The sequence below is a fragment of the Nitratidesulfovibrio sp. HK-II genome, from assembly GCF_003402415.2.
In the GTDB taxonomy this organism is placed as follows: domain Bacteria; phylum Desulfobacterota; class Desulfovibrionia; order Desulfovibrionales; family Desulfovibrionaceae; genus Cupidesulfovibrio.
Genome location: NZ_AP036014.1, coordinates 2444240 through 2674925 on the forward strand (window position 1 = coordinate 2444240; position 230686 = coordinate 2674925).

Sequence of the window (230686 nt, forward strand, 5' to 3'; positions counted from 1 at the left end):
CACGCCGTGGCCTTTCACTGCCGTGACGCAGTATTGCGCGCGCGCATCCCGTCGCCCGCAAGAAATGATGCGGCGCAGGGAATTCCGGATGCACGAGGACACGGACGACGAACGAAGGGGGGATGCCGCGATGCGGCAAGAAGGATGGATGGCGTAGCACCGGCCCGGCCTGATGGAGCGCGGCGGCCGGACGGGGTGTGCTGGACGGAACCGGCGGGGCGCGGCCAGACCGCGCGGGGTCAGCCCCCCAGCCCCTGCCGGACAAGGTTGGCGCCCATGACCAGCAGCATGAGGAACAACGCGCCGTGCAGGTTGCCGTCGGGTAAACGCCTGGACAAGGCAATGCCCGCCCATCCGCCCAGGATGACCGACGGCAGCGACGCGGCGAACTGCAGCAGCGTTTCCGTGGACTGCACGCCCGCCAGGGTCTGCGCAGCCACGATGATGGTCCCGCTGACGATGAAGAACACCCCCAGCGCGGCCTTGGTTTCCTGCGGGGTGCCGCCCCGGAACGAAAGGTAGATGGCCAGCGACGGCCCGTTGATGCCATAGGCCGTGCCAAGGCTGGTGGAAAAGAACCCGGCCACGCCCCCCCACACGCAGTGGAGCGAGCGGCGGCCGGGCTTCGCGCACAGCAGCCCCCACAGGGCGTATGCCATGAGCAACACCCCAAGGCCCAGGCGCAGCCCGGCATCGGGTATGTGGCGCAGCATCAGCACCCCGGCCAGGGCCCCCGGCAGGCCGCCCGCAATCAGCGACCCCACGCCGATGCCTTCTCCGAGATGGCGGCGGTAGTTCCAGGCCATCTGCACGTTGAGGGCCAGCACGATGAGCCCGGAGCTGGGCACCGCCACGGCCATGTCATTGCCAAGGGCCACCACGGGCAGGGCCACCAGCGCCGCGCCGAACCCGACGATGTTGTTGATGAAGCCGCCAAGCCACCAGCCCAGCATGGCGATGAGAAGGCCTTCGTTCATAAGGTTCCGGAACCCCGCGGGGCCGGTAGCCGCCCGCGCCATGACGGACGGCCACCGATGGACAAGTTAGAAGGGAAGGACACCGCCAAGAATGCGCAGCGCATTGTCGTACATGATCTTGTGGCGCACTTCGTCCGACAGGGGCATCCGGGCGTACACGTCCAGGGCGTCGGCCTGCTCGATGAACGGATGCGCACTGGCAAAGACCACCTTGTCGGGGATGAACGAGGACATTGCCTGTACATAGGCATCGGCCATGGGCGCAAGCTCGTATTCAGAGCAATCCATGTACACATTGGCGTTGCGCAGGCAGGTGAAGATGGCCTCGTTCACGAACGGATATCCGCCGTGGCTCATGACGATGGTCAGGTCCGGAAAGTCGCGGGCCACGATGTCCACATGACGGGGGTCGGTGTAGTCCATCACCGCCCCGGGCACTTGCGGCGGAGGCGCAGTGGTGATGACCACGGGAATGCCCAGGTCGCAGCAAGCGGCGTAGACGGGGTAGTAGCGGGCCTCGTTGGGCCTGACATGCGCCAGATACGGATCGATGGAAGCGCCGCGCATGCCGAGTTCGGTCACGGCATGACGCAACTCGCGCACTGCTGCCATGCCCTTGTGCGGGTCCACGCCCCAAAACCCGATGAAACGTGTGGGATACGACCGGACGAACGACAGCACGCTGGGGTTGTTGGAAGGCGAGCCATAGGTGGTTTCACTGTCGCGTCCGGTAATCACGCACAGGTCCACGCCGCGCGCGTCCAGGCCCGCCACGATCTCGTCCAGCGGCTGGGGTTTGCGGCGTTCGAAGCCAATGGCCTCGCAGGCTGCCCTGAACATGGCGCTGGTGGCGATACCAGTAATTGTTTCAGGGGTGTTGGGGCGAAAACGAAAATCGATGATGGCCATGAGTCTCTCCTTGTGACGTGGAATGGCACCCCATGGCGAGCAAGAGCCATGCCGCCCGCAGCAGGATCGTGACAAAACGCCACATGCCAAGACTCGCTGTCCCCCCTCACCCGCCACATGTAATATCGTGCAAAATCAAAGTTTTAACTAGTCGCACTTCCTGAAAATGCGTTCGCCCTCATCCGGACGCACGCTACAGCATGGCCTTATTTCCGTTTTCAGGCGTCTGCACGGCCTTATGTGAAATAATACTCGTTCCCCATTCCGCAGTGCGAGCGTTGCAATCCTGTATCCGTGTTGCATGTTCGCAACATCGCGAACCTCACACACAAAACTCCGTTATCACTGTATTTATTTCATACATGTTGCAACAATGAACCTGACTGGACAGCCAAACACCCTTCCCGCGGCGAAGCGACGCAGCCATTTTTCGCTTGTACCGCGCGGAACAAGCGCATGCCACTCACTCCCCACACGTTGGCACGCCTGCTGCATTTATGGGGCATTCGCACGCAATCCGGAAGCACCGGAATCGGATCAACACACCACACGAACGGAGGATTCACATGCGCAACCGAGTAACGGCCTTTCTCGTCGTCCTGCTGGCCACGGTGACCCTGCTGGCCACCAGCGGCATCGCGCAAGCCAAGGCCATCACCCTGCGCCTTGCCCACCCCATGGCACCGGGCAACAACGTCACGCTCGGCTATGAAAAGTTCAAGGAAATCGTGGAGAAGAAGTCCGAGGGGAAGGTGAAGATCCAGCTCTTCGGCAACTGCATGCTGGGTAGCGACCGCGTGACCATGGAAGCGGTGCAGCGCGGCACCCTGGAAATGGCGTCCAGTTCTTCGCCGAACATGGCCAACTTCTCGCCCATGTTCATGGTCTTCGACCTGCCCTACATCACCAGCCCCAAGCACCAGAAGAACCTGTACGACGCGCTGGATAACGGCGACCTCGGCAAGTACCTGTCCGCCGAAAGCGAAAAGATCGGCCTCAAGCCCATCATGTTCAGCGAATACGGCTACCGCAACTTCGTCAGCCGCACCGCCCCGGTGACCAACGTGGCCAGCCTTGCCAACATGAAGGTGCGCACCACCGACTCCCCCGTGGAAGTGGCCGTGGCCAAGGCCCTGACCATGAACCCCGCGCCCATCGCCTGGGGCGAAGTGTACACCGCCCTGCAACAGGGCACCGTGGACGGCGAAGGCAACACCTTCTCGCTGCTCTACGACGCCAAGCACAATGAAGTGCTGAAGTTCGCCAACGATTCCGCGCACAACTACAGCATGCACATCCTTATGATCAACGCCAAGGTCTTTGCCGGCCTGCCCGCCGACGTGCAGCAGCTGCTGGTGGACGCCGGCAAGGAAACCCTGGTCTACCAGCGCGGCATCACCAACGACCTGGAAGAAAAGGCCAAGCAGAAGTTCATCGACGGCGGCATCAAGGTGCATACCCTCACCGCCGAGGAACGCGCCGAATACGTCAAGCTGACCCGCCCGGTGTGGGACCAGTTCGCCGACCGCATCCCCAAGCATCTGCTCGACCTCGTGACCGCCACCCAGAAGTAGGCCGACCGGCGGCGTGGGGAAGTCGCAGGCCTTCCCCACGCCGCCCCATGCAGACACGCCCAGTCTCCTTGCCCGCGCCGGACGCCGCGACGGGCATCATCCGGCCGCCGGGTGCGGCATGCCAAGCAACAAGAGGCAACGACAATGAACGAACTTTCCGCGGCCATCTCGGAGGCCCCCCCCGCGAGCCGGGCAGGCTTTCTGAAGAAACTGGATGAGAATTTCGAAAAGCCGTTCCTGTTCGCGGGAATGCTGGCGATCATCCTGATCATCTCGTTTCAGACCGCCTACCGCTACATCATCACCCACATGTATTCGGGCTCCGGCGCGGCGGTATGGACCGAGGAACTGTCCCGCTTCATCTTCATCTGGATTTCGTACCTGGCCATTCCGCTGGCCATCCGCGACCGCTCGAACATCCGCGTGGACATCGTGTACGACCGTCTGCCCCCCCGCCTGCAGAAGATGAGCTGGGTGGTGGTGGACGTCTGCTTCCTGGTGCTGACGGCGGTTGTTCTGTACATGGGCACCAACCACATCTCCATGATGCTGGAGTTCCCGCAGACCACTCCGGCCCTCCAGATTCCCTACGCCATCCCGTACCTGATCCTGCCCGTGGGGTTCGGCCTGATGGCCGTGCGTCTGTTGCAGGACCTGTTCACCCAGGCCCAGGAAATCGGGCTGAAGGACACCCTGCTCTCGCTCGCATTCTGCGGCGCCATGGCCGCGCCGGTGCTGCTGGACACCGATTTCAGCGCACTCGCCCTGTTGTTCGGCTACTTCCTGCTGTTCCTGGTGGTGGGCGTGCCCATCGCCATCAGCCTCGGCCTGTCGGCGCTGGCCACCATCATCGGCGCGGGCACCCTGCCCATCGACTACGTGGCGCAGGTGGCATTCACCTCCATCGACAGCTTTCCCATCATGGCCATCCCGTTCTTCATCGCGGCAGGCGTGTTCATGGGCGCGGGCGGACTTTCGCGCCGCCTGCTGGCCCTGGCCGATGAAATGGTCGGCGCGCTGCCCGGCGGCATGGCCCTGGCCACCATCGCCACCTGCATGTTCTTCGCGGCCATCAGCGGTTCCGGCCCGGCCACGGTGGCTGCCATTGGTTCGCTGACCATCCCGGCCATGGTGGAGCGCGGCTACGACAAGCTGTTCTCCGCCGCCGTGGTGGCCTGCGCCGGGGCCATCGGGGTCATGATCCCCCCCAGCAACCCCTTCGTGGTCTACGGCATCTCCGCACAGGTCTCCATCGGCAAGCTGTTCCTGGGCGGCATCGTGCCCGGTCTGCTCACCGGCTTCGCGCTCATGGCGTACGCCTACTTCTACTCCAAGAAGCGCGGCTGGCACGGCGAGGCGCGCACCCGCAACCTGTCCACCTTCGCCCGCGCGGCCTGGGAGGCCAAGTGGGCCTTGATGGTGCCGGTCATCATCCTTGGCGGCATCTACGGCGGCCTCATGACCCCCACCGAGGCGGCCGCCGTGGCGGCGCTCTACGGGTTGATCGTTGGCCTGTTCGTGTACCGCGAGATCAAGCCCGCGAACCTGACGCAGTGCTTCATGGAGTCGTGCAGCACATCGGCCATCGTCATCATCCTGATGTCCATGGCCACCATCTTCGGCAACATCATGACCATCGAGCAGGTGCCCACCCGCATTGCCGAGGCCATGCTGGGCCTGACCGAAAACAAGTTCCTCATCCTGCTGCTGATCAACCTGCTGCTGCTGTGGGTGGGCACCTTCATGGAGGCCCTTGCGGCCATCGTGATCCTTACGCCCATCCTGCTGCCCATCGTGGTCAAGGTGGGGGTTGATCCGCTGCACTTCGGCATCGTGATGGTGGTCAACCTAGCCCTCGGCTTCGTCACGCCGCCGGTGGGGGTGAACCTCTTCGTGGCCAGCGGCATCGCCCGGTGCAAGCTGGAACCGCTGGCGCGCGTGGCCTTCCCGCTGCTGCTGGTGATGATCGGCATCCTGCTTCTGATCACCTACGTTCCCGACCTGCCCCTGGTCCTGACCAGGTAGCGGGCCGGAAACGAGAATGCCCGGCACGGACCGCCCCGATGCGACCTCGGGGCGGCCCGCCACCGGGCCGACCAGACCATTGAGAACCTCAGCGAACCAACAGTCCAGTCAAAGGAGAATCATCATGCGCAATCCCGAATGCTGCGAGGTCATGACCCCGCACGAGCAGCGCTTGTTCGACAAGATGGAAGGCAAGGAAGACCGCTTCCGCGCGGCCCACGGCCGGGTGTTCACCATTCTCGAATCGTTCGAAGGCCTGCGCCCGCGCATCGACGTCGAACGCGCCAAGTACTTCACCGAGTCCATGCGCGCCACCGAAGGGCAACCGCTGGTTCTGCGCTGGGCCAAGGCCATGAAGCACATCGCCGAAAACATCACCGTGTACATCGACGACCACCAGTTGCTGGCGGGCCGCGCCGGCGCCCAGGGGCGCTACGGCATCCTGTACCCCGAACTGGACGGCGACTTCCTGGGGCTTGCCATCGAGGACCTGCCCAAGCGTACCGAATCGCCCTTCACCATAACCCCGGAAGACGCCCGGGTGGTGGTGGAAGAGATCGCCCCGTTCTGGAAGGGCAAGACCTACCACGAAAGCCTCAACCTGGCCCTGCCCGCCGACGTGCACAAGCTGACCTACGACGATCCCGAAGGGTTGCACTCGCGCTTCATCGTCAACGAAACCTCGTCGTTCCGTTCTTCCATCCAGTGGGTACACGACTACGAAAAGGTACTCAAGAAGGGCTTCGGCGGCCTGAAGCAGGAAGCCCTGGAAAAGATGGCCGCCCTTGACCCGCTGAGCCCCGCCGACAACTGCGAGAAGCGCCCCTTCCTGGAGGCCGTGACCATCGTGTGCGACGCCATGGTGGTCTGGGCCAAACGCCATGCCGCCCTGGCCCGTGAAAAGGCCGCCGTTGAAGCCGACGCCACCCGCAAGGCCGAACTGCTGACCATGGCCGACATCTGCGAACGCGTGCCCGAGCATCCCGCCCGCACCTTCCGCGAGGCGGTACAGTCTCAGTGGTTCACCCAGATGTTCTCGCGTATCGAACAGAAGACCGGCACCATCGTCTCCAACGGGCGCATGGACCAGTACTTCTACCCGTTCTACCAGAAGGACCTGGCCGAAGGCCGCCTGACCGAAGATTCCGCCCTTGAACTCATCGAGTGCATGTGGGTGGGCATGGCCCAGTTCATCGACCTGTACATCTCGCCCACCGGCGGAGCCTTCAACGAAGGCTACGCCCACTGGGAGGCGGTGACCGTGGGCGGCCAGACCCCCGAAGGCAACGACGCCACCAACGACCTGACGTATCTGTTCCTTAAATCCAAGCGCGAATTCCCGCTGCACTACCCCGACCTTGCGGCGCGCATCCACTCGCGCGCGCCGGAACGCTACCTGTGGGAAGTGGCGGAAACCATCAAGGACGGCTCGGGCTTTCCCAAGCTGATCAACGATGAGGAAATCGTGCCGTTGTATGTCTCCAAGGGGGCCACCTTCGAGGAAGCGTACGACTACGCCGTGTCGGGCTGCACCGAGGCGCGCATGCCCAACCGCGACACCTACACCTCGGGCGGGGCCTACATCAACTTCGCCGCCGCGCTGGAAATGGTGCTCTACAACGGCCGCATGAAAAAGTACGGCGAAGCCGACCTTGGCGAACACACCGGCGACCCGCGCGAATTCAAGACCTGGGACGACCTGTGGAACGCCTACGTGGCCCAGCACAGGCTGTTCCTGAAGACGGCCTTCATGCAGCAGCACATCATCAACAACCTGCGCGCCCGCCACTTCGCCCAGCCCATGGGCTCCACCCTGCACGACCTGTGCATGAAGCACTGCCTGGATCTGCACACCCCGCAGATTCCGGAAGGCATCAACCTCGGCTACTTCGAGTACATCGGCTATGGCACCGTGGTGGATTCGCTGGCGGCGCTGAAGAAGGTCGTCTTCGAAGACGGCGCGCTGACCATGGCCCAGGTCATCGAGGCCCTGGAATGCAACTTCGAAGGCAAGGAAGACGTGCGCCAGATCCTCAAGAATGCCCCCTGCTACGGCAACAACGACGACTACGCCGACGCCATCGCCCGCGACATCGACCGCCTGTCCGTGGAATACGGGGCCCGCTACTCCAAAGACCTCGGCATGCACAACGACGTGCGCTACGTGCCGTTCACCTCGCACGTGCCGTTCGGCAAGGTGGTCAGCGCCACCCCCAACGGCCGCAAGGCGTGGTCCCCGCTGTCCGACGGCTCGTCCGCCTCGCACGGAGCCGACGTCAACGGCCCCACGGCGGTGCTGCTGTCCAACTTCAGTTCCAAGAACTACGGCTACCGTTCGCGCGCGGCGCGCATGCTGAACATCAAGTTCACGCCCAAGTGCCTGGAAGGAGAGGATGGCACCCAGAAGCTGGTCTCGTTCATCCGCACCTTCTGCGACCTCAAGCTGTGGCACGTGCAGTTCAACGTCATCAACCGCGAAACCCTTCTCGCCGCCCAGCGCGATCCCGAGAAGTACCGCAATCTCATCGTGCGCATCGCCGGGTACAGCGCCTACTTCGTGGACCTGTCGCCCGACCTGCAGAACGACCTGATCGCCCGTACCGAACACGGCACCATGTAGTCCGAAGGTGGCGGCGAGCCGGGCTCGCCGCGCCGGGGCGCCCCTTCCCGGAGGCACGGAGGGGCGCCCCACAGGACACGCCGATTCATGCGGCATGCCACTTCGCAAAACGCAAACCCCGTACCACGGGTGCACCGGAACTCTCGCATGACCCCCACGGACGACACAAACGTCAGCGGCACCGTTTTCAACATCCAGAAATATTCCGTACACGACGGGCCGGGCATCCGTACCGTTGTCTTCCTGAAAGGATGTCCGTTGCGGTGTGACTGGTGCTCAAACCCGGAATCGCAGGCCACGCGCATTCAGCTTGCGTACAACACCGGCCGCTGTCTCGGGCTTTCGCAATGCGTACGCTGCGTGGAAATGTGCCTTTCCGGAGCCATATCGCGCGGCAAGGACGACCGCATCGTCATAGACCGAGCCCTGTGCGCGGAATGCACGCGCGACTGCACCTGCGTCTGTCCTTCCAATGCGTTGATCACCTACGGTGCACGGCGCACGGTGGCCGAGGTGCTGCGCACCGTGGAACAGGACAGCCTGTTCTACGCCCGTTCCGGCGGCGGCATGACCCTTTCCGGCGGCGAACCGCTGATGCAGGGCGACTTCGCCCTGGCCCTGCTGCGTGAAGCGCGCAAGCGCCGCATTGGCGCGGCAGTGGAAACCTGCGGCCACGTGCAGTGGGAAATCCTCGACGAGGCCTGCCGCCTGTCGCGGACCCTGCTGTTCGACATAAAACACGTGAACCAGGCCCGGCACGAGGCCGGAACCGGCGTGACAAACACGCTGATCCTGGAAAATTTCCGCCGGGTCATGGAGCACCACCCCAAGCTGCACGTGATGGTGCGCACCCCCGTCATACCGGGGTTCAACGATGACGATGAGGCCATTTCGGCCATTCTCGACGCCCTCGAGCCATACCCCCACGTGGACTACAGCCTGTTGCCCTACCACCGCCTGGGCACCCAGAAGTACCATTTCCTGGGGCGCGAAACCCCCATGGGCGAGGTGAAACTGGACGATGAACGCATGGCGTCCCTGTCGCGCCTGGTGGCCGCCCGCCGAGGGTAAGGCCAAGCGAAGCGGCCTCGCCCTGGGGAGCGGCGGGGCCGCCTTGCGCGCCGCCCCTTACTGCCGTACGGTTAGCCCCTTCGCGGCACGACCTTTCGGGGGTCCAGCACCGCGAAGACCGCAAGACCCGCCCGAGGCCGGGCCGCAAGACCACACCAATGGAAAAAATCTTAAAAAATTTCAGGAAGATCATCGATATCTTCAGCGACGGCATCTACATCTCGGACCGTGACGGCACCACCCTGCTGGTCAACCGGATGTACGAACAGCTGACCGGCCTGCGCCAGCAGGACCTGCGCGGGCGCAATGTCCACGCGCTGGTGGACGAGGGGGTCTTCGACCGCATCCTCAACCCCGAGATCGTGCGCTCGAAGCGGCCGTCCACCTCGGTGCAGAACGTGCGCGGCGAGAAGAAGATCATCCTGCGCGGCTACCCCGTGCTGGACGAGGAGGGCGAGGTGTGCCTGGTGGTCACCTTCGCCCGCGACATCACCATGATCACCCAGTTCCGCGACCAGATCGCCCAACAGAAACAGCTCATCGACGAATTCCACGAGCGCCTGGAAAGCATGATCCAGACCAGCGCCTCGCCCGCGCAGCCCATCTTCCGCAGCGCGGCCATGCTCTCGCTGGTGGGCAGGCTGCAACGGGTGGCCGACACCGACGCCACGCTCCTGCTGCTGGGCGAAACCGGGGTGGGCAAGGATGTGCTGGCCCGCCTGGCGCACGAACACAGTCCCCGCAGCGAACGCATGTTCCTGAAGGTGGATTGCGGCAGCATCGCTCCCAATCTCATCGAGTCGGAACTGTTCGGGTACGTGCCGGGGGCGTTTTCCGGGGCCAACGCCAAGGGCAAGGCGGGCTATTTCGAAATGGCCGACGGCGGCACCGTGTTTCTGGACGAAATAGGCGAATTGCCGCTGTCCATGCAGACCAAGCTGCTGCGCGTGTTGCAGGACCAGGAGGTGACCCGCGTGGGCGCGGGCCAGCCCCGCAAGGTGGACGTGCGCATCATCGCCGCCACCAACCGCGACCTGGACGACGACGTGCGCACCGGCAAGTTCCGCAGCGACCTGTTCTACCGGCTCAGCGTGGCGGTGCTGCAGATTCCGCCGCTGCGCGAACGGCGCGAGGACATAGCGCCGCTGGCGCGCCACTTTCTGGAGCGCTACGCCGCCAAGTACCGGCGCTCCATGGAAATCGCCGAATCGGCGCTGGAAGCGCTGGAAAACTACCGCTGGCCCGGCAACGTGCGCGAGATGCAGAACTTCCTGCAGGGCATGGTGGTCACCGGCGATCGGCCCACCATTACCTGCGCCGACCTGCCCCCGCACATGGCCGAGGCCTGCCGCCCCGCCCACGCCTACACCATGCCCGGCATGCAGGAGCCACGCGCCCTGCGCGAGATCATGGACGAGATCGAGCGCGAGATTCTGGAGCGGGCCATCGCCCGGCACGGCTCGGTGAACAAGGTGGCCCACCTGTTCAAGGTCAGCCGTACCACCATCTTCCGGAAACTCCGCGAACAGAGCCCCGGCGACGGCAACGGGAGCGAAGGGTAGCGCCCCTCACAAGCCTCCCCCCTGCCCTCCGCTACTCGCAGACCGACATGTCGAGCAGGTGGTAGCTGTTCTTTCCCGCCTGCTTGGCCGCGTACATGGCCTTGTCCGCCTGATCCAGCAGGGCCTGGAGATCGGCCGGGGCATCGTCGTCCTCTCCGTCGCCGCCCAATGCGGAGGGCGCGGAGGACGCGGGGGACGTGGCGGGCGCATCCGCCCCTTCCTCTTCCGGCGCCGGGGGCATGCCCGGAGGCCCCAGCGATATGCCCACGCTGCACCCCACGCCAAACCCGATCTGCGAAACGCCGGACACCACGCGCGCGGCAACGCCGCGCACCACATCGCACGCCGTTTCGGCGCGCAGGGCCAGACACAGAACGAATTCGTCCCCGCCCATGCGGCCCAGCACGTCCGAGGCCCGCACCACGTCCTCCAGCACCCGCGCCGTGCGGCGCAGCACCTCGTCGCCCTCGGCGTGGCCGCAACGGTCATTGACCTCCTTGAACCCATCAAGATCGATGAACAGCACCGCCAGCCGCACCTCCGGATCATGGCGGCACGACGCCAGCAGGCGACGGGCGTGACGCAGGAACAGCGCACGCCCGGCAAGGCCGGTCAGGCCGTCGCGCAAGGCCACCTCCTCGCGCTCGCGAGCAGCGGCCAGTTCGTCCCCCACCTGGCGCAGTTCGCGCACCAACGTGGGGCGGCCCGCCTGCGGGCCACCCGGTTCTGGCAGCAGGCACGAGCGCGCCGCCAGATCCACCTCGGCGGCGAAGCGGCGGGACAGCAGCCACGCCCCGGCAAATCCGCAGATCACGCAAAACACGCCGATGGCGACCAGGCGCAGCAGGTAGACGTGCATGGATGCGTACAGCGTGGTCACGGGCACGTGCACCACCACATGCCAACCCCAGTCTTTCACGGGGGCCACGGCGAAGCGCACCTTCACCCCTTCCTGGTTCACGGCCTCCACCACGCGGTTGGAATCACGGACGTCGAACAGCACGGAGGGCACAGGAAGGCCCACGTATAATTCAGGACTCCGTGTTCGAGCCAAGACGACGCCGCTGGCGTCGAAAAGCGTGGAGGCCCACCCCTCGGGCAGGTGCTGCGCACCGAGCAGCCTGGTATATTCCTCCACCGGGGTAATCATGCGCAGCACGTAGCGCGGCGACCGTGAAATCCGCAACGGCACCCCAAGCGCCGTGACCGGCTGGTTGATGATGGTTCCGGTGAACAGGCCGGACACCGTGGGCCGGTCGTCACGGATGGTCCGCAGTACCGACTCCATATCCCCGGTGCGGGGCAGCGGCGTGCCGTAAGGCTCCAGCGTGTTGAACACCTGCTCACCCTCGCGATTCACAAGCGACAGGGCCTGCACATCCGGCAGCACGCTCTCCACGCCCTTGGCCTGGTCGTACAGCAGGTGCACATTCACGCGGAGCGTGTTCTGCGTTGCGACCAGAGCCTGAAGCATGGCCGACTTGAAGGACAGCTTGGCGTCAAGATCCGCGGCGGCCGCCAGCACGTACCGACGCAGCTGTCCGTCGGCCTTCTCCATCTGCCCTCGGATGTGCTCAAGCACCGATACGACGGAAAAGACGGTCAGGGGCAATCCCGTCACCAGCGCCAGCAACAGCAGCCAGTCGCGCACGCCCAGGGCTGGCGCAAAGAGTTGATTGTTCGTCGTCCGCATGCTTACCCCGCGCCGTATGCTTGATGTTCCCCCGTCATCCTGTGCCCACCGCCGCTGGCGGACGTGTGAAGGTTGCCATGCAGGCACAGTATCGCAGCATGGGCAGGTCCGGACCATTACAATCTCTTGCGGGACGGACCGAAAAGACAGGAAGACCCGCGAGGTCTTCAGGGCGTAAACAAAAGCGCGCCCCGGCGGCCGGAAACCGCCGGGGCGCGCTATCGCCCGAATACACGAAAACTCATAACACCTCGAAACCCGGTGCGGCCCGAAACGCAGCCGGGCCGCCCCTGCGAAGGAACACCGGGAAGAAGCCCAGTGGACTATGCGTCCTCGTCGTCCTCTTCCTCGTCGAAGGGGAAGGCGTCTTCTATCTCGGCCACGTACATCTCGGGGTCGAAGTCGTGCTGCTCCCACGCCTCGTAAAGATGCTCGGGCACATTCCGGTGAGTGCGCGTCACCTCGCGCTCGTCGTCGATGGTCATCTCGATGACCAGAGTCCCCGTGCCTTCCGTCATGCCGTCGGTCTGGATGAAGTCAACGTCATGGATTTCAAGGCCGTCGGGATCTGTCTGCGAGAGATGTGACATGAAAGGCGTACCTCCGGAAAATGCGTTGCGTTGCGATGAAGGCGGCGCGAACCGTGCGCCGCGCGCCACGGCGCATACCCGATGCATTCCGTGATGCGCGGGAGGCCGTGGCTGCTCCTGCCGTACACCCGGCGCCCCCCGCTGGCAACACGCCATGCCCGTGTTTTCGTGGAAAAATGAAACTCGCGCGCCGCGCCGCCGCCCCGCCCACCCCCAGACCGCGCACCCCGCATTTTCATGGCGCTTGGCCGGTATCCGCGCTAGGATGGGACACGCCCGGAACCCCAGTCCGACGGAGGCCGCCATGCCGACCTGTGTCCGTTGCGGAAAATGCTGCGCCGCCCTGCACCTTCTGGTCGTTGCGGCGGAAGACGTTGCCCGCTGGCGGCGCGAGGGACGGGAAGACATCCTGCGCCGGGTGGGCGAAACGCCCGCCACACGGGGAGAGGGGGGCACGGTCCACGACGTCTGGCTTTCGCCCCGCGCCGACGGCGGGGGCAGCGGGGGCGGCGACGACGGCCACTGCCCTTGGCTGCGCCACACCCCTGACGGGCTCAGCGCCTGCGCCATCCATTCCACCAAGCCCATCCTTTGCCGCGACTATCCCCCTGGTTGCGAGCAGGCCCGGCGCATAGGCTGCCAAGCCCTGCCCTGACGCCCCCTTCCGGCGGCGCGCACCCGACGCGGGCGGCACGCCCCGCCTCCGTCTCCGAACCCGCCACTGCCTGCGCACCGTGTTCATACTGCACAGGATATACCTTGCGGCATTTCACGCCGCAACGCGCCATTCATGCGCTGTGCAACGGCATCACCACAAAACAATCCATCACCATGCGCACGAAATTCATAACCATCGATGACCAGCACAACGAGAAGGCGCGAAATATGGACAACCATCCTTGACTTGGCTTTCAGGACATGGAATCATGTCGGCTAGCAACTCGCGGCCATGCATTCTTTCAAAAGGCATGTGTGATCGCTGAAAGCCCTTACAGAATAAGAGACTTCCTTCAATGACCGCAGTCATGCGCAACACAACTCGGCCACCGCAATCCGTTGCCGCCATCAACGCCGCCCCCAATGGCGGCCTTGCGCATTCCGACGCCTTCCGCTCCCCGGCCGCAGCGCGCGGCCTCTTCCTTCGTGCCGCCCGCGAGGCGCACGGGGGGTAGTCCTGTCCACATCCGGCCCCTCCGGCCACGGACGCCCCCCTTTCCCCGCAACGGAAAGGGGGGACTTTTGCGTCGTCCGTACACCGGCTGCGTCATATCCACGGCCGCAAACCCTTCAGGAGAATCCAACATGACCAGCCCCGCCCTGCCCATCACGACCCGCAACGCGGCCGTCCGCCGTCCGGTGCCTCCTCCCCCCGTGGACGGCCCCGCGCACTCTCCACGCCCAGGCTCCCCACCTGCCGCCGCCCCCACGCCGGAACTGCCCCCCGCCACGCTGGCCGCGCGCCAGTGCTACCTGCGCCACACCACGCCCGTGCCGAACAGCCGGTCCGGCTTCCGGCAACTGGGGCCGGTGCGCATGCTGGTGTGCTTCTGGCAGGACCGCATGTCGCTGCTGCAAATCCACTCCGACGCCCGCAGGGCGGGCCATGGCTCGCAGGCGGTGGCGCTGCTCGTGGCCATTGCCGAACGGCACGGACTGCACATCGTGGCCAACGCCCTGCCGCTGGCCCACGGCAACGGCTGCCTGGACCAGCGGACGCTGACCGCGTGGTACCTGGGTTTCGGGTTCGAGACCATTCCCGGCAGCACCATGAACGCCATCATCTATTCCCCCGCATCGGGCCGCAGCGGAAACACCGCCGGAAACTGATCCGGCGAAGACCCGCCCGCCCCCCCCGCAACGCCCTGCGCCCCCAGACTGGTCCGCATGTGCCCGGAGACCGGGCCGCATGCCGCAACACGGCCCGTGCCCCGACAAGGGGAAAAGCTTTCCCTGCGAACGGCTTTTGCATACCGGCGGACACGCTGAAAAAAGCGGCACGTCCTGCCGGGCGGCGGCATTCCCGCGCCCCGGCAGGCACACCGCCGCCCATCCATGCACGGAGGATGCGGTCATGAGCGATTGGGGAATAGAGCTGATGCAGGGCTACGCCGTCTCGGCGACCGATTTCATTTCCGGCATATCCGCCAACCGGCGCGAAACGCAGAGCGTCACCACCACGCAGTCGGGCGACCGGCTGTCCATCTCGGAAGAGGCCATGCAACTGGCCCGCGAGATGCTGGCCGCCCGCCAGCAGGCCGAGGCGGACGCCGCGCAGGAAGCGGGCACCCTGACGGAGGACGGCGACCTGACCGGCGACGATGCCGATGCGGAAGCCACGTCCACTGCCGCCGCTGCGGGCGGTGGTGGCGATTCGGGCGGTGATTCCTCGGCCAAGCAGATCGAGGACCTGGAAAAGAAGATTGAGCAGTTGCAGCAGCAGATCGCGCAGGTGGAGGAAAGCCCGCAGCCCGACGGGGTGAAGGAATCGGTCACCCGCCCGCTGTACCAGCAGATTGCCGAATTGCAGCAGCAGATCAACGAACTGCAGGCTCAGGCTGCCAAGCAGGCCTCGGGCGGCTCCGGCGGTACGGGCAGTGCGGTGTCGTACGCCTCGCTGGGCAAATCGGGCAAGTAGAACGCGCCGTTCTGGCGCACAGTTCTGGCGCGCGTTCCCGGACCCTCGCAAACGCATGCGGGGCGCGGCCCATGGGCCGCGCCCCGCTTACGTTGCGTGCTGCGCTCAAAATCTCCGGCATCGCACGCCAAGGGGGGTGAAGGAAGCCCGGCTACTTCACGCCGGAAACCCGCTTCACCCCGGCCACAAAGCTGGCCAGCGTGTCGGAGATGGCCCCCTTGGCAAGCCGCACGTCGATGAGCTGGAAGCGTCCGCGCTCCGCCGTGGCCGCCGCGAAGGCGTCGGCCAGTTCGCGCCGGGTGGTGGCGCGGTGGCCGCGCCCGCCCAGCGCATCGGCAAAGGCGGCGAAGTCCAGTTCGTTGATGGCGCTGTACGAGGTTTCCGGCTGGAACACCCGCAGCATCTCCCACGAGGCGTTGTTGAACACCACGATCACCGGGTCGATGCCCAGGCGCGCGCAGTTGCCAAGCTCCATGCCGGTCATCTGAAAGGCCCCGTCGCCCACCAGGGTCAGCGAGCGGCGGCCGGTGGTCACTTGCAACCCCATGCCCGCAGGCACGCCAAAGCCCATGCTGGCGTAGTACCCCGGCCCCACCATGGGCACGGGGCGCACAGACAGCGCGGTGAACAGGCAGTCGCCGATGTCGCAGGCCAGCGGCCACGGAAACGGGTCCGGCTCGGCGTCGGCGACTGCCCCATGGCCCCGCCCCGCCGCCACGGAATCATAGAAGTCGTTGAGCAGCACGGCGATGTCGTCGGGCGTCACCGGGGCGTCGTCCGCCACAAAGCCGCGCCGGTAGACCACGTTGCGGCCCAGCGCATCCCCATCGCCGTCCAGACCTGCCGGAACGGCACAGGCTTGCCCGCCTTCGGGAAGGGCCGCCAGCAGTGCATCAACCAGCTTTTCCAGCGGAATGCCGTGATAGGTGTGAAAGCCCATGCGTACTTCGCGGTCCTCGGCGTGCATCAGGCGGCGTCGGTCGATGTGGCTGGATGACACACCGAAGTTGGTGTCGGACATGATCACCCCCAGCAGCAAGAGGCCGTCGGAGCCCTCCACCGCGCTGGTGATGTTGGCGTCGCCCGCCACGCCCATGTAGGTGCCCTGCAGGCAGGCCTTGCCCGCCAGAAGGCCGCGCCCCATGAAGCTGGTGACCACGGGCACGCCCAGCCGGTCGGCCAGTTCCGCCACGCGGTCTTCCAGGCCGTAGCGGCGCACCTCCACCCCCACCATGAGCACCGGGCGACTGGCGGCGCGCAGGCGGGCCAGCACTTCGGCCGCGCAGGCGGCCACGGCCTCGTCGTCGCAGGGCGAGGGCGCGTGCGGGGGCACCGGGCCGCAGGGGACGGCGGGCATGTCGCGCGGAATTTCCAGGTACACCGGCCGCGAATGTTCCAGGCAGTTGCGCAGCACCCTCTCGATGATGGCGGGCGCGGTGGCCGGGTCGTCCAGGATGCCTTGGTCGCAGGTCACTTCCTGGTACATGCGGAACTGCGAGCCCACGGTCTTCACCTGATGGTGCAGCAAAAGGCCGCGCGCCCGTTCCGCCGTGCCCGGCGCGCCGGATATGACCACCACCGGCGACTTTTCGGCAAAGGCCTGGGCCACGGCGTTCAGCATGTTGATGGCCCCGGCCCCGTAGGTGACGGCGGCCACGCTGAGCCCCCGGCGGATGCGCGCGGCGGCGTCGGCGGCAAAGCCAAGGCCCGGTTCGTGCGTCAGGGTGACCAGCGGCAGGATGCCGGTCTGCTCGATGATCTTGAAATAGGGCAGCGCGAAGTCGCCGGGGATGCCCCAGACCTCGCGCGCGCCGCGTTCCTTCAGGGCGTGCAGCAGTGCTTCGGTGATGTTCATGGGAGTCCTCGCAAGGCTTGTGATCGCGGCAGTGTGCCGGGGATATGCCGGGCGATGCGCAGCACAGCCGCCACGCGGATGGCCAGACCACGGCACACCGCACCTAGACCAAAAGCCGGGGCGCGGCAAGCCGCGGCCCGCCGCACCCGTGGAAAAGCCCGACGATCCGGCGCGGGTCAGCCCGCGTCCCTGCCCAGCGCGCGGGCCACCCGTTCCGGCAGGCTGGCCAGGTCGGGGCACACGGCAAAGCCCGCGTCGCGCATGGCCTGCAACTTGCCATCCACCCCGCCGGAGGCCTCGTCCAAAATGGCCCCGGCGTGGCCCATGCGGCGGCCCGGCGGGGCCGTACGCGCGGCGATGAAGCCCAGCACCGGCTTGGCGAAGCCGGTGGCGGTCACCCAGCGGGCCAGGTCCTCTTCCGCCGTGCCGCCCACTTCGCCCAGCACCAGCACGGCCTCGGTGGCGTCGTCGTCGCGGATGCACTCGAACAGCGAGATGAAATCGCTGCCGATGAACGAATCGCCCCCCACCCCGGCGCAGAACGACTGGCCGATGCCCGCCGCGGAAAGGCGGGCCGCCGCCTCGTAGGTGAGGGTGCCCGAGCGCGAGAAGATGGCCACCGGCCCCGGCGTGAACACGTAGCCCGGCATGATGCCGATCTTGGTGGCCCCCGGCACGATGATGCCGGGCGTGTTGGGACCCACTACCCGCGTGGGCGACGGCGGCACGTTCTTCAGCGCGGAGAGCATGGCCCGCTGGGGTATGCCTTCGGTGATGCACACCGCCCAGGGAATTTCCTCGGCCGCCGCCTCCATGACCGCATCGGGCGCGAAGGGCGCGGGCACGAAGATGATCGAGGCGTCGATGCGGTGGTGCCTGCACGCCTCGTGCACCGAATCGTACACCGGCACGCCCAGCACGGACTGCCCGCCCTTGAACGGGGTGACACCGGCCACGATGCGCGTGCCGTATTCCTGCATCAGCTGCACGTGGCGCTGGGCCACCTTGCCGGTGATGCCCTGCACCAGCACCTGGGTATCCGGCCCCAGCCACGGCACGCCGCGCCTGCCGGAACGGCGGTAGCCCTTGCGGGCGGCGGGCGGCAAGGGCCACGCCTCGTCGGCCAAAGGGTACGCGGCGGACGGGACGTCAGGGACCGTGCCCGACGCCCGATTGGCCTCGTCGATCCGCCGCAGGGCGTCCAACGCGTCGGCAACCTCGTCGGCAATGATCACGTCCGGATGGGCAAAGGCGCGCAGCAGCGCCCGCCCCTCGGCCGACTCGTGCCCGGCCATGCGCACCACCACGGGCTGGGCAGCGCGTTCCGTGCCCAACGCCTCCATCAGCGCGCGGGCCACCCCGGCGCAGGAGACGATGCCCCCGAACAGGTTGATGAACACCGCCCGCACCTTGGGGTTGGCGAACAGCAGGTCCAGCGCCCGGCGCATGCGCGCGCCGTCGGCCGCGCCGCCAAGGTCCATGAAGTTGGCGGCGGGCAGGCCGGAAAAATTCAGCAGGTCCATGGTGGCCATGGCCAGGCCCGCGCCGTTGACCAGAAGGCCCACCCAGCCGGAAAGGCCCACGTAGCTCAGCCCGGCATCGCGCGCGGCGTTCTCTTCCGCACCCTGGTGCTCCGGGGTGTGGTAGGTTTGCAGGTCGGGCCGCAGGTCCACCACGTTGTCGTCCAGTTCCACCTTGCCGTCCAGGGCCACCCATTCGCCCGCCCCGGTGAGCACCAGCGGGTTGATCTCGGCCAGCAGCAGGCCGTCGTCGCGCACGGCGCGGAACAGCCGCTCGGCGAGGTCGCGAAAGCCCGCCCAGCCTGCCGGGTCCGCCCCCAGTTCGAAGAACGCCGCCCGCAGGTGGTGTTCGCGCAGGCCCGCGTCCAGCGGCACCCGCTGCACCAGGGGCTTGCGGGCATCCGCCGTGGCCTCCACCTCCATGCCGCCCCGGTGGCTGGTGGTCAGCAGCATTTCGCGCCGCTGGCGCGAGAGCATGAACGACAGGTAGCATTCCTTGCGGATGTCCGTGGCCGGTTCCACCCGCACGAAGGGCACGGCGTGGCCCTTGATGGTCATGCCCAGGATGGTCCGCGCGGTGGCGCGCAACGCATCAAGCGTGTCTGCCCGCAGCACGCCGCCCGCCTTGCCCCGCCCACCGGTAAGCACCTGGGCCTTGACGTACCAGGGGCCGGGAAACGGCGGCGCATAAGCGTCCACGTCTTCCGGCCCCAGACAATCCCCGGCGGGGACGGCAATCCCCGCCGCGGCGAACAGCTTCTTGCTCTGGTGTTCGTTCAGGAACATCCGTCCCCCTGCGTGCGGCGTGCGGTGCGCGGGCCGCCAGCTGCCGGGGACGCCGCGCGCCCCGGTCCGGCCCGTGTCGGCCCTGCCTGGGCGCATCGCGCTGCCGTTGCCGATGGCTGCGCCGCTCCGGGTCATCCGACGAGGTGAGTCGCCCCAACATGCCGGAAACAGACGCGCAAGGGAATGGGGGCGGTGTGTTTTTCCGCCCCCTTGACTGCACAATCCGGGGATTGGCTACAGTCCCAGCTCCTCGTTGATAAGCACCACGTGGATGCGCTTGGCCGGGAAGGCCTTTTCCGTGACGGTCCAGACGTTACAGATGCGGTCGGGGCTCTTGCAGTCCATGCATTCCGCCGTCTTGGTGCACGGAGTCTTCTTGGCCAGGCGGATGGCGTTGGTGGGCGCGGAGAATTCCTTGATGCGGCGCATGCCGTCCTCCACGCTGTCCACCACCTTGTTGCGGCCCACGAACAGCACCACCTTCTTCGGGCCGAAGTTGATGCCGCCCACCCGGTTGCCGATCATGTCCAGGTTCACCAGCTTGCCGTCCACGGTAAGGGCGTTGGTGCTGGTCAGGAACAGGTCCACCAGCAGGGCCTGGCGGCGCAGTTCGTACATTTCCGCCGCGGGCAGCTTGTAGTTCATGGTGTCCAGCAGTTCGATGGCGTCCATGGCGCGCAGGGCTTCGGGCACGCCGCTCTTGCCGATGCTCATGGAACCGCCGAAGGACACGGATTTCGCGCCCGATGCGGGCAGGATGTCTTCCAGAAAGATGCGGGCCGCGTCGGCCAGGCTTTCGGCCATGGACACCTCGAAGTTGTTGGCTTCAAGGGCTTCCCTGGCGGCGGCCAGGCGGATGGTCCAGAAGGTGTCTACAGGATTGGCGGGCGGGGTGGCGGGCTTGGTGGCGGGCTTGCTCATGGCGTGTCTCTCTTTGAATGGATTAAGCAACATTGGACGCGCGCAAGATGCTTGTGGCACGCGACCTTCGCAAACTAGGATTTTTTCCCGCTGGCAAGGAAAACAAGCCTGCCATGAGGGAGTATACTCTTATCGTATTCGACCGATATGGCAGGCGAAGTTTGACGCAGCCAGCGGGAAAAAGGACAGTTTGCGGGCATAGCTCTAAAAGCCGTAGCGGGTATACCGCTTCGCCTTGCGGTCAATGCACTGCACGTAGCGGTAGTTGCCCTTCAGGTGGGCTTCTTCCAGCAGGCGGCGGCCAATGCCCGCGCACCTGTCGCAGGCGCTGATGGGGATCTCTATGCCCACGCTGAGCGGGTTCACCGTGGACCATGTTTCTATCTTCACCGTGCCCGAACAATCCTGGCACAGCAGCACCGACTCCACCTGGCTCTCGCTGATGCCATCGGTATCGTAGTAGATGTCCTTGGTGCGCACCCACCAGTCGCCGGAACGCTCCCCCTGCTTGGGCAGGGCCGGGGGCTTGCGCCACACCTTCAGCATCTCGTCGCACAGCCGCTCGATGTACGTGCTCACCTGGTCCGACTGGGCGATGGCCGCCGGGTCGAATTCCGGCTCGCGCACCCCGTCGAAGTCCAGCCCGGCCATGGCGAGACATATCCCGAGATTGACGTACGGCAGCGCGCCCTGGATGGCGTAGCCGCCTTCCAGCACGGCGATGTCGGGGTTCAGCCGCCTGTTCAGCATGGCGTAGCCCCGGGCCGTGAAGTTCATGTTGGTGATGGGGTCGGAAAAATGGTTGTCCTGCCCGGCGGAATTGATGATCAGGTCCGGCTTGAAGTCTTCCAGCACCGGCAGCACCAGATTGTCGATGACGTGCAGGAAGCCCTTGTCGGACGTGCCGGGCGGCAGCGGAATGTTCAAGGTGCGGCCCATGGCGTTGGGGCCGCCCAGTTCGTGCGGAAATCCGGTGCCGGGGTACAGGGTGCGGCCGTCCTGGTGCAGCGAGATGAACAGGGTGTCGCGGTCGTTCCAGTAGATGTCCTGCGTGCCGTCGCCGTGGTGGCAGTCGGTGTCCACGATGGCCACGCGCAACGGGCCGTAGTGCTCGCGGATGTGTTCGAGCATCACGGCTTCGATGTTGATGTTGCAGAACCCCCGGTTGCCGTGCACCACCTTCATGGCGTGGTGGCCCGGCGGGCGCACCAGCGCGAAGGCCTTTTCCTCTTCCTTCTCCATCACCAGCCGGGCGGCGGTGATGGCCCCCCCGGCGGAGATGAGGTGCGACTTGGTGCACACGCTCTCCACGCCGGGAATGCAGAAGTGCACGCGCTCCACGTCTTCGCGGGTGGCGATTTCGGGCTTGTATTCGGTGATGCCCGCGATGTCGAACAGCCCTTCCTCGCGCAGTTGGTCCTGCGTGTAGAGCAGCCGTTCCTCGCGTTCCGGGTGGGTGGCGCTGATGGCCCAGTCGAAGGCCGGAAAGAAGATGATGCCCAGCCGGTTCTTTGCTTCCAGCATGGCAACGTCCTTCGCGGGCGCGGCCCGCAGTTAGGCGTGCGCCAGTGTCACGGGCGCGCCGAGGCGGCCGCAAGGGCGGCCCGCACGGCGCGCATGACGTCCTCGAACACCTCGTCGGGCGTGCGGGTGGCGTCCACCACCCTGAACCGCGCCGGATTGAGCGCGGCCCACGTCAGATAGCCTTCGCGCACACGGGCGTGAAAGGCAAGGTGCTCCGCCTCGAATCGCCCTTCGGAAACGCTGGTGCCGTCCTGCAGGTTGCGGGTCATGGCCCGGCGCAATCCTTCCTCGGGCGGCAGGTCGAACACCAGGGTCAGGTCGGGCCACAGCCCGCCAACGGCCATGTCGTTCAGTTCGCGCAGCCGCTCGGGGTCCAGGCCGCGCCCGTAGCCCTGGTAGACCACGGTGGAGTCGGCGTAGCGGTCGGACAGCACCACCACGCCTTCGGCCAGGGCCGGGCGGATCACCTGCCCCACGTGCTGGGCGCGGTCCGCCAGGTACAGGAACAGTTCCGCCTCGGGCACGATGTCGTCGTTGGAAAGGTCCAGCAGGATGGAGCGCAGCGTGCGCCCCAGGCGGCTGCCGCCCGGCTCTCGCGTGAGCAGCACCCCGTGCCCTTCGTCCAGCAGCGCCTGCTGCACGCGGTTCAGGGCCGTGCTCTTGCCGGAGCCTTCCATTCCTTCAAAGGTGATGAACATTGCGGGTTCCTGAAAAAATACAACTTGTTGATGGGCGGCAGCGTACTGCCGCCGTGGTCTACAGCAACGATGCCTGCACGCTCTGCGGCCCAACCTTGGCGGCATCGTCCGCGTTGTCGGCGCCTGCCTTGCTGCCGCCGCCCTTGTGAGCGGGGCCGCTCTTGCGCGCCGGGCGGGGTTCCTCGGGCGAGCGCGCCGGGCGGTACAGAAAGCGCCCCAGCGTGGGCTGGAACGGCGTCCAGCCGGTGGCGTCCTCTTCGTAGTTGGCGAACAGCCCCCGGAACTGGGCCATCTTGGCGTCCAGGTTGTCCGCGTAGTGCAGGGCCATGGCTTCCGCCGTCTTGGGCCGCCGGGGCGAACCGAATTCGTATTCGCCGTGGTGGCTGAGGATCAGGTGCTTGAAATGGGTCACCAGTTCCGGCGCAAGGCCGGACTTGCGCAGATGCGGCTCGATGCGTTCCAGCCCGATGTGGATGTGCCCCAGCAGGCGGCCTTCGTCGGAATAGTCGTTGGCAAGGCCGCCGGTAAGCTCCCACACCTTGCCGATGTCGTGGAACAGCGCCCCGGCCAGCAGGGCCTGGCGGTCCAGCTCCGGGTAGTGGTCGGCGATGCGCAGGGCCAGCCCGGCCACGGACAGCATGTGCTCCACAAGGCCGCCCACGTAGGCGTGGTGCACCGACTTGGCGGCGGGCGCGGCCAGCAGGCGGGGGGCGATGTCCTCGTCGCGCAGCACGGCCAGCACGAACTTGCGCCACGGCGCGTGGGTGAATTCCGCCTTGCACAGCGCGATCAGCTCGTCCAGCATCTCCTGCGCGGGGCGGGGGCTGGCGGGCAGGAACAGGCCAAGGTCCAGCCCGGCCTGCTCGGCGTCGTCCAGCACGCGCAGACGGCCAATGGTCACCTCCACCTTGTCGCGGTAGGTGCCCGAGCGGCCCTCCACGTCCACGATCTGCCCGGCGGTCAGGTCGGGATAGGCCTGGCTCTGGGGGCTCCAGATCTTGGCCTCCATGCTGCCGGTGGCGTCGCGCAGTTCCAGCCGCCAGAAGGGGCCGTTGCGCGACTGCTGCAGGGTGGCCGAACCGAGCAGGAACAGCCCGCTCACCTCGTCGTTGGCGGCGATATCTCGTATGGTTTGTCTTTTTTCCATGTGCGTCGTAAGGAAGCGGCCATGCCCGGTGCCTTGGCGGCAGTAAAAACGCCGGGGCGCGGACGGAACAAATGCCCGCGCGGGGATGGCCAATTTGCCGCAAGGTGCCCGCATTTCGGCCACATTGTCAATGTGAACGGCACGCCGGACGGGCGGCTGATGCGTCCCGCACGCTGCCCGTCCGCAGCCTGACAAACCGCCATTTGCCCGCAACGTGCCCGCCATGCTGCCGCCTCCGGCACGTCGCCGTTTCCGGGCAGCATGCGCATCACGGCACCGAAACATCACGCAACAGCATCACGGGGCGCGCTGCATCATGCCGCCCTACAGAGAAAGGATACCCCATGATCGTAGCCCTGACCAACGACGACGGCATTCAGGCACCCGGCCTGCGCGCCATGTACAAGGCCCTGCTGGACGCCGGGCACGAAGTGCACGTGGTGGCCCCGGTCACCGAGCAGTCCGCCGTGGGCCACGCCGTGACCATCAGCCTGCCCCTGCGGGTGAAGGAATTCCACGAAAACGGCTTTCGCGGGCGCGGGGTGTACGGCACCCCCACCGACTGCGTGAAGCTGGGCCTGTCCTGCCTGCTGGACAAGAAGCCCGACGTGGTGGTGTCCGGCATCAACGCCGGGGCCAACGTGGGGCCGGACATCCTGTACTCCGGCACGGTGTCCGCCGCGACGGAGGCTGCGCACATGGGCTACCCCGCCCTGGCCGTTTCGTACGATTCGTTCCGCCCGGCCGACCTTTCCGGCCAGGCCGCCCACGCCGCCAGCCTGCTGACCACCGTGGACTGGAAGGCCCTGCCCCCCCGCTGCGTGGTGAACCTGAACTACCCCGCCCTGCCCATGGCCGACGTGAAGGGCGTGCGAGCCTGCCCCCAGACCCGCGCGGTGTGGAAGGACTGGTACGACCACCGGACGGACCCGCGTGGCGGCTCGTACTGGTGGCTGAACGGCACCATCCCGCCGGAAACCGTGGCCCCCGGCACCGACCGCGCCCTGCTGACGGAAGGCTGGATCACCCTGACCCCGCTGCGCTTCGACTTCACCGACCACGCGGCCATGGACGTGCTGGCCGGCGTGCAAACCACACCCCAGGCCGACGGCGGCGAAGCCTAGCGGCCGCGCGGCGCGCCACGGCCGCCCCGCCGCACACCGCCTGCCTTCCCGTTCCCTCTGGCGTTGCGCAAGGACGGGCCGCCCCGCGCGGCCCGTCTTTATTTTTTCCCCGGGTTCGGGTATTATTCCCGCGCCTTCGTTGACAGGCCGTGCCCGCCCCCCTACAGCATGGAAGCATACCCCCCAAGGGGCGCTTCCGTGGTCCTTTCGGGGCGCTGCGGACGGGTCTGCACCCACAGCCCCTTCCGAAGGCATGCCCGGTTCGCGCCCGCCCCCCGCATCGGCACTATCGGCGGCACGCGACCAACGAACACATTTCCACAGCCGGACCAGCAGGCATCCCGCCCGTCCGGCACCAGCAGGAGGAACCCCATGCCGCTGACCGGTCCCAAGCAGATGTTCGAGCGGGCCTACAAGGAAGGGTACGCCATCGGCGCCTTCAACGTGAACAACATGGAGATCATCCAGGGCATCATGCAGGCGGCCGGCGAGGAAAAGGCCCCGCTGATCCTTCAGGTTTCCGCCGGGGCGCGCAAGTACGCCGGGCAGAACTACATCGTGAAGCTCATCGAGGCGGCCCTGCTGGACACCGACCTGCCGGTGGTGCTGCACCTGGACCACGGCCAGGACTTCAACATCTGCAAGGACTGCATCGACGGCGGGTTCACCTCGGTCATGTACGACGGCTCGCACCTGCCCTACGAAGAGAACATCGCCGTGACCAAGCAGGTGGTCGAATACGCCCACGCGCGCGGCGTGTGGGTGGAGGCGGAACTGGGCCAGCTGGCGGGCGTGGAGGACGAGGTGTCGGCCGAGCATTCGGTATACACCGACCCCGACCAGGCCGTGGACTTCGTGAAGCGCACCGGGTGCGACTCGCTGGCCATCGCCATCGGCACCAGCCACGGCGCGTACAAGTTCGCGGGCGAGGCCAAGCTGGACTTCGCGCGGCTGGAAAAGATCACCAACATGCTGCCCGGCTACCCGCTGGTGCTGCACGGGGCCTCCAGCGTGCCGCAGGAATTCGTGGACATGGCCAACACCTACGGCGGCAAGGTGGGCGGTGCCAAGGGCGTGCCCGAAGACCTGCTGCGCAAGGCGGCCACCTTCGGCGTGTGCAAGATCAACATCGACACCGACATCCGCCTGGCCATGACCGCCACCATCCGCAAGCATTTCATGGAAAAGCCAGCTGACTTCGACCCGCGCGCGTACCTGAAGCCCGCGCGGGACGCCGTGAAGAACATGGTCCAGCACAAGATTCGCAACGTGCTGGGTTGCTCGAACAAGATCTAACCGTTTTTAGGGGAACGGACTCATGATCAAGCTTGGGATGAACGGGTTCGGCCGCATCGGCCGCTACCTCGTCAGACTGCTGGCCGACACCGACGACCTTGGCGTGGTGGCCATCAACGCCCGCGCCGACAACGCCTCGCTGGCCCGCCTGTTCAAGTACGATTCGTGCCACGGCACCTTCCGGGGCGAAGTGGCCCATGACGACGCCGGGCTCATCGTCAACGGCCGCCACATCGCCGTCACCCGCGAACGCGCGGGCGAATGGAAGTGGAAGGACCTCGGCATCGACATCTCGGTGGAAACCACCGGCACCATCAAGGACCGCGCGGGCCTTGCGCAGCACCTGGCCTGCGGCGCGAAGAAATCAGTCATCAGCGCCCCGGCCAAGGACGCCGACGTCACCGTGGTCATGGGCGTGAACCATGGCGACTACGACCCGGCCAGGCACGACGTGATCTCCGCCGCCTCGTGCACCACCAACTGTCTGGCCCCGGCCGCCAAGACCATCCACGAGGCGTTCGGCATCAAGCACGGCCTGATGACCACGGTGCACTCGTACACCATGAGCCAGCGCATCCTGGACGGGTCGCACAAGGACCCGCGCCGCGCCCGCGCCGCCGCCCTGTCCATGATCCCCACCACCACCGGGGCGGCCAAGGCCACCACGCTGGTCATCCCCGCGCTGGCGGGCAAGCTGGACGGCATGGCCGTGCGCGTGCCCACCCCCAACGTGTCGCTGGTGGACCTGACCTGCGAACTGGAGCGCCCCACCAGCGTGGAAGAGGTGAACGCCCTGCTGAAGGCCGCGGCCGAAGGCCCGCTGCTGGGCAACATGGGCTACACCGAAGAGCCGCTGGTGTCCGTGGACTACATGGGTTCCATCTACGGCGGCGTGGTGGACGCGCTGTGCACCAGCGTCATCGACGGCACCATGCTGAAGCTGATCATCTGGTACGACAACGAAGCGGGCTTCACCAACCAGCTCGTCCGGCTGCTGCGCATGGTCGGCAAGGACCTGTAGGGCTGTTGCCAGCAGAATGAAAAAAAACGGCGTCCATCCCCTTGTGGGATGGACGCCGATCTCTTTTCGGATACCGGAAGCAAATACCCGATCAGCACTCCACCACGCTGACCGCGAGCCCGCCGGACGACGTTTCCTTGAACTTGGCGTTCATGTCGCGCCCTATCTCGGCCATGGCCGCGATGACGCTGTCCAGGGTCACCCGGTGGTGGCGCGGGTCTTCGCAGGTGGACAGCAGGCAGGCGTTGTAGGCCTTCACCGCGCCCACGGCGTTGCGTTCTATGCAGGGAATCTGCACGAAGCCGCCCACCGGGTCGCAGGTAAGGCCAAGGTGGTGCTCCAGCGCGATTTCCGCCGCGTTCTCCACCACGTGCACCGGGTTGCCGCGCGCGTGGGCCAGCATGGCGGCCGCCATGGCCGATGCCACGCCCACTTCCCCCTGGCAGCCCATCTCGGCCCCGGCGATGCCCGCGTTGTGCTTGGCCAGAAAGCCCACGGCGGCGGAGGCCAGCACCCCTTCGCGCACGGCCCGGTCGCCTATGGCCAGGTCGTGGCGCATGGCGTAGAGCAGCGCGGGCATCACCCCGGCCGCGCCGCAGGTGGGCGCGGTGACGATGACCCCGCCCGCCGCGTTTTCCTCTGCGGCGGCGAAGGCGTAGGCGTTCAGCCGCCCCAGGAAGGAATCCACCGCGTTGGGCAAACGCTGGGCGCGCATGAGCAGCACGCGGGCCTTGCGGTGCACCCCCAGGGTGCCGGGCAGCGGCCCGCCGTCTTCTATGCCGCGCCGCACGCTGGCCTCCATCAGTTCGATGATGGCGGCAAGGCGGTCCAGAATGGCGGCGCGGCCCATGCCGGTGACCGCCATCTCGTTTTCCAAGATAAGCTCGTGGATGGTCAGGCCGGTTTCCACCAGCCGGGCGCGCAGTTGGGCCATGCTGCGGTAGGGATGCACGGGCCGTCCGCGCTCTTCGGGCTGCCAGCCCTTCCACTGGATGAACCCGCCGCCCACGGAATAGTATTCCCGTTCGCACAGCACCGCGCCGTCCGCGTCCAGCAGTTCCATGACCAGCGTGTTGCTGAAGGGATGGGCATGCTGCACGGCATCGCGCTGCACCGTGCTTTCCGACAGCACCAGGGTGGCGGGGCCCAGGCGTAGGGTGCGTTCGCCTTCCGGCAGTGCGGGCAGCGATTCCAGCAGGCCCGGCGGACAGGTGGCGGGCCGATGCCCCAGCAGCCCGGCCAGCACCGCGCCGGTGGTGCCGTGCCCCACGCCCGTGGCGCTCAGCGAGCCGAACAGGCGCACCCGGATGCCCGCCGCGCGGGCCAGCACCGAGGCAGACAACGCCCCGCACAGCGTGCGGAAGTCGTGCCCGGCCTTCATGGGGCCTATGGTATGGGAGCTGGACGGGCCGGGACCGGCCTCGAACATGTCGAACAGCGACGTTTCTATGGTGGCGACCAAAGGCTGCATTCCTACTCCCGGCTGTCGTGGAAAAAGGCGCTCCATTCCAGCGCGCCCGCATAGGCCATGGCCAGGTCGGCCTGGGTCAGGCCCATGGCCGTGCCGCTGGACAGCACCTCGTCCCAGCGGCCCCGCTCGTAGTGCTCCATCAGGTCCAGCCACGGCGCGTAAGGGCCGGAGTGCCCGGCCAGGGCCTCGGCCAGATCGTCCACCAGCGGCAGCGAACGCAGCAACTCGGCCAGCGGCAGGCACAGCAAGGGTTCCAGCAGCGAGAACAACCCCAGCATGAACAGAGCGCCCGACTGCGCGGCGGGGGGCGTGCCCTGCCCGGTCGCGCGCACGGCGGCGCGGGATGCACACAGCTCCAGGAACTTGGCGCGCAAGGCCGAAACGGCGATGAGTTCGCGCGCGATGGGCCCGGTGTCGAATTCCGAAAGCACGGTGACGCACAGCCACTGCACCAGGTTGCGCGTGCCCAGCAGCGAAATGCCGTGCTGGATGGAGGTGACCTTCACCGGCAGCCCGAAATGCACGGAATTGATGTAGCGCAACAACTTGTACGAAAGGGCCGCGTCCGACCGCACGACTTCCGTGGCGGCCTTGATGTTCATGTCGTCGCGGGCAAGGGTGGCCAGAAGGCGCATCTTGGCGGCCTGCGAACTGTCCAGCCGCCTGCCGTGCACCAGTTCCGGCCTGCTGAAGAAGAACCCCTGAAACAGCGAGAAGCCCAGCGCCTCGCACTGGCGGTGGGTGGCGAGGTCCTCCACCTTTTCCGCCAGCAGCAGACACGGGCGCGAGCGCAACGCGGCCACGTCGCGCGCCAGTTCCGCCAGGGGGCGGCCCAGCACGTCGAACTTGACGATGTCCGCGAGGTCGAGCAGCCCTTCCAGGCCGGGCTGTCCGGCGTAGTCGTCCACCACTATCAGGTAGCCCTCGTCCTTGAGCCCGGACAGGGCCTGCACCACCGGCACGCTGGCGGGCACCGTCTCCAGCACCTCCACCCCGCAGACGTCGGCGGGCAGGATGCGCGGCGTACCGGCCAGCAGCATGTCCGCCGCGAAATTCACCAACAGGCGCTGGCCCGCGCCCAGGGAAGGCCTGACCATAGCGAACCCGTCCGCGATGACCGATGCGGTGGCCACGCTGGCGTCCACGTCCAGTGCGCAGCATTCGGGGGAATCGGGGTTGCGGAACAGCAGTTCGTACCCCCACACGTCGCCCGCCGCGTCGAACACGGGCTGCCGGGCCACCAGCAACGATGGGGCGCACTCCGCGTCCGGGGTGCCCGGTGCGTTCGGAGTTGCCGACGCGCCTTCGTCCGCCGTCCCCGACAGGCCGGGGCAAGCGGGACCATCATCACCCGCAAGGCCGAGCAAAGACCGCATGCGCTTGAGCATGAGCGAAATCCCTTCCCCCCAGGAGGTTCCCCCTACCCCGCGCCGACGGGCGCGGTCCCTGCGGGCCTCCGCAAGGTCGTGGCGGACTTTATGCGGTATGCCGCATGTCGGTCAACAAGGCGATACCGCTTGGCGCGCAGCACCCGAAGGGGAGGAGATACGATGTCTAGCAGCGCTTGCCGCGCGGCTTGCCCGAGGCGGCACCGGGCGATTTGCCGACTGGCCTGGTGGTCGATCTGCCCGCCGGTTCGCCCCCTGCGCCCCCATCCGGCCCGGTCTCCTTCGGCCCATCCAGCCGCAGCGTTTCCTCCAGCCCCGCGTCCGGCGTCACGGCAAGCGAACGCGCCACCGCGTCCACCCGCACCGCACCGGCGGCGGCCCCTTTCACGGCGCGCACGTCGCGCACCAGCGCCACCATGATCCGGGCGCGGGCGGCGGCGCGCTGCCAGCTTTTCACCGCCACCAGCGCGGCGGCCTCGGCCAGGGTGCGTTCCGGCACCTCGTGGGCTGGGTGGTCACGCCGGATGATCAGGTGCGCGCTGGGGCCGTCCTCTGCGTGCAGCCACCAGTCGAAGGGCGAGGCAATGCGCAGCAGTTCGGCGTTGCCTGCGGCGCAACGGCCCCGCAGCAGCAGAAAGCCGTCCGTACTGCGAAAGCGCTGCACGTCGCTGCCGGTTCCGGCGGCAGGGGGCTGCCTGCGCGAACCGGGGCCACCCTTGTCCGGGGGCGCGGGCACGAAGCGGGCCTGATGCGGCGGCAAACCTTCTCCGGGGGGCATGGCGGCGGACTGTTCGGCCACGGCCAGGGCGCGGGCCACCTCGGCCCGGCGGCGCTCCAGCATGGCGAGGCCGCGCGCGCCACGGTCGGAGCGGTGAAACATGGCGGCCATGTTCTCGCGCACGGTCCGCAACGGGTCGAGGGGGATGGTGCGCGGGGGCGAGGCGAATTGGCCGGGCGTGTCATCACCCGGCATTTCGGGCCCCGCCATTTCGGGCACCACCACTTCGGGCAGGCGCGCGTCCGGTGCGAAGCGGTACAGCACGCCCTGCAAGGCCACGGCGTCGGCCCGCTGATCCAGCAGGCCGCGCAGGCGGCGTTCCTCGTCGTCCAGCTTGGCCAGCAGGCGGCGCAAGCGTTTTGCCTCTGCCCTGAACGGCGCGGCGGCCTCCGTTCTGGCCGCGTCGGCAAGCCCGGTGAACGCGGCGGCCTCGCCCATGATGGCAGCCGCGTCCAGGGAGGATTCATGCACCTCTTCCGCGCGGTTTCCGCGCAGGGATGCGGGCAGGGGCCACGCGGAAAGCTCGTCCGGCTCGCCGGGCCCCGTCCCGCCGTCGGCGGCGGGCTGGCGGTACAGGAACACGTCGCCCTCGCCGGAATCCAGGTCCACCAGCAGGGCGCAGGCGTCGAGCACGCCGTCTTCCGATGCTGCCGGAAGCTCCGCCCCGCGTGCATCGTGCTGCCCCGGCCCCACGAGGGCGGCCAGCGTGCGCCGCAGCGCCGGGGTCAGCACCGGGTTCGCGCCGGTGCTGCCGCCAGCGCACAGCGCACGCAACGCCTCCCGCGCATCCTCCAGATTCGCGGAAGCCCCCGAGGGCGGCGGCAGGTGCGGCCAGTCCGGTTCCGCGCCGAAATCAGGGGGCAGGACATCCACGAGGTGCATGCCTTCGCGCAGATCCAGCAGCACCAGCGTGCCCTGCCCGGCTGCCCCGCCGGTCCCGGCGGCCATGCGCAGGGCCAGTCTGCGGCGCGGCCAATCGCACCCCGCCCATTCCACGCGCCGCCCGGCCAGATGCTTGCGCAGCAGCATCACCTGCGCGTCGGGCCGGGCCGGGTTGGGCGGCTTGTGCGCGGCCAGGTACAGCAGCGGCGCGCGCCGCCCGTGGCGCAGCACCAGCACCTGCTTGCGCCCGGCGGCGAAGATGGTGAGGGAATGGATGTCCGGCGCGGGCGCGTGGATCTTTTCGATGCGCCACCCGGCAAGCAGCGGGATCAGCGCCCGGCAGACTCGGCGGAACAGATGGGCGTCCATGGCAGGGTCCAAACGAAAGGATGGCGAAAGGGATGGCCAAGGGGAAGGCGGCGGGAACGACGAACAGGCGCGCGGGGGCAAGAGGCCAAGGGGGGCGGAAGCGGGCGTACCCCAGCGCGAATCCCGCACAACGCGCCCGAAGCGGTGAACGCGACAGGCACGGCAGGCGCGACAGGGCACGACGGCGCGCCCGGTATGGCCGACGCGACGGATACGATGGGCACGGCCGAAACGACGGAAACGACCTAAACGACCAGCACCAACAGCGTGACGTGCGCGCGGGGTGCTCCAAGAAAAAACGGCCCCTCATCCCGGAAGGGCTGAGGGGCCGCTGGTGGCTTCTAATCGCCTCGGACGCGCTCGTCGTCTTCCTGCTTGCTCTTGCAGTTGATGCACAGCTTGGTAACGGGGCGCGCCTTCAGGCGCGGCACGCCGATCTCCTCGCCGCAATCGTCGCAGATGCCGAAGGACCCGTCCTCGATGCGGCCCAGCGCCGCCTGAATCTTCTTGATCAACCGGCGTTCGCGGTCGCGGATGCGCAGGGTGAAGGCGCGGTCCGACTCCATGGTGGCGCGGTCCGCCGGGTCGGCGAAGACCTCGTTGTTATCCGTCATGTCTTCCAGCGTCAGGTCGCCCTTCTGCGTGGCTTCTTCCAGCATCTGGGTCAACAGTTCGCGGAAGTACTCGATATCCTTCTGGTCCATGGGGAACCTCCTCGCGGTACGCAGCGCGCCGCCGAAAAACGGCACGCGTGCCGGGTGGGGCTGTCGCTTGCAAGGCAACTGCCATAAATCATCCGGCAGATAAAAGTAAAGGGGCCAGGGGTGATTTCCGCCCCCGGAAGTCGGTGGGTGGCGCGCAAAGACGTTGGTGGCCGCCGACTGACCGCCTATAAACCACGGATGGCGCGGAACGAGGGGAAGGAACGGAACATGCGCCGAGAACGGCGATCGGATTCCGGCGGCGCGCCGAAGAGCGTGCCCGGCGGCGTGCGCATCCCCCCCTCGGCCTGGCGCCGGACAGACCGGAATCGCACCCGCCCCCGCGCCGCCGCACTTTCTCCGGCCGCAAACCCGCACCAGGCAACATCTTGCGGGAAGCGGTCGATATTTTGCGAGAACCCTGCTTGACAGGGAGCGGGGCTGTGACGTAGAAGGCTCTCCTCGTTGAGCGGGAGTAACTCAGTGGTAGAGTGCAACCTTGCCAAGGTTGAAGTCGCGGGTTCAAATCCCGTCTCCCGCTCCAACGAAACCGATGAGGCGGCATAGCCAAGTGGTAAGGCAGAGGTCTGCAAAACCTCCATTCTCCGGTTCAAATCCGGATGCCGCCTCCAGCATCGGTGCGGGAGTAACTCAGTGGTAGAGTGCAACCTTGCCAAGGTTGAAGTCGCGGGTTCAAATCCCGTCTCCCGCTCCACCGTCTTCTTCGGGCACGCCACGCAAAGCGGCAAACCCTAGCGATACCCCACCATTAGCGGGAATAACTCAACGGTAGAGTGTCAGCTTCCCAAGCTGAAGGTTGCGGGTTCAAATCCCGTTTCCCGCTCCAGAACTTCAGGCCCTTGTGCAACATGCACAAGGGCCTTTTCAATTTTCACGACTTCTCCACTTCAAACAGGGGGATATCTACTGCAAACACTGCTTCCGCGCCACTTCCGCCGCCAGCCCCCTGCCCGCCCCATCCGGCGACACCGCATCTCCCCAAGATTTCAACACATGGTTGCCGCGCCATCCGCCTTGTCGATTGCTAATATATGCCAGGCTATGTACATTGGATCAGAGACGCAGCGCTGCCGCAGCGCCGCCCCATGCCCGCAAGGCATGCACGTCGAAGCACTCTGTCGCCACGCATCGCACCCCTCGCCGCCATGCGGCACGGATGCCCCACCCCGCGAAGCGGTCCGGCCACACCTCATCCCCCCCCAAGGGAGCATTGCCATGAGCCTGCCGAGCCTATCCGACCTTTCCACCACAAGCCCCCAACTGTCCTTCATGGACGCGTGCATGCCGCCTCCGAACCCGGCGGATTCACTGTACCTCGACGTCAGACAGGACAGGGATGCCGATGGTTCGGCCAGGTACACCATCACCGGAATGCACGTGGTGCTTGCCAAGGGCAACCCCAACCACCTTTGGGAAACGCTGCACGTCGACCGCACCACGCAGAAGCTGGACCCGGCCAATCCGCGCAACGCCATCAGGTCCGTATCCATATATTGCGACCGGCTGGAAGTGCACGGCGAACTGTGCATGCCCGAGGCGGATGTGACCATCCATGCCAGGGAACTCGTCTGGGCGGACCGCGCCTCCGCCATCAATGTCTCGCCGCTGGGCTGGGCCGCCGACAAGGCGGCGGACGCCCAGGGCACATCCCCCGGCCAGAATGGCGCCCATGGCAGAAACGCCGGCAGCCTCAACATATTCGCCGCCAGCGTATCTCCGGCCAACGACGGCGACGGCAGGCTGCTGGCCTCGGGCGGGTGCGGGCAGAATCCAGGCCGGGGCCTTGACGGCGCCAATGGCGAAAGCCGCAACTCCTGGAACTCGTACACAAGCGAGATGCACGACTCCCACATTACGGTCAGCTACGGCAAGACGACCTTCGACCCTCCGGCCGTCTACATCGACTTTTCCTGGCACTGGGGCCCCACATCCCTGAGCAGCACGACCCAGGGCGTCAACAAGCTTCCCACCGACGGGCAGAACGCCGTCGCCCCCGGCAAGCCCGGCAACGCGGGCGACGGCGGCAGGCTGCGGACCAACCTGCCGGAACTGGCCAGATGCCTGCGCAACGCGGGGGGAAGCGCCGGGGTGCAGGATCGGGACTACCGGGGCGGGGCAAAAGGCGTTCCGCAGAAGAGCGCCACGTACACGGTCGTGTTCTGGCACAATCTTCTGGGCACCAAAAACGCCACCGTGAACCAGACCAAGAACGAAGAACGCACCACCAAGGACGGCGTCAACGCACCCGCGCCCGCCGCCGGCAAGCCCAAAGGCAACGCGCCCGCCGCCGACATCGTCAATGCCCCCAACGCCTGGCTGCACCCGCTGGGTGTGCAATGCGCCCTTACCTACATGCGCGACCTGTTCCTTTCCGGCTCGCGCGACAGCCTGCTGGCCCTTGTCCTGGCCTATGAACAGGCCTTCGCCGCCGCCCCCGGCAACGAACACTGGCAGGACGAATACGGCAAGGCCCTGCTGACCTCCGTCCGGACGGAGCTTGCCTCGCTGCTGCAAAAGCTGCACGGGCACCTCGACTACTTCGGCAACCCCGCCGGATACACGCCCTTTCTCTCGTTGCAGAGCACGACGAAGCTCTACAAGGAAGAAACGGAGCGCGCGCTGCGCAGCCTGCTGCTGGCCCGCTGGATATGCGCCAAGGATCGCGACGCCAGGGAATCGGCCAAGGCTCTTGGCGAAGCCGTGGCCATGCTGAACACGGACACGACGCAGGCCGCCGCACGCCTGGCGGAGGCCGAAGCGCGCATTCGCGACGCCGACGAGCGGATCAAGGTCGTCAAGGAAGAACTGAACGGCCTGGGCAACGACCTGGAAGCGCTGCGCAGCAAGCTGCTCAAGAAGGCCGAGGCAAGCGAGGACCGCAAGGCCAAGATCAAGTTCTGCATCCACATGGCCAGTGCCATCTGCCAGGTGATACCCGTGGGCCAGCCCGCCCTGGGCGCGGTGGGCACCCTGGCCTCCACGGTCACCCCGCTCATCGACGGTGCCAGCGGCAAGGCCGTGCCGGACACCCTTTCCGAGATGGGCAAGGTGCTGGACAAGGCCAGCGCCGCCTCCAAGGAAGCCAGAAAGGCCAAGGAAGCCGCCGAAAAGGAAGCCAAGGACCTTACGGCGGACCAGAAGGCCGCCAAGGCCAAGGCGGCAACGTGGGCTCAGGTGGGGGCCGGGCTGGGACCCGCCATCACCGAAGTGGCCAAGGGCATCCAGTCCTTGCAGGTGCCCCAGGCGGCCGTGGAGGCCGAGTTGCAGCGTCTGGAGGCCGACAGCCCCGAGTGGGCCTCCCTGACCAAGAAGATCAGGGAGGTCAACGACCGCAAGACGGGCCTGCTGACCACCACCATCAACGCCTTGCAAGAGCTGGGCGAATGCTACGCCCGCATCAGCGCCAACGGGGCCGCCGTGGTGTCCATGAGCCAGGACATGGGCAAGACCGTGGGCAAGGTGGACGACCATTCCCTGAGCTTCATCCGGCAGATGGACCAACGCTCGCGCATGACCCTGACCCGCTACGTCTACCTGATGGTCAAGGCCTACCAGACCACGGTGCTGGAACCCATAGAACTGGAATGGAAGACCAGCGAACTGACGGACAAGATTCTCAACCTGGTGGGCCCCGAAGGCGGATTCGACGCGGCATCGCTGGATGCCCACACCAAGGTACTGCTGCCCGTCTACGAGGAAAACCTGAACACCGTCCGCCGCAAGCTGTTGAAGGAATACAGTTTTGACGAAAGCACCTTCGTCCTGCAACTGGGGTTGAGCGACAGCCAGACGCCGCTGGACATGGACCAGTTGAACCGCACGCTGCGCACCGTGGTGGACCCCATGGAGTTCGGCCTGCTGCTGCCGGACCAGCACCTGGCCAGAATTGCCCGGATCACCCTGAAGGCCGTGGAGTTCGACCCCGACGGGCCGAAGATGCCGGAACACGTCAACATGGTCGTCTCCGTGCAGCCCGGCAACACCGGCGCACTGCGCAAGGGCGAACGGCTCTGCTCGCTGTTCAGCGAATACCCGCTCAAGTGGAGTTGGACCTGCATGTCCGACGGCACTATCAAGGCCAGCGAACGCAGCCAGGCGGCGGAGGACATCCTGAACCTCATCTTGGGGCAGGATTCGGAAAAAATCCGGCAGAAGGTGGCCTTGCCCCCGGTGTGGTCCAAGCTGTTCGTCAAGGTCGCGTTTTCCCCCATCCTCGGTCAGGACAAACGACCGAAACTGCGGCGGCTGCTCTTCGAATTCGCATGCGATTCATCCCCTGCCCCGGAACATCAATGCGTGCTGGCGGTCCGCTCCGTCGGCGGCAACGGCGGCGCGGTGGTCAGTTGCTCGCGGGACATGGGGAACCGGGGTGACGGTTTCGGCAGCATGCTGCGCGTCTACCCCAGGGGGGCCACGGTGACGCTGTCCGTCCCGGAAGTCGAAGGCGGCGCCGCTTTCGAGGATTGGGACCTCGTCGGCAGCCAGTTGGACTGGAAGGACGTGCGGCAGCGGCAGGTAAAGGTCCCCCTGGATGATCACGTGCTGGCCCTGTGCAACTGGACGCAGGCCGACGGAAAGCACGGCGTCTTCGTGCTGAACGACGCCCTGGACAGAAAGGCCCTGCACGCCCTCACCCCCGAGGAAAAGCGCAGCCCCGTCTTTCAGACCCTGAACAGCATCGTGGAGGCCAGGGACGACAGCACGAAGAATCTGCCCGTGTACCACGAGCCCAGCGAGGATTCCCCCGTTCTGGGCCTTGTGCCCGACATGGCGCAGGCCGATGTGCTGGAACATGGCGGCGACGACTGGAACAAGGTCGATTTCAAGGGCGTGATCGGCTGGGTTCGGGCCGCGCCACCGGCCGACTAGCTGCCCGGCGGCTGTCGGTCACGCCCCGCCCCGGCATGCTGTTCCGAAAAGGCCGGGACGAACGTCCGTGCCCTGATGACGCAAGGAAAACATCTTCCCCCATCGATTGCGTGGGAGCATGCGGCGGGATGCTCCCACGCCCGGCGTTGCGGGGCGGCAATCCGACCGGCATCGGGGAAAGGCGTTTCGGAAAATGCCGGAAAGGAGCCGCGGGTTGTTGACAACTGCCCGCCAAAAAGGGTAGCTCTCCCTCCGCACGAGGGAACGGCGGCTTCGCCCCGCTCCGCGTGCCGCCCGAAAGGGCGGGAGTAACTCAGTGGTAGAGTGCAACCTTGCCAAGGTTGAAGTCGCGGGTTCAAATCCCGTCTCCCGCTCCAAAATTTCGCCCCGCAGGGGCACGGAAGGCCGCCGCAGGGCGGCTTTCGTCGTTTTTGACGGCGGCAAGGCACCATGGGAAGGCGTGCCGCCCCAACCGTTCCGGTGCACCCGCATCCTCCCGGCCCGCCCCCTTCTGCCGCCGGACCTGCCCCGGCCATGGCCGCCATCCCCGGCCCTTCCCTCTGTCGCCCGCCAGTGCATCGCCATCCTGCCACTGGCGGCCCCACCCGCGCCAAGCCCCCGCGCGCATCCACCGCCTCCCGCAAAGCAGTTGCTCACCGGCGCTCCACGGCATATGCCGTATCCATCATCTCCAGCCGCAGGACGCCACATGTCACGCCTTGCCCTTCGCCTTGCCACCCCGGAAGACGCCGCCGCCGTGACCGCCGTGTTCCACACGGCCATCCACGGCAAGGCGGCGCGCAGCTACGACGCGGAGCAACTGGCCGCGTGGTGCGCGGGGCGCGACGAGGCGCAGTTCCGGCGCGACCTTGCGCGGGGCATGAACCCGTTTCTGGTGGCCGAAGCGGTGACCGGCGGCGGCCCGGCGGCCAGCCTCGCCCGTATCGTCGGCTTCGGCGCGCTGCGCGGTGACGAGGTGGCCTACCTGTATGCCGCGCCGCAGGCCCCGCCCGGCACCGGCGGCGCGCTGCTGCGCGAACTGGAGCGCCGGGCGGTGGAGCAGGGCTGGCCGGAACTGCGCCTGACCGCCTCGCTCAACGCCCTTGATTTCTACAAGGAGCACGGCTACCGCGAACTGCGCCGGGACATCCGGGCAATGTCGGTGGATGGCGGCTTCGTGCGGCTGGTGGCGGTAGAGATGCGCAAGCGGCTCGAAAACAATGACATGCCTGTGCGAAGTGCGGGCAAGGACGCGCAAGAGCGGCTCGCTGCTGATGCCGCCTCGCGGCCGTCCCCGGCGCAGGCAACGGCGCGGCCCCCAGATCGGCCCCCAGATCGACACACGGACCGGCCCCCAGATCGGCCCCCAGATCGGCCGGACCAGGAAACCGACGCCGCACCCGCCGAATAGTCCATCCGGCGTCCCGCGCGCGCACCGCGCGCCTGTTCCCCGCCGACGCCGCTCGCAAGCGCGTGCTTACCCTTGCCTCGCTTGCGCTGCCCGCCCGCTTGAGGCATGAACTCCGGACGCGCCACCGTTCGCTGCCCTTGCGGCCACCGGCATCCGGACCTTACCGGATGTTCGTGCCCGGCCCTGCCCCGGCGTGCCCCACGGCAACCGGCCTTGGCAGTCGCGAGATCGCACCAGACCACACCTGCTTGGAAAGGACAGAGCATGACCGCACAACCGGAAACCCCGGCACACGATATGACCGCATCGCCGAACGCATCTCCGGACGCGCACGCCGCAGAGCTGGAACGCCTGCTGGCCACGGCGCGCGAACGCTACGAGGTGGGCTTCGAAACCCTCACCGTGGACGACGCGCCCCTGGAAATCCTGCAAATCCGCAACATGACCGGCCACCTCGACCGGCTCATCGCCGCCAACGCCATCAAGGACCCGCTGCGCGACCTGCCCCTGTGGGCCAAGATATGGCCCGCCTCGTTCCTGCTGGGGCGCTTTCTGCGCAAGCTGGACCCGGCGGGCAAGAGCCTGCTGGAAGTCGGCGCGGGCTGCGGCGTCACCGGCCTCATCGCCGCGCGGTACGGCTTTGCCCGCGTGACCATCACCGACGTGAACGACGACGCCCTGCTCTTCGCGCGCATCAACGTGCTGCGCAACGGCCTGGCCGACCGGGTGGAGGTGCGCCGCTGCGACATCACCGCTGCGCGGCTGGACACCCGCTACGACGTCATCGCCGGTGCCGAGATCCTGTATCTGGAAGACCTGCACCGCCCGCTGGCCAAGTTCCTGGCCCGGCACGTGGCCGCAGGCGGGCAGGCCATGCTGTGCACCGACAAGCGCCGCAAGGCCGCGCACTTCCTGAAGCTGGCCGGGCGCGACTTCGACGTGGCCGAGCAGCCCGTGGGCATCAAGTCCACCGGCGACGACGGGCAGGAGGAACGCCGCCTGTTCCTGGTGCACCGGCTCACCCCCAAGCGCTCTGGCGCTGCCCCCGTGGCCACGGCGTAACGCCCCGGCCCGGTCCCTGCCCGAAGCTCCGGGCCATCCCCGATCCTGACGGACCACGGCCGCTTCCGCCCGCCGGACATGCCGCCCCATATCATCACAAGACCATCACGGACCTGCGCATGATCAAGCTCTCCCCCTGCCCCAAGGGCTATACCAAGGATCAGGACAAGGCCACCTCGCCGGTGGAAACCGTACGCCGCGTGCGCGAACGCCTTGCCAGCCTCGACGTGGACATCCTTGCCGAAACCCGCCGCGTGGACGTGGACCGGCTGGGCATTCCCGTGTTTCTCAGCATGTGCGGGGCCGACGCCAAGCGCGTCATGCCCACCCGCAAGCAGATGGGCAAGGGCGCGTCGGTGGAGCAGGCAGAGGCATCGGCCCTGATGGAACTGATGGAGCGCTACAGCTTCTTCACCTTCTGGCGCGACATGCCCGGCATGGTCGAGGCCACCTGGAGCGAGGCGCGGGCCCGCTTCGGCGACGCCCTGCTGCCCGTGCAGGAAATCGCCAAGTCGGTGCACGACCCCATCGCGCCGGAGAACGCCGTGCGCGCGCTGGACCTGATCCGCTGGAAATTCTTCCCGGCCACAATCATCCCGCGCGAGGGCAGCGAAGGCCGCGAGGTGTGGCTGCCGCTGGACTGGTTCAAGAAGCTGGGCGAATTCAACGGCTCGTCGGCGGGCAACACCGAAGAGGAATCCATCCTCCAGGGCGCGTGCGAGCTGGTGGAGCGCCACGTGTGCTGCGTCATCGACCAGACCATGCCCGAGCTGCCCACCATCGACATTTCGCCCGCAGGCGCCAGCGACGACGCCGTGCTGCGCGACCTGCTGGACCGCTTTGCCCGCCACGGCGTGCAGGTGGTGCTGAAGGACTTTTCCCTGGACCTGCCCGTGCCCACCGTGGGCGCGGTGGCCTGGGACCCGGCCACCTTCCCGGCCCGCTCGGAAATCGTGTACACCGCAGGCACCGCCGCCACCCCGGTCAAGGCAGCCGTGCGCGCCCTGACCGAAATCGCCCAGCTCGCCGGGGATTTCATCACCGGGGCCTGCTACGAGGCCTCCGGCCTGCCCAAGTACGAACGGCTGGAAGACATCGAATGGCTGCGGCGCGGCCCCGTGGTGCCGCTGGCCTCGCTGCCCACCGTGGAATCCGACGACATCCTGCGCGAACTCACCACCCTTTCCGACGGCCTCGCGCAGCAGGGCTACTCCCTGCTGTCCATCTCCACGAAGAACCCGGCCGTGGGCGTGCCCACCCATTACAACATCGTGCCGGGGTTCCGCTTTCGCGAACGGGACAAGAACGCCTCCATCGGTCTCTTCGTCGGCCGTATCCTGAGCGAGGAGGCCGACGCCGAAACCGCCCTGCAAGGCCTTGAGGTGCTGGAGGAACTGTACCCCGGCGCGCACTTCGTGCCGTTTTTCCGGGGCATGCTGGCCCTGCGCGGCGAAGCCATGGACGAGGCGCGCCACTGGTTCGAAATCAGCGAACCCCTGCAGCCCGACGCCGATGCGCGCGGCCTTGCCGCCTTCTATGCCGCCTACGTGCATACCCTGGCCCAGGACTGGGCCGCCGCCCTGCCCGGCTTGGACCGCGCCGTGGCCGCCTGCCCCGATATGAAGGAATACTTCAACCTGCGCGGCGTGTGCCACTTCAAGCTGGGCGACTACACTCGGGCCGCCGCCAACTTCGAAAGCGTGCTGCGCCTGGACAAGGGCTCGGTCATCGACCTCGCCAACCTGGGCCTGTGCCACAAGTTTCTCGGCGATGCCGACACCGCCGCCCACCTGCTGGAAGCCGCCCTCGAAATCGACCCCACCCTCGACTTCGCCCGCACCCATCTTGCGGAATTGCAGGCCCAAGTGGGGTAGGGAAAGACGAAAAGCGAACCGGGGGAAGGAACCTTTTAAAAAAGGTTCCTTCCCCCGGACCCCCATCCTCCCAAACTTTTTAGTTGGGGTGGGTAGCGGAGACCTGACTATTCGGACGAACGGAAACAGGGAGAAGGCAGTTGCCTTCTCCCTGTTTCCGTATGGCAGGATAAAGGGGGCGCAGGGGACGGCAGCCGTTATGCGAGTCTTCGAGCATTACGGATGGCGATCGCAACGCGCGGTAGCCCCCTGCCCGCCGGAGGCGTATAAAAAAACAGCCCGTCCCTGAACGCCGTTGGCGTACAAAAACCGAAAGTCGCGCTACGCGGCAGGCCCACTGGTCTGCTGGTCGCGCTCGCGGATTTCGGCGCGCTTGATCTTGCCGCTGATGGTCTTGGGCAGTTCTGCCACGTAGTCGATGATGCGCGGGTACTTGTACGGCGCGGTCACCTTCTTCACGTGGTCCTGAAGCTCCTTGGTCAACGCCTCCGAAGCGGTGTAGCCCGTGGCCAGCACCACGGTGGCCTTTACGGCCTGTCCGCGCAGCGGGTCGGGCACGCCGGTCACGGCGGCCTCCACCACGGCGGGGTGGGCCACCAGGGCGCTTTCCACCTCGAACGGTCCGATGCGGTAGCCGGAGCTCTTGATCAGGTCATCCACGCGGCCCAGGAACCAGTAGTAGCCGTCTTCGTCCATCCAGGCCTTGTCGCCGGTGTGGTAGTAGCCGCCGAACAGGACCGAGGCGGTCTTTTCCGGCTCTTCGAGGTAGCCCCGGAACAGCCCCACGGGCAGCCCCTCGGCCACGCGCACGCAGATTTCGCCTTCCTCGCCGGGGGGGCAGATGTTGCCCACGGCGTCCTTGAGCACCACGTCCCAGCCGGGCATGGGGCGGCCGATGGAGCCGGGCTTGGGCTCCATGCACGGCAGCGTGGCGATCTGCAGCGTGGTTTCGGTCTGGCCGTACCCCTCGTGGATGGGCAGCCCGGTAGCGGCCTTCCAGTCGTGGAACACGCTGTCGTTCAGCAGTTCGCCCGCCGTGGTGCAATGGCGCAGCTTCGAGAGGTCGAAGGCGGACAGATCCTGCCGGACCAGAAAGCGGTACACGGTGGGCGGCGCGCAAAAGGTGGTCACGGCGTGGTCGGCCAGCACGCCCAGCAGGGCAGCCGGGTCGAACTTGCCCCGGAAGTCGTACACGAACACCGAGGCCCCGGCCATCCACTGGCCGTAGAACTTGCCCCACACCGCCTTGCCCCAGCCGGTGTCGGCCAGGGTCAGGTGCAGGTCGCCGGGCACCAGGTCGTGCCAGTACATGCCGGTCAGCAGGTGCCCCAGCGGGTAGGTGTGCACGTGCTCCACCATCTTGGGCATGCCCGTGGTGCCGGACGAGAAGAAGATCAGCAGCGGGTCTTCACCGCCCGCGAAATCCAGCGGGCTCTCCGGACGGGGGAACTTCGCCTCGGCCGGGGTGAAGATGGTGTCGTAGTCCACCCAGCCGCGCGGCAGCGCATCGCCCCCCACCTGCACGCACACGGCAAGGCCGGGACAGTCGGGCCGGGCGGCCTCCACGCGGTCGGTGATGGAATGGTCGACGATGACACACTTGGTCTTGGCGCGCTCCACGCGGAACACGATGTCCTTGGGGGTGAGCTGCGCGGGGGCGGGGATGGCTACCGCGCCCAGTCGGTGCAGGGCCAGCATGGACACCCAGAACTCGATGCGCCGGTACAGCACCAGCATCACCCGGTCGCCCTTGCGGATGCCCTGCAGGCGCAGCGCGTTGGCCAGCTTGGCCGAGGCCTCGGCCATCCACGCGAAGGTGTAGTCGCGCCGCACGCCCGCATCGTCCACGTGGGCGACGCACAACCGCTCGGGGTCGGCCGCCGCGATGCGGTCCAGCACGTCGAACGCGAAGTTGAAGGTGTCCGGGGCGTCGTTGCTGAATCTGGCGCAGAATTCCTTGTAATCCCTGGCGGTGAATTTGGTCGTGTAGGTCATGGGTACATCCCTGCGAAGCGATCCCTTGCGGGCTTGTTGACTGATGGCGTGTACGGCGCGCCCCATTTTGGCGGGGGGGGCGTTTCCTGCGGCGTGACAGCGGGTTTGGCCCGAAGGGCTTGTTTTCCTGCCGGAAAACAAGCCCTAGCTAATCACGTCCAGAAACACCGCGTCCGCGCCGTCAAGGCCGCGCAGGGCGTGGGGGATGCGCGAACTGAAGTACAGACTGTCGCCCGCGGCCAGCACGTGGCGCGCGTCGTTCAGCCATATCTCCAGGCGGCCTTCCAGGATGTAGATGAATTCCTGGCCGCGATGGTAGTTGAACACCAGGTCCTTTTCTTCCTTGGCCGGCACGCGCACCAGAAAGGGCTCCATGCGCCGGCTGGTGAAGCGCGAGGCCAGGTTCCAGTAGTCGTAGTCCTTGCGGCGCTGCACCGAAAGGCCCTCGCCCTTGCGCACCAGGCTGTACCCGTGCAGGTGGGCGTCGCCGCCGGAAATGAGGGCCGTCAGGTCCACCCCGCACTCGCGGGCCACGTCGGTGAGAAAGCTCACCGGAATCTCCACCTCGCCGCTTTCGAAGCGGGCGATCTCGGCGGCGGTGACACCCACCTTGTCCGCCAGTTCCTGCTGCGAGAAGCCACAGGCGTCGCGCAGCCCGGCCAGGCGTGGCGCGATTTCCTTGTAGGGCGGTTGCTGCATCGTCCGGTCCTCCTGTTGTGCTACAGCGCCCCCGCATCGTGCAGTGGCGCTCTCCATCGCTGGGGGAAGCATTGCGATACCCCAGCGTGCCGTAAATGAAAAGCCTGTGAGGCCGAAGGCATCCGAGCGCCGCGTCCGTTGGTCTGCCTGCTCGCGGGGCTGTTCGGGGGGGCCGCTCGGGGGCGCGAAAAAGGCGGCGCGGACCGGGGAGGCCCGCGCCGCCGTGATGGCATGCGCCCTGCCGACCGCATGCGCGGCGGCCCCCCCATGGTCAGGGGTAGGTAATTCGGCCGTTGCGCTCGATGAGCGACAGGGTGTTGGACACCTGGCGGCCCAAGGGCGTTTCGCGGCTCATCTCGCGCTCAATGGAGGTGATGCCCTTCAGCACCGTGGAATGGCGGCGGCTGAAGCGGTCGCCGATCTCCTTCAGCGAAAGTTCGGTGTGCTTGCGGGCAAGGTAGAACACGGAGTTGCGGGCAACCACGTATTCGCGCTTGCGGCTGCGCGAATTGAGCTGCTGCGGCGAAATGCCGAAGCCTTCGCACACCTTGCGCACGATGCCCTCGAAGTCCATGACCACTTCCTGCTGGGCGTAGTGGCCAAGCACTTCCCAGGCCATCTCCATGGAAATCTGCCGGTTCAGCAGCTTGGCCTTCAGCACCAGGTTGTGCAGGCAGCTTTCGATCTGGCGCACGTCCGAGCGGATGCGGTCGGCCAGAAGGTCGGTAACGTTGTCGGGCAGCATCACCTGGTGCAGGCGCGCCTTCTCGCACAGGATGCGGCGGCGCGTTTCGAAGCCGGGCTTGTCGATGTGGGCGAGAAAGCCGGAGCAGAACCTGGACACCAGCTGGGTGTCCAGGTTCTTGAGGTCGCGCGGGGCAAAGGAGCTGGAAAGCACCACGCGGCTGCCGCGCGACTTCAGGGCCTTCACCGTGGCCAGCACCTCGTCCTGCATGCGCTCTTTGCCCTGCAGGAAATGCACGTCTTCCAGCAGCAGCACGTCCACGTCGCGGTAGCGGGCCTTGAAGCGGTCCACCTCGCGCGCCTTCAGTGCGGCGATGAGCCGGGTGGCGAATTCCTCCGCCGTCAGGTACTCCACGCGCGGCGCGGCGCGGTTGCTGACGCCGCACAGGGCATGGCCCACGGCCTGCATCAGGTGCGTCTTGCCAAGGCCCGGCCCGGAACTGAGGAACAGCGTGTCGGCCGAAAGGCTCTCGCGGCTGATGCCGCGCGAGGCCGCGTAGGCCAGTTCGTTGTTGGGCCCCACCACGAACGAGTCGAACGAGAAGCGCCAGTTCAGGGCGCGGGTGGAGGCGGGCATGTCCAGCGGCAGGCCCAACTGCGAGGGATGGGCAACGCCGGACGCGGTGCGCGCGGTCACGGACTGCGCGGCGTGGGCGACATGCACGGCGGGAGCGGCGAGCGGTGCTGCTTCGTGCGCGGGGGCATCGGCCACGGCGTCCGCTACGGGCGCATCCGGCCTGCCCGTGCGCAACGGGCGTGGCGCGGAGCCCGGCGCCGCTGCGTCCACCACCACGGTGGGCGCGCTGCCGAGCACGGCGGTGGCCGCCTGCACGATGTCATCCAGCAGCCTGTCGCGGACCCAGGCCGCAACGAATTCGTTGGGAGCCACCAGGCGCAGCACGTCGTCCCGGACCTCCGCCGCCAGCGGCGAGATCCAGACCTTGAAGAGCCCCGGGTTGAGACTCTTTTCTAGAATATTCTGAATTTGGCCCCAAATTGAAATCATGGTGCTTGGTTTACGGAGTTCAGGGCCGGGTTGCAACGGAGAAAAAGCGCCTGTCGTCATACGGAACCCGTGCCCTGTTTCCCAAGACTTCTTCTGGCGCAATACGCTGTAATCACAGAATCTAACCTTTCGATGGCGTCATTCCGCCCTTTTCGGGATACCTTGGCTGGCAAGACTTTCCACAGCCGGAGGCCATAGTTTTTCACATCAATCAAAAAACTTTTCCACAGGCACTTTTTTGATTTTCGTCCAAAAATTGCCCGTGCATCAATTTTTTTTCACCATGTCACTCCCCGCGTGAAACAAAACAGGGCCAAAAGTGCCCCGTGTAACCTCGCAGGCACGCACAACGCCACGCCGCCGCCAAGAAACATGGCATATGCCCGGCGGTGCGGCGGGAAACAACCTTGCTTCGGGCCCAACGCCCTGCCCTGGATTTTCCCGAATTTTCCTGATGTTGGCGCAAGGCGCGCCGACACGGTGCGATTCCGCCCAACACGAAGAAACGGCACGGGCAAGCGCGGCGACGTCATGCCGCTTCGTGCGCTTGCGCACGATCAGCCGGGCTGGCGCAGGGGATACCGGCCGCAGGTGAACCGTTCGCCTTCTGGGCAGTAGCCCAGCCGCTCGCACTTGGCCCCGGCCACGGCGAACAGTTCCGGCAGCACGCCCCGGCACAGGGCCAGCATGGCGTCGGCCATGGCCCGTATCTCCCACTGGGCGCGCATGCAGCAGCGGTGTTCGAAGAAGTTCAGCAGGCTGCGGCAGTTCATGGTCAGCACGATGCGCGTCTCCGCCGCCTGGGGCAGCACGAAGCGGGCATCCTCGTTGGACTTCGCCCCGGCCCGGCCGTCGGCTTCCAGCAGGGCCTTGATGTCGCGGTAGGCATCGCCGATTTCGGCCATGCACTGCTCGAAGCGGGCCAGGGCCTGCGGGTTGCGGGCGATGGCCGGGGGCAGCACGTAGTCGAAGTTGCTGCCGTCCACGTAGCGCTGGCTCTGCTGCGAGTACGAGGCGATGCGGTGGCGCACCAACTGGTGGGTCAGCGCGCGGGACACCCCTTCCGCCGCGAAGGTGAAGCTGACGTGCTCCACCGGGCTGGCATGCCCCGACTCCATCACCGAGGCCACGAACTGGGCCTGCTTCTCGCGCGCGATCTCGCCGGACAGCAGGCGCGGCCACATGTCGGCCACGAACCCGGAATGATAGCACTGGCGAAAGGCGGCATAGATGAGCGAGAGCGGTTCGGGGGTATGGGTCAGCAGTTCGACCCGCAGCGTCGTCTTGGGCATGGAGGTTCCGTCTTCGGCCATGCGGCCGGGTGATGGTTGCGGTTGCGGTTCGCGTCTGGCGACACGCCAGACAAGGGGCAGGCAAGGAGCCTGCAGGGGCGGCAAAGACCTGGCTGGCTCCCGGCAGGGCCGGGGTCAGGCCAGCAGGTTGAGATGCCGGTAGGCCTTGGCCGTGGCCACCCTGCCGCGCGGGGTGCGCTTCAGAAAGCCGCACTGAATCAGGTACGGTTCGTAGATGTCCTCGATGGTGCGCACCTCTTCGGAACAGGCCACGGCCAGGGTCTTCACCCCCACCGGCCCGCCGCCGAAGTGCTCGATGAGCACGGACAGCAGCTTGCGGTCCATCTGGTCGAGGCCGCTCTCGTCCACGTCCATGCGCCCCAGCGCGGCGGATGCCTGCTCCGGGGTGATGGTGCCGTCGCCATGCACGGCGGCGAAGTCGCGCACCCGGCGCAGCAGGCGGTTGGCGATGCGCGGGGTGCCGCGCGAGCGGCGGCCTATCTCCACCGCTCCCTGCGGGGTCAGCCTGGCCCCCAGGATGCGCGCCGTGCGCGCCACGATGCGGGCCAGGTCGTCCGGGCTGTAGAATTCCAGGCGGCTGATGATGCCGAAGCGGTCGCGCAGGGGCGACGACAACAGGCCGATGCGCGTGGTGGCCCCCACCAGGGTGAACGGCTCGAGGTCGATCTTCACCGTGCGCGCCCCCGGCCCCTGGCCGATGACCAGATCGAGCTTGAAATCCTCCAGCGCGGGGTACAGCACTTCCTCGACGGCCACGGGCATGCGGTGGATTTCGTCCACGAACAATATGTCGTGCCGCCCGAGGTTGGTCAGGATGGCGGCAAGGTCGCCGCTGCGCTCCAGCACCGGGCCGGAGGTGGACACCAGGTTCACCCCCAGTTCCGCCGCGATGATCTGGGCCAGGGTGGTCTTGCCAAGGCCGGGGTTGCCGTAGAACAGCAGGTGGTCCATGGCCTGGCCGCGTTCGCGCGCCGCCGCCACGTACACCTTGAGGTTGGCCCGCAGATCGTCCTGCCCGATGAAGTCGTCGAGGCTGCGCGGCCGCACCGTGTCGTCCATGCAGATGCTGGCGCATTCCTCGCCGGGCTTCCTGGCCTCCGCCGTCATCAGCGCCCCCTCGCCAGGGCTTTCAGAGCCGCGCGCAGCGCCCCGGCCACGTCAAGGTCCGGCTCGGCCTTCAGCGCTTCCTTCAGCACCGGCGCGGCCTCGTCCTCCAGGTAGCCCAGGTTGCCAAGCCCGGCCAGCGCGTCGCGGAACACCCCGCCCGGCGCGGCCCCGCCCGCCAGCGCCAGGCCTGCGGGCAGATCCTCGACTTTCAGTTTGTACTTCAATTCCAGAAAGATGTGCTGCGCGGTCTTCTTGCCGATGCCGGACACCCGCGTCAGGGCCAGCACGTCGTCGTCCACCACCAGGCGGCGCAGGTCGTCGGGGCGGAACTGCGAAAGGATGGCCAGCGCCGTTCGCGCCCCCACCTTGCTGATGGTGGTGAGCACCATGAAGGTCTGCCGCTCGTCCCAAGTGGAAAAGCCGAACAGCTCCAGGGCGTCCTCTCGCACTTCCGTCCGCACGTGAAAGGCCACCTGCCCGCCCCGCTCCGGCAGGCGCGCCAGGGTGTGCGCGGGCAGGTGCACCTCGTACCCCACGCCCCCTTCCGTCACCACCACGCAGGCGTTGCCGGAGATTTCGGCAACGCGGCCCTCGACATACGCGATCATCGTTCCACCTCTCGCGCGCACCCTACACAAAAAGCGACCGGGCCGGAAGAAGGACGCGCACACCCGGCCTGCAGGGTCCGCGCCATGCGCACGCCGGAAAAGTTTCCCTTTTCCCGGATAACGCCCTTGGTACACGGCCGAAAATCCCGTAACATCCCCGGAACGCCGCAGCAGGCAAAATAACGCCCCGGAGCCCGGTCCATGCCCTTGCCATCATCCCCGCTCGCGCTGTTCCGCCACCACGCGGAACGCACGCCCGTCCGCCTGCTGCTGGCCATGCTGTTGATGCTGCTGGCGCCCGTGCTCTACACGGCGGACAGGTACGCGGACATGTGGGCGGCCCACGCCCTGAACGACCTGCTGGCCGAGGCGCACAAGCGTCTGGCCTTGCGCCAGCGCGCCATGAACGACGAATTCGAGTTGGCCTTCACCAGCCTGCACAAACTGCCCGATCTGCTGGCCCATGACGAACGGATTCGCGAAGAAGTGGTTCCCCGGCCGGAGGCGGCCCCAACCACGCCCGCCCATACCCCCGCCGCCCGGCGCGGGCCCCTGAACGCCTTCCTGAAGACCTTCGCCGAAACCATGGGGCTGCAATTCGCCTGGGTGATGGACCACACCGGCACCTGCATCGCCGCCAGCAACCACGACACGCCAGAGAGCCTGATCGGCACCAACTACGCCGACCGCACCTACTTCACCGCCGCCATGGCCGGTGAACGGGGCAGCCAGTTCGCCGTGGGCCGCGTCTCCAGCGTGCCGGGGTTCTTCTTCGCCTCGCCGGTGCGCCAGTATGGCGCGGTGCTGGGCGTGGTTGCTGTGAAGACCGACCTGCCCACCCTTTCCCGTCGGCTGCGCCTGGATGCCGCCTTCGTCACCGACGAGCAGGGCGTGGTGGTGCTGACCAACGACAAGGCGCACATCTTCCATGCCCTGCCCGACGCCCCGGTGCGCGACATGCCTGTGTCGGCGCGCATACTGCGCTACAAGCGCGAGGCGTTTCCCGAACTCTCGCTGCGCCCCTTCGTGGCGCCGGGCGTGCCGGACGGTCACGGGCTGATGCTCGTCGGCGACACCACGCGGCCCGCGCTCCGGGGCGTGGTCCACCGTCCCCAGGACGGCCTTTCGCTGCACGTGGCCGAGGATGTGGGCGAGGCCCTGACCCTGGACGACCGGCGGCGGGTGCGCTTTCACTTCGCCGCGTTGAGTGGGCTGGCCACCTTGGGCGCCCTGCTTGCCGCCCTCGTGCATACCCTGCACAACCGGGCTCAGCTGCGCCTCATCGCGGACAACAACGAGGCCCTCACCCGCCTGAACGAGGAGTTGCGCCGCATAGCGGAACGCGACCACCTGACCGGCTGCTTCAACCGGCGGCGGCTGGACGAGGCCATGAACGCGGAGCTGGCCCGCAGCGCGCGCAGCGGGCATCCCCTGGCCCTGGCCATGCTGGATCTGGACCACTTCAAGGCCGTCAACGACCGCTACGGGCACGGCGTGGGCGACACCATGCTGGCCCACGTGACGGACATCATCCGCCGCCAGCTGCGCGAGCCCGACCTGTTCGCCCGCGTGGGCGGCGAGGAATTCGCCCTGCTGCTGCCCGACACAACCGAACACGACGCCGTGGCCCTGCTGGAACGGGTGCGCCGCAAGGTGGAGGAAACGCCCCTGAACCATGAGGGCGAGCCCATTCCCATGACGGTCAGCGCGGGCGTCGCCGAGGCCCGGCCCGACATCGAGCCGGACCGCTGGATGCGCAAGGCCGACGCCGCGCTGTACATGGCCAAGCACTGCGGCCGCAACCGCATTACGCGGGCATCCGACGTGCCGGAGGGCATGGCCCCCGGCGCGACGGACAACGCGGAGTGCCGCATGACCGGGAATGGCGGGGATTCCGGCACGCCGGGCCCGGCCTGAGGCGCTGCCCGCTGTCCCCGGTTTCCGCAGCAGACAGCCGCAAAAACATCGGCCGCCCGGTGATGCCGGACGGCCGATGCTTTTCTTCATGAAGGCTGCCGCCGCTGTCGGCGGCTCGGGCGACATGGCCCGATCCGTCCACCCTCTGTCGTGTCAGGCGCGGGCCAGACGGGCCAGGCGGCGGGCGTTAAGGTGGCACACGGCCGCCGCCAGCGCGTCGCCCGTGTCCAGCCCCCAGCCGCCCTTGGCGCCCAGCACGCGGGCCACCATGAAGCTCACCTGCTCCTTGTCCGCCCCGCCAGTGCCCACCAGGGCCTTCTTGATTTCCGAGGGCTGGTAGTCGGCCACCAGCACCCCGTGGGCGGCGCAGGCGGCCACGGCCACCCCGCGCGCCTGCCCCAGCTTGAGGGCGGTGGCCACGTTGCGGGCGGCGTGCACGTTCTCTATGGCGGCCTCGTCCGGTGCGTACCGGCCCACCAGGGCATGCAGTTCGCGGAACAGATGGCCCAGCCGGGCGGCGAAAACGTCGCCCTTGGGACGGATGGCCCCGCAGTCCACCAGGGTCAGCACGCCGGACGCCTCGCGCACCACCCCCCAGCCGGTGCACTGCGAACCGGGGTCGATGCCGATGACGGTGACGCCGTTCCCCGCTCCGGAGGGAGCGGAAGGAACCACCTCGGGCGGGGCGAACTGGACGGGCGGGGCGGTCTTGCGGGGGGGCATGCGGCGTCTCCGGGCGGAAGCCGGGTAGGTGCTTGAAGGAACGAGGCAGACGCGGAACCTTGCGTTTCCGCAGTGCGGGCGCGGGGCGGCCCGCTCGCCCGCACCGTGCGCCGTCCCCACGAAGGGGTACGAAGAGGGCGGAAACGCCGGAGCCCGCGCGTGGCGGGCTCCGGGGCATGACTCTCGGGGGCTATTCCAGTTCGGCCAGCACTTCGTCGGGCAGGTCGAAGTTGGCGTGCACGTTCTGCACGTCGTCGTTGTCTTCCAGGGCGTCCACCAGGCGCATCAGCTTGCGGCCGGTTTCCGCGTCCACTTCCACCGTGTTCTGGGGGATCATGGACAGTTCGGCGGAGTCCATCTCCATGCCCGCGGCTTCCAGCGCATCGCGCACGGCGGCGAAGTCGGACACGGCGGTGTGGATTTCCCAGGTGCCGCCCTCGTCGCGCACGTCGTCGGCGCCCGCTTCCAGCGCGGCTTCCATCACCTGATCCTCGGTGTACTTGCCGCCGTCCAGGGTGATCACGCCCTTGCGCTCGAACATCCAGCCCACGCACCCGGCCTCGCCCATGGAGCCGCCGTGCTTGGAAAGAATGTGGCGCACTTCGGCCACGGTGCGGTTGCGGTTGTCGGTGGCCGCTTCCACGATCAGGGCCACGCCGCCGGGGCCGTAGCCCTCGTACGAAATTTCGATGATGTCGCCGCCAGCCAGTTCGCCGGTGCCCTTCTTGATGGCGTTGTCGATCTTGTCCTTGGGCAGGTTAACTGCCTTGGCGGCCGCGATGGCGGCGCGCAGGCGGGCGTTGCTGGCCGGGTCGCCACCGCCCTTGGCGGCGATGATGATTTCCTTGGCGGCCTTGGTGAACAGCTTGCCGCGCTTGGCGTCCTGACGGCCCTTGCGGTGCTGGATGTTGGCCCATTTGCTATGTCCGGCCATGCGTCCTCCTGGAAGAAATGACTGCGAAAGGGATGTGTGCGGAAACGCCACGACGCGTCACGCGGCGGGCGGCATGCCTGCCCGCGCGTCATCGGTGGCGTGCGTCAGTCCTGCTGTCCGTCGCCCCGGTACCCGAGGCAGACGTAGAATGTTTCCTTGCTTTCGGCCCGCGAACTTTTGGGCTTGAAGGTCTTCATGGTCTCGAAGCGGGCCCGCAGCGCGTCCACCAACGGTTTGACGTCCGGCCCCATGAAAATCTTGACCACGAAACTGCCGCCCTTTATCAGGCAATGGTCCGCCACCGCAAGGGCCTCGACGCACAATTCCAGCGAGCGGGCCTGGTCCGTGAACCTGGTGCCCGTGGTGCGGGGGGCCATGTCGCTGATCACCACATGGAACGGCCCCATGGCGGCCAGCGCATCTTCAAAGGCCTCGGAACGGTTGAACACGTCCTCTTGCATGAAGGTGACATTGGGCGGAAACTGGGTATCGGTGGCTTGCAGGTCGCAGGCCAGCACCCGCCCCTTGGGGCCCACGCGCTCGGCCGCGCCAAGCGACCACGAGCCGGGGGCCGCGCCAAGGTCGAGCACCTTCATGCCCGGCCGGAACAGCTTGAAGCGGTTGTCGATTTCCTTCAGCTTGTAGATGGACCGCGCGGGATAGTTCTCCTGCTTGGCCTTCAGAAAGTAGTGGTCGCGATATGTCTTCATGTGGTCACCCGTGGCCGCTTGTACCCGAAAGCCCTTCGCCCGCCAAGGACCCACATGACACGCCCCCCCCGCCTGCGCATCCCCAACGAGTTGGGCCAGCTCCGCACCCTGCCGGACGATGTTGCGCCGGACGGCGTTGCGGCGGACGGTATGCTGCCGGGCACCTTCGACGTGCTGCCTCCGCGCGGACGGGATGGCGACGCCCCCGCCGAAGTGGTGGTGCTGGGCGTGGGGCCCAACCCGGTCACGACGCGCCGCGCGGTGTCTGCCGCGCTGGCGGGGCTGCGCCCGGGGGCTGTCCCCACCGGGGGGCGCACCGACCTTCCCGTGCGCTTTGTGGAGTGCCCGGCGTTCTTCCATTATATTGATGCGGCATCGTCCGGCACGTGGCGCGCTGGCATCCCTGCCGGATGGACGCAAGCCGCGCCCGACGATTTTTCCCCGCCTCGTCTGGCCCGTGCGCTGGTGGTGGTCTACCGCGAGGCGGAACGGCTGTTCCCCACCTTCTGGGGACCGCTGCTGGGCGCGGCGCGGGCCGTGCGCATGGCCCCGACGCTGGCGCTGCGACCAGAAGACACGATGGCCCACGCGGAACCGTCTTCTCCCCCCCACCGCACCGTGCTGCTGCCGGGCACGGAAGGTTCGCTGCTGCTGCCGGAGCTTGAAGCTGCCCTTGCCGCCGAAGGGCTGACCCCGCGCCGGGTGAACCCGGACACCCTGCAGGCCGACCTGTCCCACCTGCTGGCCGACCAGCGCCCGGCCCTGTTCCTGAGCGTCAATCTGCAAGGGCTGGACGCCTGGGGCGAACGCTTCCACCTGCTGCGTGCCTGCGGCGTTCCCGTGGCCGTGTGGTGCGTGGACAATCCCTTCCACCTGCTCTCGGCCCTGCGCGGGCCGTGGTGGCGCGCGGCGCTGCTGTGCGTCACCGACGCCTCGTTCATCCCCCTGCTGCACGCCCACGGGGCACAACAGGTAATGCATTTGCCGCTGGCCACCGGACCGGAGTTTTTCGGGCCGGAACCGCACGAGGGGGACCTGCCAGCATCCGGGCGGCCCGGAAAAGACGGTGCGGCCGGGTCGGCCCTGTCCTCAACGGCAAGCCAGTCCGCCACCCTCGACCTGAAGCCCGTGGTGTTCGTGGGGCGTTCGGCCTTCCCCGGCAAGGGGGGCTTCTTCGCCGGGCAACGGATTGCCCCGGCCCTGCTGGACGAGGCGCGCGGGCTGCTCGCCGCGCCCGGTCCCCGGCCCGATTTCCACTGGTGGACGGCGCGCCTGGGCATCGACAGGCTGTGGCCCGGCAACGCGGTGCGCGCGGCGGGCCTGGGGGCTGAGGAATGTGCCCTGGCCCGGCGGGTGCGCTGCCTGAACGCCGCCGCCCCGCGCGGGCTGACCGTGTTCGGCGACGACGGCTGGCGGCCGCTGTTGCCGCCGGGCGCGGAGGTTCGCCCCCCCGTGGACTACTATGCCACCCTGCCCGCCGTGTACCGCGCGGCCCGCTGGTCGCTGAACGTCACCAGCCTGCTGCTGCCTGCCGGACTCACCCAGCGCCACTTCGACGTCTGGGCGGCCGGGGGCTTCTGCATCACCGACGACACGCCGGGCCTCGACATTTTTCCCCCGGAACTTCGCCGCGAGATCGCCTTTTCCCCCGCCCGCAGCGGCGGCGAGAACACGACGTCCCCGCCGAAAACGGACGATGCGCCAAGCCTGGGCGCGCTGCTGGACCGGCTGGAGCGCGACCCGACCCTGCGCGGCGACCTTGCTGCCGCGTGGCGGGCGCACATCCTGTCCGGGCACACCTATCGCCACCGGGTGCGCGCCCTGTGTGCGGCGCTGGGGCTGGAGTAGCGGCCAGTCCTGTCCCGGCCCGCCCATGCCCTGGCGGGCGGGGCCGCCGGACGCCCGCACCGCCCGCCCGCGTCGCCAAATTTTTCCGTCCCGGCCTCTTGCAGTCGGGCGGCAACAGGTATATACAGCCTTCTCCTGACTGGGGACGTAGCTCAACTGGGAGAGCGCAGCGTTCGCAATGCTGAGGTCGTGAGTTCAATCCTCATCGTCTCCACCAGCCAAAAACGGGCTTGCCGAGAACATCGGCAAGCCCTTTTCGCTTGCATGACCAAAATGCGACACCGCGTTGCGGAACACTACCCCTCGCGCCCCTGCGACTGCGCCAACTGGGCCAGCAGCAGCGACAAAGGACGGCGCGGGCAGCACAGCCGGTGCGCGGGGGGCCGCAGCCCCGGCGGGGGCGGATGCGGACCGGCCCCGGCCATCTCCGCCGGTTCCACGTATTCGGCGTGGCAGTGACAGCCGATGGAGAACGGCGGCAGCCACGCCGCAATATCCGGCTGGGTGCCCGAAAGCACCATGCCGTGCAGGGCCACGCATTCCGGACAAGCACCGGCCCGGTCCTCGTCGTCCACCACCAGGCGCAGACCGCCGCCCGGCTCGTCGCGCAACCGTTCCAGCACGGCCAGCGCGGCCCCGCGCCATGCCGCGTAGTGGTCCATGAACAGGCCGCATTCCTCGTCGTCCGCGCCCGCCTCTTCCGCCAGGTTCCACACCACCTGCCCGGTCAGCCGGGCCAGCAGGGGATGGCTGTCAATCAGCCTGCCCGAGGCCGGAAGGCCACCGGAATCCTGTCCCGTCGTGGTCATTGCACCTATCCTTTGCGTCCTGCGCCAAAAAATCCCCCGAAACAGCCCCTACGGCTTCACGTAGGCAAACCCCTTGCGCTGCAGGTCCACCAGTTCCACGATACCCGCGGGCACCACGGTGCAGGCCGGATTCAGCCATGCCGTGTCCAGCCCGAAGTGGCGCATGGCGTTGGCGCAGACGCGAATGTCCAGCCCCAGCCCGCGCAGTTCGCGCAGCGGCTCCGCGAAGTCCGGGTCATCCGCGCCCATGAGCCGGATGCCGGGGCCGTTGACCAGCAGCACGCTGGTGAAGGACACGCCATCCAGTGCTTTTTGATAGTTACGCACGTTGCTGATGGCGATGTTCAGTTCCGCCGGGCCGTTGTCGAAATGGAAGACGATGTCGTAGTGCATGGCGCTCCTGCCCGTAATGGTTGACGACGATGACGCCCAAAACACCCCTTAGCGCACCATGCGCCGGTACTCCCCGCTCTCCTGCAACTGCCGCAACCCCGCGTCAAAGGCATCGCGCACGGTCGGGTCGCGGAACACGAAAAAGCGGTCTTGCGCCGGAAAGATGCGATGGATGCGCACCGGCTCATCCACGCCCCTGGCGGCCAACCTGGTGCGATGAAAGGCAAAGATGCGTTCGTCCAGCACGATGACCCGGTCGCGCCGGTGAAAGAACGCCTCCACCTGGGCCCGCTGGTCCACCTGTTCCTCGTAGCGGGGGTTGGCGTCGGCCATGGCCGCGAAGTCCGGCCCCATGAATACCCGCGCATTATGAAAGGCCGTTACCGGCAGGGCCCGCAGATCGGCCAGCGCGTTGATCTCCAGCCCGGCTGCCTCCAGAGAGACCGCCACGTTGCGGTATTGCAGGTACATGTCTCCCAGGGCCAGCCCGGCCACATCGGTATGGCGCCCCACGGGGCCGCAACCGTCCAGCGTGCCCTTGCGCACCAGTTCCAGGGCGCGGGCATGCGGCAGGAACACCGGCACGACACGGTAGCCCGAACGGCCCAGGGCGGCAGCCACCAGGCGGGGCTCCAGCCCGCTCTTGTTGACCATGTCCACGTACGGCAGCGAGGAAGTGCTGAAGCCGATGCGCAGTTCCGGCCCGGCAGGGGCGCTGGCCGCAGGCCCGGCTGCCGGTGCTTCCGCTTCGTCGGCGGCAGCCTTACGGGCGGCGCTCTGGCTGGCGGCATCTTGGCTGACGGCATCCCGAGCAGGCGCCATGGCCTGCCGGACCGAACCGTCGGCCCCCTGAGCGGCCCGCGCGCCGGGCACGCCGCAAGCCAGTGTACAGGCCAACGCCAGCACGGCGCACACGGCCATCCCGCGCAGCACCACCGCCCCCCTGCGTGCCCTGTGCCCCCAGTATGTCATCGCAATGCGCCTGCCTTCGCATGGGCATGGTAGATAGTGTCAGGCAGAATACCCCGCCATGCACGTGGCGGCAAGCCGCCGCGGCTTGCCTTTTCCTCTCGTATGGCTATGCTCGGGGCGTCGCATGACACGGACTGCGCCGTCAGGAGGCGTGCTGTCCTTATACCCGGCCCCGGCCGGGTTTTTTGTTGGCCAACGACCGCCGCGCGCGGCAGCAGGAGCCCCCATGTTCACTCCGTTCATCACCGCCACATCCACCCTGTCTGGCGTATCCGGCACGTCTGGCGCATGGCTCGCCCTGTTCGCCGCAGGCCTGTTCGAAGTGGGATGGGCCGTGGGCCTCAAGTACGCCCAGGGCTTCACCCGCCCGCTGCCCTCCCTGCTCACCATCGCGGCCATGGCCGTCAGCCTGTACCTTCTGGCCGTGGCCCTGCGCCACCTGCCGCTGGGCACCGCCTACGCGGTGTGGACCGGCGTGGGCACGGTGGGCACCGCACTGCTCGGCATCGCGTTGTTCGACGAACCCGCCAATGCAGCCCGCCTGGCCTGCATCCTGTGCATCGTGGCGGGCATCGCCGGACTCAAGTTGCTGGCCGGACGCTGACCCACGACCAAGCCCGCAGCACGATGCGGCAGACCCTTTTCCACCGCACCGCGCGCCGCGCTTGCGAAGGCGCGCCCCAACGCCACCCTTCACGGCAATGATGTCGCACCGTTGGCGCAGCCACTCATCACACTGGATGACACGACGCACCAGTGCATTGTACAATTATACACTGCAGTGTTTGCTCACATAATCAAATTATGATCGTCACTCATTTCACAAAAGGCCTTTCCACCTTTTTCGGATTAGATCAATCGGCTGACGACTCTTTTGGCAAATCTTTTGTACTTGCAGGATGATCCGATCAACTCTCAAAATTTTTTCCCAACGGCGAAAAAAATTGGTCGCGCGGTCAAACATGAGCAGGGACACGCTTTTTTCCCTGCCGGGGCCTCTTTTGTACCGCATGTTCACAATCATGGGGGTTGAAAGAAGTCGCCGGGCAAAATATGGTGGGCTCACGAATTGGTTGGTTAACCAATTTGCATCATACACGCTCAACGACGGAGACTCGCATGACCACCGCTCCGCCTGTCGCCGAACTGCCGTTCCTGGCCATGCTGGGGGCACTGCTGCTGCTCGGCGGCGCCGTGTCGGCCCTAGCGGCACGCCGACGCCCCTTCACCATGCTGGGCCTGATGTGCCTTTCCGACATCGGCCTCACGCTACTCGGCCTTGGCCTCGGCGGAGCCGCCGGGCTGGTCGGGGGGACCACCCAACTCATCTATCAGATGGCGGCGCGGTGTCTTGCGCTGCTCACCCTTGCGCGCCTGGCCCGCACCGCGGGGTCCGGCTCGCTGGACGACCTGCGCGGCATCCGCGCGGCCCTGCCCCTGACCGGCCTGTTCTTCGGGTTCGCCATGTTCGCGGGCATGGGACTTTCCGTCTTCCTCGTGCCGGACGGGCGGGCCTTCATCCTGCACGCGGCCTTCGCCGCCGGGCACTGGGGCTACGCCGTGGCCGTGGCCTTCGCGGGCATGGCCCTGGCCGCAGCCACCGTGCTATCGGTGCAGGCCATCTGTCTTGAATCCGGCCAGTGGCGCGAATCCGCCCACGTTCCCCATGCCCCGTCCGCCACGTTCCACGTGCTGGCGGGGCTTTTTGCGGCCTTCATCGCCGCGTTCGGCCTGGCCGGGCACGCCGTCACCGCGCAGGTGGCCGCCGCCCTCGGCGTTGCGGCCGACACGCTGCCCGCCTTCGGCGCGCACTGGCACCCGGCGGCGCTGCTGCCCTACGCGGGGGCCTTCGCCGTGTGGTGTATCGGCCTCGTCTCCGGCCGCGCCCGCGCGCTGGCCGGTGTGGCCCTGGTGGCCGCCTCGCTGGCGCTCACCTGGACCGACACCGCCATCGATCCCCTGTCCCGCCTGTTCGGCGTGGTCATCGCGGGCATCGGCCTGGTGGTGGCGGTGTACTCGGTGGGCTACATCCACCACGACCGCCGCGCGGGTGGCTACTGGTTCTTCCTGCTGCTGATGTGCGGTTCGCTCTCGGGCCTGGCCCTTGCGCGCGACTTCGGCGGTTTCTACGTGTTCTGGGAACTGATGACCTTCTCGTCGTACTTCCTGGTGGCCCACGAAGCCACGGACAAGGCGTTCCACGCCGCCGTGAAGTACTTCGTGATGTGCGTGGCCGGGGCCTGCGCCATGCTGCCCGGCTTCATGCTGCTGTCCGCCCAGGCGGGCACGCTGGACTTCGCGGCGCTGGCCGGTCTTGCCGCCACCCTGCCCGCCCCCGTGGTGAAGGGCGCGGTGGTGCTGGCCTTCGTGGGCTTTGCGGTCAAGGCGGGCCTTGTGCCCGGCCACGGCTGGCTGCCCGATGCGCACCCCGCCGCCCCTTCGTCCATTTCCGGCCCGCTCTCGGGCATCCTGACCAAGACCGGCGTGTACGGCACCCTGCGGCTGATGCTGGCGGTGTTCGGCTCCGCCGTGCTGCTCAAGGCCGGGGAATCGGCCGGGGGCTTCAGCTCCATGGGCCTGCTGGTCACCGTCCTCGGCACGGCCACCATGCTCTACGGCGAACTGATGGCCCTAAAGCAGGACGACCTGAAGCGCCTGCTGGCCTATTCGACCATGGGACAGGTCGGCGAGATATTCATGGTCATCGGCATCGGCACCTGGCTGGCCACCACCGGCTCGCTGCTGCACGTGCTGAACCACGCCATCATGAAGAACCTGCTGTTCCTCTGCGCGGGGGGCCTCATCCTGCGCGCGGGCAGCAAGAAGCTGGCGGACCTCGCGGGCATGGCCCGGGTCATGCCGTTCACCGCCGGGTGCATGGTGGTGGGCCTCATTTCCATCATGGGCCTGCCGCCGTTCAACGGCTTTGTCGGCAAGTATCTGATGCTGCAATCGCTGGTGGCCGCCGGTCACCCGGCGCTGGCCGCCGTGCTGCTGCTGGGCAGCCTTGCCGGGTGCGTCTACTACATGCGCATCGTGCGCACGCTGGTCTTCCAGCCTTACACCGGCCCCATGGTACAGGAAGCCCCGGCCTCCATGCGCATGGCCACCGGCGTGCTGGCCGCGCTGTGCCTGGTGCTGGGCGTGCTGCCGCAACTGGGCCTGTCGCTGGTCACCCCCGTGGCCGACATGCTGGCGGGCGCGGGCAAGCTGGACGCCCAGGCCCTGCCCATGCTGGCCGTTACCTGGCATCCCTTCGTGCTCATCCCCATGCTGGGCGCGGTGGTGCCCTTCCTGCTGCGGCACGACCGCAAGGCGGCGGGCCTGGCCACCGCGATCATCCTGGCCGTGGCGGCCATCGCGGTGGTGGCGTTCGGGCGCGGGCTGGATTCCCTGTCCTTCGCCTTCGCGCTCATCGTGCCGGTCATCGGCTGCCTGAACATGTTCTACGCCGTGGGCTACATGGAGCACAGCCACACCCAGTGGCGCTTCTACACGTTCTTCCTGTTCATGGTGGGCGGGCTGATGGGCGTTGCCGCCAGCAACGACCTGTTCGGCTTCTTCACCTTCTGGGAGATCATGAGCTCGTGGAGCCTGTACTTCGTCATCGTGCATGAAGAAAACCCCGCCGCGCTGCGCGAGGGCTTCAAGTACTTCTTCTTCAACGTGTTGGGCGCGGCCTTCCTGTTCCTGGGGGTGGTCATGCTGTCCTCCATGGCGGGCGACCCCAGCTTCGGCGCGGTGCGTTCCGCCCTGCCGACCATGCCGGTGGCCCTGGCCGCCACCGCCGTGGCCCTGATGGCCATCGGCTTCACCATGAAGGCGGCGCAGCTGCCCTTCCGCATCGACGTGCAGATGCACCCGGCAACGGCTCCCACGCCGGTTTCCGGCTACATCTCGTCGGTGCTGCTGAAGAGCGCCCTGTTCGGCCTCGCCAAGCTGTTCTTCGTGCTGGGAGGCGCGGGCTTCTTCACCGGCCTGGCCGCGCAGTGGGGCCAGCCGCAGGTGATGTACGCCATCGCCTGGGTGGGCGGCATCACCATCGTCATGGCCGCCCTGCTGGCCGTGATGCAGTCGGACCTCAAGCTGGTGCTCATCTACTCCACCGTCAGCCAGTTGGGCTACATGGTGGTGGGCGTGGCCCTGGGCACGCCGCTGGGCATGGCTGGCGGCATGCTGCACCTGGTCAACCACGTGCTGTTCAAGGACCTGCTGTTCCTGGTGGCCGGGTCGCTCATCCTGTGCACCCACAAGCACTCGCTGGACGAGTTGGGCGGCATCGGGCAGCGCATGCCCGTCACCCTGACCATGTTCGCCATCGGGGCGCTTTCGGTGGTCGGCGTGCCGCCCACCAACGGCTTCGCCTCCAAGTGGATTCTCTACCACGCGCTGATGGCCGAGGGCGAAGTGGCCCTGGCCCTGCTCTCGCTGGCGGGCAGCGTGCTGACCCTGGCCTACTTCGCCAAGTTCCTGCACTCGGCCTTCCTGGGCCGCCCCTCGCCGGAACTGGCCCACGTGCATGAAGCCCCGCGCATCATGCTGGTGCCCATGGGCATCCTGGCCGCCGGGTGCATCATCACCGGCGTGCTGCCCGGCCTGCCCCTGCTGGCCATCGACATGATGGGCCGCGAACTGGGCTTTGCCGGGCTGGCTGTCGCGCCGTGGGGCGTGGCTTCCGGCGCGGGGGCGTTCAACGCCACCGCCCTGGCCGTGCTGCTGGCGGTTGCCTTCTTCGGCGGGCGCACCCTCCTGCACCGGCTCATCGGCACCGTGCGCACCACAGACATCCACACCTGCGGCGTGGCCATGAAGGCCGACGAGGCCCGCCTTGCCCCGCAGGACATCTACGGCGCACCCCTGGCCCTGCTGCGGCAGCTGGCCCAGGCGGCCGTGCCCGCCCTGAAGCGGAGGTAGACCATGTCCTACGCCACCGAACTCTTCACCCAGACCGGCCTTGGCCTGCTTGGCCTGCTGGTGTTCCCGGGCGGGCTGTTCGCCCTGATGGTGGGCCTGTTCCTGAAGGGACTTGACCGGCGCATCGAGGCGCGCTTGCAGCGCCGCGTCGGCCCGCCCCTGATCCAGCCCTACCTGGATATCGCCAAGCTGTTCACCAAGGAAACGGTCATGCCCGCCTCGGCCAACCGGGCCGCCTTCCTGCTGGCCCCGCTGCTGGGGCTGACCGGCATGGCGGTGTGCGCCGCGCTGCTGCCCGTGCCGGGCGTCAGCGGCGGCCTGCCCGCCATGGGCGACCTGCTGGTGATCTTCTACCTGCTGCCGCTGCCCGCCATCGCGCTGATGGTCGGCGGTTCCGCCTCCAGCTCGCCGTTCGGGGCCATGGGCTTCTCGCGCGAGATGACCCTGATGTTCGCCTACGAAATGCCGCTGCTGGCCGTGATGCTGGCCGTGGCCATGAAGGTGGGCATGGCCACCGGCGGCGGGGCCGAGTTCTCGCTCGCCAACATCGTGAACTATCAACTGACCAACGGCCAGCTGGCCTTCGACCCGGTGATGATTCCGGCCCTGCTGGCCTATCTGCTGTTCCTGCCCGGCACCATGGGCACCGTGCCCTTCGACGTGCCCGAGGCCGAAACGGAAATCATCGAAGGCCCCCTGCTGGAATACTCCGGCCCCGCGCTGGCCTTCTTCCACATCGCCTCGGCGCTCAAGACCGTGGTGGTGCTGGGCCTTGGCGTGGCGCTGTTCCTGCCGGGCACGGTTCCCGGCGGCATGCTCGCCAACATTCCGTGGTTCGTGCTGAAGTGCGCGGTGCTGATGGCCGTTTCGCTGACGCTGGTCAAGTCCGCCACCGGGCGCTTCCGCGTGGACCAGGCCTTCACCTTCTACCTCAAGTACCCCTCGGTGCTGGCACTGGCGAGCCTGGTGCTGGCATGGCGGGGCATGTAGGCGGAGAGGAAACGATATGAACTTCCTGAAGAAGCTCTCCGTGCGGTCGCCGTGGCTGTACCGGATCAACGCGGGCTCGTGCAACGGCTGCGACGTGGAACTGGCCACCACCGCCTGCATCCCCCGCTACGACGTGGAACGCTTGGGCTGCAAGTACTGCGGCAGCCCCCGCCACGCCGACATCGTGCTCATCACCGGGCCGCTGACCGCCCGCGTGAAGGACAAGGTGCTGCGCGTGTGGGACGAGATTCCCGAACCCAAGGTCACGGTGGCCGTGGGCATCTGTCCGGTGAGCGGCGGCGTGTTCCGCGACGGCTATTCCATCGAGGGCCCCATCGACCGTTACATCCCCGTGGACGTCAACGTGCCCGGCTGCCCGCCGCGCCCGCAGGCCATCATCGAAGGCGTGATCAAGGCCCGCGACGTGTGGATGGCCCGCCTCGGATTGCAGGAGTAAGCCATGCTGGGATTCCTGAAGATACTCGCCCGCAACGTGGCCCAGGGGCCGTCCACCGACCCCTTCCCCTTTGCCGAGACGCATACCCCCCGCCGCTTTCGCGGCAAGGTGACCATGGACCCGGCGAAATGCGTGGGCTGCGCCATCTGCCGCCACGTGTGCGCGGGCGGGGCCATCCGCATCGAGCCGCGCGAAGACCGCAGCGGCTACGACTTCACGGTGTGGCACAACACCTGCGCCCTGTGCGGGCTGTGCCGCCACTACTGCCCCACCGGGGCCATCACCATGACCAACGACTGGCACAACGCGCACCTGCAGGAACGCAAGTACGAGTGGGCAGAGCACCACTACGTGCCCTACCTGCGCTGCACCGGGTGCGACGCGCACATCCGCATGCTGCCGCCGGACCTGGCCACCCGCGTGTACGCCAACCATGCCCACGACCTGGACTTCCCGGCGCTGCTGCGCATGTGCCCCAAGTGCCGCCAAGTGGCCGCCGCCACCCGCGCCGCCGCGCTGACCGCGCACGCTGACGAGGCCGCCCCGGCCGACGCGGGCAACGGCAACGGTTCCCGCCCGGCCGCCAAGGCCGCTGCCGCCAACGAAGAAACCACCCCCGCCACCCCCAACGCGGTGAAGGACGGAGGACACAACGATGCTGACACGCCCCGCGCAACTGCAGGCTAAGGCGCTGCTCGACGGGCGGCTGCCCGCCGTTGCGGGCGCCGAGATATCCTGGACCGAGGACGCCCACGGCAACATCTACGGCTGGCTGGTGCTGGACGAGGCCCCGCGCCTTGCCGCCCTGGCCCCGGCCATGGCCCGCTGCCGCCTGCGCCTGTGCACCATGACCGCCTACGACCCCGAGCGCGATCCGGCCAACCCGCAGCGCGCCATCGCCTACCACTTCGACCTGGACGGCCTGACCTTCACGGTCACCGCGCCGCTGGTCATGCCCGAAGCGGATGAGAACGGCGACGTGACCGGCAGGCCCGAGGTGCCCTCCATCACCCCGTGGTTCCGCAACGCCGACTGGAACGAACGCGAGTTCATGGAAATGTACGACATCGCGGTCACCGGCCACCCCAACCCCAGGCGGCTGTTCCTGGACGAGCGGCTGGACGCGGGCGTCATGGGCCAGATGATCCCCCTCTCCACCATGATGAACGGCGCATCCACGCAAGACCTGTGGGAGCGCATCATGTCGGCGAATCTGCCCGAGGGCACCACCGTTGCCACCGCCGTCACCGCCGCCACCAGCGAGGAGACCCAGGCATGAGCGCCCCCGTCCATACTCCCCACATAGACGACCACGTGAACACCGACCCGCGCGCGGGTTTCACCCTGCCCGTGGGGCCGCTGCACGTGGCCCTTGAAGAACCCATGTACTTCCGCGTGAGCGTGGAAGGCGAAACCGTGAAGCATGTCGAGATCACCGCCGGGCACGTGCACCGGGGCATGGAAGCGCTGGCCCTGCGGCGCAACCTGTTCCAGAACATCGTGCTCACCGAGCGGGTGTGCTCGCTGTGCTCCAACAGCCACCCCTTCACCTACTGCATGGCGGTGGAAAACCTGGCGGGCATCGTGGTGCCCGAGCGGGCCCGCTACCTGCGCTCCATGGCCGAAGAAATCAAGCGCATCGCCTCGCACCTGTTCAACGTGGCCATTCTCGCGCACATCATCGGCTTCAAGTCGCTGTTCATGCACGTGATGGAAGTGCGCGAGATCATGCAGGACATCAAGGAGACGGTGTACGGCAACCGCATGGACCTCGCCGCCAACTGCATCGGCGGCGTGAAGTACGACGTGGATGCCGATCTGCTCACCTTCCTGACCCGCAACCTGGACCGCGTGCAGAAGCACGTGGAAGAAATCTACAACATCTACCGCAACGATCCCATGGTGCGCGGCCGTACCGTGGGCGTGGGCATGCTGCCGCAGGACAAGGCGCTGGAATACGCCGTTGTCGGCCCCGTGGCGCGCGGCAGCGGCCTTGCCGTGGACATCCGCAAGGACGTGCCCCACGCCGCCTACCCCCGCCTGGCCTTCGACGTGATCACCGAAACCGGCTGCGACGTGCATTCGCGCGCCATGATCCGCCTGCGAGAAGCCCTGGAATCCATCAGCCTGGTGCGCCAGTGCGCCCGCGACCTGCCCGGCGGCGATACGGTGGCCCGGCTGCCGGAAATCCCGGCGGGCGAGGCCGTGGCCCGCAGCGAGGCCCCGCGCGGCGAGCTGATCTACTTCCTGCGCACCGACGGCACCGACGTGCCCAACCGCCTGAAGTGGCGCGTGCCTTCGTACATGAACTGGGACGCGCTGGGCGTGATGATGCACGACTGCAAGGTTTCGGACGTGCCGCTCATCGTCAACTCCATCGACCCGTGCATCTCGTGCACCGAACGTTAACAACGCGACACGATACGGAATAACGGAGACAGGCGGTCATGCACGAATCGTCCATCGTCGAAGGCATCCTGCGCATCGTCTCGGAAGAGGCGACGCGCCACGGCGCACCCCGCATCAGCCGGGTGAACCTTGCCGTGGGCCTTCTGGCGTGCGTCGAGGAGCGCACCCTGACCGCCTGTTTCGAACTGCTGGCCGAAGGGACGCCCGCCGAGGGCGCGCCGCTGGACGTGCAACTGCTGCCCCTGCGCGGCGACTGCCCCACCTGCGGCGATGTGGAAACCCGCAAGCGGAAATTCTCCTGCCCTTCATGCGGCGGCGACGCCGTGCACTGGACCGGCGGCAGGGAACTGTACATCGCAAGCATAGAAGTGCCCGGCCCGGATGCCACCGACCTTCCGGCAGCGGCGCAAACCACGGAAGGATAGCACCATGACCAATTCGCTCATGCGGTACGTCGTCTTCGCTGAGGCCGACAAGTGCAAGGCATGCAAGAAGTGCGAACTCGCCTGCATTGCCTCGCACAACAACATGACCATCAAGGAGGCGGTGAAGAAGCGTAACCTCTTCCAGCCCCGCGTGCACGTCATCAAGACCGACAGCGTCAAGATGCCCGTGCAGTGCCGCCAGTGCGCCGATGCCCCCTGCGCCCGCGTGTGCCCCACCGACGCGCTGGTCCAGGAAGACGGCGTGGTGGTGATGCGCCAGCAGTACTGCGCCGCCTGCCAACTGTGCGTCATGGCCTGCCCCTACGGCGCCATCGAGCTGTCCTTCATCGGCCTGCCCGAGGAAGGCGCGGCCGACGCCGCCCAGCCCGCGCAGTCCCGCCGTGAGGTGGCCGTGCGCTGCGACGTGTGCGCCGACTGGCGCGCCAAGGAAGGCAAGGACCAGGGCGCCTGCGTGGAAGCCTGCCCGGTGAAGGCCCTGCACATGGTCACCATTGACGAATACCGCGCCATGCAGCGTTAGCGGCCGCCTGACAAGAAATGCCCACAACGGGGCGGGATACTCCCGCCCCGTTTTTTCGCGCCGGGGCCTGTGGCGACAGCAAAGACAGCGCGACGAATCGTCACATACCCTCGCCCCGCGGCTGCGCCCCTGCCCACCCCGCGCTGTTTAGACGCTCAACATGCTGTCACAAAAGGACTTCTTCCAAGTTTCTCCGTCGTCACCATTCCGTAACAAAGCCGCGTTATTTCGTGACGAAATGATGACATCGCCGGTTGCCCGGACGCAGGGGGAAGAGTAGAATTCCCGCGGTCCCGACCGGCCTTTTTTGCGCACGGCGACGGTGCGCATCCGTTCACCCGGCGGGGCCGCCCTCGTGGCCCCATCCGCGACAGCATCCGTGACCACCTTCGTGGCGGGCACCCCGCCGACCGCCAAACGACAACACCGGAGCCACCGCATGGCCTTCACCCTGTTCCCCAAGACCGTCCGCTTCTTTGAACTGCTAAGCCGCCAGAATGCCATGCTGGTGGAGGCGGCCGACTTGCTCACCCGCATCCTGGAGGATTTCGGCAAGGTTGACGACGCCTGCAAGCGCGTGAACCTGGTCGAGGTGGAGGCCGACGAGTTGTGCCGCGAAATCTCGCGCCAGCTCTCGCTCACCTTCATCACCCCCATCGACCGCGAAGACATCTACCGCCTGAACCTGGCGCAGGAAGACTCCATCAATCTCATCAAGGGCATCGCCACCCGCGCGCGGCTGTACGGGTTCACCTACATCCGCTTTCCTGCCCGCAAGATGGTCCGCAACCTGCGCGAGATGTGCGCCGTCACCGGCGAGATGATCTGCTGCCTGAAGGACAAGACCGACGTTGCCTCACAGGTCAAGCAGCTGAAGGCCATCAAGGGCGAATGCGAGATGCTGCTGGGCACCGGCCTTGCCGAACTGCACGACACGGAAAATCTCGACATGCGCGCCGTGGTGGACATCATGAAGTGGACCCAGGTGTACGACCGCATCGAGCTGGCCGTGGAACGCCTGGACGATCTCGCGGACGCCATCGAGGAAGTGGTGCTGAAGAATGCTTGAGATACCGGTGCTGCTCGTCGTCATCGTCATCGTCGCGCTGATCTTCGACTTCACCAATGGGGCGCACGATTGCGCCAACGCCATCGCCACCGTGGTTTCCACCAAGGTGCTTTCCCCGCGCACCGCCGTGGCCATGGCCGCCGTGCTGAACCTTTTCGGGGCCATGCTGGGCGAAGAGGTGGCGCACACCCTGGGCCAGGGCATCGTGAACACCAACATGGTCACGGGCAGCCAGACCCTGGTGCTGGCCGCGCTCATCGGGGCCATCGTCTGGAACCTGATCACCTGGTACTACGGCCTGCCTTCCTCCTCGTCGCATGCGCTCATCGGGGGGTTGATGGGGGCTGCCATCACCCACGCGGGGTTCAGCACCCTGAACGCCATGTCCATCGTCAAGAAGATCCTGCTGCCGCTGGTGCTCTCGCCCCTGGCGGGCTTTGCCGTCAGCTACGCCTGCATGATGCTGCTGATGCTGCTGTTCTGGCGCACCAACCGGCGCACGGTGACGCGCTCGTTCGAGAAGCTGCAGATCGTCTCCTCGGCGTTCATGGCCACCAGCCACGGCCTCAATGACGCGCAGAAAACCATGGGCGTCATCACCCTGGCCCTGTTCCTGTTCCACCAGATCGACACCATCCACGTGCCGCTGTGGGTCAAGCTGTCGTGCGCCATGGCCATGGCCCTGGGCACCGCACTTGGCGGCTGGAAGATCGTGAAAACCATGGGGCACAAGATATTCAAACTGGAACCGGTGCACGGCTTCGCGGCAGAAACCTCCGCCGCCGTGGTCATCACCGGGGCCTCGCTGATGGGCGCACCCATCTCCACCACCCACACCATCACCGCCTGCGTGTTCGGCGTGGGGGCCACCAAGCGCCTGTCCGCCGTACGCTGGGGCATCGCGGGCAACCTGGTGGTGGCGTGGATACTCACCATTCCCGCCGCAGCCACCATGGCCTCCATCAGCTTCCTGATCCTGGAGTTGCTGGGCATCGCCGACTAGTCGGCACGCCGCGAACCACAAGCGTACAAGGGGCTCCCGCGGGGAGCCCCTTTGCATTTCCGCCGCCCAAACAGCAAACGGCCCCCCTCCCGCGCGCGTCGGCGTCCACACCCCGGCCCAGAAACGCAACACGGCCCGCGACCATGAAGATCGCGGGCCGTTCGGTGAACCGTTCGGGGATGACCGGGATTCGGGCTAGCTGCCCGCTTCCATCTCTTCCTGACAGGCCTTGCACAATCCCACGCCCGGCACGGCGGCCAGCCGGGCTGGGGGGATGGGTTCGCCGCACTCGCGGCAGCAGGCAACGCCGTCGATCCATTCGGGCCCCTCGCCCCCCTGTGCGGCGGCGCTCCGCGCACGGGACAAGGCGGCTTCGCGTTCCAGCCGCTCCAGTTCCTGGGCCTGATCGAAAATATCCATGAGACCTCCTGTTGTCCCGATCCGCTCCCTGTCAGCGCTACGTCCGCCCCCCCTCGGCGCGGGCACTGCCCGCGCGCATCCGGCCTGACCGCATCAGCCGTCGTTGTTCCGGTTCTTCCCGCCCCTTCGCCCCTGTGCCCGTTCGGACCTTCCTAGCCGACCTGCCAGTCAAGGCCCCGCCCGCCGATGGCCGCCACGGCAAGGGCATCCACCCGCACCTTGGCCACGGCCTTGACCATGGCGGTGGCCGCGCCCGGAACGGCTATGCCCGGCATGTGCGCATCCTCCGGAAACAACGCGGCGAAGGCGCCGGGTTGCAGCAGCACGCGCGTGCAGGGCCGCCCCGTCACGGAAAAGAACCGAACGTCCCGGTCTTCCGCATAGGGGCCTTGGGCCTCCAGGCCGGACAGCGGCGTCCAGTCCAACCATTCCATACCCGAAAGAACGTACTGGATGTCAATATGCCTGCGGTGGGCCTCCAGTCGGCCGCTGCCTTCAGGCTTGGCGTCGTAGCGCCCCACTTCCACGTACACGCTGCCCTCGGGCGCATCGGCGCAGGACACCGGATGGCGGCCGGAAGCCACGTCGGTCGCAAGGTTCGACAGAAAGGCGAAAGCCGCCCGCCAGGCGGGACCCAGGTCATAGCGCATCCAAGTATCCAGCGTGCCGATTATCATTGTTTCCTCCGGCGAGGCGATGTTCCATCATTCTGGCGGCGGACCATATAGCGTCGCCGGGCGGCGTGCAACCCTGCCGCGCATTGACGCACCACGTCACCGCAACAAGAACGCCACACGCCCGCCGCACGAGCCCAACTCTTTATCGTTATAGTGCCACCTACAAAACTTATAATATGCACAGGTGCATAGCCCTTGCCAATATCCATGAATATGGGCATGAAGGCCGCGCGGCGTTCGGGAGCGGCTGGGGAGCCATTCGGATGCCGCAAGCGGGCACACACTCCTCGCAATCCCGCGTCACGCGACGGAAGGGTTAACGGCGGGCCAACCGTAAACATCCAGTCGCCATGGGGGGCTCCATGTCTCTGACCATTCGCACCAAACTGATCATCGCCTTTCTGTTGTCCATCGTCGTCGCCATCGGCAGCGTTTCCGCCGTGGTGTCCATCGAAATCCGCCGGGCCTCGCTGAAGGATTTCGAAGACTCGTCCAGCGCGCAACTGGAACGGGTGAACGACTTCGTCGCCACGTTCTTCGAGGCGGCGCAACGCAACGTGGTCTACCTTGCCTCGCTGCCCCGGGTGGTGGAAGCCAAGGGCCAGGTGACCTCCTACGCCGACACCAAGCAGGACAACAAGCTGCACCACGCCTCGCTGACGCCGGACGAACAGGCGCTGGCCAAGGTGTTCACCCTGATGGGCAAGGCCAACAACTGGTACGACGAAATCTTCGTCGGCTACCAGGACGGGGGCTTTCTCAGCCACATCGACGGTTCCGGCGTGCCCGCGGGCTACGACCCGCGCAAGCGCCCCTGGTACAAGGAGGCCATGGCCTCTTCCGGCAACACGTTGATCAGCAAGGCCTACATGTCCACCACCGGCTACCCGGTGGCCAGCGTCATGAGCAAGGTACGCAGCGGCGCGGGCGAGATCGTGGGCGTCATGGGCGTGGACATCAACCTGTCCACCCTGACCAAGGTCACCTCCAGCCTGCGCATCGGCAAGACCGGCTATGTCATGCTGATCGAGGACACCTCGGTCATCCTGTCCGACCCGAAGCACGAGAAGTTCAGCTTCAAGAAGACCGATGACACCGGCTCCCCCGCCCTCGTCCAGATCATGAAGATGCAGCGCGGCACCTTCGAAGCGGCCCTGGACGGCGTGGACAAACTGGTCACCGTGCATACCGGCTACCAGGGCTGGAAGCTGGTGGCCATCATCGACAAGGCCGAGGTGTACGCCCAGTCCGCCAGCGTGGTGAACTACATCCTGATGGTGGGCGCGGGCATCGCCGTGGTGCTGATGATCGTGGCGTGGCTGCTGGCGCGCTCCGTGGCCAATCCCATCCAGATGCTGGTGACCGCCTCCGGCCATGTGGCGTCCGGCGATTTCGACGCCCTTCCCGACGCGCGCCATTTCTCTGGCGAACTGCTGGCCCTGCACGGCAGCCTGCACGCCATGGTGGGCAACCTTGGCGAACTGCTGGCCACGGCCAAGGTCAAGACCAGGGAAGCCGAGGAACAGACCGGCAAGGCCGAGGCCGCCCTGCGCGAAGCCGAAGAGGCCCGCCTGCGCGGCGAACAGGCCCGCAAGGAAGGCATCCGCCAAACGGCGGAAAGGCTGGAAGGCATCGTGGCCAACGTGCGCAACGCCTCGCACGAACTGGCCGGGCAGGTGGACGAGGCCCGCTCCGGCGCGGAGGTGCAGCGCGCCCGCACGGCCGAGGCCGCCACCGCCATGGAACAGATGAACGCCTCCGTGCTGGAGGTTGCCGCCAATGCCTCGCGCGCGGCCGGAAGCGCCGAAAGCGCCCGGGTCGAGGCCGAAGCGGGCGGCACCATCGTGCGCGACGTGGTGGACAGCATCCGCAAGGTGGACGAATTCACTCGCGAGATGAGCACCGGCCTTGGCGAACTGGGCAAGCGGGCCGAGGGCATCGGCCACATCATGACCGTGATCACCGACATCGCCGACCAGACCAACCTGCTGGCGCTGAACGCCGCCATCGAGGCGGCCCGGGCCGGTGACGCCGGGCGCGGCTTTGCCGTGGTGGCCGACGAGGTGCGCAAGCTGGCGGAAAAGACCATGACCGCCACCAAGGAAGTGGGCGACGCCATCACCGCCATCCAGCGCGGCACGCAGGAAAACATCACCGGCATGGGCCGCGCGGCCGAGGTGGTGCAACGCAGCACCGATCTCGCCTCCCGCGCGGGCGAGGCGCTGGCGCGCATCGTGTCCATCGTGGAGGCCACGGCCGACCAGGTACGGTCCATCGCCACGGCGTCGGAAGAACAGTCCGCCGCATCCGAGCAGATCAACCGGGGAACCGACGAGGTGAACCGCATCGCCTCGGAAATGGCCGAGGCCATGGCCCAGTCCACCCGCGAGGTGGGCGAGCTTGCCCGGCTGTCGTCGGAACTGCAGGACGTCATCCGCGACCTGAAGGAAGGCAGTTAGCCACCCGACGCGCGGCCTCTGGCCCCGCAAGACGCTCCACGCCCCGGCATCCCCGCGATGCCGGGGCGTTTCGCGTGCGCCATGCGGAGCCGCCGCGTACGGCCAGCACCGTGCAGCCGCCCGTAGCGCGGCCATTTCCCACCGAAACGGGAGGAAATCGTGACAACCGGGGCCGAAGTGCTTACTCTCTGCCCCGTGGCGGGCGCGCCCCTTTCGGCAGTGCATCCACGGACCGCAACGGCCCACGGATGCACGACAAGTTCCGGGGGCCAGCGCGCGCCGCCATTGGCCGGACGCATGTGGGACGCGCCCGGCACCCCGCCCGGCCGCGCGCTTGCCGTGGGTCCGGGCGTCTTCCGGCAACCGTCAGCACGCGAGGCGTCGCATGAAGTACCGCATCCACCCCATCGTCATGGGTTCCAAGGTCTTCGACAAGGGCATGATGACCTACCAGCACGATTACGGCACGCCCTACACCATCCCCATCTACACCTGGTACATTGAGGGCGGCGACAAGCGCATCCTGGTGGACACCGGCGAGCTGAACCCCATCGTCTCTCCGGACCGCGAGGCGGCGCTGGGCGGCAGGATCTACACCTTCGAGGCGGGGTTGGCCAAGTACGGGCTCACCCCGGCGGACATCGACGTGGTCATCCACACCCATCTGCACAACGACCACTGCGAAAACGACTACAAGTGCGAAAACGCGGAAATCTGGGTGCACGAGAAGGAACTGGAGTCGATCCATAACCCGCATCCGCTGGATTTCCGCTACCTTGAAGACTATATCGCCGACGTGGAAGACAACGGCCAGCTGCGCGTGATCACGGAAGAAGAGCGCGAAATCCTGCCCGGCATCCGGGTGGTGCATACCCCGGTGCACACCGAGGGCGGCCTGACCGTGTTCGTGGACACGGAACAGGGCACCGCCGCCATCACCGGGTTCTGCATCATCGACGAGAACATGGACCCGCCCGCCGCCATCAAGGGCATGGAGATGGAGGTCATTCCTCCCGGCACCTGCATCAACCCCAAGCGGGGCTACGACATCATGCTCAAGGTGAAGCAGGCGGCGGAAATCGTCATCCCGCTGCACGAACCGCGCTTCGCCCGCATGGAGACCATCGGCTGACCGGCGCGGCCCTGCGCCACCCCGCGACCATCCGCACCGGAATGTGGCGCGCCGTTCCCGCGCCCGCTCCACCGCACCTGAACGCTGGAACATCCACAGGAGCCGCAGCATGACCATGAAGTTCATCGACGTCGCCTTCAACGGCGGCATGAAGATCGACGCCATACTCCACCCCGCCGTCACGGGCGATGCCCCCGCCGGACAGGACGCGTCCGCCACCCCGGACACCGTCATCCGCACCGACCAGCCGGTGAAGGACGGCGGCGAGGGCACCGCCCCCACCCCGTTCGAGTTGTTCCTGGCATCGCTGGCCACCTGCGCGGGCGTGTACGCCCAGCGCTTCTGCGAGGCGCGCAAGATATCGACGGAAGGCCTGGGCATCCGCGTGGGCTGCGAATTCGCGCCCAAGGGCTTTCAGGTCACCCGCATGACCTTCGTGGTCACGCCGCCGCAGGGCTTTCCGGACGAATACCGCGATGCGCTGGTGCGCGCCGTGGAACTGTGCGCCGTGAAAAAGCACATCATGACGCCGCCCGCGTTCGAGGTGGTGCTGGCGTAGCGTCTTCAATTGCTCGACGCGGCGACATGCGCCGCGTGCTTATCCCCCGGTTTCCCCCCACTTCCCGCAGCGCCGTGGCCCGCCACGGCGCTGTCGCATTCATGGGGCACGCTGCCGTTGTCGAACGCCTTTGCCCGCCATCTGCCCATTCCCTCGCGGGCGGTCCTGTGGCAGATTCGTCATCGCCAACATATCCGCCATGGGGAGCAGTTCCGCCACGCGCGCCGCCCCCGCACACGAACCGCCAACCGAATCGCCGCCACCGGAGCCGCCATGTCCAACCGTTCCATCAATCTCGCCCTGCACGTCATGAAGGACCCGGCCGCCATGGCCGAAAAGGCCGCCCAACTGCTGCTGGACCGCTGCGAACGCGCCGTGGCCGCGCGCGGCGTGTTCACCCTGGCGCTGTCCGGCGGCAGCACGCCCATCCCGCTGTTCCGGTTGCTGGCCACCCCGGCCTGGCTCGACCGCCTGCCGTGGGAGAAGATCGCCGTATACTGGGTGGACGAGCGCTGCGTGGAGCCGGACAACCCCCAGAGCAACTACGGCGTGGCCCGGCGCGAACTGCTGTCCCTGGCCCCCGCCACCCGTTTTTACCGCATGAAGGGCGAGATGGACCCGGTGGAGGGCGCGGCCGCCTACGAATCGCTGCTGCGCGAACATTTCGACCTGGAAGACGGGGCCTGGCCGCGTTTCGACATGGTGCTGCTGGGCATGGGCGAGGACGGACACACCGCGTCGCTGTTCCCCGACGGCACGGGGCTGGCCGAGCGCTCGCGCCTGGTCATCGACCAATACGTGCTGGCCACCAAGAGCGACCGGCTTACCCTGACCCTGCCGGTGCTGAACAACGCCCGCTGCTGCGTGTTCCTGGTGTCGGGAGGGGAGAAGCACCCCGTGCTGGCCCGGGCGCTGGACCTGCTGGCGGAACCCACCCTGCCCGCCCAGTTCGTGAAGCCCACCAATGGGGATCTGGTGTGGATTGTCGACGAAGGCGCGGCCAAGGGGTAGTTCAACGTGTTCTTTCGTCTGCGATGAACCGGCTTGGCCGCAACCGGGTCAGTCTTCCGCCGGGGGCAGCACCTCCACCAGCGCCTCACCGGCGGCCATGTCGATGACGGCGGCCATGAACGCGGCGGCGTGCTCCACGGGCAGGCCGATGATGCACTCCACGTCGGCCCCATGCAGTTCGGACTGAATGGCCGCCTCGTAGACGGGCAGCAGCCGCCGCAGCGCCCCTGCCCGGCCATGGGCCAGCACCACGGATACCCGCGCGGGCACGATGCGTTGGCGCAGGGGCAGACCGTCCAGCCCCAGGCGCGCCATGGCCGCGTAGGCCCGCACCAGCCCGCCGGTGCCCAGCTTGACCCCGCCGAAATATCGTGTCACCACCGCCGCCACCTCGCCCACGCCGCCATGCAGCAGTTGCTGCAACATGGGGCGACCGGCGGTGCCGTGGGGTTCGCCGTCGTCGCTGCATCCGATGCGGCCGGTTTCGCCCGGCGGCCCGGCCGCGAAGGCCCAGCAGTTGTGGGTGGCGTCGGCGAATTCGGCGCGCACCGCATCCGTGAAGGCACGCGCCGTGGCCGTGTCCGGCGCGTGGGCCACGCTGACGATGAACCGGCTGCGTTTGATGGAATCCTCGCGGCGGTACACGCCCCCGGCAAAACCCGCAACGCGGGTCAGCCCTGCCCCCTGCGCCATGTCGGGCACCGGGTAGCGGGCGGGGGCGGGCGGCGACGACGCTGCGGGTGCGGATTCGCCCGTTGCGGATTCGGCTTCCGGCGCGATGTCGGATGGGCTAATGATACGCTGGCCGGTCATGGCCTCCGGCTGTAGCCGCCCGCCGGTGGCGGGTCAAGGTGCAACGCCAAGGGCGTCCGGACAACCGCCCATCACTCCGCCCTCCCGGACGCCATTGTCGCAACGCCGTCCCGCCAACCTTTCACCCACTGGTTCAGTCCGCCCATGTCCAAGACCCTGATCATCGCCGAAAAGCCCTCCGTGGCACGCGAACTGGCCCCCCACGTGGGCGCCACACAGCGCCGCGCGGGCTTTCTGGAAGGGCCGGACCACCTGGTCAGCTGGGCCGTGGGCCACCTTGTGGGCATCGCCGAGCCGGAGGAACAGGACCCGGCCTGGGCAGGCCGCTGGACCCTGGACCAGTTGCCCATGCTGCCGCCGCGTTTTCGCCTGCGGGTGCTGCCGGAAACGGCGGACCAGTTCGCCGTGCTGCAACGCCTGCTTGCCGACGAGCGCGTCACGGGCGTCATCAACGCCACCGACGCCGGGCGCGAGGGCGAACTGATCTTCCGGCGCATCTACCTGATGGCCGAATGCGCCAAGCCCGTGCGCCGCCTGTGGGCCAGCGACATGACCGAAGAGGGCCTGCGCAAGAGCCTGTCCCGCCTGCTGCCCGACGCGGAAAAGCGCAACCTGGGCCTTGCCTCCTTTGCCCGGGCCGAGGCCGACTGGCTGGTGGGCATGAACTATTCGCGCCTGTTCACGGTGAAGACCGGCGGCCTTGTCTCGGTGGGGCGCGTGCAGACCCCGGTGCTGTGCCTGCTGGCCGCCCGCCGCCGCGAGATCGAAGAATTCGTGCCGCAGGACTTCTGGACCGTGGAAGGGGTGTTCGCCCCGTCCGGCGCGGCCAAGGCCCGCGCATCGCAAGACGACGATGCCGCTCCCGCTGCTCCCGCTGACGCCGCCCCTTCCGATGCGCCGCCCGGCACGCCCGACGCCTTCCCTGCCGTATGGCACCGCCCGCCGGAACTGCGCGAAGCCCGGGTGGATAGCGAGGACGAGGCATCGGCCATCGCCGCCGCCTGCACCGGGCGCGAAGGCGTGGTGGAATCGGTGGCCAGCAAGGCGGGCAGCCAGCAGCCTCCCCTGCCCTTCGACCTGACCACCCTGCAGCGCGAAGCCAACACCCGCTTCGGCCTCTCAGCCAAGGACACCCTGGCCCACGCCCAGGCGCTGTACGAAACGCACAAGCTGATCACCTACCCGCGTACCGATTCCCGCCACCTGACCAAGGAACTGTTCGCGGAAATCCTCAACCACTTCCGGGCCATCCACCACCTGTACCCGGACGGGACCATGCTGGCGGTCACGCGCATCAAGTCCGGCAAGGTCAAGTTTGCCTGTGTGGACGACCGCAAGGTCACCGACCACCACGCCATCATCCCCACCGCCCGCAAGGGCGACCCGGCCCGCCTCTCGCAGACGGAACGGCAGGTTTACGAGATGATCTGCCGCCGGTTCATCGCCGCCTTCTGCGCCGAGGCCAGGTTCTCCACCTCCACCGTCACGGTGAAGGTGGGCGACCACGCCTTCATCGCGCGGGGCAAGGTGTTCAAGGAAAAGGGCTGGCTGGCCGTGGAGCCGTGGCGCGCGGCGGAAGATACCCCCCTGCCTCCCCTGCGCAAGGGCGCGAAGCTGCATACGCAGGATATCCGCCGGGTGACGCGCCAGACCAAGGCCCCGGCCCACTATACCGATGCGTCCCTGCTGGCGGCCATGGAAACCGCCGGAAAGCTGGTGGAAGACGAGGAACTGCGCCAGGCCATGAAGGAACGCGGCCTCGGCACCCCCGCCACCCGCGCCCAGGTCATCGAAACGCTGCTCCAGCGCGGCTATGTGGGCAGGCAGGGCAAGCGGCTCATCGCCAGTGACCGGGGCATGCAGGTGGCCGAGGTCATCGAGGCGCTGCTGCCCGACGTGGCCTCGCCCGAACTGACCGGCACGTGGGAAAAGGCCCTCAAGGACATGGAGGCGGGCACCGCCACCTACCCGCAGTTCATGCACGGCATACGCGAAAGCGTGTGGCACGGCGTGCACCGCATCAAGCGGGTGGGCGGACGCAACCTGGACCGTTTGCTGGACACGGCGTCCGAACGGTACGCCCGCACACCGGACGGCCTGTGCCCCCTGTGCGGCGGCGAGGTGCGCGAAACACCGCGCGGCTGGGCCTGCACCGGGCAGCCGCCCGCCAAAAAGCGCGGCAAGGCGTCCGGGGATGGGGACGGCGGCGCGGAGAAGGAAACCGCGCGTGCCAAACGCGGCGCGAAAAAGGTCGACGCGGAAGGCGCGATGCCTGACGGCGGTGCGGAACCCGTCGCCACCAACGGCCGCTGCCCGTTCATCCTCTGGCGCACCACCTTCGGCCGCGAACTGGACGAGCCCACGGCGCGTGAACTGCTGGCCACGGGCCGCACCGCGCAGGCCATGGACTTCACCTCGCGCCAGGGCAAGCCGTTCCGGGCGCACCTGGTGCTGAAGGGCGGCCGCCTGCGCCCCGAATTCGTGCCCGACGGGTCGCGCCGGGCTTCGGAGGGCGCTCCCGCCCCGCAACAGGCGGATGAAACCGCATCGCCCGCCGACCATGCCGCCCCCGGCACGTCCAATACACCGGACGCGCCCAACACACCGGGCACACCGGGCACACCGGGCACACCGGGCACTCCGGGCACTCCGAGCGCACCGGGCACCGCCGACATCTAGCCAGACGCCCTCGCCACGCCCCATTCCGTTCCGACCCGTTCTGTTCCGGGTGCGGCAATCCTGCCTCCCCGCTCCGCACACGGCCCCGTATGCCCTGCCCTCGCCGCGCTTCCGCTCGCGGCCCTTCCGCGTTCCCCATTTTCACGCGCCCGCCCTTCCCCCAGCCGGGCGGATGGCGTATGCTCTCGACGATTTCTTTCCTCAAATTTTAAAAAAGAACTTTACAAGCCTATGGATGGCCGCTAAACAGGAATTGTTCCTAACAAGGAACCCAATCACGAAACCACAAGGAGCATATCGATGAGCAAGACCCATGAGAACATGATGGCGGCCTTTGCCGGTGAATCCCAGGCCAACCGCAAGTACCTCGCGTTCGCCAAGCAGGCCGACAAGGAAGGCCTGCCGCAGGTCGCCAAACTGTTCCGAGCCGCCGCCGAGGCGGAAACCATCCACGCCCACGGCCACCTGCGCAACGCGGGCAAGATCGGTTCCACCCTCGACAACCTGAAGGCCGCCATCGACGGCGAAACCTACGAATTCACCAAGATGTACCCGCAGATGATCGCCGAGGCCGAAGCCGAAGGCGAAAAGGTGCCCGCGCGCTACTTCGGCTGGGCCAACGCCGTGGAAGAGGTGCACGCCAACCTCTACCGCAAGGCCCTGGAAAATCCCTCGGCCCTGGCCGACGTGGACTACTACGTGTGTTCCGTGTGCGGCTACACCCACGAAGGCCCGCACGACGGCAAGTGCCCCATCTGCAACGCCGCGGCGTCCGCTTTCTACAAGGTCGCGTAGCTCGCCCCTGCACGGGCCATGCGTCCCTTCGGAGGGCTCCGGTGTGCACCACCGGGGCCCTCCCGTCGTTTTGCCGGTTGGCGGCAGCGTCTCGACACCGGCGGCGCGGTGCAGTATCCGGGCGTATGCACGCGCACCCCGCCCCCCCACCACCCGCATGCTGATCCACCTGCGTACCGCCGATGCGCGCATCGCCGCACGCATGGCCGTCCCCCTGGCCGAGGTCGGGTTGCGGCTGGTCACGCCGCCCGATGCCGCGCCCGATGCCTCGCCAGACGCCGCACCCGACGCCACGCCCGACGCGCTGGTGGCGGACCTCGACCTGCTAATCCCGCCGGAAAGCGGCACGCCCCCCCGCGCTTCCAGCACCGCTCCCCTCGCGTTGCCCCCGCATTCAGTTCCGCCGGGCATTCCGGTGGTCCTGCTGCATGCCGCCACGGCCCGGCAGGAATTGCGGCGCGTGCGCGCCGCCGGACTGCCCCCATCCACCCGCCTGTTGCGCATGCCGTTCGCCGCCGGAGCGCTGGTGTCGGCCCTGCGTGCGGCGGGGCTGGCCGCCCCGCCCGGCCGGGGGCCGCTGTCCGCAGGTGTGCTGGCCCTTGGCGACATCGTGTTCGACCCTGTCACCGGGCGCGTCACCCGCGACTTTCGCCCCCTTGCCCTGCACCCGCAGGAACGGCTGCTGCTGGAACTGCTGCTCCGCCGGGCGGGCACGGTGGTGCAGCGGTCGGACATCGCCCGCTGGTGCCTGGATTACGCAGCGACGCCGGACAGCCACGCGCCCCATGCGCCCCACGCACCCCATGCTGTTGACGTGCTGGTCTCCCGCCTGCGCCGCGCGCTGGAACGCGCCGCCCCCCCCGGCAGCAGGGGCGGCACGCGCCTGCGCACCGTGCGCGGCGTGGGCTACCGGCTTGAGACGGACTGACGCCGCGACCCGTGCCTGCCGCCATCACCGCCCCGCGGCCCGCTTGTCACTCCGTCCATACCGGCTCCATTCCGGGCTTGCGTCGCGGGCAAGCTTGTCGCATTGTCGCATTCCCGAACCCCGCCGCGCCCCGGCCCCGGTCGCTCCGCCCGGCCCGCGCGAACCATGGCCAGCACGCCGTCATGACGAGGAACCCGTGACCTACCGCAATCTTTCCGCCTGCGTCGCCGACCTTGAACGCCACAAGCACCTCGTGCGCATCGACGCAGAGGTGGACGCCAACCTGGAAATCGCCGCCATCCAGCGCCGCGCCTACCGCGCGGGCGCGCCCGCCATGCTGTTCACCCGGGTGAAGGGCTGCCGCTTTCCCATGCTGGCCAACCTGTTCGGCACCATGGAGCGCACGAAATTCATCTTCCGCGACACGCTGCGCGCCGTGGAAGGCATCTTCCGTTTGAAGCTGGACCCTTTCGACGCCTTCCGCCACCCCCTGCGCTACACCGGCGTGCCGCGCGCCCTGTGGTCCATGCTGCCGAAATCGGTGTCCGACGGGCCGGTGCTGCGCCACCGGTGCGCCATCAGCGACCTGCCGCGCCTGGTCTCGTGGCCCATGGACGGCGGCGGCTACGTCACCCTGCCGCAGGTGTACACCGAAAGCCCCGACGCGCCCGGCCCCATGCAGTCCAACATCGGCATGTACCGCGTGCAGTTGGACGGCCCGGACTACGAGAAGGATCGCGAGGTGGGCCTGCACTACCAGATCCACCGGGGCATCGGGTTCCACCACGCCCAGGCCCTGCGCCGGGGCGAGCCGCTGAAGGTGAACGTCTTCGTGGGCGGGCCGCCCGCCATGACCCTGGCCGCCGTCATGCCCCTGCCGGAAGGCCTTGCCGAAATCCTGTTCGCCGGGGCCATGGCGGGCTTCCGCATTCCCATGATCCGTCGTCCCGGCGGGCTGCCCATGCTGGCCGAGGCCGACTTCTGCATCAGCGGCACCATCGCCCCGTACCAGAAGCCGGAAGGCCCCTTCGGCGACCACCTGGGCTACTACAGCCTGGCGCACGACTTTCCGGTGCTGCGGGTGGACGCGGTGCACCACCGCCCGGACGCCATCTGGCCGTTCACCACGGTGGGCCGCCCCCCGCAGGAAGACACCGTGTTCGGCGACTTCATCCACCAGCTTACGGCAGACCTGGTGCCCCAGGTGTTCGCGGGGGTGCGCGAAATCCACGCCGTGGACGCCGCCGGGGTGCACCCGCTTCTGCTGGCCATCGGCAGCGAGCGCTACGTGCCCTACGCCGGAGAACGCCAGCCGCAGGAACTGATCACCTGCGGCATGGCCCTGCTGGGGTCCACCCAGACATCCCTTTCCAAGTACGTGCTGATCATGGCCCACGAGGACGCGCCCTCCCTGTCCACGCACGACTTCCCCGGCTTCTTCACGCACATGCTGGAGCGCACCGACTTCACCCGCGACCTGCACTTCATTACCCGCACCACCATAGACACCCTGGACTACACCGGCATCAGCCTGAACCAGGGGTCCAAGCTGGTGTGGGCGGCGGCGGGCCCGCGCAAGCGGCAACTGGCCGACAACCTGCCCGGCGACCTGCCGCTGGATGCACGGTCTGGGGACGCGCGGTCCGGGGATGGCGCAACCGCAGGCAACTTCGGCGATCCGCGCCTGTTCGGGCGGGGCGTCGTGGTGCTGCGCGGGCCCAGGCACACGGCAAGACGCGACGAGCACGACCCGGCCATGCACGAACTGGCCGCCAGGCTGGCCCACGCGCACGGGCTGGACGGCCTGCCCCTGTTCGTGGTGGTGGACGACCCGGCCTTCACCGCCGCCAACTGGGACAACTTCCTGTGGGTGGTCTTCACCCGGTCGGACCCGGCCACCGACATGTACGGCGCGGGCGAATTCACCCATTGCAAGCATTGGGGATGCACCGGGCCGCTGGTCATCGACGCGCGGCTGAAGTCATTCCACGCCCCGGCTCTGGAAACCGACCCCGACGTGGAGCGCCGCGTGGACGCGCTGGCCGCGCCCGGCGGGCCGTTGCACGGCTACCTGTAGCAAGCGCGCACGGCGCTCCTCGCCCCCGTCGGGGGCAGGAAGCTCCGTGCTCCCCACTCCATTTCGCGGCTTTCGCGGCGCGGCGGCCAGATCGCCGCGCCGCCCTTTTGCGTCGGCAACCTGCTGCGAATATTTGCTTTCGCCGTTTTCCGCCGCCAGCCTGCTCCGTTCCGTCACCCCGCCGTCACCGCCATGCCATGCGCAACTGCCCTTTTCTGCTGTCCTTTTCTTGAAGTTATGCTACATTTGGTGCATTCTCGCGTGCCCGTGGCTTCGGCGTCCGTTTCATAACGCCGCCCGCACGCCACCGGAATGCCTTCGTACCGTCTACAGAGGTTGCCATGCCCCATTCCGGCTCCGAGCTGCTGACCCGGCCCGCCGCCCCCGGCATCACGCCCGCCAGCGTCCGTACCCCTGCCCTTGCCGGGGCGGCGGAAGCGGACACCGACGCATGCTCCGTTCCCCTGCGCCCCTTTGCCGTCAAGATGGCCCAGGCCGGGCTGCCGTCCGAACTGGTGGCGCTGTTCGCCTCGTATCTCGAGGAACTGGCCTGCGGGCGCACCGGGCTGATCCCCGAAGCCGACATCCTGCCCGTGGGGCGCGACGACCTGCCCGCGCTGGACGACCTGGCCCCCTACGCCGCCACCGGGCGCGCCCGCCTGCGCGAGGCGGCATGCATCAAGCTGAACGGGGGCCTTGGCACCGGCATGGGCATGACCCACGCCAAGTCGCTGCTGCCCGCCAAGGACGGGGCCACCTTTCTGGAACTCATCGTGCGCCAGGCCGAGCACCTGCGCCGCACCCACGGCGGCCCTTCACCGCTGCTGTTCATGAACAGCTTCTCCACCCACCAGGACACCCAGCGCGCCCTGGACGTGCTGGGGCTGCACCACACCGGCAGGCCGGGCTCCTTCCTGCAGCACCGCTTTCCCAAGGTGTCACGGGCCACGCTGCGGCCCGTGGACTACCCGGCAAATCCCGATCTGGAATGGAACCCGCCCGGCCACGGCGACATCTACGCCGCGCTGGCCCTTTCCGGCCATCTCGACAGGCTGCTGGAGGCAGGCCGCCGCTATGCGCTCATCTCCAACGCCGACAACCTGGGCGCCACGCTCGACCCGGCCATCCTCGGCTACCTCATGGAAGAGAACATCCCCTTCCTGATGGAGTGCGCGCCGCGCACCGCGTCCGACCGCAAGGGGGGGCACCTGGCCCGCTCGCGCGACGGGGGACTGGTGCTGCGCGAACTGGCCCAGTGCCCCGACGAAGACCTGCCCCGCTTCCAGGACATCGTGCGCTACGGGCTGTTCAACACCAACAACATCTGGCTGGACCTGCGCGCGCTGCGCCGTCAGATCGACGAACACGGCCTGCTGCGCCTGCCCATGATCCGCAACCCCAAGACCGTAAACCCCCGCGACCCGGAATCGGAAAAGGTCTGGCAGGTGGAAACGGCCATGGGCGCGGCCATCGGCCTGTTCCCCCAGGCGCGGGCCATCGTCACCCGGCGCGAACGCTTTCTGCCGGTGAAGCGGTGCAGCGACCTGCTGGTGCTGTGGTCCGACCGCACCCTGCTGGAGCCCGACGGCCGCGTGCGCCCCAACCCCGACTGCACCACCGACAACGCGCTGGTGGAACTGGACGGCGCGCACTACGGCACGTGGGACCGGCTGATGGCCCGCTTTCCCCACGGCGCGCCATCGCTGCTGCACTGCGCCGCGCTGACCGTGCACGGAGACGTGCTGTTCGGGCGCGACGTGACCGCGCGCGGCCGGGTGGTGGTGCGCAACCCCTCGTGCATGCAGGCCATGGTGCCGCACGGCACGGTGCTGGAAGGCGAGGTGAACCTGTAGCCGCGCAGCTGAACGCGGCCACCTGCATCCACGGCGGCAACCACTTGCTCTCCCGCGCCCAGGCGCATGCACCCGGCCCCGCCACCCATGCGTAACCACGCGCGGCCATTTCTAGATTTTTTCTTGAGCTTTTCTTCCGTCTGACCTAACGTGCCCGTGAGACCGGTGTGTCTGGGGCATGCTTGAGGGCATGCGTGCGCCACTGCCACGGGGCGCGCATGCAGGCCATGCAGCCCGGCCCGCCGGAACGGGGACGCCCCGCCACGGCCCGTGCGCCGTGTGCCGCCGTCCACCGCCATGCAGGACGACAGCCGCACCCCGAGCAGGGAGGGCGAACATGCCTCAGGTTGCCGCCAGGATATCGTCGGAGCAGGAACGCTGGCTCAAGGACTACTTCCGCACCAAGAGCGCCGGGGCGGAATTCATCCTGCCGTGGGCCGTGGACACCTTCTTCCGCGCCATTTCCTCCATCAAGAGCATCTTTTCGGGGCCCGAACTCAAGACCATCATCGAGGCCCACAAGGACCTGCGCCTGCTGCCCGACCACACGCGGCTGTCCTACCTGCTGCTGCGGGTCATGGACGCCTGCGACGTGGGCATGGTGCACACCAAGCACGGGGCCAGCAAGGCCAGCCTGGAGGCCAAGCTGAAACGGCTGGACGACACGCAGGCCACCGCGCTGATGGTCTGGGCCGCCGCCTACTGGGTAAGCCGCAACTGCACCGCCGACAGCCTGGACGAATACATCAAGGAATACTGAGCCGGTTTGGCCCGCCGCCGCTTCCCGCGCATGCAAGGGGACGGGCGCGGGCCGCAACGAACGGCAAGGGGCGCCGGATCGTCATGATCCGGCGCCCCTTGCGTTTCCCCCATGGGTCCGCCCCCCGCCAGGCCAGCGCGTGCGGCGGAAGGCAGGCGGACGTGACCTGGATCAGGCCTGCCTGGCCTGTTCGCCCTCCGGCCCGCCCGACGGCGTGAAAAACCGCAGCCGCAACGCGTTGCCGACCACCGAAACCGACGACAGGGCCATGGCCCCGCCTGCGAGCATGGGCGACAGGGTGGGCCCGCCAAAGGCGTGCAGCACCCCGGCCGCCACCGGTATGCCCAGCACGTTGTAGCCGAAGGCCCAGAACAGGTTCTGGCGGATGTTGCGCACCGTGGCGCGGCTGAGGGCAAGCGCCGTGAGCACCCCGTCCAGCCCGCCGCGCAGCAGCACGATGTCGCCCGCCTCCACCGCCACGTCGATGCCGGTGCCCATGGCGATGCCCACATGGGCGCGCGCAAGGGCCGGGGCGTCGTTGATGCCGTCGCCCACCATGCCCACCACGAGCCCTTCGGCCTGCAACGCGCTGACGGCCTGCTCCTTCTGGTCGGGCAGCACTTCGGCGCGCACGTCCTCGATGCCCGCCTGCCGGGCAACGGCAAGGGCGGTGCGGCGGTTGTCGCCGGTCAGCATCACCACGCGCACGCCCATGGCGCGCAGGCGGCGCACCACCTCGGGCGCTTCCGGCTTCAGCGGGTCGGCCACGCCCAGCAGGGCGCCCATGCGGCCGTCCACGGCCATGTACAGCGGGGTGCGGCCCTGCTCGGCCAGCGCGTTTGCGCGGGCGGTGACGCTGGCCGCATCGTGCCCGGCCACGCCTTCCGCCGCCATGAACGCCGCATTCCCGATGGCCACGAAAAACCGCGAGCCGTCATCCGCCATCACCCGGCCGCGCACGCCCTTGCCGGGCACGGCCAGAAAGTCCTCCACCGGCCATGGGGCCAGGCCGCGCTCCGTGGCCCCGGCGGCCACGGCCTCGGCCAGGGGATGCTCGGAAAGGGCCTCCAGCGAGGCGGCAAGTCGCACCAGCGTGGCCTCGTCAGGGACGGCCGACGCAACGCCGTCCTCCACTCCCGCCGTCACCACGTCGGCCAGCAGCACAACATCCGTCAGACTCGGGCTGCCCACGGTGAGCGTGCCGGTCTTGTCGAACACCAGCGCGGTCAACCTTCCGGCCTGCTCCAGCGCCTCGCCGCTCTTGATCAGCACGCCCAGTTGCGCGCCGCGCCCTGTCCCCACCATGATGGACGTGGGCGTGGCCAAGCCCATGGCGCACGGGCAGGCGATGACCATCACCGCCACGAAGATGCGCAGGGCGAAGGTGAATTCCGATCCGGCGGCATACCACGCCACCCCGGCCAGCACGGCCAGCGCCATCACCGCCGGGACGAACCACAGGCTCACCCGGTCCGCCAGGTTGGCGATGGGGGCCTTGGAGCCCTGGGCGTCCTGCACCAGCCGGATGATGCGCGCGAGCACGGTGTCCGCGCCCACCCGTTCCGCCCGCATGACGAACGAGCCGTGCCGGTTGATGGTGCCGCCCGCCACCGGGTCGCCGGGATTCTTGGTCACCGGCAGGCTTTCGCCGGTCAGCATGGCCTCGTCCACGCTGCTGCTGCCCTCCTCCACCACGCCGTCCACGGCAATGCGCGCGCCGGGCCTCACCAGCAGCCGGTCGCCGGCGTGCACGGAGGCCACGGGCACCTCGTGCGCCTCGCCGTCCTCCATGCGCAGCGCGGTGTCCGGCGCAAGCTCCATCAGGGCCTTGATGGCCTCTGACGTGCGGGTGCGCGAGCGCAGTTCAAAGTACTTGCCCAGCGACACCAGCGCGATGAGCACCGCCGCCGACTCGTAGTACAGGTCCATGACCCGCCGGGCCACTTCCACCCCAAGGCCTATCTCCACGGTGTTCCACAGGCTGTAGGCAAAGGCCGCGCCCGTGCCCACGGCCACCAGCGAATCCATGTTGGGGGCGCGGCGGGCCAGGTTGCCGAAGCCGATGCGGTAGAAGTCGCGCCCGAACCACAGCACCGGCAGGGTCAGGAAGAGCTGCGCCAGCGCGAAGGCCAGCGGTTGGTGGTGCGGGTCGAGCCAGGCGGGCAGGGGCAGACCCGCCATGTGCCCCATGGAGAGCACCAGCAGCGGGATGGTGAAGGCGAATTCGCGCGCCAGCTTGCCGCGCATCCGGGAAAGGCGCGCGGCGGCTTCCTCGCGCTGGGCTTCCCACAGGGCCGTGCCGGAATCCTGCCGGGGCAGGATGCGTTCCGCCGAAAAGCCCAATTCCGCGATGCGCGCGGGAACGGCGGCGGCAAGGGCCTGCGCAGCGTCCGGCCCAAGGCCGGGGGCGGGGGTGACCTGCGCCGTTTCCGTGGCCAGGCTGACGGTGACGGCGGCCACGCCCTCCATCTGGCCCACGGCGCGCTCGATGCGCGCCGAGCAGGCGGCGCAGTGCATGCCGCGCACGGCGTAGCGCAGCACGCCGTCGTCGGGGTCCGCTGCCGACGCGGGGTCGGGCAGCACGGCCTCGAAACCCAGGTCCTTCACCCGTTCGGCTATGTCGTCCAGATGCAGGGCGGCCGGGTTCCACGCCACGTCCATGGTTTCGGTGGCCAGGTTCACGCTGATGCGCGACACCCCGTCCATCTGCCCCACCATGCGTTCTATGCGGCCCGCGCACACCGCGCAGGTCATGCCCCGCACCGGCAGCACCAGCCGGGACAGATCGGGGGCCACGCCGCTCCCCGGATCGGAGCCCGGACCGGATGATGGCCCGGATGATGAGCCGGACGCCGGGGCCGGAGCTGTGGCGGCGAGGGAAGAGGATGCGGAAGAAGCATCGGGCGTGGTCATGTGGGCTCCCGGATCGGCGCATGGCGGCAAAGCGGCGCGCGCTGGCCGAAACGACGGCTCCGAACTGCGGCGGCGTGTTGCCAAACCGCCCCCCGGAGCCTATGTTTTTGAAAGGCGTTCTCACTCAAGTAATCCCGCGCCCACCGCAAGGCAAGGGTGCGTGCGCCACATCACCACCAGCACCCGCAAGGAGCCTGACCATGCCCAGCGTTACCGTGAAGGGAATGTCCTGCAATCACTGCAAGATGTCCGTGACCAAGGCCGTTGCCGGGGTTTCCGGCGTGAAGGACGTGGACGTCAGCCTGGAAAAGGGCGAGGCCGTCTGGACCGAATCGGCCCCCGTGGACGTGGAAGCCGTGAAGGCCGCCATCCGCAAGGCCGGGTTCGACACGGAATAGCGCCTTCCGGGCTGTCGCCATGCGGCGCCCCCACCAAGCTCCACGCAACGAAAAAGCGGGGCGGCCATGCCGTCCCGCTTTTTCGCGTTTTCGATTTTCCCGCAAGGACGCCACGGACCCGCGGGCAGTTTCGCCCGCCAGTGTCCGCAACCGCGCCCCGTGCGGTCCCTACTGCACGCGGACCTCTATGCCCTTGTCGCCGCTCTTCACCACTTCATGCTTGGTGGGCGCGGCCTTCAGGTCGAGCACGATGCGGGTGTTCTCGCCATAGCGGCCCACGCGCACCTTTTCGATGACCCGGTTGGAAGGCACGGCGGGCGCGGTCACCGACCAGGCTCCCGTCAGGTCCAGGGCCAGGCGGTCGGGGTTGGGCAGCACGATGTACTTGTACTGGATGGGCGCATCGCCCTGCAGATGCAGGATGGCCGTGCTGCCCGAAAATTTGATGGTGGCCGAAGTGATGGCGTGGTCGCCCTTGGCCGTCTGCGGCGTTGCGGCGGGGGCGGGGGCGGGGGCCTTGGCCGGGGCCGGAGCCGGGGCGGCCTTTTCCGCCTTGGCCGTGGGGGCGGGGGCGACCTTTTCTGCCTGTTTGGCGGGCGCTGGCGCGGCCTTTTCGGTTCCCTTGGCAGGTTCCTTCTTCTTGGCTTCCAGCGGCGTGGCAAGGTCCGCGCCCGACTTGGACGCCATGCGGCCAAGGGCCGTGCGCGGTTCACCCGGCGCGGCCTGGCCCGCGGGGGCCGTGGCGACGCCAGCCGGTTCCCCCTCGCCGGGCGAAACCATGCCCGCGGGGGTTTCGGTCATGGCGCTGCCGGGCTGGCCCGCCGGGGCGGAGGGAGCCTGTCCGGGAGCCAGGGCGCCCTGCCCGCCCTGCTCGAAGTAGGGCATGCCCGGCTGCCCCGGCGTCTGCATGGGGGCCTGCACGGAGGGGCCTTCCACAGGCGCGGGCTTGTCGTCACCGGAGCTGAAGTGGTTGAGCACGATGAGCGCCATGGCGAACAGCACGACGGTGGGGATCAGCATGGCGATGGTTCTGTTCATCTCGCGAAAGTCTCCTTACCGGGCGGCCTTGCGGCCCTGCCCTTCATCGTTGGCGGCGCCAGCCTTCCGCTCCAGCAGAAAGTCGAGGAAGCGGCGCGAGGCGTCGAGGTCGGGCGTCAGCTCCAGCGACTCGCGCAGGTGCTTCTCGGCCCGTTCCGTGTCGCCCATGTCATAGTAGGCACGGGCAATGTTGAAATGCACGTGGCTGTCGCCCGGCGAAAGATCCAGCGCGCGCAGATGGTGCCGGATGGCGATGCGCGGCAGCTTGCTCTTGCGCAGGTTGATGCCGAAATCGGTGAACATGTGACGATGGGAGGGCACGAACTCGCCAGGGGCCTCGGCCAGCCGCTCCAGCGCGCGCACGGCGCGGTCGCGGTCACCGCGCCGCAACTGGGCCAGCGCGGTGGCGAAATCGGCCCGCAGCGAACGCTCGGTCTGCGCGCCCACCTCGTGCCCGGCGATGCCGCCGGTGCGGCGGATGGCGTCGCGGCTGGCGGCCACGCGCGCGGGGGCGGCCGCAACCTGCTCTTCCGGCTGCGCCTTGCCGTCGCGCGCGGCCTGCATGCCCGCAACGCCAGGCCTTATGGGCGCGGCCAGGATGTCCGGCTCGAAAGCATAACCCTTGGAAAATTCCGCCGCGCTGACGGCGCGCCGCTCGCCCGTGGGCTGCATGCTGGCCGACAGGGGCTGCACCACGTAGCCGCCAGCTTCGTGTTCCCACACGAACCAGTAGCGCTTGCGCGCGGCGTTGCGCCCCGGCGCGGCCCCGCCCGCCCTGCCCATCTGGCGGGGCTCAACCGAGGAATAGACGCCCTTGAAGATACCGGTCTCCATATCTGCTCCTGTCGCGGCCCGCGAACGCCGGGAGAAAGCGGCCCGGCGCGCCGCGTGGCGCGGGCGCGTCGGGGTCAGATGTACCCTTTTTCGCGGGCGTTGCAAACGGGCCGGGGCACGCCGGGCCGCGCAGGCCGGGGCAGGTGCAGCCCGACGCGCGAAACCCGGAAACAGGGTATCCGCCACCGCCCCGCGGCTCCGCACAGAGCGGCCGCAGGCGCACCCGACGCCATTCGTGCCTGGTGCACTCCCGGTTCAGGCCCGGCTCCGCATCCCGCCCCGGCCTCTCTGGACGCGCCATGGCTTTTGCTTTATCCATGCCGGATGCATGAAATGTCCGTCGCATCCAGCGTCATCTCCATCGTTCAGGAAGAGCTGGCCAAGCACTCCGCCACCCGGCTGCTGCTGGTCCGCGTGCGCTACGGCGCGCTGGCCAACCTCGTTCCCGAGGCCATGGAATTCGCTTTCGAGGCCATGACCATCGGCACCGATTTCGAGGGGGCCAAACTGGAACTGGCCAAGGCCCCGGTGAAGCTGCTGTGCGGCGGCTGCGGCAAGGAGTTCGAGCCGCAGGGCAAGGAACTGCTGTTCGCGCCCTGCCCCGCCTGCGGCGAGGAAGCCGGGCACCACGTGCTGGCCGGGCGCGAGCTGTACGTCGAACACATCGAAGCCGAATAGGGGGCACCCGTGGAAATACCCGTGGTCAGGAACGTGCTGGAAGCCAACGACAAGATGGCCGTGCAACTGAAAAGCCTGTTCGCCCGGCACAACATACTGGTCCTGAACATGATCAGCTCACCCGGCGCGGGCAAGACCTCTGTGCTTGAACGCACCCTGGCCGACCTGCGCGGCGAGTTCCGCATGGCGGTCATCGAGGGCGACCTGCAGACCGACAACGACGCCCGCCGCGTGGCCGCCACCGGCGCCAAGGCCGTGCAGATCAACACCGACGGCGGTTGCCACCTGGACAGCAACATGATCCTCGAGGCGCTGTCCAACTTCGACCTCGCGGCCATCGACATCCTGTTCATCGAGAACGTGGGCAACCTGGTCTGCCCGGTGGAGTTCGACTGCGGCGAAGACCACAAGGTGGCCCTGCTCAGCGTGACCGAGGGCGACGACAAGCCCGAGAAGTACCCGCTGCTGTTCAATCTTTCCAAGGTGATGCTGCTGAACAAGGTGGACCTGCTGCCCTACGTCGACTTCGACGTGGAGCGCGCCAAGCGCTTCGCCACCCACCTGAACAAGGAACTGGCCATCTTCCCCATGTCCTGCCGCAGCGGCGAAGGGCTGGATGGCTGGTACGACTGGCTGCGCGCGGCGCGGGCGGCCAAGCGCGGGTAGGCGCTGGCAGACGCGGCCCGCCCCTTGGGGGGCTGACGGGCATCCTCGGCACTTCGTTCGCGGTCTCTCCGCCATCGCAGGCACGCTGCCCGCGGAATCCGCCCTTTTCCGCCGGGCGGCGTCAGATCAAGGTTTTGGTGCTCACGTACACAAGTACGCGCCGCGCCAAAACCTCGCTCTTCCTTGCCCGGCGAAAAAAATCGCAATCCCTTGCATCCCGCCCGCACCAGCCAGCCGCGCCGCAAGGCCGACGCGGCATATGCGGAAAAAAGGCGGCAGGACAACCAGACACATGAAGGAAATGAGCCCGGCGCAAACCCGGCCACGGGGTTGCGACAGGACGGGCACGTGGTTACTGTACATTGCGTCGGGCAATTTCCCCGTTCCGACGTCGAATTCACCCCCCGGCCCGTTCGGCACGTCGTTCGTGCATGGACGGTGCCGGGGGTATGCCATTGCCGGAGGCAACACCCAATGAGCGATTCTTCTTCCTGTCAGGGCTGCCCCAGCGCGGCCGGTTGCGGCTCCGCCGGAAATCCCGAAGGCTGCCCCTCGTCCCCTGCCCCCGGCGCCCAGGCCGCAAGCTCCGGCTGCGGCGGCGGGTGCGGCGGCCCCACGCCGGAACAACAGGCCGAAGAGGCCCGACTGCAAGCCACCCTGTCGCACATCCGCAACACCATCGTGGTCATGTCCGGCAAGGGGGGCGTGGGCAAAAGCTCCACCGCCGCCAACATCGCCGCCGGCCTTGCCCTGGCGGGCAAACGTGTGGGGCTGCTGGACGTGGACGTGCACGGCCCGTCCATTCCCCGCCTGCTGAAGCTGGACGCGGCGCAGGCCGACGTGGACGGCGACACCATTCAGCCCGTGTTGTGGCGCGAAGACGTTTCGCTGAAGGTCATGTCGCTGGGCTTCTTTTTGCCCGACGGCCGCCAGGCGGTGATCTGGCGCGGCCCGGTGAAGATGGGCTTCATCAAGCAACTGCTGTCCGACGTGGCCTGGGGCGAACTGGACTTTCTGGTGGTGGACTGCCCCCCCGGCACCGGTGACGAGCCGCTGTCCGTGCTCCAGTTGCTGGGCGAAGCGGCCCGCGCGCTCATCGTCACCACGCCGCAGGCCGTGGCCGTGGACGACGTGCGCCGCTCGCTGGGCTTCTGCGAAGACCTGAACGTGCCGGTGCTGGGCGTCATCGAGAACATGAGCGGCATCGTCTGCTCCAAGTGCGGCAACGTGGAATCGCTGTTCGGCCAGGGCGGCGGCGAACGCCTGGCCAAGGAAATGAACGTGCCGTTCCTGGGCGCGGTGCCGCTGGACCCGGAAATCGTCCGTGCGGGCGACGAGGGCAACATCTACATCGCCTCGCACCCCGACCGCCCCGCCGCCACCGTGCTGCGCACCATCGTGGACGCGCTGGTGGAAGCGGACGCGCCGCAGGGGTAGTTGCCCACGGCTTGAACAACGACGATCCCCGCCATGGCGACATGGCGGGGATCGTTTTGTCAGTGCCCCCAATTGAAAAGTTTTGAGAGAGGGATGGGGGTTCGGGGGAAGGGAGAGAACTTTTTCAAAAGTTCTCTCCCTTCCCCCGATTACTCTTCGTCTCCCCTCCTACATTCCGGCCTCGGGCAACCAGAGATAATGAAACCCGGCGCGCGAGGCGGCGTCCAAGCCGGGCAGGCCCATGTCGATGAGGGCCATGCGGCCGGACCCGGCGGGGGTGGCGGCGGTGGCGTATTCGGTGGCTCCGGGCAGGGGATCGCGGCGGTAGGTGACCACGCGCAGGTCGCTGGCGCCGGTCAGGCTGGCGGCTTCGGCCAGGGCGTCCTCGAAGTAGCCGATGCGGTCCACCAACCCGGCGGCCAGGGCCTGCCGGGCGGTGAGAATGCGCGCGTCGGCGAACTGCGCCTCGCGGCCGTGGCTGGCGGGCCTGCGCTCGTGCACCAGCCCCTGGAACCGGCCGTTCATGTCGGCGATGATGGCCTGGAACAGGGCGCGTTCCTCGTCGGTGCCCTCGCGGAAGGGAGAGCCCATGTCCTTGTGCTCGCCGGACTTGGCCACCACGGCGCGTACGCCGATCTTGTCCATGAGTCCGGCCACCTCGGGCCGCAGGAAGATGACCCCGATGCTGCCGGTGACGGTGGACGGGTGCGCAACGATGCGGTCTGCGGCAAGCGCCGTGTAGTAGCCGCCAGAGGCGGCGGTATCCAGCATCAGCGCCACGACCTTCTGGCCGGTGCGCTCGCGGTGGCGCATCAGTTCGTGGTACAGCACGTCGCTGGCGGTCACGCCGCCGCCGGGGCTGTCGATGGCCACGATGACGGCCTTCACGTCCGGGTCTTCGGCGGCCAGGCGCAACTGGGCCACGACCTCCTGCACCATCCCCGGCCGTTCGCGGAACAGGCCGGACTTGGCCCGGTTGTCGATGACGCCGGTGACGTTGATGAGCACGGCCTTGTCGCGGCCTTGGCCGAACACGGTTTCCTCGCCGAAGGGGTCTGGCCCGCCGAAGAGCGACGAACGCGCACCGCACCCGGCAAGAACGGCGGAAAGCGCCAGCAGCAGAACGAGAACCGGCAGGGAACGCGCGCGAAGGCGCGGGGAATGCGATGCGGTCATGAGAAACCTCCGTTGCGCTGGTGCTACCACATTCGGCGGCCCGTGGACAATGCACGGCCGTTTGCGGACGTGTAACACCATGTAACGGGCCGGAGCCCGTCCGGACGGAGCGCGGGCCTTGACACCACACCGCCCCGCACGGAGAATCCCCCACCTGAACCACCCCGCATTCCATCGGGGGCGGCCGATGCGCCCGTTTTGCGCGCCAGCCCGCACCGCCCACATATTCCGGAGACGCCCATGGCCGATACCCATGACGACGATTTCGACAGCACCAACCCGTTCCGCTCCCTGAACAAGCGCGCCTTCCGCGATGCCCGAACGCCCAAAACCACGCAGCCCGCCCCTTCCGCGCCCAAGGCCGGGGCACGTCATGGCGGCGGGCAGAAGCCGCCGGACGAGGCCCTTTCGTCCGAGGACGCCGAGGCGTTCCTGTTCGCCATGGGCACGGTGCAACGGTTGGAAGCGCCGAAGAAGCCCGCAAAGGGCAAGCAGCATGCCCAGTCCACCGTCAGGGCGGACAGGCCGGACAGGCCGGACAGGGCGGACAGGCGGACGGCGGGGCACCCGGCCGGAACGCCCAGCCCGGCGGCGGGGACAACGACGCGCCCCATACCCGTGACGGACGTGCCGGTCGCCGAGGCCATGCCCGGCGCAACACAGCCTGCGCGAACCGCGCCCCCCACGTCCACGCTCCGCGCCGCCGAGCGCGACAAGCTGGCATCCGCGACGGCGGCCAGGCTGGATGCGGACGCGGCCCGCAACGGCTTTGCGTTGCAGGACCAACCGGGGTTCAAACGACTGCTGGAACGCGGCGCGGACACGCCTGAAAACACCGGCACATCCCCGGTCGGGAAAGCCCCGGACGCATCCGCGCCCGGCAAGCCCGCCGCGACGCCGGTCACCGCCTCCGAACGGAAGGAAGCGGTGCGCCAGCGCTCCCGCGAGGCCGTAGCCGACCACGAGCACACCCCGCCGCCCGACGAGGACAACCTGTTCTCCAAGGCCATGTCCGGCGTGCGCACGCTGGCGGGCAAGGGCCGCGAGGTGCCGCCGGAAACCGCCCCGCGCGAGGCGGCAGCGCCCGCCGTGGGGCACCCGTTGCAAGACTTCATGGACGGCGCGGTGGAATTCGCGCTGGAGTTCACTGACGAATACCTGGAAGGCCACGTGGTGGGCCTGGACGCGCTGACCGTGGGCAAGCTGCGCGCCGGGCAGTACAGCCCGGAAGGCCACCTGGACCTGCACGGCATGAACGCCCTGCAAGCCTACGAGGCCATGATCGGCTTCATGCGCGCCGCCTACCACAAGGGCATGCGCACCGTGCTGGTCATACCGGGCCGGGGCAGGAACTCCCCCGACGGCATGGGCGTGCTGCGCGAGAAGGTGCAGGCCTGGCTGACGCACGACCCGTTCAAGCGGGTGGTGCTGGCCTTCTGCACCGCCCAGCCCGCCCACGGCGGCGCGGGCGCGCTGTACGTGCTGCTGCGCAAGTACAAGAAGTCGCGCGGCAAGGTCCAGTGGGACCGCACGCCCACGGACGCCGACCTGTTCCTGTAGACGCGACGGCGGGCTCGGTCCACCGCTCCACCCCGCGATGCGGGGTGCTTGCCTGCACCGCCTCACATTGTTATTACATCCGTAGCAACGGAGGTGCGCATGCAGACCGTCAAGGTACGCAAGGTGGGAAATTCGCTGGGCATGGTACTGCCCAAAGAGGCCGTGGCCCGCATGAACGTGCGCGAAGGCGATACCATCTACCTCACCGAAACCCCGGATGGGGGGTTCCGGCTCACCCCGGTCAACGAGGACTTCGCCGAACAGATCGGCCTGGCCGACGACATCATGCGTGAGGACCGCAACATCCTGCGCGAACTGGCCAAACGATGATCCGCTGGATACCCGCCGAGGTGGTGCTGGCCATCCACGACCGGCAGATAGACGAACACGGCGGGGCATCCGGCGTGCGCGACCAGGGACTGCTGGAAAGCGCCCTGTCCCGCCCCCGGCAACTGGCCAGCTACGGCGCGCCGGACATCTTCGACCTTGCGGCCGCCTACGCCTTCGGCATCACGCGCAACCATCCCTTCGTGGACGGCAACAAGCGCACCGCTTACGTCACCGCCATGCTGTTCCTGCGCCTGCACGACAAGCCATGCAATGCCCCGGCGCGCGACAGGATACTGGTGTTCGAGCGATTGGGGCGCGGCGACGTGCCGCAGGAAGCCCTGGCCGCGTGGTTGCGCCGCTGGAGCGCGCCCGAGGGCAACGGCGGGGAATGAGCCCCCCAATGGCGCGGCAGCACGGCCCCGTTTCCCCACTCCGCCAGTTACCCCAATTTCCCCAATTGTCCCTCCCTGCCGAGACGGCGACGGCAGCGCCCGCCTTTGCCATTGAGAAAAATCCCCCGCCGCGTTGCCGCGACGGGGGACTTCACGTTCAATGGCCTTCCCTGCGGCATCGTGCCGAGGGAAGCCGGGCATCACGGACGGGATGGCCCGCTACTTCTCCATTTCCAGCCCGCGCTTGTAGGCCGCCAGCACCGCATCCATGATGCGGCCCCGCACGGCCTCGCGGTCCAGCTGGTTCATGGCGGCGATGGTGTTGCCCGCGGGCGAGCAGACCTGTTCGCGCAGCACCGAAAGGTGCGTGCCGGACTGTTCCGCCAGGGCCACCGAGCCGGAGAACAGGCCCTTGACCAGTTCCGTGGCGTCCTGCCGGGTGAAGCCCAGCGTCACGGCCACCTCGGTCACCGCCTCCATGAAGTAGAAGACGTAGGCCGGGCCGCAGCCCACCACCGCCGTGAAGGCGGTGAACTTGGACTCGGGCAGCACGATGGCCGTACCGATGGCCTCGAACAGGCCCCGGACCATGTCGCGCTGCGCCGGGCCAAGGGCCGGATCCTCGAAGCACAGCGCGTACACGCCCTTGCCGACCATGGCGGGGGTGTTGGGCATGACGCGCACCACCGGGCACTCGGGGCCGCCCGCTTCCGCGATGGCGGCCTTCATGGCCGCGATGGACACGCCGGAGGCGATGGACACCACCACCTTGCCCGGCGCGAGGGACGGCGCGATGGCGCGCAGCACCTCGGGCACCATGTACGGCTTCACCCCCAACAGCACCACGTCGGCCTGCGAGGCCAGCGCGGCGGCGTCGGGCATGGCGCGCACGCCGACGTCCGCCAGCGCGAGCACCTTGGCGGGCGTGGGATTGTACCCCAGCAGGGAAAGCCCCTCGCGGCCGGAAAGACCGCGCAGGATGGCGGCCCCCATGTTGCCGCAGCCGATGCAGCCGATGACGGTGCCCGTGGTGCCGGTCATGTCGCTACCCCACCATCTCCAGCGCGTTGAAGAAGTACGCGATTTCATACGCCGCCGTTTCCGGGGCGTCGGAACCGTGCACGGAATTGGCCTCGATGCTCACGGCATAGGTCTTGCGGATGGTGCCTTCGGCCGCGTTGGCCGGGTTGGTGGCGCCCATCAGGTCGCGGTATCGCTGGATGGCGTTGTCGCCTTCCAGCACGGAGCACACCACCGGGCCGGAGCACATGTAGGTGACCAGGCTGTCAAAGAAGGGGCGCTCGCGGTGCACGGCGTAGAAGCCTTCGGCCTGGCTGCGGGTAAGGTGGATCATCTTCATGGCGACGACCTTCAGCCCGCTGTCCTGAATCATCTTCAGGATGGCGCCGGACAGGTTGCGTTCCACGGCGTCGGGCTTGATGATCGAAAAGGTGCGCTCGGCCATTCATTTCCTCCGGATACTGCAAGGGTTGCGGTTGCGGCGCGGGCGGCAACGGAACTGTTCACCCGCGCCCGTACAGGGGACATGCCATCAGGTGCGTGGTTTCGACCGTAACCGCCTCACTCACTTGCGGTTTCAGCCTGCACTGCACGCACCCGCCACGCTGCGGAGATTTCGTTCTCCGGCAAGGAGGACGAGCCGCGCGCGCGGTGCCTTCAAGCGGGATTTCCGTTCGTTGGCGAGGAAAGCGAGCCTGACATGAGGGAGTATACTCTTATCGTATTCGACCGACATGGCAGGCGAAGCTTGACGACGCCAACGGGCGGAAGGCCCGCTTGAAGTCAGTGGGAAAGTTGCCGGACCCGCACGATGGTAACGCTGCGATCCCGCGTCCGCTCCCACTCCTTCAGGGCGGCCACGGTTTCCGGCAGGGGGTGGCCGATGGCGATGGCCTGCCCCTCGGCCTGCGCGATGCGGGCCGCCTTGTCCAACTGGAACATGATGTTGCGCTTGTCGGCGATAACGTCGAGGAACACGTTCCGCTTGTAGGCGGGCAGCCCCGCGCGCTTCGCCTCGAAGTACAGTTTCGAATTCTGGTGCGTCATGCTGTCGAGCACGAACATGCCGGTGCCGTCAAGGGCCTCGCACACGGTGCGCATGGCCGCCCCGTTCTGGGTGGCGCGCGAGCCCATGTGGTTGTTCAGCCCCACGGCGTGGGGCACGCGGCGCACGGCCTCGCGCACCAGCGCGGCCATCTCCTGCGGCTGTTGACCGGTCAGGATGGCCCCTGGCCCCGGCTTCACCTGAGGGTAGCGCACCGGCTCCATGGGCAGGTGGATCATCACCTCGCGCCCGGCCCTGTGGGCCAGTTCCGCCGCCTCGCGGGCGTGGGTGCTGCGCGGCCAGACCGAGAAGGTCACCGGGTAGTCCAGGGCGGCCAGTTCACGCGCGGCGGACATGCTTTCGCCGATGTCGTCGATGACGATGGCCAGCCGCGCCCCGCCGGGAACCACCGCCACCGGGGGCGGCGCGCCCTCGTAGAGCAGCAGCGAAATCTCGTGGGTAGGCAGCCCGTCCACGGTGACGATGAGCAGGTCGTCGGCCCGCTGCTCTACGTTGGCGGTGTCGGACCATGCGGCCAGGGTTTCCTTCAGGGCCTGCACGAAGCGGTCGGGCGCGCCGTCCAGGCGCATTTCCATGCGCTGGAAGTGAAAGCTCTGCCCCTTGGTCTGGCGGTTCTCGATGGAGGCCAGGCGCAGCCGGTCGCGGCCAAGGCCAAGGCGCGTCACGGTCTGGACCAGGGCGTAGTCCACCTGCTTCACGCCCGCCTCCACGGGAGCGTCCAGGGTTTCCTCGTAGGGCAGGCTGCCGGGGGTGACGGGCTGGCGCACCTCGACGCCCGCGTCGCCCCCCGGGCGCTCCGCCTGCGCGGGCGCGGACTGGGAAGTGCCGCTTGCGGCATCCGCCCCGGCGTCGCCCTTCGTGTCACCTGGCCGACCGTCCCCCTTCGGGGGCTCGCCCACCGGGGTCTGCGGAAGCTGGGGCAATTGCGGAAACTGCGGCAGTTGGGGCAGTTCGGCCTGCTCGCCGCGCCGGGCCTCGCCGTTCTGGGGCTTGCGGGCCTGTTGCGCCTGTTGCGCGGGTTGCGCCTTCTTCTCGCCGCGCTCGGCCACGGCAGGCTTGCGCTGCGCGTCGCCGTCAAGAGACTTGAAGGGCGAACCGAACACGAACAGCAGCACCACCAGCAGCGTGGCGGCAATGCAGATGGACAGCACGGCCCGCGCCACCAGCGGCGTCAGGGTGCGCTTGCCGCGTCGGCCGCCGGAGCGGGAACGCCCGCCGGACGCGCCGGACGCGCCGGAGGCCTTGCCGCCCGGCTTGCCCGCCTTCCCCGAAGGAGCGGCCTTGCGTCCCTTGCCCCCCTTGGGGTCATCCTTGCGGGGCGCCTTTCTCGTGGGGGTCTTTTCCCCAGCCATGCACTCTCCTGCTCCGCCGCCCGGGGCGGGCGGCCATACCTGCTTACATGGCAGGGGCGCGGTTTCCCGCGCCCCTGGGCTTGCGAATCATCGACAGCCCGCCGCGTGCGCGGCGGTCAGCTTACTGGATATCCTTGAGGCGGGGCAGGCGCTTCACGAACTGCAACGCCATGCGCAGCTGATTGTCCTTTTCCAGGGCCTGCTTCACGTCGTCCGCACGGCTGGCGGGGCGGGCATCCTTGCCCGAGGTGCCGTTCTCGATGTGCCGGTTCAGGTCCTTTTCGCGCACCATGTTCAGGCGGTGGGCCTTTTCTTCTTCGCGCGGCAGTTCAAAGGGCACCTCGAAGTCAGGGTCAACGCCCTCGGCCTGGATGGAGCGGCCGTTGGGCGTGTAGTACAGGGCCACGGTCAGCTTCAGGCCCGCGCCGTCGGACAGCGGAATGACGTTCTGCACCGAGCCCTTGCCGAAGGTGCGTTCGCCAAGGATGAGCGCGCGGTTGTGGTCGCGCAGGGCCCCGGCCACGATTTCCGACGCCGAGGCGGAACCGGCGTTGACCAGCACCACCATGGGCACGGACACGTCGCCGGGCTGGGCCTTGGCGCGGTACTCGCGGCTGGCGTCTTCCATGCGGCCGCGGATGGACACGATGACCCCGTCCTTGAGGAAGGTGTCGGACACGCTCACGGCCTGGTCCAGCAGCCCGCCGGGGTTGTTGCGCAGGTCGAGGATGATGCCCTTCATGCCCTTCTTGTTGGCTTCCTTCAGCGCGTCCACCAGTTCGCCGGTGGTGCGTTCGCTGAACCGGGTCAGGCGCACCCAGTGGTAGCCGTCTTCGAGCATCTTGGACTTCACGCTGATGAGCGGAATGGCGTCGCGCACCAGGCGCACCACTTCGGGGGCCTTGGCGTCGCGGTGCAGGATGGACAGTTCCACCTCGGTGCCCTTGGCCCCCCGGATGCGGCTGACCGCCTCCTGGGTGGTCATGTCCTGGGTGGGCACGCCGTCCACGGCGAGGATGATGTCGCCGCTCTTCAGGCCCGCCTTGTGGGCGGGGGTGTCCTCGATGGGGGCCACCACGACGAGCTGGCCGTTCTCGCTGGATATCTCGATGCCGATGCCGAAGAATTCGCCGGAGGTGCTTTCCTGCATCTCCTTGAATTCCTCCACCGAAAGGAACGTCGAATGGGGGTCAAGCCCCTGCAGCATGCCCTTGACCGCGCCGTTGATCAGGTCCTTGCGGGGCACGTCGCGCACGTAATAGCGCTCCACCAGGTCGAGCACCTGGCTGAAGCGCTTCAGGGAGTCGTATTTGCCCTCTTCGCCCGCCGCACCGACAGTGCCCGGCACAAGGGCCGCCCCGCCGGAAAACGCGAGCACGCCGAGAGTGAGCAGCGTGGCCGTCCACAGCGTCACACGCATAATGAATCCTCCGAAAGCCTGAAATGAGGCTAATTTGCTGAAAGGAGCCACGCATCAGGGTTAATGGCTTTTTGGTGAAAACGCAATTCGAAATAGACTCCGGGGCCATTGGCGTCCGGGTAGAATCCGGCGGTGCCCACCTGCTGGCCTCCGCCCACTTCCTGGCCGAGGCGCAACGGACTGTCGGCGAGAAAGGCGTACAAGGTATAATAGGCCTGGCCATGCATCAGAATGACGACGCGGCCGAAACCGCGCATGGTGTCGTTGTGCACCACGCGGCCATAGGCCACGGCGCGCACCGGGTCGCCCTGGCCCACGGACAGGCCCAGCCCGCGCACCGGCGGCTTGGCCTCCGGCGCGTAGCGGCGCACCACCCGGCCCTTGGCGGGCCACGGCAGGCGGCCCTTCTGCTTCTCTATGTCGCCGCGCGACAAGGCCTGCTCCAGCCGGGCGTTGAGTGTCTGGATCATCTCGAACAGGTCGGCCAGTTCCGCCTCGGCGTCCTCGCGCTGCTGGCGCACGGCGGACAGCGACTGGCGAAAGCGCTGCTTGTCGGCCAGCAGCTTCGACCGGTCGGCTCCCAGGGCCTCCACCTGCTTGCGCACCTGCTCTGAAAGGGCCTCGCGCCGGGTCAGGGCCTCGGCCATGGCGGTTTCCTGGGCGTGCAGCTCCTGCTGGCGTTCGCCGATGACCTTGTAGATTTCCTGCGTCCAGGCGTAGTCGCGCTCGGCCATGCGCCAGTCGGTCAGGTCGCGCGCGCCCACCCCCTTCTGGCGCACGTACAGCGGCCAGAGCAGTTGCAGCAGCCCGGCCAGGGATTCTTCCGTGCGGGACCGCTCGGCGGCAAGGCGCTCGTAGGCGGCGCGCACGTCGGTGGCGGCGGCTTCCAACTGGGCCAGTTCCTGCTCCTGCCGGGCCACCTTGGCCTCCAGCGCGGTGATGCGGTCCTCGGCCATGGCGAGGTCGGTGTTCAGGGCGCGCTCCTGCACGGAAAGCTTGGTGATGCTTTCCTGCCGGGCGCGCAGGCGGGCCTGCTGGGCCTCCAGCGCCTTGCGGATGTCTTCTTCGGTGGTCAGCTGCCCCACCGGCGCGGCCTTGCCGCGCCCCTCCTGGCGCTGCGGAGCGCCCTTGCCCCCCTTGCCCAACGGGCCGGACGGGCCAGACGGGCCGGACGGCGCGGGCGCATCGTCACCGGCATCGTCATCCGGAGCGGGCCGGAGCGGCCCCGCCTTGCCGATGGAGCCGGACGTGGCGGCATGGGAGGGGACGGGATGAGCGGCAAGCCACACCGATGCGGCAAGCAGGAGGCACAGCACGCAGCCCAGCGCAAGGCTGCGGGGGGCGACGCGCCGCACCCCGCCACGGGGAGCCGTGCTGACACCTGCACGCGGGCGCAGCGCCGACCACATGGCTCAGGCCGCCCCGCCGTCAAGGAACGGGCATAACGGGCAGTCGGCGCAACGCGGGCCGCGGGCGCGGCACCAGTCCTTGGCCACCCGCACGATGAGGGCGTGATATTCGTTGTAGAACGGCACGTCCGGGTCCAGCACGTCCATGAACACGTCGCGCAGGTCGTGGTAGGTGATGTCTTCCGGCACCATGGCATGCCGGTGCAGGATGCGCCGGGTGTAGGCGTCCACCACGAAGGTGGGCAACCCCACGGCGTACAGCAGCACGGAATCGGCCGTTTCCGGCCCGATGCCAGACACCTCGAGCAGCCGGGGACGCAGGTCGTCCAGGTCCTGCCCGGCCAGCACGCCGAAGTCGAAGCCGCAGGCGTCGTCCAAAAAGCGCAGCAGGTTGCGCAGGCGCACCGCCTTCAGCCGGAAGAACCCCGCCGGGCGGATCAGTTCGGACAGCTCTGCCTCGGGCAGCGACAGCAGGGTGCGGCCGTCAGCCAGCGCGCCCGCGTCCCGCAGGCGCACGATGGCCTTTTCCACGTTGGTCCACGCGGTGTTCTGGGTGAGCACCGCGCCCACGCAGATCTCCAGCGGCGTCTCGCCGGGCCACCAGCCGCTGGGGCCCAGACGGCCGTGCATGGCCACGTACATCTCGCGCAACAGGCGTTCCCGTTTTCCTCGCATGGGCCGCACCCTAGCCTCATCGCGCATGCCCCGCAACCGGCGGCGCATTTCTGTTCCGAGCGCTGTATATGACCGTTTTTTGTATGCCTCTGGAAGCAGGGCGTGTCTTTTTTTTACGCCTCCGGCGGGCAGGGGGCATCGCCCCCTGCCCCCCCTTAAAGGAATCACAGGAATATCTTTTCCAATAAAAATACCGCGTAACTACATCGAGTAACGCGGCACAGAAATTCTCGGCCTTCCCCTTCACTACCCCCATTTGAAAAGTTTGGGGGGATGGGGGGCCGGGGGAAGGGACCCTTTTCAAAGGAGCCCTTCCCCCGGAAATTCTTCTTTCCCAAAAACTCTTCTCTCCCCTACTCCCAGATCAACGCGGCCCATTCGCCTTCCACGCGGCGTCGCGCGGGGGGCATGCCGAGGCTGGTGTAGGCTGTTTCCACGCCGTCGGCCTGCACGGCGAGCAGGCCGGAAAGGACGAGACACCCGTTGGGGGCAAGCAGGGCGAGGATGTCGGGGGCGAGGTCTTTCAGGGGCTGGGCGAGGATGTTGGCCAGCACCACGTCGTAGAGTTCGCCCTGGGCGGCTTCGGTGCTGCCGAGGCGCACGTCGATGGCGGGGGCCACGGCGTTGATGACGCGATTTTCCTCGGCGTTTTCCACGGCCAGCATGTCGATGTCGGTGGCCACGCCGGTAAGGCCCAGCTTGGCGCAGCCGATGGCGAGGATGCCGGAGCCGGTGCCGAGGTCGAGAAAGCGCAGGCCCGCGCGAATCCGGCCGGAGGCGGCAAGCTCGGAGACGCTGCCGAGACACAGGGCGGTGGTGGGATGGTGCCCGGTGCCGAAGGCGGTCTTGGGCTCTATGACGATGGGGGTGCGGCCCTGAAGGTCCACGGTGTCGGTCATCCACGGGGCGATGACCATGAAGTGGGTGCCGCACGGCACGGGCGTGAAGAAGTCGCGCCAGGCCAGGGTCCAGTCGGTGTCGGGCACGGAGTCGCGGGTTATTTCCGCGCGGGGCAGCCCGGCGCGCAGGCTGGACAGCACCTGTTCGCAGAAGGCGGGGTTGTCGGTGTGCACGCGCAGGCGCACGGAGCCGTCGGGCAGGCTTTCCTCTTCCCAGCCGAAGGGCACGGCAAGGGCCAGCACGCCGTCGGCGGTTTCGAGGTCTTCGGGACAGTCGGCGGGAATGACGATGCTGATGCGGATAAGATCGGACACGTGGCTACCTTGCCTGATAACGGGCCATCTGCCTTTCCAGCCTGCGGCTTGCGGCGGTCAGGGTCCAGCAGACGATGAAGTACAGCACGGCGATGGTGAAGAAGAGTTCGGCCGGAGCGGTCAGCTCGCGGTTGTTGATCTGGGTGGCCGTGCGGGTGAGTTCGGAAACGCCGATGATGTAGGCGAGCGAGGTGTCCTTGGTCAAGCTGACGAACTGGTTCACGAACGAGGGAATCATGTTGCGCAGGGCCTGCGGCAGGATGACGTAGACCATGGCCTGCGACTTGGACAGGCCGGTGCCGCGCGCGGCCTCCATCTGGCCGGACGGCAAGGCCAGCACACCGGCGCGCACGATTTCGGCGATGTAGGCCCCGGTGAACACGATGAAGGCCACGAGGGCGCTTTCCGCCTCGGGCAGGGTGTGGCCGAGCACGATGGGCGCAAGGAAATAGAACCAGAAGATCAGCATCAGCAGCGGGATGCCGCGGATGACTTCCACGTAGATGATGGAGGGCAGGCGCAGCCACCAGCGGTCGGAAAGGCGCAGCAGGCCAAAGCCAAGCCCCAGCCAGAACGCCCCGAAGATGCCGCCGATGGCCAGCACCACGCTCATGGCAAGGCCGCCCAGCGGTCCTTGCGGCCACGAGCCCACGAGCAGGTAATCGAAATTTCTCCAGACGACGTCCCACTGCACGCCGGTTGCTCCTTACGACTGATTCTGAAACTGCCGCCGGGCGGCATGCGGCGGTGCCGCGTGAACGGGATGGCCGGGGTGGCCGGGGTGGCCGGACCGGTCCGCCGGGAGGATGGCGGGGCGGACGGCGGCTTCGGTCAGTACCTGATGGTCCGCAGGAAGTGCCTGTTGTACTGGGTGATGCTGAACGACACCGCCAGCGAGATGGTCAGGTAGATCAGCGTGCTGACCGTGAACGCCTCGAACCCGTGGAAGGTGTACGATTCGATCTGGCGGGCCATGTAGGTCAGCTCCATGACCCCGATGGTCATGCACAGCGACGAGTTCTTGAACAGATTGAGGGCCTGCGAGATGAGCGGCGGCACGATGATGCGGAACGCCTGCGGCAGGATGACGTAGCGCATGGCCTGCAGGAAGGTGAGGCCGCAGGCGCGCGAGGCTTCAAGCTGCGTGCGCGGAATGGAGAAGATGCCCGAGCGTATCTCTTCGGCGATGAACGCGGCGGTATACACCGAAAGGGCGATGACCCCGGCCGCGAATTCGAAATTCTGCTTGTACAGCCACTGGTTGACGGCGGCGGGCAACACTGCGTCGGAACCGAAGTACCAGAAGAAGATCTGGACCAGCAGCGGCGTGTTGCGGAAGAACTCGGTGAAGCCCGCGCTGAACCACACCAGCGGGCGCACCCCGGAAAGGCGCATCACCGCGATGAGAGTGCCGATGGCCATGGCGAGCACCAGCGAAATGGCGGAGAGCTGGCAGGTGACCACGACGCCGTCGATGATCCACCGCAGGTATTCGCCGGAGAGAACGAGTTTCCAGTCGAAGGTGTACTGCAAGACGGTATCCGCGTGAAAACGGGGGGCGCGGCGAAGCCGCCGCGTCCCCCGTCGGGTTGATGCGTGCTAGTAGGGCCAGGTTTCCATTTTCCAGGTGAGCGGCAGGTAGTACTTGGTGTCCTTGCCGAACCACTTGTCGTAGATCTTGGTGTATTCGCCGGTGTTCCACAGGTCCACCAGAGTACGGTTCACCAGATCGCGGAACTTGGAGTCGTTCTCGACCAGACCCAGGCCGTAGGGTTCGGCGGCGATGTAGTCGCCAGCGATTTCCCACTTTTCGGGTTCGGGGTCGGAGTTGCGCAGGCCGAGCAGGATGGTGGAGTCGGTGGTGACGGCTTCGGCCTTGCCCTGCTTGAGGGCCAGGAACGCCTGGGGGTACTCGTCGAACGAGATGACCATGGCGTCGGGCTGGGCGGCCTTGATGTTCTTTTCGGAGGTGGAGCCCTTCACGGTGGCCACCTTCTTGCCCTTGAGGTCGGCCGCGCTCTTCACGCCGCCGCCCTTCTTCACCAGCAGCTTCTGGCCGTCCATGAAGTAGGTGATGGAGAAGTCGATGACGTCGTCACGCTCGAACTTGTGGGTCATGGTGGCGGCCACCATGTCCACGGAGCCCTGGGTCAGCATGGGGATGCGGGTGGCGCTGGTGACGGTCTTCAGTTCCAGCTTCACGCCCAGCTTGTCGGCGACGGCCTTGCAGATGTCGATGTCGAAGCCGACCACCTGCTTGGACTGCTCGTCGATGAACCCGAAGGGCACGGTGGAGTCCTTGACGCCGCAGACGAGCGCGCCGCGGGCCTTGACGTCGTCGATCTTGCCCGCGTGGGCGAGGGTGCCGGAAAGCACCACGCACAGGGCCACGGCCAGTAGCACAAGACGCTTCATGAGAGTTCTCCCTGCTGATGCGGTTCGGGGGGCCGCAGGCCCCCGGGATGGGCTTTCGTCCGTCGTCCATACCCGGCGCGCTGGCGCGTGCGCCGTCGCCGGGGGTGTCGCGTGGGTGGCCGGGGCGCGGCGCGCCGCCCGGCTAGAGAATCTCGCGCAGGAAGGCCTGGGTGCGCTCGTGCCGGGGGTTGGAGAAGAAGACGTCCGGCGGAGCCTCTTCGATCACCTTGCCGCCGTCCATGAAGACGACCCTGTCCGCCACCTCGCGCGCGAAGCCCATTTCATGGGTCACGCAGAGCATGGTCATGCCGGCGCGGGCCAGGTCCTTCATGGCGTTCAGCACTTCGTTGATCATTTCGGGGTCAAGCGCGCTGGTGGGCTCGTCGAACAGCATGACCTTGGGCTGCATGGCCAGGGCGCGGGCAATGGCCACGCGCTGCTGCTGGCCGCCGGAAAGCTCCACGGGGTACTTGCGGGCCTGGTCGTGAATGCCCACGCGCTCCAGCAGTTCCATGGCGATGGATTCCGCCTTGGCCTTCTGCATCTTGCGCACCTTGGTGGGCGCAAGGGTCACGTTGTGCAGCACGGAAAGATGGGGGTACAGGTTGAACTGCTGAAAGACGATGCCCACCTCGGTGCGCAGTTCATTCACGTCCACGTCCTTGTCGTGGATGCTCTTGCCTTCTAGCAGAATCTGCCCCTTCTGGATGGGCTCCAGCCGGTTCAGACACCGGATGAAGGAACTCTTGCCAGAGCCGGAGGGGCCGCAGATAACCAGCACCTCGCCCTTCTCCACCTTCTGGGTGATGCCCTTGAGCACGTGAAATTCGCCGTACCACTTGTGCACGTCGTGGAATTCGATCATCGCCATGCGCGGCCGTCCGTATTCTGTACCGGCGATGGCGCGGGCCGCCGCCGTCTTTTTACCAGATTGTCGAAGATGCGCCCCGCGCGGCGGGACGATGCCCCGGCGCGGGATGTGCCCCGGCCGGAACGGCGTGCCCCCCTGCGCATCGCGGCGATGCACGCGCGGGGTGATCCTGCCCGCCGCAGCGAGCCCCCGCGCCGCGAAAGCCGCACCGCCGACACGGAGAAGCCCCCGCGTCGGTCGCAAGCAGTGCCGCACGTTTCTACAGGCGTGTTGCGGTGTTGTAGCGGACGCTTTGAAGCGCTGTCAAGCGAAATCATTAACAAAAACGTAAACAACCTATATCTGCGGGGCATTGCGGGCACATTCGGTCGACCAGCACGGGGCACGCCCCAAGCCCCTTCCCGCAGGGGTAAAAACGAGAAACGGCGTCCGCCCAGGTGCGGGCGGACGCCGGAAACTGGCCACGCGGGCGTCGCCTGGCCGCGCATTCGCGGCCCTGAAAGGCCGCTGGCTTGGCGCGCGGCGCGTCCACATCCGCTCCCGCGAGATCAGGCGAACCCATCAAACAGGACGCCCTTGCCTGAATAGGCCGCGCCCAACACCGACTTCTGGAAATCGTAATCAGCGCTCATGGAACCCGACCAGCCCTTGGAACCCGAGCTGCCCGAACCGCCCAGCGATGGCGAATTCATATAGTCCAGCGTCTTGCTGACCACGGCCGCGCCAAAGGTCTGCTTGTCCCACGGTGCTGTCTGCATCGAAGCAGACGACACTCCGTTCATGGTGTCCAGGGTCCTGCTCACCACCGCCGCGCCAAAGGTCTGGCTGTCCCATACACCGGAACTGGTCGAGGAAATGCCGAGGTCGCTCATGCCCCTCACCTCCTGCGCGCCACCGGCATCCGTGCCTTGCGGCGCGCACTGCGTGTACCGGGCGGCACACGTCCCGCCGCACGGTTTTCCCATGTTCAGTGAATATACTAGGTCTGGCAACGCGGTCACGCCATTATTTTGCCCGCGCCGCGAGATACCCGGCCTTGCGCGGCCGAGACGCAGCGCCCCCGCCCAAAGAAAAACGCCCCGCCGGAGGTCCGGCGGGGCGCTGTGTCGTATGGAACAGGAAGGGCCGCCCCTTCCCTCGCGTCGCTCGGCTACGCGGGCTTGCGCGCGCGCAGGATGTCCTCCAGCGCGTCGGCGAAGGCGTCGAGGTCGGCGCGCGGAATGGTCAGCGCAGGCAGCAGGCGCAGCACGCAGTCCTGCGTCAGGTTGCAGATGAAGCCCCGGTCGATGAGCGCCTGCCACACCTCCTTGCCGGGGAAGGCAAGCACCACGCCGATCATCAGGCCCAGGCCCCGCACATGGTCGATGGTGCCGGGCAGCTTTTCGCCCATGGCCCGGAAGCGGTCCATGATCCGCGAACCTTCCGTGGCGGCCCGCCCGGCCAGGTCGTCGCGCAGCATGATCTCCACGGTCCTGGCCGCCACGGCGGAAACCAGCGCCCCCGCCCCGAAGGTGGTGGCGTGGCTGCCCGCCACGAAGCCCCGGGCCACCTCGTCGGTGGTCATCATGGCGCCCATGGGCAGTCCGTTGGCCAGGGCCTTGGCGCAACTGACGATGTCCGGTTCCAGCCCGTAGTTCTGGAAGGACCAGAACCGTCCGGTGCGGCACATGCCCGCCTGGATCTCGTCGGTCATGAACAGCACGCCCTTTTCGCGGCACAGGGCCTGCACGGCGCGGGCGTAGTCCGGATCCAGCGGGCACACGCCGCCCTCACCCTGCACCACCTCCACCAGCACGCCAGCCGTGCGGGGGCCGATGGCGGCGCGCAGGGCCTCGATGTCGCCCGTGGGCACCTGCCGGAAGCCCTCCGGCATGGGATGGAAGCCGTCCTGGAACCTGGCCTGCCCGGTGGCGGCCACCGTGGCCAGGGTGCGCCCGTGGAAGGCCCCGGAAAGGGTGATGATCTCGTACGCCTCGCGGCCCTGCACGCGCTGCATGTAGCGCCGGGCCAGCTTGATGGCCGCCTCGTTGGCCTCCGCGCCGGAGTTGCAGAAGAACGCCTTGGTGCAGTGACTGGTGGACAACAGTTTTTCCGCCAGGTCCAACTGCTCTTCCTGATAGAAGAGGTTGCTCACGTGCACCAGCTTGCGGGCCTGGACGGCGGCCACCTCGGCCAGTTCCTCGTTGCTGTGACCCAGCGAGGTCACGGCGATGCCGGACAAAAGGTCCACGTATTCGCGGCCGTCAACGTCCCACAGGCGCGAACCGCTGCCCTTGACCACTGAAATGGGATACCGGCCGTAGGTGCGGCACAACAGGGATTCCTCGCGCGCTTTCAGCGCTTCGAACCGTTCGCTCATGGCGTGTCTCCGGAGAATGGGAAGAAGTATCGGATGCGGCGGGGGCGGCAGCCCGGCAAAAGCGCCGGGTATCCCTTAAAGACTGCCGGTATGGCCAAAACCACCCGCGCCGCGCGCCGTCTCGCCGAGGGCATCGGCCTCTTCGACAAGGGCGTGGAAATACGGCTGGAACACTAGCTGCGCAATGCGCTCGCCACGGCGAATTCGTCGTTCCTCGCCAGAGGTGTTCAGCAGCGAGACCACGATCTCGCCGCGATAGTCGGGGTCGATGACGCCGACCCCCTGGCTGACGGTAAGCCCCATGCGCGTCCCAAGCCCGCTGCGCGAATACACGAACCCGGCCGCGCCGGGCGCAAGCGGCTCAACGGCCACCCCGGCGGGGATGGCCAGCCGCGACCCGGCGGGCAGAACCGCCTCTTCCGCGTCCATGCAGGCGCGCAAATCCATGCCCGCCGCAAGCGGCGTGGCCGGTGCGAGGCCGCCTGGGCCATCGCCGAGAGCGTACAGTTCGCGCGCGTCGCGCAGGTAGCGCACCCGCACGCGCAACGACGGAGTACCCTCTCTAACGCTGCTTGCACTTGTCACGAAAAAGCTCCTGTGAAAGAATACCATCATATCCGCAGACCTCATGAACATGAGGTTCGCCGGACCGTCTGTTCCTATGCCACTCTTGCTGGCAAGTCAAAAGAACGCCGACGCCGCATCCGCCGGAGGTACGCAGCATGCAGCCGCTCAAGGTCTTCAGCGTCATCCCCAAGCTGCCCGAAGGGCTCGAAGGACTGTGGGAACTGGCCTACAATCTCTGGTTCTCGTGGAACAGCGACATCGAGACCATCTTCTCGCAGATGGACCAGCGGCTGTGGCAGGAAAGCTACCGCAACCCGGTATGGTTCCTGAACCACGTACCCCAGCGAACGCTGGAGGAACTTTCGCGCGACACGTTCTTCAAGGCGCGGCTGGCCGACGCGGTGCAGCAACTGCGCCAGTACGTGGGCAGCCCTTCGCCGCACAGGTTCGACGGGGTGGCCCAGGGCACGCCCGCCGTGGCCTACTTCAGCCTGGAATTCGGCCTGGCGCTGTGCCTGCCCATCTATTCCGGGGGGCTCGGCATCCTGGCGGGCGACCACCTGAAATCGGCCAGCGACCTCAACGTGCCGCTGGTGGGCGTCGGCATCGCCTACCAGCAAGGATATTTCCGTCAGTACATGACCCCCGACGGCTGGCAGCAGGAACGCTACCCCGTCTACGACTTCGAGCAGATGCCCATGCGCCCGGCCCTGACCCCCGACGGCCAGCCCGCCGTGGTGCGCCTGGACGTGGGCGACCGCCCCCTTGCGGCGCGCATCTGGCAGGTGGCCGTGGGCCGGGTGACCCTGTACCTGCTTGACACCAACATGCCGGAGAACCCGCCCGACTTCCGCCAGATCACCGAGCGGCTGTACGGCGGCAACATCGAGATGCGCCTGTGGCAGGAAATCCTGCTGGGCATCGGCGGCATCAAGGCGCTGAAGGTGCTGGGCATTGACCCCAAGGTCATCCACATGAACGAGGGCCATTCGGCCTTCGCGGGGCTTGAGCGGGTGCGGGTGTTCATGAAGGAGCACGGCATGTCGTTCGAGGCCGCCACAGAGGTTGCCGCCTCCGGCTCCATCTTCACCACGCACACCCCGGTGCCCGCAGGCAACGACCGCTTCGCGCCCGACCTCATGCACCGCTACTTCGAACCCTACGCCCGCGACATGGGCCTGGCCTTCAAGGTCTTCATGGCCCTTGGGCGCGAGGCCCCGCACGACGACGCCGAACCCTTCTGCATGACCGTGCTGGCCCTGCGCCTGTCGCGCTCCAACAACGGGGTGTCCACCCTGCACGGTCGCGTCTCGCGCAACATGTGGAAGCAGGTCTGGCACCAGTTCCCCATGGAGGACGTGCCCATCGGCGCGCTGACCAACGGGGTGCACGCCCCCACCTGGGTGGCCCAGGACATCGGCATGCTGTACGACCGCTACCTTGGCTCCAACTGGCGCGAAGACCCCGACTGCGCTCGCGCGTGGAGCCAGGTGGACACCATTTCCGACGCCGAGTTCTGGCGCACCCACGAACGGCTGCGCGCCCGGCTGGTGGACTTCGTGCGCGAACGGCTGCGCCGTCAGTTGGCGGCGCAGGGCGCACGGCGGCAGGACATCCAGATGGCAGAGGAAATGCTGAACCCGGAGGCCCTGACCATCGGCTTCGCCCGGCGCTTCGCCACCTACAAGCGCGCCAACCTGCTGCTGCAGGACCGTGAACGGCTGCAACGCCTGCTGGCCGACCGTGAACGGCCTGTGCAGTTCATCATCGCGGGCAAGGCGCACCCGCAGGACCAGGAAGGCAAGCAGCTGATCAAGGACCTGATAGCCTTCAGCCGCTCGCGCGAGGCGTACATGAGCGTGGTCTTCATCGAGGACTACGACATGGAGGTGGCCTCGTACCTGATTTCCGGCTGCGACGTGTGGCTGAACAACCCGCGCCGCCCGCTGGAGGCCTGCGGCACCAGCGGCATGAAGGCCATGCTCAACGGCGTGGTGCAGTTCTCCACGCTGGACGGCTGGTGGGACGAGGCCTACCGCCCGGACAACAGCCTGGGCTGGGCCATCGGCAAGGGCGAGGAATACGACGACCCGGACTACCAGGACTTCGTGGAGATGCAGACGCTCTACAACATCCTGGAAAACGACATCATTCCAGAGTTCTACGATCGCGGCCGGGGCGGCCTGCCCCGCTCGTGGATACGCCGCATGAAGGCCGCCCTGAAGGAACTGGCCCCCCGCTACAACTCCCACCGCATGGTGCTGGACTACCTGGGCACGGCCTACTCCCCGGCCCACGGCTACTACATGCGCCTCGCGCGCGACGGCTTCACCCCCGCGCGCGAACTGTCCGACTGGCGCATGGAGATGATGACCAAGTGGAGCGGGGTGCAGATCCGCAACGTGCGCAGCCGGGTGGAGGACACCCTGCACGTGGGCGACTCGCTGCGGGTGGAGGCGGAACTGTACCTCGACGACATCGCCGCCGAGCATGTGCTCGTCCAGTTGTACGCCGGGCCGCTGGCGCAGGACGGCTCCTTCGCCCATCGCCAGCTTACGGTCATGGCTCCCGAGGGCGAACGGCGCGACGGCTGGCAACTGTTCAGCGGCAGCACCCGCCCGGCGGAGGCCGGTCGCTTCGGGTTCACCGTGCGGGCCGCCCCGGTGCACCCGCTGCTGGCCGACCCGCACTCCCTGGGGCTGATCCGCTGGGCTTCGCCCGCCTAGGAAAGCGCGTGCAGAGTTCACGCCCATGGCGCGTCGTCGGCATTCACCACAGGATGCCGACGGCGACGCTGACCACCTTGCGGCATGCGGTGCTTCTGGCCGCACTGGCCGTATTTCTCGCACCGGGGATCATGCCCCCGCCGCAGGCCCGTGCCCAATCGGAGCAGACAGCGTCTGACACCGGCCACTCCGCCGCGCCCAGCAGGCCAGCCCCCGCGTACCGCAGCGCCCCCCGGCCCACCTCCTCCCCCGCCCACCCACGCAGTGGCGATGCGGACAACACCGGCGTCCTTGTCATCGCCACCCTGGACTGGCCCCCCTACGTGGAGCGCTACCTGCCGCACGGCGGATACGCCGTGCAGGTCATCCGGGCCGCGCTGGCCTCTGCCGGACTTGCGGCCCGGTTCGAATTCATGCCGTGGTCGCGGGCAGTGGCCCAAATGCAGGCGGGCAGGGTGTCCGCCATCGCCCCGGAATACCGAACCACCGAACGCGAGGCGGACTGCGATTTTTCCGCGCCCTTCCCCGGCGGCCCGCTGGTGCTGCTGGCCACCGAGGGCAACGCGCGGCGCTGGGGCGACCTACGCGACCTCGCCGGTCTGCGCATCGGCGTGGTGCGCGGCTACGTGCACACCGACGCCTTCGACGCGGCCACATTCCTGCGCAAGGAGCCCGCGAACGACGAGTTGGCCAACCTGCGCAAGCTCATGGCCGGGCGCATCGACGCCATGGCCGCCGACCGCAACACGGTGCAGTTCCTGCTGCGGCGCGAACTTTCCGGGCACTCCGTGAACGTGGCCGAATTCCAGCCGCCCCTTGGCGAACGAGATCTGCACGTCTGCTTTTCCCGCGCGCGGCCCGACCATGCGGACCTGCGCGCGGCCTTCGACAAGGGCCTTGCCGCCGTGCGGGCCGCCGGACTGGTGGAAGCGTTGCACCGTGAAATGCTCACGCTGGCTGGCGGTAAGAACACGACGCGATAACCCGCGCGGCCAGCCGTTCCCCGGTTCTTCATTCCGGACGCGCCCGTCTCGGACGTCCCTTCCCTCGCCTTGGCCCCGGCCCGCGCATCCCGCCCGGCCGCCGGTCCTCCCTTGCCTGCCGGGCGGAAATGCCCTACCTCACCCGCAGGCCGCCGCGCCCGCCGCGCGACCGGACGTTTCCATCCCATCCGCCAGAAGTTCCGGAGGACATCTTGACCGCACTCGTCACCGCCGCCATCGCCGGTGGAGGCCTCGCGGGCTGCGAATGCGCCCGCAGGCTTGCCCGCGCGGGCGTCGCCGTCACCCTGTACGAAATGAAGCCCGGCTCCTATTCCCCGGCCCACACCAGCCCCGACCTTGCCGAGTTGGTGTGCTCCAATTCGCTGCGCTCGGACGACATCGCCTCCGGCGTCGGGCTGCTGAAGCAGGAAATGCGCGAGTTGGACAGTCTGGTCATGCAGGTGGCCGAGGCCACCCGCGTGCCCGCCGGAAAGGCCCTGGCCGTGGACCGCGAACTGTTCGCCCGGCGCATGACCGAGGCCATGGAGGCGGAACCGAACATCACCGTGGTACGCCAGGAAATTCCCTCCATCCACGCGCCGGAACTGGCCGCCGCCGACGTGGCCGTGGTGGCCGCGGGCCCCCTGGCCAGCGCGCCGCTGGCCGCGTCGCTGGCCGCCGTGGTCGGCTCGGACCATCTGTATTTCTACGACGCCATCGCGCCCATCATCGCCGCCGAATCCATCGATACCACCATCGCCTTTCAGGGCTCGCGCTATGACGAGGGCGAGGGCGACTACCTGAACTGCCCCATGAACCGCGAGGAGTACGAGGCCTTTCACGCCGCCCTGCTGGCCGCCGAAAAGGCCCCCACCCACGAGTTCGAGAAGGAAATCCACTTCGAGGGCTGCATGCCCATCGAAGCCCTGGCCGAACGCGGCGAACGCACCCTGGTCTTCGGGCCGTTCAAGCCCGTGGGCTTCACCGACCCGCGCACCGGCCTGCGCCCCTACGCCATCGTGCAACTGCGCGCCGAAAACCTGAACCGCACTGCCTACAACCTGGTGGGCTGCCAGACCAAGCTCAAGTACGGCGAGCAGGAACGCGTGTTCCGGATGATCCCGGGCCTCGCCAATGCAGAGTTCGTGCGCCACGGCTCCATGCACCGCAACACCTACGTCAACGCGCCCCTCGTGCTGGCCGACAACCTGGCCCTGCGGCCCCACCGCCACGTGCATCTGGCCGGGCAGATCACCGGCGTGGAAGGCTACGTGGAATCCGCCGCCTGCGGCCTGTGGCTGGGCATGCTGCTGGCCGCCCGCGCCCTGGGCCGCGACCTGCCCCAGCCCCCAGTGGACACCGCCCTCGGCGCGCTGCTGCACCACCTGCGCACCCCCGCCAAGAATTTCCAGCCCTCCAACGTCAACTTCGGCCTCATGCCCGAACTCACCCAGCGCGCCCGCAAACGCGACCGCAAGGCCCTGTACGCCGAACGCGCCCGCGCCAGCTTTGCCACATGGCTGGAGGGTGTGCCGGGGTTGGAGAAGTAATCGGAAAAAAATGCAAACCGGGGAAGGGGACGCTTTGAAAAGCGTCCCCTTCCCCGGACCCCATCCCCCGTAAACTTTTTATTTGGGGAGATTCACTACAAAGCGGTAAGACCGTATTATTTGATACGGCTCGGTTTCAATCGCTCCGTATCAAGTTACTTTCGCCACCCATTTGAAAAGTTTTGGAAGGAAGGGGTGGGGTTCGGGGCGGGGGAGGAAACCTTTTCCAAAAGGTTTCCTCCCCCGCCCCGATTCTCTTTCTTCTCCATTCCTTTCTATAGCCCCCGTGCCTCCACATCGGCCAGCAGGGCGGCGTGGTCGTGCTGGCGCAGGATATCGAAGTCGGGGCGGGCGTAGCGGTACTGGAGCTTGTACATGTTGGCCCAGGCGTTGGAGAACTGGGCGGGGTCGGTCCACGAGGCGCGGCCGGTGCGCTTCATGTGGCGCACGGCCAGATGGCCCTGATAGACGGGCAGGTCGCCCCGCAGGCTGCGGCGCAGGTCGTGTTCCAGGTCGTCGTACTGGCTGGGGGCGTAGCGCAGGTCGAAGGGACCCACGGCGTCGAACACGGCGCGTCGGAACAGGTGACAGCAGCCGGTGACGGACACGCACGGGCGCAGGTAGGAAAACTGGCCGAAGTCCAGTTCCTGTAAATGCAGGTCGGAGACGGAAAACCGGCGTCGGTAGCCGGGGGCGTTCTCGGGCGCGGCGGCCATGTCGCCGCCGGGGTCCAGATGCAGGTCCACGGATTGGAGCAGCATGGGAACCGAGTAGTCCACCACGCGGCAGCCGTACACGTTGGCGTGGGGATACGAGGCCATGGATGCACCGAACAGGCGCAGCCAGTGGGGCGGCACGGTGGCGTCGTCGTCCAGAAAGGCCACCCAGTCGCAGGCGCGCACTTCCGGCAGGGTCAGCAGCCAGTTGCGGGCGGGAGGAGCGCCGATGTTCAGCGGCAGGGTGACGGTGTGCAGCCGTTCGCCCAAACGGCCGGGAACGCGCTCCGCCCAGCGGGCCAGCACGGCGGGGGTGGCGTCGGTGCAGCCGTTGTCCAGCACCACCACGCGGGCATCGCCGAGGTCCGACGCGGCCACGGAGGCCAACGCCTCGTCGATGCATTCGGCCTTGTTCCAGGTGTAGAACAGCACCGCGCCGCGCCCGGCGGGCAGATCGCCCGGCAGGTCGCGACCGCGCGCCACGTCGTCGCGGCGCAGCAGAAGGTTGACCTGCCAGGGGCGGGCCTCGGCCGCCACACTCCACAGGGCCAGGGCGCCCTCGCGGTCACCCGCGCGGTACAGGGATTCTGCGTGGCGCACCTTCCATGTCACCAGCGGCAGGGCCTTGCAGGCGGCGGCGTACAGGGCGGCGGCACCGGCCATGTCCCCCCGCGCGAAGGCCACGTCGCCGCGCAGGGCGGCGACAATCGGTGCGGGAACATTACCGGGGCCAGAAGGCAGCCCGGCCAGCCACGCGTCCAGCCACTGGTGGCGGGCCTCGGTCATGCCCACCACCAGGGCCTGCCGCAGCCAGAAGGTGTTGCCCGGCTGGGCGCGGCGCTGGCGGTCCAGCAGCCGGCACGAGGCGTCGGCGTCGCGCTGCTGAAGCAGTTGCACCAGTTGGCGCACTTCGGCATCCGGCGGGGGCGCATCCAGTGAGGCCAGCAGTTCCGCCACCCGGAACACCGGCGTGGGCAAGAAGGGCCGGGCCTTGTGCAACGCGGCCAGTTGCCCCGCCGTGCGGCCGTCCAGCGGGTCGCCCTCCCATGCGGCGCACAGGGCGTCGGCCCCCAGCGCGAACAGCGCGGGAGCGCCATACGCCGCGCCTTCCGGCGTGTTCATGGCCGCAAGGGCCATCTCGGCAATGCCGACAAGGTGCAACTGCCCCACCCCGCCCTTGAGCAGGGCGGCGGCGAGGTCGCCGGGCAGGGAACGCCAGCGGGGGCGTACAAGGGCGGAAGAGGTCACGGGGGCTCCGGCGGGTTCAATTGACATTCCGGGCGTTACCGCCCACAGTGCCGCATCGGTCGATCCGCGCGCCGCGACGGGCACACGTTTCGGCGCGTTGTATCCCGCCAACCCGCATCCCCGCAACACGCATGGCGCATCAGCACGGCATCCCCGCACCAGACCCGGCCCAGGCCCCCGCGCTGCTGGCCGCCCTCATGGACCGCGTGCCCATGTGGGAATGCGGGGCCATGGGCGCGGACAACCAGTTCCGCCTGGCGCGCGGGGCCATCGAAAACGCGGGGGGCAACCCCGGCGTGGTGGCGGCCGGGGTGGGCATGGCCCTGTGGGGCTGGCGCGACAACCCGCTGGATACCCGTCTGGCCGCCCTGCTGCGCGCCATCATGGAGGACGCCCCGCAGGCGTTCGACCCGGCCTTGCACGCGCTGGTGGCCCGCCTGCATGACAGGCTGCGCGTGCCCGCCGACTTCGGCGCGCTGGACGCCTCACTGAATGAACAAGGCGGCCCGGCCAGCGCTCCGGCACGGGTGGTGCTGGACGTGGTGCTGCCCCGCCTGGCCGACCCCGCGCACGGCCTGTTCTGGCTGGCGCGCGGCGTGGAATGGTGCGTGCGCCACGAAAATTCCGTGGGGCCGACCGGGGACGGCACGGCGGCCCCCACGGCCCCGATTCCTGATGACGCCACGCTGGAAACCCTGCTGCGCGCCGCCATGGCCCTGCCCGGCGAACTCGCGCTGCCCGCCGCCCTGGCGGACCGGCTGCGCGCCGAATGGGCGGTGCGCCGCCTGTCCACGGGCGACGCGCTGCGGCAACTGGACGGTCTGGTCGCGCCGGACGCCGCATCCGGCGAACCGTCCCCCTTTGCCCCATGGTACGCGCTGCGCCGCGCCGAACTGCTTACCCAACTGGCCAGGGCGGGCCACGCGGCGGACGCCGCCGCCCTGCTGCTGCCCCTGTGGCGCGAGGCCCCCTACCACCCCAACCTCACGCTGGCCCTGCACGAACTGCTGCACCCGCTGCCCGCGCCACCTGCGGACATGCCCGCCCCCGCCATCCTGCTGTACACCTGGAACAAGCGCGACCTGGCCGCGCAGACCCTGCGTTCGCTGCGCGCGGCGGGGTTCCGAGGCGCGCCGGTCTTCGCGCTGGACAACGGCTCGCAGGACGGCACGGAAGACATGTTCCGGGCCATGGCGGCGGACTGGGGCTCACCGTTCACGGTGGTGCGCCTGCCGGTGAACGTGGGCGCGCCCGCCGCCCGCAACTGGCTGCTGTCCTTGCCGGAAGTGCGCCAGCGCGAGCACGCCGTGTTCCTGGACGACGACGTGCTGCTGAACCCCGGCTGGCTGGACGGCCTGCTGGCCGTGGCCCACGCCCGGCCCGGCTGGGGGGCCATCGGCTGCGCCGTCACCGACCATACCCCGCCGCACGCGCTGCAATGCGCCGACTTTTTCGCCCTGCCGCCGGACATGGGCACCCGCAGCTTCGCCGACCTCGACGAGCACTGGCACATCCACGGCAATTCGGCGGGCAGCGCCGACACCCTGCTCACCGCCTACACCCGGCCCTGCCTGTCCGTTTCCGGGTGCTGCCACATGGTGTCCATGGCCTCGGTGCGGGATGTGGGGCCGTTCGACGTGCGGTTCACCCCCAGCCAGTTCGACGACCTGGAGCGGGACATCCGCTGCACGCTGGCCGGGCTGCCGGTGTGGTACGCGGGCACGGTGCGGGTGCGCCACATGCAGCATTCCAGCCTGCGCCAGGCCACCAGCCGGGCGCGCAGCGCGCACATCTTCGGCAACCGTATCAAGCTGGAACACCTGCACCCGGCGAACAAGGCCAGGCAGGCGCGCGAGGCATCCGCCGCGCTGGCCCGGCAAGACCTGCTGCGCAAGGCCGCGGCGCTGGCGGCAACGCTGCCGCCGGGCACGGAATAGCCGCCTCGCGCCCCCGTTCACCCGCATCCTCAAGCCATTCACCATCACGAGCCCTATCCGCATGACCGCCAAAGCACCCCTCGTCTCCGTCATCATCCCCGCCTGGAACCTCTGGGACCTCACACGCGGCTGCCTGGAGAGCCTGCACGCGCACACGCCCGGCGGCGTGCTGGAGGTCATCGTGGTGGACAACGGCTCCACCGACGCCACGGCCAGTGACCTGGAACCGCTGGGGCGCACCCTGTTCGGGGATCGTTTCCGGGCCATCCGCCTGCCGGAAAACAAGGGCTTCGCCGTGGCCAGCAACCTTGGCGCGGCGCAGGCCCGCGCGGGCAGGCTGCTGTTCCTGAACAACGACACCCTGGCCACGCCCGGCTGGCTGCCGCCGCTGCTGCGCGCGCTGGACGACGATGACCGTCTGGGAGCCGTGGGGCCGCTGCTGCTCTATCCGGATACGGACAGGGTGCAGCACTGCGGCATCGCCTTCACGCCGTCGCTGTCCACCGAGCACCTGTACGCCAACTTTCCCTCCGCGCACCCTGCGGTGGCGGCACGGCGGCCCTTGCAGGCCATCACCGGCGCGGCCTTGCTCATGGGGCGCGGCCTGTTCGCGGACTGTGGCGGCTTCCATGAAGGGTATCTGAACGGCAGCGAAGACCTGGAACTGTGCTGGCGCATCCGGGAACGGGGGCTGAAGCTGGCCTGCGTGGCGGAAAGCCGGGTGTATCATCTGGAAAGCCGCACCCCCGGCCGCCGCGACCACGACGCCGCCAACGCCGCCCGGCTCAACCGGCGCTGCTCCGGTTGCTTCGGGCCGGACCTGCACAAGCTGGCCCGGCGCGACGGCTTCGAGATGGCCCTGACCCCGTGGCTGGAAACCTACCTGACCCTGCCCGCCGCGCGCGCGGCGGAACTGATGGCGGCCCACGCAGAATTCGAGCCCGGCCGCTGCTGGCAGGCCCTGCAGGCCGACCCGCTGTGGCAGCCCGGCTACGAACTGCTGGCCGCGTTCCTGGAAGGCCACGGCAGGTATCTGGAAGCATCCGGCGTGCGGCTGCTGCACTGCTATTTCTTTCCCACCCTGCCGGGGTACCGCCGCCTGGCCCTTACGGCGGCGCAGGCGGGCAACCCCGACCTGGCCGGACAGGCGGCCCGCAAGATAGAGCACGTCACCGGCCTGCTGGAGGACCCGGAACCGCTGGTGCGCAAGGCGCGCGGGCTGGCCCGCTGGGCGCGGCGGGCGGGCGAGCGCGAGGTGGGCGCGCTGTACGAAGGCTGGCTGGCCGACCTTGGCCTGGCGCTGGAAGGCGACGGCCCGGACGACGGACAGGACGACTGCCCGGACGATGGGCAGGGCGGCACGAAATGTCTGCCGGGCGCAGGCGACTGACGCACGGCCCTGCCGGAGGCATCGCCCTTTTCGCAGCCCCCCTAAAAGCAGCTTCCCGCGTCTCCCCACGCTTTATTCGCCAAACGCGACGGCGGCGCACCCGGAACCTTGCCGGATGCGCCGCCGTCGTGCGTCGCCAACCCGGTGGGGTACGCCCCACCGCAGTTGCGTTTTCCGCTACTTCTCCACCCAGGCCGCGATGCGGGCCTCCAGTTCCTCTTCGGGCCAGGAGGGCCGGTCATACATGCCCGCCAGCACGCGCTGGCGCGAGGCCTCGGACAAGATCACCGCCGCCGCCACCGACACGTTGAAACTCTGGATCATCCCGTACATGGGGATGTATACTTCGCCGTCCACCAGCGCGGTCAGTTCCGGGGCCACGCCGGAATGCTCGTTGCCCATGATGATGGCGGTGGGCTGGGTCATGTCGTACTCGCCAAGGGGGCGCGCCTCCGGGGTGCAACTGGTGGCCAGCACGCGGTGGCCGCTTTCCTTCAGGGTGCGCATCAGGCTCTGGGCGTCGGAATGGCGCACCGTGTCCACCCACTTGCGGGCCGAGGCCGACGACTTGCGGCCCAGCACGGGAAAGGCGGTGTCGGTGTAGTACAGGTGCACCTGGGCCACGCCGAAGGCGTCGCAGCTGCGGTAGATGGCCGAAACGTTGTGCGGGTCGTGGATGTTGGCCAGCACAAGGGTCAGATCCTTCTGCCGCCAGCCGAGAACGCGGCGGATGCGTTCCATGCGCCGGGGGGTTATCTGTCGTGCCATGCTGCCGCCGGTAAGGTTTGTTCGGGGGTTGAGGGGGCAAAAACGCCGTGGGCGCCTGCGCGCGGGGCTTCTGTGTATCCCCGTTTCGGCAAAATGTCACCTTCCCGCTTGACCAATCAAATCATGTTGTTCCATAACCGGACCGGAGCGTTGCTCACACTGGCGACTCCGCTGCCACACTTATCCGTCCGGGGTGTACCAACCGGGTTCGCAGCATGCGCCTCTGCAACGCGCCGCAACAAGCCGTTATTGTTAAGATGGCGCACCCCCGTTACTACAGGCACTGGCGCGCGGCGTCCCACTCCTCCTGAACGACACCGCAGTCGCATTCCCGCGCCGTGCCGCATCAAATTCATGAATCATACCGGTCAGCGACAACGCTGTCGCCGTGCCACCGGCCGGACCGACTCCATACAACGAGACGCCAAGGAGGCTCCCAAGTGAACATTCAGATCCAGAAGGCGGCAATGGCCTTTGTGGCCGCCGTCATGGCCATGCTCCCGGGCATGGCGTTCGCCGCAGGCGCGGGTGCGCCCCACCTCGACGGTGCCCTGCTCGGCGGCCTGTGGGCGGTGCCGTTCGCCTGCATGCTGCTGTCCATCGCCATCCTGCCCCTGCTTGCGCCACACTTCTGGCACCATCACTTCGGCAAGGTCTCGGCGTTCTGGGGCCTGGCCTTCCTTGTGCCCTTCGCCTTGCAGTTCGGCGCTTCGCTGGCGCTGTACGAAGTGCTGCACACCCTGCTGCTGGAGTACATCCCCTTCATCATCCTGCTGTTCGCCCTGTTCACCGTGGCCGGGGGCGTGCGCCTGACCGGTTCGCTGGTGGGCACGCCCATGGTCAACACCCTGCTGCTGGCCATCGGCACCGTGCTGGCAAGCTGGATGGGCACCACCGGCGCGGCCATGCTGCTGATCCGCCCGCTGCTGCGCGCCAACGCCCACCGCAAGTACAAGGTGCATTCGGTGGTGTTCTTCATCTTTCTGGTGGCCAACATCGGCGGTTCGCTGACGCCGCTGGGCGACCCGCCGCTGTTCCTCGGCTTCCTCAAGGGCGTCTCGTTCTTCTGGACCACCGTCCACATGTTCGCTCCCATGCTGCTGGTTTCGGCGCTGCTGCTGGCCGTGTTCTTCGCGCTGGACACCGTGCTGTTCGGCAAGGAAGGCCGCCCCGTGCCCCCGCAGCAAGGCGGCGGTGAAAAGCTGGGCCTGGAAGGCAGCGTGAACCTGCTGCTGCTGGGCGGCGTGGTTGCCGCGGTGCTCATGAGCGGCTTCTGGAAGCCGGGCGTGGAATTCGTGGTGTACCACGTGCCGGTGGAGCTCCAGAACATCGTGCGCGACATCATCCTGCTGGTCATCGCCGGGCTGTCCCTGAAGCTGACCGACCCCGAATCGCGCATCAAGAACGATTTCAGCTGGGGCCCCATCGCCGAAGTGGCCAAGCTGTTCGCGGGCATCTTCGTCAGCATGATTCCGGCCATCGCCATCCTGAAGGCGGGCGAGAACGGCGCGCTGCGCTCGGTGATCCAGATGGTGACCCACGACGGCCAGCCGGTGAACGTCATGTACTTCTGGCTGACCGGCCTGCTGTCCAGCTTCCTGGACAACGCGCCCACCTACCTGGTGTTCTTCAACACCGCAGGCGGCGACGCCATGCACCTGATGCACGACATGGCCCAGACGCTGCTGGCCATTTCCGCCGGTGCCGTGTTCATGGGCGCCAACACGTACATCGGCAACGCGCCCAACTTCATGGTGCGTTCCATCGCCGAAGAACAGGGCGTGAAGATGCCCAGCTTCTTCGGCTACATGGCCTGGTCGTGCGGCATTCTGGTGCCGTCGTTCGTCCTGGTGACGCTGGTCTTCTTCATGTAGCGCCCGCGCACCGCATTGCAGCTTACGCCGCCCCCGCACGCCACGCGCGTGCGGGGGCGGTTTTCGTTGCAGCGGCCAGGCAGAGGGCGGATGAAGGTGCACCGACCGCACCCAGCCTGCGACATCCCTACTCCCTCCGCCGTCCCAGCCCCCCGCGCATCCCGGCAGACACCAGCAGCCCCGGAGAGCCTACCGGCAAGGCCGCCCCGGCACGCCTTGCGAATTCGTGCCACGTTGACGCTCCAGGTGCCATCTGCTACCCCTTTCGACACGCCCGTGACGCCGGATTTTCCGCGCGCCGCGACGGGCGCGCAGACAGGCGAGGCATGCATGCACATTTCGGAAGGGGTGCTTTCTCCGGCGGTGCTCGGCGCTGGCGCGGCGCTGGCCGCCCTTGGCGTCACGGCGGGTCTGAAGCGGGTGGACTACGATCGCCTGATGACCGTGGCCATCCTGTCTTCCGCCTTTTTCGTGGCCTCGCTGATCCACGTGCCCATCGGCCCCGCCAGCGCCCATCTGGTGCTTAACGGCTTGCTGGGCGTCATGCTGGGCTGGGCCGCCTTTCCCGCCATTTTCGTGGCGCTGGCGTTGCAGGCCCTGCTTTTCCAGTTCGGCGGGCTCACCGTGCTGGGGGTGAACACCTTCAACATGGCCTTGCCGCCGGTGCTGTGCTTCTACGCCTTCCGCCCCATGCTGACCGGCCCGTCCCGCCTGCGCGGCGGCGCGGCCTTTGCCTGCGGTTTCCTGTCCGTGGGCGCATCCGCCCTGCTTACCGCCGTATCCCTGGGGATGTCCGGCGAGGCGTTCATCCCCGCCGCCCGGGCGCTGCTGCTGGCGCATATCCCGGTCATGCTCGTGGAAGGCGTGGTGACGGCGCTGGTGGTGTCGTTCATCGCGCGGGTGCGGCCAGAAATGCTGGCCTTCACCTCCACCGCGCACGGCTAGCGGGGCTTCGTGCTGGACGAACCCTTCAGCCGGGGCGCATCGCGCCTGCACCTGGCCGACCCGCGCTGCAAGCTGGCGGCCGCGCTGGCCTTCGCCGTGTGCGTGGCCCCGCTGCGCACGCCCGCCCTGGCCGCCGTGGCGCTGGCCCTCGGCGCGGCGTTGTGCCTGTGGGCGCGCCTGCCCCTGCCCCGCCTGCTGCGGCGGCTGGCCGCCGTCAACGTGTTCGTGGCCCTGCTGTGGCTGTTCCTGCCCTTTTCCCTGCCCGGCGCACCGCTGCTGCGCATCGGCCCCTTCCCCGGACTGCCGGACTGGCTGGCCCTGGCCGCAACAGACGCGGGCGTGACCCTGGCCGTGCTGGTCACCCTGAAGTCCAACGCCATTGTGCTGGCCTTCATCGCCCTGGCGGGCACGTCCGACGTCACCGCCGTGGGCCACGCCGTGGCCGGGATGGGCTTGCCGGACAAACTGGCCCTGCTGCTGCTGTTCACCTGGCGGCAACTGCACGTGGTGGCCCAGGAATACCACCGCCTGCGCACCGCCGCGAAGGTACGCGGCTTCACCCCCGGCACCAACCTGCACACCTACCGCACCTACGCCAACCTTGCGGGCATGGTGCTGGTGCGCAGCTTCGACCGGGCCGAGCGCGTGGGCCAGGCCATGCGCCTGCGCGGCTTTGCCGGGCGCTTCCACATGCTGGCCGAACCCGCCGGGCACCCCGGCGACCGGGTGCTGTCCGCCGCCATCATCCTGTGCGCGGCCGCCCTGCTGGCCGCCGACATCCTTCACCCCTTCGCGAAACTGCCATGAGCACCGCCGCCACGCCCCCGAATCACGGACACCCGGATGCCCACGCCCCCGGACACGAGCACGACCACGAACATGACCACGAGCATGCGGATGGCCACGAGCACGGGCACGAGCGCCCACACTCGGCCCCCCATGCCGACGACGCCGCCACGCTCCCCCTGGCGGCGGTGGAAGACATCCACTTCACCTACCCCGGCAGCGCGGCCCCCGTGCTGCGCGGGGCGTCGCTGGCCCTGCGGCCGGGCCGACGCATCGGCCTTCTGGGCCACAACGGCAGCGGCAAGTCCACCCTGCTGCATCTGCTCATGGGGCTGTTGCGGCCGCAGGCTGGCCGGGTGCTGCACCGGGGCGTGCCCCTGGCGCGCGAGGCCGACTTCGGGCCGTTGCGCCGCGAGGTGGGGTTCCTGTTCCAGAATTCCGACGACCAGTTGTTCTGCCCCACCGTGCTGGAGGATGTCGCCTTCGGCCCGCTGAACCACGGAGCCTCCCCGGCCGAGGCCCGCGGTGTGGCGGAAGCCACCCTGGAGCGCCTGGGCTTTGCCGGGTTCGGCGGCCGGGTCACCCATCGCCTGTCCGGCGGCGAAAAGAAGATGATCGCCCTGGCCGCCGTGCTGGCCATGCAGCCGCAGGCCCTGCTGCTGGACGAGCCCACCAACGACCTCGACCCGCGCACCCGCGACCGGCTCATCGCCATCCTGGCCGCGCACAGCCCCACCCACCTGATCATCTCGCACGACTGGGACTTTCTGGCCCAGACCTGCGACAGCTTTCTCAGCGTGCAGGACGGCAGCGTCCGCATCGCCACCCATACCCCCCACACCCACGTGCACACCCACACCGGCGGCGACGTGCACCATCATCACGGGTAAAGGCACCGCAATGCAAACGGGGGAAGGGGAGAAGACCCTTTTCCAAAAGGGTCTTCTCCCCTTCCCCCGAACCCCCTACCCCTCTTCCCCAAAACGTTTCCAATGAGGGGACTGAGGCCCGACGTAAGACTTCCCGTTCCGCGTACCCATTCTCCCGACAAATAAAAAATTTGAAGGAAGGATGGGGGTCTGGGGGAAGGGAGGAAAATTTTCAAATTTTCCTCCCTTCCCCCAGATTCGCTTTGTTCTGTGGTTTCGCCTACCCAAACAGTTTCGCGTGCACGTCCTGCCACACGATGTCGGGAGTGATGTCGCGCATGCAGCGGTGGTGGCCCAGGGGGCACTGCTGGGGTCCGTGCAGGCCGCAGGGGCGGCAGTCCAGGCTGGTTTCGAGCACGGTGGCTTTGGGACCGCGCGGGTAGAAGCCGTGGCGGCGCACGGTGGGGCCGAAGATGGCGGTGACGGGGGTGTGCTGGGCCCAGGCGATGTGCATGGGGCCGGAGTCGTTGGAGAGGTAGCAGTCGAGGATGGCGAGGTGCGCGGCGAGGTCCACGAGGCTGAGCGCGCCGGACAGGTCCATGAGCGCGGGTGTGCCGAGGGTGCCGGAGCGTTCGGCCACCTCGCGGGCCACGGCTTCTTCGCCGGGACCGGCAAAGAGGACGATGCGCGCGCCATGGGCGGCGGCCCGGCGGACCACCTCGGCGAAGTACTCGGCGGGCCAGCGCTTGGTGGCCCAGACGGAACCGGGGTGCACGCCCAGCAGGGGCGCGCTGGGGGCGGCATGCGCGGCGCGGAAGGCGGCGGCCCGTTCGCGGGCGGGTTCGGGCAGCACCAGTTCCGGCCAGTCCAGAACCTGCGGCAGGTTCAGGGGCCGCACCAGTTGCAGCAGCCGTTCTATCTCGTCCAGTTCGTCGAAGCGGCGTGGCACGGTGTGGGTGTAGAACCACGAATTGAACCACGGCGTATCGTAGCCGATGCGCACCTTGGCGCTGGTCCAGCGGGCGATGCACGCGCTGCGCAGGCTGGTGTGCGCGGATATCCACAGCGAATGCCGCTCGCGCGCCAGTTGCCGCCCCACGCGGGCGGCGGCCATGACGCCGCTTTCGCCGCCGCGCTTGTCGAACTCGTGCACGCCGGAAAGCTCGGGCTGCGCCGCGAACAGGCTGCCCACGCCGCGCCGCACCCAGAAGTGCAGTTCGGCGTCGGGGTAGTTGGCGCGCAGGGTGCGCAGCAGCGGCAGCGTAAGCACCGCGTCGCCCAGAAAGGCGGTGTTCCATACGCCGATACGGCTCATGACGGTTCGCTCCGCGTACTATCCGGGGAAGAAGAATCGGAAGGAGATGTGCCCGTTGCGTCCGGAGCGGCAACGTCGTCACCCCCCTGCCCCTCCGCGGCCGTGCCCAGCAGCCACGCGGCGGCGGCAGCAAGGTCGCGCGCCACGGCGTGCGGCCAGTCCGGACGCGCGGCAAGGTCACCGGGGGCGGGGACATACACGGCGGCATCGCCTTCGGGCACGGATATGCCCAAGGTCCGCGCGGCGGCCTGCCCCTTGCCGGTCAGCACCAGCACCACGCGGCCCAGCCCGGCATCGCGCCCGAAGGCCACGTCTTCCGGCTTGTCACCCACCATGGCGGTATCGGCGGCGCACAGGCCGTGCCGGTCGCGCAGGCCCAGCCACATGCCCGGCGCGGGCTTGCGGCAGATGCAGCCGTCGTCCGGGCCGTGCGGGCAGAAGGCCGTGTCGGCCAGCGACACGCCGTGTTCCCCCAGCAGTTCGCCCAGCCGGGCGTTGCAGGCATGCAGGTCAGCCTCGGTGAAATAGCCCCTGCCGATGCCCGACTGGTTGGTGACCAGAAACAGCCGCGCCCCGGCGGCGACAAGGGCGGCAAGCCCTTGGGCCGCGCCCGGCAGCAGCGTGACGCCGGAAGGGTCGGACAGGTAGTGCCTGTCCTCGATGACGGTGCCGTCGCGGTCGAGCAGGACGGCGCGGGGAATTGCAATGGTGGTTGATGCCCGGTTCATGGTGGGGCAACTTGTGGCACGGCGGGCCGCATTTTTCAAGGCGGCGGCGCAGCACGAAGCAATCAGCCATCATGCGGCCATGCGTTGCCATTCGCCTCCGAGCCGCATAGGCTGTTCCCATGCGGCGGCCCAGCGGAATCATGTATCCGCAGCCCGCCGCGCCGCCCGCCGCGCCGCCTGACGATCCCGCCGCCGGGACATCCGCCGGAACGGTACATCCCCCACACGTACGCCGCATCACGGCGCACAGGACATTGCATGCTTGCCCTTACCGTGGCCGTTACGCTTTCGCTCGTCATTTCGGCTTGCTGCTCCATCACCGAGGCCATTCTGTATTCAGTGCCGTGGAGCCACGTGGAACAGTTGCGCAAATCGGGGCGCAAGGCAGGCCGGGTGCTGTTCGAACTGCGCGCGCGCATCGAACAGCCCATCACCGCCGTGCTCACCCTGAACACCGTGGCCAACACGGCGGGCGCGGCCATTGCCGGGGCCTACGCGGCCGACGTGCTGGGCGACGGCCACATGGCCGCCTTCGCCGCCGGGTTCACGGTGCTCGTCCTGGTGCTTGGCGAGATCATTCCCAAGACCGTGGGGGTGGCCTACGCCCGGCCGCTGTCGGAATACGTGGCCCGCCCGCTGCGGGCGCTGGTGTTGGTGCTGCTGCCGGTCATCTGGCTGGGCGGGCGCATCACCCGGCTGTTCACCCCGCCCGGCGGCAACGCGCCCCACGCCACCGAGGACGACATCCGCGCCATCGTCAGCCTGTCGCGCAGGGCCGGGCGCATCCAGCCGTATGAAGAACTGTCCATCCGCAACATCCTCTCGCTGGACCAGAAGCGCGTCCACGAAATCATGACCCCGCGCACGGTGGTCTTCTCGCTGCCCGCCGCCATGAGCGTGGCCGAGGCCCATGAGCAGCCCGACTTCTGGCACTACAGCCGCGTGCCGGTGTGGGACGGACACAACGAGGACATCGTGGGCATCGTCACCCGCCGCCGCGTGCTGAAAGAGGTGGCGCAGGACAACGACGCGCTGCCCCTTGCCGAGGTGATGCAGCCGGTGCACTTCGTGCCTGACACCCAGACCCTGGACCGCACCCTGCTGCAGTTTCTGGATGCCCGCACCCACCTGTTCGTGGTGCTGGACGAATACGGCGGCCTTGCGGGGGTCATCTCGCTGGAGGACGTGCTGGAGGAAATCCTGGGCCGGGAAATCGTGGATGAAACCGACCGGGTGGACGATTTGCGCGAACTGGCCCGTCGTCGGCGCAATGAACTGGCACAGAACAGATAATGGCTACTGTTAGCACTTTGTAGGCATGCCTGATCGGCTTTTGTTCCGCCAGGTTACCCTGCTGCGCCCACTGTTGTGAAAGCCTTTGCACGTGCCGTACCCCCTTGCCACGACGGCGGAAACGCCGTATGCCAGACGCAGCCGCACGCGACATTTCCGTAGGGTGACGGGGCGTTTTTCGCCCCTCGCTCCGAGCCGGGTTTCTCCGGTCAGGATTGTTCCCGCGGCAGCGCATCCGATGCAACCGGGCGCCGCCACACGGCGCCGCGAGACGATACACAGTTCACGGCCGGTCGCCAGACCGGCGGACAATGCGGGCGGCCACGCCAGCCGATCCGCGCGGCGCACCAGCGCCTGCACCACGAACGCGCCCCGGCCGCCGAAGGGACCCCCCTTCCGGCAGCAACGCGGATGGCCCCTGCCCGAATTCGGGCAGGCCAGACCAGCCACCGCGAAAGGCGCGCGCCTCCCGGCCCTCCTTCGGATCACACCGGAGCACCCGACTACCGGGCCGGACCGGGAAGCAACACAAGGATCACACATGTCGAAGAAGAACGGCAAAAGCCTGTACCTGGTGGCCCTCGCCCTGTTTCTGGGCGGGGTGGGCTATCTGGTGTTCTCGGGCTTTTCCCAGAACAGCGTGTACTTCCTGAACGTTTCGGAAGCCCTCGCCATGCCCTCGGACAAGTTGCAGTCCATCCGCATGTTCGGCACCGTTGCCCCGGAGGGCATCGCCAGGCTGGACGACGGACCCGGCGTGCGCTTTCTGCTCGAAGACAAGGACAACCGTGGGCAGACCGTGCGGGTGATGTACCGCGGGGCCGTGCCCGACACCTTCAAGGAAGGCGTCGAGGTCATCGTGGAAGGCGGCATGCCCCAGGGCGGGCCCGCCGGTGAATTCCGCGCCAAGACGCTGATGACCAAGTGTCCCTCGAAATACGAAAAAGAAAACCGTAAGGGATGACGCCCGGTACGGCGCGCCATGCTTTCGGGCCGGGTTACCGGCCCGTTTCGCGCGCGCCGCATCCTTTCGCGAAGTCCACGCGTTGACCGGCGTCGCCTGGCTTCCGGCGGCCCGAGGCTGACCCCATTCCGGTTCAGCCCAGGCAGCCCGGCCCATGCCTTGGCAAGGGTCGGCCCACGTCGCCAACCGCGCAGCCATCGCGCGTCCCTCACATATCGGCAGGAGACTTCATGCACCTTTCCGCCTACTTGCTGCTTGTCGCGTCGCTGCTTTTCGCCCTCTTCTTCTCCGGGGCGGCGGCCGCGCAACTGTGGCAGGGGCGATCCACGGCGCTGCCGTGGATCGAAAAGGCGCACCTGATGCTGACCGGGTTCATGACCTTGGCATCCGTGGTGCTGCTGCACGCCCTTGTCAACTTCGACTTCTCGCTCGTCTACGTCGCCAGCTACACAGACCGCGCACTGCCGCTGTTCTACCGCATGACGGCCTTCTGGGCCGGGCAGGCCGGGTCCATGCTGTTCTGGGCGTGGTCCGTGGCCCTGTTCGGGGTCATCTTCGCCCTCACCGGGGGCTACCGCGACCTCAGCCCGCAGACCAAGCTGTGGTACTGGCTGTTCTTCCTGGCCGTCATGGCCTTCTTCCTGCTCATCCTCACCGCGTGGAGCAACCCGTTCCTCACCGCCGCCCCGGCCCCGGCCGACGGCAACGGCCTGAACCCGCTGCTCCAGAACCCCGGCATGATCTTTCACCCGCCGCTGCTCTTCCTGGGCTACGGCGGCTTCGCCATCCCCGGCTGCCTCGCCCTGGCCCAGGCCATGAGCAACGGTTATGGCCGCGAGGGCGCGTGGGCGGGCATTTCCCGGCCGTTCACCCTTACCGCGTGGCTGTTCCTTACCGCAGGCATCGTGCTGGGCGGCTGGTGGTCGTACATGGAACTGGGCTGGGGCGGTTACTGGGCGTGGGACCCTGTGGAAAACGCCTCGCTCATCCCTTGGCTGGTCTCCACCGCGTTCCTGCACACCTCGGTCATCGAATCGCGGCGCGGCAAGCTGCACCGCGTGAACATCCTGCTCATGGCGCTGACCACCATCTCCGCCTTTTTCGCCACCTACCTGGTGCGCAGCGGGGTGGTGGATTCGCTGCACGCCTTCGGCGACGGCGGCGTGGGGCGTCCGCTGCTGATCTTCATCCTGGCCTCCATCGCGCTCACCGTGGCGGTGACGCTGATCTGGCGCAAGGACGACGCCAAGCCCCTTTCCGGCATCGACAGCCGCGAAGGCTTCCTGGTGCTGGTGGCGTGGGTGCTGCTGGCCCTTTCCGCCATCATCCTCGTGGCCACCATGTGGCCCGTGTTCAGCAAATTCTGGGTCGAAAAGCCCATGGGGCTGGAACCCGCCTTCTACAACCGGGTGTGCCTGCCACTGTTCGCGGGCATTGCCGTGCTGCTGTCCATCTGCCCCTGGCTGGGCTGGAAGGGCGGCGTGCGCAGCATGCCGAAGCTCCTGGCCGTGCTGGGGGTGATGGCCGCCGTCACCGCCATGACCTGGTACGCCTACCGCATGCCCATGGCCGCCCTGGGCGCGGGCGCGGGTGCCGCCTGCGTGGCGGGCATCATCATTCTGCTGACCACGGAAAGCCACGTGCGGCGCAACAACGCCTCGCTGGCCGCCCACGGCGTGCACCTGGGCCTGGCACTGATGGTGCTGGGCGTGGCCTTTTCCGGCCCGTACAAGCTGGAACAGGAAGTGGAGATTCCCCGCGACGCCACGGTGAAGCTGGGCAAGTACGATCTGCGCTACGTGAACCTGTACGAGGGTGAAGGCGCGGGCTACATCTTCATCGAGGCCGAACTGAACGTCACCCGCGAGGGTTCGCCCGTGGGCGTGCTGTCGCCCCAGCGCCGCCTGTACGCCAAGTTCGACCGCCAGGCCTACGCCGAGGCGGCCACCATCTTCGGCCTGGGCGACGAGTTGTACGCCACCCTGCTGGGCGTGGACGCCGAAGGCGCGGCCACCCTGAAGGTGAGCGTGAACCCGCTGGTGAACTGGGTGTGGATAGGCGGCACGCTGATGTGCATCGCTCCCTTTCTGGGGCTGCGCCGCCCCGCCGCCCTGCGTGATGCGGACGACGACACCGGAGAAGGGCGGGACGCGTGATGCTGCTGCGGCTGACCAAGGTCGCCAAGTTCTACGGCAACCGGCTGGTGATAAAGGACGTCTCGTTCGAGGCGGCCCCCGGCACGGTGACGCTGCTGGCCGGCCCCAACGGGGCGGGCAAGTCCACGCTGCTCAAGCTCATGGCCGGGCTTTCCCGGCCCAGCGCGGGCAGCGTGGAGCGCGGCGTGGCCGAGGACTCCCTTGGCTACCTTGGCCACCAGACCTTCATCTATCCGGAACTCACCGCCTTCGAGAACCTGGCCTTCTGGGCGCGTCTGCACGGCCTTTCGCCGGAACGCTGTTCCGACGAAGCCCTGCTGGCGACCCTTGACCGCATGGAACTGAAGCGCTTCGCCTTCGAACGGGCGGGCGGCTTTTCACGCGGCATGGCCCAGCGACTGAACCTTGCCCGGGTGCTGCTGCTGTCGCCGTCGCTGCTGTTGCTGGACGAACCGGGCACCGGGCTCGACATCCGGTCAATGGCCATCCTGCACCGTGAAATCGCCGCCGCGCGCGACCGGGGCGCGGGCATCGTCTGGATCAGCCATTCCGTGGCCGAGGACCTTGCCCGGGCAGACCGGGTGCTGGCCATCGCCGAAAAGCGCGTGGCCTATTGCGGCCCGGCCGACCAATACGTCCCGGAGGCCGTGGCATGCTGAACGCAGCCTTCGCCATCGCCGCCAAGGACCTGCGCCTGCTGCTGTCACGCGGCACCGGCCTGGTCCAGGCCCTGCTGCTGGGACTGTTGCTGATCTTCGTGTTCAGCCTGTCGCAGCGGGTGGGCGAGGTGATGGGCCCGCAGGGGGCCGCCGCCATCTTCTGGCTGGCGTCCGCCTTCTGTCAGGTGCTCATCTTCAACACCCTGTTCTCCATGGAAGAAACCAACGGCGCGCGCTTCGGCCTGCTGCTGGCCCCGGTGCCGGTGCAGGCCGTGTGGCTGGGCAAGGGCATTGCCGGGTTCACCCTGCTGCTCTGCGCCCAGGCCGTGTTCCTGCCTGCCGCCATCGTCTTCCTGGGCCAGTCCGTGTCGCCCCTGTGGCACGTGGGCCTGGCCACCGTTCTGCTGGCGGACGTTGGCATCGTGGCGCTTGGCGCGCTGCTGGGCGCGCTGTCGCAGGGCCAGGCGGCCCGCGAATCGCTGCTCAGCATCGTGCTGTTTCCACTTCTTGTCCCGGTGCTGCTCGCGGGCATCCGGGTGGGCGCCGCCGCCTTCGCCGATGACATCCCCGAGGGGGTGGAATCGTGGTTGGGGCTGGTGGCCGCCTTCGACGCGCTGTTCCTTGGCGCGGGCATCGTGCTCTTTCCCTTCGTGTACGGCGGGGAAGAATAGCTGAAAGCAACAGATCAGGGGGCTCTGCCCCCTGGCCCCCTTGACCCCTTATAGCGAGGCACCCATGCGAACAAACCGGCTTTCCCCCGTGATGCCCCTTGTCGGGATTGTCGCGGGCCTGGCCCTCGCGCTCTGCCAATACATGATCTTCGTGTACGCCCCCGTGGAACAGACCATGGGCATCGTGCAGAAGATCTTCTACTTCCACATGCCGCTGGCGTGGTGGTCGCTGATCAGCTTCCTTACCGTGTTCGCGGCCAGCATCGCCTTTCTGCGCACCCGCGACTGGAAATGGGACGCGCTGTCCGGCGCGGCCGCCGAGGTGGGCGTGCTGTTCAGCGGCCTTGCCCTCATCACCGGCTCCATCTGGGGCCGCCATTCCTGGGGCGTCTGGTGGACGTGGGACCCGCGCCTGACCACCACCCTGGTCATGTGGTTCGTGTACGCGGGCTACCTTGTGCTGCGCACCCTCGACCTGCCGCGCGAGCGGCTGGGCACCGTCTCCGCCGTGGTGGGCATCGTGGCCTTCCTCGACGTGCCGCTGGTGTTCCTGTCCGCCCGGCTGTGGCGCTCCATCCACCCCGCCGTGTTCGCATCCAAGGGCGGCGGGCTGGAACCGGAAATGAAGACCACCGTCATCGCCTGCATCGTCGCCTTCGGCTTTCTGTGGGTGGCGCTGACCTGGCTGCGCGCGGCGCAGCGGCGCATGGCGGCACGCATCGACGTGCTTGCGACGGAAACCACCATCTGAACCTTTCGGTCACAAATGAGGATTTTCGCTCGCTGGCAAGGAAAGCAAGCCGCCCATGAGGGCGCATGCCACAGCCGTTAGGCGAGCTTGCGAGCCTTACGGATGAGGACCGCAACGCGCTCTTCTCGTATTCGCCCGACATGGAAGGCGAAGCTTGACGCAGCCAGCGGGCGAAAAGACCATTTGGAAAGAGCCTAGTTCCGTAGGAGAACATAATATGGAAAGTACCCAATGGCTCCTGGTCGCCAACGCGGCCGTGTGGCTCGGCATCGGCGCCTACCTGTTCCTGCTGGCCCGTTCGCAGCAGACCCTGGACCGGCGCATCCGCCACATGGAGATGCTTGGCGATGACAAATAGCACCCTGACCATGAATTCGCTGGACGGCGGCCGCAGGCTGGTCCTGCTGTCCGTGTGCGTGGGCCTTGCCGCCATGTTGGGGGCCTCGTTCCTCTACCGTCTGGCCAACCCCTCGCTGGTGCAGCCGGGCCGCGCGCCCGCCGCGCAGCAGGAAGAACACGCGGGCGAGACGGAAATCGTCGGCGCGCTGATGCAGAAGGTGCAGCAGAACCCCAACGACGCGGCAGCGCTGTTCGCCCTTGGCCAGCACTTTCTGGACCACTCCGACTGGGCCCGCGCCGAAGGCTTTCTGGCCCGCGCCGTGGTGGCCGCCCCGGCGGACCCGCAACCGCTGTACATGCTGGGCATCGCGCAGTATCAGCAGGAAGCCTTCGACAAGGCGGCGGAAACCTTCGAGCGGCTCATCGAACTCGATCCCCAGCCCGCCGCGCGCTACAACCTCGGCATCCTGTACCGCCACTATCTGAAGGCCGAAGCCAAGGGCAACGCCCACCTGAAGGCCATAGTGGACGACCCCAAGGCCCCCGAGGATCTCAAGGCGCAGGCCCGGCAGGAACTGGAATCCGCCGTGCACGGCGACAAAACGCAGCAGAACAAGAAACAATAGCGGGCCGCTGGCCCGACACCACCGGAAGGGGCGGGACACCGCCCCTTCCGCGCATTCACGGCTGGCTGGGGGCCTGCTTCTCCATCAGGCCGCCCTGTGACGAACCGACCCGGACGGACGGGAAGGATTTGACGGACCGGACGGCGGGATAGGCTGGAAGGGGCAGATGGCAAGGAGGAGCAACCTTGCGGCCGCCAACGGCGCATGGCCCACGCCTGCTGGTTGACGGACCAACCCGAATCTTGACAATTTGCCCGCCCGGCCAGTATGATGGTTGATTAAATTTTGACATATTTGTCAAACCTGCCAAGCCCAACGACCCGCCCTTCGTTCGGAGGCAGACGGGGAAAACGGTCCGGAGCCGCGCGGCCCGGACGCTCCAACCAACCCGCCCGGAGAGAGATCATGAGCAAGATCGTGTGCAAGGCATTGACGTTCGACGACGTCCTGCTGCAGCCCGGCTATTCCGAAGTCACCCCCGACCTCGTGGACGTCTCCACCTGGCTCACCCCCGAAATCCGCCTCAACATCCCCCTCCTCAGCGCCGCCATGGACACCGTGACCGATTCGGGCATGGCCATCTCCATGGCCCGCAACGGCGGCGTCGGCGTCATCCACAAGAACATGCCCGTGGACCGCCAGCGCATAGAGGTCGAGAAGGTCAAGAAGTCCGAAAGCGGCATGATCATCGACCCCGTGACCATCGACCCCGACTATTCCGTGCGCCAGGCCCTGGAGCTGATGGCCGAATACCGCGTCTCCGGCCTGCCGGTGGTGCGCGGGGTCGAACTGGTGGGCATTCTGACCAACCGCGACGTGCGCTTCGTCAAGGACCTGGAAGGCACCCAGGTACGCGAGGTGATGACCAGCAAGAACCTGGTCACCGTGCCCGTGGGCACCACTCTGGACGAGGCCAAGGACCTGCTGCACGCGCACCGCATCGAGAAGCTGTTGGTGGTGGACGAGGGCAACCGCCTGAAGGGCCTCATCACCATGAAAGACATCGACAAGGTGCAGAAGTACCCGAACTCGTGCAAGGACGACAACGGTCGCCTGCGCGTGGGCGCGGCGCTCGGCATCGGCAAGGACTGCGAGGAGCGGGCCAGCGCCCTGCTCGGCGCGGGCGTGGATTTTCTGGTGCTTGATTCCGCCCACGGCCATTCGCGCAACGTGCTGCGCGCCATAGAGATGGTCAAGGGGGCCTTTCCCAAGTGCCAGCTGGTGGCGGGCAACGTGGCCACCTATGAGGGTGCGAAGGCCATCCTTAAGGCTGGCGCGGACACCGTGAAGGTGGGCATCGGCCCCGGCTCCATCTGCACCACCCGCATCGTGGCGGGCGTGGGCGTGCCCCAGGTGACCGCCATTCTCGAATCGGTGCGCGCCGCGCGTGAGCTTGGCCGCTGCATCATCGCCGACGGCGGCGTGAAGTTCTCGGGCGACGTGGTGAAGGCCATCGCCATGGGCGCGGACACCGTGATGATCGGCAGCCTGTTCGCGGGCACCGACGAAAGCCCGGGCGAAACCATTCTCTACCAGGGCCGCTCGTACAAGATCTATCGCGGCATGGGCTCCATCGACGCCATGAAGGAAGGCAGCTCCGACCGCTACTTCCAGGAAAAGAGCAAGAAGCTGGTGCCCGAAGGCATCGTGGGCCGCGTGCCCGTGAAGGGCCCGGTGGCCGAAAGCCTGTACCAGCTTGTGGGCGGCCTGCGCTCGGGCATGGGCTACGTGGGCGCGGCCGACATCAAGGAATTGCAGGAAAAGGCGCAGTTCGTGGAGATATCCGCCGCCGGGCTTCGTGAAAGCCACGTGCATGATGTGATCATCACCAAGGAATCGCCCAACTACCGCATCGACAACAACTAGCCGCTCGGTATTTCCGGTTCCGGCGGCGTCAGGCATCGGAGGCGGCGCGGGTCACGTACCGAAGAGTACGCTCCCCTTGCCGCCCCTCGCCTTCCTTGCCGGAACCGAAACTCCCTTCGCGGCAAGGTCGCGCACTGACGGAGAAAGGCAAAAAAGCCCTCCGTGCAAGCGCCCAACCAGACACCACGGCCTCACAACGCATATCACGATTGCCCGAAGCACCCCGCGCGGGCGACAGAGGACAGCACATGGAAGCACAGACCAAGGTCATCATCATCGACTACGGTTCGCAGGTGACGCAGCTCATCGCCCGTCGCGTGCGCGAGGCCGGCGTCTATTCCGAAATCCACCCCTGCATCGTCACGGCGGATCAGGTGCGCGCCATGAAGCCCGCCGCCGTCATCCTGTCCGGCGGTCCGGCCAGCGTGGGCGAGGCCGACGCCCCCACCCTGGACAAGGGCCTGCTGGAACTTGGCGTGCCGGTGCTGGCCATCTGCTACGGCATGCAGCTTCTGGGGCACAACCTGGGCGGCCAGTTGGCCACCTCGGAAACCCGCGAATACGGCCCCTCCGACCTTACCCTGCTGGGCGACTGCCCGCTGTGGGACGGCATCGACAAGTCCGCCCCCACCCGCGTGTGGATGAGCCACGGCGACAAGGTCAAGACGCCCCCGCCCGGCTTTGCCGTGGTGGGCCGCACCGCCACCCTGGACGTGGCGGCCATGGCCGACGACGCCCGGCGCATCTACGCCGTGCAGTTCCACCCCGAAGTGCACCACACCGAGGAAGGCGCCCGCATCATCAGCAACTTCCTGTTCCACGTGGCCAGGCTGAAGGCCGACTGGACCATGTCCTCGTTCGTGGAGCGCGCCATCAAGGAAATGGCCGAGACCGTGGGCGACCGCCACGTGGTGTGCGCGCTTTCGGGCGGCATCGACTCCACCGTGGTGGCCGTGCTGCTGCACAAGGCCATCGGCAAGCGCCTGCACTGCATCTTCGTGGATAACGGCGTGCTGCGCCTGAACGAAGGGCAGGAAGTGGTGGACTACCTGCGCGAGCACTTCGACCTGAACCTGAAGTACGTGCAGGCCCAGCGCCGCTTTCTCGACAAGCTGGAAGGTGTGGACGACCCCGAGCAGAAGCGCAAGATCATCGGCTACACCTTCATCGAGGTGTTCGACGAGGAAGCGAAAGCCCTTGGCCACGTGGACTTCCTGGCGCAGGGCACCCTGTACCCCGACGTCATCGAGTCGGTGTCGCACAAGGGCCCCTCGGCCGTCATCAAGAGCCACCACAACGTGGGCGGCCTGCCCGAAAAGATGAACCTGAAGCTCATCGAGCCGCTGCGCGAACTGTTCAAGGACGAAGTGCGCAAGGTGGCCGGCGAACTGGGCCTGCCGGACTTCATCATCTGGCGGCATCCCTTCCCCGGTCCGGGCCTGGCCATCCGCGTCATCGGCGAGATCACCGAAGAGCGCCTGGACATCCTGCGCAAGGCCGACAAGGTCGTGCAGGCCGAGCTGATGTCTTCCGGCTGGTACCGCAAGGTGTGGCAGGGCTTCGCCGTGCTGCTGCCGCTGAAGACCGTGGGCGTCATGGGCGACGGCCGCACCTACGAGCACGTCATCGCCCTGCGCATCGTGGACAGCGTGGACGCCATGACGGCCGACTGGGCGCGCTTGCCTTCCGAACTGCTTGAGCGTATTTCGAGCCGGATAATCAACGAGGTGAAGGGCGTGAACCGCGTGGTTTACGACATCTCCTCGAAGCCGCCGAGCACCATCGAATGGGAATAGGCGGATAGCGTTCGCCCAGGTGCACGCCCAAGTGCATGCCTGGATGAGCGCCCGGCGGACGCGCGGGGGCCGAAAGGCCCCCGCGACGCCCCGCAGCATCAGGCCGAAGGGCCGCGCCACGGCGCGGCACGACCGGGCAGCGCCGCACCGTCGGCCCCGGCCCGCAGCACTGCAACCAAGGCGGTCTGTCTTCAATGTTCGGCATCGGCAGCACGGAACTTCTGGTCATCATGGTCGTGGCCCTCATTGTCCTCGGCCCCAAGAACCTGCCCAACATCGCACGCACGCTGGGCAAGGCCATGGGTGAATTCCGCAGGGTTTCCACCGACTTTCAGCGCACGCTGAACACCGAGATTGATCTCGAGGATCACGAGCGCCGCAAGAAGGAAGCCGAAAAGGAATTCTTCGACGACAAGGCCAAGGCCGAAGCCCCCAAGGCTGAAGCCCCAAGGACCGAAGCGCAAACGGCCGAAGCCGCCAAGCCCGCCGCTGAAGCCGCCGGGAAGAACGCATGAGCCGGGACGACAAGGACCCTGCCGCCAAGGAGCCGGTGTCCGAAGGCGACCGCGAAGACGCTGCCAGGGATTCAGCCGCGGACGTTTCCGATCAGGACGCTCTAGCCCCGAACACGAGCGATTCTGGCACGAGCGATCCTGACGCCTACGACCCGGACGCGGCCGAACGCAACGCCGATGCCTTGGAGGCCCTCGAACGGGAAGCCACGGAAGCCGTTTCCGACGGTGAATCCGCCGCGTCCGCCGAATACGAGCCTGACGGATCCGACTCCGGCGTTGCCGCCTCCGAATCCGCCGGGGACAGTGCCTCACCTTCCCCCGACGCCACGGAAACCGCCGTGGTCTCCGCCCCCCCCCGCGACCTGGCAGAAGCCGTGGACCGCGCCAGCAAGGAAGCGGAAGAAGCCGCCGAAGGCGGCCGCCCCATGACCCTGCTGGACCATCTTTCCGAATTGCGCGTGCGCCTAGTGCGTTGCCTCATCGCGCTGGCGGTGGGGTTTTTCGCCTGCTACGGCTTTGCCGAACAGCTCTTCAACTACCTGATGATCCCCCTGACCAGGGCGCTGCCCGCAGGCGGCAAGCTGATCTACACCGCGCTGCCAGAGGCGTTCTTCGTCTACATGCAGGTGGCGCTGGTGGCCGGGGCCTTCCTGGCCAGCCCTTACCTGTTCTACCAGCTATGGTCCTTCATCGCGCCCGGCCTTTACGACGACGAGAAACGCCACATCATCCCCATCGCCGGGGCCTCGGCCCTGTTCTTCGTGGCGGGCGCGGCGTTCTGCTATTTTCAGGTCTTCCCCTACGCCTTCGAGTTCTTCGTGGGCTTCGCCACCGACATCATCGAGCCCATGCCCAAGCTGGACGAATACCTGGGCTTCACCCTGAAGATGCTGCTGGCCTTCGGCCTCATCTTCGAGATGCCGCTGTTCGCCTTCTTTCTGGCGCGGCTTGGCCTCGTCACCGCGCAGTGGATGCGCAAGACCCGCAAGTACGCCATCCTCGCCATCTTCATCGTGGCCGCCATCCTCACCCCGCCGGATGTCTTCTCGCAATTGATGATGGCGGCCCCCATGCTTGTGCTGTATGAAATAAGCATTCTCGTCGCCGCCGTGTTCGGCAAGAAGAAGCCCGGCACGGAGGAAGAGGACGGCGAAGGCGAGGAAGGCGACGACGACAAGCCCACGCCCGACACCATCGTGCAGGGCGATTAGCCTTCCCCCGCGAACGGCAACGGTCCACGCACATGAACCCCGTACCCCGGAAGGAGCCCGAGATGAGCCAGCGCAGCGCCGCCGTGTTCCGCGAAACCAAGGAGACCTCCATCCGCCTCGACCTCGTGGTGGAAGGGCAGGGCCTTGTCAACGTGCACACCGGGTTCGGCATGGCGGACCACGTCATCACCCTGGCCGCGTTCTGGGCCGGGTTCGATCTTACCCTGTCCTGCACGGGAGACCTGCACATCGACGCCCACCACACCGTGGAGGACGTGGGCCTGTGCCTTGGCCAGGCCCTGGCCGAGGCCCTGGGCGAAAGGGCGGGCATCGCCCGCGTGGGCTTTGCCCGCGTGCCCATGGACGAGGCCCTGGCCGAAGTGTGCATCGACATTTCCGGACGCCCGTGGCTTGAATGGCGCGGGGACGATCTGCTGCCGCCCGTCATCGCCGGGCAGGAACGCGACCTGTGGCGCGAATTCCTGAAGGCGTTCGCGTCGGCCGCCCGCATGAACCTGCACGTCTCGTTCCTGTACGGCAGGAACGGTCACCATCTGCTGGAATCCGCCGCCAAGGGGCTGGGACTTGCCCTGCGGCAGGCGGTGCGCCGTGACCGCGAGACGCTGCTCAGCACCAAAGGGAGCCTAGACTGATGCGTACCCATCGTGGTTTCATCGCCTTCCCGGTGTCGGGCGCGCTGCTCGCGCTGCTCGTCCTCACCCTGCTTGCCGCGCTGCCCGGCTGCGCCCAGAAGCAGCGCGGCCCCGCCCCGCTGCCCGACGCCACCATCGGCGTGGCCGCCTTCACCCAGCCCACCGTCATGGCCGACCTGCTGGCCGGGTACATCCCCGAAGACCAGGCCAAGGTGGAGGAAGAAACCTTCGCCGACCTCGACCGCGCCTTCGGCGACATCCTGCGCGCCGAGACCAAGCGCGTGTACAGCTTTGCCGCCACCAAGCCCTCGCTGGCCGCCACCGCGGGCGGACGCACCGGCGGCCGTCCGCAGGCCCTGGCCTACTGGGTGGAAGTGGGCCGCAAGGCCGACGTGGACTTTCTGCTGGTGCCGCAGGTCGTCGACCTGCGCCAACGCAAGGGCGGCGACATGGGCGTCACCGAATCGGCCAGCATCATGATGGATGTCTTCCTCATCGACGTGAAGGGCGGCACCCTGATCATGCGCTCCAACTACGACGAAAAGCAGATGGGCCTCGCGGACAACCTGCTGGAAGTTGGCAAGTTCGTGGGCCGCAAGGGCAAGTGGCTGTCCGCCATCGACCTGGCCAAGGAAGGGATGCGCAAGGCCATCAAGGAGTTTGGTCTGTGATCCTGTTCCCCGCCGTGGACATCAAGGACGGGCGCTGCGTGCGGCTGCGGCAGGGCCGCGCCGACGCCGAGACCGTGTTTTCCGACGACCCGGCCGCCATGGCCCGCCACTGGCAGGACCAGGGCGCCAAGTGGCTGCACGTCATCGACCTGGACGGCGCGTTCAGCGGCATGCCAACCAACTTCGGCCTCATCCGCCGCATCTGCGCCGACCTTTCCGTGCCGGTGCAGCTTGGCGGGGGCATCCGCGACGAGGGAACGGCGAAAGCCTACCTCGACGCCGGGGTGGAGCGGCTGATCATCGGCACCGTGGCCCTGGAGGAACCGGACCTGTACGCCCGCCTCTGCGCGGCCTTTCCGGGGCGCATCGGCGTCTCTCTGGACGCCGAGGGCGGCAGGCTGAAGACCAAGGGCTGGGTGGCCGATTCCGGCCTGACCGTGGACGACGTGCTGCCCCGCCTGCTGGACGCGGGCACCGCCTTCGTCATCTACACCGACATCGACCGCGACGGCATGCAGACCGGGGTGAACCTGGCCGCGCTGGAACGGCTGGCGGGCATGTGCCCGGTGCCGGTCATCGCGGCGGGCGGCGTGGCCACGCTGGAAGACGTGCGGGCGTTGTACCCGCTGACGCTGACGTCCAGCGTGGAAGGCGCCATCACCGGCCGGGCCATCTATACCGGCACCCTCGACCTGCACGCGGCCATGGAGTGGATTGCGGCGCAATAGGTGGGGGTGTGGGTGTGAACACGCGCGCGTGAGAGATTTGGGCTGGATAGTTGAGCGAGGGGGCTGCGGTAACGCGGCCCCCTTGTTGTTTGGCGTGTGTGGGTGGGTGGAGGAATGGGAAGGAGAAGGGGGGGGTGCATTGTTGTGCCCGGCCTCTACGAAGACAATTGCACCCCGTTGGCCACGCCCGATCTCGTTATGCCTCCGGCGGGTGGAGGGCTGGCGCGTTGATGGGCACGGCTTCTACGAAGACAGTTGCACCCCGTTGGCCACGCCCGATCTCGTTATGCCTCCGGCGGGTGGAGGGCTGGCGCGTTGATGGGCACGGCTTCTACGAAGACAGTTGCGCCCCATTGACCTCGCTCGATTTCGTTATGCCTCCGGCGGGTGGAGGGCTGGCGCGTTGATGGGCACGGCTTCTACGAAGACAGTTGCGCCCCATTGACCTCGCTCGATTTCGTTATGCCTCCGGCGGGCAGGGGGCCTTTAGCGAGGCCCCCTTGCAACCCCGCGCTCCAGGGGGGCTTCGCCTCCCCTGGACCCCCGGCGTCTCATACGCGGCGCCCATCGGCGGCAGCTTCCCTTCGGCGCAGGGCGCCTTCGGGTGATCTGCCGCCGGTGGCGCCAATGCGTACGTCGCTCTCGCAGGCACAACCACACGCAGTTGCCTCAACCGCGCTTATCCTGCGCCGCATTCTTGCGCCGGGCAGCTTCCCTGCGGCGCAGGTGCGCCTCCGGGCGATCTGCCCGGCTGAATGCGTATGCGCGCATGGCTCCCGGTGGTATCGCACAACGAAGGAGCCACTACCCACGCCCGACGCATGTGCCGCCGTCAAAGCCCGGCGGCACATGCTTCTACGCACGAGACGTTTCCTTTGAACTCCGCATGAAAGTCAGACCGTGTCCCCCACGCACCCATACATCCAAAACGTCCGCCGTTGCAAAGCTTCCGGTGACAATCTCCGGCTATGGATAGATATCACCGCACACAGGTTTCCCGCGCCTCTAACATACCAACATGATAAATAGTGAGCGTCAGCACTCAGCCAAGAACTGGGCAGCAATTCATATCAGACGCACCTGTGCATCCTGCAATGCGCCAAACTCCCCAGACAAAGCACAACATCCGCGCGGATTGCGCCCGCTGCCGGAGATCGCCGCCGGAGGCTTTGCGACGGCGGAAGCTCCGGCGTTGCGGGTGCACCGCAAACCGCACAACGGCAAGGGCACACCTCGGACCTTTGCCAAGACTGCGAGAGATATGTGCACATTCGCATTCCGCCGGGCAGATCGCCCGGAGGCGCGCCAGCGCCGCAGGGAAGCTGCCCGGCGCAAGAATGCGGTGCAAGAAACGCCGGGGTCCAGGGGGCGCAGCCCCTTGGAACGCGGGGATGCAAGGGGCCATCGTTCAATGGCCCCTTGCCCGCCGGAGGCATAACGAGATCGGGCGTGGTCAACAGGGCGCGACTGTCTTCGTAGAGGCCGGGTGAAACAACGCACAACATCTCTTGCCCCCTTCCCCCCTTGCCCCCCCATACGCTATGCCATCCGCACGCACACTCACGGAGGACTAATGCCCGACCCGACCAAGCCCACGACCAGCCCGGCCCCCCTCCCCACCCTGCACTACCGCTACACGCACACCTCCACGGAGGCCACCACTGGCTATTTCGCCTGTGAGCCCCCGGCAGACATGACTTTCGAACAGTGCCTCACCCGGCTGGAAGCCGCGCCCCTCGATGAATTCCTGCACAGCCATCTGCTGCGCCTTGCCGCCGCCTTTCCGGCCGAACGCATGTCCGCCCTGCTGGACGACCTGGACAGCGCCGCCCGCCCCGCCACCGCCGCCCTGCTGCGTGAGGCGTGCCTGCTGAACCCCGATCTTTCCGACCTCATCCGCACGGCGGACGCCTCTCCAGCGCCGGAAGTCCTTGCCGCCATCGAGGCCGCCACCCCGCACATCGGCCTGCGCTGGCACGCCCAGCCCGACCGCGACCTGCACCGCGCCTGGTGCGAGGTGTTCCGCGACAACATGCACAACCACCGCATGCTGCCGCAGCTCGAAGACATGGACATCCCCCCGCTGTACGACCCGGCCGAAACCCTGGACGGCCCGGACCGTCCGGTGGTCACCGCCGCCGACATCCGCGCCTTCCTCGCGCTGGAACCGGCGGAATCCTCCCCGTGGCAACGCCCACCGTCACACGAAACGGCGTCCCTCGCGCTGGAGCGGCTGGTGGAGAACGGCATCATTGCGGGCCAGGAAATGCGCCACGAGGCGTCCCTGTCGCCCATCGCCCTGCTGCGCCGCTGGAACGTTGACATGACCGTGCGCTGCGGCGCGCTCGACTACACCCTGAAGGGCGAGGGCACCACCTACGGGCGCGGCCTGTCCCTGGCCGACGCGCGCGCCTCGTACGCCATGGAGATGGTGGAGCGCGCCTCGTCGTATGTCTCCGTGGGCGAGATCGACGGGCAGTTGCACGTGCTCGACCGGGCCACCCCGCAACCGCTGGTCCGGGCCCGCCTGTCCGAACTGCTGGCCGACGGCTGCGAGGCGCTGGCCCCGCAGGCCATCCCGCTGGAGGCCCCCTACCAGGACCAGCCCCTGTACTGGCTCGCCGGGCACACCCCCGATGACGACGGCGGCTCACGCCCGGTGCTGGTGCCCGCGCAGATGGCCTACCTGTTCTGCAACCTGGACGAAATCGCGCTGTTCTCGGCCTCCGGCTCCACCGGCCTCGCCACCGGCAACATCATGGCCGAGGCCAAGGTGGCCGCGCTTACCGAAATCCTCGAGCGCGACGCCGAAGCCACCATGCCCTACGACCGTTCCCAGTGTTTCCGGCTGGTCACCGACGACGCGCGTCTGCAGGCCCTGCTTGACGACTATGCCGCGCGCGGCATCCACATCCAGTTCCAGGACCTGACCACAGGATTCGGCGTGCCCTGCTACAAGTGCTTCGTGGTGGGGCCGCGCGGCCAGGTGGCGCGCGGCACCGGCGCGGGCCTTTCCGGCCGCCGCGCCGTGCTTTCCGCCATGACCGAAACCCCCTTCCCCTACCCCAACGGCGGCCCCTCCGGCCCTGGCGTGCGCGGCCTGCCGGAACGCAGGCTGGAAGACCTGCCCGACCTGACCCTGGAATCGCCCCAGCGCAACCTGGCGCTGCTGGAAGGGCTGTTCGCCGTCAACCGCATGGCCCCCGTGTATGTGGAACTGACCCGCGAAGACCTCGAATTCCCCGTGGTCAAGGCGCTGGTGCCCGGGCTGGAATCCACCGCAGACTTCGACACCTGGTCGCGCATGAGCCGCCGGTTGTTCCGCAACTATCTGCATCTGAGAGGGTAATCAATTGGGGGAAAGGGGAGGAACTTTGCAAAGTTCCTCCCCTTTCCCCCAAGCCCCCATTCCCCTCCACAAACTTTTCTATAGAGGGGGCATCGCCCTGGCAGCGGTGTTGCGGACGTCACGCACCCCTCGCACGTCGCTGGCGCAAACTACCAAGGAGCCCGGTCATGCTGCACACGCCGCGCGCCCGCAGGGGCATGGTCGTCACCCCCCACCACCTCGCCTCGCAGGCAGGGCTGGCCATCCTGCGCGAGGGCGGCAACGCCGTGGAGGCCGTGGTGGCGGCCGCCGCCACCCTGTGCGCCGTCTATCCGCACATGACCGGCCTTGGCGGCGACGGTTTCTGGCTGATTCATGAACCCGGCGCGCCCGCGCCCGTGGGCATCGACGCCAGCGGGCGCTCCGGCGCGGCCGTGACCGTGGACATGCTGCGCGCGGCAGGCCACGCCCACGAAGTTCCCCGGCGCGGCCCGCTGGCCGCCATCACCGTGGCCGGGGCCGTGTCCGGCTGGGCGGCGGCGCTGGACCACGCCCGCGCGTGGGGGCCAGCCCTGCCCCTGGCCCGCCTGCTGGAAGAGGCGGAATGGCACGCCCGGCACGGCGTTGCCGTCACCGCCGGGCACCATGCGCTGGTGCGGGCCAATCTGCAAACGCTGTCGGCCCAGCCCGGCTTCGCCGCGCAGTTCCTGCCCGGCGGAACGTGCCCGGCGGAGGGGGCCACCCTGCGCCTGCCCGCCCTGGCCGACACCCTGCGCACCTTAGCCCGACGGGGGCTGGACGACTTCTACCGGGGCCAGTTGGCCGCCGCCATGGCCGCCGACCTTGCCGAAGCGGGCTCTCCCCTCACAGCGGCGGACCTCGCGGAGCACCGGGCATCGCTGGTCGCGCCGCTGTCCCTGCGCCTGCCGCAAGGCCAGGTGTTCAACCTGCCGCCCCCTTCGCAGGGGGTGGCGTCGCTGTGCATCCTCGGGATATTCGACCGGCTGCGCCGTGCGGACCTGACTGGCGGGGCGGGCCGGCCGGAAACCTTCGCGCCGGACACGTTCACGCATGTCCATGCCGTCGTAGAGGCCACCAAGCGCGCCTTCCGCATGCGTGACGGCCTGGTGGGCGACCCGGACCACGCCCCTTATCCGGCGGCCGAAGCCCTACGGGCCGACCGGCTGGACGCCCTTGCCCGCGACGTGGACATGGCCCGCGCCCTGCCGTGGCCCGCGCCGCCCTCCGGCGGCGACACGGTATGGCTGGGCGCGGTGGACGCCCAGGGCCGCGCCGTCAGCTGCATCCAGAGCATCTTCTTCGAATTCGGCTCCGGCGTGGTGCTGCCGCGCACCGGCATCGCCTGGCAGAACCGGGGCTGCGGCTTCAATCTGCGCGGCGTCGGCCCCGCCGCGCTCGCCCCCCGCCGCAAGCCGTTCCACACCCTGAACCCGGCCATGGCCCTGCTGGCCGACGGCCGGGTCATGCCATACGGCACCATGGGCGGCGAAGGCCAGCCCCAGACCCAGGCCGCCGTGTTCACCCGCCACGTGGTCTTCGGCCAGCCGTTGCAGCGGGCCGTCAGCGCCCCGCGCTGGCTGCTGGGACGCACCTGGGGGGACGACGCCGTATCGCTGCGCCTGGAGGGACGCTTCGACCCCTCCGTGGCCGACGGGCTGCGCGCGGCAGGGCACCCCGTGCGCGTGGTGGACGACTACGACCCGGTCATGGGCCACGCCGGGGCCATCGTGCGCCACCCGGGCGGCACGCTGGAAGGCGCGGCCGACCCGCGCGGCGACGGCTGTGTGGCCGCGTGGTAACCCTATCCGCTGCCCGCATGCCTTCCCGATGCTCCCGTCCGTGACGGTCCCTGGCCGACACGGACAGACGACAAAACGCGCGGGCTACCTCACGCCCAGGTTCTCGCACACGTTGTCCACCAGCTGCTCCGGCGAACGCCCGTCGGGCAGCAGAAAGTGCAGCACGCCCATGCACAGGGTTTCCAGTTCCAGCGCCTCGCGGCAGAACTTCTCGCCAGCCTCGCCGGAAAGCCCCAGTTCGTTGGCCAGCCGCACCGGGTTGGCCATCATGTAGAACACCCGCGCCCCGTCGCGCAGGCAGGCCCGCAGCGCATCGTCGCGCACGGCGGAAACGGGCGCCGCCAGCACCAGCCCCGTGCGGCAGCACAGCTCGGTCACCACCTCCGGCGCGGTCTCGTCCTCGGGCGCTGCCGCCTGCATGCCGAAGCGCTCCGCCACCAGTTCCGCCAACCGCCGCCTGCCGCTGCCCGGCAGCCCCAGAATGACGATGCGCTCCGCCCCCGGGTCGAAGGGGGGCCTGCGTCCCGCGCGCGAAACGGTCATCACCGCGTCGGCCTCGCCCACATCCTGCTTGCGCATGACGAACCCCGTGGTGTCGAACCGGTCCTTTTCATCCCTTCCGCTCATCCCGTGCTCCTTATCATTTCGCAGCATGTTGATTTTATGAACACTCCCATGAATACAGGCGCAGCATGACACACTCGGGCCACACTCGGGCCACACTCGGACAACGCGCCCTCCGCGCGTCACGACGTCGTGCGGCCGTCAGATCATTTACCGTACATGCCCCGAAGCGAAAATGTGTTTGACGCAGTCATCGCCCATGCTCCGCGCGGGTAGCAGCCCCCCGCTGGAAGCCCACGGCGAAGACAAGAAAAAACCGGTTTCCGCGAGGGGAGTGTACGTCTTTGGTACATGACCCGAACGGAAACCGGTTTTGACGCCGTCAGCGCCCGCGATTCTCGCTGGGCTATTTCCAGGTGATGGGCAGGGGCCTGCGCCACGGTATCCGGCGGTACCGGTACTTGGCGTACCCCAGCATCTGCGCGCCCTGCACCCGCTCGCCCTCGCCAAGGCCCAGCAGTTGGCGCAGGGGGGCGTAGGCGTTGGCCGCGTAGGTGAAGTAGCCGCCCCAGCAGGCGCCCACACCGTGGGCATGGGCGGCCAGTTCCAGATAGGTGAGGGCAATGGCCGAATCCACGGCGGGCCAGGTGGCGGCCCCGTCGCAGCAGGCCACGGCGATGTGCGGCGCGCCGCGCAACACCAGGTCCACGCCCTTGCGCGACCCGGCGATAAGCCCGGCCACGTTGTGGCGCTTGGCGGTTTCCGGGTCGTGTTCGCGCAGGTAGAGCATCCAGTCGATGATCAGCGCGGCAATTTCACGGGTGCGGCCGGGGTCTTCCACCATCACCCAGCGCACCGGCTGGCGGTGGCTGGCGGTGGGTGCCCAGCGCACGGTGTCCATGATCCGGGCCAGCACGTCGTGCTCCACCGGCTGCTCCCTGAAGGTGCGGATGGACCGGCGGCCGCGCAGGAACTGTTCCGCCGCGTCGGGCGTGACGGCCAGTTCGCGGTTCACCGGGGTGAATTCCTCGAAGGGCATGCCCGCGAGGCGCACGGCCCCGCTCGGACAGACGGCCACGCAGTGGCCGCAGCGGATGCAGGCGTCTTCGGCGCCCTGGCGCATCTTGGCCACGCCGGTTTCCTTGTCGGCGATCAGGATGCGGATGGGGCATTCATCGATGCAGATATTGTCGCGCTTGCATTTCTGCGCGTCCACTTCAAAAAACGGCATGAACTTCCTCCCTGTGATCCGTGGCCCGAATGGCCACAGGTGCCGGTTTGCCCCGCTTCACGCCGCGTGTAAAGCGAAAATGGCGTCACGCGGCCGCAATACCGCCTTTGACAGCCCCCCCTGCCCCCTGTAATGTCGGCATGATAAAGGGGACTCGCATGCCGTACCGCGCCGCGCTCCATACATTTGCCCTCATGCTCCGCAGCCTGCCCGTCATCCGCCTGCTACCCGGCGCGCCGCGCGCCGTCCCGGCCCATGCTTCCGGCATGGCGCGCATGGCCCCGTGCGTACCGACGCTGGCCCTGCTTCTGGCCATCTTCCTGTCAGGATGTGCCGGGCCGCCCGCCAAACAGAAATCGCTGTTGCTGCCGCAAGGCCCCTCGGTCACCCGGGCGGACCCCGGCTACATGCAGTGGCTGGAAAAGCAGTCGCTGCTCGGCGCGGGCGCGGAATCCACCCGCGTGGTCTCCGGCAGCCAACTGGGCTGGCGCTCCCCCACCCTGCCGCCCGACACGGACAACCTGCTGCGCGCCGCCGACACCTGGCTGCTGGTGCACCCCATGGCGCTCATCGCCGATGGCACCCCCTCGGCCTTCGCCATCCTGGCCCAGCCCAGGGTGCTGGAACTGCTGCGGCGCACCGGCGTGCGCGGGCTGTACGTCACCCCCGCGGGCGGGGCCGGTGCCCTCTGGGCCTACGACCGCAGCGCCACCCTGACCGGCGACGATACCATCCAGCACGGCTTTTCCGAAGCAGCGGGCACCGACGACGAATACACCCGCCTGCGTCGCATGGCCGACGGCAACCGCCTGCTGCTGGGAACGGACATCATCTCCGCCGCCACCGGCATGGGACCCGACTTCTTTCTGGCAGCGCGCAACGTGCGCGACTACCCCGGCGCATACTGCCTGGTGGAAATCCCGCGCGACCTGTGGCCATACCTGCCCGTGTGCGAGTCGGAATGGCAGGCCCGCCCGCTCACCCGCGCCCAACACGACCTGCTGGCCGAAAAGGGGCTGCTGCCCGCCGCGCTCGCGCGCGACCTGCTGTCGTGGGCGCGGCCCGGCGGTTGGGCTGTCACGGGCGAGGTGCGCGGGGCCGACGGCACCCTGCGCCGGTGGGCCTACCGCCATGCGGGCCGGTACGACATGCCGGTGCTGCACTGGGACGACCCCTCGGCCGCCGCGCGGCGCATCCTGTCGTCCAGCATCATCCAACAGATCGGCCTGCGCGGCATGGCCCTGACCGGTTTCCGGGTGGAACCCCTGACCGGGCTCGATCCCCAGCCCCGCGCCGCCTACGGCGACCCCGGCCCTGCCCCCGCGCTGGAGCCCGCGCCCTCCGCAGCCCTTGCCCTGGGCCGCGAAACCCGCCGCTACGGCGGATGGGCCTGGCAGCGCGACCGACTGCCCCTGCCGCTGCTGGCCCGCACCCTGCATGAATCGGCCGACGTGGCCGAAGACACCGTCACCAGCCCCGCCGCAGAGCACGCCCTGCTCACCGGCGATGCGCGCCCCCTGCGCGCCCTGCTGGACGACGCCCTGCGCCTTGGCATCGACATGCGCCGCCTGGTGCACGCCACCCCCGGTCCGGAGGGCGTGGACTACGCCCTGCCGCAACTGGCCCCCGGCATGCTGCCGCCCGGCGCGGCGGCGGGCGACGGCCTGCCCGGCCTCGCGGACGACATGCGGTCGGCCATGCGCACGCGCGCGTCCTTGTGGGCCTCCACCATGCCGCTGGGCGGCGCGGGCGACCTGCTGCCCGTCACCGGCGCGGGCCTTGCCGCGCTGGGAGCGGGCTTCGGCCATGCCGATGCGGCAAAGCCGGATGCACGGGACGAAATCCGCAAGGGGCACCAAGCCCTTGTCTTCTTCAAGGCCATGCAGCCCGGCCTGCTGGTGCTGCACGGGCAGGACCTGGCCGGGGCGCTGCCGCTGGACTGGCACAGCATGGCCGATTCCGAGGAACGCTGGGATCCGGCCCTGGCCCCGCGCGGCGCATACGCCCTGTACCGCACCGCCCGCACCACCGTGCTGACAAAGCAGGGCATGCCCCGCGCCCCCATGGCCTACCCCTCGCCCGATGAGCAGTTGCACGACCCGCACTCGTTCCTCAACGGAGTGCACGCCATCACCGCCATGCGCGAGCGCACCGGCATCGCCGCCGGGCGCGTGTCCGCCCGTCTGCGCACACAGGGGCGCGGCAGCGTGGCCCTGGCCGTGGAACTGCCCGGCGGGCGCGGCATGGTGGTGGCCGTCACCAACTTCGGACGCGAGGCCGTGACCGAGCGTCTGGACATGGGCGCCACGCCGAAACTGCTGGAACTGTTCGGCTCGGGCAACCCGGCCGTGGACCTGGAAGAAGGGGCGCCCGTGCCGCTGGAAGGCGGCCGCATGGTGCTGCGTCTGGAACCGTGGGAAACCCGCGCCATCCTCGTGGGGCGCGACGCCAAGTCCATCGGCGCGGCCACGGCCGCCGAGCAGCCCAAGGGACCGTTCGTACCCGCCAGGCAAGCCACACCCATGCCCGTCGCCCCGCCGCCCATGGTGGCGAAGCCGGCGACTCCGCCCGTGGCTCCCTCGCCCGCGCCGGAACTGACCATCCACATCGCGCCGCCCGCAGGGGCCGAGGCGGAAGCCGCGCCGCATGTCGCGCCCGACGCCACGCCCGGCGCCATGCAAGACGCCGCGCCGGGCACCTCGGAGGAAACGGCATCCGAGGCCGCCACCGCCGGGACGGCCGGAACGCCAGCGCCCGAAGCCACTGCTCCGCTCACTCCCGCGCCGGAAGTCACGGGCCTCACGCCAGCGCCGGACCTCACCCCCACGGAGCCGGTGTCCCTGCCGCCCGCCACGGAACCGGCTACGCCAGTGCCCGGTGATGCCCCGGCCACTTTGGTTCCGGTGACGCCTGAACCCGCCGTGCCGGATGCCGCTACACAGCCTTCCTACCCGGTCGTCGATCCGGAGCCCGCCGCCGTGGTCCCGCAGACCATGCCGGACATGACTCACGAAGTCCGCGCCCCGGTGGCGACCCCGGAAGCCCCGGCGCTGGCGGCCCCTGCCCCCTCGCCCGCATTCCCGGCCACGCCGGAAACGGCCGCCCCCGCCCCGCAGATGGATGCCGTCGTTCCATCACTGCCCGTGGAGCCCGAGGGCGCGTCCGGCAGGGGCGTTGTCCCTTACAAGCCCGTGCGCCGCGCCGCGCCGGAAACGCTGGACGGTCCCATCCGGTTGGATACCCCGGCGGACAGCTCTTCCAGTTACAAGTCCCCCCTGCGGGTGGCCCCGGAAACCCTCGACGCGCCCATCACGGTGCCCCCGCTGCCCGCCGCTCCGTCAGAACCCGCCGCCACGCAGCCGGCCGCCGCCCCTTAAGCGCACCAGTGCCGACTGCGGGCCACCGCCCGCATGCGTTTCCGCTCCCGCCGCCCCTTCCGCGCCCGCGCGCCGAGGGGGCGGCTCAATTTTCCGGCTTTCGCGCGGGACTCGGCCGTCGCGCCCGCATCCTCGCCCGGCATTACATATTCCCGCACCGTGTCGGCATGCATCATGCAAGCGCGGCCGCATGAACCACACCCAGTTCCTCGCCGAAAACACGAAGGCATTGGCCGCCAGGCAGCCCAAAGTGGCCGCATGGCTTGCCGAAAACGCTCCCGCGCCTGAAACGCTGGCCGCCCGCCTGCGCCTGAACCGCTGGAACATGCTGGACATCGAGCTGGAAGACGGTCGTCGGTTGTTTGACGCCTTTCCGCCGCAGTTCGCGTACCGGTCATGGCCGCCCACGGAACAGGCGGAGCGGTCGGCCACCATCATCGTGGGGGCCAACCTGGGCTACGGCATCAACCACATGCTGGAAAACACCCCGCCGCGGCACCGGCTGCTGGTGGTGGAGCCCGACCCGGCCATGCTCACCCTGTGCATCGGGATGACAGATTACCGGCCGTTCATCGAGTCCGGCAGGCTGACCTTCGTGGCGCCGCAGTTCGATGCGCTGGTGGCCGCCGTGCGCGGGTGCGACAAGCAGTTCCTGTTCGGGCGCATCCTGCTTCAGGCGGACCTTGCCAGCCAGCAGATAGGCCCCGCCTACGCCTACTGGACGCGCGTCTGCCGCGAACAGCTCGACGCCCTCTCGGTGGAACTGGCCACCCTGCGCCGGGCGCAGGACGTGATGGTGGGCAACGAACTTTCCAATTTCCGGCGCGCCCTGTCCGACGGCGACATGAAGTCGCTGCGCGGCGCGCTGAACGGCCTGCCCGCCGTCATCGCGGGCGCGGGCCCCTCGCTGGCGGCATCGGCCCCGGCCGTGGCCGCGCTGCATGGTCGGGCGCTGGTCACCTCGGCCCTGCAAACCCTGCCCGCCATGCAGGCCGTGGGCATCCGGCCGGACATCGCCCTGTGCATCGACTACAGCGACGGCATCGCCCGGGTGTACGACCGGCTGGACCCGGAATGGGCCCGCCACGTGCCGCTCATCTATTCCACCAAGGTCCAGCCCGACGTGGTGCGCCGCTACCCCGGCCCCACCCTGCCGCTGTGGACCGTGGGCGGCATGGCCACCTTCATCGCGGGCAAGGACGACCTGGTGCTGGACGCGGCGGGCAACGTCAGCGTGGCCCTGCTGCGCCTGCTGCACTGGCTGGACGCGGGGCGCATCGTGCTGGCCGGGCAGGACTTCGGCTGGCGGGGCGAGGCATCTCACGCCGCCGGGCACCATGCCGCCGCCATCACCGTGGGCACGCTGGAACTGCCGGGGCGAGACGGCCCGGTGCGGTCCACCCTGCCCTACGCCACCGCCCTGCGCGACATGGAGCAGGACATCCGCACCCTGAACCTGGACGTGGTGAACCTATACGGCGGCGGCGCGCTGATCCGGGGCGCGCGAGAAATCGCGCCGGACGAACTTTCCCACGAGCTGCCGGAAGCGGACGGCCCGGACTGCCAGACCGGCCTTTCCGCTCCACTTTCTTCGTTCCGTCAGCGGCTGGACGAAGCCATGACCCCCTGCGAACAACCGCTGTTCGCGCCGCGCCTGCCGCACTGGCGCACCTCGCTGCGCAACGCCCAGAAGCGGCTGGAAACGCTGTTCCGCAAGCCGGAACGCCACGCGGCGGAAATCGTGGAGATGATCGGACGGGTGCATTTCTTTCTGCGCCAGGACCCCATCTGCACGCCCTACCTGTACAACGAGATCATGGACGTTTCCGGGCTGGTGCACGGCCGCGACCGGTACAGCCTGCCGCAGATGTCGGAATTCCGGCAGATCGCCCGGCGGGTGCTGGACAAGATCCGGCGCATCGACGAGGTGATGGCCTCGGCCCCGGACAAGCAGGCCGCTTAGCCAACCCGCAAACGCCTTCCGCGAACGGCGACGGGGGCCATCCGCAAGGACGGCCCCCTTTTTCTTTGGCGTTCGGCGTGCCGGACACTACGCCGCCAACATCCCCATGGCGGGGCTGGCGTTGCCGCCCGTTCGGGTGCATCATGCAGGACCGGACACAACCGCACGGAGGCACCATGAGCGTTCTTGCCGAAATCGCCGTCTTTCCCATGGACAAGGGGGGCAGCGTCAGCCAATGGGTGGCGCGCGTGCTTGGCGTCATCCAGGAAAGCGGCTTGCCGTACCAGCTTGGCCCCATGGGCACCACGGTGGAAGGGGAGCGGGCAGAGGTCATGCAGGTGGCCGACCGCTGCCTGGCCGCGCTGGAAGAGGACTGCGACCGGGTGTACATGACCCTGAAGGTGGACCTGCGCAAGGGCCCCCCCGGCCGCATGGCGGGCAAGGTGGCCTCGGTGCAGGCAAAGCTGCACGCAGGCTGATGTTCCCCGACAAAAGCAGAGGCCGCCCGGCAATCGCCGCGCGGCCCTTTCCGTTTCCTTTCCGCCGACCAGTCCACCGGAATGGGCGGGGGACGGGGGGGCTATTCCCCGCCGCAGCCCGGTCCTTGCCCGGGCATAGCCCCCCGTGCGCCTTCCGGCGCTGGCAGGGGGTGGGCCGTCTCCACCAGCCGCAGCCTCTTCCACGCGCCACGCCGATAGCGCAGCCATGAAACCACGGCCAGCAACAGGATGAACGTGGTGAAGGCCGCCCACAGCGTGTTCAGGGTCATCCACCCCGCCGCGCGCAGGGCCAGCGTGGGCAGCACCAGCCACACCACGCAGCCCAGCAACATGTTCCACATGACGAACCACGTGTCGCCCGCGCCCTTCAGCGCGCCGGTATAAATGATGGTCACCGCGTCCAGCAGGCAGTACACGGCCACGAAGCGCAGCAGCACCACGCCCAGGCCGCGGATTTCCGCCTTCTGCGCCACCACGGCGGCGTCGGTCTGCACTCCGCCGCCCAGGAACAGGTCATACAGCGGCCCCGGCATGCAGAAGAAAAGCAGCGACAGCAGGCACATCCAGGTCATGGCCACGTGCAGGGTGCTGGACGTCACCTGTTCGGCGTCCGCGGGGTTGCCCCGTCCCATGGCCTGCCCCACCATGCTGCCCACGGCGATGTTCAGGCCGATCATGGGCAGGAAAGCCACCATGTTGATGGAAAAGGTGATGTTGGTGGCGGCCAGCGCCGTTTCGCCCAGCCCGCCCACCAGAAACACGAACCACGTCACCGAGAACAGTTCGGCAAATCCGTTGATGCCGCTGGGCAGACCGTAGCGGGCCATGCGCCGGAACAGTTCCGGCTCGAACCCGCGCCCGCTCCACACCCGGTAACACCGTTCGTTGCGGGCGGTGAACACCATCCGCACGAACAGCAACGTGCCCACGCCCCACCCGGTGGCCGTGGCCAGCCCCGCCCCGGCAATGCCCATTTCCGGCAAGCCCCAGACACCGTATATAAGGGCGTAGTCCAGCGGAATGTTCACCACCATGGCGGCCAGGTTGGCGACCAGCACCGGGCGGGTGCGGCCCTGCCCGGTAAAGAACCCGGCCAGGCAACTGTTGACCAGCGGCAGCACCGAACCCGCCGTGAGCATGCGGAAATAGGCCACCTCACCCGCCTGCACCGCCGACGAATGCCCGGCAAAGGCGAAGATGGCGGGTGCGGCGTACCACAAAAGGCCCATGCCCGCACCGAAGGCCAGCGCCATGTACAGGCCCTGCCACAGGGCCGCGCCAACCCGGCGCGGCGCGCCGGAACCGATGTACTGGGCAATGAACACCCCGGAATACCCGGTGATGCCCATGCAGGTGAGCAGAAACAGCAAATGCACCACGGCAGCGGGCGTGGCCGCCGCGATGGCCTCCACCGAATAATGGCTCAGGAACAGCCGATCGGTGAACTCCATGACCGTGGTGGAGGCCATGCTGGCCACCAGCGGCAGGCTGACGCCGAGCACCTCGCGGTACCCGCCCGGCGCGTTCCAGCGCCCGGTGATGCCTGCCACCATCTTTGACAACATTCCACCCTCCGTGACGTACAGTCCGTGTTGCGGAAAAGCCGTAACGAATAGCCTAGCGAAAAAGTGACGTCAAGGCACCCTGGCCGCGCGACACGGCACGCGGCAAAAAAGATGCCGCGCCCCGCCATGCCGCGCCCCGCCATGCCACGTCAGGCAAGGCAAGGGGGGAATGGCACGTTACAGGCGCAACGGCGTTTCCCTGCTTGCCGTTCGCGGCGCGCGCCGCGCGAAAACGGGGCGTCGGCACGCCAGTCCAAAGAAATGCCCGGCCAACGCCCTGTGCGGCGCGCCCGCGCCCTTCCCTTCACTCCGGTTTCACCCTATAAGGCGGCAATGCGTCAGCCGTACCCTCTTTCGCATCATGTGCTGTGCGCACTGCCGCTGCTGGCGCTGCTTTCGGTCTCCACCCTGTGCCTGGGCAGCGGTGACGAGGTGACGGCGTTCTGGCGCGCGTGGCGGCATGCCCACCCCGACGCGACCATGGCCGCGCGCGTGCTGACCGACTGGGGCAACCCGGCCATGTACGTGGTCTACGCGGCGCTCGTGTGGCGCGCCCGCCGCGACCACGACCCGCGCACCGTGCGCTTCGTCATGGTCTACGTGGCGGTGCAACTGTTGATTTCGTTCCTGCTCGTGCGGGTGGTCAAGATCGCCGCCGGGCGCACCCGGCCCGGCGTGGCGGGCCCGTGGATGCCGTTTTCGTTCGACGGGCCGCACAATTCGCTGCCTTCCGGCCACACCACGGAAATCGTCGGCGCGTGCGCGCCGCTGGCCATGCGCTGGCAGCGCGCGGCCGCCTCCCTGGCCCTCGGCTGTTTCGTGGCCGCCGTGGGCTATTCGCGGGTGCTGCTGGGGCAGCACCATGCCAGCGACGTACTGGCCGGGCTCCTGCTGGGCAGCCTTGCCGCCTTCGTCATACACCGCATCACCCACAGGACCGCCACCCCATGACCGAGCCGAAGCCCGAAACCGCCGCCTCCGAATCCAAGGCCGCTCCCCAAACCCCGCCCGGCACCGCCGCCGCTTCCGGCAGCGCCCAAAATGGTCCCGCGAAGGACGGTCCTGCCCCGAGCGGCCCCGGAAAGCCCAATGGCAAGCCCGCCGGGTCCTGTCCGCCGCCCCGCGCCAGGGGCATCCTGTCCCGGCTGTACGACCTGCTGGCCCTGTTCCCCCTGCTGCCGCTCACGCTCATCTACGCGGCGCAGACGGCCTTCACCCTGGACGCTCGGTCGCTGTGGTTCTCGGACGAAATTCGCCACGGCAACGTCTACGAAACCATGCTGGCCACCGGACAATGGCTGGTGCCGCACCTGAACGGCACTCCCTACCCGGACAAGCCACCGGTCTATTTCTGGTTCCTTGGCCTGCTGGACGCCATCCCCGGCGTGGACGGCCCCATGGTCTTCCAGTTGGGTGCCGCCGTTTCCGGCCTGCTGGCGCTGTGGGCCACCTACGCCCTGGCCCGCCTGGTGGCCGGGTGCGACAAGCGCGAATCGTTCGCGGCGGGCCTGGTGCTGCTGTGCGGCTTCTACTTCCTGGGCGTGACGCACTACGCCCGCATGGACCTGCTGTTCGCGGCGGTCATCACCCTGGCCCACGTGTGCATGTACCGGGGGCTGCGCCTGCCCCTGGCCTTCCGCTGGATACTTCCGGCCTTCGCCCTGGCCGCCGTGGCCACGCTGATCAAGGGCCCCTTCGGCTTGGCTTTCCCGCTGCTGGCGGGCCTTGCCTACGGGCTGTGGCGCGGCATGCCCCGCCGCCTGAACCGCATGGACGTGGCCATCGGCGGCGGCATCATGCTGGCCACCCTGCTGGCCTGGGTGGGCGCGGTATGGTTCGAGGGCTACGCGGACCTCATCCGCAACATCCTGCGCCACCAGATCGTGGACCGCGCCACCGCTGCCTGGCACCACGAGCAGCCGTGGTGGCACTACCTGGCCACCCTGCCTGCCGCGTGGCTGCCGTTTACCCCGGTGCTGCTGTTCCTGCCGTGGGGCCGGGCCTTCACCCCCGCCTCCATGCGCGCCGTGCTGGCCACCCGCAAGGGTGAAGGCGACGGCATGGCCTACATCTGGCTGGCCCTGCTGACCTCGTTCGCCCTGCTGACCGTGGTCAGCATCAAGATCGTCATCTACCTGCTGCCGCTGTTCCCGCTGCTGGCCGTGGTCACCGCCCGCGCCCTGCTGCGGCTGAACGGCTTCGGCAGCCGGATGTACTTCGGCCTGACGGCGTTCCTGCTGCTGGCGGTTGCCCTGGGCCTCGGGGCCGTATCGCTGTGGCAGTGGGCGCCGGACATGGTGCGCGTACGCTTTCAGCCGCAGGTGCTGGCCATGCTCGACATCGCGCGCGGCGCGCCCATCCTGGCGGGCGTCACCCTGGTCTTCGCCGTGCTGCTGTGGAAGGCCGTGGACAGAAGCCGCCCCGAAGGCGGCCTGCTGACCCTGGCCGCCTTCGTCACCGCGCTCATCGTGCCCGCCGCCCTGTTCACCGCGCCCTCGCTGGACCCGGTCATGAGCCCGCGCGCCCAGGGCGAACTGATGGGCGAATACATCCGCAAGGGGTACCACCCGGTGAGCTACAAGGTGTACTCCGGCACGTACACCTACTACGCGGGCTCGAACATCGAGGAACTGTCCGACGAGGAATCGCTGCGCGCCGCCGTGGCCGTGTTCCCGCAACTGGTGGTGGCCATGCGCGCCGACCGTTTCGCGGAGTGGGCCGACAAGCCCGCCGACCTGCGCGAGGTGCACCGCCAGTGGATCGTGGACCGCGAATACGTGCTGGCGGAGCGCTCCGGCCCCGTCCACCCCGTCCAGCCCGCAACGCCCGGGGACGCGGCAACGCCCGCGCCAGGCGTTTCCGGCGATCAGGCCCCCGCGCCGGACGCCCCGGCCCTGCCGCAGCCCGCGCCAGGCGACGCCAGGAACGGAGCGGCCCCTGCCCCGGCCACGCCCGCAGCACCCCAGCCGCAGCAGCCAGGCGAACAGCCCGCGGCCCCGGCCGTGCCCCTGCCCGGCCCGCAGCCGCAGGACAACGCCCCGGCCGCCCCCCAGCCCCTGCCGGTGCCCACCCCGCCCCCGCCGCCGCCCGGCGTGGGGGCCACGGACTCCCCGGCAGCATCTGCCCCGTCAACGGCGCAGGCCCAGTAGCCGGAATCCGCGCGACAAGAAACACGACGGCCGTGGAGGCGACTCCACGGCCGTTTTGCGTTGCGGGCCAGACCGTTCCGGCGAAAAAACATTCCGATGCCCCCCCTCCCCCCGACAGGGCGGGCACGCTACCGCAGGGCCACCGCCCAACTGCCCGCCAGCAGCGCCGCGCAGGCTCCGCCCGCCAGCCATTCCAGCCATCTCGGCGGCGGGCCGCAGCGTTCCCGCAGCCACTGCGCCGCCATGCCCACCACGATGCCCGCCACCAGGCCGAACAGGTGCGCGCCAAGGTCGGTGCGTTCACCTTCGCTGCCCAGCATGCCCAAAATGGCCAGCCCGGCGGCCAGGGGAACCACCATGCGTCGCCAGCCGCTCCAGCCGCCTTCCACGGCCAGCAGGCCGGACAGCACGCCCACCGCGCCGAACAGCGCCGTGGAAAAGCCCAGGCTGACGTGCGAGGCCGGGCGCGCCAGCGCATTCAGCACGTTGCCGCCCGCGCCCGCCAGGATGGTGAGCAGCCATCCCGGACCGATGCCCACGCGGCGACACAGGGGAACCAGAAAGAAGCTGCCGAACAGCATGTTGCCGAACAGGTGCGGACTGTCGGCGTGCAGGGTCAGCGCCGTGACCACGCGGTACCACTGCCCGCGCGCCACGGTGTAATAGACATCCAGAGCGCCCGCGTCGCGCCACACGTCGGGGTCCAGGTCGGGCAGGGGCAGGTTCAGGTCCCACCACCAGCCCATGCGCACCCCGTGCCACAGGGCCAACAGCAGCAGGCCCAGCAGGGTCAGGTGCGCGTTGGCCCGCAAGGGGGCGGGCGGCGGCGCGGGCGGGCGGGCGCGGGCGGCGGCGTCCTCGCCTTCGGCGTCCAGCAGTTCCAGGCGGGCCAGCCGTTCATGCAGCGCGGGCACGAACAGGTGCTGCCGGTCGCCCCGGCGCACGGCCATGAACGGTATGTTGCGGGCCTCCAGCACCAGCCGCCAGCGCGGCAGGCGCTGGGTGGTGCACGGGGGAAGCTGGGGCAACGGCGCGGGCAACGCCTCGTTCATTGCGGGGGGGACGGGCACGGTCAGGTCGCGCCAGCACGGCGGCAGCGCGGGCCTGCGGCGCAGGGCCGCCGCCACCTGTTCCGGCCGGGCCGAAAGGCCGGTGGCCGCCACGCCGCGCCCCGTCTGGGCGGAAGCGCCGCCGAAGCGCACCGGACGGGCACGGCGGAAGCGGTCTGATCCGTTGGAGGATGCCATGGGGTGTGCGGAATCGTGGACTGGATGCGCCAGGGTCAGCGCGCGTCCGGACTGCCCGAAGGGCTACCCGGCGTGCTTCCGGGCGTGCCGCCAGGCTGACCTGACTGGCCAGACGGGCCAGACGGGTCGGTTCCATCAGCCGGGGAGGACGGCTCCACCGGTTCGCAGTCGATGATCACGGTGCGGCGCGGTTCCTGCCGGGCGTCCTGTCCGCTCCCCATGCCGCCCCCCCCATGGTCGGGACCATAGGGACGGGGACCGCCCCCGTGCGCGCCGTCCGGGCCGTTCAAATCGTCCGGGCCAGCAGATGCACCGGGGCCGCCCAGCCCGTCGGGGTTGCCCCGGCCCGGTCCGAACATGGGACCCGCGCCACCGAAGGTTTCGCTGCGCCGAGCCCCCCCGGGGCCGAAATACCAGGTGCGCACGTGCACCGACTGCCCGCCCGCGCGGTCGGCCTGCATGGAGGCATTCATGTGCCGCCGCAGCAGATGCGCGGCCAGCCTGCGCACGGGGGGCAGCAGCAGGAGCACGCCGAACACGTCGGAAACGAAGCCGGGGAACACCATCAGGATGCCCGCCAGCAGCAGGAACAGCCCGTCCAGCATCTCGTCGGCGGGCAGCACCCCCTGCGCCATGCTTTGCTGGATACGGGCCAGCGTGCCCATGCCCTGGGTGCGGGCCAGCCACACCCCCGCCATGGCGAACAGGATCACCAGCAGCACGGCGTTGAACGCCCCGATGCGCGCGCCTACCTCCACCAGCACGTAGAATTCCAGAAAGGGGACCAGCAAGAGGACAAGACCAAGACGGGGCATGGGGGCTCCGGGATGGTTGCGGTGGGAACGGGGCCTCCACGGCCCGGCGCGAAGACGCGGAAAACGGGGCGCGCGGAGGCACGGCGAAACGGGGACAGGAGGACGGGAAGGAGGCGGCGCGGGGCGCGACGGGCTTCCGTGCGTCCATTCTGATTAGGATAGTCACGGCGAAGCCCGGCGGCAAGACGTATCCCGCCGGGAAAATGCGCGGAATGCGCGCCGGGGTGCGTTCAGGACGCCAGCACCACCAGCGCTGCTCCGGCGGCCATCAGGGCCGCGCCGGGCAGCCTGCCGTCACGGACCTCACGGGCCTCACGGACCTCACGGACCGGGCGCGCCGCGCCCACCGCCTGCGTCCCCGCCTCCGCATCGCGTCCGGCCCCGCGCACGCGCGCGGCCAACCGGTCGAACAGCACGGCGAACACCCCGTCCAGCCGCTTCACCGCGATCATGTTGGCGGCGGTGGTCAGGCTCATGGCCGCGAAATGCACGTACGAGGCCAGGAACAGCACCGCGCCCATGGTCATGCCCCGCAGCGGCCGGTCGAAAAGCATGCGCGGGCGCACGCCGCCGAACAGCATCAGCGCGGCCAGCATCACCGGGCCGTAGATGGCGAAGAACACCCCGCCCGCCACCGCCGGGGGGGCGTGCAGCACCATCTGGCGGTTCAGCACGCTGCCCAGGCTCCACAGCAGGGCCACCCCCAGCATGATCAGCGCGCCGCGCTCCGCAGCCAGGGTGCGAAAGGGGCGCAGCACGCGGCCCCAAAGGGTGGCGTCGCTCCCGTTGGCGGCCCCGTTTCCGCCGCCCCCGATGCCGTCCGCATTCAGCACCCAACTGCCCGCCACCACCAGCAGCACCCCGGCCACGCCCGCCGGGCGCGGCGTCACGCCCAGCAGCAGGTATTCGTTCAGCACCACGAAGGCGGGGGAAAAACACAGGTAGGGCACCGTGCGCGACACCGGCGAAAGGCGCACCGCCCACGCCGTGAGCAGGTGCCCGGCCATGTTCACCGGCACCGCCGCCAGCGTGGCGGTCCAGAAGGACGGGGGCAGGTCGGGCAGCCCGCGCGCCGCCAGCAGCGCCAGAAACGGCGGCATGCTCCAGAATACCGGGTAGGCCACCATGCGCGCCGGGGGCAGGTCACCCGCGAAGCGGCGCAACAGGGCGGCGTCCAGCGCGGCCAGCAGGGCCGCCAGCAGGGCGGGGAACATCCAGAGCATGGCCCCATCCTAACCCGGCGCGCCCCGCACGGGAAGCGCCATGCGCCGGGATGACGGTGACGTTCGTGTGTCGGCGGGGCGCGCCGACCCGCGTGGCGGGAACGACAAAAAGCCCCGGCGGAAACCGCCGGGGCTTTTGAGCGCATGGGTCGGAAAGCGTTAGGCGACCTTGCGGACGGCGGGCTTCACCACCGCGCCGGAGCGCAGACAACGGGTGCAGACGCTGATGGTCTTCACTTCGCCGTTGGGGTACTGGTGGCGGACGCTCTGCAGGTTCGGCTCGAAACGACGCTTGGTCTTGATGTTCGAGTGGCTCACATGGTGGCCGACCTGGGCCTTCTTGCCGCACACATCGCACTGCTTGGACATGACTTTCCTCCGTATATGTGCAAAGTTCGCGTGGTCGTTCTGGGTGCCGTCGGTGGTGTTTCGCCGCCGGGGCGCTGCGCGGGGCGGGCGTCGACCGATGTGCCGGGCACGTTCCGGACGCATTCTGGATGTTTGCCGCCGCGAGAGATGGGAGTCTTATACCGCCGTCCCGAAAAACGCAACCCCTTTCTTGACAGCCCGAAGGGTTCGCATGTAGTAATCGCTGCTCGCGAGGTAGCCATGCACCAGATTTGGATTCCGCTCAAGGACATTCCGGCGGGCGGCGGCGAGTACGAGGTTGACGACCAGTCCGTCTGGCAGGGCCCCATCGCCGAATTCGCTTTGCCGTACACCATCATCGAGCCGCTGCGCGGCTCGGTGTTCCTGCTGCCGCAGGACGACGGCTGCCTTGTGCGCGGCAGGCTCACGGGGCGCATCAGCGCGCCCTGCGACCGTTGCGCCGAACCCGCGGCAATGGTCATCGACCATTCCTTCGACAGCTTCGAGCCGTTTCCCGCCCAGCCCCAGCGCCCCCAGCAAGAGGACGCGCGCGGGCACGGCAAGGCGGTCGCTTCCGCTCCGGAGGCCCCGGCGGAAGAATTCGAGGACGTGGACGAGGCCGTGATGCGCATCTCCCCTACCGGGCAGGGCGTGGAAGTGAGCCTGTCCGGCCTCTTGTGGGAAGAATTTCTGCTGGCCCTGCCGGTGAAGCCGCTGTGCTCCACCGGGTGCAAGGGCCTGTGCCCGTCGTGCGGAAGCAACCTGAACGCCTCTTCGTGCGCCTGCAAGGGCGAAGAGGGCGACCCCAGGCTTGCCGCCCTGCGCGGCCTTACCATCGGAAAGAAGTAGCACAACCCCCGCCGCCCTCGGCGGGACATCCAGGAGAGGAACGTCATGGCCGTTCAGCAGAACAAGAAGTCCAAGTCCAAGAAGGGCATGCGTCGTTCGCACGACCGCGTGGCCGTGCCCACCATCGTGTACTGCGCCTGCGGCGAGCCCACCGTTCCGCATCGCGCCTGCCCGAGCTGCGGCACCTACAAGGGCCGTCAGGTGGTCGCTCAGCCTAATGAGTAACGCCACCATCATCGCCGTGGATGCCATGGGGGGGGATTTCGGCCCCTCCGTGGTGGTCCCCGGCGCGATAGAGGCGGCGCGCGACAAGGGGATCGCCCTTCTGCTGGTCGGCGACCAGGCGAAGGTGCAGGCGGAACTGGCCAAAATCCCGCTTGACGGCGTCGCCTATGATATTGTCCATGCCAGCGAGGTTGCGGGCATGGACGAAAAGCCTTCGGACATTCTGCGCCGCCGCAAGGACGCCTCCATCCAGGTGGCCTGCCGCCTGGTGCGCGACGGGCAGGCCCACGGCATCGTCAGCGCCGGGCATTCCGGCGCCACGGTGGCCTGCGGCATGTTCATCATGGGGCGCATCCCCGGCGTGGACAGGCCCGCGCTCGCCTCCATCATGCCCACCGAGAAGAACCCCATCGTCCTTCTGGACGTGGGGGCCAACGTGGACTGCAAGCCCCATCACCTGTTCCAGTTCGGCCTCATGGCCGACGCCTTCGCGCGCGACCTTCTGGGGTGCGATTCGCCGCGCATCGGCCTTCTGAGCATCGGCGAGGAAGAGGGCAAGGGCAACACCCAGGTCAAGGAAGCCTACGAACTGTTCAAGCTGGCCCAGAACGGCATCAACTTCGTGGGCAACGTGGAAGGCCGCGACATCTTCAGCGGCGAGGTGGACGTGGTGGTCTGCGACGGCTTCGTGGGCAACGTGGCCCTAAAGCTCAGCGAGGGCCTCAGTTCGTCGCTGGGCCGCGTGCTGAAGCGCGAACTGCTTTCCGGCTTTCTGCCCAAGATCGGCACCCTGCTCGCCAAGTCCGCCTTTCGCCGCTTCGCCCAGTTCGTGGACTACGCCGAATACGGCGGCGCGCCGCTGCTGGGCTTGCAGGGCATCGCCTTCGTCTGCCACGGCAAGTCCAACGCCAAGGCCGTGCGCAGCGCCGTCAAGCTGGCCGCCACCTTCGTGGAAAAGAAAACCAACGAACGCCTCATCAAGGCCATCAGCGCCAACGAGGAACTCACCCGCTACGGCAAGGCGATCAAATAGGACATTTCCTGAAACGCCCACCCGGCGTGTGACGACGAAACGCGGTTTCGCGCGCCTTCGGGGCGGACGGCGCTGCCCGTGCCGCCAGAGCATTTTCAGCAGGCCCTCTTCGATGGTGAAATGCCCTAGCCTTCCCACCCTGCCACATGGCGCGCCCTGCGCGCCCACCGGAACCAGCCACATGACAGCATCGCGCGATATTGCCTGCCGGGTCAGGGGATTCGGTGCGTACACCCCCGTGGACGTGCTGACCAACTTCGACCTTGAAAAGTTCGTGGAGACCACCGACGAGTGGATCACCACCCGCACCGGCATCAAGCAGCGCCACCGCCTTGCCGAGGGGCAGAACGCCTCTGACGCGGCGGCGGAGGCCGCCCGCCTGGCCCTGGCCGACGCGGGCATGGAGCCGGGCGAGATCACCCACGTCATCAACGCCACCTGCACCCCCGACTACCTGTGCCCCAACACCGCCTGCCTCGTCGAGGCCAAGCTGGGCATCGTGGGGGCCATGGCCTTTGATTTCAACGCGGCCTGCTCGGGCTACGTGTACGGCCTGTCCATGGCGCGCGCCATCGTGGCCGCGCAGCCCGAAGCCCGCGTGCTGCTGACAGCCACGGAAGCGCTTACCCGCCGCCTGAACTGGGCCGACCGCTCCACCTGCGTGCTGTTCGGCGACGGTGCGGGCGCGTCGGTGATCACTGCCGACGGTGAAGGCGCCCTGCTCGAAGACGTGCGCTGCGCGTCCGACGGCAACCTGGGCGGCCTGCTGACCATCGGCGGCGGCACCAACACCCCCTACGCCAAGGGCGACCCCATCGGCGACGATTTCTTCGTGCAGATGAACGGCCGCGACGTATTCAAGCACGCCGTGCGCAACATGGCCGCCATCAGCCAGGAAGTGCTGGAGCGCAACGGGCTGACCACCGGCGACGTGGCCCTGCTCATTCCGCACCAGGCCAACCTGCGCATCATAGAGGCCGTGGGCGACCGCCTGGGCATCCCCGCCGAGCGCGTGTTCGTGAACCTGCACGAGTTCGGCAACACCTCGGCCGCGTCCGTGCCGCTGGCCATTGCCGACGCACGGGCCAAGGGCGTGCTGCGCCCCGGCATGCGCGTGCTGCTGGCCACCTTTGGTGGCGGGTTTACCTGGGGTGCCGCGCTGTTGCATTTTTAACTGGCAAACGGCCCTTTTCCCGCTGGCGGACCGACCCGAAGGGCGCGTAGCGTGCCCGTTAGGCGAGTCCGCGAGCCTCACGGGCATCGAGCGCAGAGCGGTCAAACTTCGCCTGCCATGTCGGTCAAATACGATAAGAGCGCGCTGCGGTCCTCATCCGTAAGGCTCGCAAGCTCGCCAAACGGCTGAGGCATATTCCCTCATGGCAGGCTCGTTTTCCTCGCCAGCAACAAAAAATCAACGTGCGCAGGGGCTGTGGGACTCCTGAAGAGATTCAAAACTGCCCCTCAGGGTACCCCGAAACGGGCCAATTGAAGTCGCACTGTCTTTGCGGTATAAGGCGGTGCCCTTTGCAACCCGCAACATGAGAAAGGCCGAATGAGCGAACTCACTTCCACCGCGCTGGTCACCGGGGGCTCCCGGGGCATCGGCAAGGCCGTGGCGGAAACCCTGGCCCGCGAGGGCTTTCAGGTCTACCTCACCTACGTGAGCAAGCCCGAGGAAGCCGAAGCCGTGGCCGCGGGCATCAACGCCGCCGGCGGTTCGGCGCGCGCCTTCAGGCTGGACGTTTCCGACGCCGCCGCAGTGGCCGCGTTCTTTCAGGAAGAAATCAGGGAAAAGGTCGTCCTCGACGTGCTCGTGAACAACGCGGGCATCACCAAGGACGGGCTCATCCTGCGCATGAAGGACGAGGACTTCGACCGCGTGCTGGACGTGAACCTTTCCGGCGCGTTCACCTGCCTGCGCGAGGCGGCCAAGCTGATGACCAAGCAGCGCAGGGGCCGCATCGTCAACATCACCTCGGTGGTGGGGCAGATGGGCAATGCCGGGCAGGTCAACTATTCCGCCGCCAAGGCGGGGCTGATCGGCATGACCAAGTCCGCCGCCAAGGAACTTGCCGGGCGCAACGTCACGGTCAACGCCGTGGCCCCCGGCTTCATCGAAACAGACATGACCGCGAAGCTCACCGACGAGATTCGCGCGGCATATATCGAAGCCATCCCGCTCCGGCGTCTGGGCCTGCCCCAGGACATCGCCGATGCCGTGGCCTTTCTGGCTTCCGATAAGGCGGGCTACATCACCGGGCAGGTCATCGCCGTCAACGGCGGCATGTACTGCTAGTTCCCCGCCGCGTACGCAGCACCGACCGGCACCGAAACGAGAAAAACAGCATTGGAGGGACCATGTCCGTTGAAGAGAAAATCACGAAGATCATCATGGATCAGCTTGGCGTGTCCGCCGAAGAAGTGAAGCCCGAAGCCTCCTTCGTGGAAGACCTTGGCGCCGACTCGCTCGACCTGACCGAACTGATAATGGCCATGGAAGAGGAATTCGGCACCGAAATCGACGATGACGATGCCCAGAAGATCCTCAAGGTCAAGGACGCCATCGCCTACATCAAGAGCAAGCAGTAGGGCTTGTTCTTCACGTAACGAAGATCGCATGCGGGCGTCTTATGACGAGGTCATAAGACGCTCTCGCGCTTTTCTTCCGCACGGCCGAAACCACGCGAACGGCGCGCAACCACTCGCCATCGTTCCACATCCATCCCGTTCGCGCGAACTCGGCCCCACTACCGCCAAGAGGAAATCTTAATGACCGGAAAGCGTGTCGTCGTGACCGGCCTTGCGGCCATCACCCCCCTTGGTAACGACCTTGCGACAAGCTGGGAGAACCTGGTGGCCGGAAGGTCCGGCATCGGGCCCATCACCCACTTCGACGCTTCGGAGTACACCTCGCGCATCGCCGGCGAGGTCAAGGGTTTCGACCCGGAACAGCACATCCCGGCCAAGCAGGCCAAGCGCATGGACCGCTTCGTCCAGTTCGCGGTGGCGTCCGGCAAGATGCTCGTCGAGCATTCCGGCCTCGTCATCGACGATTCCAACGCCCACCGCGTGGGCGTGCTGCTGGGCGTGGGGCTTGGCGGGCTTCAGACCATTGAGGTCTTCCACTCCAAGCTCATGGAGTCTGGGCCCAACCGCGTCTCGCCGTTCATGATCCCCATGCTGATATCCAACATGGCGCCCGGCCAGGTCTCCATCTTCACCGGGGCCAAGGGGCCCAACCTGGTGACCACCAGCGCCTGCGCATCGGGCCAGCACGCCATCGGCTACGCGTACACCGACATCGTCATGGGCCGCTGCGACGCGGTGATCACCGGCGGGGTGGAAGCCACCATCACGCCCATGGGCGTTTCGGGCTTCACCGCCCTGAAGGCCCTGTCCACCGCCCGCAACGACGACCCCACCAAGGCGTCGCGTCCGTTCGACAACGAGCGCGACGGCTTCGTCATCGGTGAAGGCTCGGGCTTCCTGATGCTGGAATCGCTGGAATCGGCCCAGGCGCGCGGCGCTACCATCTACGCCGAAGTGGTGGGCTACGGCGCATCCGGCGACGCCTATCACATGACCGCCCCGCACGAGGACGGCCTGGGCATGGCGCAGGCCATGCTGGCCGCCATCAACGAGGCGGGCATCCGTCCCGAGGACGTGGACCACATCAACGCCCACGCAACCTCGACGCATCTCAACGACCTGTGCGAAACCAAAGCCATCAAGAAGGTGTTCGGCGACCACGCCAAGAACATCCGCATCACGGCCAACAAGTCCATGACCGGGCACCTGCTGGGTGCGGCGGGCGGGATGGAGGGCGTGTTCAGCGTCATGACGCTGCACACCGGCATCATCCCCGGCACCATCAACCGCGACACCCCGGACCCCGAGTGCGACCTGAACTACATGGCCAGCGGCTCGGAAAAGCACCAGGCCGAATACGCGCTGTGCAACTCGTTCGGCTTCGGCGGGACGAACTGCTGCATGCTCTACAAGCGCTGGAAGGGTTAATATCGCAAACGCACGTATCACGGGCGGCTACGTCGTCAAAAAGCCTTTTTGCTCCAGTCGAATACCAAAGAGTATACTCCCTCCGCAAAAAGGCTTTTTTCCTCGTCCCCGCCTCGCGCTCCGCACGTTTGCAGTCCCGCTCGATATCGGACTCTGTCCGTACTCGCTTGCCTGAACGGGGGGTGCAGGGGGCTTGGCCCCCTGCCCGCCGGAGGCTTGCAGAACATCTCCCCCCATAAGGGCGCGGGAGAACGATATTTCCAGAGGTCGCGCGGCATCCTGACGCCGCGCGGCCGCAACCATTCACGGAGGCGAACCATGGACGAACTGCTGATTCAAGACCCGGAAGTGGGTCGCGCGGTCACTCTTGAAATCGAACGTCAGACCGGCAAGCTCGAACTCATCGCGTCCGAGAACTTCGTCTCCGCCGCCGTCCGCCAGGCGCAGGGCAGCGTGCTGACCCACAAGTACGCCGAAGGCTACCCCGGCAAGCGCTACTACGGCGGCTGCGAGTTCGTGGACATCGCGGAAAACCTGGCCATCGACCGCGCCAAGGCCATCTTCGGCTGCGGCTACGCCAACGTGCAGCCCCATTCCGGCAGCCAGGCCAACATGGGCGTGTACTTCGCCTGCCTGAAGCCGGGCGACACCATCCTGGGCATGAACCTTTCGCACGGCGGGCACCTGACCCACGGCAGCCCGGTGAACTTCTCCGGCCGCCTGTACAACGTGGTGTTCTACGGCGTGAAGAAGGAAACCGGCTACATCGACTACGACGAAGTGGCCGCCCTTGCCCGCGAGCACAAGCCCGCCCTGATCGTGGCCGGGGCCAGCGCCTACCCGCGCACCATCGACTTCGCCCGGTTCCGCGCCATTGCCGACGAGGTGGGCGCGAAGCTGATGGTGGACATGGCCCACATCGCGGGCCTGGTGGCCACCGGCCTGCATCCCACCCCAATCGGGCAGGCCCACTTCACCACCACCACCACCCACAAGACCCTGCGCGGCCCGCGCGGCGGCATGATCCTTTCCGACGAGGACAACGCCAAGGTCCTGAACAGCCAGATATTCCCCGGCATCCAGGGCGGCCCGCTGATGCACGTCATCGCGGCCAAGGCGGTGGCCTTCGGCGAGGCGCTGCGCCCCACCTTCGCCGACTACCAGAAGCAGGTGGTGAAGAACGCCGCAAGGCTGGCCGGTTGCCTGACCGCCGCCGGGTACGACCTGGTTTCCGGCGGCACCGATAACCACCTGATGCTCATGGACCTGACGTCCAAGGACATCACCGGCAAGGACGCCGAGCACGCGCTGGACAAGGCGGGCATGACCGCCAACAAGAACACCGTGCCCTTCGAGACCCGCTCGCCCTTCGTGACCTCTGGCGTGCGCCTGGGCACCCCCGCCCTGACCACGCGCGGCATGAAGGAAGCGGAAATGGAAAAGGTGGCCGCGTGGATCGTGGACGCCCTGACCAACGTGAACAACGAGACCCGCCTTGCGGCCATCAGCCGCGAAGTGGAAGTCTTCGCGCGGCAGTTCCCGCTGTTCGCCTGGTAGGCCGGACTAGCGCCGCTGCAACGTCGCGGGCTGTCATGAATGATTTCCCGCGTTGTGCAGGCCGTTCCTAATTAAAGAGTTTGGGGGGGGAGGGGTCCGGGGAGGGAGACCCTTTGCGGCAGCCGTTAGGTATGCGCGTAGCGCGAACCTTACGGATGGCGACCGCAGAGCGTCAAAGGGTCCCCTCCCCGGCTCTTCTTCCTGCAATCACCGACAGAGGCCACCATGTCCACGCTGTCCCGCCTCCCCTGGCCCCAGTATTTCATGGAGATCACCTACCTCGTGGCCGAACGCTCCACCTGCACCCGGCGCAAGGTGGGGGCCATCGCGGTGAAGGACAAGCGCATCCTGGCCACGGGGTACAACGGCGCGCCCTCGGGCGTGGCCCACTGCCTGGACGTGGGCTGCCTGCGCACCCAGTTGGGCGTGCCTTCCGGCCAGCGCCACGAAATCTGCCGGGGGCTGCACGCGGAACAGAACGTCATCGTGCAGGCCGCCATCCACGGCATTTCGCTTGCCGGGTCAGAAATCTACTGCACCACCCAGCCCTGCCTGATCTGCACCAAGATGCTCATCAACTGCGGCGTCACGGCCATCCGCTACGCGGAATCGTACCCCGACCAACTGGCCGAGGACATGCTGCGCGAATCGGGCGTGCGGTACGAGGTGCTGCCCTTCACCCCGCGCGCGGGCAGTCCCTGCGTTCCGCCGAACCTCCCCACTCCGCCGGACGGCACCGGGGGCACCACCGGGGGCTGCGGTGGCGGCTGCGCCTGCGGGGGCAGGTAGGCTCCCATGACCGCGCCCCATCCGTTCCACGCGTTCATGGGCGAGGCCATCGCCCTCGCCCGGCGCGGCCGCTGGCGCGCAGCGCCCAACCCCACGGTGGGCGCGGTGCTGGTGCGCGACGGTCAGGTAATGGCGCGCGGCTATCACACGGCCTGCGGCATGCCCCACGCCGAGGTGGAATGCCTGCGCGACGCGGCGGCAAACGGCGTGGACCCGGCCGGGTGCACGCTGGTGGTCACGCTGGAGCCGTGCAACCACCACGGCAAGACGCCCCCCTGCTCGCAGGCGGTGCTGGCGGCGGGCATCCGCCACGTGGTGGTGGGCATGGCAGACCCCAACCCAGTGGCCCAGGGCGGGGCGGAATTTCTGCGCCAGCACGGCGTGCGTGTGGACGTGGGCGTGCGCGAACAGGACTGCCGCGACCTGGTGGCCGACTTCGTCACCTGGAAGCTGACGGACCAGCCCTACGTCATCCTGAAGCTGGCCAGCACGCTGGACGGTCGCATCGCCACCCGCGCGGGCCATTCGCAGTGGATAAGCTGCGCGGCCTCGCGCCGCCGGGTGCATGGCATCCGCGCGGGCGCGGGCCATGCCGGGGGCGCGGTGCTTGTGGGCGGCTCCACCCTGTTCGCCGACAACCCGCTGCTGACCGCCCGCTGCGGCGATTTTTCCGATGCGTTTCCCGCCGCTCCCCAAGGGGACTGCTCCCGCGTTGACGGTGCGGACGCCCCGCGCCGCCAGCCGCTGGCCGTGGCCGTCACCTCGCGCCTGGATGAGGTGGCCGCGCGGGCCGGTGAACTGGCGCTACTGCAACAGCGGGCGGCCGAAACCATTTTCTGGACCACGGAGCCCGCCTCCGCCTCCCCTGCCGCCGACGCGGTGCGCGCCACGGGCGCGCGGGTGTGGGGCCTGCCTGTCGCAAGCGACACGGCTGGCACGGGCGGCACGGCTGGCGCGAAGCTGGACCTGCGCGCTGGCCTGGCCCGGTTGCGGGCCGAGGCCGGTTGCCTGTACGTGCTGTGCGAGGGCGGCGGGCAGTTGGGCCTGGCCCTGCTGGAAGCCGGGCTGGTGCACGAGTTCGAGTTGCACCTGGCCCCCAAGGTGCTGGGCGACAACGCGGCGCGCCCCCTGTTCGACGGCCGCGCCCCCCTGCGCATGGACGACGCGCTGGGTTTGCGCGTGGCCGCCACCGCACCCAGCGGGGAGGACATCATCGTCACCCTGCGCCCCGGGGACTGTTTCTAACTTGTCCTTTCGTCCGTTGGCGATGTCACACTTCACCTGCCATGTCGGTCAAATACGACAAGAGTATACTCCCTCATGGCAGGCTCGTTTTCCTTGCCAACGGACGAACGTCCTGCGTTAGAAGCAGCCCCCAGGTTGTGTGATATATCCCAGACAACGGCGGCACGCCGCCTCGGAGAGAGCTTCATGTTCACCGGCATCATTCAGGGACAGGGCGGCATCGTGGCCGTGGAGAGCGCGGGCAAGGAAACCCGCCTGCGCATCCGGCCGCTGTTCGTGCTGTCCGACATCGTGGTGGGCGAATCCATCGCGGCCAACGGCGTGTGCCTGACCGTGGAAACCCACGGCGGCGCCCGCGACACCGCGTGGTACTCCTGCTACGCCTCGGCCGAAACCATGCGCCTGACCACCCTCGGCGACCTCAAAACCGGCGACAAGGTGAACCTGGAGCGGGCCCTGGCCATGGGCGACCGCCTGGGCGGGCACATGGTGGCGGGGCACGTGGACTGCGTGGCCACCGTGTCGGACGTCCGCCCGGAAGGCGAATCGCGCCGCTACCGGCTCACTTTTCCGCAAGAATTCGGCCCCCAGGTCATCCCCAAGGGCTCCGTGGCCCTTGACGGGGTGAGCCTGACGGTTAATCATTGTGGCCCGGATTTTCTGGAGGTCAACGTCATCCCCGAAACGCAGCGGGTCACCACCATCGCAGGGTGGAAGCCCGGAGTCCGCGTGAACATGGAGACGGACCTCATCGGCAAGTACGTGCAGCGCATGCTTTCGGCATGGCAGGGCGGCGCATCCGCCACCGGCCATGCCGCCTCCGGCTCCGGCGGGGGTGGCGGGCTGTCCGTGGAGTTTCTGAAGGAACACGGCTTTTAGGTCCCGTCGCAGGGGACAGGAGCCGGGTCTTCATTCGTGTCGAACGACCAGAACGCCGCGCGCGCACGGGGCGGCGTCGCATATCCAGAGGTAGCCATGCCCATTTGCAAGACCGAGGAAGCCATCGAGGAAATCAGCAAGGGTAAGATGATCATCCTCGTGGACGACGAAGACCGCGAGAACGAGGGCGACCTGACCATCGCCGCCCAGCACATCACCCCCGAGATCATCAACTTCATGGCCACGCACGGGCGCGGCCTGATCTGCCTGGCCCTTGAACCGGCGCAGGTGGACAAGCTGCAACTGCCCATGATGACCCGCCGCAACGGCTCGAAGTTCGGCACCAACTTCACGGTGTCCATCGAGGCGCGCAAGGGCGTGACCACGGGCATTTCCGCCGCCGACCGCGCGACGACCATCCTGGCCGCCGTGGCCGACGAGGCCCAGCCCGAAGACCTGGTGACCCCCGGCCATATCTTTCCCCTGCGAGCCCAGAAGGGCGGCGTCATGGTGCGCGCCGGGCAGACCGAGGGCAGCGTGGACCTGTCGAAGCTGGCCGGCCTGAAGGGCGCGGCGGTGATCTGCGAGATCATGCGCGACGACGGCGAAATGGCCCGCATGCCCGACCTGATCGAATTCGCGAAGAAGCACGACATGAAGATCGCCACCATCCGCGATCTCATCCGCTACCGCATGCAGTCGGGCCTGCTGTCCGTGAAGCGCGTGGCCGAGGCGCAGATGCCCACCAAGTACGGCGAGTTCCGTGTCATCGCCTACGAAAACGAACTGCACGACGAAACCCACCTGGCGCTGGTCAAGGGTGACATCACCCCCGGTGAGCCGGTGCTGGTGCGCGTGCACAGCGAATGCCTGACCGGCGACGTGCTGGGCTCCATGCGCTGCGACTGCGGCGGCCAGCTGGCGGCGGCCATGTGCCAGATCGCGGGCGAGGGCAAGGGCGTGCTCTTGTACATGCGCCAGGAAGGGCGGGGCATCGGCCTTGCCAACAAGATCCGCGCCTACGCGCTGCAGGACCAGGGCTACGACACCGTGGAGGCCAACCACAAGCTGGGCTTCAAGGCGGACCTGCGCGACTACGGCATCGGCGCGCAGATTCTGGTGGACCTTGGCGTGCGCAAGATGCGCATGATGACCAACAACCCCAAGAAGATCATCGGCCTTGAAGGCTACGGCATCGAGGTGGTGGAACGGGTGCCCGTGGAGCTGGAATCCTGCTCCTTCAACGAGGCGTACCTGCGCACCAAGAAGGAGAAGATGGGCCATCTTCTCGAACTGAAGCATACCGACGCGCCGAGCGAAATCTAAACGACACGCAACCGCCCCGCCCGCGCCAGGCACCACCCGGCGCGGGCGGAGGACGGCCCCATATCACGCCCCGGCGCGCCGCCGGAAAAGGAGACCCCCAATGCTGCACGTCAAGACCATCGAGGGCCAGTTCGACGCCAAGGGCCTGAAGTTCGCCATCCTCGCCACCCGTTTCAACGACTTCATCGTGGACCGCCTGGTGGGCGGTGCGGTGGACTACCTGGCCCGCCACGGCTGTGAGCGCGAGGACCTGACCATCGTCCGCGTTCCCGGCGCGTTCGAAATGCCCATCGTGGCCCAGAAGCTGGCCAAGAGCGGCCGCTACCACGGCATCATCGCCCTGGGCGCGGTCATTCGCGGGGCCACCCCCCACTTCGATTTCGTGGCCAACGAAGCCACCAAGGGCCTGGCCCACATTTCGCTCGATTCCGGCGTGCCCGTGGGCTTCGGCCTTTTGACCACCGATTCCATCGAGCAGGCCATCGAACGCGCGGGCACCAAGGCGGGCAACAAGGGCGTGGACGCCGCCGCCGCCGTGCTGGAAACCGTGCGCGTGATGGAGCAGCTGTAAGCCCATGGCCAACCAGGGCAAGAAACCCACCCGGCGCAGCGAGCGCGCGCTGGCCTTTCAGGTGCTGTACGGGCTCAGCTTCACCCCGGCCACCAGCGAAGGGGCGTTGCGCGCGGCCTACGCCGCCTCGCCCGATGTCGCGGACCGGGCCGCCGAAAGCGATGCGTCCGCACGGCACGACCCCGCCACCGCCCCCCAGGGCTACGCGTGGGAAGTCATCCACGGCGTGTGGAAGACCCAGGCCGAACTGGACGAGGCCGTATCGGGCTTTTCGCAGAACTGGCGCGTGGAGCGCATGGGCCGCGTGGAACTGACGCTGCTGCGCATCGCCGTGTACGAAATGCTGTTCCGCGACGACGTGCCCGCCAAGGTGGCCATGAACGAGGCCATCGAGCTTTCCAAGCAGTTCGGCGACGACAACTCGCGCGGTTTCATCAACGGCATTCTCGACGCGGTGGCCCGCGCGGTGGAATCGGGCCGACTATCGCCCAAGGGGCAGTAGGCCCCGGTGCTGACGGGGGAGCCGGGCGGCGCTTAACCGCCCGGAATCACCCCGCGAATGCGCAATTGGCACTTGAAGGCGCGCGTCCGAAAGGCTACGGTCTGACGGGCTCGCGCCCTCGGTCTTCCCGGCAGGCGCGCCCGCCAGATCAGTACCGGACCAGATACCGGACCAGATACTCGCCACCACCGGCGGTCGGAACAGGCACCGGCCACCAACGGCATGGCAGGCGGCCCCGCACCAGCTCACAGGGACCAGCTTACACGGACCAGCCCACAAGGACCATCGCGGCATGAAACCCGAACGCGGCATGAAATACGATCCCCAGTCCATCGAAACCAAATGGCAGCGCATCTGGGAAGAAAGCGGCGCCTTCCACTGCGACCACCACTCCGACAAGCCCAAGTACTACGTGCTGGAAATGTTCCCGTATCCTTCGGGCAACATCCACATGGGGCACGTGCGCAACTACTCCATCGGCGACGTGGTGGCCCGCTTCAAGCGCATGCAGGGCTTCAACGTGCTGCACCCCATGGGCTGGGACGCCTTCGGGCTGCCGGCGGAAAACGCCGCCATCAAGCACGGCACCCATCCCGCCAAGTGGACCTTTTCCAACATAGACAACATGCGCACCCAGTTGCGCCGCCTGGGCTACTCGTATGACTGGCGGCGCGAACTGGCCACCTGCACGCCCGAATACTACCGCTGGGAACAGCAATTTTTCCTGCGCTTCTTCGAGAAGGGCCTGGTGTACCGCAAGCAGGCCCCACAGAACTGGTGCCCCAAGTGCCACACCGTGCTCGCCAACGAACAGGTCATCGAGGGGCTGTGCTGGCGCTGCGATTCCGCCGTGGAGCAGAAGAACCTGACCCAGTGGTTCCTGCGCATCACCGACTACGCGGAAGAGTTGCTGGCCGACCTCGACAAGCTGGAGGCGGGCTGGCCCGAGCGCGTGGTGAGCATGCAGCGCAACTGGATCGGCAAGTCCATCGGCGCGGAGATCGTGTTCCCTCTGGAAGGATCGGAAGAGTCCATCACCGTGTTCACCACCCGGCAGGACACGGTGTTCGGGGCCACCTTCATGAGCCTTGCGCCGGAACACCCGCTGGTGGAACAGCTCATTGACGGAAAGCCCGAAGCCCCGGCGGTGCGCGCCTTCGTGGAGCGCATCCGCAACATGGACCGCATCGTGCGCCAGTCGGACGACCTGGAGAAGGAAGGCGTGTTCACCGGGGCCTACTGCGTGAACCCCTTCACCGGCCGCCGCATGCCCATCTGGGTGGCCAACTTCGTGCTGGCCGAATACGGCACCGGCGCGGTCATGGCCGTGCCCGCGCACGACCAGCGCGACTTCGAGTTCGCCCGCAAGTACGACCTGCCCATGCAGGTTGTCATCCAGCCGGAAGGCGACGCGCTGGACACCGCCGCCATGCAGGCCGCGTGGACCGAGGCGGGCCAGTTGGTCAATTCCGGTGAATTCGACGGCCTGACCAACGAGGCCGCCAAGCAGAAGATCGCCGATTCGCTGGAAGCCTCCGGCAAGGGCCGCCGCACCGTCAACTACCGCCTGCGCGACTGGAACATCTCGCGTCAGCGGTACTGGGGCGCGCCCATTCCCGTGGTGTACTGCGACACCTGCGGGGTGGTCGCCGAAAAGGACGAGAACCTGCCCGTGCTGCTGCCGCTGGAGGTGCGTACCCACGAGGACGGCCGCTCGCCCCTGCCCGACACCCCCGAATTCGCGGACTGCGCCTGCCCCAAGTGCGGCGGCAAGGCCCGCCGCGAAACCGACACCATGGACACCTTCGTGGAGTCCTCTTGGTATTTCGCGCGCTACACCAGCGCCCGCAAGGACGACGGAGCGTTCGACCCCGCCGCGCTCAAGTACTGGATGCCCGTGGACCAGTACATCGGCGGCGTGGAGCACGCCATCCTGCACCTGCTTTACTCGCGCTTCTTCGTGAAGGCCCTGCGCGACTGCGGCTACATGGACCTGGACGAACCCTTCGCCAACCTGCTCACCCAGGGCATGGTGCTGAAGGAAGGGGCCAAGATGTCCAAGTCCAAGGGCAACGTGGTGGACCCCACCGAAATGATCGCCCGCTACGGGGCGGACACGGTGCGCCTGTTCTGCCTGTTCGCCGCGCCGCCGGAACGCGACTTCGACTGGAGCGACACCGGCATCGAGGGTTCCTACCGCTTCATCGGGCGCATCTGGCGTCTGGCGGACGAGCTTTCCGGCGTGCTCATGCCGGTGAAGGCCTGCTCGGCCACCGCGGCAGACGCGCAGACGCCCCAGGCCAGGGACCTGCGCAACAAGGAACACGCCACGGTGCGCAAGGCCGGGGCGGACATCAGCGACAGGTTCCAGTTCAACACGGCCATCGCGGCGGTGATGGAACTGGTCAACGCACTGTACCTCGCCAAGGACGAACTGTCCGGCGACGAGGGCGGACGCCGGGTGCTCTCCAGCGCCGTGGCCACCGCGCTCACGCTGCTGTCCCCCATCACCCCGCACCTTGCCGAGGAACTGTGGGCCGCCATCGGCAACCAGGGACGCGTCACCGACGAGCCGTGGCCGCAGTGGAGCGAGGAAGCCCTGGCCCGTGACGAGGAAACCATCGTGGTCCAGATCAACGGCAAGCTGCGCGGCCGCGTCAGCGTGCCCGCCGGGGCGGACGCCAAGGCCATCGAGGCCGCGGCCCTGTCGGAACCCAACGTGGCCCGCCATCTGGAGGGTGTCACCGTGCGCAAGGTCGTCGTCATTCCCGGAAAACTCGTCAACGTGGTGGTGAGCTAGCCATGGCCGCCGCGTCCTTCATGAACCTTGGCCAGAGCGCGGGCCGCAACGGCGGATTACCGTCCCGCATGACGCGGCGCGTGGTGCGCGCGGTCACGACCGTGGCGCTGTTCGCGGTGCTGCTGGCTGCGCTGTCCGGCTGCGCGGGCTACCGCCTGACCACCGAAGACACCGGCATCTTCGGCGACGGAACCAAGACCATCAAGATCAAGGGCGTGGACAACCCCACCATGTACCCGTGGCTGCCCTACCTGCTGCGCTCGGCCCTGCGCGACGAAGTGGGCGCGCGCAGCCTGGGGGTGTGGAAGGACGACGGCCGCGCGGACTACGAGATCAAGCTGCGCGTGCGCCATTTCCGCCTGCGCGGCGACGTGCGCGACTCCGACGACAACACGCAGTTGTATACCGCCTCCATGTCGGCGGAGGCTACCGTGTACGACGGCGCCACCAACGCCGTGGTCTGGGAATCGAAGGTGGTTTCCTACTCCAACTCCTACGATACCTACAACGAGCAGGACGCCGCCGAAGAAGTGGGCACCGAACTGGTGCGTCGGCTGGTGGACAGGATGCGCCAGCGCTTCTAGACCGCAGGCGTCGGCCCGGATATAAACGGCCCGAGGGGAGGCGATCCCTTCGGGCCTTCTCGTTGCCGCTCCCTCCCCGCAACCCCACGGTGCCCGCATGACGAGACCCGGCTTCACCATCTGCATCTGCCCCGACGCCCGCCTGATGCGCGACCGCATCGACGCGCTGCTGGCCGCCCACCCGCCCGCGCTTCCCGAAGGGAGCTCCGGAGGCCTCGGGCTTGCCCCTGCCGCGCCAGCGGAATGGGACCGCCAGGCCTTCTGGGGCGACGAGCCGCTGCCCCCGGCCTTCTGGGAACACCTGACCCTGCAGGGGCTGTTCGCCACGCCGCGCGCCCTGGTGGTGCGCAACGCCCAGAACCTGCCCGCCGAAACGTGGAAGCGCATTTCCGCCGCCCTGGCCAAGCCCAACCCGCTGGCCTGGCCGTTCCTGTGTCTGGAGGTCCCCTTCGACAAGGGCCAGCCCAAGGTGCCCGTGCACATCGCCAAGCTGCGCTGCCTCGACTTCGCGGAAGCGAAGAAATGGATATGGCGCTCGCCCGGCCTGGATGAACGGGGGGTATCCACCTTCGTGCGCCAGCATGCGGCATCGCACGCCATCCGCTTCGCGCCGGGCGCGCTGGAGGCCGTCTGCGCCGCCCTTCCACCCGACGCCACCGCCATCGCCACCGAGCTTGAAAAACTCTCGCTGGCCGCGGGCGACGGAGAGGTGACCCCGGCCATGGCCGCGCTGGTGGACCATGCGGCGGACATCGACATCTTTTCCTTCATGCGCGCCCTGCAGGCGGGCAACGCCCCCATGACCGTGTGGCGGCAGGTGCTGCGCGACCGCCTGGGCGGCGATTCCATGCTTTTCCCCTTCCTGGGCATGCTGCTGCGCGAAACGCGCATCCTCTGGCAACTGCTGGCGGGCGAGCAGGTGCGCCTGCCCCCCTCGGTGCTGCCCGCCAAGCAGCAACTGGCCCGCCAGTTGGGCCATGCCGGTCTGGCCCGGATATGGGACCTGGCCCTGGAAGCGGAACTGGGCATCAAGAGCGGGGAGCGCTCGCCCGAACAGGCCATGGAAATGCTGGCGGCCGGGCTGTTCACCCTGTTCGCGCGCAGTCGGCGCGCCCAGCCCGGCGGGACTCCGCAGGGAGGCAGACCGCGTCCCCCGGCCCATTCGCCGGGCGGCTACGGGAGCTGACGTGGCCGCCGCGACGCAGCATCGGCAGGCGGTACCGGCCCTTCCCGCCCGGGACGGGGACGCGCATTCCCCCTCGGCCTCATCCCCCCGGCAGGGCAGCCAGCCAGCCCGCGCCGCCACCTCGCGTACAACGGGCTTGCACGCCCCGCACGACTGCTTATTATGACCACTGGTCCCCACTACCACGGGCACCGCGAACGGGTGCGCGCCCGGTTGCGCCACGACCCCGCAGCGCTGCCCGATTACGAAGTGCTGGAACTGCTGCTGGGCCACGTGCTGCTGCGCCGCGACACCAAGCCGCTGGCCAAGGAACTGCTTACCCGCTTCGGCAGCCTGCGCGGGGTGCTGGACGCCCGGCCCTCGGAACTGCTGACGGTGAAGGGCTTCGGCCCGGCCATGCTCGACTTCTGGGCCCTGCTGCGCGAGGTGATGGCCCGCTACGTGGAAACCCCGGCCCGCGAACGCGAGGTGTTGGGCAGCCCGCAGGCGGTTGCGGAAATGGCCAGGGTGCGTTTGGCAGCTTCGCCCCACGAGGAGGTCTGGGTGGCCCTGCTGGACACCCAGAACCGCATGGTGGCCTGGGAACGCGCCTCGCGCGGCACGGTGAACGCATCCGCCGTGTACCCGCGCGAAATCCTGGAACTGGCCCTGCGTCACAAGGCGGCCTCGATCATTCTGGTGCACAACCACCCCGGCGGCAATCCGTCGCCGTCGGCGGGAGACATCGAGATCACCCGGCAACTGGAACTTTCGGCCAAGGCCATCGGCATGCGCCTGCTGGACCACGTCATCGTCACCGACGACGCCTGTTACAGCCTGAAGGAAGACGGCCTGATCTGACCCGACGGGGAGGAAGCACCCATGACACGCAGCCGCTTCAGGGTCACCGGCCGGGTGCAGGGGGTGGGCTTTCGCTCCTGGACCGGCCGCACCGCCCGCGCCCTGGGGCTTGCCGGGTGGGTGCGCAACATGCCCGACGGCAGCGTGGAACTGGAGGCCGAAGGCCCGGACGAGCGCATGGACGCCCTGCGCGAGGCCCTGTGGCGCGGGCCCGCGTTCGCCAGGGTCACCGGCGTGGACGAACACCCCGCCGCGCCCGCCGTCCACAACGCGCCCGACTCCCGCGACGGGCAGCAGGCCACGCAGGGCACACCGGGCGCGCCGATGACGCCCCACGATTTTCATATCCTATCCTGACACGCGAGGAGCACCCCGCATGACCGACGACATATACGACGACGGCACCCCCAAGGGAGCCGGAAAGCCCGCCTCCACCACCGCCACGAAGCCCTCGACCGACGGGACGGACAGGCAGGACGACACCGCTGACGACACCGAAGGCGCCGTCAGCGACATCCAGGCCACCGGCGCGGCAGGTTCGGGCGACATCGACGTGCCTGTCTCCAGACCGGCCAGGGCCGGTGACGACACCCACGCCCTCGACTTCGACGACGTGGCGGGCGATGATCCGGCGCATTCCGCCGATCCCGCCGATTCCCCCGTTCCCCCCGATCCCACAGATCCCACAGACAGCCCCGAACTGCCCGTGCTGCCCGACGAGTTGCCCGTGCTGCCCGTGCGCGACGTGGTGGTGTTCAACTACATGATCCTGCCGCTGTTCGTGGGCCGCGAAAAGTCGGTGCAGGCCGTGGACGCCGCCCTTAACGGCAGCCGCTACCTGATGATCTGCACCCAGCGCGACGAATCGGTGGACGACCCCGGCCCCGAAGACCTGCACGCCACCGGCACGGTGGTGATGATCATGCGCATGCTGAAGATGCCCGACAACCGGCTGAAGGTGCTGGTGCAGGGCATCAGCCGCGCCAGGGTGCAGTCCTTCGGCGTGGGCGACGGCTACCTCACCGCCCGCGTGGAAACCCTGCCCGAGCCGGAACTGGGCCCGCCCACCGTGGAGCAGGAAGCCATGATGCGCGCCGCCCGCGAGCAGAGCGAAAAGATACTTTCGCTGCGCGGCATCGCCACATCGGACATCATGGCCGTGCTCAATTCCGTCGACGACCCCGGCCGCCTGGCCGACCTCATCGCCGCCAACCTGCGCATGAAGGTCTCCGACGCGCAGGCCATCCTGGAATGCACCGACCCGGACGCCCGGCTGCGCCTGGTCAACGAGCAACTGGTCAAGGAAGTGGAAGTGGCCTCCATGCAGGCCAAGATCCAGAGCATGGCGCGCGAGGGCATGGACAAGGCCCAGAAGGACTACTTCCTGCGCGAGCAGATGAAGGCCATCCGCCGCGAACTTGGCGAATCGGGCAACGAGGACGAGGAACTGGAAGACCTGACGCGCTCGCTGGAGCGCGCCGGGCTGCCCCGCGAGGTGCGCAAGGAGGCGGACAAGCAGTTGCGCCGCCTGGCCTCCATGCACCCCGATTCGTCCGAGGCCACCGTGGTGCGCACCTACCTGGAATGGCTGGCGGAACTGCCGTGGGCCAAACTTTCGCGCGACCGGCTGGACATCAACAAGGCCAAGGTGATCCTGGACGAGGACCACCACGGCCTCGCCAAGGTCAAGGACCGCATCCTGGAATACCTCAGCGTGCGCAAGCTGAACCCCAAGTCCAAGGGGCCCATCCTGTGCTTCGCGGGGCCTCCCGGCGTGGGCAAGACCTCGCTGGGCCGCTCCATCGCCCGGGCCATGGGCCGCAAGTTCCAGCGCATCTCGCTGGGCGGCATGCGCGACGAGGCGGAAATCCGCGGCCACCGGCGCACCTACATCGGGGCCATGCCGGGGCGCATCGTGCAGAGCCTGAAACAACTGGCCACGCGCAACCCCGTGCTGATGCTGGACGAAATCGACAAGATCGGGTCCGACTTCCGGGGCGACCCGTCATCCGCGCTGCTCGAGGTGCTGGACCCGGAACAGAACTTCTCGTTCAGCGACCACTACCTGAACGTGCCCTTCGACCTTTCCAAGGTCATGTTCATCTGCACCGCCAACCAGTTGGACACCATTCCCGCCGCCCTGCGCGACCGCATGGAGGTCATCTCCATCCCCGGCTACACCATGCAGGAAAAGCTGGCCATCGCCCGCCGCTACCTGCTGCCGCGCCAGGCGAAGGAAAACGGCCTGTCCCCGCGCGAGGTGACCGTGCCCGACGCGCTCATCGAGCGCATCATCACCGGCTACACCCGCGAGGCCGGGCTGCGGAACCTGGAGCGCGAGATCGGCTCGCTGTGCCGCAAGGTGGCCCGCCGCAAGGCCGAGGGAGAAAAAGGACCCTTCCGCATCACCCCGCGCATGCTGGAAAAGTTTCTGGGCGCGCCGCGCTTCATTGACGAGGAAAAGGAAGCGGAACTGCTGCCCGGCGTGGCCCTGGGCCTGGCCTGGACCCCCTACGGCGGCGAGGTGCTGCACGTGGAGGTCACCCCCATGAAGGGCAAGGGCGGCGTGACCATGACCGGCCAGCTCGGCGACGTGATGAAGGAAAGCGCGCAGGCCGCCATTTCCTACGCGCGCAGCCGCGCGGAACGCCTGGGCATCGAACCCGACTTCTCGGAAAAGCTCGACCTGCACATCCACGTGCCCGCCGGGGCCACCCCCAAGGACGGCCCCTCGGCCGGGGTGACCATGGTCACCGCGCTGCTCTCCGCCCTTACCGGCAAACCCGTGCGCAGCGACCTGTGCATGACCGGCGAAATCACGCTGCGCGGCCGCGTGCTGCCCGTGGGCGGCATCAAGGAAAAGATCCTCGCCGGGGTGGCGCGCGGCATGCAGCACGTCATCATCCCGCGCCAGAACATGAAGGACCTGGAAGACATCCCCGCAGACCTGCTGCGCCGTATCGAAGTCCACCCCGTGGCCCACATCGACGACCTGCTGCCGCTGGCGTTTCCGAAAGGCGAATAAGGGAAGAACGAACCGGGGAGGGGACCTTTTGAAAAAGGTCTCCCTCCCCGGCCCCCTCCCCCCCAAACTTTTTATAGGGGCTGTTCCTTTTGCCCTCCTCTCACCCCCGCTACAGTTCAGGGGGCCATACCTACCCTTCCTCCAAAAACAACAAAACGGGCCGGAGAATATCCGGCCCGTTTTCGTATCTCCACACCAATTAAAAAGTTTGGGGGGATGGGGGTACGGGGGAAGGAGACCCTTTCCAAAGGGTCCCTTCCCCCGTTTGCCTTCCTCAATTTCAGTCTCCCTACCCCGCCGACAGCGGCAGGGGGCAGCGGCGTTCCAGCACCTTGACGGTGCGGTCGAAGGGCAGCGGGCGGGAGTACAGGAAGCCCTGCCCGTACAGGCAGCCCAGTTCCAGCAGCACTTCGGCCTGTTCGGGCCGTTCGATGCCTTCGGCCACCACGCCGAGGCCCAGGCCCCGGCCCAGGCTGACGATGGACTGCACGATGCCGTAGGCGGCCTTTTCCTCGTGCACGCGGCTGGTGAACGACTTGTCGATCTTGATCATGTCCATGGGGAACTGGCGCAGGTAGTTCAGCGAGGAATAGCCGGTGCCGAAGTCGTCGAGCACCAGGGACACGCCCAGTTCCTTGAACTTCCACAGCTTGTCGGTCACGGCGTCCACGCCGGTCAGCAGCAGGCTTTCGGTGATCTCCAGCCGCACGTCCAGCGGGTTGCAGCCCGATTCCAGAATGACGGCGGAATAGCTTTCCACCATGTTCCAGCGGCGGAAGCTGCGCGCGGAAATGTTCAGGTTCAGGGCGAACTCCGCCGCTGGCCCGGCCCGCTCGCGCAGGGCGCGCACGGACGCGCAGCCCAGCTCCAGCACATGCCGGTCCAGGTGGTAGATCAACCCCGATTCCTCGGCCAGGGGAATGAACTCCGAGGGCGTCAGCAGCCCCAGTTCCGGGTGGTTCCAGCGCACCAGCGCCTCCAGCCCGGTGATGCGCGCGGTGCGCAGCGATACCAGCGGCTGGAAGTACAGTTCTATCTCGCCGCGCTCCATGGCGCGGCGCAGTTCGTTCTCGCGGCGCAGCTTGTCCGGCGCGGCGGGAACCACCTCCTCGTCGAACAGCTCGTAGCGGCCCTTGCCCGATTCCTTGGCCCGGAACATGGCGAGGTCGGCGTCGCGCAGGATGTCCTCGGCCGAGGTGTACTGCCGGGCGCGCACCACCACGCCGATGCTGGCGGCCATGTACACCTCGGTGTCGTGCACCGGAAAGGGGGTGCGCAGGGAATCCTGGATGCGCTCTACGATGGTGCCCACCTCGGCCATGTCCTCCACGTCGTCCAGCAGCACGGCGAACTCGTCGCCGCCGCAGCGGGCCAGGGTGTCAACTTCGCGCAGGCAGGGCAGCACCCGGTCCGAGAACAGGCGCAGCAATTCGTCGCCCGCTCGATGTCCCAGGCTTTCGTTGACCACCTTGAACCGGTCGATGTCCAGAAACAGCACGGCGAATCGGTAATGGTCATGCCGCCGGGCGCGCTTGAGGGCGCTTTCCACGCGGTCCAGCAGCAGCACCCGGTTGGGCAGGCCGGTGAGCACGTCGTGGAAGGCGGTCTGGGTCATGCGCTCCTCGTCGCGGCCGGCCGGGTCGCGCCCGGCGCGGCCGTTGCCGCCCTCCAGCGGAGCGACCTGCAACAGCGCGCACGGTGGGTATCCCGCTTCTCCGGGCAGGATGCGCAGGCTCTGCTGCATCCAGCGCTTTTCGCCGTCGGCCCGCAGGAACGGCCAGGAGGTCCGCACTATGCTGTCCGGGGCATCGCCCTGCCCCGTGGCCGCGCGGATGGCCGAAACGGAAAGCCACATCCCGCCGAACTCGCGCAGGGCCTGCCCGGCCACGTCGGGCGGCAGCAGGTCGCGCAGTTCCGTGCCGGCCAGCACGCCCGCGGGATAGCCGAACGCGTCCTCGAAAGCGCGGTTCACCGCCAGCAGCCGTCCCCCGGCGTCCAGCAAGGCCATGCCCGCCGCGCCATGCGCGAAGGCGGCGCGAAAGCGCACCTCGTCCATGGCCCGGCGGCCCACGTCGCGCCGGGCGGCCAGCGCGTCGGCCACGTGGCCGGACACCAGTTCCAGCAGGCGGCGATCCTCGGCCGAAAAGCCCGGCCGGGGACGCACGGGTGCGGGGCGCGGGGAGGGGGGAGCGTCGGACTGCGCTGCGGCGCAGGGTACGCCGTCCTCGCCTTCCACCCGGCACACGATGGCCCCCAGCACCTCGCCGGTGCGGGTGCGCAGCGGAACGCCCAGCCAGTGGTCGGGCACGGGGTCGGGCAGCAGGCATTCACCAAGTTCGGCGAGTTCGCGCAGTTCGTCGGCGTCCACGCGCACGGTTTCGCCGCGCAGGTACACCCGCGCCGCGAGGTCGCACGGCGGCGCGGCGTCCTTGCGCCCCGCCGGGTCGGCCGCGGAATGCACCACGCGGCTGCCGTCGCCGGGGTAGACCACCAGTTGCGGCGGTTCGCCCGGCAGCAGCGAACGAAAGATGCGCGCGAAGGCCCCGGCCAGGCCGTCGGGCTCCGTCTCGTGCAGGGTGGCATGGGCAATGAGGTGCAATGCCGCGCGGTAACGGTCGGGCCGCGGCGTGCCGGGCGCGGGCGCGCCGTCCGCGCCGGACCAGCCCACGGGGAAGGGCACGTCGTCGAAACGGCGGCGGGCCTGGGTGTCCGGCCGGTCGTTGCCCCTGTCTGTACGGTCTGGACGGTCTGTACGGTCCGGACGGTCGGGTCGTTCCAGCGGGCGGACCAGATGCACCACGTGCAGCGGCAGGCCGTGGGCGTCGTGCACCGCGTAGAGGGTGACCGAGGCCAGCATGGTGCCCCCGTCGCCGCGCAGAAACCGCTTGCGCACGCTGCCGCCCTCGTCCTGGCCGGACGCCACGCGCAGGAACAGGGCCAGCACGTCGGCGGTGCCTTCCAGTCCCACCATGCGGGCGCAGAACAGCGAGGGGATGTCCTCCGGCGCGCAGCCCAGCAGGTCGGCCATGCGGCCGTTCATGTACAGCAGTTGGCCCGCCGGGTCGAACACGCTCACGCCAATGCCCGCCGCGCCGAACTGGGCGGCCAGGTCGCCGTGGGGCGAGGGGCGGGGGACGGGGGAAATTCCGGCGTCCGGCGCGGCGGCCCGCGCCGGTTCCGGGGCGGGCGCGGCATCGGCGTCGGCAGACGCATCGCCCACCTGGGCGCTCCCTTCGAGCGGAGCACCCAGTTCTTCCTGCAACGCGTGCGGGGCGCTCCTGCCCAGCATGGCGGCAAGGTCCGGCAATCCGGCGAACAGGCCATCGTCCGCCGCGCAAGTGGCGTGCGAAAACGGCGGCAGGGGCCGCATCAGCCGGGCGGAAGGCGCATCCGGACTCGCGTGGGTCATGGACTCCGCCACGCCCGAGCGTTCGGAATCGCGACAGGGTTCCGCCGCGCCGGAGGATGATTCAAGACCGGAAGGTTCGCGCAACACGTCTCCCCCTGCGGGCCGAAGCCCGCCCTATCGACGGTTTGCGATGCATGCCGGGCAACACCGGCAAGGCCCGGCGTCCAGCACGTATGGACGCCCCATGGCGTCGCGCGGGTGGCTCAAACAGTTGGCTGCCCGAGTAATGCCGCCAACAGGCCGCCCACTGTCCGCAAGACCTCGGACGGGCTGCTGCGGCATGGCATGGCACCGGCCAACCGCCGCAGTGTCCCCTCGCGACGGGCGGCCTACCGCCATGTCCAGTTCACCGCCTACCGGTAACCCGGAGAAATGGCAAGAAGGCTGCCGGAGTACGGCATTCGTGCGTTTCCCGCTCCCTGCCCGCAGGGGATGGACCCCTGGCGTGCCGCTGCCCCGCCCGTCAGTTTCCGGGGCCATTCCCGCCGGGGGTCTCCGGGCCGCCACGGTTCGGCGGCAGGGGCGCGGGGCAGGCGTCCGGGTCGGCCGCAGCAAGGGGGCGCGGGGCCAGGATGTCGCGGTATTCCTCGCCGTACAGGGTCAGCATGACCATGGTGAAGCTGAGGATGAGCGGGCCGTAGATGATGCCCGCCATGCCGAAGGCCTTCAGCCCGCCAAGGATGAAGATGAAGATGTAGAACACCGACGCGCCGGAACTGCCGCGCATGAAGTACGGCCGCAAGATGGAATCGGCCCCGGCCACCACCAGCGAACTCCACAGCGCCAGGAACACCGCGCCCTTCCACTGCCCCATCAGCAGCAGGTAGATGGAGGCTGGCCCCCAGACCAGACCCGTGCCCACCACCGGCACCAGCGAGGCAAAGGCCATCACCGTGCCCCAGAACATGCCGGGCAACCCCACGATGGCCATGCCGATGCCACCCAGCACCCCCTGCACCACCGCCACCAGCAGCCCGCCCACCAGCACGGCGCGCGCCACGCGGCGCAGGCCCAAGATGATCATGTCCTCCTGTTCCTCGCGCAGAGGGCACAGGTATTTCACCCCTTCCACCATGCGCTTGCCGTCCTTCAGCATGAAGAACATCACCAGAAGCAGCAGCAGAAAGTGCAGGAAGAACAGCATGGTGTTGCCCAGCACGTATGAACCCCACTGGATCAGCGTCTGTCCCGCCGTGCGCGAAAGCTCCAGCAGGCTGGCCTGGAAGTTGATGTGCCCCAGGTCGATGAACGGCAGGTTCACCTGCACCCATTCCAGCCACGGCTTAAGGTTCGATTCGGACAGCAGCGCGGCCGGGCCGCCGCCGCTCAGCCACTTGTTGATGGCCGTCACCGTCTGCATGCCCTGCGGAATCAGCAACGCCACGAACACGCACACCGGAATGACGATGCATACCACAAGCCCGGTCAGCACCAGCAGCGCCGCCAGGATGGCGTTGCCGCGCAGCAGCGTCTTGCAGCGCAGGAACAGCGGGTAGCAGATGGCCGAGAACACCGCCCCCAGGATGAGGGTGTGCAGGAAGGGGTCCACCAGCCGATAGGCCAGCCACAGGGCCAGCACCAGCAGCAGGAAGAGAAAGTACGAAAACAGGTTGCGGGACGAAAGGGTGCGCTGTCCCTTGGCCGGGGTGGTGTTCATGGATGCGTGTCCAATGGATGCGGTGGTGGATGCGGTGGTGGAATGACGAGCGGATACGCCGCCCGGACGGGCGCGCCCGTTACATGGCCCCGGCGGGCTTGCCGGCCAGCCCGCAATAGCCCTCGTCGCCCTCTTCGTTGCGTTGCGGGTGCTTGTAGCGCCACATCATGCATTGGGCGCCGACGCAGAAACGCATCTTGTCGTCGCTGGTCTTCAGGAAGGGGCAGTAGCGAAACTTGGCCTCGTTCTGCGGCATCAGCATGGCGACCTCCGGTGCGGGCACGAACCGGCCCGCGCTTGTTCCGGATGATACGCAAGACATGCCCGGAATGCATCCGTTTTCGTGCCCCCCCTGTGGAAAGCGCATCAACTGCCGATAGGACGGATACGGGGTAACGCATGCCCCGTGAAAGGAGGTGCGCCATGCGGATAGACCAGTTCACCGGTGGCGCGGAGGGCATCCTGAACGTGCTGGAGCAGACCCGCCTGATGCAACAGGACGGGCAGCAGCTTGCGGGCATTCAGGCCGACGCCCTTCCCCGGCAGGAACGCCGGGACGCGGGCCAGACGCAGACCGAGTCCTCCGTGGCCGTGCGCGGCCTTGGGGAGCACGTGGACGTCAGCGTCTGACGCACGGGCGCCGATGGGCACCGGGGTGCGCCGTGGCGGGATGTTCCCGTGGCGGCGCACCCGACCTTTTCTGATGGATGGCAGGGACGCAGCGAGCGCGGATGCCTGGGTGGTGTTGCACGAGCAGGTTTTTTGTTCTCTGCCAAGGAAGAACAGTTTTTTATGGAGGGAGCGTACTCTTCTCGTACTCGACCGGAATAAAAAGTTGTTCTGACGTAGGCAGAGGACAAAAGGACGCTCGTACGACACCACCTAGGAAAGCAGGCGCATCAGGTCGTCGAGCCCCGTGGCCGGGTCGAAAGCCCCCAGGTCATGCCCCACCGGCGAATCCGGGGCCATGCCGGGCTCCGCCTGGTCCAATGCGGCAGGGCGGCCCAGCACGGCCAGGCACATCCGGTCCATCAGGCGCACCCTGCGGCGCGCTTCGTCCGCGTCCAGCGCCGGGGCGTGCACCCCCTGGAGCATCAGTATCTCCATGTTCAGGCGGCCCAGCCGCGCGGTGAACTCGTCCGCCTCGCGCGCGGCCCGGGCCAGGCGTTCGCGCCGCGCGGAAAGGGCCGCATGGGCGCTTTTGCCGGGCGGCAGGTCGTGCAGCATATCCAGCCAGATATCCAGCGCCCCGACGTAGCCGGGGTCCGACGGGGGCATGCGCCGGATGAAACGCAGCACGAGTTCGGCGCGGGATGCGCCCGCCGGGCCTGCGGCACGGGCGGGGGCGGGAGATACGGCGGAAGCTTCGGCGAACGGTTCCGTCAGGTCGAACCGGGCGTCACGCAGGGCCAGGCGCACGGCAAGGGCCAGGGGTTCCGGCAGGTGGTGCGCCACGGCGTCGGCGATGCGCGCGGGGATGGACCGGTCCAGACGCAACCGGCGCACCAGCAGGGCCAAGGCCCACGGGGGCGCGGGCAGCGCGAGGCGGGCGGCCGCGCCCGTGGCGTTGGAGGCGGGTGCTTCGGAAAACGCGGGAACGCCCCCGAAAGCGCCGGGGGCGTCAGGAACGTGCAGCACGGCGGTGGCGTCCGGCGACAGCAGGCGCAGCACCTCGTCCGCGAGGCGGGGCTGCCGCTCGCACGGGTCGGCTTGGGAATCCGCAAGGGATGGCGCGGCAGTGCCGACGAACGCGGGGTCTGCCTTCTCCTCGCCGGGTGCGGCCTGGCCGCTTTCCGCCAACAGCCGTTCCACGGCCAGGCGCAGGGCAACATCCGGGTACAACAGGTATTCGAGGGCGCTTTCCGTGTCGGCGGCGGCCTGCCCTTCCGGCGATGCAGCCAGCAGCGGAGCCAGACACGCGACGGCTTCCGCCCCCGGCAGCCCGGCAAGCCCCGGCAGCCCCAGTTGCGCTTCCAGAAACGCGCGGGATGCGGGCCCCAGGCGCAACCCGGTGGCCAGCCATTGCCTCACCGCCCCGGCAATGCGCCGGGCAAGGGGGGCAACCCCGGCGGCCTGTTCGCCCACCGGCTTCGCCGATGCGGGACACGCATGGGCCAGGGCGGCGGCATCCGGAGGGACGGCGGTCGGAATCCCCGTCACATCCGGGGGCGTCTGGCGGGAAGACACGGTGAGCGCCCCGCCGCAGGCCGCAAGGCGCGCGCCCCGTCCCCCGGGCCGCGACGCAGCGACAGCCGGGCGGCGATCGGGCATCAGGCCTTTTCGGCGGCCTTCACCTCGTTCCACAGCGCGTCCTTTTCCTCGAAGGAAAGGTTGGGAAAATCCAGCCCGCGTTCGCGCGCCAGGGCCTCCATGCCCTCGAAACGGCGCAGGAACTTCAGCGTGGCGTAGTCCAGCGCGGCGTTGGCCTTGATGCCCTTGCGGCGGCCAAGCTCCACGATGGTGAACAGGAAATCGCCCAGTTCCTGCTCCTGGCGCTCCTTGTCGCCGCTGGCCGAGGCGTCCAGCCATTCCAGCCACTCGGCCTCCACCTGCTGCTCCACGTCCTCGTCACTCTCCCAGGTGAAGTCCACGCGGGCGGCCTTGGAGTGCAGCCGGTAGGCCTTGACCAACGGGGGCAACCCCTTGGGCAGGCTGTCGAACACACCCGCCGGGGCATCGCCGGACGCCGCCGCGACAGCTTCGCCGTTGGCCTCGTCGCTGCCCTCGTCGCCATCCACGGCGGCCATGGCCGCCGCCTTTTCCTCGCGCTTGATGCGTTCCCAGTTGCGCAAGAGTTCCTCGCGGCTGGCGCACTCGCCTTCGGCGAACACGTGCGGGTGGCGGCGGATCATCTTGGCCGCGTTGCCTTCCATGGCGTCGTCCAGGGTGAACTGGCCCTTGTCGGCGTACAGGCGGCCGATGAACGCCAGCAGGAACATCACGTCGCCCAGTTCCTCGCGCACGTCGTGCACCTTGCCCGAGCGGATGGCCTCCACCAGTTCGAAGCATTCCTCGATGACGTAGTCGGCCAGCGATTCCGGGGTCTGTTCACGGTCCCACGGGCAGCCTTCGGGGGCCAGCAGGCGATCGATGACATCGGTGATGGCCTGAAGACCGCCTGAACCGGCGGAACTGGCGGAAGAGGACGGGGACGTGGGTTCGGTGCTCATGGGCGAAAATCCGTGGGGCTCCGGCGAAGCCGGACGTTGGGGGTGGGGACAAACGGCGCGGCGTTCCTAGAACAGTTGCTGCGGCAGGAACGTCTTCACGTAGCCGGTGACCATGGAAAGATACGGTATCACGCGCGAATCGCGCACGAAGGCGGCGTCGGGCAGAAAGTGCAGCAGTACGGCCAGCAGGATGGAGCAGATCAGCAGCCCCTTGGCCGCGCCCATCACCCCGCCCGCCATGTGGTCGAGCCACCCGGCGAAGGTGATGACCAGCAGCTTGCGGATGATGCGCGCAACGATGGCCACCACCAGCAGCACGCCCAGGAACACGCCCACGTAGGCGATGACGTTGACCCATCCTGGGTCGCCCACCACCTTGGCCACGTGGGGCGCGGCGTCGCCGTGGTGGCGGTTGGCGAGGATGAACCCGCCGATGACGCCCACCAGGCCCGCCACCTCTTCCACGAAGCCGCGAAACAGGCCGCGCAGGACGAACAGCCCGACAATGATCAGGAATGCCGCGTCCAGCATGTTGAAATTCATTCGTTTTCCTTGGGACGATGGAATGGGGCGAGCAGGTGGCGCCCTTTTGCTACCGGTTGCAAACGGGCACGAACGCGGCGCGTACAGGATGCGCGATGAAAGAATGCCCCGCCGGGTGACGCCGCCCGCCGTGCCTCGCGGCTGCGCACGGCGAATCGGATATGCATGCCGTGGCACGCACTCCGGGCACGTACCTACCAGAACTCGCCCCGAAGGGGAAGCAACGCGCCGTGCGGCAACGCGGTTGCATGCGCCCGGTCATTTCCTGTAGTATGCATCGGGTCCGTGCCACCCATCATGCCTCTCGCCGGGCATGGCACGCCGGACGGCGCAGAATCACCACGCAGGCGGCCGCCCGCCCGGAAGCCCCACACGGAACCCGAACGGAGCCCCCCGCACGGAGCCGCATGACACGCATCAGCATCACCGACCTCAAGCCCGGCATGCGCGTGGCGGACGACATCCGCGACGGCAACGGCAGGCTGCTGTTCAAGTGCGGCGACGTGCTGTCGCCCGCTGGCTTGCGCATCCTCAAGATCTGGGGCGTCACCGAGGCCGCCGTCATCGGCGAGGAGGACGGCGAGGGCGGCATGCCGCCCACCGTGGCCGCCCGCTTCGACGAGGCCATGGAGCGCACCCGCGCCCACTTCCGCCTGCACGACGCCGCCAACCCGCACGTGGCCGCGCTGATGCGCCACTGCGCCCTGCGCCTGGCCGCAACGCCCGCACCCTGGCCCCCCGACCCCGGCGATGCCCCCTGCCCCGTGCGGCCCGACCCGGCCCCACGGCCGGTGACGCTGGAGGCGGTGCTGCGCGAGGACATGCGCTTCGGCACCCTGCCCAGCGTGTTCCACCGCCTGGTCGAGGTGGTCAACGACCCGCGCAGTTCCGCCGCCGACGCGGCAGAAATCATCTCCAAGGACACCGACCTGTCGGCGCGCCTGTTGCGCATCGCCAACAGCGCCTACTACGGGCTGCGGGCCCGCATCGAAACCATCACCCGCGCCGTGTCCATCATCGGCACCAACCAGTTGGTGTCGCTGGCCATGGGGGTCAGCGTGGTCACGGCCTTTCGGGGCGTGCCGCAGGACCTCGTGGACATGCGCGCCTTCTGGACGCATTCCATCGCCTGCGGCGTTGCCGCGCGCATCCTGGCCGGGCTGCACCGCATGAGCAACAGCGAACGGTTCTTCGTGGCCGGGCTGCTGCACGACATGGGGCGGCTGGCCATCTACGGGCAATTGCCCGACCACGGGCGGCTGCTGCTGGCAGAGGCCCGCTCGCGCGGGACCACCGTGCGCTCGCTGGAACGGGACATCGTCGGCTTCACCCACGACGAGATGGGCGGGGCCATCCTGCGGCAATGGAAGTGCCCGGTCTCGCTCGAACGCAACGTGCAGCGCCACCATAGCCCGGAAAGCACGAGCGGCAGCAGCGAACCCGCCATCATGGCCGTGTCCGACCTTTTGGCCAACGCCCTGTGCTACGGCACCAGCGGCGAGGTGCTGGTGCCGCCGCTGTCCGACGAAGGCTGGACGGCCCTGGGCCTGCCCCCCGGCGCTGTGGTGCAGACGGCCAACCAGATGGAATATCAGGTGCTGGAAATCATCAGGTTCCTGGAAACACATGAGTAACAACGACCCCACCTTCGGCAGCGCGGGCCTGCACGCCCGGCTGCGCCACCTGGAGGACCAGGCCCGGTTCACGCTCGACGTGCTGGACATGGCCTTCAACCTCGGCGACTTCCAGACCAGCATCAACCGGCTGGAAGAACCCTCCGCCCTGCTGGACGAGGCGGTGGCCCGCATCGGCGAACTGGTGCAGTTTTCCGTCACCGCCTTCTACCTGGTGGACGAGCACACCTCGGACTTCGTGCTGAGCCTGTGCCGCCCCAGCCAGGAGGGCTCGGCCATCGAGCACGAGGTGGAGCGGCTCATCGAGACTGGGGTGTTCGCCCTGGCCGTGCGCGAAAACCGGCCCATCACCGTGTATTCCTCGGACAACAGCCACCGGCTGGTGCTCAGCGTGCTGGCCACCACCTCGCGCGTGCGGGGCATGTTCATCGGGGCCATGCCGCGCACCGAAAAGAACCTTTCGGGCATCCTGCTCTCGCTGCTCTCGCTCATTCTCAAGCACTGCGCCAACGCCATCGAGAGCTTCGAGCTGTACCGCCTGCTGCGCGAGCACGAACGCCGCCAGCGCGAATTCATCGACACGCTGTCCGTCACCGTGTTCGAGACCGACCCTGCGGGCATTCTGCGTTCGCTGAACCGCGCCGCCGCCACGCAGTTCGGCCTCGACCCGGCAACCCTGCCCCCGGCGGCCGGGTTGCTGGACCTGCTGGCCCCGGACGACCGGCCGCGCATGGCCGCCGCCATCGCCGAGACGCTGCGCAACGGGCAGCCCGCCTCGCTGGCCTGCGAGGCCATGCATGCCTCGGGCGCCACCTTTCCGGCCGTGCTGCACCTTGCCCCGTGCATGCACGAAGGGCTGTGCATCGGCCTGCGCGGGGTGTTGGGCCGCCGCCCCGCGGAGTGACCCCCGCCCGGCATGCTGACGCGGCGTGGCAAACGGTCCGCCCCGCCTCCCGCCGTGCGTGACGCGTATGACAGCGTGACACAAGAGATGTGCGCCCAGCGGAGGCCCCAAGGCGCGGCCTTTCGCCGTGCGCCGCGCCCCCGCCCACCTGCCCCTTGCGACGGGCGCCGCGCCCTGCTAGGGTTCGCATACTCGATACTCGTCCGAGTATCATGGCCCCTGCGGGCATGCGCCCCGCGCGCCCCGCTTCCGGTCAATCAGCCACGGCCCGGCTCGGCATGTCTTCATGCATGTCCGACCATGCACTCGCCCTTCCCCAACCCGTCACGGCCACGGAACACGCCATGCCCACACCGCCCCGCATCCTGGTCATCGACGACGACCCGCAGGTTCGCGGTTCGTTGTCCGACTTTCTGGCGGACAGCGGCTACGAGGTGACGCAGGCCGGGGACGGCCGCGCGGGGCTGGACGCGTGGGAAGCGTGCAGGCCGGACCTGGTGCTGGTGGACCTGCGCATGCCGGTGCTGGACGGCCTGTCGGTCATCCGCGCCATCACGGCTTCTGGCCGGGGCACACCCGTGGTGGTAGTTTCCGGCACCGGGGTGCTGCGCGACGCGGTCGCGGCGCTGCGCGAAGGGGCCTGGGATTACCTGACCAAGCCCGTGGCGGACATGGGGGCGCTGGAACACACCGTGGAACGCTGCCTTGAGCGCTCCCGCCTGCTGGCCGAGAACGAGGCCTACCGTGCCAAACTGGAAGCGCGCATCGAAGAGCGCACCCGCGAACTCAGCGCCGCCTACGTCCAGCTCAGCGGCCTGCTGGAAGCCACGGTGGACTCCCTGTCGCGGGTCACCAACCTGAAAGACGCCTACACCGGCACCCATCAGGCACAGGTCACCGTATTGGCCACGGCCATGGCCCGGCGACTGGGCATGACCGACGAAGAAGTGGAATCGGTGCGGGTGGCGGGCATGCTGCACGACATCGGCAAGCTGTGCATCCCCGCCCAGTACCTGCTGAAACCCACCGTGCTAGACGCCCATGAAATGGCCTTCCTGCGCCAGCACCCCCAATTCGGGCACGACATCCTGGAAAGCATCCCCTTTCCCCACCCGGTGGCGCGCATGGTGCTGCAACACCATGAACGGCTGGACGGCTCGGGCTACCCGCACGGCATTTCGGGCGGCGACCTTCTGCCCGGCGCGCGCATTCTGGGCGTGGCCGACGTGGCCGAGGCCATGTGCTCGCACCGCCCCTACCGCCCGGCCCACTGCCTGGAGGCGACCATGGACGAACTTTCCAGCAACAGCGGCAGGCTGTACGACCCGGATGCCGTGGACGCCTGCCTTGAACTGCTGCGCGGCAACCACGCCGACCTGCCGGACGTGGCCGCCGTGCTGCGCCAACTGAAGAACGGACACGCCGTATGCGCATCCATGTGAAATGCTTTGCCACGTTGGCCCGCAAGAGCCCGCCCGAGGGCACGCTGGACCTGCCGGAGGGAGTGGACGTGGCCGAGGCCATGCAGCGCCTTGGCATCGCCCCGGACGACGTGAAGATACTGTTCATCAACGGAGTGCACGTCACCCCGCAAGCGCGCCTGGCCGAAGGCGACCAGTTGGGCCTGTTCCCCGCCGTTGGCGGGGGTTAGCCGCCCCGTCCGGCCATCGTCGCCCCTCACCTGGCCGCGAAATCCAGCGGGAAACCTTCAGGATACCAAGACACTGCACAGCAACAAGCGTGAAAAACAACGCAAAACGCCGGGCGCGCCCCAAGCCCGCGCCGCCAGTGCATGACCGGGACCGCCCCCTGCAAGGGGACGATCCCGGTCATTGTTTCTCATGCTTCAAGCACCACCCCGTCGGGCGCTGACCCGGCCGATTCATGAGTCGGCGGGGCTTGCGCGCCGCGTCAGGCGTTCTCGCGCTGCATCTGCTCGATGATGGCCTTCAGCCGCTGGGCCTGGGCCGCAAGCTCGGTCACTGCCTGGGCCGACTGGCGCATGGCGTCGCTGGTCTCCGTGGAGATGCGGTTGACCTCCTCCACGGCCCGGTTGATCTCGTCGGACGCGGCGGACTGCTGTTCGCTGGCGGTGGCGATGGAACGCACCTGGTCGGAGACCGAATCGGCCAACGCCACGATGGACGTCAGCGACTGCCCCGCCTCGTGCGCCCTGCCGGAGACGTTCTCCACCTCGCGCACGGTTTCGCCCACCTGGGCGATGCTCACCTTGGCCCCCTGCTGGATGCCCCCGATGGCCTCGCCCACTTCCCTGGTGGCGGTCATGGTCTTTTCGGCCAGCTTGCGCACCTCGTCGGCCACCACGGCAAAGCCGCGCCCGGCGTCACCGGCCCTGGCGGCTTCGATGGCGGCGTTCAGCGCCAGCAGGTTGGTCTGGTCGGCGATGTCCGAAATCACGCCCAGGATGGCCCCGATGCGCTCGGTGCTCTTGCCCAGGGAATCCATGTCGCGGTTCAGGGTCTCTGAATGGCGCTGCACCACGCCGATGCCGTCGATCATGGCGTCCACGATGCCCGACCCGGCCGTGGCCTTGGCCTTGGCGTCGTTGGCGGTATCCGCGGCAAGCCCGGCGCTGCGGGCCACCTCGAGCACCGTGGCGTTCATCTCTTCCATGGCCACGGCGGTCTCGCCGGTACGGCGGCTTTGCAGTTCCGCCCCGCGCGACGACTGCTCTATCTGCGCCGAAAGTTCTTCGGACGCGGCGGAAACGATTTCCACGATGCCTTCCAGCTCACGCGCGGCGTGCAGCATGCCTTCGCGCCGGGCCTGTTCGCCACGGGCGCGGGCGGCCTCTGCGTCGGCCATGGCCTGGCGGGCCTTTTCCGTTTCTTCCGCCGCAAGGCGGCTCTGCTCCTGCGCCTCGCCTATCTTGTCCTTCAGCGTGCCCACCATGGACCGCAGGGCGTCTGCCAACTGGCCCACCTCGTCGCTGGCGCGCACCGTGAGTTCGGACCCCAGGTCTCCTGCGGCCACGGCCGTGGCGAAGGCGGTGGTGCGCGATATGGGCCGAGACAGGGCGCGGGCCAGCAGCCACGCCACCACGATCATCACCGGCAGCACCCCCGCCATCACCACCAGCGAGGAATGGGTCACCCGGTCCTGCGCGGCGATGATGCTGGCCACCGGCATGCCGATGAACCACATGCCGATGGTCTTGCCCTCCATGTCCAGGATGGGCCAGTACGCCGTCTCGTAGTCGCTGCCCAATATCTGGTTGCGGGCGAGGAATGTCTTGCCCGCGTTGAACACCGTCTCCATCACCTTGGGGTTGTCCATGCGCGTGCCGATGGCCCGCTTGCCGTCGCGCACGATGGTGGTCATGACGCGCGTGTCGCCCTTGAACACGGTAACCTCCAGGCCGGTGAACGACTTGATGTCGTCCACGAAACCCTCGCGCACCAGCGAAGCGCCGATGGCCACCGTGCCCACCACCTTGCCGTCCCTGCGGATGGGCGCGCCCGCGCGCAGGGTGAACGGCACCACCGTGCCCGCGATAACCCCCACGCTGGCCTCGCCGCGCAAGGCGCGGCGCACGGTGTCCTGATCGAGCACCGAATCGCCCGTCTTGTCCGAATGCCCGCGCGCCAGCACGTTGCCCTTGGCGTCTGTGACGGTCATGAAGTCCGACCCCATGTCGCGCATCAGCCGCTTGGCCAGTTCGGCCGCGCGCGCGCCGTCGCCCTCGGCCACGGCCGCGGAAAATTCCGCGTGCTGGGCCACCAGGTTCACTTCTTCCAGAAACTTGACGGACCGGTCGCCAATATTGCGCGCCACCACGTCGCGCAGCCGGGTCACCGCCTGCGCCGATTCATCGGCGAAGCCGCGCGTCATGAAATGGTGGGCCGTGCCGAAAATGGCGGCTGCTGTAAGCAGCACGATACAGATAACCATGACGAGCAGTTTGCGAAGAATCGTCAGCTTCATGCACGCCTCGCACTGTAACAGGATGAGTGTGTACTGCACTTATCGGACAACCGCTCACGAACATTAGGGAACACGTGCCGTTCAAAGGCATGGCCGCATGGAAACGGCAGCCGGGCGGCGGCCAGCCTTGCCCTTCATGTAACAGAAATGCCCGATGGTTGTCGCGCCCCATGCACCGAAAGTCCCGCGCGGGCGGGCGGCATGCCGGGAGCAGGGGCGGGACGGGAAAGGCGGCCAGACCGGCCAGACCGGCCAGACCGGACGGACCGGACGAACCAGACGGACCGGACGTATTGGTCGGCCTGACGGACTGACGGATGGCGAATCGGCGGAATGGGCGGGACGGGGGGCAAAGGGCACGGCACAGCCCCTCCATGTGGAAAGGGGCGGAGGAATAATCTGGCCGGGAGCAGGCGTGAGCGCCGGGGCCAGGACAAGACGCGGAGGCGTCAGTTGCCGCTCCGCAACGAAATGGAGTGCTTCTGCAACAGTTCGTAGAGCCGCGCGCGCGAAAGGCCGGACAGGGCGATGGCCGAGGCTATCTCGCCCCGGCTGCGCCGGATGAGCTCCACCAGGTAGGCCGACTCCATGCGGTCCATGGTCACTTCGCGCGCGGAACGGAACGAGGGAAACACCTCGTTGGCGAAGCCGAACCCTTCGCGTGGGGCGGGCGGAGGACAGGTGGAGGACTGCACGGCTTGCGTGCCGCCCCCCCCGGCGGAACCGGATGGGCCGTAGGCCACGGACGCCGCGGGCGTCCCCGGTGCGCCGGGCGCATTGGATGTGCCTTGCATGCCTGAAGCACCCGCCAGCGAGGAAGGCCCGCTGCCGTTGCCCCCGGCCTGGGGCGCGGGGGCGTGCACTTCTTCCTCCGCTTCGCGCGCGGGGGATGGATCGCGCCGGGCGCGCATGACGTGCCCCCGGATTTCCACCGGCAGGTGCTGGGGATACAACCGTTGCTCGGCAAAGGCCGCCTGCACCGCGTAGTGCAAGGCGTTGATCAGGTCGCGCACGTTGCCCGGCCAGTGATAGATTTGCAGCGCGTCCACGAAATCGGGCGACATCTGCTTGGCGGCCAGCCGGTGTTGGCGGCAGATACGATCCACGTAATGGCGGGCCAGAGGCTCGATGTCGTCGCGCCGTTCGCGCAGGGCAGGCAGATGGATGATGCGGGTCTTCAGACGGTGGTACAGGTCTTTGCGAAAGGCTCCGCGCCGCACCATGTCCTCGATGTCGCAATTGGTGGCGGCCACCAGGCGGAAATCGCTGCGCACCTCGTTGCGGGCGCTGATGGGGCGGAAGGTGCGTTCCTGCAGCACGCGCAGCAGCGACTTTTGCACCGACAGGTCCAGGTCGCCGATTTCGTCGAGAAAGATGGTGCCGCCATCGGCCTGCTTGAACAGGCCGTCGCGCGCGGAATCCGCCCCGGTGAACGAGCCGCGCTCGTGCCCGAACAGGATGCTTTCGGCCAGAGTGCTCGGCAGGTTGGTGCAGTCCACCACGATGAAGCCGCGCCCGGCACGTTCGCTGTTCTCGTGCACGGCCCGCGCAAACAGTTCCTTGCCGGTGCCCGTTTCGCCCAGGATGAGCACGTTGGTGTCGGTGCGGGCGGCCACGCCCAGCGAGTGCAGGCAGCGTTCCAGTTGCAGGCTGGTGCCGATGATGTCGCCGCGCTTGATGTTGGCCTGGCCGATCAGGGCCACTTTGGCGGTGTGGTGGTACAGGCAGCGCTCCAGCACCTGCCGCAGGGCGATTTCGGTGAAGGGATGCAGCAGCACGTCCCACGCCCCGGCCCGGATGGCGTCCTCCGCCCTTGTGCCCGCGCGCTCCGCCGTAAGGGCCAGCACCTCCGGCTGGCCGCGCATGGCCGCCAGTTCCGGCAGGCAGACAAGCCCCTCGGAGCCGGGCGCATCCACGTCCAGCAACACCACGTCGCAAGGGCGGCGGCGTCCGCTGGACACGGCTTCCTCGCAGGTCGAGACCACCCGGCATGCGTGCCCCGCGGCGGTGACTGCTGGCGCCAACTGCGCCCTGTACTGTCGCTTGGGGTCTATTACGAGAACGTCTGCCATGGTCCCTTTCACCGGCGTTGCCGCCCGTGCCCCGTAATACGCCCTGGCGCCGCGCGGCCTGTACGCAGGCCCCGCGCAACCCGGATGCTTCCATTCTGGTTCCGGAAAATCCGGAAATGCCACATCGGACACCCGCCGATACGGCAGCCCCCTTCAGCCGACGCGGACACCCCCGCGCGAAGCTGTCCATATGGTATGCCACAGCATTATTTTTTCGGAAAGGGGTCTAGATTTACGCCAGACAACATTGCCCGCCCCCTCCCCACCTGACGGCCCCGTTCCGCCCCGCAGTCCAGCTTGTCCGGACGAAATGCGGTCCGGCCGGACCGGCACGGCGCGCTCAGCCAACGGAACAGGCCCACCACGAAATCCATAATACCCTGTTTTAAAAACATAAAATAGAAATGATTGTTTTCTCGACACAAAATGGCACGGACTTTTCATGTCTTTTCGTCAAGTATCTTTGTCTGCCTTTTGTGGACAACCCGGGAGAGCCGTCATGAGAAGATTCCGCGAACTCCGCATCGCCCACGACCTGCTGAAGCGCATAGATTCCGCCGCGGAAGAAATGGGCATCACCACGACGGCCCTCGTGGAGGGGCTGCTGGAGCGCTACCTGCTGCGCCGCGACGCAAAATCGCGCGACGACGCGGACAGGCGCGCCTTCGAGCGCCACCCCATCCGCCTGCCGGGGGTGGTGTACGTCACCGAGCCGGACGGCCATTACGGCCGCTACCAGCCCGTGGAACTGTACGACATATCGCTGAACGGCGTGGGCTTTCGCATGCCCCCCAATTCCGAATTGGACGTGCGCCTGGCTGACGGCGAATTTGAAGTAATCTTCCGGCTGGACGACAGCAACCCGCCGGTGCGCATGCGTTGCCGCAGTTCGCGCAACGAGCGCAGCAAGGGCGCGACGCGAGTGGGCGCGGCCTTCATCGGCGGCGATTCCGGCAGCCATGCCCTCATGGAGCGCTACTTCGTCCAGTAGCCACCCAACACGCCGCTGACAGCAGCGCGGCATCCGGGCCTCATACGGGCGGGCGGAAGGCATTGTCGTGTCCGCCGCGTCACAAACCGGTCTCGTCACAAACCGGATGCACCGCCTGCGTGCCTTCCGCCCCTTGCTTCCGCCCGCGCTCCCCGCGCGGCGCGCGCGGGCCATCGTGCCCTTGTGTCTTGACGCGCCCCGCGCCTTTCGCGCAAAGTCTCGTCCACGACGACGCCGGACGGCCCATGCCGCGTGACTTGCGCAGTGGCCGCATCCACGCCCGCGCGCCCAAGGGCACGCGCCCCGGCGCTCCGCACCGCGCACCCACACGAGCATAACCCCAGGAGACAGGGACATGGCGGAACATAGTGCTGAGAAGCTGGAAGTGCAGCCCTACTTCGACGTGGAGCTGCTGATGAACACCAGCCAGGAGACGCGCATCGGCGGCGAGGTGATGAACCGCCTGATGCAGCGATGGGAAGCCTGGATGGACAAGCTGCACGCCCTGCGCGTGGACACCGGCAAAATCCAGTACCTGGTGGTCTGGCTGGACGCCGCAGTGGAGGAAGACGTGGACGAGGCGTGGGAAAGCTCCCCCTCCGACGCCTTCATCATCAACTCCCTGGCCCAGACCATGGTCATGAGCGCCGTGCACACCCTGCTGCCCGAAGTGGAGGACGTGGGCTGCGCCCCCGCGCCCAAGCCCACCGACAAGCTGCGCGCCGCGCTGGAGGCCGAGGGCCTGCCCTACACCGGCGAAGGCCCCACCCTGTCGCGCCGCTACGCCGTGGTCACCCATTTTCCGTTCAAGGGCGGCTGCGAGATATGCAGCCTGCTCAAGGACTGTCCCAAGGGCTCCGGCGCGGCGGGCGCGCCCTCGTCCATCGTGCTGCCGGGCTACGAGCCGGGCAAGGACTAGCGCTCCGGGGCGGGCAGCGCCCCGCACGGCATCCCGCATGCACAGGGCCCCGACGCGCACGCCGCGCGTCGGGGCCCATTCTGCGCGCCTTGCGGCGCACGATGCGGCGCGGGCGGCGCGCCCGCCTTCCTTCATGCCTCGGCTATCTCCACCACAAGCCGCACGGAGCCGCCGGGGTGTTCCGCCAGCCGCCGCAGGGCCGCCTCGCGTTCGCAACGGGCGTCGTCCAGCCACACCTCGCCCGCTTCATCCCCGGCCAGATACCGGGCAACCCCCCCGGCCGGGGCCTCCACCCCGGCGGCCAGCAGCCGCGCCGCGTGGTCGCGCATGACCAGGTTGAACAGCCGCAGGTGCACCCGCCCCTGGCGCGGCGTGTCTGCGGACGCGCTCTGCGCCTCCGTGCCGCCGCCCTGTTCGTGATGGGTAATGGCCGCCCGCAGCGCGGCATAGGGGCTGTTGCGGCGCATGGCTATGCCCGCCGCCCCCGGCAGGGCCGTGGCCAGCGACAGCCGCGCCCCGTCGTGCAGCCGGGCCGCGTCGATGTCGTCCACCGGGCGGCCGTCCAGAAAGATGGCCTCCATCCGCGTGTCCACGTCCTCGCGCGGAAAGCCCATGCCCTGCTCCAGCGCCGCGCGCAGCGTGCATTCCACCCGGCTGGGCACGCAGACCCCCTCTTGCAGCAAAAGCCGCCATAACCCGGACGGGGTGCGTACGCGTAGCTGAAGGTCGATTTTGGTCATCACGCGCCTCAATTATGTTTTCACAAACCTAATGACGACTTTAACAAACCACAAATAACCACAAAACATACTGTAATAATTGATCATCTGCCTTGACCCACTGTAGCGCGAAGCGCTAGTGGGGAAAAGAGCGAACACGTCAGGTTCGCGGCCAGAGCCTCGTGGCCACATGTTCCCGGCAACCGCACCAAAGGAGTGTGCCACATGTCCCAGACCCCACGCATTCTGCGCATCAACACCAAGGACCGCAGCTACCGCTTCGAGGAGCCGGGCAAGTACGCCGGCATGGGCGGCCGGGGGCTCACCTCGCGCCTGATCCTGGACGAAGTGCCCGCCGACGTGCACCCCCTCAGCGCCAGCAACAAACTGGTGGCCTCCATCGGCCTGCTGTCCGGCACCGGCGCGGCCAACTCTGGCCGCATCTCGGTGGGCGGCAAGTCGCCCCTCACCGGCACCATCAAGGAAAGCAACTCCGGCGGCTCGTTCTGCACCAAGCTGGCCCGGCTGAACATCCTGGCCCTGGTGCTGGAGGACAAGCCCGAACCCGGCGCGCCCTTCTGCAACATCGTCCTCACCAAGGACGGCGTGCGCTTCGAGGACGCGGGCGACATGACCGGCATGGGCACCTACGCGGCCATGGACGCCATCGCCGAGCGGCACGGCAAGAAGGCCTGCGGCATGGTCATCGGACCCGCTGGCGAAGCCTGCCTCACCGCCGCCTCCATCCAGTTTTCCGACCCGTGGGGCCGCCCGGCCCGCGCGGCGGGGCGCGGGGGCCTTGGCGCGGTGATGGGTTCCAAGAAGGTCAAGGCCATCGTGCTGGACGACGAAGGCGGAGCCCGCTTCGGCTACGCCGACGAAGAAGCCTTCAAGGCCGCCTCCAAGCGCTGGGCCGAAATGCTGCGCGCCCACCCCGTCACCGGCCAGGGGCTGCCCGGATTCGGCACGGCGGTGCTGGTGAACATCATCAACGAGGCCGGGGCCTTCCCCACCAAGAACTTCCGCACCGGCCGCTGCGACCATGCCGCGCGCATCAGCGGCGAAACCATCGCCGAATTCATCGAAAAGCGAGGCGGCAAGACCAAGGAAGGCTGCCACCCCGGCTGCATCATCCAGTGTTCGCAGAACTACGTGGATGAAAAGGGCGGCTACGTCACCTCGGGCTTCGAGTACGAGACGGTGTGGGCCTTTGGCGGCAACGCCCTGATCCAGGACATCGACGCCATCGCCCGACTGGACCGCGCCTGCGACGACCTTGGCGTGGACACCATCGAGACCGGCAACGCCGTGGCCATCGCCATGGACGGCGGGGTCATCCCGTGGGGCGACGGCGAAGCGGCGCTGAAGCTGCTGTACCGCATGGCCGACAAGAACGACCACCTCGGCAAGATCATGGGCAGCGGGGTGGGCTTCGCCGCGCAGGCCTTCGGCGTGGACCGCGTGCCCACGGTGAAGAACCAGTCGCTGCCCGCCTACGACCCGCGCGGGGCCAAGGGCATCGGCGTTACCTACGCCACCACCACAATGGGGGCCGACCATACCGCCGGGTACGCCATCTGCCAGAACATGCTGCAGGTGGGCGGCCACGTGAACCCGCTGGGCAAGGAAGGCCAGGTGGAGACCTCCAAGGCGCTGCAGGTGGCCACCGCCACCGTGGACGCCCTGGGCCTGTGCCTGTTCGTGGCCTTCGCCGTGCTGGACACGGCAGACTCCGTGCAGTGCATCTGCGACATGGTGTCCGCGCGGCACGGCATCACCTTCACCCCGGACGACTTCGTGAAGCTGGGCACCTCGGTGCTCAAGGACGAAATCGCCTTCAACACCAAGGCCGGCTTCACCGCGGCGGACGACCAGCTGCCCGCCTTCTTCAGCACCGAACCGCTGGCCCCGCACAATACGGTGTGGGACTTCACGGTGGAAGAACTGCAGCAAGCCAAGGTGTAGCCGCCGCACCCTCCATTGCGCGCACACCGCGTCGAACCAACGGGGCCGGACGAACGTCCGGCCCTTTTTTCGCGCCCCTTGCAGGCGAGGGGCGCAGGCGCTTCCCAGAAAACCACGCCGAGCACGACGGCTGCGCGCACGGCGTGCGGGCGGAGGGGGTCCGGGCGCGCACGCGGGCGCGGTCCCGCCGACCCGCGCCGCGCCTTTACTTCACCCCGCGACTACCCTAGAATGCGCGCCCAAGGAACCGGAGCAGGACCGAAGGCGGCCCGGAGGTCGCGACCATGACCACAGTCCTCGTCACGCAGCTTCCCGGTGAGCGCCGGATGAACGTCGATCTGCTTCGGGCCATGTCCGAACCGCTCGACCCGTGGCGCGACCCGCCCTATGTTCCGCCGCCGTCCCCATCCCTTCTGGACAAGACCCAGACCGTCATGAACGCCATGGAGGCCGACGCGGCGGTCGAGCGCGAACGCCGCATGCGTGCGGCCTTCAGGCCCCCCCGTGGCGACGTGCGCCGCCAGAGCCCTCTCGTGGCGCCGGAACGCATCGAAGGCTCGCTGGTCTCGCTGATCGGCTGACGCGCCCGCGTCAGGTCCGTGCCCGGTCCCCATACTTTCCGCAAGGAGCGTCCATGAGTCAGGACCCGAAGTACCCGACCCGAATCCGCTATGAATACGAGCACGATGCTGGCGTGCGGCTGGAGTACGCCCACGGCGTGTGGGGCGGCATCAACCCGCAGGGCGAAATCGAAATGAGCTTCTACATAGAAACCGACAAGATGCCGCCGTTCTCCGAACGCCTGGTGGCTCCCGACGGCAGCTTTGGCCACGAGGTCGCCCCCTACGACGAGAACCTCAAGGTCATCACCCGCCACATCCGCTCCAAGGTGGTGCTGAACTACCACACCGCCCGCGCCGTTCTGGAATGGCTGGAGGAAAAGGTGGAAACCCTGGAGATGGAAGAGGAAGGCGGCATGATGTACGAGGGCGAAGGCGGCCTCGAACAGTAGCTGGCCAGCCCTTTCAGTACGGCCTGAAGCCCCTCGGCGCGTTGGACGCGGCGGGGGGCTTTTCTCGTGGCGCGGCGGCCGCAAACGGCAAGGGGAAAAGGGCAGGCCCGACAAGGGCTGGTCTCACGCCGGGGGCGTGAACGCCGTTCAGCGGTTCGCGGCAGCCGTTTACTGGCGGCGCAACCTGTCCCGCACGCGGGCCAGCAGCGGCCGCAGCCGCGACAGCACCGGCTCGGCCAGATCCGGCGCGAAGCGGCGCGCCAGCAGCAGGTAGGCCCCGGCGAACACCGGGCCGCTGGCGGCCAACGCCAGGAATGCCCCCCACAACTGGCCCGCCGGGGTGGCCGGACTGGCCGGTGCCAGCAGCGGCGCATACGTCAGCGCGGGCCAGGCGGGCAGCGCGGCGACGCCGCACAAGGCAATGGATTTCGCCCCCCACCCGAGCAGCCCGGAGAGTCCGGCCCCGCCATGCCGCCTGCGCCACACCAGGGCCAGCGCCACGGTGTACACGGCCACGGCCGCCGTGCCCGCCGCCGCCACGCCCAGCGTGCCCGCATGCCCCGCGCGCCCGGCCAGCACGTACAGCGGCAGGGCGGCCAGGGTGGCCAGGGTGCCCACCACCGCCGGGGTCACGGTGTCCTGATGGGCGTAGAAGGCCCGGCCCACCACCTGCTGCACGGCCCAGAAGGCCACGCCGCACAGCATCACGCGCAACAGGGGCGCGGAGGCCAGCGTTTCGGCGGCGGCAAACCCGCCCCCCTGAAAGATCAGGCGCATGGTGGGTTCCGCCGCCAACAGCATCCACAGGGACAGGGGAATGATCACCGCCAGGGCGTTGCGCAGGGCCGTGGACAGGGTGGCGTCGAAGGATTGCGTCTCGCCCCTGGCGGCCAGCGCGGCCAGAAACGGGTACGAGGCAACGCCCGCCGCCTGGGCCACCACGCCCACCGGCACCAGCATGATGCGCCGGGCGTAGTTGAGCAGGCTCACCGCCCCCTCGCCGGTCATGGAGCCGAAGATGCGCACGAACTGCTCGTCCAGCACCACCACCGACTGTCCGATCATCAACGGCAGGGCCAGCAGGGCGAAACGGCGCACGCCGGGGTGGCCCAGTACCGGGCGCAACCTTACCCCGCCGCCGCGCGAGGCGGCCAGCAACGGCAGCGCAAGGCTGCCCAGCGCCGCGCCCGCCAGCACGCCCCAGCAGAAGCCCTCCATGCCGCGCGCCGGGGCCACCGACCAGGACAGCAGGCCGCCGCCGATGATGCACCCGTTGTACACCAGCGGCCCCATGGCGGGCACCGCGAACTGGCGCCGCATGTACAGAAGCGCGGTGACGCACGCCCCCGGCAGAAAGAACGCCTGCGCAGGGAGGATGATGCGCAGAAAGCGCACCAGCCGCGCCGTGGACGTTGCGTCAAAGCCCGGCGCGGCCACGCGGGCCAGTTCCGGGGCGAACCACCACGCCGCGCCGGTCAGCAGGCAGATGGCCAGGGTGATCCACCAGAACGCGGCGGCGAAGAACCGCCAGCCGTCTTCCGGGTCTCGCTCGAAGCGCTCCGACAGCAGCGGAATGAGGGTGATGGAAAAATAGCCGCCCGCCAGCAGGTAGTTGATGAAGTCTGGCACCACGAAGGCGGCGAAGTAGATGTCCGCCTCTGCCGTGGCTCCGAACAGGTAGGAGATGACCTTGTCGCGCACGAGCCCCATGAACCGCGACACGAAGACGCTGGCCGCCATGATCAGGGCGGCCGCGCCCATCTGCTGGGTGCGGGTGAACAGCTTCATGCGGGGGAAAGGTCTCCTGTGGCGGGGCAAGACGTTATGGACGTGCGGTACGCAGGAACCACTACCCCATACCGCCCCGCTTGACCATACGATGGAATGGGCGGGGGCTGCATCCGGGCGGCTCCTCGCCTGGCGCACGTTCCGTGCCCGGCCTTCCCCCTCATTCGGCACGCCCCCCCCCCACTCGGCGCACTTGGCGCCACCCGAATCCGGCCAGTGCATCCGATGTCCAACATGCCTGGTTCCCGGCGTTTTGATCGCGCGGTCACGTTTTTTTCAGCAGTAGTACTATACGAAACCACTTTTTTTGAAATTCAACCCACTGAAAAAACATCTATACAAGTATTTCCTGATTTCCTGTTCATGCATTGACAACTGTGCACTCAACCGCTAGATATGCCCCATTCATGGAGAGAGGCGCGAGGGTACGGCCCTGTGACCGCCCGGCAACCTGCCCCGACGTGACGCCGTCGGTCGGGACAAGGTGCCAACACCGACCGTGTAGCGCACGGGATCATGATCGCGGGCTTGCGGCGTCGGCCTCTCCTAGCGAGGGGCTTTTTCTGTTTTGGGGGCATCGTTCGGACGCTGGAGCCGCACGGTGCATGTGGGTGGATTTCAGGCCAATTGCGCACCCACAGAAAAAAAATGCAGCTAACAGGCCGTTGCGCCACGGGGGCCGCCGAAACACCCTGCCGGAACATCCGGCGGGACGGCGGACAGCCCAAGGGCGCACGGTGGTCCGCCGGCCCAGCCCCCGGCGGATTGACCACGCGAAGCCCGGACGGCTTCGCGGAAAAAGGGAGACACGATGAAGGATTTTCTGGAGAAGTTGCAGCCTGTTGGCGAGTGCGTGATCTACTACCTCTACCACAACGAGGATGAACCCATGCCCACCTGCTGGTCCGACCCGCTGGAACTCATGGGTGACATGTCGCGCCTGCAACTCACCGACGCACAGATGCGCGAACTGCGCGACATCGTGAGCGAGGAAATCCGCAGCGAAGGCCCCGAGGCGGTATGGAAGGGGCGCACCCTGCGCAAGAACATCATCCATTCCTGCGGCTACCTGGTGTAGCCGGGCATCTTCGGCGGGCGCGTCCGGCAGCGCGCCCTGACCGAACCGGTGCCCCGTTCCGGAACCCGACGCAGCGAACATCGAACCCCGGCCACTCCCTGCCTCGCGTGCCCGCGCGCACGGCGGACCACCAGGCCGGACAGCCCAGACAGCAAAACACAACGCCCCCGACGGGAAACCGGCGGGGGCGTTTTCATGGGCAATCAGGGACGGCCGTTGGGGCGGTAGAAAACGGGCAAGGCAAGGGACGCGAAAACAGCCAAGGGCGCGTGTGGCCCGCAAGACATGGAGCCTTGCCGGGCTAGTCCGCAAACCCCAGTTCGGCCAGCAGGCCGGGCAGTTCGCGGAAATCGCGCATGGTGCGCACGCGGGGGGTGCTGCGCGCCTCGCGCGCATGTCCGTTTCGCGGCGGGTCGAACCAGATGCCGAACATCCCTGCCTGGGTGGCACCCCACACGTCGCCGGTCCAGTCGTCGCCGATCATCACCACCCGGTGGGCGGGCAGGCCCAGGTCGCGCAGCACATGCGCCCAGAACGGAGGCCAGGGCTTGGGCGCACCCGCGGAACGCCACGTGTACACCCCGGCCAGCAACGGCCCCACCCCCATGGGGGCAAGGGCGGCCCGGATGGGGTCCGCGTCAGATTCCGAGGCGTTGGAGGCCAGCGCCAGCCGCCAACTGGCGGCCAGCGAACACAGCACCTCGCCCGCATGGGGCATGGGCTGCTCGTCCGTCCAGCCGTGCTCCGCCCCCATCCAGCGGGGCATGACCCGCATCAGGGTGCCGCCCCAGTCCAACAGCAATGCCTTGTCGGGCAGCAACGCCCTGTCGGGCGCGGGGCCGGGGGCGTGCGGCGCGCCATCCGCGCCCGCGTGTTTCGCTTTCACCATGGTTCCTCTCCTGCCCCGTGGTGCCCGTACCGCGTGGCCGCGTCAAGTCGGAAAGGCCCGCATGACGCCGTAAGGGGCAGGCCCGGCCCACGCCAACGGCTCCTCCTCTCCGCCCCGTCCCGCCCTGCCTACCCGCCCCCGGACAAACGGAAAGGGCCGGAACCCGAAGGTTCCGGCCCACAGTCACGTGCGATGTTGCGCGGGCTGTACGAGCCTTTCGGCCTAGTACATGCCGCCCATGCCGCCCATGCCGCCCATGCCGCCACCGGGCATGGGCATGTCCTTCTTGGCTTCGGGCTTTTCGGCAATGGCGCATTCGGTGGTCAGCAGCAGCGAGGCCACGGAGGCCGCGTTCTGCAGGGCGATGCGGGTGACCTTCTTGGGGTCGATGACGCCGGCCTTGATCAGGTCTTCGAAGTCGCCGGACGCGGCGTTGAAGCCGAAGCCGTCCTTGCCTTCGCGCACCTTCTCGACAACGATGGAACCTTCGTAGCCCGCGTTGCTGGAGATCTGGCGCAGCGGTTCTTCGATGGCGCGGCGGATGATGTTCACGCCGGCGGCTTCGTCGTCATCGGCGGGCTTCACGTCGTCCAGCACCTTGCAAACGCGGATGTAGGCGGTGCCGCCGCCGGGGACGATGCCTTCTTCCACCGCGGCGCGGGTGGCGTTCAGGGCGTCCTCGACGCGGTCCTTCTTTTCCTTCATTTCGGTTTCGGTCGCGGCGCCCACGTTGATCACGGCCACGCCGCCCACCAGCTTGGCCAGGCGTTCCTGCAGCTTTTCGCGGTCGTAGTCGGAGGTGGTTTCGTCGATCTGGGCGCGGATCTGCTTCACGCGCGCCTTGATGTCGTCGGACTTGCCGGCGCCGTCGACGATGGTGGTGTTTTCCTTGTCCACCACCACGCGCTTGGCGGTGCCAAGGTCGGCCACGGAGATGCTTTCAAGCTTCACGCCCATGTCTTCGGACACCACGGTGCCGCCGGTCAGGACGGCGATGTCCTGCAGCATGGCCTTGCGGCGGTCGCCGAAGCCGGGGGCCTTCACGGCCACGACCTGCAGGGTGCCGCGCAGCTTGTTGACCACCAGGGTGGCCAGGGCTTCGCCTTCCACGTCTTCGGCGATGATCACCAGCGGACGGTTCATCTTGGCCACCTGTTCGAGAACGGGCAGCATGTCCTTCATGCTGGAGATCTTCTTCTCGTTGCAGAGAATGAAGGGCTCGTCGAGTTCGCAGACCATCTTTTCAGGATCGGTCACGAAGTAGGGCGACAGGTAGCCACGGTCGAACTGCATGCCTTCGACCACTTCGAGGGTGGTTTCAAGACCCTTGGCTTCCTCGACGGTGATGACGCCTTCCTTGCCCACCTTGGCCATGGCCTCGGCGATGATGTTGCCGATGGTGGTGTCGGAGTTGGCGGAAATGGTGCCGATCTGGGCGATTTCCTTCTGGTCGCGGGTGGGCTTGGCCAGGGTGCCAAGTTCCTTGACCAGCTTTTCCACGGCCTTGTCGATGCCGCGCTTGATGGCCATGGGGCTGCGGCCGGCGGCCACGAGCTTCACGCCTTCGCGGTAGATGGCCTGGGCCAGGATGGTGGCGGTGGTGGTGCCGTCACCGGCGATGTCGCTGGTCTTGGAAGCGACTTCCTTGACCATCTGCGCGCCCATGTTCTCGAACTTGTCCTCGAGTTCGATTTCCTTGGCCACGGTCACGCCGTCCTTGGTGATGACGGGCGAGCCGAAAGACTTCTCGATGACCACGTTGCGGCCCTTGGGGCCCAGGGTCACCTTCACGGCGTTGGCGAGCTTGTCCACGCCGCGGGAAAGCTTTTCGCGGGCCTTGACGTCGAACAGGATTTCCTTGGAAGCCATTGTATTCATCCTCCTCGGGAGTAAGTGCGTGAGTTCGCGGGGCGTTATTCGATGATGGCGAGAATGTCGTCTTCGCGCATGACGAGGTGCTCGACGCCGTCAAGCTTGATCTCGGTGCCAGCGTACTTGCTGAACAGCACCAGGTCGCCCTTCTTGACAGCCATGGCGATGAGCTTGCCGTCTTCCGCGACCTTGCCGGGACCGGCGGCGACAACTTCGCCGCGCGAGGGCTTTTCCTTGGCGGTATCGGGGATGAAGAGGCCGCCGGCGGTCTTTTCTTCGGATTCGAGGCGCTTCACCAGAACGCGGTCATTCAAAGGCTTCAGATTCATGACAACTAGTCCTCCAACTTTAGGTGATCGCTGTTTGTCCCGTCTTTGGCACTCGCGGCCTGCGAGTGCCAAAGGCAAGGGCGGTCATCTCGCCGCGCGTCATGACTGCGTCACGCGCGCGCCCTCCCGCCGCATGGCGGGGGGCGAAATTCGTCTCGCCCGATGTATCGTGGCTTTCTTGGCAGATATCGTTCCGAACCCGAGGTTCGTCCCGACCGCCGAGTGCGGCTGCACACCCGCATCCGCTGACGCGAAGGCGGTGCATGCCAACCGCGTTGGATAATAAGGCAGCTGCCGCGCTTGAAAAGGGGGTGGTGTGCATTTTTTTGCATTTTCTTTTGCCGTGCTGCAAATTCAGCAGGTTGCGCGCACAGCTCGGAGCACTGCCAGCCCCCCGTTCAGACGACCCGGCTATGCAGGCCGGGCCGTGCGGGGCACGCGCGGCACCCCGGTGAGGATGGCCAGCACCCCAGCCGCGCCCAGCAGCAGGCAGTAATAGTTGGCCGACAGCACCGCCACGGGCGAGATGCCCGCTATGGACCCGGCCAGCAGCACCTGGGCCGCGTGCGGGGCCAGCCCCTGCACCACGCACGAGAAGATGTCCAGCAGGCTGGCGCTGCGGCGCGGGTCCACGCCGGAGGTGGCAGCGATTTCTCGGGCCATGCCGCCGGTAAGAATGATGGCCACGGTGTTGTTGGCGGTGCACATGTCCGCCACGGCCACCAGGCCGGAAATGCCCGCCTCGCCGGTGCGGGTGGCGGCCCCGTCCCGTCGGCCCGGCCTGTCGGTGAACCGGCGCACGGCGGCCAGCAGCCAGGCCACCCCGCCGTGATAGCGGATGAGTTCGCCAAGCCCGCCCATGAGCATGGACAGCACGAGAATCTCGTGCATGCTGGTGAAGCCCTTGTAAATGTCCTGGGCGAATTTCAGCGGGGTGTAGCCATCCACCACGGCCATGCCCACCCCGCCCGCCATGGCAATGCCCGCGAACAGCACGGCGAACACGTTCATGCCCGCCAGCGCCATGACCAGAATGGCCACGTAGGGCAGCACCGTGACCATGCGATAGCCGCCGGGCGCGGCGGCGCGGCCCGCGTCGCCCGCCAGCCAGAACACGGCCACCGCCGCCAGCGCGGCGGGCAGGGCGATGGCGAAGTTCATGCGGAACTTGTCGCGCATGTCGCAGCCCTGGGTGCGCGTGGCGGCGATGGTGGTGTCGGAAATCATGGACAGGTTGTCGCCGAACATGGCCCCGCCCACCACCGCGCCCATGAGCAGCGCCCCATCCATGCCGGTCTGCCCGGCCACGCCCGCCGCGATGGGCCCCACGGCGGCGATGGTGCCCATGGAGGTGCCCATGGCCGTGGCCACGAAGGCGGAAATGACGAACAGCCCCGGCAGCACCAGACGGGACGGCACCAGCGACAGACCCAGGTTCACAGTGGACTCCACCCCGCCGATGGCCGAGGCCACCGAGGCGAAGCCCCCGGCAAGCAGGTAGATGACGCACATGGTGACGATGTTGATCTCGCCCGCGCCGGACAGGAAGATGTTCACCCGCCGGGTCAGGCCGCCGGGCCGGGCGGCCGTGGCCGCGTCCTTCTCGCGCAGGGCCAGGGCCAGGGCGATGGCGGGCAGAATGGCCACCGCCGGGGAGAGCTGGTAGAAGGCCATCTCCGTTCCGGTCGCGCCAAGAGTCAGCCCCGCGCCGATGAACAGCGCCAGGAACAGCGCCAGCGGCAGCAGGGCCACGGGGTTGGGTGCGGGCTGATGCGGGTGGGTATGCGACGAAATGCTGTCGGGCATGGCGATATCCTTTCGGGCCGGGCGCTGCCCGGCCGACGGGCGAATGTCTCGGGGGTGTGAAAAAGCGGGACCCGCGGGCATGCTGCGCGCCGCGACGGACCGTGCACATAGGAACGGGGACGCCGCGTGTCCAGACGAACTGGCGCGGGCGTCCCCGAAATATCATGCCGCGCCGGTTATTCGCGGAACCGCGCAAGCTCCGCGATGCGGGCCTCCACCAGTTCCCAGCGCTCCAGCAGGGCGGTCTGCTCGCCTTCCAGCGCGGTGACCCGCGCGGCGGCGGCGCTGAAGCCTTCCGGATCTGTGGTGAAGAAGTCCGGCTCGGCAAGCCGCTCCTCCAGCGTGGCCTGCTCCTGCTCCAGCGCGTCGAGGTTGCCGGGCAGGGCCGCCAGTTCCTCGCGCAGCCCGGCCAGTTCGCGCTGTTCCTTGAAGGTCAGCTTGCGAATCTGGCCATTGCCGGGGTCATTGCTGCCGGTTTGGCCAGACTGGCCCAGTTGGACCGGATCGGCCTTGCCGGGCGCGCCCCCCGCCTTGGCCGCATCCTCCGAGGGCTTCGGGCGCTGGCGCAGCCAGTCGGTGTAGCCGCCCACGTACTCGCGCACGTTGCCGTCGTCATCGAAGGCCAGGGTGCTGGTCACCACGTCGTCCAGAAAGGCGCGGTCGTGGCTCACCAGCAGCACGGTGCCCTGGTATTCGGCCAGCAGTTCCTCCAGCAGGTCCAGCGTTTCCACGTCCAGGTCGTTGGTGGGTTCGTCCAGCACCAGCAGGTTGGAAGGCCGGGTGAACAGCTTGGCCAGCAGCAGGCGGTTGCGCTCGCCGCCGGACAGCACCTTGGCGGGCAGGCGCAACCTGTCCGGCTCGAACAGGAAGTCCCGCAGGTACCCGGCCACATGGCGGCGGTTGCCGTTGACCTCTATGGTGTCCGCGCCTTCGGCCACGTTGTCCATGACCGATTTCTCGCCGTCCAGGGCCGAACGCAACTGGTCGAAATAGGCGATCTCCAGCCGGGTGCCGTGACGCACCTCGCCGGAATGGGGGGTAAGCTGGCCCAGCAGCAGGCGCAGCAGGGTGGTCTTGCCCGAGCCGTTGGGTCCGATGAGTCCCACCCGGTCGCCGCGCTGGATGAGCGCGGAAAAATCGCGCAGCACCGACTTGGCGTTCTCGTGGGCGAAGCACACGTTGCGCGCCTCGATGACCAGCTTGCCGGAGCGTTCCGCCTCCTGCGCCAGCATGGCCACCCCGCCCTGCCGTTCGCGGCGGCGGGCGCGTTCCTCGCGCAGGGCGTACAGGGCACGCACCCGGCCCATGTTGCGCGTGCGCCGGGCCTTGATGCCCTGGCGCACCCACACCTCTTCCTGGGCCAGCTTCTTGTCGAACAGGGCGAACTGGCGCTCTTCGTTCTCCAGCCGGGCCTCGCGCTGCTCCTGATACTGGTCGTACCCGCAGGCGTAGGAATGCAGCTTGCCCCGGTCCACCTCCACGATGCGGGTGGCAAGACGGCGCACGAAGGCCCGGTCGTGCGAAACGAACACCAGCGTGCGCGCGCGGCGCAGCAGATAGTCTTCCAGCCAGGCGATGGTGTCGATGTCTATATGGTTGGTGGGTTCGTCCAGCAAAAGGTCCTGCGAGGCCACCAGCGCGCGGGCCAGCAGCACGCGGCGCTTGCGCCCGCCGGACAGGGTGGCGAACTCGCGCTCCGGGTCCAGCCGCAAGTGATTGCATACGGACAGCACATCGCCGTAATGCTCCCACCCCTCGCCCGATTCCAGGCCGCGCCGGGCCGCCGCCAGGGCGGCCTCGTCCACGGGGTTTCCCGCCTCGCGCGCGGCCTCCAGCACGTGGAACGCGGCCAGCGCCTCGCCCTCTGCCCCCAGCCCCCCCGCCACGATGCCGAACACCGGGCCGGAAAGTTCCGTGGGCACCTCTTGCGGCATGCAGCCAAAGCGCGTGCCCGGCGCGCGGGTGATCTCGCCCGCGTCGGGGCGCACGTCCCCTGCCATGAGCCGCAACAGCGTCGACTTGCCCGCCCCGTTGCGCCCCACGAGGCAGATGCGTTCGCCCTGCTCCACGTGCAGGGTGGCCCCGTCCAGCAATTTGCCGGTGCCGAGGTTGAGCGTGACGTCCTGTATGCCGAGCAGAGCCATGCATGTATCCTGTTAAAAATATTGTCCTTAAAAAACCGAACAACCGTGCGGGGAATCACGCAACAGTGCCGAAAAACCGCGTTTCAGGAAAAAATGTTGCGTTCAATCAATCAGTTTAGCCCGCAACCGGCCTGCGGGCAAGTCGGACAAAAAAAGTCCACAAAATGTCACGATACCGGAACCTTACCTCGGAACAGCACTTCTTTCGTAAGTACCTGCTAACATTGACAGGCGTGCACGGCAAACGATAGATGCAGCACTATCGCCGCAGCAAGCGCCATGGGAAATGGCGCACACGCCACAATCCCCTGGGGTACATATGCGCCACATTTCGCCACAAACACTGTCCTGCGCCGTGGGCACCGGAGTTCTCGCAGCCGGGGTGGCTGCCCTTTCACCGCTTTTCGAAGGCACGTTTTCGGCATCGCACGGCGTTGCGACAGTGATCGTTGCATGCATCGCCACAATGGGCGTGCTGCTGTGCCGCCTGCGCGGACAGGCCGCCGACGCGCGGATGCTGCACGACGCGGCCCTGAAGGGGGCCGATACGCCCCGGACGCCGGACGCCCTTGGCGAAGCGGCGGCGGCCATCTCGGCCTTGCGCGACGAGGCGCTGCGCAGCGCCGCCGCCGGGCAGGCCATGCTGGAAGCGCTTGATGCCACGGACGGGGCAGCCCCCTACCTGCTGCTGGACGCCAAGGGCACGGTCTCCTGCGCCTCTCCGGCCCTGCTGGCCCTGCTCGATACGGGTGCGCCCCCGGCCGCCCTGCCCGCCACGCCCGAATCGCTGGGTCTGCGCGCCGCCCCCGCCGACGCCAACGGCGCGGAACTGCTGCGCCAGATCCGCGAGGGCCGCGCCGTCAAAGGCGAAATCGCGCTTACCCTGGCCTGCGGCACGGCCCCAAGCAAAGACGCGGACAAGGGCGCGCCGCCCTGCCTGATCCATCTCGCGCTGTCCGCCCGGCCCATCACCGATGCGGCGGGCCGCGCCCACGGCAGCTTCGTGCTGCTGCGCGACATGACCGCGCTGCGCGCCGCGCAGTGTACGCTGGCCAGCACTTCGTCGCGCATCGAACGCTTTGCCGCCACGTCCATGTCGGCGGCCGATGAGGTGAGCCGCGCCGCCGAAGATCTGGCCGCCCTGATCCAGGAGGCCAACGCGGGCGCGAACAGCCAGCAGGAACGCACGGCCGAGACCGCCACCGCCATGGAACAGATGAACGCCACGGTGGTCGAGGTGGCGCGCAACGCCGCGCACGCCGCCGACCAGGCCGCGGAAACCCGCCGCCGCAGCATGGACGGCGCGCGCCAGGTGAACGAGCTTGTGGACCACATCGACGGGGTGGAGCGCGTCATCGGCCAGCTTGCCGAGCGCGTGGGCGCGCTGGACGCGCAGGCGGGCAATATCGGGCAGGTGATGAACGTCATCAGCGACATCGCCGACCAGACCAACCTGCTGGCGCTGAACGCCGCCATCGAGGCGGCCCGCGCCGGTGACGCCGGGCGCGGCTTTGCCGTCGTCGCCGACGAGGTGCGCAAGCTGGCCGAAAAGACCATGAACGCCACCCGAGAGGTGAGCGAGGTGATCACCGGCATCCAGCAGAGTTCGCGCGCCGCAGCCCGCGAGATGGACGGTGCCCGTTCCGCCGTCAACGAGGCCGCGCGCCGCGCGCAGGATTCCGGCGCGGCGCTCTCGGAAATCCTTGCCCTTACCGACAACACCAGCATCCAGGTGCAGTCCATCGCCACCGCCGCAGAGCAGCAGTCGGCCACATCCGCCGAGATCAACCGCGCGGTGGAGGCCATTACCGGCATTGCCGGGCGCACCATGGAAATGATGAACCACGCCGCGCAGGACATCTTCAGCCTGGCCGGGCGTTCCAGCGACCTGTCGCGCACCGTGGCGCGCATCACGCACGACGACGCCGACGGCAATGGCGCCGACGCGGCGGGCAAGGCCGTGCCCTGCTGGGAATTCAAGAAATGCGGCCGCGAAAAGGGCGGCCCCAAGGAAAAGGAAATGGGCGTCTGTCCCGCCTGGCCCGACCACGGCTTCAGCTGCGCGGGGGTTACCGGCACCTTCTGCGGCGGCAGCATACAGGAAACCTTCGCCAAGAAGATCGGCAACTGCGCCAAGTGCGACTTCTTCAAGAGCGCATCCTACCAGCGTGAGGCCCACGACATGCAACTGTCGTCGGGAAAGACCGCCACGGGCCGCCTGCGGGAACTGCGGCGCTGACCTACGCGGGGCTTCTGCCTGGCACCGTTACTCTTCAGTACCGCCCGGCGGAAACGGCATCCGCAGGAACCACGCCAGCAGGAACGCCAACACCAGGAACCGCCATCAACACCACGGGGGCGAGGCGAACACGCTCCTCCCCCGTTCTTCGCGGGTTCGTTGCGTGCGCGCCGCGACACCCGCATGTCGGGCGGCCCCGCTGCCCCGGCGGCGTCCAGCACCGCCGCCACGCTTGCGCCCGGAGCCACGCGGGGGTACTAGGACAATACAGGAGGAGCCACCCATGCCCGCCACCGAACCCGACGCCCGCAAGGGACGCGAAGCCCTTGGACACTGGCTCGACGAAATGGCCACCGCCGTGCGCGACATCGAGCGCGAGGCCGAACAGGCTCTGCACAAGAACGAGGATCAGGACGCCTACCGCGACCTCATGCGCCGCAAGGCGCAACTGCTGACCTCGCTGCCCGACCGCGCCCGCGACCTGCTGCCCCAGTTCGAGGGGCACGAGCGCGACGCCATCGCCGACCGGCTGTCCCGCTTCGCATCCAGCGCATCCAACGCCCTGCGCATCGACTCCGTGTTCTACATGTCCGCCCTGCTCTACCCGGAGGACTACGCCCCGGGCCAGCCCAACGACCTTGAAACCTTCGCCGCCGCAGTGCGCGAAGGACGCGCCGGATAGGCGACAGTACAGGTTGGACAGGCCGAACGGTTTCGCCGGACAAGCGGCGCAACACGGCCCGGCGACAGCCGAACACCAAAAGCAAACGCCCGGACACGCGAAATGTCCGGGCGTTTGCTTTTGGTTTACGAGCAGCGCGACCACGCCCTCGACCGGCAGGCACTATCAGGGAAGATTCAACCGGCCACTGTCTTCCGTCTTCCCGATCCCGCGCCCCCTCCGCCTTCGCACCGGGCGGGGCGAGGGGGCGGCCTGCGATGGCGAAACGCGGCGGCGGCCCCGAAGGCAAGGCGCGGTGCGCCACGACGACGACGGCGTAGCAGCGCCACGGCAAGGAAGCCGTGGCGTGCCGCAACGCAGCCAGCGGGGAAGGCCGTCGCGTTACAGCCGCAGGCCGCCCCCGAGCACCGCCCACGCGCATCCGGGAATTTTGTCCCGAGGGCAAGGAAGACGGCGCGTTGCGCGAAGGGAGCGTACTCTTATCGTACGTGACCGCAGCGCACGCGCCGTCTGACGCAGCCATCGGGCAAAAGGCCCGATGCGCTAGGCTTTCATGTTGACGAACTGAAGGGGAATGCCCAACTCCTCCCCCCGCAGCAACTGGATGACTTCCTGAAGGTCGTCGATCTTCTTGCCGGTGACGCGCACCTGGTCGTCCTGGATGGCGGCCTGCACCTTCAGCTTCGAGTCCTTGATCTTCTTGACGATCTTTTGCGCGACGTCCTTGGCGATGCCTTCCTGAATCACCACGTCGCGCTTGACCTGGCCTTTGGAGGTGGGCTCGATGTCCTTGAACTCAAGGCACTTGGGATCGACCTTGCGGCGGATGCAGTGGGCTTGCAGCATGTCCTGCAGGGCACGCATCTTCATTTCGTCGCCCGCCACCAGATGGATGCGCTTGTCGCCACGATGCAGGTCGATTTCGGTGACCGTGTTGCGGAAGTCGTAGCGGGTTTCCACTTCTTTCTTCACGTTGTTCACGGCGTTGTCGAGTTCCTGCATCTCTACCTTGTTGACCACGTCGAACGAGGGCATGCGTACCTCCGGAATGAAATGTGCCCCCGGGAACACGGCGCCGCGCCATGCATGGCGCGGGCGTGCCGAATGCGCCCCACGGGGACACAGGGTGTAGCAAAGGGTGGGTTCCGCTTCAAGCCGCCGGGCGCACTCGGTCAGCCTGCGGATTCGGGGCCGGAACCGCCGGAAGTGCCGCGCCCGGAAGCATCGCGACCGGACCTGCCCCGTGGGGCCGCTTCGGCATGTCCGGGAGTGGCGGGCGTGCCCTGCGGCCTGGCGGGCTTGGCCGCCTGCTGTCCCTGCGGCTGCTGTGCGCCGCCCTGGGCTGCCGGGGGCACGGCATGGCGCGCCGGGCGGGGACGGCCGGGCTTGCGCGGGGCCTCCTGCGGCTCCGTGGGTTGCAGTTGCGGCTTGCGCCCGCCGGGCAGGCGGGCCTGCCGGGGCGGCAATGCCGGACGCGCCCCTTCCGGGCTGCGCGCTGCCGCGCCGTAGTCGAAGCCCTCGAAACGGCAGCGGGTCACCGGGCCGCCCAGAGCGCGCTCGATGTGACGCACCGCCGCCTCGTCGCCGGGGGCCACCAGGGTCATGGCCGTGCCCGCGCGGGCCGCGCGGCCGGTGCGGCCGATACGGTGGATGTAGGCGTCGGCCGTGGCGGGCACGTCGTAGTTCACCACGTGGGTCACCCGCGAAATGTCCAGCCCGCGCGCGGCAACGTCGGTGGCCACCAGCACGGCGTAGCGCCCGGTGCGAAAGCCCTCCAGCGTGGCCTGGCGTCGCCGCTGCGAAAGCTTGCCCTGCAGGCACCCCACGCGCAGCCCGGTGGAGGCCAGTTGCTGCCACAGGCGGCGCGCCCCATGCCGGGTGCGCACGAACACCAGCACCGCCCCGGCCAGGGGACCATCGTCCGTATCGGGGAGAAGCGGAAGATGGCGGGGCGGATGGTCTCCGCCGGGGACGGCATCCGTTTCCGGTGTGTCAGGTTCGTCAGGTTCGTCGGGGCCGTCGGGCAGACCTGAAAAACCTGGAATGTCGGCAACATCGGCCACATCGCTGTCGTCAAAAGCGTCCGCCGCACCGCCGGGCAGCAGCCGTGCGCGCAGGATGGCCTTGAGCAGAGGCGTCTTGAGGTGGGCGGGCACCGGATACAGCGCGTGGTCCACGGTGGCGGCCGGGGCTTGCGCATCCACGCTCACGGTCGCGGGGTCGCGCAGCGCCTCGCCCGCAAGGCCACGCACGGCCTCGGGCAGGGTGGCGGAAAACAGCATGCGCTGGCAGGCGGTGGGCACGACGGCCAGCAGTTCGCGCACGTCGGCCAGAAATCCCAGTTCGAACAGCGAATCGCCCTCGTCCAGCACCAGCACGTCAAGGGCGGAGACATCCAGATTGCCGCGCCGCAGATGGTCCAGCAGGCGGCCGGGACAGGCCACCACGATCTCCACCCCGGTGCGCAGGCGCAGGGTCTGGGACATGATGCCCACGCCGCCGTAGATGGTGGCGGAACGCAGGCGGGTCATGGAGCCCAGCCGCCGGATGTGGTCGTGAATCTGCTCGGCCAGTTCACGCGTGGGCACCACCACCAGCCCCCGCAACTGCCCGCGCGGGCCATCCAGCAGGCGTTGCAGCAGGGGCAGCGCGTAGGCGGCGGTCTTGCCCGTGCCCGTGGCGGCCAGAGCCAGCACGTCGCGCCCGGACAGCGCGGCCGGAATGGCCCGGCGCTGCACGGGGGTTGGCAGGTGGTAGCCCATGCTTTCCACCCCGGCAAGCAGGCGGGCGTCGAGGGGCAGTTCGGCGAAGGTCACGGCGGGAATTCTCCGGAATGGCCGGGGGCCGGGCTGGCGGACGCAGGATGCAGGACAACGACGCGGGGTGATACTACGTTGCCCCGGCGGGCGTGGCAATGCGCAAGCGGCGGTCCGGCATCCGGCCACAGGCGCATCTGGACAGGGAGCCGCCCGCCGTGAAAGACTGCGCCCTCGCCCCCCTGCGCAGCCGTCGAAGCCGCGCGCAGCGCCATCCGCCACCCCAAAACCGCCACGGAGCCTTCATGTTCGACCTGCTGTGCCGCTTCGGCGTCACCCCGCGCCGCATCGCCGCCGAATTCCCCCTGCCCGGCAGCCCGGAGCGCTGCCTGACCCGCACGGCAGTGCAAGGCGACGACGGGCGGCTGTGGATGCTGGAACGGCTGGCCCCGGCGCAGGCACCCCGGCGCGAAGCCATGGGCGAGCTTCTGTCGCGTCTGGCGGACCCGGCCGTTTCCGGCCCGGACCTGGCCGCCCTGGTACCCGCGTATCTGCCGGTGGACGATGGCCCGATGGACGACGGGCCTACGGCCCCCGCAGGCGGCGCGGATTCCGCAGACAGCGAGGATTCCGCGCGGCCCTGCATCCTGCGCTACGTGCTGGCGTCGGATATGCCGCCCCACGCCGGCTACTGGCAGCTTTCGCCCTTCGTGCCCGGCGCGGAGCCGCCGCGCCCGGACTACCTTGACCATGGCTGGCGCGGCCAGGCCGTGGCCGCCCTGCTGCTGGCACTGCACCGGGCCGGGGACCACCTGCCCGCCGGGCTGCCCCCCGCGCCGGTGCCGCCGCTGCCCGTGTTCATCGCCGGGCTGCACGAGACCGTGGCCCGCCGCATGCCCGAAGCGGCCCGCCGCCTGCACCCAACGCGCGACGCGCTGGAAGCCCTGCCCGACGTGCTGGCCGCCCAGCCGGTGGTGCTGGCCCATGGCGACGCCCACCCCCTGAACCTGATCTGGACGCTCTGCGGAGAAGGTGACGAGATTCCGCCGTCCACGAACCCGCTGGCCGCGTTGCGCGGGGTCATCGACTGGGAATTCGCCGGAGCCCAACCCATCCTGTACGACGCCGCCAACTGCATGGGCTGCGTGGGGTTCGAGCATCCTTCCGGCCTGGGGCGAGGCTTTGCCGCCGGGTTCACCGCCACGCTGCGCGAGGGCGTGGCATCATACGGCCTCGCCGGGATACCGGCGGACACCCTGCGCCATCTGCCGCTGATGGTGCTGGCCTCGCGCTTCGGGTGGCTGTCGGAATGGCTGCGCCGGGGCGACCGGGACATGCTGGAGATGGAGCTGGACTACTGCGACATCCTGCTGCACCACCGTTCCCGACTGGCGGACATCTGGGCCGGGGGGTAACCGCCGCCTTCAGCGCATCACCCACACACTCAGGCACATGGGACCGCCCCCCTGTACTCCCGGCGCGGGCGTGCTATATCTGTCATGGTGCCCGGACGGGCGCGCCACTTCCGGCGCGCCGCCACCGGCACGGGAGTGCGCATCATGTCCACCCTGTTTCCATCCCATCTCATCGAAACCGCTGCGCCCGCCGTGGCCGCATTGACCACCCTGGCGTATCTTCTGCCCCTTTTCGCCCTGCTGCTGACGGCCGCGCTGCTGCCCGCCACGGCCCGCGCCGCCCAGACGGATGCCGCAACGCCGCAGGCCGCCACGGCCACGGCCGTGTTCGCCGGGGGCTGCTTCTGGTGCATGGAAAAACCCTTCGACCAGTTGAACGGCGTGCTGGAGACCACCTCCGGCTACACCGGCGGCGCGGTGGATTCCCCCACCTACAAGCAGGTGTCCTCGGGCCTTACCGGGCACGCCGAAGCCCTGCGGGTGACCTACGATCCGGCAAAAGTCAGCTATGAAACCCTGTTGGACGTCTTCTGGCGCAACGTGGATCCGCTGGACGCGGGCGGCCAGTTCTGCGACCGGGGCAGCCAATACCGCTCGGCCATCTTCGTGGTCGACGCGGCGCAGCGCGAGGCCGCCGAGGCCAGCAAGAAGGCCATTGAGGCGCGCCTGGGCAAGCCGGTGGCCACCGGCATAGAAGACGCCTCCACCTTCTGGCCCGCCGAGGACTACCACCAGGACTACTACCGCAAGAATCCCATCCGCTACGCCTACTACCGGAACGGCTGCGGCCGCGACAAACGGCTGGAGCAGGTCTGGGGCGCGGGCAAGTAGTCGGCGCGGAGCTCCAGTGCCGCGAGCGGCCACCGGGTTGTCCGCCTCCATCGCACCCGCCACGCCGCATCATCCGCAAAGCAGGAAAGGACGCCGCCCAAGAGGAACGGCGTCCTTTTCACGTTGTCTTCAGCTTGGTGCAGGCCATCGGCACCGGGGACGGCCTCCGGCGTGCGCCTTCAGCCGCAGCGCCGCGTTCCGCAACGCCCCGCGCCGGGCAGGCCCGACGGACCTTCCGGCACACCCGCCTCCACCGGCAGCAGCCCCAGCCCGCCCAACGTGCCGCCGTCGCCCAGCAGCCCGGCGGCGTCGGCCCGGCAGCGGGCGCAATGGCGCATCTGCGGCAGATAGCGGCCTGCCACGGCACGCAGCCTTTCCATGGCCTGCGGCGTGGGCGCGGGCAGATGCCCCAGCGGGGTGCCCGCCACGGGGATGAGCCCGATGCAGTTCATCAGCGAGGCCCCAAGCGCGGCGGCGCGCCGGGCCACCGCCTCCACATGGGCGTCGTTGACGCCGGGCACCACCACGGTGTTCACCTTCACGGCAATGCCCGCCCGCGCCAGACGCGCCACCCCTTCCTCCTGCCGGGCCAGCAGGTGCGCCGCGCCTTCCGCGCCATGCAGCGCGCGGCCATCATCCCCGGCCACATGGGCGTACAGGTGCGCTCCCACCGCCGGGTCCACGGCGTTCAGGGTCACGGTGACGTGCCCCACGCCCAACGCGGCCAGCGCATCCGCATGATCCGGCAGAACCAGTCCGTTGGTGGACAGGCACAGCAACAGACCCGGATGCGCCTTGCGCACCAGCGCCAGTGTTTCCAGCGTGGGGCCGGGGTTCGCCAGCGGGTCGCCCGGCCCGGCGATGCCCACCACCGAAAGGTGCGGCAACGCCGCCATGGCCCGGTCCACCAGTTGCGCGGCCTCCACCGGGGAGAGCACGCGGCTGGTCACGCCGGGGCGCGATTCGTTGACGCAGTCGTGCCGCCGGTCGCAGTAGCCGCAACGGATGTTGCAGGCCGCCGCCACCGGCAGGTGGATGCGGGCGTGCGTACCGTGCGCCCCGGCGGTAAAGCACGGATGGCGCGAACCGTCCGCGCTCATCGCGGCTTCCGCCCCATGCCGATGCAGTCCTGCGGGCACGAGCCAAGGCAGTCCCCGCAGTTGGTACAGTTGGTTTCCTCGGGCCGCGTGGCCATGTAGCAAACCTTGCGGCACTTGTCGCAGCCGTTGCAGGCGTCGGTCTTGTACACCGAGAACGGCGCGAAGCGGCGCACGACCTCCAGCACCCCGCCCGCCGGACAGGCAAAACGGCACCACGCGGCGGACACCGCCACGCCCAGCGCCAGAATGCCCAGCACCGCCCACGTGCGCACCAGCCACAGCGGCATGGCGTGCTCGAAGGTCAGGGCCACCGCGCCAAAGAACTCGCCGGTGCGGATGGGCACGTTGACGCGCGGTTGCCCCAGCACGAAATAGGCCCACAGGGCCAGCGCCAGCCCGCCGTACTTGCCCAGGGGCAGCAGGCGCGCGGCAAGGCCGCCGGGCTTCAGGCGCAGCGGCGAAAACTGGCCCAGCAGGCGGTTCACCGTTCCGCCGGGGCAGGCCCAGCCGCAGAAGACGCGGCCGAACAGCGCCGCCAGCGCCAGCCACCCGGCCCACACACCCCAGAACATGGTGAACAGCCGCCCGTGGCAGGCCACCACCGGGCAGTTCTGGCAACTGATGTACGGCACCACGAACGGACAGCGAAAGATGCCGTAGAACGACCACTGGCCGATCACCGCCAGCATGACGGCCTGCGCGGCCCGGTTCCACAGCCGCACCGCGCGGGCGCGCGCCCCCTGTCGGGGCTTCAGCTCCACAAGGTCCGCACCGGGCAGTGCCCCGCTGCCCGCCGGATTCACGGCGTTCACGCCCGCATCAGACATCCTTCACCCCCAGCTTTTCCACCAGTTCCTGCCCGCGCGGCGAAATGGCGGGGATGAATCCCGCCCGCTCGAAATGGGCCTGCCCTTCGGCAGAGGTGATCCAGGCCACGTAATCGTCGGCCAGGGCGCGGTCGCGCGCCTCCTGCATGACGCCCACGGTGAAGGTGAGCGGCGGCGGCGGGAACAACCCGGCGGGAATCTCCACGATGTCCAGCTTGCCCGCGAACTGGGGCAGGCGGGTGACCCGCAGTTCCACGATCATGGCGTCGGCCTTGCCTGCGGCCACCGCCTCCACCGAGCGCTGCACGCAGGTGCCGGGGTCGGCCACGTTGGCCATCACCGCGTCCAGGCACCCCGCCTTCTTGAGCAGCCCTGTGACGGCCGCGCCGCCGGGGGGCGAGGCCTCCGGGGCCATGGCCACCCGCACGCCCTTGCGGGCCATGTCTTCCACGGAACGCACGTTGCCCGGATTGCCCGTGGGCGTGACCACGACATAGCTGGTGAAACACAACGGCTTGAAATAGGTCATCCGGCCCGCCGCGCGCAGCTTTTTGGCAAGGTCCAGCACCCGCCCGGCAAAGACCTCTGTCGAGCCGCTGGCCAACAGCGACTTGCCCAGCGCCGCCGCAAACGCCCCGGTGTACACCACCGCCGCGCCGCTGCGCCGTTCGTACTCCGCATGGGCGGGCTGCATGGCTTCCGCCAGCCCCCCGCACGACCACACCTGCAACCTGCCGCCGGGAAACGGCGCGGCCTGTGCCGCA

Annotated in this window: 190 protein-coding genes, 6 tRNA genes and 1 riboswitch (1 of these 197 only partly in view); of the genes, 118 read left to right on the top strand and 78 right to left on the bottom strand. The window is 68.1% G+C overall.

All coding sequences use genetic code 11. The features are described 5' to 3' along the window. Positions 1 to 239: 239 nt before the first annotated feature. Positions 240 to 977, bottom strand: a complete 738-nt coding sequence (locus tag RVX_RS10190) for a sulfite exporter TauE/SafE family protein (protein WP_116305764.1) — start codon at positions 975 to 977, stop codon at positions 240 to 242. Between the two features lie 66 nt (positions 978 to 1043). Then, positions 1044 to 1886 carry an amidohydrolase family protein gene (locus tag RVX_RS10195; RefSeq protein WP_116305765.1) on the bottom strand — a complete coding sequence of 281 codons (843 nt, stop codon included), beginning with the start codon at positions 1884 to 1886 and terminating at the stop codon, positions 1044 to 1046. 566 nt (positions 1887 to 2452) lie between these two features. On the opposite strand from RVX_RS10195, the gene RVX_RS10200 reads away from it, so the two are divergent. The 5 genes from RVX_RS10200 (at position 2453) to RVX_RS10220 (ending at position 10738) form a co-directional block, all read left to right on the top strand. Next, positions 2453 to 3460, top strand: a complete 1008-nt coding sequence (locus tag RVX_RS10200; protein ID WP_116305766.1) for a TRAP transporter substrate-binding protein — start codon at positions 2453 to 2455, stop codon at positions 3458 to 3460. Between the two features lie 144 nt (positions 3461 to 3604). Next, a complete protein-coding gene (locus RVX_RS10205) occupies positions 3605 to 5485 on the top strand; it encodes a TRAP transporter large permease subunit (RefSeq protein ID WP_230404540.1) in 1881 nt (626 codons plus the stop codon). Positions 5486 to 5609: 124 nt separating this feature from the next. Beyond that, positions 5610 to 8105, top strand: coding sequence for a (2S)-3-sulfopropanediol dehydratase (gene hpsG / locus RVX_RS10210; RefSeq protein ID WP_116305767.1), 2496 nt, complete (start codon positions 5610 to 5612; stop codon positions 8103 to 8105). 147 nt (positions 8106 to 8252) lie between these two features. Next, positions 8253 to 9176 (top strand): (2S)-3-sulfopropanediol dehydratase activating enzyme, encoded by a 924-nt coding sequence (gene hpsH, locus RVX_RS10215; protein ID WP_116305768.1) that lies wholly within the window; start codon positions 8253 to 8255, stop codon positions 9174 to 9176. Between the two features lie 158 nt (positions 9177 to 9334). Then, positions 9335 to 10738 carry a sigma-54 interaction domain-containing protein gene (locus RVX_RS10220; RefSeq protein WP_116305769.1) on the top strand — a complete coding sequence of 468 codons (1404 nt, stop codon included), beginning with the start codon at positions 9335 to 9337 and terminating at the stop codon, positions 10736 to 10738. Between the two features lie 31 nt (positions 10739 to 10769). Here the strand turns inward: RVX_RS10220 and RVX_RS10225 are convergent, their stop codons facing one another. Continuing rightward, a complete protein-coding gene (locus RVX_RS10225; RefSeq protein WP_116305770.1) occupies positions 10770 to 12431 on the bottom strand; it encodes a sensor domain-containing diguanylate cyclase in 1662 nt (553 codons plus the stop codon). Positions 12432 to 12754: 323 nt separating this feature from the next. After that, on the bottom strand, positions 12755 to 13021 hold the full coding sequence (locus tag RVX_RS10230) for a hypothetical protein (RefSeq protein ID WP_116305771.1): 267 nt from the start codon (positions 13019 to 13021) through the stop codon (positions 12755 to 12757). Between the two features lie 304 nt (positions 13022 to 13325). Here RVX_RS10230 and RVX_RS10235 point away from each other — a divergent pair, with 304 nt between their 5' ends. The 4 genes from RVX_RS10235 (at position 13326) to RVX_RS10250 (ending at position 15656) form a co-directional block, all read left to right on the top strand. Next, positions 13326 to 13676, top strand: a complete 351-nt coding sequence (locus RVX_RS10235; RefSeq protein WP_116305772.1) for a YkgJ family cysteine cluster protein — start codon at positions 13326 to 13328, stop codon at positions 13674 to 13676. 104 nt (positions 13677 to 13780) lie between these two features. Beyond that, a complete protein-coding gene (locus RVX_RS10240; RefSeq protein ID WP_172596560.1) occupies positions 13781 to 13924 on the top strand; it encodes a hypothetical protein in 144 nt (47 codons plus the stop codon). A gap of 399 nt (positions 13925 to 14323) precedes the next feature. Beyond that, a complete protein-coding gene (locus tag RVX_RS10245) occupies positions 14324 to 14848 on the top strand; it encodes a hypothetical protein (protein WP_116305773.1) in 525 nt (174 codons plus the stop codon). Between the two features lie 244 nt (positions 14849 to 15092). Then, positions 15093 to 15656: a FlxA-like family protein gene (locus RVX_RS10250; protein ID WP_116305774.1), complete on the top strand. Its 564-nt coding sequence runs from the start codon at positions 15093 to 15095 to the stop codon at positions 15654 to 15656. Positions 15657 to 15807: 151 nt separating this feature from the next. On the opposite strand, the gene ipdC is transcribed toward RVX_RS10250, so the two are convergent. The 6 genes from ipdC to RVX_RS10280 form a co-directional block, all read right to left on the bottom strand. Beyond that, on the bottom strand, positions 15808 to 17511 hold the full coding sequence (ipdC, locus tag RVX_RS10255) for an indolepyruvate/phenylpyruvate decarboxylase (RefSeq protein WP_116305775.1): 1704 nt from the start codon (positions 17509 to 17511) through the stop codon (positions 15808 to 15810). A 176-nt stretch (positions 17512 to 17687) separates the two neighbouring features. Continuing rightward, entirely contained in the window at positions 17688 to 19817 is a 2130-nt protein-coding gene (gene sucD, locus RVX_RS10260) for a succinate--CoA ligase subunit alpha (RefSeq protein ID WP_116305776.1), read from the bottom strand. Positions 19818 to 20051: 234 nt separating this feature from the next. Then, a complete protein-coding gene (locus RVX_RS10265; RefSeq protein ID WP_116305777.1) occupies positions 20052 to 20738 on the bottom strand; it encodes a lactate utilization protein in 687 nt (228 codons plus the stop codon). A gap of 204 nt (positions 20739 to 20942) precedes the next feature. Beyond that, positions 20943 to 22262, bottom strand: a complete 1320-nt coding sequence (locus RVX_RS10270) for a histone deacetylase (RefSeq protein ID WP_116305778.1) — start codon at positions 22260 to 22262, stop codon at positions 20943 to 20945. Positions 22263 to 22309: 47 nt separating this feature from the next. Continuing rightward, positions 22310 to 22960 (bottom strand): dTMP kinase, encoded by a 651-nt coding sequence (tmk, locus tag RVX_RS10275; protein ID WP_116305779.1) that lies wholly within the window; start codon positions 22958 to 22960, stop codon positions 22310 to 22312. 58 nt (positions 22961 to 23018) lie between these two features. Then, a complete protein-coding gene (locus RVX_RS10280; protein ID WP_116305780.1) occupies positions 23019 to 24107 on the bottom strand; it encodes a 3'-5' exoribonuclease YhaM family protein in 1089 nt (362 codons plus the stop codon). Positions 24108 to 24451: 344 nt separating this feature from the next. Here RVX_RS10280 and surE point away from each other — a divergent pair, with 344 nt between their 5' ends. The 3 genes from surE (at position 24452) to gap (ending at position 27548) form a co-directional block, all read left to right on the top strand. Then, positions 24452 to 25231, top strand: coding sequence for a 5'/3'-nucleotidase SurE (surE, locus tag RVX_RS10285; protein WP_116305781.1), 780 nt, complete (start codon positions 24452 to 24454; stop codon positions 25229 to 25231). 372 nt (positions 25232 to 25603) lie between these two features. After that, positions 25604 to 26527: a class II fructose-1,6-bisphosphate aldolase gene (gene fba, locus RVX_RS10290; protein WP_116305782.1), complete on the top strand. Its 924-nt coding sequence runs from the start codon at positions 25604 to 25606 to the stop codon at positions 26525 to 26527. A 22-nt stretch (positions 26528 to 26549) separates the two neighbouring features. Beyond that, a complete protein-coding gene (gene gap / locus RVX_RS10295; protein WP_043610225.1) occupies positions 26550 to 27548 on the top strand; it encodes a type I glyceraldehyde-3-phosphate dehydrogenase in 999 nt (332 codons plus the stop codon). 91 nt (positions 27549 to 27639) lie between these two features. Here the strand turns inward: gap and RVX_RS10300 are convergent, their stop codons facing one another. The 4 genes from RVX_RS10300 to dksA all read right to left on the bottom strand — a co-directional run bounded on the left by RVX_RS10300 (position 27640) and on the right by dksA (position 33140). Continuing rightward, a complete protein-coding gene (locus tag RVX_RS10300) occupies positions 27640 to 29019 on the bottom strand; it encodes an L-serine ammonia-lyase (protein WP_116305783.1) in 1380 nt (459 codons plus the stop codon). Between the two features lie 2 nt (positions 29020 to 29021). Next, complete coding sequence (locus tag RVX_RS10305; protein ID WP_230404541.1) at positions 29022 to 30407, bottom strand: EAL and HDOD domain-containing protein; 1386 nt, start codon at positions 30405 to 30407, stop codon at positions 29022 to 29024. 166 nt (positions 30408 to 30573) lie between these two features. Next, positions 30574 to 32436 (bottom strand): NFACT RNA binding domain-containing protein, encoded by a 1863-nt coding sequence (locus RVX_RS10310; RefSeq protein ID WP_116305785.1) that lies wholly within the window; start codon positions 32434 to 32436, stop codon positions 30574 to 30576. A gap of 341 nt (positions 32437 to 32777) precedes the next feature. Further along, complete coding sequence (gene dksA, locus RVX_RS10315) at positions 32778 to 33140, bottom strand: RNA polymerase-binding protein DksA (protein WP_007527960.1); 363 nt, start codon at positions 33138 to 33140, stop codon at positions 32778 to 32780. A 466-nt stretch (positions 33141 to 33606) separates the two neighbouring features. Between dksA and RVX_RS10320 the strand changes: the two genes are divergently transcribed. From RVX_RS10320 to RVX_RS10360, 9 genes are all read left to right on the top strand, one after another. Further along, positions 33607 to 33681 (top strand) — tRNA-Gly (locus RVX_RS10320). Between the two features lie 13 nt (positions 33682 to 33694). Next, positions 33695 to 33769: transfer RNA gene (locus RVX_RS10325), tRNA-Cys, on the top strand. 8 nt (positions 33770 to 33777) lie between these two features. Then, a tRNA-Gly gene (locus tag RVX_RS10330) sits at positions 33778 to 33852 on the top strand. 57 nt (positions 33853 to 33909) lie between these two features. Then, positions 33910 to 33984 (top strand) — tRNA-Gly (locus RVX_RS10335). 389 nt (positions 33985 to 34373) lie between these two features. Next, a complete protein-coding gene (locus RVX_RS10340) occupies positions 34374 to 38027 on the top strand; it encodes an SH3 domain-containing protein (RefSeq protein WP_116305786.1) in 3654 nt (1217 codons plus the stop codon). A 302-nt stretch (positions 38028 to 38329) separates the two neighbouring features. After that, positions 38330 to 38404 (top strand) — tRNA-Gly (locus RVX_RS10345). Positions 38405 to 38736: 332 nt separating this feature from the next. Next, positions 38737 to 39438, top strand: coding sequence for a GNAT family N-acetyltransferase (locus RVX_RS10350; protein WP_230404542.1), 702 nt, complete (start codon positions 38737 to 38739; stop codon positions 39436 to 39438). Positions 39439 to 39702: 264 nt separating this feature from the next. After that, on the top strand, positions 39703 to 40500 hold the full coding sequence (locus tag RVX_RS10355) for a class I SAM-dependent methyltransferase (protein ID WP_116305788.1): 798 nt from the start codon (positions 39703 to 39705) through the stop codon (positions 40498 to 40500). A gap of 119 nt (positions 40501 to 40619) precedes the next feature. After that, positions 40620 to 42374 carry a YcaO-like family protein gene (locus tag RVX_RS10360; RefSeq protein ID WP_116305789.1) on the top strand — a complete coding sequence of 585 codons (1755 nt, stop codon included), beginning with the start codon at positions 40620 to 40622 and terminating at the stop codon, positions 42372 to 42374. 321 nt (positions 42375 to 42695) lie between these two features. On the opposite strand, the gene RVX_RS10365 is transcribed toward RVX_RS10360, so the two are convergent. The 6 genes from RVX_RS10365 to ruvA form a co-directional block, all read right to left on the bottom strand. Beyond that, the gene (locus RVX_RS10365; protein ID WP_116305790.1) at positions 42696 to 44369 is read right to left on the bottom strand and encodes an AMP-binding protein; all 1674 of its coding nucleotides are present in this window, start codon (positions 44367 to 44369) and stop codon (positions 42696 to 42698) included. Positions 44370 to 44513: 144 nt separating this feature from the next. After that, positions 44514 to 45068 (bottom strand): helix-turn-helix domain-containing protein, encoded by a 555-nt coding sequence (locus RVX_RS10370; protein ID WP_116305791.1) that lies wholly within the window; start codon positions 45066 to 45068, stop codon positions 44514 to 44516. Positions 45069 to 45339: 271 nt separating this feature from the next. Then, positions 45340 to 46818 carry a chromosomal replication initiator protein DnaA gene (dnaA, locus tag RVX_RS10375; protein ID WP_116305792.1) on the bottom strand — a complete coding sequence of 493 codons (1479 nt, stop codon included), beginning with the start codon at positions 46816 to 46818 and terminating at the stop codon, positions 45340 to 45342. Positions 46819 to 47375: 557 nt separating this feature from the next. Continuing rightward, positions 47376 to 48110 carry an FAD-dependent thymidylate synthase gene (thyX, locus tag RVX_RS10380; protein ID WP_116305793.1) on the bottom strand — a complete coding sequence of 245 codons (735 nt, stop codon included), beginning with the start codon at positions 48108 to 48110 and terminating at the stop codon, positions 47376 to 47378. A gap of 135 nt (positions 48111 to 48245) precedes the next feature. Next, on the bottom strand, positions 48246 to 49190 hold the full coding sequence (ruvB, locus tag RVX_RS10385; RefSeq protein ID WP_007527937.1) for a Holliday junction branch migration DNA helicase RuvB: 945 nt from the start codon (positions 49188 to 49190) through the stop codon (positions 48246 to 48248). Between the two features lie 47 nt (positions 49191 to 49237). Further along, positions 49238 to 49846 carry a Holliday junction branch migration protein RuvA gene (gene ruvA / locus RVX_RS10390; RefSeq protein ID WP_116305795.1) on the bottom strand — a complete coding sequence of 203 codons (609 nt, stop codon included), beginning with the start codon at positions 49844 to 49846 and terminating at the stop codon, positions 49238 to 49240. Positions 49847 to 50047: 201 nt separating this feature from the next. On the opposite strand from ruvA, the gene RVX_RS10395 reads away from it, so the two are divergent. Continuing rightward, positions 50048 to 51763 carry a sensor domain-containing diguanylate cyclase gene (locus tag RVX_RS10395; RefSeq protein WP_116305796.1) on the top strand — a complete coding sequence of 572 codons (1716 nt, stop codon included), beginning with the start codon at positions 50048 to 50050 and terminating at the stop codon, positions 51761 to 51763. 153 nt (positions 51764 to 51916) lie between these two features. On the opposite strand, the gene ruvC is transcribed toward RVX_RS10395, so the two are convergent. The 3 genes from ruvC to RVX_RS10410 form a co-directional block, all read right to left on the bottom strand. After that, positions 51917 to 52486: a crossover junction endodeoxyribonuclease RuvC gene (gene ruvC / locus RVX_RS10400; RefSeq protein ID WP_230404543.1), complete on the bottom strand. Its 570-nt coding sequence runs from the start codon at positions 52484 to 52486 to the stop codon at positions 51917 to 51919. 190 nt (positions 52487 to 52676) lie between these two features. Beyond that, complete coding sequence (locus tag RVX_RS10405) at positions 52677 to 53420, bottom strand: YebC/PmpR family DNA-binding transcriptional regulator (RefSeq protein ID WP_116305797.1); 744 nt, start codon at positions 53418 to 53420, stop codon at positions 52677 to 52679. A 104-nt stretch (positions 53421 to 53524) separates the two neighbouring features. Further along, positions 53525 to 54130 carry an RlmE family RNA methyltransferase gene (locus tag RVX_RS10410; protein WP_116305798.1) on the bottom strand — a complete coding sequence of 202 codons (606 nt, stop codon included), beginning with the start codon at positions 54128 to 54130 and terminating at the stop codon, positions 53525 to 53527. Between the two features lie 54 nt (positions 54131 to 54184). Here RVX_RS10410 and RVX_RS10415 point away from each other — a divergent pair, with 54 nt between their 5' ends. Together RVX_RS10415 and RVX_RS10420 are read left to right on the top strand one after the other, a co-directional pair. Continuing rightward, on the top strand, positions 54185 to 55978 hold the full coding sequence (locus tag RVX_RS10415; protein WP_116305799.1) for a glycosyltransferase family protein: 1794 nt from the start codon (positions 54185 to 54187) through the stop codon (positions 55976 to 55978). Between the two features lie 141 nt (positions 55979 to 56119). After that, a tRNA-Ala gene (locus RVX_RS10420) sits at positions 56120 to 56195 on the top strand. A gap of 79 nt (positions 56196 to 56274) precedes the next feature. On the opposite strand, the gene RVX_RS10425 is transcribed toward RVX_RS10420, so the two are convergent. From RVX_RS10425 to RVX_RS10435, 3 genes are read right to left on the bottom strand one after another with little or no spacing between them, the layout of a single operon-like run. Further along, the gene (locus RVX_RS10425; protein WP_116305800.1) at positions 56275 to 56787 is read right to left on the bottom strand and encodes a hypothetical protein; all 513 of its coding nucleotides are present in this window, start codon (positions 56785 to 56787) and stop codon (positions 56275 to 56277) included. A gap of 48 nt (positions 56788 to 56835) precedes the next feature. Then, positions 56836 to 57180, bottom strand: coding sequence for a DsrE family protein (locus RVX_RS10430; protein ID WP_116305801.1), 345 nt, complete (start codon positions 57178 to 57180; stop codon positions 56836 to 56838). 48 nt (positions 57181 to 57228) lie between these two features. Further along, a complete protein-coding gene (locus RVX_RS10435; RefSeq protein WP_116305802.1) occupies positions 57229 to 58152 on the bottom strand; it encodes a hypothetical protein in 924 nt (307 codons plus the stop codon). Positions 58153 to 58378: 226 nt separating this feature from the next. Here RVX_RS10435 and sugE point away from each other — a divergent pair, with 226 nt between their 5' ends. The 11 genes from sugE to RVX_RS10490 all read left to right on the top strand — a co-directional run bounded on the left by sugE (position 58379) and on the right by RVX_RS10490 (position 69960). Continuing rightward, positions 58379 to 58756, top strand: coding sequence for a quaternary ammonium compound efflux SMR transporter SugE (gene sugE / locus RVX_RS10440; protein WP_116305803.1), 378 nt, complete (start codon positions 58379 to 58381; stop codon positions 58754 to 58756). A gap of 515 nt (positions 58757 to 59271) precedes the next feature. Then, a complete protein-coding gene (locus tag RVX_RS10445; protein WP_116305804.1) occupies positions 59272 to 63066 on the top strand; it encodes a complex I subunit 5 family protein in 3795 nt (1264 codons plus the stop codon). A gap of 3 nt (positions 63067 to 63069) precedes the next feature. Further along, the gene (locus RVX_RS10450) at positions 63070 to 64056 is read left to right on the top strand and encodes a respiratory chain complex I subunit 1 family protein (RefSeq protein WP_116305805.1); all 987 of its coding nucleotides are present in this window, start codon (positions 63070 to 63072) and stop codon (positions 64054 to 64056) included. A 16-nt stretch (positions 64057 to 64072) separates the two neighbouring features. Continuing rightward, positions 64073 to 64513: an NADH-quinone oxidoreductase subunit B family protein gene (locus RVX_RS10455; protein WP_007527825.1), complete on the top strand. Its 441-nt coding sequence runs from the start codon at positions 64073 to 64075 to the stop codon at positions 64511 to 64513. Positions 64514 to 64516: 3 nt separating this feature from the next. Then, positions 64517 to 65200 (top strand): 4Fe-4S dicluster domain-containing protein, encoded by a 684-nt coding sequence (locus RVX_RS10460; RefSeq protein WP_116305806.1) that lies wholly within the window; start codon positions 64517 to 64519, stop codon positions 65198 to 65200. Then, positions 65169 to 65792: an NADH-quinone oxidoreductase subunit C gene (locus RVX_RS10465; protein ID WP_116305807.1), complete on the top strand. Its 624-nt coding sequence runs from the start codon at positions 65169 to 65171 to the stop codon at positions 65790 to 65792. The genes RVX_RS10460 and RVX_RS10465 overlap by 32 nt, the downstream gene beginning before the upstream one ends. Next, a complete protein-coding gene (locus tag RVX_RS10470; protein WP_172596561.1) occupies positions 65789 to 66922 on the top strand; it encodes a nickel-dependent hydrogenase large subunit in 1134 nt (377 codons plus the stop codon). Before RVX_RS10465 ends, RVX_RS10470 begins: the two co-directional genes overlap by 4 nt. A gap of 38 nt (positions 66923 to 66960) precedes the next feature. Beyond that, complete coding sequence (hypA, locus tag RVX_RS10475; RefSeq protein WP_007527817.1) at positions 66961 to 67347, top strand: hydrogenase maturation nickel metallochaperone HypA; 387 nt, start codon at positions 66961 to 66963, stop codon at positions 67345 to 67347. Between the two features lie 4 nt (positions 67348 to 67351). Beyond that, positions 67352 to 67888: a 4Fe-4S dicluster domain-containing protein gene (locus RVX_RS10480; protein WP_116305808.1), complete on the top strand. Its 537-nt coding sequence runs from the start codon at positions 67352 to 67354 to the stop codon at positions 67886 to 67888. A 439-nt stretch (positions 67889 to 68327) separates the two neighbouring features. Further along, complete coding sequence (locus RVX_RS10485; RefSeq protein WP_116305809.1) at positions 68328 to 68957, top strand: DUF47 domain-containing protein; 630 nt, start codon at positions 68328 to 68330, stop codon at positions 68955 to 68957. After that, on the top strand, positions 68950 to 69960 hold the full coding sequence (locus tag RVX_RS10490) for an inorganic phosphate transporter (protein ID WP_116305810.1): 1011 nt from the start codon (positions 68950 to 68952) through the stop codon (positions 69958 to 69960). Before RVX_RS10485 ends, RVX_RS10490 begins: the two co-directional genes overlap by 8 nt. A gap of 195 nt (positions 69961 to 70155) precedes the next feature. Here RVX_RS10490 and RVX_RS10495 read toward each other — a convergent pair whose 3' ends face one another. Together RVX_RS10495 and RVX_RS10500 are read right to left on the bottom strand one after the other, a co-directional pair. Then, positions 70156 to 70380 carry a TraR/DksA family transcriptional regulator gene (locus tag RVX_RS10495; protein WP_007527809.1) on the bottom strand — a complete coding sequence of 75 codons (225 nt, stop codon included), beginning with the start codon at positions 70378 to 70380 and terminating at the stop codon, positions 70156 to 70158. Between the two features lie 152 nt (positions 70381 to 70532). Then, entirely contained in the window at positions 70533 to 71057 is a 525-nt protein-coding gene (locus RVX_RS10500; protein WP_116305811.1) for a YhcH/YjgK/YiaL family protein, read from the bottom strand. A 362-nt stretch (positions 71058 to 71419) separates the two neighbouring features. Here RVX_RS10500 and RVX_RS10505 point away from each other — a divergent pair, with 362 nt between their 5' ends. The 4 genes from RVX_RS10505 to pgl all read left to right on the top strand — a co-directional run bounded on the left by RVX_RS10505 (position 71420) and on the right by pgl (position 76218). Beyond that, positions 71420 to 73516, top strand: coding sequence for a methyl-accepting chemotaxis protein (locus RVX_RS10505; RefSeq protein WP_116305812.1), 2097 nt, complete (start codon positions 71420 to 71422; stop codon positions 73514 to 73516). Between the two features lie 385 nt (positions 73517 to 73901). Beyond that, positions 73902 to 74648 (top strand): N-acyl homoserine lactonase family protein, encoded by a 747-nt coding sequence (locus tag RVX_RS10510; RefSeq protein ID WP_116305813.1) that lies wholly within the window; start codon positions 73902 to 73904, stop codon positions 74646 to 74648. Between the two features lie 109 nt (positions 74649 to 74757). Further along, positions 74758 to 75207, top strand: a complete 450-nt coding sequence (locus RVX_RS10515) for an OsmC family protein (RefSeq protein WP_116305814.1) — start codon at positions 74758 to 74760, stop codon at positions 75205 to 75207. Positions 75208 to 75480: 273 nt separating this feature from the next. Beyond that, positions 75481 to 76218: a 6-phosphogluconolactonase gene (gene pgl, locus RVX_RS10520; protein ID WP_116305815.1), complete on the top strand. Its 738-nt coding sequence runs from the start codon at positions 75481 to 75483 to the stop codon at positions 76216 to 76218. A 48-nt stretch (positions 76219 to 76266) separates the two neighbouring features. Here pgl and RVX_RS10525 read toward each other — a convergent pair whose 3' ends face one another. Continuing rightward, positions 76267 to 77031, bottom strand: coding sequence for an IMPACT family protein (locus RVX_RS10525; protein ID WP_116305816.1), 765 nt, complete (start codon positions 77029 to 77031; stop codon positions 76267 to 76269). Positions 77032 to 77175: 144 nt separating this feature from the next. On the opposite strand from RVX_RS10525, the gene RVX_RS10530 reads away from it, so the two are divergent. The 6 genes from RVX_RS10530 to RVX_RS10555 all read left to right on the top strand — a co-directional run bounded on the left by RVX_RS10530 (position 77176) and on the right by RVX_RS10555 (position 86123). Next, on the top strand, positions 77176 to 79710 hold the full coding sequence (locus RVX_RS10530; RefSeq protein WP_230404544.1) for a type IA DNA topoisomerase: 2535 nt from the start codon (positions 77176 to 77178) through the stop codon (positions 79708 to 79710). A gap of 300 nt (positions 79711 to 80010) precedes the next feature. Further along, the gene (locus RVX_RS10535; protein WP_116305817.1) at positions 80011 to 80505 is read left to right on the top strand and encodes a rubrerythrin family protein; all 495 of its coding nucleotides are present in this window, start codon (positions 80011 to 80013) and stop codon (positions 80503 to 80505) included. A 157-nt stretch (positions 80506 to 80662) separates the two neighbouring features. After that, a complete protein-coding gene (locus RVX_RS10540) occupies positions 80663 to 81433 on the top strand; it encodes a winged helix-turn-helix domain-containing protein (RefSeq protein WP_116305818.1) in 771 nt (256 codons plus the stop codon). Between the two features lie 196 nt (positions 81434 to 81629). Beyond that, positions 81630 to 83510: a UbiD family decarboxylase gene (locus RVX_RS10545; protein WP_116305819.1), complete on the top strand. Its 1881-nt coding sequence runs from the start codon at positions 81630 to 81632 to the stop codon at positions 83508 to 83510. Positions 83511 to 83851: 341 nt separating this feature from the next. After that, positions 83852 to 85363, top strand: coding sequence for a UTP--glucose-1-phosphate uridylyltransferase (locus tag RVX_RS10550; protein ID WP_116305820.1), 1512 nt, complete (start codon positions 83852 to 83854; stop codon positions 85361 to 85363). 337 nt (positions 85364 to 85700) lie between these two features. After that, a complete protein-coding gene (locus RVX_RS10555; RefSeq protein WP_007527762.1) occupies positions 85701 to 86123 on the top strand; it encodes a hypothetical protein in 423 nt (140 codons plus the stop codon). 171 nt (positions 86124 to 86294) lie between these two features. On the opposite strand, the gene RVX_RS10560 is transcribed toward RVX_RS10555, so the two are convergent. Continuing rightward, complete coding sequence (locus RVX_RS10560) at positions 86295 to 89036, bottom strand: heavy metal translocating P-type ATPase (protein ID WP_116305821.1); 2742 nt, start codon at positions 89034 to 89036, stop codon at positions 86295 to 86297. A gap of 200 nt (positions 89037 to 89236) precedes the next feature. Here RVX_RS10560 and RVX_RS10565 point away from each other — a divergent pair, with 200 nt between their 5' ends. Next, a complete protein-coding gene (locus RVX_RS10565) occupies positions 89237 to 89434 on the top strand; it encodes a heavy-metal-associated domain-containing protein (protein ID WP_007527758.1) in 198 nt (65 codons plus the stop codon). A gap of 168 nt (positions 89435 to 89602) precedes the next feature. On the opposite strand, the gene RVX_RS10570 is transcribed toward RVX_RS10565, so the two are convergent. Then, positions 89603 to 90472: an AMIN domain-containing protein gene (locus RVX_RS10570; protein ID WP_116305822.1), complete on the bottom strand. Its 870-nt coding sequence runs from the start codon at positions 90470 to 90472 to the stop codon at positions 89603 to 89605. Positions 90473 to 90487: 15 nt separating this feature from the next. Further along, complete coding sequence (locus tag RVX_RS10575; RefSeq protein WP_116305823.1) at positions 90488 to 91306, bottom strand: tetratricopeptide repeat protein; 819 nt, start codon at positions 91304 to 91306, stop codon at positions 90488 to 90490. A gap of 333 nt (positions 91307 to 91639) precedes the next feature. On the opposite strand from RVX_RS10575, the gene RVX_RS10580 reads away from it, so the two are divergent. The 3 genes from RVX_RS10580 to RVX_RS10590 all read left to right on the top strand — a co-directional run bounded on the left by RVX_RS10580 (position 91640) and on the right by RVX_RS10590 (position 94087). After that, a complete protein-coding gene (locus tag RVX_RS10580; protein ID WP_230404546.1) occupies positions 91640 to 91984 on the top strand; it encodes a hydrogenase maturation nickel metallochaperone HypA in 345 nt (114 codons plus the stop codon). A 9-nt stretch (positions 91985 to 91993) separates the two neighbouring features. Continuing rightward, positions 91994 to 92650 (top strand): hydrogenase nickel incorporation protein HypB, encoded by a 657-nt coding sequence (hypB, locus tag RVX_RS10585; RefSeq protein ID WP_116305825.1) that lies wholly within the window; start codon positions 91994 to 91996, stop codon positions 92648 to 92650. A 474-nt stretch (positions 92651 to 93124) separates the two neighbouring features. Continuing rightward, on the top strand, positions 93125 to 94087 hold the full coding sequence (locus RVX_RS10590; protein WP_116305826.1) for an Mrp/NBP35 family ATP-binding protein: 963 nt from the start codon (positions 93125 to 93127) through the stop codon (positions 94085 to 94087). 168 nt (positions 94088 to 94255) lie between these two features. On the opposite strand, the gene sppA is transcribed toward RVX_RS10590, so the two are convergent. Continuing rightward, positions 94256 to 95263, bottom strand: coding sequence for a signal peptide peptidase SppA (gene sppA, locus RVX_RS10595; RefSeq protein WP_116305827.1), 1008 nt, complete (start codon positions 95261 to 95263; stop codon positions 94256 to 94258). A gap of 240 nt (positions 95264 to 95503) precedes the next feature. On the opposite strand from sppA, the gene RVX_RS10600 reads away from it, so the two are divergent. The 3 genes from RVX_RS10600 to RVX_RS10610 all read left to right on the top strand — a co-directional run bounded on the left by RVX_RS10600 (position 95504) and on the right by RVX_RS10610 (position 97545). After that, on the top strand, positions 95504 to 96823 hold the full coding sequence (locus RVX_RS10600) for a Smr/MutS family protein (protein WP_116305828.1): 1320 nt from the start codon (positions 95504 to 95506) through the stop codon (positions 96821 to 96823). 99 nt (positions 96824 to 96922) lie between these two features. Next, complete coding sequence (locus RVX_RS10605) at positions 96923 to 97153, top strand: AbrB/MazE/SpoVT family DNA-binding domain-containing protein (RefSeq protein WP_116305829.1); 231 nt, start codon at positions 96923 to 96925, stop codon at positions 97151 to 97153. Next, complete coding sequence (locus tag RVX_RS10610; protein WP_116305830.1) at positions 97150 to 97545, top strand: type II toxin-antitoxin system death-on-curing family toxin; 396 nt, start codon at positions 97150 to 97152, stop codon at positions 97543 to 97545. The genes RVX_RS10605 and RVX_RS10610 overlap by 4 nt, the downstream gene beginning before the upstream one ends. 219 nt (positions 97546 to 97764) lie before the next feature. Here RVX_RS10610 and proC read toward each other — a convergent pair whose 3' ends face one another. The 14 genes from proC to dut form a co-directional block, all read right to left on the bottom strand. Next, complete coding sequence (gene proC / locus RVX_RS10615) at positions 97765 to 98634, bottom strand: pyrroline-5-carboxylate reductase (protein ID WP_230404551.1); 870 nt, start codon at positions 98632 to 98634, stop codon at positions 97765 to 97767. Continuing rightward, positions 98591 to 99010 carry a nucleoside-diphosphate kinase gene (gene ndk, locus RVX_RS10620; protein ID WP_007527740.1) on the bottom strand — a complete coding sequence of 140 codons (420 nt, stop codon included), beginning with the start codon at positions 99008 to 99010 and terminating at the stop codon, positions 98591 to 98593. Before ndk ends, proC begins: the two co-directional genes overlap by 44 nt. Positions 99011 to 99348: 338 nt before the next feature. Continuing rightward, a complete protein-coding gene (locus tag RVX_RS10625) occupies positions 99349 to 100983 on the bottom strand; it encodes a divergent polysaccharide deacetylase family protein (protein WP_420192306.1) in 1635 nt (544 codons plus the stop codon). A gap of 121 nt (positions 100984 to 101104) precedes the next feature. Further along, a complete protein-coding gene (locus RVX_RS10630; RefSeq protein ID WP_043610158.1) occupies positions 101105 to 102403 on the bottom strand; it encodes a S41 family peptidase in 1299 nt (432 codons plus the stop codon). A 29-nt stretch (positions 102404 to 102432) separates the two neighbouring features. Continuing rightward, positions 102433 to 103758: a murein hydrolase activator EnvC family protein gene (locus RVX_RS10635; RefSeq protein WP_116305832.1), complete on the bottom strand. Its 1326-nt coding sequence runs from the start codon at positions 103756 to 103758 to the stop codon at positions 102433 to 102435. A 57-nt stretch (positions 103759 to 103815) separates the two neighbouring features. Continuing rightward, positions 103816 to 104487: an endonuclease III domain-containing protein gene (locus RVX_RS10640; protein ID WP_116305833.1), complete on the bottom strand. Its 672-nt coding sequence runs from the start codon at positions 104485 to 104487 to the stop codon at positions 103816 to 103818. Positions 104488 to 104840: 353 nt separating this feature from the next. Then, on the bottom strand, positions 104841 to 105701 hold the full coding sequence (locus RVX_RS10645) for a 50S ribosomal protein L11 methyltransferase (RefSeq protein ID WP_116305834.1): 861 nt from the start codon (positions 105699 to 105701) through the stop codon (positions 104841 to 104843). Between the two features lie 4 nt (positions 105702 to 105705). Then, entirely contained in the window at positions 105706 to 106395 is a 690-nt protein-coding gene (locus tag RVX_RS10650) for an amino acid ABC transporter permease (RefSeq protein ID WP_007527728.1), read from the bottom strand. A gap of 137 nt (positions 106396 to 106532) precedes the next feature. Further along, on the bottom strand, positions 106533 to 107234 hold the full coding sequence (locus RVX_RS10655) for an amino acid ABC transporter permease (RefSeq protein WP_116305835.1): 702 nt from the start codon (positions 107232 to 107234) through the stop codon (positions 106533 to 106535). A gap of 66 nt (positions 107235 to 107300) precedes the next feature. Further along, the gene (locus RVX_RS10660) at positions 107301 to 108116 is read right to left on the bottom strand and encodes an ABC transporter substrate-binding protein (RefSeq protein WP_116305836.1); all 816 of its coding nucleotides are present in this window, start codon (positions 108114 to 108116) and stop codon (positions 107301 to 107303) included. 142 nt (positions 108117 to 108258) lie between these two features. Beyond that, positions 108259 to 108987 (bottom strand): amino acid ABC transporter ATP-binding protein, encoded by a 729-nt coding sequence (locus tag RVX_RS10665; protein ID WP_116305837.1) that lies wholly within the window; start codon positions 108985 to 108987, stop codon positions 108259 to 108261. Between the two features lie 548 nt (positions 108988 to 109535). Further along, positions 109536 to 109859 (bottom strand): hypothetical protein, encoded by a 324-nt coding sequence (locus RVX_RS10670; RefSeq protein WP_116305838.1) that lies wholly within the window; start codon positions 109857 to 109859, stop codon positions 109536 to 109538. A 278-nt stretch (positions 109860 to 110137) separates the two neighbouring features. Further along, complete coding sequence (locus RVX_RS10675; protein ID WP_116305839.1) at positions 110138 to 111346, bottom strand: aspartate aminotransferase family protein; 1209 nt, start codon at positions 111344 to 111346, stop codon at positions 110138 to 110140. Between the two features lie 75 nt (positions 111347 to 111421). Then, positions 111422 to 111892: a dUTP diphosphatase gene (gene dut, locus RVX_RS10680; protein ID WP_420192307.1), complete on the bottom strand. Its 471-nt coding sequence runs from the start codon at positions 111890 to 111892 to the stop codon at positions 111422 to 111424. A 176-nt stretch (positions 111893 to 112068) separates the two neighbouring features. On the opposite strand from dut, the gene glgP reads away from it, so the two are divergent. The 3 genes from glgP (at position 112069) to trmFO (ending at position 117172) form a co-directional block, all read left to right on the top strand. Then, entirely contained in the window at positions 112069 to 114639 is a 2571-nt protein-coding gene (gene glgP, locus RVX_RS10685; protein ID WP_420192308.1) for an alpha-glucan family phosphorylase, read from the top strand. Positions 114640 to 114647: 8 nt separating this feature from the next. Next, the gene (locus RVX_RS10690) at positions 114648 to 115622 is read left to right on the top strand and encodes a substrate-binding periplasmic protein (RefSeq protein WP_147307519.1); all 975 of its coding nucleotides are present in this window, start codon (positions 114648 to 114650) and stop codon (positions 115620 to 115622) included. Positions 115623 to 115834: 212 nt separating this feature from the next. Beyond that, positions 115835 to 117172, top strand: coding sequence for a methylenetetrahydrofolate--tRNA-(uracil(54)-C(5))-methyltransferase (FADH(2)-oxidizing) TrmFO (trmFO, locus tag RVX_RS10695; protein WP_116305841.1), 1338 nt, complete (start codon positions 115835 to 115837; stop codon positions 117170 to 117172). A gap of 275 nt (positions 117173 to 117447) precedes the next feature. Here the strand turns inward: trmFO and RVX_RS10700 are convergent, their stop codons facing one another. Beyond that, positions 117448 to 119136 carry a glycosyltransferase family 2 protein gene (locus RVX_RS10700; RefSeq protein WP_116305842.1) on the bottom strand — a complete coding sequence of 563 codons (1689 nt, stop codon included), beginning with the start codon at positions 119134 to 119136 and terminating at the stop codon, positions 117448 to 117450. Positions 119137 to 119267: 131 nt separating this feature from the next. Between RVX_RS10700 and RVX_RS10705 the strand changes: the two genes are divergently transcribed. Together RVX_RS10705 and RVX_RS10710 are read left to right on the top strand one after the other, a co-directional pair. After that, complete coding sequence (locus RVX_RS10705) at positions 119268 to 121073, top strand: glycosyltransferase family 2 protein (RefSeq protein WP_116305843.1); 1806 nt, start codon at positions 119268 to 119270, stop codon at positions 121071 to 121073. Positions 121074 to 121134: 61 nt separating this feature from the next. Next, positions 121135 to 122463 carry a glycosyltransferase family 2 protein gene (locus RVX_RS10710; protein ID WP_116305844.1) on the top strand — a complete coding sequence of 443 codons (1329 nt, stop codon included), beginning with the start codon at positions 121135 to 121137 and terminating at the stop codon, positions 122461 to 122463. 177 nt (positions 122464 to 122640) lie between these two features. Here the strand turns inward: RVX_RS10710 and RVX_RS10715 are convergent, their stop codons facing one another. Then, positions 122641 to 123231, bottom strand: a complete 591-nt coding sequence (locus RVX_RS10715; protein WP_116305845.1) for a TrmH family RNA methyltransferase — start codon at positions 123229 to 123231, stop codon at positions 122641 to 122643. 467 nt (positions 123232 to 123698) lie between these two features. On the opposite strand from RVX_RS10715, the gene RVX_RS10720 reads away from it, so the two are divergent. The 4 genes from RVX_RS10720 (at position 123699) to RVX_RS10735 (ending at position 127726) form a co-directional block, all read left to right on the top strand. Next, positions 123699 to 125105 carry a sodium:proton antiporter gene (locus RVX_RS10720; RefSeq protein ID WP_172596598.1) on the top strand — a complete coding sequence of 469 codons (1407 nt, stop codon included), beginning with the start codon at positions 123699 to 123701 and terminating at the stop codon, positions 125103 to 125105. Between the two features lie 330 nt (positions 125106 to 125435). Beyond that, positions 125436 to 126050 (top strand): cobalt transporter CbiM, encoded by a 615-nt coding sequence (gene cbiM / locus RVX_RS10725; protein ID WP_116305846.1) that lies wholly within the window; start codon positions 125436 to 125438, stop codon positions 126048 to 126050. Positions 126051 to 126059: 9 nt separating this feature from the next. Next, complete coding sequence (cbiQ, locus tag RVX_RS10730; RefSeq protein ID WP_116305847.1) at positions 126060 to 126857, top strand: cobalt ECF transporter T component CbiQ; 798 nt, start codon at positions 126060 to 126062, stop codon at positions 126855 to 126857. After that, the gene (locus tag RVX_RS10735) at positions 126854 to 127726 is read left to right on the top strand and encodes an energy-coupling factor ABC transporter ATP-binding protein (RefSeq protein WP_230404557.1); all 873 of its coding nucleotides are present in this window, start codon (positions 126854 to 126856) and stop codon (positions 127724 to 127726) included. The genes cbiQ and RVX_RS10735 overlap by 4 nt, the downstream gene beginning before the upstream one ends. A 259-nt stretch (positions 127727 to 127985) precedes the next feature. Here the strand turns inward: RVX_RS10735 and waaF are convergent, their stop codons facing one another. Together waaF and RVX_RS10745 are read right to left on the bottom strand one after the other, a co-directional pair. Then, on the bottom strand, positions 127986 to 129020 hold the full coding sequence (waaF, locus tag RVX_RS10740) for a lipopolysaccharide heptosyltransferase II (RefSeq protein ID WP_116305848.1): 1035 nt from the start codon (positions 129018 to 129020) through the stop codon (positions 127986 to 127988). After that, positions 129017 to 129748, bottom strand: coding sequence for a D-glycero-alpha-D-manno-heptose-1,7-bisphosphate 7-phosphatase (locus tag RVX_RS10745; protein WP_116305849.1), 732 nt, complete (start codon positions 129746 to 129748; stop codon positions 129017 to 129019). Before RVX_RS10745 ends, waaF begins: the two co-directional genes overlap by 4 nt. 258 nt (positions 129749 to 130006) lie before the next feature. Here RVX_RS10745 and RVX_RS10750 point away from each other — a divergent pair, with 258 nt between their 5' ends. The 17 genes from RVX_RS10750 (at position 130007) to RVX_RS10830 (ending at position 149795) form a co-directional block, all read left to right on the top strand. Further along, a complete protein-coding gene (locus RVX_RS10750; protein ID WP_116305850.1) occupies positions 130007 to 131041 on the top strand; it encodes a hemolysin family protein in 1035 nt (344 codons plus the stop codon). 541 nt (positions 131042 to 131582) lie between these two features. Continuing rightward, positions 131583 to 132005 (top strand): cytochrome c maturation protein CcmE, encoded by a 423-nt coding sequence (locus RVX_RS10755; RefSeq protein ID WP_116305851.1) that lies wholly within the window; start codon positions 131583 to 131585, stop codon positions 132003 to 132005. Between the two features lie 230 nt (positions 132006 to 132235). Then, the gene (locus tag RVX_RS10760) at positions 132236 to 134161 is read left to right on the top strand and encodes a heme lyase CcmF/NrfE family subunit (protein ID WP_116305852.1); all 1926 of its coding nucleotides are present in this window, start codon (positions 132236 to 132238) and stop codon (positions 134159 to 134161) included. Then, complete coding sequence (locus RVX_RS10765; protein WP_116305853.1) at positions 134161 to 134820, top strand: ABC transporter ATP-binding protein; 660 nt, start codon at positions 134161 to 134163, stop codon at positions 134818 to 134820. The genes RVX_RS10760 and RVX_RS10765 overlap by 1 nt, the downstream gene beginning before the upstream one ends. Beyond that, positions 134814 to 135491 carry a heme exporter protein CcmB gene (locus tag RVX_RS10770; RefSeq protein ID WP_116305854.1) on the top strand — a complete coding sequence of 226 codons (678 nt, stop codon included), beginning with the start codon at positions 134814 to 134816 and terminating at the stop codon, positions 135489 to 135491. The genes RVX_RS10765 and RVX_RS10770 overlap by 7 nt, the downstream gene beginning before the upstream one ends. 64 nt (positions 135492 to 135555) lie before the next feature. Next, on the top strand, positions 135556 to 136242 hold the full coding sequence (locus RVX_RS10775) for a cytochrome c biogenesis protein (RefSeq protein WP_116305855.1): 687 nt from the start codon (positions 135556 to 135558) through the stop codon (positions 136240 to 136242). Positions 136243 to 136459: 217 nt separating this feature from the next. Beyond that, positions 136460 to 136600: a CcmD family protein gene (locus tag RVX_RS10780; RefSeq protein ID WP_116305856.1), complete on the top strand. Its 141-nt coding sequence runs from the start codon at positions 136460 to 136462 to the stop codon at positions 136598 to 136600. Further along, positions 136590 to 137207 carry a tetratricopeptide repeat protein gene (locus RVX_RS10785; RefSeq protein ID WP_116305857.1) on the top strand — a complete coding sequence of 206 codons (618 nt, stop codon included), beginning with the start codon at positions 136590 to 136592 and terminating at the stop codon, positions 137205 to 137207. The genes RVX_RS10780 and RVX_RS10785 overlap by 11 nt, the downstream gene beginning before the upstream one ends. Positions 137208 to 137612: 405 nt before the next feature. Continuing rightward, positions 137613 to 139073 carry an IMP dehydrogenase gene (gene guaB / locus RVX_RS10790; protein ID WP_116305858.1) on the top strand — a complete coding sequence of 487 codons (1461 nt, stop codon included), beginning with the start codon at positions 137613 to 137615 and terminating at the stop codon, positions 139071 to 139073. Between the two features lie 248 nt (positions 139074 to 139321). Continuing rightward, positions 139322 to 140869, top strand: coding sequence for a glutamine-hydrolyzing GMP synthase (guaA, locus tag RVX_RS10795; RefSeq protein ID WP_116305859.1), 1548 nt, complete (start codon positions 139322 to 139324; stop codon positions 140867 to 140869). A gap of 194 nt (positions 140870 to 141063) precedes the next feature. Further along, complete coding sequence (tatB, locus tag RVX_RS10800; protein ID WP_116305860.1) at positions 141064 to 141384, top strand: Sec-independent protein translocase protein TatB; 321 nt, start codon at positions 141064 to 141066, stop codon at positions 141382 to 141384. Positions 141385 to 141809: 425 nt separating this feature from the next. Beyond that, the gene (gene tatC / locus RVX_RS10805) at positions 141810 to 142595 is read left to right on the top strand and encodes a twin-arginine translocase subunit TatC (protein WP_116306538.1); all 786 of its coding nucleotides are present in this window, start codon (positions 141810 to 141812) and stop codon (positions 142593 to 142595) included. A gap of 62 nt (positions 142596 to 142657) precedes the next feature. After that, positions 142658 to 143248 (top strand): imidazoleglycerol-phosphate dehydratase HisB, encoded by a 591-nt coding sequence (gene hisB / locus RVX_RS10810; protein ID WP_007527655.1) that lies wholly within the window; start codon positions 142658 to 142660, stop codon positions 143246 to 143248. Next, positions 143248 to 143919 carry a hypothetical protein gene (locus RVX_RS10815; protein ID WP_116305861.1) on the top strand — a complete coding sequence of 224 codons (672 nt, stop codon included), beginning with the start codon at positions 143248 to 143250 and terminating at the stop codon, positions 143917 to 143919. The genes hisB and RVX_RS10815 overlap by 1 nt, the downstream gene beginning before the upstream one ends. Beyond that, entirely contained in the window at positions 143916 to 144647 is a 732-nt protein-coding gene (gene hisA, locus RVX_RS10820; RefSeq protein WP_116305862.1) for a 1-(5-phosphoribosyl)-5-[(5-phosphoribosylamino)methylideneamino]imidazole-4-carboxamide isomerase, read from the top strand. Before RVX_RS10815 ends, hisA begins: the two co-directional genes overlap by 4 nt. A 1573-nt stretch (positions 144648 to 146220) precedes the next feature. After that, a complete protein-coding gene (locus RVX_RS10825; protein ID WP_116305863.1) occupies positions 146221 to 147996 on the top strand; it encodes a YcaO-like family protein in 1776 nt (591 codons plus the stop codon). Positions 147997 to 148163: 167 nt separating this feature from the next. After that, complete coding sequence (locus tag RVX_RS10830; protein ID WP_116305864.1) at positions 148164 to 149795, top strand: gamma-glutamyltransferase family protein; 1632 nt, start codon at positions 148164 to 148166, stop codon at positions 149793 to 149795. An 84-nt stretch (positions 149796 to 149879) separates the two neighbouring features. On the opposite strand, the gene RVX_RS10835 is transcribed toward RVX_RS10830, so the two are convergent. Together RVX_RS10835 and RVX_RS10840 are read right to left on the bottom strand one after the other, a co-directional pair. Beyond that, a complete protein-coding gene (locus RVX_RS10835; protein ID WP_116305865.1) occupies positions 149880 to 150422 on the bottom strand; it encodes a hypothetical protein in 543 nt (180 codons plus the stop codon). Between the two features lie 343 nt (positions 150423 to 150765). Further along, the gene (locus tag RVX_RS10840; RefSeq protein ID WP_116305866.1) at positions 150766 to 151590 is read right to left on the bottom strand and encodes a nitroreductase family protein; all 825 of its coding nucleotides are present in this window, start codon (positions 151588 to 151590) and stop codon (positions 150766 to 150768) included. A gap of 158 nt (positions 151591 to 151748) precedes the next feature. Here RVX_RS10840 and RVX_RS10845 point away from each other — a divergent pair, with 158 nt between their 5' ends. The 3 genes from RVX_RS10845 (at position 151749) to RVX_RS10855 (ending at position 157409) form a co-directional block, all read left to right on the top strand. After that, positions 151749 to 154967 carry a hypothetical protein gene (locus RVX_RS10845; RefSeq protein WP_116305867.1) on the top strand — a complete coding sequence of 1073 codons (3219 nt, stop codon included), beginning with the start codon at positions 151749 to 151751 and terminating at the stop codon, positions 154965 to 154967. A gap of 190 nt (positions 154968 to 155157) precedes the next feature. Beyond that, positions 155158 to 156930: a motility associated factor glycosyltransferase family protein gene (locus tag RVX_RS10850; RefSeq protein WP_116305868.1), complete on the top strand. Its 1773-nt coding sequence runs from the start codon at positions 155158 to 155160 to the stop codon at positions 156928 to 156930. A gap of 176 nt (positions 156931 to 157106) precedes the next feature. Continuing rightward, positions 157107 to 157409 (top strand): MTH1187 family thiamine-binding protein, encoded by a 303-nt coding sequence (locus RVX_RS10855; protein ID WP_116305869.1) that lies wholly within the window; start codon positions 157107 to 157109, stop codon positions 157407 to 157409. A gap of 101 nt (positions 157410 to 157510) precedes the next feature. Here the strand turns inward: RVX_RS10855 and RVX_RS10860 are convergent, their stop codons facing one another. Next, entirely contained in the window at positions 157511 to 158995 is a 1485-nt protein-coding gene (locus RVX_RS10860; protein WP_230404558.1) for an MATE family efflux transporter, read from the bottom strand. A 333-nt stretch (positions 158996 to 159328) separates the two neighbouring features. Between RVX_RS10860 and RVX_RS10865 the strand changes: the two genes are divergently transcribed. Beyond that, positions 159329 to 159946: a phosphatase PAP2 family protein gene (locus tag RVX_RS10865; RefSeq protein WP_116305870.1), complete on the top strand. Its 618-nt coding sequence runs from the start codon at positions 159329 to 159331 to the stop codon at positions 159944 to 159946. Further along, on the top strand, positions 159943 to 162144 hold the full coding sequence (locus RVX_RS10870; protein ID WP_116305871.1) for an ArnT family glycosyltransferase: 2202 nt from the start codon (positions 159943 to 159945) through the stop codon (positions 162142 to 162144). Before RVX_RS10865 ends, RVX_RS10870 begins: the two co-directional genes overlap by 4 nt. A gap of 128 nt (positions 162145 to 162272) precedes the next feature. Here the strand turns inward: RVX_RS10870 and RVX_RS10875 are convergent, their stop codons facing one another. From RVX_RS10875 to rpmB, 4 genes are all read right to left on the bottom strand, one after another. Beyond that, the gene (locus RVX_RS10875; protein WP_116305872.1) at positions 162273 to 163391 is read right to left on the bottom strand and encodes a rhomboid family protein; all 1119 of its coding nucleotides are present in this window, start codon (positions 163389 to 163391) and stop codon (positions 162273 to 162275) included. A gap of 35 nt (positions 163392 to 163426) precedes the next feature. Next, positions 163427 to 164206, bottom strand: coding sequence for an FxsA family protein (locus RVX_RS10880; RefSeq protein WP_116305873.1), 780 nt, complete (start codon positions 164204 to 164206; stop codon positions 163427 to 163429). 230 nt (positions 164207 to 164436) lie between these two features. Then, positions 164437 to 165429 (bottom strand): EamA family transporter, encoded by a 993-nt coding sequence (locus RVX_RS10885; RefSeq protein WP_116305874.1) that lies wholly within the window; start codon positions 165427 to 165429, stop codon positions 164437 to 164439. A gap of 159 nt (positions 165430 to 165588) precedes the next feature. Beyond that, positions 165589 to 165798: a 50S ribosomal protein L28 gene (gene rpmB / locus RVX_RS10890; RefSeq protein WP_035069008.1), complete on the bottom strand. Its 210-nt coding sequence runs from the start codon at positions 165796 to 165798 to the stop codon at positions 165589 to 165591. A 240-nt stretch (positions 165799 to 166038) separates the two neighbouring features. Between rpmB and RVX_RS10895 the strand changes: the two genes are divergently transcribed. From RVX_RS10895 to lon, 20 genes are all read left to right on the top strand, one after another. Next, positions 166039 to 166647 (top strand): YceD family protein, encoded by a 609-nt coding sequence (locus tag RVX_RS10895; protein WP_116305875.1) that lies wholly within the window; start codon positions 166039 to 166041, stop codon positions 166645 to 166647. A 45-nt stretch (positions 166648 to 166692) separates the two neighbouring features. Then, positions 166693 to 166872, top strand: coding sequence for a 50S ribosomal protein L32 (rpmF, locus tag RVX_RS10900; protein ID WP_007527626.1), 180 nt, complete (start codon positions 166693 to 166695; stop codon positions 166870 to 166872). Beyond that, entirely contained in the window at positions 166865 to 167905 is a 1041-nt protein-coding gene (gene plsX / locus RVX_RS10905; protein WP_116305876.1) for a phosphate acyltransferase PlsX, read from the top strand. Before rpmF ends, plsX begins: the two co-directional genes overlap by 8 nt. Before the next feature lie 181 nt (positions 167906 to 168086). After that, positions 168087 to 169079 (top strand): beta-ketoacyl-ACP synthase III, encoded by a 993-nt coding sequence (locus RVX_RS10910; protein ID WP_116305877.1) that lies wholly within the window; start codon positions 168087 to 168089, stop codon positions 169077 to 169079. Positions 169080 to 169457: 378 nt separating this feature from the next. After that, a complete protein-coding gene (gene fabG, locus RVX_RS10915; RefSeq protein ID WP_116305878.1) occupies positions 169458 to 170201 on the top strand; it encodes a 3-oxoacyl-[acyl-carrier-protein] reductase in 744 nt (247 codons plus the stop codon). Positions 170202 to 170263: 62 nt separating this feature from the next. Continuing rightward, positions 170264 to 170494, top strand: coding sequence for an acyl carrier protein (gene acpP / locus RVX_RS10920; protein ID WP_007527619.1), 231 nt, complete (start codon positions 170264 to 170266; stop codon positions 170492 to 170494). A gap of 180 nt (positions 170495 to 170674) precedes the next feature. Beyond that, the gene (gene fabF / locus RVX_RS10925; RefSeq protein WP_116305879.1) at positions 170675 to 171922 is read left to right on the top strand and encodes a beta-ketoacyl-ACP synthase II; all 1248 of its coding nucleotides are present in this window, start codon (positions 170675 to 170677) and stop codon (positions 171920 to 171922) included. 318 nt (positions 171923 to 172240) lie between these two features. Beyond that, entirely contained in the window at positions 172241 to 173479 is a 1239-nt protein-coding gene (gene glyA, locus RVX_RS10930) for a serine hydroxymethyltransferase (RefSeq protein WP_116305880.1), read from the top strand. A gap of 234 nt (positions 173480 to 173713) precedes the next feature. Continuing rightward, complete coding sequence (locus tag RVX_RS10935; RefSeq protein WP_230404666.1) at positions 173714 to 174268, top strand: deoxycytidylate deaminase; 555 nt, start codon at positions 173714 to 173716, stop codon at positions 174266 to 174268. A gap of 6 nt (positions 174269 to 174274) precedes the next feature. Next, entirely contained in the window at positions 174275 to 175513 is a 1239-nt protein-coding gene (ribD, locus tag RVX_RS10940) for a bifunctional diaminohydroxyphosphoribosylaminopyrimidine deaminase/5-amino-6-(5-phosphoribosylamino)uracil reductase RibD (RefSeq protein ID WP_116305882.1), read from the top strand. Between the two features lie 186 nt (positions 175514 to 175699). Then, positions 175700 to 176392, top strand: a complete 693-nt coding sequence (locus RVX_RS10945) for a riboflavin synthase (protein ID WP_116305883.1) — start codon at positions 175700 to 175702, stop codon at positions 176390 to 176392. A gap of 96 nt (positions 176393 to 176488) precedes the next feature. After that, positions 176489 to 177718, top strand: coding sequence for a bifunctional 3,4-dihydroxy-2-butanone-4-phosphate synthase/GTP cyclohydrolase II (locus RVX_RS10950; RefSeq protein ID WP_116305884.1), 1230 nt, complete (start codon positions 176489 to 176491; stop codon positions 177716 to 177718). A 100-nt stretch (positions 177719 to 177818) separates the two neighbouring features. Further along, the gene (gene ribE, locus RVX_RS10955) at positions 177819 to 178289 is read left to right on the top strand and encodes a 6,7-dimethyl-8-ribityllumazine synthase (RefSeq protein ID WP_116305885.1); all 471 of its coding nucleotides are present in this window, start codon (positions 177819 to 177821) and stop codon (positions 178287 to 178289) included. 4 nt (positions 178290 to 178293) lie between these two features. Continuing rightward, positions 178294 to 178791, top strand: a complete 498-nt coding sequence (gene nusB / locus RVX_RS10960) for a transcription antitermination factor NusB (RefSeq protein ID WP_116305886.1) — start codon at positions 178294 to 178296, stop codon at positions 178789 to 178791. 310 nt (positions 178792 to 179101) lie between these two features. Beyond that, entirely contained in the window at positions 179102 to 181591 is a 2490-nt protein-coding gene (gene leuS, locus RVX_RS10965) for a leucine--tRNA ligase (protein WP_116306543.1), read from the top strand. Positions 181592 to 181593: 2 nt separating this feature from the next. Beyond that, the gene (lptE, locus tag RVX_RS10970; protein WP_116305887.1) at positions 181594 to 182175 is read left to right on the top strand and encodes an LPS assembly lipoprotein LptE; all 582 of its coding nucleotides are present in this window, start codon (positions 181594 to 181596) and stop codon (positions 182173 to 182175) included. Between the two features lie 97 nt (positions 182176 to 182272). Further along, positions 182273 to 183361: a DNA polymerase III subunit delta gene (locus RVX_RS10975; RefSeq protein WP_116305888.1), complete on the top strand. Its 1089-nt coding sequence runs from the start codon at positions 182273 to 182275 to the stop codon at positions 183359 to 183361. Between the two features lie 162 nt (positions 183362 to 183523). Next, positions 183524 to 184201 carry a RadC family protein gene (radC, locus tag RVX_RS10980; RefSeq protein ID WP_116305889.1) on the top strand — a complete coding sequence of 226 codons (678 nt, stop codon included), beginning with the start codon at positions 183524 to 183526 and terminating at the stop codon, positions 184199 to 184201. Between the two features lie 21 nt (positions 184202 to 184222). Continuing rightward, entirely contained in the window at positions 184223 to 184558 is a 336-nt protein-coding gene (locus tag RVX_RS10985; RefSeq protein ID WP_116305890.1) for an acylphosphatase, read from the top strand. A gap of 19 nt (positions 184559 to 184577) precedes the next feature. After that, a complete protein-coding gene (gene lon / locus RVX_RS10990) occupies positions 184578 to 187226 on the top strand; it encodes an endopeptidase La (protein ID WP_116305891.1) in 2649 nt (882 codons plus the stop codon). Positions 187227 to 187515: 289 nt separating this feature from the next. On the opposite strand, the gene RVX_RS10995 is transcribed toward lon, so the two are convergent. The 3 genes from RVX_RS10995 to RVX_RS11005 form a co-directional block, all read right to left on the bottom strand. Continuing rightward, positions 187516 to 190722 carry an EAL domain-containing protein gene (locus RVX_RS10995; protein ID WP_116305892.1) on the bottom strand — a complete coding sequence of 1069 codons (3207 nt, stop codon included), beginning with the start codon at positions 190720 to 190722 and terminating at the stop codon, positions 187516 to 187518. A 376-nt stretch (positions 190723 to 191098) separates the two neighbouring features. Next, positions 191099 to 192292 carry an AI-2E family transporter gene (locus RVX_RS11000; RefSeq protein ID WP_116305893.1) on the bottom strand — a complete coding sequence of 398 codons (1194 nt, stop codon included), beginning with the start codon at positions 192290 to 192292 and terminating at the stop codon, positions 191099 to 191101. A gap of 79 nt (positions 192293 to 192371) precedes the next feature. After that, complete coding sequence (locus tag RVX_RS11005) at positions 192372 to 192554, bottom strand: hypothetical protein (protein ID WP_007527587.1); 183 nt, start codon at positions 192552 to 192554, stop codon at positions 192372 to 192374. A gap of 161 nt (positions 192555 to 192715) precedes the next feature. Here RVX_RS11005 and RVX_RS11010 point away from each other — a divergent pair, with 161 nt between their 5' ends. Further along, a complete protein-coding gene (locus tag RVX_RS11010) occupies positions 192716 to 192922 on the top strand; it encodes a hypothetical protein (RefSeq protein ID WP_116305894.1) in 207 nt (68 codons plus the stop codon). A 252-nt stretch (positions 192923 to 193174) separates the two neighbouring features. Here RVX_RS11010 and RVX_RS11015 read toward each other — a convergent pair whose 3' ends face one another. From RVX_RS11015 to RVX_RS11025, 3 genes are all read right to left on the bottom strand, one after another. Then, a complete protein-coding gene (locus RVX_RS11015) occupies positions 193175 to 194377 on the bottom strand; it encodes a hypothetical protein (RefSeq protein WP_230404559.1) in 1203 nt (400 codons plus the stop codon). A 185-nt stretch (positions 194378 to 194562) separates the two neighbouring features. Beyond that, positions 194563 to 195462 (bottom strand): nucleoside triphosphate pyrophosphohydrolase, encoded by a 900-nt coding sequence (mazG, locus tag RVX_RS11020; RefSeq protein WP_172596562.1) that lies wholly within the window; start codon positions 195460 to 195462, stop codon positions 194563 to 194565. 66 nt (positions 195463 to 195528) lie between these two features. Then, the gene (locus RVX_RS11025; protein ID WP_007527578.1) at positions 195529 to 196005 is read right to left on the bottom strand and encodes a CvpA family protein; all 477 of its coding nucleotides are present in this window, start codon (positions 196003 to 196005) and stop codon (positions 195529 to 195531) included. A gap of 407 nt (positions 196006 to 196412) precedes the next feature. On the opposite strand from RVX_RS11025, the gene RVX_RS11030 reads away from it, so the two are divergent. From RVX_RS11030 to RVX_RS11045, 4 genes are all read left to right on the top strand, one after another. Next, positions 196413 to 197639 carry an HDOD domain-containing protein gene (locus RVX_RS11030; RefSeq protein WP_116305895.1) on the top strand — a complete coding sequence of 409 codons (1227 nt, stop codon included), beginning with the start codon at positions 196413 to 196415 and terminating at the stop codon, positions 197637 to 197639. After that, positions 197632 to 198543, top strand: coding sequence for a PAS domain-containing protein (locus RVX_RS11035; protein ID WP_116305896.1), 912 nt, complete (start codon positions 197632 to 197634; stop codon positions 198541 to 198543). Before RVX_RS11030 ends, RVX_RS11035 begins: the two co-directional genes overlap by 8 nt. 344 nt (positions 198544 to 198887) lie before the next feature. Then, a complete protein-coding gene (locus tag RVX_RS11040; RefSeq protein WP_116305897.1) occupies positions 198888 to 199985 on the top strand; it encodes an HD domain-containing phosphohydrolase in 1098 nt (365 codons plus the stop codon). Next, complete coding sequence (locus RVX_RS11045) at positions 199970 to 200194, top strand: MoaD/ThiS family protein (RefSeq protein WP_116305898.1); 225 nt, start codon at positions 199970 to 199972, stop codon at positions 200192 to 200194. The genes RVX_RS11040 and RVX_RS11045 overlap by 16 nt, the downstream gene beginning before the upstream one ends. A gap of 260 nt (positions 200195 to 200454) precedes the next feature. Here the strand turns inward: RVX_RS11045 and RVX_RS11050 are convergent, their stop codons facing one another. Further along, positions 200455 to 202488 (bottom strand): methyl-accepting chemotaxis protein, encoded by a 2034-nt coding sequence (locus RVX_RS11050; protein WP_116305899.1) that lies wholly within the window; start codon positions 202486 to 202488, stop codon positions 200455 to 200457. Positions 202489 to 202937: 449 nt separating this feature from the next. Next, positions 202938 to 204560 (bottom strand): sigma-54-dependent transcriptional regulator, encoded by a 1623-nt coding sequence (locus RVX_RS11055; RefSeq protein ID WP_230404561.1) that lies wholly within the window; start codon positions 204558 to 204560, stop codon positions 202938 to 202940. A gap of 499 nt (positions 204561 to 205059) precedes the next feature. Here RVX_RS11055 and RVX_RS11060 point away from each other — a divergent pair, with 499 nt between their 5' ends. Both RVX_RS11060 and RVX_RS11065 read left to right on the top strand, forming a co-directional pair. Then, a complete protein-coding gene (locus RVX_RS11060; protein ID WP_116305901.1) occupies positions 205060 to 205551 on the top strand; it encodes a PilZ domain-containing protein in 492 nt (163 codons plus the stop codon). A gap of 355 nt (positions 205552 to 205906) precedes the next feature. Continuing rightward, entirely contained in the window at positions 205907 to 206470 is a 564-nt protein-coding gene (locus RVX_RS11065; RefSeq protein ID WP_116305902.1) for a hypothetical protein, read from the top strand. 131 nt (positions 206471 to 206601) lie between these two features. Here RVX_RS11065 and RVX_RS11070 read toward each other — a convergent pair whose 3' ends face one another. Then, the gene (locus RVX_RS11070) at positions 206602 to 207210 is read right to left on the bottom strand and encodes a hypothetical protein (RefSeq protein WP_147307520.1); all 609 of its coding nucleotides are present in this window, start codon (positions 207208 to 207210) and stop codon (positions 206602 to 206604) included. 204 nt (positions 207211 to 207414) lie between these two features. Between RVX_RS11070 and RVX_RS11075 the strand changes: the two genes are divergently transcribed. From RVX_RS11075 to RVX_RS11085, 3 genes are all read left to right on the top strand, one after another. After that, positions 207415 to 209154 carry an aldehyde ferredoxin oxidoreductase family protein gene (locus RVX_RS11075; protein ID WP_116305904.1) on the top strand — a complete coding sequence of 580 codons (1740 nt, stop codon included), beginning with the start codon at positions 207415 to 207417 and terminating at the stop codon, positions 209152 to 209154. 284 nt (positions 209155 to 209438) lie between these two features. Beyond that, positions 209439 to 209735: a hypothetical protein gene (locus RVX_RS11080; RefSeq protein WP_230404562.1), complete on the top strand. Its 297-nt coding sequence runs from the start codon at positions 209439 to 209441 to the stop codon at positions 209733 to 209735. A gap of 53 nt (positions 209736 to 209788) precedes the next feature. Further along, positions 209789 to 210166 (top strand): hypothetical protein, encoded by a 378-nt coding sequence (locus RVX_RS11085; RefSeq protein ID WP_007527549.1) that lies wholly within the window; start codon positions 209789 to 209791, stop codon positions 210164 to 210166. Between the two features lie 168 nt (positions 210167 to 210334). On the opposite strand, the gene murJ is transcribed toward RVX_RS11085, so the two are convergent. Next, a complete protein-coding gene (murJ, locus tag RVX_RS11090; protein ID WP_116305906.1) occupies positions 210335 to 211954 on the bottom strand; it encodes a murein biosynthesis integral membrane protein MurJ in 1620 nt (539 codons plus the stop codon). Between the two features lie 402 nt (positions 211955 to 212356). After that, positions 212357 to 212477: riboswitch (SAM riboswitch) on the top strand. Positions 212478 to 212765: 288 nt separating this feature from the next. On the opposite strand from murJ, the gene RVX_RS11095 reads away from it, so the two are divergent. After that, on the top strand, positions 212766 to 213032 hold the full coding sequence (locus RVX_RS11095; protein WP_007527543.1) for a hypothetical protein: 267 nt from the start codon (positions 212766 to 212768) through the stop codon (positions 213030 to 213032). Positions 213033 to 213333: 301 nt separating this feature from the next. Here the strand turns inward: RVX_RS11095 and RVX_RS11100 are convergent, their stop codons facing one another. From RVX_RS11100 to RVX_RS11120, 5 genes are all read right to left on the bottom strand, one after another. Continuing rightward, a complete protein-coding gene (locus RVX_RS11100) occupies positions 213334 to 213921 on the bottom strand; it encodes an HAD family hydrolase (protein WP_116305907.1) in 588 nt (195 codons plus the stop codon). Positions 213922 to 214143: 222 nt separating this feature from the next. Then, on the bottom strand, positions 214144 to 215790 hold the full coding sequence (gene groL / locus RVX_RS11105; protein ID WP_116305908.1) for a chaperonin GroEL: 1647 nt from the start codon (positions 215788 to 215790) through the stop codon (positions 214144 to 214146). Between the two features lie 44 nt (positions 215791 to 215834). Continuing rightward, complete coding sequence (gene groES, locus RVX_RS11110; RefSeq protein WP_043610017.1) at positions 215835 to 216122, bottom strand: co-chaperone GroES; 288 nt, start codon at positions 216120 to 216122, stop codon at positions 215835 to 215837. A 411-nt stretch (positions 216123 to 216533) separates the two neighbouring features. Continuing rightward, the gene (locus RVX_RS11115) at positions 216534 to 217928 is read right to left on the bottom strand and encodes a Na+/H+ antiporter NhaC family protein (RefSeq protein ID WP_116305909.1); all 1395 of its coding nucleotides are present in this window, start codon (positions 217926 to 217928) and stop codon (positions 216534 to 216536) included. A gap of 176 nt (positions 217929 to 218104) precedes the next feature. Beyond that, on the bottom strand, positions 218105 to 220072 hold the full coding sequence (locus RVX_RS11120; RefSeq protein WP_116305910.1) for an ATP-binding cassette domain-containing protein: 1968 nt from the start codon (positions 220070 to 220072) through the stop codon (positions 218105 to 218107). Between the two features lie 442 nt (positions 220073 to 220514). Between RVX_RS11120 and RVX_RS11125 the strand changes: the two genes are divergently transcribed. Together RVX_RS11125 and RVX_RS11130 are read left to right on the top strand one after the other, a co-directional pair. After that, positions 220515 to 222311: a methyl-accepting chemotaxis protein gene (locus RVX_RS11125; protein WP_230404564.1), complete on the top strand. Its 1797-nt coding sequence runs from the start codon at positions 220515 to 220517 to the stop codon at positions 222309 to 222311. 283 nt (positions 222312 to 222594) lie between these two features. After that, a complete protein-coding gene (locus RVX_RS11130) occupies positions 222595 to 222993 on the top strand; it encodes a hypothetical protein (RefSeq protein ID WP_116305911.1) in 399 nt (132 codons plus the stop codon). A gap of 543 nt (positions 222994 to 223536) precedes the next feature. Here RVX_RS11130 and RVX_RS11135 read toward each other — a convergent pair. Next, positions 223537 to 224028 (bottom strand): YajQ family cyclic di-GMP-binding protein, encoded by a 492-nt coding sequence (locus tag RVX_RS11135; protein ID WP_116305912.1) that lies wholly within the window; start codon positions 224026 to 224028, stop codon positions 223537 to 223539. Between the two features lie 137 nt (positions 224029 to 224165). Further along, on the bottom strand, positions 224166 to 225809 hold the full coding sequence (locus tag RVX_RS11140; RefSeq protein WP_116305913.1) for a DEAD/DEAH box helicase: 1644 nt from the start codon (positions 225807 to 225809) through the stop codon (positions 224166 to 224168). Between the two features lie 245 nt (positions 225810 to 226054). Between RVX_RS11140 and RVX_RS11145 the strand changes: the two genes are divergently transcribed. Further along, positions 226055 to 227164: a phosphotransferase family protein gene (locus RVX_RS11145; RefSeq protein ID WP_116305914.1), complete on the top strand. Its 1110-nt coding sequence runs from the start codon at positions 226055 to 226057 to the stop codon at positions 227162 to 227164. Positions 227165 to 227308: 144 nt separating this feature from the next. Beyond that, positions 227309 to 227995 (top strand): peptide-methionine (S)-S-oxide reductase MsrA, encoded by a 687-nt coding sequence (gene msrA / locus RVX_RS11150; RefSeq protein WP_230404566.1) that lies wholly within the window; start codon positions 227309 to 227311, stop codon positions 227993 to 227995. A gap of 179 nt (positions 227996 to 228174) precedes the next feature. On the opposite strand, the gene RVX_RS11155 is transcribed toward msrA, so the two are convergent. The 3 genes in view from RVX_RS11155 to RVX_RS11165 are tightly spaced (each overlapping or abutting the next) and all read right to left on the bottom strand, a layout consistent with a single transcriptional unit that may run on beyond the window. Next, entirely contained in the window at positions 228175 to 229095 is a 921-nt protein-coding gene (locus tag RVX_RS11155) for a radical SAM protein (RefSeq protein ID WP_116305916.1), read from the bottom strand. After that, entirely contained in the window at positions 229092 to 229922 is an 831-nt protein-coding gene (locus RVX_RS11160; RefSeq protein WP_116305917.1) for a 4Fe-4S binding protein, read from the bottom strand. Before RVX_RS11160 ends, RVX_RS11155 begins: the two co-directional genes overlap by 4 nt. Next, positions 229915 to 230686: the 3' portion of a substrate-binding domain-containing protein gene (locus RVX_RS11165; protein ID WP_116305918.1), read on the bottom strand. The gene runs 89 nt beyond the window's last position; the window shows 772 of its 861 coding nt (coding positions 90–861); its start codon lies off the right edge, out of view; its stop codon occupies positions 229915 to 229917. Before RVX_RS11165 ends, RVX_RS11160 begins: the two co-directional genes overlap by 8 nt.

What these genes read in the sequence shown, in the direction of transcription:
- RVX_RS10480 (WP_116305808.1), top strand. Translation starts at nt 67,352, where the DNA reads ATGACCAATTCGCTCATGCGGTACGTCGTCTTCGCTGAGGCCGACAAG.
- RVX_RS10365 (WP_116305790.1), bottom strand. Translation starts at nt 44,369, where the DNA reads ATGACCTACACGACCAAATTCACCGCCAGGGATTACAAGGAATTCTGC.
- RVX_RS11040 (WP_116305897.1), top strand. Translation starts at nt 198,888, where the DNA reads ATGCCCACACCGCCCCGCATCCTGGTCATCGACGACGACCCGCAGGTT.
- RVX_RS11045 (WP_116305898.1), top strand. Translation starts at nt 199,970, where the DNA reads ATGCGCATCCATGTGAAATGCTTTGCCACGTTGGCCCGCAAGAGCCCG.
- msrA (WP_230404566.1), top strand. Translation starts at nt 227,309, where the DNA reads ATGTCCACCCTGTTTCCATCCCATCTCATCGAAACCGCTGCGCCCGCC.
- ndk (WP_007527740.1), bottom strand. Translation starts at nt 99,010, where the DNA reads ATGGCCGAGCGCACCTTTTCGATCATCAAGCCCGACGCCGTGGAACGC.
- RVX_RS11030 (WP_116305895.1), top strand. Translation starts at nt 196,413, where the DNA reads ATGACACGCATCAGCATCACCGACCTCAAGCCCGGCATGCGCGTGGCG.
- RVX_RS10760 (WP_116305852.1), top strand. Translation starts at nt 132,236, where the DNA reads ATGCACCTTTCCGCCTACTTGCTGCTTGTCGCGTCGCTGCTTTTCGCC.
- RVX_RS10880 (WP_116305873.1), bottom strand. Translation starts at nt 164,206, where the DNA reads ATGCCCCGTCTTGGTCTTGTCCTCTTGCTGGTCCCCTTTCTGGAATTC.
- RVX_RS10200 (WP_116305766.1), top strand. Translation starts at nt 2,453, where the DNA reads ATGCGCAACCGAGTAACGGCCTTTCTCGTCGTCCTGCTGGCCACGGTG.
- rpmF (WP_007527626.1), top strand. Translation starts at nt 166,693, where the DNA reads ATGGCCGTTCAGCAGAACAAGAAGTCCAAGTCCAAGAAGGGCATGCGT.
- RVX_RS11075 (WP_116305904.1), top strand. Translation starts at nt 207,415, where the DNA reads ATGTCCCAGACCCCACGCATTCTGCGCATCAACACCAAGGACCGCAGC.
- glyA (WP_116305880.1), top strand. Translation starts at nt 172,241, where the DNA reads ATGGACGAACTGCTGATTCAAGACCCGGAAGTGGGTCGCGCGGTCACT.
- murJ (WP_116305906.1), bottom strand. Translation starts at nt 211,954, where the DNA reads ATGAAGCTGTTCACCCGCACCCAGCAGATGGGCGCGGCCGCCCTGATC.
- RVX_RS11100 (WP_116305907.1), bottom strand. Translation starts at nt 213,921, where the DNA reads ATGGTGAAAGCGAAACACGCGGGCGCGGATGGCGCGCCGCACGCCCCC.
- RVX_RS10825 (WP_116305863.1), top strand. Translation starts at nt 146,221, where the DNA reads ATGCCCGACCCGACCAAGCCCACGACCAGCCCGGCCCCCCTCCCCACC.
- surE (WP_116305781.1), top strand. Translation starts at nt 24,452, where the DNA reads ATGATCGTAGCCCTGACCAACGACGACGGCATTCAGGCACCCGGCCTG.
- RVX_RS10765 (WP_116305853.1), top strand. Translation starts at nt 134,161, where the DNA reads ATGCTGCTGCGGCTGACCAAGGTCGCCAAGTTCTACGGCAACCGGCTG.
- RVX_RS10705 (WP_116305843.1), top strand. Translation starts at nt 119,268, where the DNA reads ATGGCGCATCAGCACGGCATCCCCGCACCAGACCCGGCCCAGGCCCCC.
- RVX_RS10975 (WP_116305888.1), top strand. Translation starts at nt 182,273, where the DNA reads ATGACGAGACCCGGCTTCACCATCTGCATCTGCCCCGACGCCCGCCTG.
- rpmB (WP_035069008.1), bottom strand. Translation starts at nt 165,798, where the DNA reads ATGTCCAAGCAGTGCGATGTGTGCGGCAAGAAGGCCCAGGTCGGCCAC.
- RVX_RS10225 (WP_116305770.1), bottom strand. Translation starts at nt 12,431, where the DNA reads ATGCGGACGACGAACAATCAACTCTTTGCGCCAGCCCTGGGCGTGCGC.
- RVX_RS10560 (WP_116305821.1), bottom strand. Translation starts at nt 89,036, where the DNA reads ATGACCACGCCCGATGCTTCTTCCGCATCCTCTTCCCTCGCCGCCACA.
- RVX_RS10660 (WP_116305836.1), bottom strand. Translation starts at nt 108,116, where the DNA reads ATGAAGCGTCTTGTGCTACTGGCCGTGGCCCTGTGCGTGGTGCTTTCC.
- RVX_RS11145 (WP_116305914.1), top strand. Translation starts at nt 226,055, where the DNA reads ATGTTCGACCTGCTGTGCCGCTTCGGCGTCACCCCGCGCCGCATCGCC.
- dnaA (WP_116305792.1), bottom strand. Translation starts at nt 46,818, where the DNA reads ATGATTTCAATTTGGGGCCAAATTCAGAATATTCTAGAAAAGAGTCTC.
- RVX_RS10670 (WP_116305838.1), bottom strand. Translation starts at nt 109,859, where the DNA reads ATGAGCGACCTCGGCATTTCCTCGACCAGTTCCGGTGTATGGGACAGC.
- RVX_RS10510 (WP_116305813.1), top strand. Translation starts at nt 73,902, where the DNA reads ATGAAGTACCGCATCCACCCCATCGTCATGGGTTCCAAGGTCTTCGAC.
- guaB (WP_116305858.1), top strand. Translation starts at nt 137,613, where the DNA reads ATGAGCAAGATCGTGTGCAAGGCATTGACGTTCGACGACGTCCTGCTG.
- RVX_RS10310 (WP_116305785.1), bottom strand. Translation starts at nt 32,436, where the DNA reads ATGGACGCCCATCTGTTCCGCCGAGTCTGCCGGGCGCTGATCCCGCTG.
- RVX_RS11115 (WP_116305909.1), bottom strand. Translation starts at nt 217,928, where the DNA reads ATGCCCGACAGCATTTCGTCGCATACCCACCCGCATCAGCCCGCACCC.
- RVX_RS10190 (WP_116305764.1), bottom strand. Translation starts at nt 977, where the DNA reads ATGAACGAAGGCCTTCTCATCGCCATGCTGGGCTGGTGGCTTGGCGGC.
- tatC (WP_116306538.1), top strand. Translation starts at nt 141,810, where the DNA reads ATGACCCTGCTGGACCATCTTTCCGAATTGCGCGTGCGCCTAGTGCGT.
- RVX_RS10460 (WP_116305806.1), top strand. Translation starts at nt 64,517, where the DNA reads ATGCTGGGATTCCTGAAGATACTCGCCCGCAACGTGGCCCAGGGGCCG.
- RVX_RS10770 (WP_116305854.1), top strand. Translation starts at nt 134,814, where the DNA reads ATGCTGAACGCAGCCTTCGCCATCGCCGCCAAGGACCTGCGCCTGCTG.
- RVX_RS10565 (WP_007527758.1), top strand. Translation starts at nt 89,237, where the DNA reads ATGCCCAGCGTTACCGTGAAGGGAATGTCCTGCAATCACTGCAAGATG.
- RVX_RS10230 (WP_116305771.1), bottom strand. Translation starts at nt 13,021, where the DNA reads ATGTCACATCTCTCGCAGACAGATCCCGACGGCCTTGAAATCCATGAC.
- sugE (WP_116305803.1), top strand. Translation starts at nt 58,379, where the DNA reads ATGTTCACTCCGTTCATCACCGCCACATCCACCCTGTCTGGCGTATCC.
- RVX_RS10430 (WP_116305801.1), bottom strand. Translation starts at nt 57,180, where the DNA reads ATGCACTACGACATCGTCTTCCATTTCGACAACGGCCCGGCGGAACTG.
- RVX_RS10425 (WP_116305800.1), bottom strand. Translation starts at nt 56,787, where the DNA reads ATGACCACGACGGGACAGGATTCCGGTGGCCTTCCGGCCTCGGGCAGG.
- mazG (WP_172596562.1), bottom strand. Translation starts at nt 195,462, where the DNA reads ATGAGCACCGAACCCACGTCCCCGTCCTCTTCCGCCAGTTCCGCCGGT.
- RVX_RS10300 (WP_116305783.1), bottom strand. Translation starts at nt 29,019, where the DNA reads ATGCAGCCTTTGGTCGCCACCATAGAAACGTCGCTGTTCGACATGTTC.
- RVX_RS10855 (WP_116305869.1), top strand. Translation starts at nt 157,107, where the DNA reads ATGAGCGTTCTTGCCGAAATCGCCGTCTTTCCCATGGACAAGGGGGGC.
- RVX_RS10270 (WP_116305778.1), bottom strand. Translation starts at nt 22,262, where the DNA reads ATGCTGGAAGCAAAGAACCGGCTGGGCATCATCTTCTTTCCGGCCTTC.
- RVX_RS10945 (WP_116305883.1), top strand. Translation starts at nt 175,700, where the DNA reads ATGTTCACCGGCATCATTCAGGGACAGGGCGGCATCGTGGCCGTGGAG.
- hypA (WP_007527817.1), top strand. Translation starts at nt 66,961, where the DNA reads ATGCACGAATCGTCCATCGTCGAAGGCATCCTGCGCATCGTCTCGGAA.
- RVX_RS10630 (WP_043610158.1), bottom strand. Translation starts at nt 102,403, where the DNA reads ATGCGTGTGACGCTGTGGACGGCCACGCTGCTCACTCTCGGCGTGCTC.
- RVX_RS11130 (WP_116305911.1), top strand. Translation starts at nt 222,595, where the DNA reads ATGCCCGCCACCGAACCCGACGCCCGCAAGGGACGCGAAGCCCTTGGA.
- RVX_RS10355 (WP_116305788.1), top strand. Translation starts at nt 39,703, where the DNA reads ATGACCGCACAACCGGAAACCCCGGCACACGATATGACCGCATCGCCG.
- RVX_RS11065 (WP_116305902.1), top strand. Translation starts at nt 205,907, where the DNA reads ATGGCGGAACATAGTGCTGAGAAGCTGGAAGTGCAGCCCTACTTCGAC.
- RVX_RS10370 (WP_116305791.1), bottom strand. Translation starts at nt 45,068, where the DNA reads ATGCAGCAACCGCCCTACAAGGAAATCGCGCCACGCCTGGCCGGGCTG.
- RVX_RS10835 (WP_116305865.1), bottom strand. Translation starts at nt 150,422, where the DNA reads ATGAGCGGAAGGGATGAAAAGGACCGGTTCGACACCACGGGGTTCGTC.
- RVX_RS11000 (WP_116305893.1), bottom strand. Translation starts at nt 192,292, where the DNA reads ATGAACACCACCCCGGCCAAGGGACAGCGCACCCTTTCGTCCCGCAAC.
- RVX_RS10550 (WP_116305820.1), top strand. Translation starts at nt 83,852, where the DNA reads ATGCCCCATTCCGGCTCCGAGCTGCTGACCCGGCCCGCCGCCCCCGGC.
- RVX_RS10405 (WP_116305797.1), bottom strand. Translation starts at nt 53,420, where the DNA reads ATGGCCGGACATAGCAAATGGGCCAACATCCAGCACCGCAAGGGCCGT.
- RVX_RS10470 (WP_172596561.1), top strand. Translation starts at nt 65,789, where the DNA reads ATGAGCGCCCCCGTCCATACTCCCCACATAGACGACCACGTGAACACC.
- RVX_RS11070 (WP_147307520.1), bottom strand. Translation starts at nt 207,210, where the DNA reads ATGACCAAAATCGACCTTCAGCTACGCGTACGCACCCCGTCCGGGTTA.
- RVX_RS11095 (WP_007527543.1), top strand. Translation starts at nt 212,766, where the DNA reads ATGAAGGATTTTCTGGAGAAGTTGCAGCCTGTTGGCGAGTGCGTGATC.
- gap (WP_043610225.1), top strand. Translation starts at nt 26,550, where the DNA reads ATGATCAAGCTTGGGATGAACGGGTTCGGCCGCATCGGCCGCTACCTC.
- RVX_RS10415 (WP_116305799.1), top strand. Translation starts at nt 54,185, where the DNA reads ATGACACGCCCCCCCCGCCTGCGCATCCCCAACGAGTTGGGCCAGCTC.
- RVX_RS10455 (WP_007527825.1), top strand. Translation starts at nt 64,073, where the DNA reads ATGAACTTCCTGAAGAAGCTCTCCGTGCGGTCGCCGTGGCTGTACCGG.
- RVX_RS10195 (WP_116305765.1), bottom strand. Translation starts at nt 1,886, where the DNA reads ATGGCCATCATCGATTTTCGTTTTCGCCCCAACACCCCTGAAACAATT.
- RVX_RS11080 (WP_230404562.1), top strand. Translation starts at nt 209,439, where the DNA reads ATGACCACAGTCCTCGTCACGCAGCTTCCCGGTGAGCGCCGGATGAAC.
- RVX_RS11085 (WP_007527549.1), top strand. Translation starts at nt 209,789, where the DNA reads ATGAGTCAGGACCCGAAGTACCCGACCCGAATCCGCTATGAATACGAG.
- RVX_RS10590 (WP_116305826.1), top strand. Translation starts at nt 93,125, where the DNA reads ATGAGCGATTCTTCTTCCTGTCAGGGCTGCCCCAGCGCGGCCGGTTGC.
- tatB (WP_116305860.1), top strand. Translation starts at nt 141,064, where the DNA reads ATGTTCGGCATCGGCAGCACGGAACTTCTGGTCATCATGGTCGTGGCC.
- ribE (WP_116305885.1), top strand. Translation starts at nt 177,819, where the DNA reads ATGCTGCACGTCAAGACCATCGAGGGCCAGTTCGACGCCAAGGGCCTG.
- nusB (WP_116305886.1), top strand. Translation starts at nt 178,294, where the DNA reads ATGGCCAACCAGGGCAAGAAACCCACCCGGCGCAGCGAGCGCGCGCTG.
- fba (WP_116305782.1), top strand. Translation starts at nt 25,604, where the DNA reads ATGCCGCTGACCGGTCCCAAGCAGATGTTCGAGCGGGCCTACAAGGAA.
- RVX_RS10340 (WP_116305786.1), top strand. Translation starts at nt 34,374, where the DNA reads ATGAGCCTGCCGAGCCTATCCGACCTTTCCACCACAAGCCCCCAACTG.
- RVX_RS10395 (WP_116305796.1), top strand. Translation starts at nt 50,048, where the DNA reads ATGCCCTTGCCATCATCCCCGCTCGCGCTGTTCCGCCACCACGCGGAA.
- RVX_RS10205 (WP_230404540.1), top strand. Translation starts at nt 3,605, where the DNA reads ATGAACGAACTTTCCGCGGCCATCTCGGAGGCCCCCCCCGCGAGCCGG.
- RVX_RS10895 (WP_116305875.1), top strand. Translation starts at nt 166,039, where the DNA reads ATGCACCAGATTTGGATTCCGCTCAAGGACATTCCGGCGGGCGGCGGC.
- sucD (WP_116305776.1), bottom strand. Translation starts at nt 19,817, where the DNA reads ATGTTCCTGAACGAACACCAGAGCAAGAAGCTGTTCGCCGCGGCGGGG.
- RVX_RS10505 (WP_116305812.1), top strand. Translation starts at nt 71,420, where the DNA reads ATGTCTCTGACCATTCGCACCAAACTGATCATCGCCTTTCTGTTGTCC.
- ruvB (WP_007527937.1), bottom strand. Translation starts at nt 49,190, where the DNA reads ATGGACGACACGGTGCGGCCGCGCAGCCTCGACGACTTCATCGGGCAG.
- waaF (WP_116305848.1), bottom strand. Translation starts at nt 129,020, where the DNA reads ATGAGCCGTATCGGCGTATGGAACACCGCCTTTCTGGGCGACGCGGTG.
- RVX_RS10575 (WP_116305823.1), bottom strand. Translation starts at nt 91,306, where the DNA reads ATGGAGACCGGTATCTTCAAGGGCGTCTATTCCTCGGTTGAGCCCCGC.
- RVX_RS10840 (WP_116305866.1), bottom strand. Translation starts at nt 151,590, where the DNA reads ATGCCGTTTTTTGAAGTGGACGCGCAGAAATGCAAGCGCGACAATATC.
- RVX_RS10755 (WP_116305851.1), top strand. Translation starts at nt 131,583, where the DNA reads ATGTCGAAGAAGAACGGCAAAAGCCTGTACCTGGTGGCCCTCGCCCTG.
- RVX_RS10785 (WP_116305857.1), top strand. Translation starts at nt 136,590, where the DNA reads ATGACAAATAGCACCCTGACCATGAATTCGCTGGACGGCGGCCGCAGG.
- RVX_RS10445 (WP_116305804.1), top strand. Translation starts at nt 59,272, where the DNA reads ATGACCACCGCTCCGCCTGTCGCCGAACTGCCGTTCCTGGCCATGCTG.
- RVX_RS10535 (WP_116305817.1), top strand. Translation starts at nt 80,011, where the DNA reads ATGAGCAAGACCCATGAGAACATGATGGCGGCCTTTGCCGGTGAATCC.
- RVX_RS10780 (WP_116305856.1), top strand. Translation starts at nt 136,460, where the DNA reads ATGGAAAGTACCCAATGGCTCCTGGTCGCCAACGCGGCCGTGTGGCTC.
- radC (WP_116305889.1), top strand. Translation starts at nt 183,524, where the DNA reads ATGACCACTGGTCCCCACTACCACGGGCACCGCGAACGGGTGCGCGCC.
- fabG (WP_116305878.1), top strand. Translation starts at nt 169,458, where the DNA reads ATGAGCGAACTCACTTCCACCGCGCTGGTCACCGGGGGCTCCCGGGGC.
- guaA (WP_116305859.1), top strand. Translation starts at nt 139,322, where the DNA reads ATGGAAGCACAGACCAAGGTCATCATCATCGACTACGGTTCGCAGGTG.
- RVX_RS10220 (WP_116305769.1), top strand. Translation starts at nt 9,335, where the DNA reads ATGGAAAAAATCTTAAAAAATTTCAGGAAGATCATCGATATCTTCAGC.
- RVX_RS10250 (WP_116305774.1), top strand. Translation starts at nt 15,093, where the DNA reads ATGAGCGATTGGGGAATAGAGCTGATGCAGGGCTACGCCGTCTCGGCG.
- RVX_RS10775 (WP_116305855.1), top strand. Translation starts at nt 135,556, where the DNA reads ATGCGAACAAACCGGCTTTCCCCCGTGATGCCCCTTGTCGGGATTGTC.
- ruvA (WP_116305795.1), bottom strand. Translation starts at nt 49,846, where the DNA reads ATGATCGCGTATGTCGAGGGCCGCGTTGCCGAAATCTCCGGCAACGCC.
- RVX_RS11155 (WP_116305916.1), bottom strand. Translation starts at nt 229,095, where the DNA reads ATGAGCGCGGACGGTTCGCGCCATCCGTGCTTTACCGCCGGGGCGCAC.
- RVX_RS10540 (WP_116305818.1), top strand. Translation starts at nt 80,663, where the DNA reads ATGCTGATCCACCTGCGTACCGCCGATGCGCGCATCGCCGCACGCATG.
- RVX_RS10745 (WP_116305849.1), bottom strand. Translation starts at nt 129,748, where the DNA reads ATGAACCGGGCATCAACCACCATTGCAATTCCCCGCGCCGTCCTGCTC.
- RVX_RS10910 (WP_116305877.1), top strand. Translation starts at nt 168,087, where the DNA reads ATGACAGCATCGCGCGATATTGCCTGCCGGGTCAGGGGATTCGGTGCG.
- thyX (WP_116305793.1), bottom strand. Translation starts at nt 48,110, where the DNA reads ATGCCCAAGACGACGCTGCGGGTCGAACTGCTGACCCATACCCCCGAA.
- RVX_RS11010 (WP_116305894.1), top strand. Translation starts at nt 192,716, where the DNA reads ATGCGGATAGACCAGTTCACCGGTGGCGCGGAGGGCATCCTGAACGTG.
- RVX_RS10845 (WP_116305867.1), top strand. Translation starts at nt 151,749, where the DNA reads ATGCCGTACCGCGCCGCGCTCCATACATTTGCCCTCATGCTCCGCAGC.
- RVX_RS10625 (WP_420192306.1), bottom strand. Translation starts at nt 100,983, where the DNA reads ATGGCTGGGGAAAAGACCCCCACGAGAAAGGCGCCCCGCAAGGATGAC.
- ribD (WP_116305882.1), top strand. Translation starts at nt 174,275, where the DNA reads ATGACCGCGCCCCATCCGTTCCACGCGTTCATGGGCGAGGCCATCGCC.
- RVX_RS11055 (WP_230404561.1), bottom strand. Translation starts at nt 204,560, where the DNA reads ATGGCAGACGTTCTCGTAATAGACCCCAAGCGACAGTACAGGGCGCAG.
- pgl (WP_116305815.1), top strand. Translation starts at nt 75,481, where the DNA reads ATGTCCAACCGTTCCATCAATCTCGCCCTGCACGTCATGAAGGACCCG.
- RVX_RS10485 (WP_116305809.1), top strand. Translation starts at nt 68,328, where the DNA reads ATGGCCTTCACCCTGTTCCCCAAGACCGTCCGCTTCTTTGAACTGCTA.
- RVX_RS10640 (WP_116305833.1), bottom strand. Translation starts at nt 104,487, where the DNA reads ATGCGAGGAAAACGGGAACGCCTGTTGCGCGAGATGTACGTGGCCATG.
- hpsH (WP_116305768.1), top strand. Translation starts at nt 8,253, where the DNA reads ATGACCCCCACGGACGACACAAACGTCAGCGGCACCGTTTTCAACATC.
- RVX_RS10830 (WP_116305864.1), top strand. Translation starts at nt 148,164, where the DNA reads ATGCTGCACACGCCGCGCGCCCGCAGGGGCATGGTCGTCACCCCCCAC.
- RVX_RS10515 (WP_116305814.1), top strand. Translation starts at nt 74,758, where the DNA reads ATGACCATGAAGTTCATCGACGTCGCCTTCAACGGCGGCATGAAGATC.
- lptE (WP_116305887.1), top strand. Translation starts at nt 181,594, where the DNA reads ATGGCCGCCGCGTCCTTCATGAACCTTGGCCAGAGCGCGGGCCGCAAC.
- groL (WP_116305908.1), bottom strand. Translation starts at nt 215,790, where the DNA reads ATGGCTTCCAAGGAAATCCTGTTCGACGTCAAGGCCCGCGAAAAGCTT.
- RVX_RS10750 (WP_116305850.1), top strand. Translation starts at nt 130,007, where the DNA reads ATGCTTGCCCTTACCGTGGCCGTTACGCTTTCGCTCGTCATTTCGGCT.
- tmk (WP_116305779.1), bottom strand. Translation starts at nt 22,960, where the DNA reads ATGTTCATCACCTTTGAAGGAATGGAAGGCTCCGGCAAGAGCACGGCC.
- RVX_RS11060 (WP_116305901.1), top strand. Translation starts at nt 205,060, where the DNA reads ATGAGAAGATTCCGCGAACTCCGCATCGCCCACGACCTGCTGAAGCGC.
- RVX_RS10245 (WP_116305773.1), top strand. Translation starts at nt 14,324, where the DNA reads ATGACCAGCCCCGCCCTGCCCATCACGACCCGCAACGCGGCCGTCCGC.
- RVX_RS10555 (WP_007527762.1), top strand. Translation starts at nt 85,701, where the DNA reads ATGCCTCAGGTTGCCGCCAGGATATCGTCGGAGCAGGAACGCTGGCTC.
- RVX_RS11050 (WP_116305899.1), bottom strand. Translation starts at nt 202,488, where the DNA reads ATGAAGCTGACGATTCTTCGCAAACTGCTCGTCATGGTTATCTGTATC.
- RVX_RS10410 (WP_116305798.1), bottom strand. Translation starts at nt 54,130, where the DNA reads ATGAAGACATATCGCGACCACTACTTTCTGAAGGCCAAGCAGGAGAAC.
- RVX_RS10235 (WP_116305772.1), top strand. Translation starts at nt 13,326, where the DNA reads ATGCCGACCTGTGTCCGTTGCGGAAAATGCTGCGCCGCCCTGCACCTT.
- groES (WP_043610017.1), bottom strand. Translation starts at nt 216,122, where the DNA reads ATGAATCTGAAGCCTTTGAATGACCGCGTTCTGGTGAAGCGCCTCGAA.
- RVX_RS10500 (WP_116305811.1), bottom strand. Translation starts at nt 71,057, where the DNA reads ATGATAATCGGCACGCTGGATACTTGGATGCGCTATGACCTGGGTCCC.
- RVX_RS10675 (WP_116305839.1), bottom strand. Translation starts at nt 111,346, where the DNA reads ATGAGCGAACGGTTCGAAGCGCTGAAAGCGCGCGAGGAATCCCTGTTG.
- RVX_RS10710 (WP_116305844.1), top strand. Translation starts at nt 121,135, where the DNA reads ATGACCGCCAAAGCACCCCTCGTCTCCGTCATCATCCCCGCCTGGAAC.
- fabF (WP_116305879.1), top strand. Translation starts at nt 170,675, where the DNA reads ATGACCGGAAAGCGTGTCGTCGTGACCGGCCTTGCGGCCATCACCCCC.
- RVX_RS10305 (WP_230404541.1), bottom strand. Translation starts at nt 30,407, where the DNA reads ATGCTCAAGCGCATGCGGTCTTTGCTCGGCCTTGCGGGTGATGATGGT.
- RVX_RS10865 (WP_116305870.1), top strand. Translation starts at nt 159,329, where the DNA reads ATGCGTCAGCCGTACCCTCTTTCGCATCATGTGCTGTGCGCACTGCCG.
- RVX_RS11035 (WP_116305896.1), top strand. Translation starts at nt 197,632, where the DNA reads ATGAGTAACAACGACCCCACCTTCGGCAGCGCGGGCCTGCACGCCCGG.
- RVX_RS10350 (WP_230404542.1), top strand. Translation starts at nt 38,737, where the DNA reads ATGTCACGCCTTGCCCTTCGCCTTGCCACCCCGGAAGACGCCGCCGCC.
- RVX_RS10490 (WP_116305810.1), top strand. Translation starts at nt 68,950, where the DNA reads ATGCTTGAGATACCGGTGCTGCTCGTCGTCATCGTCATCGTCGCGCTG.
- dksA (WP_007527960.1), bottom strand. Translation starts at nt 33,140, where the DNA reads ATGGACCAGAAGGATATCGAGTACTTCCGCGAACTGTTGACCCAGATG.
- RVX_RS10530 (WP_230404544.1), top strand. Translation starts at nt 77,176, where the DNA reads ATGTCCAAGACCCTGATCATCGCCGAAAAGCCCTCCGTGGCACGCGAA.
- proC (WP_230404551.1), bottom strand. Translation starts at nt 98,634, where the DNA reads ATGAAATCGCGTACTTCTTCAACGCGCTGGAGATGGTGGGGTAGCGAC.
- RVX_RS10525 (WP_116305816.1), bottom strand. Translation starts at nt 77,031, where the DNA reads ATGACCGGCCAGCGTATCATTAGCCCATCCGACATCGCGCCGGAAGCC.
- RVX_RS10815 (WP_116305861.1), top strand. Translation starts at nt 143,248, where the DNA reads ATGCGTACCCATCGTGGTTTCATCGCCTTCCCGGTGTCGGGCGCGCTG.
- RVX_RS10720 (WP_172596598.1), top strand. Translation starts at nt 123,699, where the DNA reads ATGGCCTTTGTGGCCGCCGTCATGGCCATGCTCCCGGGCATGGCGTTC.
- ruvC (WP_230404543.1), bottom strand. Translation starts at nt 52,486, where the DNA reads ATGCCCCCCCGCAAGACCGCCCCGCCCGTCCAGTTCGCCCCGCCCGAG.
- RVX_RS10495 (WP_007527809.1), bottom strand. Translation starts at nt 70,380, where the DNA reads ATGGATATTTTCGATCAGGCCCAGGAACTGGAGCGGCTGGAACGCGAA.
- RVX_RS10875 (WP_116305872.1), bottom strand. Translation starts at nt 163,391, where the DNA reads ATGGCATCCTCCAACGGATCAGACCGCTTCCGCCGTGCCCGTCCGGTG.
- RVX_RS10605 (WP_116305829.1), top strand. Translation starts at nt 96,923, where the DNA reads ATGCAGACCGTCAAGGTACGCAAGGTGGGAAATTCGCTGGGCATGGTA.
- RVX_RS10610 (WP_116305830.1), top strand. Translation starts at nt 97,150, where the DNA reads ATGATCCGCTGGATACCCGCCGAGGTGGTGCTGGCCATCCACGACCGG.
- RVX_RS10450 (WP_116305805.1), top strand. Translation starts at nt 63,070, where the DNA reads ATGTCCTACGCCACCGAACTCTTCACCCAGACCGGCCTTGGCCTGCTT.
- RVX_RS10850 (WP_116305868.1), top strand. Translation starts at nt 155,158, where the DNA reads ATGAACCACACCCAGTTCCTCGCCGAAAACACGAAGGCATTGGCCGCC.
- hpsG (WP_116305767.1), top strand. Translation starts at nt 5,610, where the DNA reads ATGCGCAATCCCGAATGCTGCGAGGTCATGACCCCGCACGAGCAGCGC.
- glgP (WP_420192308.1), top strand. Translation starts at nt 112,069, where the DNA reads ATGCAGCCGCTCAAGGTCTTCAGCGTCATCCCCAAGCTGCCCGAAGGG.
- acpP (WP_007527619.1), top strand. Translation starts at nt 170,264, where the DNA reads ATGTCCGTTGAAGAGAAAATCACGAAGATCATCATGGATCAGCTTGGC.
- RVX_RS10435 (WP_116305802.1), bottom strand. Translation starts at nt 58,152, where the DNA reads ATGACATACTGGGGGCACAGGGCACGCAGGGGGGCGGTGGTGCTGCGC.
- RVX_RS10985 (WP_116305890.1), top strand. Translation starts at nt 184,223, where the DNA reads ATGACACGCAGCCGCTTCAGGGTCACCGGCCGGGTGCAGGGGGTGGGC.
- RVX_RS10950 (WP_116305884.1), top strand. Translation starts at nt 176,489, where the DNA reads ATGCCCATTTGCAAGACCGAGGAAGCCATCGAGGAAATCAGCAAGGGT.
- RVX_RS11025 (WP_007527578.1), bottom strand. Translation starts at nt 196,005, where the DNA reads ATGAATTTCAACATGCTGGACGCGGCATTCCTGATCATTGTCGGGCTG.
- RVX_RS10570 (WP_116305822.1), bottom strand. Translation starts at nt 90,472, where the DNA reads ATGAACAGAACCATCGCCATGCTGATCCCCACCGTCGTGCTGTTCGCC.
- RVX_RS10870 (WP_116305871.1), top strand. Translation starts at nt 159,943, where the DNA reads ATGACCGAGCCGAAGCCCGAAACCGCCGCCTCCGAATCCAAGGCCGCT.
- RVX_RS11120 (WP_116305910.1), bottom strand. Translation starts at nt 220,072, where the DNA reads ATGGCTCTGCTCGGCATACAGGACGTCACGCTCAACCTCGGCACCGGC.
- sppA (WP_116305827.1), bottom strand. Translation starts at nt 95,263, where the DNA reads ATGACCGCATCGCATTCCCCGCGCCTTCGCGCGCGTTCCCTGCCGGTT.
- RVX_RS10715 (WP_116305845.1), bottom strand. Translation starts at nt 123,231, where the DNA reads ATGGCACGACAGATAACCCCCCGGCGCATGGAACGCATCCGCCGCGTT.
- RVX_RS10860 (WP_230404558.1), bottom strand. Translation starts at nt 158,995, where the DNA reads ATGTTGTCAAAGATGGTGGCAGGCATCACCGGGCGCTGGAACGCGCCG.
- RVX_RS11160 (WP_116305917.1), bottom strand. Translation starts at nt 229,922, where the DNA reads ATGTCTGATGCGGGCGTGAACGCCGTGAATCCGGCGGGCAGCGGGGCA.
- plsX (WP_116305876.1), top strand. Translation starts at nt 166,865, where the DNA reads ATGAGTAACGCCACCATCATCGCCGTGGATGCCATGGGGGGGGATTTC.
- RVX_RS11005 (WP_007527587.1), bottom strand. Translation starts at nt 192,554, where the DNA reads ATGCTGATGCCGCAGAACGAGGCCAAGTTTCGCTACTGCCCCTTCCTG.
- RVX_RS10580 (WP_230404546.1), top strand. Translation starts at nt 91,640, where the DNA reads ATGTCCGTCGCATCCAGCGTCATCTCCATCGTTCAGGAAGAGCTGGCC.
- RVX_RS10885 (WP_116305874.1), bottom strand. Translation starts at nt 165,429, where the DNA reads ATGCTCTGGATGTTCCCCGCCCTGCTGGCGGCCCTGCTGGCCGCGCTG.
- cbiM (WP_116305846.1), top strand. Translation starts at nt 125,436, where the DNA reads ATGCACATTTCGGAAGGGGTGCTTTCTCCGGCGGTGCTCGGCGCTGGC.
- RVX_RS10360 (WP_116305789.1), top strand. Translation starts at nt 40,620, where the DNA reads ATGATCAAGCTCTCCCCCTGCCCCAAGGGCTATACCAAGGATCAGGAC.
- RVX_RS10265 (WP_116305777.1), bottom strand. Translation starts at nt 20,738, where the DNA reads ATGAGCAAGCCCGCCACCAAGCCCGCCACCCCGCCCGCCAATCCTGTA.
- hisB (WP_007527655.1), top strand. Translation starts at nt 142,658, where the DNA reads ATGAGCCAGCGCAGCGCCGCCGTGTTCCGCGAAACCAAGGAGACCTCC.
- RVX_RS10600 (WP_116305828.1), top strand. Translation starts at nt 95,504, where the DNA reads ATGGCCGATACCCATGACGACGATTTCGACAGCACCAACCCGTTCCGC.
- RVX_RS10735 (WP_230404557.1), top strand. Translation starts at nt 126,854, where the DNA reads ATGAGCACCGCCGCCACGCCCCCGAATCACGGACACCCGGATGCCCAC.
- lon (WP_116305891.1), top strand. Translation starts at nt 184,578, where the DNA reads ATGACCGACGACATATACGACGACGGCACCCCCAAGGGAGCCGGAAAG.
- RVX_RS10280 (WP_116305780.1), bottom strand. Translation starts at nt 24,107, where the DNA reads ATGGAAAAAAGACAAACCATACGAGATATCGCCGCCAACGACGAGGTG.
- RVX_RS10665 (WP_116305837.1), bottom strand. Translation starts at nt 108,987, where the DNA reads ATGGCGATGATCGAATTCCACGACGTGCACAAGTGGTACGGCGAATTT.
- RVX_RS11135 (WP_116305912.1), bottom strand. Translation starts at nt 224,028, where the DNA reads ATGCCCTCGTTCGACGTGGTCAACAAGGTAGAGATGCAGGAACTCGAC.
- leuS (WP_116306543.1), top strand. Translation starts at nt 179,102, where the DNA reads ATGAAATACGATCCCCAGTCCATCGAAACCAAATGGCAGCGCATCTGG.
- ipdC (WP_116305775.1), bottom strand. Translation starts at nt 17,511, where the DNA reads ATGAACATCACCGAAGCACTGCTGCACGCCCTGAAGGAACGCGGCGCG.
- RVX_RS10465 (WP_116305807.1), top strand. Translation starts at nt 65,169, where the DNA reads ATGCTGACACGCCCCGCGCAACTGCAGGCTAAGGCGCTGCTCGACGGG.